The organism is Promicromonospora sp. NPDC019610 (genome assembly GCF_044389365.1).
In the GTDB taxonomy this organism is placed as follows: domain Bacteria; phylum Actinomycetota; class Actinomycetes; order Actinomycetales; family Cellulomonadaceae; genus Promicromonospora.
Genome location: NZ_JBIRXX010000002.1, coordinates 229,083 through 456,902, shown reverse-complemented (window position 1 = coordinate 456,902; position 227,820 = coordinate 229,083). Strand labels below are relative to the sequence as shown.

Here is a 227,820-nt window from a genome sequence, read left to right as displayed (position 1 = left end):
TGAGCCCGAGCGCCACGAGCTGAGCGACGGCGTCGGCGCTGGTCGGCTTGACCTGGTCGGCCACCACCAGGATGCCGCGGGCCTGCCCGTCCCAGCCGACGGCGACCACGGTCCGGCCCTCGCCCTCGGCGCGCGCCTTGGCCCGGGCCAGGTCGTCGGGCAGGTACTGCGACCAGTCGGCGAGCAGGCTCTCGCGCCCGACGACGACGGCGTGCCCGTCGACGACGCCCTGCACGCCCTGGCCCTGGACGCTCTCGAACGACTCCGGGACCGGCAGGTCGCCGACCTCCTGGGTGGCGCCCTTGGCGACGGCCTGCGCCACGGGGTGCTCGGAGGCGTCCTCCAGGGCGCCCGCGAGCCGCAGCAGCTCCGCGCGCGAGGTGCCGTCGGCCGGGACGGTCTCCTGGAGCGTCATCCGCCCGGTGGTGACGGTGCCGGTCTTGTCGAGCACCACGGTGTCGACCTTGCGGGTGGACTCGAGCACCTCCGGCCCCTTGATGAGGATGCCGAGCTGCGCCCCGCGACCGGTGCCCACGAGCAGCGCGGTGGGCGTGGCCAGCCCGAGGGCGCAGGGGCAGGCGATGATCAGCACCGCGACGGCGGCGGTCAGCCCGGCCGCCGCGGGGTACCCGGCGCCGAGCCAGAAGCCCAGGGTCGCCACCGCGATCGCGATGACCACCGGCACGAAGATCCCGGAGACCCGGTCGGCCAGGCGCTGGATCTCCGCCTTGCCGGACTGGGCGTCCTCGACCAGGCGCGCGATCCGCGCGAGCTGGGTGCCCGACCCGACCTCCGTGGCCCGCACGACCAGGCGGCCGCCCGAGTTCACCGTCGCCCCGGCCACGGTGTCGCCGACACCCACCTCGACCGGGACGGACTCCCCCGTGAGCAGCGACGCGTCGATCGCGGACGAGCCGGCGACGACCACGCCGTCGGTCGCGACCTTCTCCCCCGGCCGCACCACGAACTCGTCGCCCACGGCCAGGCTCTCGACCGGCACGCGGGTCTCGGCCCCGCCGCGCAGCACCGCGACGTCCTTGGCGCCCAGCTCCAGCAGCGCGCGCAGCGCGGCGCCCGCCCGGCGCTTGGACCGCTTCTCGAAGTAGCGCCCGGCCAGCACGAACATCGTGACGCCGGTAGCCACCTCCAGGTAGATGTTGGCGGCCCCGTCGGACGGCGCGACCGTCAGCTCGAACCCGTGCGTCATCCCGGGCTCCCCCGCCGTGCCGAGGAACAGCGCGTACAGGGACCAGCCGAAGCCGGCCAGCACCCCCACCGAGACGAGCGTGTCCATGGTGGCCGCGCCGTGCCGCAGGTTGGTCCACGCCGCCCGGTGGAACGGCCAGGCCCCCCAGAGCGCGACGGGGGCCGCCAGGACGAGCGACGCCCACTGCCAGTACGTGAACTGCCAGGCCGGGACCATCGCGAGCGCGATCACCGGCACGGTCAGCACGACCGTCGTGATCAGCCGGTCCCGCAGCGCGGACAGCTCCCGGTCCTGCGCGCCGTTCGCGCCGTCGTCGTCCGCGGGCGCCTCGGGGGGCGCGGGCAGGACGGCGGTGTAGCCGGTCTTCTCGACCTCCGCGACGAGCGCGGCGAGGTCGTACCCGGCGGGCGCGGTGACCTTCGCCTTCTCGGTGGCGTAGTTGACGCTCGCCGTGACGCCGTCGAGACGGTTGAGCTTCTTCTCGATCCGCATGGCGCACGACGCGCAGGTCATGCCGCCGATCTCCAGGTCGACCGTGGTCGTCGGCTCGTCCGTGCGGGACGTGGTGCCGGACATCAGCGCCTCCCCTCCGTGTCCAGGACGAAGCGCGCGGTGTGCACGTCCCCGTCCACCTTGAAGTCCAGGTACAGCAGGTAGCGGCCCGCGGTGGGCGCCTCGGTCAGGAACGTGACGTCCGGCCCGGACACCGCACCCGGCGCGGGCTCGTCGCCCTCGGGGTGCACGTGCAGGTAGGCCAGGTCACCGTCGCGCAGCGCGACGAGGTGCCCGAAGGCGCCGAGGTACGGCTCCAGGTCCGTGACCGGCTCGCCGTCGTGCGTGACGGTCGCCGTCAGCGTCGACTCCCCGCTCGCGCTCAGGTCGCCCGTGAGGGTCGCGGTGTAGCCGGCGGTCGTGTCGGACGCCGACACCGCCGTCGCCGGCCGGGAGTCGAGGTCGCCCGCGACGTCGACCGTCCGGCCGAGGGTCACGTTCTCACCGGTCGCCTCGGGGACGAAGTCCGCGAGCACGCGGTAGGCGCCCGCCTCGTCCCAGGTCCACGGCAGCGACCAGACGCCGTCGGCCGACATCGTGGGGTGCACGTGCCGGAACAGCTCGCCGTCCGAGCGGACGACGACCAGGTGCAGCTCCTTGTCGTGCTCCGTGGCGAACTCGGTCACCGCCGCGCCGTCGGCCGACGTGATCGAGAACGAGAGCGTGCCCCGCTCGCCCACCTCGTCCGGGACCGACACCGGGCTCAGGAGCAGGCCGTCCTGCTCCAGCGAGAGCCCGCGCACCGGCGCCGGGGCGGCGCCGGCCTGGCCGTGGGATCCGGCCGGCTCCTCGCCGGACCCCCCGCCCGCGTCGCCGTGGCCCGCGCCGGTGCCGGCCATCTCCATGTCGTCGGCCCCGTCGGCCCCGGCCGCCGCCGACCAGGCGACGACCGAGGCCTCCGGGACGACCGCGCCCGCCACGGCGAAGGACGCGACGAACAGCGCCGCGAGCCCTCCGCCGTACAGGCCCAGCCGCTGGGGCGCGTTCATGAGAGACGCGCCGCCTCGTATCCCGCCTCGTCCACGGCGGCCAGGACCGCGGCCTCGTCCAGCGCCGCGGCGCTGCGGACCACGAGCCGGCCGGTCGCCGCGCTCACGTCGACCTGCTCCACCCCCGGGAGACGGCTCACCTCGCCGCGCACCGACATCTCGCAGTGCCCGCAGGTCATCCCCGTCACCTGGTACTCGCTCGTCGTCATCGTCTCGCCTCTCGGTGTTGATACCTTGCTACCCCTAGGGGGTAACCGTATGTCGCTCACCATATACCCCTGAGGGGTATCCCGCGCAACATCGCACGCACCCTCGCCCGACGGAAAAGTCGTGCGTCGCACCCTCCGCCCCTGGGAGGGTGGCGCGATGGACGCCACCGGGAACGAGACGCGGGCCGCCTGGGCCGTCGCGGCGCGCAAGTACGAGGACGAGTACGCCGAGCACCTCGAGCTGGCCCGCACCGCGGAGCTCCTGCCCGTCGAGGTCGTCGCCCTCGGCGACCTCGTGACCGGCGCCGACGTGGTGCACCCGATGAGCGGCCACGGGCTCGACGACCTCGCGCTCGCGCGCCTCGGGGCGCGCTCCGTGCACGGGCTCGACTACAGCGAGGCCGCCGTCTCCAGCGCCCAGCGACGGGCGGACGAGCTCGGCCTGCCGTGCCGGTACACCCGGGCGACCCTGCCCGCGAGCGGCCTGGAGACAGGCTGCGCCGACCTGGTCTACACCGGCAAGGGCGCCCTGATCTGGCTCGCCGACCTGGACGCGTTCTTCACGGAGGCGCACCGCCTGCTCCGGCCGGGCGGCCGGATCTACGTCTACGAGGCGCACCCGCTGGTGCCCCTGTGGGACTGGGACGCCGACGAGATCCAGGTGCGCCCCGACCGCGGCTACTTCGCCCCAGCGCACGTCAACGACACCTTTCCCGGCAACGGCGCCGTGGAGCGGCAGCACACGCTCGCGGGCATCGTCACGACGTGCCTGCGCGCGGGCTTCGAGATCGAGGAGCTGGACGAGCACCCCGAGCCCTTCTGGCGCCCCGAGGGCTTCACCGCCGCCGCCTGGGACGGGCGGGTGCCCAACACGTTCAGCCTGCTCGCGCGGCGGGCCTGAACCGCTACGGTCGGGACATGTTTCCCCTGGAGATCGTTCCCGTCGCCATATTCGTCGTCCTGCTGTTCCTGTACCTGACCGTCAGCGGGCACCTGCGCGAGAGCGGAAAGGCAATCGAGCGGGTCGAGCGAAAGGTCGACCTGATCCTCGATCATCTCGATATCGAATGGCCGACCGCCGACGGGATCTCGCCGGAAACCCTGGCCGAGATCGACCGGCACATCTGGTCCGACCGCCGGATCCAGGCGATCAAGCAGTACCGGGAAGCCACCGGCCTCGGGCTCGTCGAGGCGAAGGTGTGGGTTGACCGCCGGGCGGAGCAGGGTCCCGCCGACGACCGCAGCTCCTGACCGCCACCCCTCTCCCGGCCCGTGCGGACGCTCCCCGCAAAACCTCATTTCGGCGACAATTCACCTCCCCGATCGGTAGGGTTACCGACGTCGCGCCTGTGTAGTGGCCGGGCGGGCTTTCTTTTTGTGGAGTGATGATCAGGAGGACGCATGAGCTTTGCCTCACGCGTATTTGAGAACCGTCGGTCGGTCGTGTCGGTGGGGGTGGTGGCACTCTTCGGCGCGGGGCTGGTCGGCTTTGCGCTCCTGTACGACGGCGAGGCCACCGCTGACGTCGACCTGAACGACTCGGGCGTCTGGGTGACCCAGACGTCGAAGGGCAACCTCGGCCGGTTCAACTACGAGGCCAAGACCATCGACGGTGTGCTCGTGGCCGGCGGGGGGAGCTTCGACGTGGAGCAGAACGCCCAGCGCGTGCTCCTCGACAGCTCGGGCAGCTCGTCCGCGAGCCCGGTGAACCCGGCGCAGCTCGCGTTCGACACCACCATGAACTACCCGGCGGGCGCGCAGGTCGCCGCGGGCGGCGCCACCACGGCGGTGTACGACGGCGAGACCGGCAAGGCGTGGGTGATCCCGTTCGACTCCGCGGCGTTCGACGAGAAGGAGCTCAAGCCCACGGTCGAGGCGGGCAAGGGCGGAAGGCTCGCGGTGGGCAAGGACGGCACCGTGTTCCTGGCCGTGCCGGCCGACGGCAAGCTCTACACGATCCCCACCAGCTCGCAGGGCGTCGCCGAGGACGCCGACGAGACGTCGCTCCCCGTGAGCGCCGACGCCACGGTGCTGGTCTCCGCGGTGGGCGACAAGCCCGTGGTGCTGGACCAGTCCACCGGCAACCTCGTGCTGCCGGGCGGCGACACCGTGACGATCGAGGAGGGCGCGCAGAGCATGCTGCAGCAGCCCTCCGACGAGGCGAAGAACGTGGTGCTGGCCAGCCCGAAGGCGCTGGTGACGGTCCCGGTCGGCGGCGGGAAGCCGACCACTCTGGGCTTCCAGGGCCCCGGCGGCACGCCGTCCGCACCCGTGCAGCTCGGCGGCTGCCTCTACGGGGCGTGGGCCGGCGGCCAGGTGATCCGGGACTGCGAGGGTTCGCACAACGACGTCAACCAGGTGCTCGAGGGCGTGAGCGCCGGGATGAACCTGGTCTACCGGGTCAACCGGAACGTGATCGTGCTCAACGACATGACGGGCGGCCTGCTGTGGATGGCCGCCGAGAAGTTCGAGATGGTCGACGAGTGGGACTTCACGGTCCGCAAGGACGGCAAGGGCGACAAGACCGAGACCGAACAGGCCACGCCGGAGCAGGTCGACAAGGCCGTGACCGACCGGAGCAAGCCCAACCGTCCGCCCCAGGCGACGGACGACACGTTCGGCGTGCGGCCCGGCCGCACCACGGTGCTCAACGTGCTGGGCAACGACTCGGACCAGGACGGCGACGTGATGGTGGCCGCGGTCAAGGGTGAGGTCGAGGGCGACATCGCGGTGGACCGCGTGCTCGACGGCGCGGCGCTGCAGGCGAACGTGCCGGCGGACGCGACCGGGACCACCAGCTTCACGTACGAGGTGAGCGACGGCCGGCGCGGCACCGACGAGGGCTCCGTGGACGTCAAGGTGGTGCCGCTGGAGGAGAACAACGCCCCCGAGCAGCCGGGCAAGCCGGTGCTCGCGGTGGGCCAGGGCGGCCTCGGCACCATCAAGGTGCTGCCGTACTTCAAGGACCCGGACGGCGACGACCTGTTCCTGTCCAGCGCCACCACGGCCGACCCCCTGGACGAGGTGCGGTTCCGGCCGGACGGCACCGTCGAGTTCCGGGACGGCGGCACCGTGACGGGCAACAAGATCGTCGACGTCCTGGTGTCGGACGCCATGGGCCAGTCCTTCCCGGGCACGCTGATCGTCAACGTGGTCGCCACCAACGTGCCGCCGGTCGCGGTGCAGGACCACGTGGCCGTGCTGGCCGGCGAGCCCGTGACGGTGGATCCGGTGGCCAACGACTTCGACCCCAACGGCGACGACTTCCGGCTGATCCGGGTCGACGACAAGCAGGGCGCGACGATCACGACCAACGCCACGGCCGAGACCTTCAAGTTCCAGTCGGACACCCCCGGCGCGTACGACGTGATCTATCACGTGAGCGACGGCCTCGCGCCGACGATGGGCCTGGTGCGCGTGGACGTCGTGGAGCCGCCGGAGGAGTCCGGGGCCCCGGTCGCGGTCTCCGACCAGGTGCTGCTGCCGGCCGGCGGCACCGCCCTGGTGGACGTGCTCGCCAACGACACCGACCCCGCGGGCGGTGTGCTCGTGGTGCAGGGCGTCACCGTGCCCGGCGACGCGCCGGTGACCGTGTCGGTGCTCAACCACCAGATCCTCAAGGTCTCGGAGCTCAAGCGCCTGGAGGGTCCCGTGACCCTGAGCTACAAGGTGGCGAACGGCACGAGCACGTCCACCGGCCAGGTGCGCGTGGTGCCGATCCCGGCGCCGGCGCAGCTGCGTCCGCCGGAAGCGGGTCCCGACGAGGCGACGGTGCACGTCGGTGACGTGGTGACGATCCCGGTGCTGAAGAACGACACCCACCCGGACGGCCTGGAGCTGACGCTGACCGACGAGCTGCAGGAGTCGCCGCCGGCCGCGGTGGGAGAGGCGTTCGTCTCGGAGGACACGGTGCGGTTCCGGGCCGGTCAGGAGGCCGGGACGTACCACGCCGTCTACGAGGTGCGGGACGCCAACGGCCAGAAGGACTCGGCCCAGGTCACGATCAACGTGCTCGACGCACCGGAGAACTCCGCCCCGCAGCTGCCCGACATCGAGGCGCGGGTGCTGAGCGAGGGCGTCGTCCGCATCCCGCTGCCGCTGGACGGCACGGACCCCGACGGCGACCACGTCTCCCTGAGCTCGATCTCCGCGGCGCCCTCGCAGGGCACCGCCACCATCGTGGACGGGTTCATCGACTACGCGGCCTCCGCGGGCTCGGCGGGCCTGGACACCTTCACCTACCAGGTCACCGACACCCGCGGCGCCCCCGCCGAGGGCGTCGTCCGGGTCGGCATCGCAGTGCCCCCGGCGTCCAACCAGGACCCGCAGGCGGTCGACGACGAGACGACGGTGCGGCCCGGCCGGACGGTCGCGGTCGCGGCCCTGGAGAACGACTCGGACCCCGACGGCAACCAGATCGGACTCGTGGCGAAGGGGTTCGAGGGCACGGGCGACCTCGAACCCCAGGCGGTGGACGACGACGTCGTGGTCACCGCACCCGACACCGAGGGCCCCTACTCCTTCTACTACGGCATCCAGGACACCTACAAGGCGCGTGCCAGCGGCGCCATCACCGTGAACGTGGACAAGAACGCGCCGCTGCTGCGGCCGATCGCCCACGACGACGTGGTGACGGCGGACGACGTCGAGGGCTCCTCGACGGTGACCGTGGACGTCAAGGCGAACGACGTGGACCCGGACGGCGTGGCCGCCGACCTCAAGGTCTCCGTGGACACCGACCAGGAGGGCGTGACCGTCACCGAGTCCGGCGCCGTGAAGGTGAAGCTGGCGCAGGACGCCCAGGTCATCACCTACACCGTGACCGACATGGACGACCAGGAGGCCAAGGCGTTCGTCCGCGTGCCGGGCGACCAGGCACGGCCGCACGTCAAGCCGGGCCTGGAGCCGCTCAAGGCGACCAGCGGCGAGCCGCTGACGATCGACATCGCGGAGTACGTGGTGGTGCGCGACGGCAAGAAGCCGCGGATCACCGAGGACCGGACGGTCAAGGCGCTGGAGGGCACGGTCGCGGTCGAGGACCACGACACGATCGTCTACACCTCCACCGCGGACTACGCCGGCGCCGCGTCGGTCAGCTTCGAGGTGACCGACGGCAAGGGGCCGGACGACACCGAGGGCCTGACGGCGGTGCTGACGCTGCCGATCGACGTGACCCCGTCCAAGAACATGCCGCCCAAGATCACCGGTACGCCGGTGCTCAAGGTCGCCCCCGCCGAGATGGCCGAGGTGGACCTGTCGCGGTACGCCAGGGACCCGGACAAGGACCCGCTGACCTTCGAGGTCACGGGCACCGAGAAGTTCAAGACGTCCGTGACGGGCACGACGGTGCGTGGCGAGGTCGACGCGTCGGTTCCGAAGGGCACGTTCCAGGAGCTCCCCATGACGGTCTCCGACGGCAAGAACCCGCCCGTGGAGGCGGAGCTGACCGTCCAGGTGGTGCCGTCGACCCGGGAGCGGGCCAAGACGACGCCGGACGTGGTGCTGAACGCCCACCAGGGCGAGGCCACCACGGTCCCGGTGCTCGCCAACGACACCAACCCGTTCCCGGAGACCCCGCTCAAGGTCGTCGACGCGACGCGGGAGACGGGCCAGGGCGAGGTCACGCACAACGGCTCCGAGGTCATCGTCACCCCGGGTACCGACTTCACCGGCGTCATGACCGTGCGCTACCGCGTGCAGGACGCGACCGGTGATCCCGACCGCGAGGTCGACGGCATCGCGAAGCTGACGGTGCTCGGCCGCCCCGAGGCACCCCGCGCACCGCGGGTCGAGGAGGTCCGTTCGGAGACGGTCGTGCTGAGCTGGGACCAGCCCAACAACAACGGGTCGGAGATCACGGGGTACACGCTGCGGACGCAGAACGGTCAGGAGCACGCCTGCACGACGACCACCTGCACGTTCGACGGGCTCAAGAACAACGTGAAGTACCGGTTCACGGTCACCGCGACCAACGAGGTGGACGAGTCCGACCCGTCGCCGGCGTCCCGCGAGGTGCGTCCCGACGAGAAGCCGGACAAGCCCGAGCCCCCGACGCTCGACTTCGACAACCAGAGCCTGATGGTCAGCTGGAAGAACCGGGCCTACACGGACCGTTCGCCGATCGAGTGCGTCAACCTGGAGATCAGCCCCGCGCCGGCGAACAACGTGACCCAGAAGGCGTGCGTCGAGAACACCTCGGTCAGGTGGACAGGGCTGGACAACGGCACGGCGTACACGGTGCGGGTGCAGGCCAAGAACGAGGCGGACAGCCCGTCGGACTGGAGCGACCCCTCCGCGCCGGAGACCCCGGCGGCGCCCCCGGCGCAGCCGGCCGCGCCGACCGCGCAGCGCGTCGACACGGGCGTGGGCGGCCAGATCACCGTGTCATGGACGGCCCCGGCCAACAACGGCGACGCCGTGAAGAAGTACTACCTCGACGTGTACAAGGACGGCTCGAAGGTCAAGACCATCCCCGTCACGGGTACGTCGAAGGCGGTCCAGGACCTGAACCCCAGCTCGACCTACACGTTCACGGTCCAGGCCGAGAACAAGGCCGGCACGTCCAAGGCCAGTCCGCAGTCGAACGCGGTGGTGCCGTTCGGCGTGCCGGACGACCCGAGCACGCCCTCGGCGAGACTCGGGTCGAACACGAGCAACCAGGCGGACGTGAGCTGGACCGCGATCCCGGCCGACAAGTTCCGCGGCAGGAGCCCTCGGTACGAGGTCACGTACAACAACGGCGCCGATCACCCCAGCGCGGGCAACACCACCACGTACACGTACAAGGGCCTGACCAACGGGACGTCGTACACGTTCCGGGTGCGGGCGTGCAACGCCGACGCCTGCTCGGACTGGTCCGCCGCCTCGAACGGGGTGAAGCCGTACGGCCCGCCGAAGACGCCGACGATCACGGCGACCGCCGGGATCGGCAAGGTCACGTTCACGTGGGACGCACGGGCGGAGAACGGCCTGCCCACCACCGCGCGGGTGACCGGCGCGATCACCAGCACGGCCAAGAACGGCACCGCGTCGGCCACGGCCGGCGAGGGGCAGAACAAGAAGGCGTGCGTCACGGTCACCGACTCCCAGAACCGCACCGCGCAGGCCTGCGACTCGGCGAACGCCCTGACGCCGCGGGCCTGGGTGACCGTGGGCGGTGATGCCGGTTGCGACAGGTGCCGCCACTGGGTGCTGAACTGGTCGGGCTTCGACACGGGCAACCACCAGGCGGCCTGCTGGGCGGGCAACACCCAGCGGTACGACCAGGACAGCCCGACCTACTGGCACGACATCCACGACGGGCACCCCCGGACCTGGGAGGGCAGCACCAAGTACCCGATGAACGGGGCAAGCGGCAACAGAACGCTCTCGTGCTTCATGAGTTCGAAGTACAACGGCGCCGAGGTCGCCTTCATGGTCGACGGAAAGCTGTACCAGGTCTCGAACTGGAACAGCTGACGCCGGCCGGCACACCCCGACTCGTCTAACCCCCGGGGAGTGCTCCCGAGAGTGCGCTTCTACCCCGCCATCGGGCCCGAAACCGAGCTGGTTTCGGGCCAGATGGCGGGGTAGAAGCGCACTTTCCTCGTTCCGCACCCGGACTCGCGCCTGCCCAGGCGAAATGTGCTACTTGTCGGTACGCTGCCGCCGACGCCGGGTTCGACCAACTGGTCCGCTCTGCACCGATTCGTGCCCACGACCTGGATCTCGAACGCGAGGACCGCGATGCTCACGCACGCCTTGACCGCCGGCCTGACGGACGGCAGGCTCACCGCCGGCAACGACATGGAGACAGCACTCTGCCGGAGCTACGGCAATCATCCCGGCGCTCGGGGACCCGTCGGGCACGGCGGCTACTGCGCCGTCGTCGACCATGCCTCGCTCCCGCCGGCGAGCGAGGCGGCCGGGCTGAGCGTGCACCGCGGCGCGGCCGTCGACGTCGGCGACGGCTGGGCCTTCTTCGACGACCTCGCTCCCGCGGCCTGCTTCGTCCGTGCGGGGCTGCGGTCCAACCTGAGCCCGTCGTGGGACCTCTTCGAGGCCGCCGAGGTCCGGTCCTGGTGTGCCGAGCACTGCTGCGACGAGCTGGCGCTCGTGCTCGGCCGCCAGGTCTACGAGGCGGCCGAGATCGACGGGTTCTTCGCGCAGTTCGCGGCCTCCCTCGCCGCGTAGCACGCACGGAGCCGGCCCGGTGCGACGTGCGTCGCACCGGGCCGGCTCGTTGCCGGCCGAGTCCCCGGCAGGCGGGGAACCCGGTCAGCGGATGGTCGGGTCCTCCTCCTCCGGCATCCGGCCCAGGGCCGTCGCCAGCGCCTGGCCGAGCTCGCGCCGGCGTCGGACCAGGAGCGCGCCTGCCGCGAGCAGCAGGAGCGTGGTCGTCACGAGGGTCGCGACGTCCGCGCCGGTGGCCGCGAGGCCGCCGCCGGCCCCGGAACCGCCGCCGTTCCCACCGCCCGAACCGTCGCCCGAGCCGTCACCGGCGTCACCGGCGCCACTGGCGCCACCGCCCGAACCGTCCAGGGAGGTCGGCTGGACCTGGAACCGCGCCAGGGCGGAGTCCCCCGCGGCGGCGCTCGTCGCGATGCCGACGTGGGTCCCGGTCGACAGGCCCGCCGGGACCGTGAAGGTCCACCGCACCGTGCCGTTCTCGTCGGCCGCCCTGGTGGTCAGCACGACCTCCGAGGACCGGACCGCGCCGCTGACGAGCTCGCCCGGCTCGAAGCCGGAGGCCGAGAACGTCTGGCTGTCCCCCGCGACCACCGAGTCCTTCGCGAACCACGCCCGCAGCGCGCGGGCGCCGTCGGCGGAGACCTCGATCGGCACCTCGGCGCCCTCGCTGCCGTCCTCCGGCTCGGCGACGATCACGTGGAGGCCCGGCTCGGCGTCCTCCGGGACCGTGATGGTGACGGTGAACCCGCACGTGTCGTCCGGGACCACCACGACGGGCTCGCCGACCGGCTCCCCGGCGGCGTCGGTCAGCGTGATGCTGACGTCCACCCCCGTGGGGAAGCCCGTGCCGGTGACCGTGACGTCACCACCGGCCTCGACGGTGCTCGGGTCCGCCACCAGGGTCGGATCCGTGCACTCCTCCGCGCCGGGTGCCGCCGCGACGGTCAGCACCACCTCGGCCGTCGCACCGGTGGTGTCGTCGGTACCGACCACCGGGTAGTCGGCCGGGGTGGCGTCCTCGGGCACGCTCAGGTCGGTGACGAAGGCACCGTTCTCGTCGGTGTCGACGGCGACCGGGTCGCCGACGGGGTCGTCGTCCGGCTCCGTCAGCTGCACCGTGGCCGTCGAGTCCGGCGTGAACCCCTCGCCCGTCACCTCCGTGGTGCCGCCCGGGGCGACCTCGGACGGGCTGAGCACCAGAATCGGCGTGATCGCGGACGGGTCCGCCACGATCCGCAGGCTCGCGGTCGCCGGGATCCCGGTCGGGACGTCGGTGCCGGTCACCTCGTACTCGGCCAGGGCCGCGTCCTCGGGCAGCGGCACCTCGTGCTCGAACGCGCCGTCGGCGTCGGTCGGGACGAGGGCCGTGTAGAGCACGCCCTGGGCGCCGGCGATCTCCAGGTCCACCGTCGCGTCCGGCGTGTAGCCGGTGCCGGTGACGACCACGTCGTCCCCCGGGGCCGCCTCGGACGGGTCGACCACGATCGCCGGCGTGATGTCGGCGAGGCCCTCGACGGTGAGCGGCGCGGTGGCGCCCTCGCTGCCGTCCTCGGGCTCGGCACCGACCTCGTAGTCACCGGGCTCGGTGTCCTCGGGGACCACGTAGTCCGTCGTGAACCCGCAGGCGTCGTCGGCGGTCACCGTGACCGGGTCACCGACGGGTGCGCCGTCGGCGTCGACGAGCTGGACCGTGACGTCGCCGCCGGCCGGGAAGCCCGTGCCGACCACCGTCACCGTCCCGCCCGCGGGCACGGAGGCGGGCGTCACCGTGATCGCGGGCGCCGTCTCGCACTGCTCGGCGGCCGTGATCACGGTCAACGGCGCCTCCGCGGGGGTGCCCGTCGTGTCGTCCGTGCCGACGACGGTGAAGTCGCCCGGCTCGGCGTCCTCCGGCACCACCAGCGGCGTCGTGAAGCCACCCTCGGCGTCGGTGTCCACGGTGACCGGGTCACCGACCGGGTTGCCGTCCGCGTCGGTGAGCTGCACCGTCACGGTGGCGGCCGGCGTGTATCCCGTACCGGTCACCGTCGTCGTGCCGCCCGGGGCGACCTCCTCGGGGGTGACCGTGATCGCCGGGGTGACCGCCGCGGCGGGAGTGACCGTCAGCGGCGCCTCGGCAGGCGTGCCCGTGGTGTCGTCGGTACCGACCACCGCGTAGTCACCCGGCTCGGCGTCGTCCGGGACGCACAGGTCGGCCGTGAACGCGCCGGTGCCGTCGGTGTCGGCGGTGACCGCCTCGCCCAGCGGGTTGCCGTCGGTGTCCGTGAGCTGGACCGTCACCGTGGCGTCCGGCGTATAGCCGGTCCCCGAGACCACCGTGCACTCACCCGGGGTCACCTCGGTCGGGTCGACCGTCAGCTCCGGGGTGATCGCCGGCGCCTCGGTCACCGCGAGCGGCGCCTCGGCCGGTGTGCCCGTCGTGTCGTCCGTGCCGACGACGGTGTAGTCGCCCGGCTCGGCGTCCTCCGGCACCACCAGCGGCGTCGTGAAGCCGCCGTCCGCGTCGGTGTCGACCGTGACCGGGTCACCGACCGGGTTGCCGTCCGCGTCGGTGAGCTGCACCGTGACGGTGGCGTCCGGCGTGTAGCCCGCGCCCGTCACCGTGGTGGTGGCGCCCGGCGCGACCTCCGCCGGGTCCACCGTCAGGGTCGGGGCGAGGGCCGCGAGGTCGCAGGCGTCGACGCGGACGCCGGCGTTGCCGAGCCCGATGCGGCCGGCGTCGGCCGACTGGACCAGGCCCAGGCTGAGCGCGGACACCTCGACCTGGCCGAGCAGCTCGTCGCCGCCCGCCGTGGTGCAGGTCGCGGTCTCCTGGTGGTTGATCTGCAGGGAGACGAACTGGACGAGCACGTCGAACACGGGCGACAGGGCCGCCCCGATGGTCGAGGTGATGCCCGACTTCAGGTCGTTGATCAGCAGGTCGAAGATCTGGTCGCCCTCGTCGCTGATCACGAGGTCGTAGACCGTGCCGAAGATCGGCGCCGCAGCGTTGCCGAGGCCGTTGATCGCCGTGGCCAGCAGCGTGCCGGTGATCGCCTGCGTGCCCGTGCTGTTGTTCACGACCTGCGGGAAGTCGCCGTTCACGGCGTCCGCCAGGGGCACGGACCACGACACGTCGAGCGTGCCGAGCGGGGACTCGTCGAAGAACGCGATGTTGATCGTCACCGCGTTCAGGGAGTCCTCGATCGCGCCGATCATGATGCGCGTGGCCTCCTGCATGATCTCGTGCACGCCCTCGGCGATCTGCGGGTACGTCTGGTCGTCCAGCACCTCGTAGTTGGGCGCCAGGCCGTTCATGCCGACGTCGTCGCCGCCGCCCCAGGGGTCGTTGCCCTCGACCAGGTGCTCCAGGTGAAGCTGCAGCTCACCGGTGGAGAAGTCGATGCTCACGAGCTGGTTCGCCGAGGTGATGGGCTCGCCCACCACGGACTGGAACAGCGTCTCCTGCATGTTCGAGTCCACCGTGACCGTCGGCTCCGGGATCCCGGGCACCGCGGAGAGCAGCGCGGTCAGCTCTGACACGTCGAACGTGTCGTTGACCAGCGTCTCTATCTGCGAGTCGACGGCGCCGCCGATGTCGAAGATCGTGGCCGCGGCGTCCTCGATGACCGGGGAGTGGAGCAGGAGGGTGCCGTCGCCGAGCCGGTACTGGCCCGGGCCGGTCACCCCGCCGTCGGGGTCGAGGATCACGCCGTCCTCGGCGGTGACCTCTGCAGCCAGGGCGCCGAGCTCGATCGTGAGCTGGTCGACCACCGCGTCCGAGATGCCGTCGACGCCGGCGAGCCGGGCCAGCGACAGGACGTCGATGCTGGCCGTGCCGAACGCGTCCTCCGCTCCGTCGAGCGTGACGCCGCCGTCGGCCCCGAGCAGGCCGGACACGGCGTGCGCGTCGGCCGGGCCGGACGCCTCGCTCGTGCTGGCAAGGGCGCCGATCTGGCCGAAGTCGAGGAACTGGTCCACGGGGAGCTGGAGGTCACCGAGCTGGAGCACCTGCGAGCCCAGGACATCAACGTCCAGGTTCTCGGTGTTGGGCCCCGGGTTGCTCACCGACCCCGCGTCGGAGGTCGCCGCGCCCAGCAGCGCCTGCTGCATCAGCTCGGCCGCCAGCACGGAGGCCGCGGCCTCCGCGGGCTCGTCGGGGTAGTTGTCCACGGCCGCGGCGGGGAGGCCCGCCGTCGTGGCGATGAGGGCTGAGGCGGCGACCACGGCGAGGCCACGGCGCCACCTCGCGCCGGCTCGTCTCCTGGTACGACCTGTCGGCACATGCGTCGGAATCACGAAGATCACTCCTCACGTTCGCGCGTCTCGTGACGGCGTCTGGGGACTGCAGGCCGCGACGAGGATGCTGCGGACCCGGTCTCAGAAGACACACGTTCCCGGGTACCTGCCACGCGCAAAGGACAATCGTGCACGGGTGCACGGTGATGCACCGGAGGTTGCGTTGATGCAACCAAGGACATTCCGGAACGCCATTGACCCGGCAATTCGGTAGGCAGCACACAATGCCCGGGAAACCAAGAAAGGGAGCGGGTGAAAAGTACCTCAGGCGCGTTCTGCCAGCCAGCGGGCGGATACGCGCCGCCACGCCGGTGCCGGGATCCGCAGATCGTGTCGATATCTCGCACAATTCACCCGATGTCATATGCTCCCCACAGGAAGCTCCGGCGGTATTCATGGAGCCTTCTGGAAAGGAACGAAACGTGGGTCCAGAAAGCGGACCGGCGGTTTCGGCGCTCTCGGACTCCTCCGGGTGGGCGGCGGCCGCGGGCAGCAGGGGGCTGGACCGTGTGGTTCACGGGCGGGATCGAGAGCTGCGAGTCATCGGAGCGTTCGCGACCGGCCTGGACCCGGCGACCCTGGTCGTGAGCGGTCTCAGCGGTATCGGCAAGAGTGTGACGGTCCTGGCCGCGCTGCACCGGATCGGTGCGCAGGCGTCGGCCGTGCGTGTCGTGCGGTCGTGCTCGTCGCGGCCGTACGCGCACGGCCTGGTGGGCCGGGACCGCCTGGACCTGGCGAAGCAGGCCGGGCCCGCGGACCCGGGACCCGGCTACGAGGTCGAGCCCGTCGGCCTCCTGGAGGCCGTGGGCGCCGGCATCGGGCTCGCGGCCACCGGCCCCCGCGTGCTCTTCGTCGACGACGTCGAGGTGCTCTCGCCCAGCCGCGCAGCGTGGCTGCAGCAGCTCGGCGACGCCGCGTACGAGCGGGACTGGCGGATCGTGGTCGCTGCGCGGCGTGTCGCCCCGGGCCGGCTGCCGGACGACGTCGAGGTGCTCGACGTGGAGCCGCTGGACGAACGGTCGCTGCGCCTCCTGCTGGACACCGAGCTCGGCCTGCCGGTCGCCTCCGACGTGGCGGGCCGGCTGCTGCGGTGGAGCGCAGGCAACCCGCGGATCGCGCTCGAGCTGGCCGACGGGCTCAGCCCCGCCCAGCAGCGCGGCGACACCGAGTGGGCCGGCCCGCGCACCGTGGGCCCGGCGGCCCGGCGCGCGTACCGCGACCTCGTGGACGGGCCGGAGGCGGACGAGGCGGGCGCGGACCGCTACCCGCTGCTGGCCCTGCTGCGCGAGGAGCTCCGGACCACGCCCGCCGACGACGCGGGGCGGCCCGCCTTCGCCGGGTCCGCGACCGTCGCCGAGGCGATCCTGGACGGCCTGCACCTGGACGACGTCGCCGGGATGGCCGAGGTGGGCGCCGAGCCGCGCGCTGCCGCGCGGGCGGCCGGAGTGACGCTCCTGACGGGGACCACCTGGGCCGAGGACGGCGCCGGCCGGTGGGCGCCGCTCGTGGCCGGCGCCGAGTGGACCGACCACCTGTGGTGGCGGGACCCGACCGGCGTCGATCCCACGACCCGCACCGCCGGGCAGCGGGCCGCCGCCGCACTGGTCGAGCTGGAGCACACGGGCCGGCTCGCCGACCCCGCGACGCTGCGCGCCGACCTGGGCCTGATCGGGTCGCGGCCCGACCCGCACTGGGTGGGCCTGTGCGTCCAGGTGCGCGGCCGGCTGCTGCTGGGCGACGGGCCGGGTGCCCGCCGGCTCCTGGAGGAGCAGTCGGGCCCGGCCGAGGGGCGGTCGGTCGCGGAGATCGTCGCCCGGGACCTCGCGGGGGCGCGGGTCGCGATGTTCGACGGCCGGGCCGCGGACGCCCGCGCGCACCTCGACCGCGCGACCGACCTACGACCCAGCATCCAGGACTGGCTCCCGGTCCGGGGCCTTCAGGCGGCGACGACGGCCATGCTCGACGGCCGGGGGCCCGCGATCGACCTGCCGACGCGGTCCGGGGCGTGGTCGACCCGGTCGCTGGGCGAGTTCGCCGTGGACCTCGGCACGGCACACCTCGCCGTCGGGCACGTGGAGCACGCCGCCGAGCTCCTCACGATCGGGCTCGAACGCTGCCCCTGGCCGTACCGGGGCCGCGTCCAGGCCCGGGCCGACCTCGTCGAGGCCGCGCTGGTCCACGACCGGACCGGCGACACGCTCCCGCGGCCGGTCTGGGGGCTGATCGACCCGCCCGTGCACCCGGACGAGCGGGCCGACGCCGACACGGGCGCGGCCCACGCGCGGATGCGGGCCGTCCTGGCCGGCCGCGGGGCCGGCCCCGCCGGCGTCGACGAGTGGCTGCCTGGCGCACTGTCGCCGGCCTCGCCGTGGCAGCGCCTGCGGACACTGATCGCCTACGGCCGGTACAGCCTGATGCGCGGCGATCGCACCAACGCCGAACCGGCGCTCCGCGAGGCGCGGACGCTGGCGCGCCTCGCCGGGGTGCCCGGCTGGGGCCAGGCGATCGACGCCTGCCTCGCCGGGCACGACACCCCGGACGAGCGCAGCTGGGACGGGCTGAACGAGGACGAGCGTGAGATCGTCCGCCTGGCGCTGCGCGGCACGACCAACGCGCAGATCGCCGAGATCGCCTACATCTCACTGCGGACGGTCGCCAACCGCTTCCGCCAGATCTACGCGGTGCTGCACGTGCGCGACCGGCGGGACCTGACCGAGCTGGCCAGGACCCACCCGCCGGTGTGGCTCACCGAGGACGCCTGACCGCCCACCGGGGCGGTCAGGCGTCGTCGGCTACCCCGCGTCCGCCGCCAGCCGCTGCGCGACCGCCGCGGCCTCGGCCGCCTTGACCTGGGCCTTCTCCGCCCGCCGCGCGGCCCTGGCGGCGCGCTTGGGCGTGCTGCCCTCCGAGCGCCGCTCGAAGAGCGTGTAGATCACCGGCACCACGTACAGCGTCAGCAGCGTGGAGGACACGAGCCCGCCGATCACGACGAGCGCCAGCGGCTGCGAGATGAACGCACCGCCGCCCGTCAGGCCGAACGCCATCGGGGTCAGCGCCAGGATGGTCGCGGCCGCCGTCATCACGATGGGCCGCAGGCGCTGGCGCGCACCCTCCCGGACCGCCTCGTCGAGCGGCCGCCCGTCGGCCCGGTACTGGTTGATGAGGTCGATCAGCACGATCGCGTTGGAGACGACGATGCCCACCAGCATCAGCACGCCGATCAGCGCCGCGACGTCCAGCGGCGTGCCCGTCAGCAGCAGCGCCAGCAGGGCGCCCGTCGCCGCGAACGGCACCGAGACCAGCAGGATCAGGGGCTGCCCGATGCTGCGGAACGTCGCCACCATCACCAGGTACACGATGAGAATCGCCGCCAGCAGCGCGAGGCCCAGGTCCGCGAACGCGTCGGCCTGGTCGGCGGCCACGCCGCCCACGCCGACCTCGGCGCCGTTCGGCAGGTCCAGCCCGTCGATCTCCTCGGTCAGGGCCGTGGTCAGCGTGCCCAGGTCCTGACCTGCCGGCGTCACCGCGACGGTCGCGCTGCGCTCGCCGTCCACCCGCGTGACCGACGCCGGGGCCGACACCTCCTCGACCGTCACCAGGTCGCTCAGCGGCACCACGCCCGCCGCCGTCGGCACGTCGATCTTCTCGATCTCGGCCGTCGTGGCCGGCACGTCGCCCGCGACGACGACGTCGAGCGACGCGCCGTCCAGGTCCACGGTGCCGATGCTCATCTCGTTCATCGCGCCCGCCACCAGGCCGGAGACCGTCGCCTCCGTCAGCCCGGCCTCGGCCGCCGCGTCGCGGTCCACCGTCACCTGCACCGTCGACTGCTCGGCGGCCAGGTTGTTGGTCACGCTCTCGACGCCGTCGAGGTCCGTGACCGCGTCCTCGACGTCGCTCGCGGCGGCGGCCAGGTCGTCGGCGTCCGGCGCGGTGACCACCAGGTCCACGGTGGTGCTGGAGAAGCCGGAGTCGCCGGCCGCGACGGTGACCTCGCCGTCCAGGGTGGCGTCGTCGAGCGCCTCGCGGACGTCGTCCTGCACCACCTCGCCGTCGGCGTCCTCGTCCAGCGTCATCGCGAACGACGCGCTGCTCCCGCCGCCACCCATGCCGAAGGCGGCGGCCATGCCGTCGGCCGACCCGACCGTGGTCTGCACGGTCGCGATGCCGTCGACGCCGGCGAGGACGTCCTCGACCTCCTTGGCCGCCGCGTCCTGGTTCTCCAGCGATGTGCCCGGCTCGAACTCCTGGGTCACCGACAGCGTGTCCTGGCCGGCGGCCCCGATGAAGTTGGTCTCCATGCGCGGCACCAGCGCGAGCGTCCCGCCCAGCAGCGCGACCGCGACCGTCAGCGTGACCGCCGGGTGGCGCAGCGCGGCCGCGAGCGACGGCACGTAGGCGCGCTGCCAGATGCCGCGGCGCTCCTTGAGCTCGGCGGCCTCGCGCATCGCGACGCCGCCGTCGGCCGAGACCGGCACCTTGATGAACCAGTACGCGAGCACCGGCACGACGACCAGCGCCACGACGAGCGAGGCGCCCATGGCGATCGCGACGGTGACGGCGAACGGCTGGAACAGCTCCCCCGCCATGCCGCCCACGAGCGCGATCGGCGCGAACACGGCGATGGTGCAGACCGTGGAGGCGGTGATGGCCGCACCCACCTCGCGGACGGCGGTCACGATCGCGTCGACGCGGTCCTCGCCGTAGGACAGGTGCCGCTTGATGTTCTCGATCACCACGATCGAGTCGTCCACGATGCGCCCGATCGAGATGGTCATGGCCGCGAGCGTGAGGATGTTCAGCGTGTAGCCGGTCAGGTTCATCGCCGCGAACGTCACCGCCAGCGACAGCGGGATCGAGATCGCGGAGACCAGCGTGGCCCGCAGGGAGGCCAGGAACACCAGGATCACGAGCACCGCGAACAGCAGGCCGAGGCCGCCCTCCGTGGTCAGGCCCTCGATCGACTCCTCGATGAAGGGCGCCTGGTCGAACGTGACGGCGGTGCTCACGCCCGCGTCGTCGAGCTCGTCCTGCACGTCGGCCAGCACGTCCTGCACGGCGTGCGACACGTCGACCGTGTTGCCGTCGGGCGTCTTGGTCAGCGCGATCGCGAGGGACGGCTCGCCGTCCAGCCGCGAGAAGGAGGTGGGCTCGACGTCCTTGACGCTCACCTCGGCGACGTCGCCCAGGTGCACGACGGCGGCGGGGCCGGCCTCGGTGGTCGGCTGCTCGGTGTTCGGCGCCTCGCCGGTGGTGCCCGGGGCGCCCCCGGCCGCACCGGCGCCGGCTGCTCCCGCACCTGCCCCGCCGGCTCCCGCGGAGCCCGCGGCCGGGACGATCGGCAGGCTCTCGAGCTCCTTGACGGTGCTGACGGTGGTGCCCACCTGGACACTGCTCGTGCGGCCGTCCTCGGTGACCGAGCCGACGGGCGTGACCGTACCGTTGTCCTGCAGCAGGGACGAGAGCTGGGCGGCGGTGAGGCCCGCGGCGGCAAGCTTCTCGTCGTCGGGCTCGATCACGACCTGGCGCTCGGTGGTGCCGGTCACCGTGACGTCGCGGACCTCCGCGATGCCCGAGAGCTCGGGCACCAGCACGGAGTCGATCGTGTCGGTCAGCTCCCGCTCGCTGCCGTCGCCGGACACCGCGAGCTGCACCACGGGCAGGTCGTCGAACGAGCCGGCCATGACGTCGGGCTCGACGTCGTCCGGCAGGTCCGACAGGCCCCCGACGGCGGAGGTCATCTCCTGGCTGGCCGCGTCGATGTCGGTGCCGTACTCGAGCTCGACGGTGGTCATCGAGACCCCCGTGGAGACCGTCGAGGTCACGCCCGTGACGCCGTCGATCGCCTCGACGGCGGTCTCGATCGGGCCGGTGACGCGCTCCGCGACGATCTCGGGCGCCGTGCCCGGGTAGACCGCGGTGACTGCCACGACGGGCACGTTCAGGGACGGTATGAGTTCCTGACGGAGCTGCCCCATGCTGAAGATGCCGACGACGAAGACGGCGACCGTCGCGAGTGCCACGAGGGCACGGTTCGCGAGCGACATTCGGGCAAGACGAAACACACTGCCTCCAGATCTGGGGTTCACGCCGGGGTCCCACGACTCCGTCGGCGCAGTATTTTGCCTAACGCAAAGGATCATGCCCGGGTTCCCGCGACGCAACTCCGGTTCTCGCACCACCCGCGGACCACTAAAGTCACCCCGTGACCGACCAGACCCGCGCGCAGCTCGCCGCCGAGCTCGCCGACCTGCACCACCGGCTGGGCGAGGCGTTCTTCGCCTCCCGGCTCCGGCCGCTGCTGGAGACGGACCTCACGGTGCAGCAGCTCAGAGCGCTGGCCCTGGTGCAGGTGGACCGCGACTCGACGCCGCAGCGGCTCGCCGAGGCGCTCGGCGTGTCCGCCGCGACGGTGTCCGGGATCCTCGACCGGCTCACGGCCGCCGGGATGGTCGTGCGCACACCGGACCCCGACGACGGGCGGGTGCGCCGCGTGACCAGCACGGAGAAGGGCAGCGAGGCGATCCGCCGCATCGTCGCGCTCGAGGACGACCTGCCGCCCGACCTGATCGACCTGCTCGACGTCGACGACCTCCGGGCGCTCACCCAGGGCACCCGCGCCCTGCTGGAGGCGACCCGCCGGCTCGCACCCTGAACCTCCCTCGTTGAGTGCTGGACATCTGCGCTTCCGCGGCCCGTGCAAGCGCAAATACCCAGCACTCAACGACGCGGTGGCGGTCAGGTGTGGCGGCGGGCGGTCTCCTCCGCCAGACGCCGGACGAGCGCGCGGGCCTCCGGCGGGCCCGTGACCTCGAGGTGGTCGGCGAACTGGAGGAGCTGCCGGGCAGCCTGGACCTGGGCGTAGGCGACGGTGATCGGCACCCGGCCCGACGCGTCCGGCGGCCCGACCGTGCGCAGCCGTGAGCCCAGGATGCGGCGGGCCAGGTCCACGCCGTCGGCGTCCAGCAGGGCGGTGACCGTGATCTCGTGCCGCGTCTCCAGCGCCTGCCCGAGCCCGCGCGCGACGTCCTCCAGGGCGACGTCGCGGATCCGGCGCGGCTCGTCGAGCAGCGCCCAGCCGTCCAGCCGGGTCAGCGCGAACAGCCGGGGCGCCGCGTCGACGTCCGCGACGAGGTACCAGCGGTCGACCCGCAGCAGCAGCCCGTACGGGTCGACCACCAGGTCGGCGGCCGCGCGCTCCCCGCTCCGGCGGTAGGTGACGCGGAGCCGCCGGGCCTGGCGCAGGTCGCGCGCGAGCGCGGCGACGTCGGGCGCCCCGCGCGGCTCCCGCGGCGCGAACCAGGCGCGGTTCTCGACCGTCACGACGTCCGCCAGGGAGAGCGGCGTCGCCCCGGACCGCGCCGGGGGCGCGCCGGGCCGGGTCGCGAACTTGCCGACCGCGGCGCGCGCCGCCGTCTCCGCGCCGAGCGCCTTGGCACGGTCGAGGTCGACGCCGACGGCGCGGAGCACGTCGGCCTCCGACGTCGTGAGCCGCGTGAGGTCCACCTGCTGCCCCGGGAGCAGGCTGATGCCGCCGTACCGCCCGCGCTCGGTGAGCACGGGGATGTCGGCGTCGACGAGCTTCTGGATGTCGCGCAGCACCGTGCGGGTGGACACGCCGAACTCCTCCGCGAGTGCCTCCGCCGTGGTGTGCCGCCGCGCCTGGAGGGCGCCGAGCAGGCCGATGAGGCGCTGTGCCGAGGTCATTCCTTCGCTCCGGTCGGTCGTGGCGAGCTGAACCTGACAGGTTCTGTCGCATTATCCCGCGAGCGTAGGTCCGTCGCCGAACGTCGGCGGCATCCCGGAAGGAGCAACCCATGCCCGCACCCAACCTCTTCCTCGTCTACGTGACCGACGTCGAGCGCGCCACGGCGTTCTACGCCGACCTGTTCGAGATCGAGCCGGTCATGCGCGCGCCGCGCTACGTGCCCTTCGAGGTCGCGCCCGGCGTGCTGTTCGCACTGTGGAGCGGTAAGGCCGACGGGCTCTCCGCGCAGACCCCGCGGTCGTTCGAGGTGGGCCTGATGGTGTCCCGGTCCGCCGCCGCGGTCGACGACGTCTACGCGGCGTGGGTCGCGAAGGGCGTCACCGTGGTCGAGGAGCCGCACGACGAGGTCTTCGGGCGCACGTTCGTGGTCGCCGACCCGGACGGCAACCTGATCCGCGTCTCGCCCACCGACTGACCGGTCGGCGGTCCCGTGCCGCCGCCGCCGTCGTGCCGGTTGCACGACGGCGGCGCGCCGCGCGCGCGGGCCGCACGTAGGGTGTGTGCCGTGCCGGACACCACCGCCCCTGAGCCGTTCGCCCCGCAGGCCACGCCGGAGGCGATCGAGGACCTGCGCGCGCGGCTGCTGGCGACGCGCTGGCCCGACGCCCCCGAGGACGTCGGGTGGTCGCTGGGCACCGATCTCGACTACCTCCGCGAGCTCGTCGCGTACTGGGCGGACGGGTTCGACTGGCGCGCCCAGGAGGCGGCGCTGGCCCGGCTCCCCCGGTTCCGGACGGCGGTCGGCGGGCTGGGGATCCACTTCGTGCACGCCCGCGCGGTCGCGCCGTCCGGCCCCGTGCTGCCGCTGGTGCTCAGCCACGGCTGGCCGGACTCGTTCTGGCGGTACTCGAAGGTGGTGCTGCTCCTGACGGACCCGGGCGCGCACGGCGGCGATCCGGCCGACGCGTTCGACGTCGTCGTCCCGGACATGCCGGGCTTCGGGTACTCGGACCGGCCGCGGGGTGCACCGCTGAGCTCGGTCGCCGTCGCGGGGCTGTGGGCCTCGCTCATGACGGTGCTCGGGTACGAGCGGTTCGGCGCGGCGGGCGGCGACATCGGCAGTCACGTGAGCCGGTACCTGGCGCTGGACCACCCGGAGCGCCTGGTCGCCGTGCACCGCACGGACGGCGGGCTCCCGGTCTTCGCCGGAGACCCGGCGACGCTCCAGGCCGAGGAGCGCGCCTGGTTCGCCGAGACCGCCACGTGGAGCGCGACCGAGGGCGCGTACGGCGCCCTGCACCGCACCAAGCCGCAGACCGTGGCCGCCGCGCTCAACGACTCGCCCGCCGGGCTCGCGGCGTGGATCGTGGAGAAGCTGAAGGCCTGGAGCTTCGGCGACCTGGAGGACGCCTACACCCGCGACGAGATCCTGACGAACATCACGATCTACTGGCTCACGGGCACCATCGGCTCGTCGATGCGGATGTACCACGCCAACGGCGCGATCCCGGCCCGGCAGCTCACGCGCCGCGTCGAGGTGCCGTCCGGGTTCTCCCTGTTCCCGGGCGACATCGTGCGCCCGCCGAGGGCCTGGCTGGAGCGCACCGCACACACCGTGTACGTGGGTGAGCCGGCGCGCGGCGGGCACTTCGCGGCGTTCGAGGAGCCGGAGCTGTACGCCCAGGAGCTCCGCGACTTCTTCCGCCCGTACCGCACCGCCTGACCCGGTCGACCCCCGCCTCCCAGGTCGGCAGTTTGCGCCACAAAGTCGGCAGTTTGCTTCGAGGTCGGCACAGGCCTGTGCCGACCTCGAAGCAAACTGCCGACCGGGCGGGACGCGCGCCCCCGCCGGGCCCCCACGGAACCACACCCCCCCCCGCCGGCCCGCTCTGCCGACCTCACCACTCCGCCGACGCACCCCGCGGCGACACCGTCCGGGGCACGCCCCAGGGGTTGTCGTCGCGCAGCGGCGCGGGTAGCAGCTCCTGCGGCGCGTCCTGGTACGTGATGCCGCGCAGGAACCGGCCGATCGCGGCGGTGCCCACCGACGTGCCGTCCGTCGTCGTCGCGGGCGAAGGACCACCGTGCTGCATCGCGGGCGTCACCGCCACGCCCGTGGGCCAGCCGCCGAGCAGCACCCGCCCGGCGTGGCGTCCCAGCGCCGTCACGAGCGTGCCCTGCTCCGCGCCGGTCTCCCCCGCGCCGAGGTGCAGGGTGAGCGTGAGGTTGCCGGGGAACAGCTCGCCGACGACGGCGGCCAGGTCGGTCCCGGCCGGGTACTCCACGATCACGGAGAACGGCCCGAACACCTCGTCGAGCAGCGCCTCCCCGGCAGAACGGAGCACGTCCAGCGACACCGAGACGAACGTCGGCGTCACCCAGGCCTGCCCGTCGGCGTCCCGCCGGAAGCCGCCGGCACGCACCACGCGCACCCCGTCCACGGCCAGCGCCTGGCCGACGCGGCGCTCGTAGCCGTCGGCGATCGACGGGTTGAGCAGCCGGTGCTCGGGCACGTCGGCCGCGGCGGCGACCACGGCGGCGTCGTACGCCGTGCCTGCTGGGACCAGCAGGAAGCCCGGCTTGGTGCAGAGCTGGCCCGCCGAGCCGGAGACGCTCGCCACGAACCCGGCGAGCAGCGTGTCCGCGCGCTCCGCCAGGGCCGCCGCCGAGACCAGCACGGGGTTGACGCTGCCGAGCTCGCCGAAGAACGGGATCGGGTCGGGCCGCGCGGCGGCCCGGGCGGCCAGGAGCTGGCCCACGTGCTGCGACCCGGTGAACGCCGCGGCCCGCACCGCCGGGTGCTCCAGCAGAGCCACCCCGGCGTCCTGATCGGTGAGGAGCTGGAGCGTGTCCTCCGGCAGGCCCGCCTCGACCAGCGCTCCGGCCACGATGCGGGCCGTGCGCTCCGACAGCCGGGGGTGGCCCGGGTGCGCCTTGACGATCACCGGGCAGCCCGCCGCGAGCGCCGCCGCGGTGTCGCCGCCCGCCACGGAGAACGCGAAGGGGAAGTTGCTGGCCGCGAAGTTGACCACGGGCCCCACGGGCCACAGCGCGCGGCGCAGGTCGGGGCGGGGACCGAGCACGAAGTCGGGGTCGGCCTCGTCGATGCGGACGTCGAGGTAGCCGCCGTCCTCCACGACGCGGGCGAACAGGCGCAGCTGGACCTGCGTCCGCTTGAGCTCGCCACGCAGCCTGGCCTCGGCGAGGCCGGTCTCCACCTGGGCTGTGGCGACGAGCTCGTCGGCGTGGTCGCCGAGGGCCGCAGCGGCGCGGCGCAGACCCTCGGCGCGGGTCGCGGGCGTGGCCCGGGACAGCCCGGCGAACGCCTCGGCGGCGCGGCGGGCCACGTCGTCGACGGTGCGGTCAAGGTCGGACGCCGCGGTGGCGGTCATGGGGCTCCTCATCGAAGGCAAAAAGGCAGGTCAGAAGACGAAACCCGTGGGGAACGGGTCGCTCGGGTCGAGCAGGTAGTTGGCGGTGCCCGTGACCCAGGCCCGCCCGGTGATCGTGGGCAGGACGGCGGGCACACCCGCGACCGTCGTCTCCCCCACGAGGCGGCCGACGAACCGGCTGCCGATGAACGACTCGTTGACGAAGTCGGTGTCCAGGGCCAGCTCGCCGCGCGCCCACAGCTCCGCCATACGGGCCGACGTCCCCGTGCCGCACGGCGACCGGTCGAACCAGCCCGGGTAGATGGCCATGGCGTGGCGCGAGTGCCGGGCGTCCGAGCCGGGGGCGATCAGCTCGACGTGGTGACAGCCCTCGACGCCGTCGAGCTCGGGATGCTTGGGCTTCGCCGTCTCGTTGATCGCGTCCATGATGGCGAGCCCGGCGGACAGCAGGTCCTGCTGACGCTCCCGGTCGAACGGCAGCCCCAGGTCGTCGAGGTCGACCAGGGCGTAGAAGTTGCCGCCGAACGCCATGGAGTAGGGCACGGCGCCGTAGCCCGGCACCTCGACCTCCTGGTCGAGGGCGGTGACGAAGCTCGGCACGTTCTCGATGGTCACGGCGTCGGCGTGGCCGTCGCTGACGGCGACCCTCGCGACGACGAGCCCGGCGGGCGTGTCGAGCCGGATCTCGGTGACCGGCTCGACGACGTCCACCATGCCCGTCTCGACCAGCACCGTGGCCACGCCGATGGTGCCGTGGCCGCACATGGGCAGGCAGCCGGACACCTCGATGTAGACGACGCCCCAGTCGCAGTCGGAGAGGGTGGGCGGCTGCAGGATGGCGCCGCTCATCGCGCCGTGCCCCCGCGGCTCGTCCATCAGGAAGTGCCGCAGCTCGTCCATGTGCTCCATGAAGTACAGCCGCTTGTCGTTCATCGTGGCGCCGGGGATGGGCCCCACGCCCCCGGTGACGACGCGCGTGGGCATGCCCTCCGTGTGCGAGTCGACGGCGGTGATGGTCCTGCTGGAACGCATGCTTCCTCCTTCTCGTTGAGTGCTGGACATTTGCGCTGTCGAATCCTTTCGATCGCGCAGATAGCCAGCACTCAGCGGGGGGTGCGGGAGGCGATGTGGGTGAGCGCCGCCTCCGTCGCCTTGCGCACCTGCGCCTCGTGCTCCGCGGACAGCGGGCCGCGCGGCGGACGGGTGGGCCCACCGTAGCTCTGTCCGGCCATGTCGATCGAGAGCTTGATGGCCTGCACGAACTCGGTGCGTGAGTCCCAGCGGAACACCGGCACGAGGTGGCGGTACAGCTCGCGCGCCTCGTCGATCCTGCCCTCGGTGACCAGGGTGTAGATCTCGACGGCCTCGCGCGGGAACGCGTTGGGGTACCCGGCGAACCAACCGACCGCGCCGGCCACGAGCGACTCGAAGAGCAGGTCGTCGGCGCCCGCGATGACGTCGAGGTCCGGCGCCAGCTCCTTGATCTCCAGCACGCGGCGCACGTCGCCCGAGAACTCCTTGACGGCCACGACGTTCTCGAGCTGGGCCAGCTCGGCCAGGATGCTCGGCGTGAGGTCGACCTTGGTGTCGATCGGGTTGTTGTAGATCATGATCGGCAGACCCACCTCGTTCACGGCGGCGTAGTGCGCGATCACCTCGGAGCGGTTGGCCCGGTAGATCGTGGGCGGCAGCAGCAGGACGCCGTCGGCCCCGTCCTCGGCGGCGAGCTCGGCCCAGTGCCTGGCCTGGTGCGAGCCCACGCCGTGCACGCCGGCCACGACGAGGCCGCGGCCGTCCACCGCCTGGACGGCGGTCTGGATCACCTTGCGGCGCTCGTCGTCGGTGAGCGAGGAGTACTCGCCGAGCGAACCGTTCGGACCGACGCCGCGGCAGCCGTTCTCGATGAGGAAGTCGCAGTGCGCGGCGAACTTCTCGTAGTCGACGGCCAGCCCGGCCGGCGCGGACTCGTCCGGCGTGAAGGCGAGGGTGGTGGCGACGATGACGCCGCCGAGGTCGAATCGCTGGTTCATGTCAGGTCTCCTGTGGTTGCGATGCTGTGGGACGTAGCGGTGGGACGTGAGGTGGAGGGAGAGGGCAGCGCGGCCAGGTCGCCGAGCCGCACGGGCACCACGACCGGACGGCGGTCGACGCCGGGCGCGCCGTCCGACCCGCCGTCGTCCAGCAGCTCCTGGAGCGTCCGGCCGCACATGCGCGCCTGGCACGGGCCGAGCCCGGCACGGCTGGTGAGCTTCACGGAGCGGGTCTCGCGCGAGGCGGTCAGCTCGACGACCTCGCGCACGCGGCCGTAGGTGGTCTCCTCGCAGCGGCAGACGACGGTGTCGTCGCGCAGCCAGCGCACCCAGCCGCCACGGATGCCGTGGGCGGCCTCGATCCGGGCGGCGAAGGCCCGGGCACGGTCGCGGGCCCGGACCGCGTGGGCGGCAGCCCCGGAGCCGAGGTCGCCCCCGGCCGCGGCCGTGCCCGCGACGGCGCCCTCGGCCAGGGCCGCGTCGGCCCCGCCGATCCCGGTGATCTCGCCGGCGGCCCACACGCCCGGCACGGACGTGGCCTGGGCGTCGTCCACGACCACGAACCGGTTCGGCGTGAGGGCGCACCCGGCCGCGACCGCCAGCTCCAGGCGCGGCGTGAACCCGTGGCTCACCGCGACGGCGTCGGCCTCGACCTGGCGTTCCGTCCCCGGCACCGGCGCCCAGCGTGCGTCGAGCCGGGCGATGGTGACGGCCTCGACCTGGCCGTCGCCGTGCGCGGCGACCACGGCCTCGCCGGGGCGCCACGGGACGCGGTGGCGCACCAGCTCGCCCACGTACCCCGCGAGCTCGCCGGCCTTGCCGACGGCGCCGGCCAGCTCCCAGGGCCGGTCCAGCCAGCCGCGCGCCAGCGAGCCGGTCCGGCTCGCCTCGTGCACGCCGAGCACGGTGGCGCCGGTGCGCAGCAGTGAGGAGGCCACGGGCAGCAGGAAGGGTCCGGCCCCGGCGACGACGACGCGGCGCCCGACGGCGACCCGCTCCCCCTTCGCCAGCGCCTGCGCCGCACCCGCGGAGTAGACCCCGGGGAGCTGCCAGCCGGGGAACGGGAGGGTCTGGTCGTGGGCACCGGTCGCGAGCACGAGGGCGTCGGGCTCGAACGTGCGGGCCGCGCGTCCGGCGCCGTCGGGCTCCCCGACCAGCACGTTCAGGCGGACGCCGCCGTCCGGCCGCCCCGGCGAGGACACCTCCTCCGGGGAGGAGACCTGCTCCAGCGACCACACCTGCGCCGTCGGGACCACCGTGACCGCGGGGTGCGCCCGGAGGGCGTCGACCAGCGCGCGGTACGTGTCCCAGTTGTGGTGCAGCAGGTGCTCGCGCCCGGCCGGGCGCTCGGCGGGCAGGTGCCGCCAGTACTGGCCGCCGAGCACGTCGGCGGCGTCGAGCACCGTGACCCGCGCCCCGGCGTCGGCGGCGGCGCGCGCGGCCGCGAGACCCGCCGGGCCCGCGCCCACGACGACGACGTGCTTCGCACTCACCCCGCTCATCGGGCCCCCTCCGGTCCGTCGTGCGCGTCCGCAGGCCCGCCCGGCCCGCCGGGCTCGCCGAGGCGCTCGCCCTGCCGCGCCACGACGTCGCCGTCCTGCGCGCGGCGCAGGCAGGCCCGCACGTCGCGCAGGCCGTTCAGCTCCACGACGCAGTCGAAGCACACGCCGATGCCGCAGAACACGCCGCGCGGCGCGCCGCTCTGGCCGGTCGAGCGCCACTGGCGCCGTCCGGCGCCCAGCAGGACGCCCGCGATGGTCTGCCCGGCCGTACCGGTGACGGGCTCGCCGTCGACCCAGATCGTCAGGGGCCGGTCGGGACCCGGCCGCACCGGGTCGGCGGCGGCCGGGACACGGCGCGACGTCATGGTCGTGCTCCCTCGTGAACGTGCTCGGGCAGCGGGCGCAGGGTCAGGAGCGTGGGCCGGTCCGGCGCGTACGGGCGCGGGTCCACGGCGGGCGCCGTGCCCAGCAGACCTGCCGCGACCAGGTCGCCGGTCGCGGGCGCGAGGCCCACGCCCGCGCCCTCGTGGCCGGTCGCGAACCACAGCCCGGGCAGCGCCGGGTCGGCGCCGATCACGGGCAGGTGGTCCGGCATGTACGGGCGGAAGCCCAGGTAGGAGCGCATCACGTTGGTCTCGGCGAGGAACGGGAAGACCACCACGGCCCGGCGCGCCATCTGCGCCAGCACCTCCGCGCTGAACCGCTCGTCGAAGCCGACCTGCTCCCGGCTCGACCCGATCAGCACGGTGCCGCCGCGCGTCGACTCGATGACGGCGGACGTCTGCAGCTCCGCGCCCGCGGACTGCGTGGCGGCGAAGTAGTCGCCGTCGTACACCTTGTGGTGGATGCGCTGCGGCATCGGCGTGGTCACGAGCACCGTCCCGCGGCGCGGCCGCACGGGCACCCAGCCGCCGAGGCGCTCCGCGACGTCCGCCGACCACGGGCCGGCCGCCACGACCACGGCTCCCGCGGCGACGTCGCCCCGCGTGGTGGTGACGCCGGTCAGGCGTCCGTCGGCCCCCAGCAGCGGCCCGGTCACCTCGACCCCCGTGCGGACGACGGCGCCGGCCCGGCGCGCGGACGCCAGCAGCGCCTCGGCGGCGGCGACCGGCTGCACCTGGGCGTCCTGCGGGTAGTGGATCGCGCCCAGGACGCCGGGCGCGAGGTCGGGCTCGAGGTCCCGGGCCTGGTCCCCGGTCACCTCGACGGCCTCGACACCGGACCCGCGCTGGCCCGCGGCGAACTCGCGCAGCCCCGCCAGGGCGGCGTCGGAGGCCACTACGACCACGCCGCCCTTGGCGTCGTGCTCGACCGACGGGAACCGCGGGCCGAGCTCGTCGGCCAGCTCCGCGGCGAGCGCCGTCCACCGGCACAGCGACTCCTGGGCGAGCACCAGCTCCGGCCCCGGGCCCTTGTCCGAGACCAGCAGGTTGCCCTCGCCGTGCGCGCTGGTACCGGCGGCCGCGGCCCCGCGGTCGAGCACCACGACGCTCGCTCCGGCCAGCGCCAGGGAGCGCGCGCACGCGGCGCCCACGATCCCGGCGCCGACGATCACCACGTCCGCTGCCACGTCCACCCCCTTCGTCGCTCCGTCGTCCTGTGCTGTCACTGTCCCGCTGCTCTGCCGGCCCGACGCCGGGCCGCCCTGCTCAGTCCTCCGGCTTGCCCGCCCAGGTGCCCAGCGAGTGCCCGATGTGCCGCTCCATCAGCGCCTTCGCGCCGGGGCCGTCGCCGGCCGCGAGCAGGTCGAGCAGCTCGTGGTGCTCCTGGGCGGAGGCGGCCAGCGTGCCGCCCGCGACCATCGTGGAGAGCCCGAGCAGCCGCGCGCGGTCGCGCAGGTCGGCCACGATCTCGCCGGCCACGGGGTTGCCCAGCAGCCCCATGAGCCGCAGGTGGAACGCCTGGTCCGCCTGCAGGTAGGCAATGAGGTCGCCCGTGCGCGCGCCCTCGACGATCTCGTCGGCGAGCGCCCGGAACTCCCCCAGCTGCCCCACGGGGAACGACTTGGCGAGCCGCTCCATCCAGACGGGCTCGATCACGAGCCGGACGGCGGCGACGTGCCGCAGCGTCTGGTCGCTCACGCGCGTGACCCGGAAGCCCTTGTTGCGCACGGCCTCCAGGAAGCCGCGGCGCTCCAGGTCCAGCACGGCCTCGCGCACGGGGGTCGCGGACACGTCGAAGCGTGCGGCGAGCGTGGGCACGGAGACCAGCTCGCCGGGCTCCAGCTCGCCCGCGACGATCGCGGCCACCAGCGCGCGGTGCACCTGCTCGCGCAGGCTCGCGACCGGTGCCAGACGGCGGACCGACGGGGTCGGTGAAACTGAGCTCATGATGCTCTCCAGGGGTGTCAGGCTTCGACAGTAGAATATTACACACGACAGGAAACCCGTCGTCAATGCCGCCAGAGGGTACCTGAGCACGGGCGGGTTCGCCGGTCTTTCGCCCGCCAAAACTGGCGTCATCCCGCCGAAACGCGACGTTTACAATCACCCCATCGACATCCCTGTACCGTCTCAGTAACATATCACGCATCACATATCGAAGGCTGGCCGCGTCGACGACGACCGCGGCCGCGCCGGGGCCGTACCGCAGACCACCCGACGCACCCGCGTCACTGATCGAAGGGCCACATCGTGAAGTTCCATCGGATGACGACAGCAGCCGTCGCGGTCGCCGCGACGCTCGCGCTCGCCGCGTGCGGCGGCGGCAGCCAGGACGCCTCCTCCTCGGGCGGCGGCTTCGGGGCCGAGCCCGCCGAGGGCGGCACCGTGCAGGTGCTGCAGAACGCCGACTTCTCCTACCTCGACCCGGCCCGAGGCTGGGACGGCGGCGTGAACAACTTCTACCGGCTGGTCTACCGCCAGCTCACGACGTCCGCGCCGGGCTCGGCGGACGACCCGACCGCGATCGTCCCGGACCTGGCCGAGTCCCTCGGTGAGGTGTCCGACGACGGCCTCACCTGGACGTACACGCTCCAGGACGGACTGAGGTTCGACAACGGCGACCCGATCACCTCCGCCGAGGTCAAGTTCGGCATCTCCCGCGCCTGGGACCCGGCGATCGGCATCGGCTCGCCGTACCTCAAGCAGGTCATCGACGCCCCCGAGGACTACGAGGGCCCGTACAGGACGGGTGACCTGCCGACGATCGAGACGCCGGACGAGAAGACGATCGTCTTCCACCTGAAGAAGCCGTTCCCCGAGTTCGACGCCGTGGTCTCCCAGGTCAACGCGACCCCGTTCCCCGAGGGCAGCGGCGCCGGCGACGAGTTCATCCACGAGATCGTCGCCTCCGGGCCGTACAAGCTGGCCGAGTACGTGCCGGGCAGCACCATCAAGCTGACGCGCAACGAGAACTGGGACGCCGCGACCGACGAGGTGCGCGCCGCGAAGCCGGACGGCTGGGAGTTCACCATCGGCCTGGACCCGGCCACCATCGACGAGCGCCTGATCGCCGGGCAGGGCGCGGACGTCAACGCGATCGCCGGCAACATCCAGCCGGCCACGCTCCCCCGCCTGCAGACGCCGCAGCTGCAGGAGCGCGTGCTGCAGTTCGACGGCATCTGCACCACCTACATGGGCCTGAACACCACCAAGAAGCCGCTCGACGACGTCCGGGTGCGCCAGGCGATCAGCTACGCCGTCGACCGCAGCTCCATCGTGAACGCGAGCGGGGGCACGCAGCTCGGTGCCCCGTCCACGACGATCATCCCGCCGGCGGTCGCCGGTCACAAGGACTTCGACCTGTACCCGTCGGCGGACGGCACCGGCGACGTCGAGGCCGCCAAGAAGCTGCTCGACGAGGCCGGCCTGTCCGACGGGTTCACCCTGACCCTCGACATCCGCTCGCAGGAGTCGATGCAGGCCCAGGCCGAGTCGATCCAGCAGTCGCTCGAGCGCATCGGCATCACCGTCGAGCTCAACCTGATCGACACGTCCACCTACTACGAGACCATCGGCACCCCGTCGCAGCAGCACGACGCCGCCATCACCGGCTGGTGCCCGGACTGGGCGTCGTCGGCGGCGACCTTCATCCCGCCGCTGTTCGACGGCCGCAACATCTACGAGAAGGGCAACTCCAACCTCGCCCAGCTCGACGACGAGGACGTCAACGCCCGGATCGACGAGATCGGGGCCATGACCGACATCGCCGCCGCGAACGAGCAGTGGGGCGACCTCGACGAGCAGATCCTCGAGCTGGCGCCGATCGTCCCGCTCATGGTCGCCAAGACGGTGCTGCTCCCGGGTGAGAACGTCACCGGGCTGTACTCCTCGGCGAACGCCGCGAGCGGCGGCATCGACTACGTCGGTGTCGGCCTCAAGGACCCCGAGAAGGGCTGATCCATGACGTCCTTCCCGACCGATCTGACGACGGCCCAGCCCGTCGAGGCCGGGACCGACGACACCTCCGAGGCGCCGGCGGCACCAGCCGCCGGCGCCCTCCGGGCGGGTGCCGGCGGTACCTGGCAGGCCCTGCGCCGTGACGTCGGCGCGATGCTCGGCCTCGGCTACATCGTGCTCGTCACGCTCGTCGCGATCTTCGCGCCCGTCCTGACCGCGGTCAGCGGCTGGACCCCGTACGAGTTCGACCAGACTGCGATCGACCCCAACCTCGGCGGTATGCCGATCGGCCCGTGGGGCGGCGTCAGCGCCGAGCACTGGTTCGGCGTCGAACCCGGCAGCGGGCGCGACATCTTCGCCCGCATCGTTTACGGCGCGCGGGTGTCCATGAGCATCGCGCTGTCCGCCACCGCCCTGACCACCGTGCTGGGCGTCTCCCTCGGGCTCGTGGCCGGCTACTTCGGCGGCCGCGTCGACCTGGTGATCTCGCGCGTCATGGACTTCCTCATGGCGTTCCCGGCGCTGATCTTCATGATCGCCGTGCTCTCCGCCCTGCCGGCGGGCAACCGGTCCGCACTGCTCGTGGTGGTCATCTCCGTGTTCGGCTGGCCCTACCTGGCGCGCATCGTGCGCGGGCAGACCATGTCGCTCGCGCAGCGGGAGTTCGTCGAGGCGGCGCGCGCCGCCGGGGCGAGCGGGACCCGCATCGTGTTCCGCGAGATCCTGCCCAACCTGCGCTCGACCATCATCGTGATGGCGACCCTCGCGGTGCCCGGCTACGTCGGCACCGAGGCCGGCCTGTCCTTCCTCGGCGTCGGCGTGGTACCCCCGGCGCCGAGCTGGGGCCAGATGATCGCCGCGTCCGTGAAGTGGTACGCCGTCGACCCCGCGTACTTCGTCTTCCCCGGCGCGTGCCTGTTCCTGCTCGTGCTCTCGTTCACCGTGCTCGGCGACCGCCTGCGCGCCGTCGTCGACGCCCAGGAGGGCCGCTGATGCCCCGGTTCCTGATCACCCGAGTCGCCTCCGGCCTCGGCGTGCTGCTGCTGGTGTGCCTGTTCACGTACCTTGTCTTCTTCGCCCTGTCGCCGGACCCGGCGGTGCAGATCTGCGGCAAGAACTGCACGCCGGAGGTCATCGACCAGATCCGCGCCAACCTCGGGCTGGACCAGCCGTTCTGGACGCAGTTCTTCCACTTCGTCGTCGGCATCTTCGCGGGCCGCACGTACGGCGAGGGCGTCGGCGCCGTCGACTGCGCCGCGCCGTGCCTGGGCTACTCGTTCCAGTCGAGCCAGGCCGTGTGGGACATGATCATCCAGCGCCTCCCGGTCTCCGCGACGATCGCCGTGGGCGCCGCCGTGCTGTGGCTGCTCGCCGGGCTGGCCGGCGGCCTGCTCAGCGCCGTCAAGGAGGGCACGTTCCTCGACCGGTTCACCACCGGCCTGACGCTGACCAGCATGTCGATCCCCAACTACGTGCTCGCGCTCGTGCTGCAGTACGTGCTGGTGGTCAAGCTGCAGTGGCTGCCGTTCCCGCAGGCCGTCGCCTTCGCCGACGATCCGGGGCAGTGGTTCGCCAACTTCGTCATGCCGTGGATCGTGCTCGCCGTCGGCTACGCGGCCGTCTACACCCGGCTGACCCGGGCCAACGTGCTGGACGTGCTGCGCGAGAACTACGTGCGCACCGCCTACGCCAAGGGCCTGGCCCAGCCGCTGGTCTGGCGCCGGCACGCGCTGCGGCCCGCCCTGACACCGATCGTGACCATCTTCGGCATGGACTTCGCAGGCCTGCTCGGCGGGGCCCTGATCACCGAGACGGTCTTCGGCATCAACGGCGTCGGCAAGATGGCCGCCGACTCCATCGCCCGCAACGACCAGCCGGTGATCATGGGCGTCACGCTGCTCGCCGGGTTCCTCGTCGTCGTCGGCAACATCGTGGTCGACGTCGTCTACACCGCCATCGACCCGAGAGTGCGGGTGAACGCATGAGCCTGCTGCAGGTGCGCGACCTCACGGTCACCTTTCCCACCCCGCGCGGGCCGCTGGACGCCGTCCGCTCGCTCGACCTCGACCTGGAGTCCGGCGGCGCGCTGGGCATCGTCGGCGAGTCCGGCTCCGGCAAGTCCATGACCAGCCTGGCGATCATGGGGCTGCAGCCCCGGGCCGCGCGGAGGACCGGCAGCGTGCGGCTGGGCGGCCAGGAGCTCGTCGGGATGTCCGAGGCCGAGCTGCGCCGCGTGCGCGGCGACCGCGTCGCCATGGTCTTCCAGGACCCGCTCTCCTCCCTGAACCCGTACTACACGGTCGGGCTGCAGATCGAGGAGGCCTACCGCGCCCACCGGCCCGGCACCACGCGGCGCGTGGCCCGGCGGGTCGCGATCGAGGCGCTGGAACGGGTGCACATCCGCGACGCCGCCCGGCGCGTGGACCACTACCCGCACCAGTTCTCCGGCGGCATGCGCCAGCGCGTCATGATCGCCATGGCGCTGAGCACCGAGCCCGAGCTGCTGATCGCCGACGAGCCCACCACGGCGCTCGACGTCACCGTCCAGGCGCAGATCCTCGACCTGCTGCAGGAGATCCGGCGCGAGACCGGCACGGGCCTCGTGCTGATCACGCACGACCTCGCCGTGGTCAGCGAGGTCACCGACCACATCGTCGTCATGAAGGACGGCGTGTGCGTCGAGCGGGGCGCCGTGGAGCAGATCTTCACGGACCCGCGGCACGCCTACACCCGGGCGCTGCTCGACGCCGTCCCGCGCATCGACGACGAGATCGGCGAGCTGCGCGCGGTCACGGCCGCGCCCGCCGGCGGCGCCGGCGACGACCCGCCGCAGCACACCACGAACGGAGGCCCCGCATGAGCACGCCCCTGCTGCGCGCCACGCACCTGGTCAAGGAGTTCCCGGTACTGGGCACGGGCGGCATCCTGCGCCGTCCGGACACGTTCCGGGCCGTGGACGACGTGAGCTTCGAGATCACCGCGGGCGACACGCTCGCCCTGGTCGGCGAGTCCGGCTCGGGCAAGTCGACGACGGCGCGGCTGGCCGCCCGGCTGCTGGACGCCACCTCCGGCACCGTCGAGCTCGACGGCGAGGACGTGACCCGGCTGGGCCGCGCCGACCTGCGCCGGTTCCGCAGCGACGTGCAGGTCGTCTTCCAGGACCCGTACTCCTCGCTCAACCCGCGGCACACCGTGGAGCGCATCATCACCGCTCCCCTGCTCTACCAGCAGCGGAGCATCCCGGGCGGGGCACGCGCGTTCACGCGGGCGCTCATGGAACGCGTCGGGCTCGACCCGGACCACTCGCAGAAGTACCCGGCGCAGTTCTCCGGCGGCCAGGCGCAGCGCATCGGCATCGCCCGCGCGCTGGCGGTCGGGCCGCGCGTCGTGGTGTGCGACGAGGCCGTCTCCGCCCTGGACGTCTCCGTGCAGGCGCAGGTGATCAACCTGCTGCGCGACCTGCAGCGCGAGGAGGGCCTGACCTACCTGTTCATCGCGCACGACCTCGCCGTGGTGCGGCAGATCGCCACGCGGGTCGCGGTGATGACGCAGGGCCGGATCGTCGAGGAGGGCGACCGCGACGCCGTCTTCGACGCGCCGCGGCACGAGTACACGCGCAAGCTGCTCGACGCCGTGCCCCGCATCCGCCCCGAGTGGGAGGCGGCCCGACGCCGCAACGCGGCGCTCGCCGCGGAGGGGGCACGATGAGCGCGGGGACGGACCCGGCCGGGCAGCCCTGGACCACGTACCTGCTGCCGGGCATCGGCGTCCGCGAGCGCCGTCTCGCGGTGCCGCTGGACCGGTCGGGCCGGCTGGCGGGCGAGGTGTCGCTGCTGGTCCGCGAGCTGGTGGACCCGACGCGGGGCGAGGAGGACCTGCCGCTGCTCGTGTACCTGCAGGGCGGGCCGGGCGGCGCGAACCCGCGGCCGCTGCGCCGGGACGGCTGGCTGGACGTGGCGCTGCGCGACCACCGTGTGGTGCTCGTGGACCAGCGCGGCACGGGCGGCAGCTCGCCGTTGGACGGCGAGGCGCTGGCCGGGCTGAGCGCGCGCGAGGGTGCCGACCTGCTGGCGTGCTACCGGGCCGACTCGATCGTCGCGGACCTGGAGGACGTGCGGCGTCAGGTGTACGGCGGGCGGCCGTGGTCCACGCTGGCGCAGAGCTTCGGCGGCTGGATCACGCTGACGTACCTGTCGGTGGCGCCCGAGGCGCTGCGCGCCTGCTACGTCGCGGGCGGCATCCCGGGCACGCCGCCGGACGCCGCGGAGGTCTACCGCCGCACGTTCGGCCGGGTGGCCGGCAGGACGGCGGAGTTCTACCGGCGCTACCCGGCCGACGTCGAGGCGGTGGCGGCGATCGCGGACCGGCTCGCGCAGGGCGACGTCCTGCTGCCGGACGGCGACGTGCTGACGGTGCACCGGTTCCAGTCCATGGGCATCGACCTGGGCATGAAGCCGGGGCCGGAGCGGCTGCACTGGTTCGTGGAGAAGGCGTTCGCGGCGCCGGGCCGGCTCTCGGCCGGGTTCCTCCAGGAGGCGATGGTCCGCACCGCGCAGGCGGACGGCCCGCTGTTCTGGACGCTGCAGGAGTCGATCTACGGGCACGGCGGCAACGGCCCCACGGGCTGGGCGGCACAGGCGGAGCGCGACCGGCACCCGGAGTTCGACCCGGACCGCCGTCCGCTGCTGTTCACGGGCGAGATGGCGTTCCCGTGGATGTTCGAGGAGATCCGGCTGCTGCGCCCGTTCGCGGGCGCGGTGCACGAGCTGGCGGCGCGCCAGGAGTGGTCACCGCTGTACGACCTGGGCCGCCTGGCCGCGAACGAGGTGCCCCTGGCGGCGATCGTCTACCACGACGACATGTTCGTGGACTCCGGCCTGCAGCTCGACACGCTCTCGCGGGTCGGGTCGGCGCAGGCCTGGGTCACCAACGAGTACGAGCACGACGGGATCGGTGACGCACGCGTGCTGGAGCGCCTGCGTGAGCTGGTCCGCGACCGAGGAGGAGAGATCCGATGAGCACGCACGACACCACCGGCCGGCCGCCGTACGCGGGGACCCGCGCACCCCGGTTGGCCGACAGCCCGGCGTTCAACGCCCACATGGCCCGCGGCTGGGGCGCGCCCGACGTCGTCGTCCCCGTGATCCCCGGGGCGCCGGAGGCGGCCGCCGACCACCGCCGCCGGCTGTCGGAGCGCATCGGCGCGCGCGACGCCGTCGTCAGCGCCGGGCGCGCGCCGCTGCGCAACGGCGACGCGATGTACGGGTTCCGCGCGGACAGCGACTTCGTGTGGCTCACGGGCACGCAGGCCGAGGACGGCGTCCTGGTGCTGCGGGCGAGCGACGGCGGGCACGACGCGACGCTGTACCTGCCCCCGCCGGCCCGGCCGGGCGAGAGCGACTTCTTCGCGAACGCGGCGTACGGCGAGCTGTGGGTAGGGCCCTCCCCGGACCTGGCAGCCTGGGCGGAGGCGTGCGGCATCGCGGTGAAGCCGCGGTCCGCGCTCGACGGCGTCCTGGACACGCTCGACGGCGCGCTCGCCTCGCCGTCGGTGGACGACGACCTGGTGCGCCGGTTCGGCCTCAAGCCGTCCGAGGACCTCGCGCGGGCACTGTCCGACCTGCGGATGATCAAGGACGACTGGGAGATCGCGCAGCTGCGCGAGGCCATCGACCACACCGTGACGGGGTTCGACGCCGTGGCCCGCGAGGTGCCGCGCGCGGTTGACGGGCTGGGCGAGCGGTGGCTCCAGGGCACGTTCGACCGGCACGCCCGCACGTTCGGCAACGGGCCGGGCTACTCCACGATCGTCGGCTCCGGACCGCACGCCCCCACCCTGCACTGGGTGCGGTGCGACGGCCCGATCCTGCCCGACATGCCGCTGCTGCTCGACATGGGCGTCGAGGCCAACTCGTTGTACACGGCCGACGTGACGCGCACCATCCCGCCGTCCGGCACCTTCAGCGCGGTGCAGCGCCAGGTGCACGACCTGGTGGAGAAGGCGCACCGCGCCGGCATGGCGCAGATCCGGCCCGGCGTCGAGTACCTCGACTTCCACTACGCCTCCATGGAGGTCATCGCGCAGGGGCTGCACGACTGGGGGCTGCTGGACGTCTCCGTCGACGAGGCGCTCTCCCCGGGCGGGCAGCAGCACCGGCGCTGGCTGGTCTGCGGCATCGGCCACCACCTCGGCCTGGACGTGCACGACTGCGCCCACTCCGACTACCCCGCCTACCAGGCCGCTCCCCTGGCCCCCGGCGTGGTCATGACCGTCGAGCCCGGGCTGTACTTCCACGCCCACGACGAGACCGTGCCGCCCGAGCTGCGCGGCATCGGCGTGCGGCTGGAGGACGACCTGCTGGTCACGGCCGACGGCGCCGAGGTGCTCTCCGGCGCCCTGCCGATCGACGCCGCAGGCATCGAGCGCTGGACCAGCGAGCGGCTCGGCGATGCCTGAGGCCGTGCTGTCCGTGCCGCGCCGCGTCGCCCCCGGGGCGCGCGTCGCCGAGCCGTTCCCGCTCGCCGACGTCGCGCTGACGGGCGGCATCTTCACGCGGGCGCGGGACCAGATGCTGCACCTGGCCCGCGTCTACCCGGTGGACCGGCTGCTCGCCGTGTTCCGCGCGAACGCCGGGCTGGACACGCGCGGCGCGCGACCGCCGGGCGGCTGGGAGGACTTCGGCCACCCCGACGAGGACGCCTGGGGCCCCGACGACTACCCCGGCCGCGAGGCCGCACCCACCGCGAACCTGCTGCGCGGCCACTACGCGGGGCACTTCCTGTCCATGCTGGCGCTCGCGGCAGGCGGCGCGGATGACGCCGCGGTGCGGGCCGAGCTGCGGGCCAAGGTCGACGCGCTGGTCGAGGGGCTGCGGGAGGTCCAGGAGACGTTGGCCGCGACCGGGCGCTACAGCCACCCGGGGTTCCTGGCCGCGTACGGCGAGTGGCAGTTCTCGCGGCTGGAGGGCCTGGCGCCCTACGGCGAGATCTGGGCGCCGTACTACACGTGCCACAAGATCATGGCGGGGCTGCTCGACGCGCACCGGCACACGGGCTCTGTTGTGGCGTTGGACGTGGCGGCTGCGATGGGGCGCTGGGTGCACGGGCGGCTGTCCGTGCTGCCGGCCGAGCAGCGGGCGGCCATGTGGGCCCTGTACATCGCGGGCGAGGCCGGGGGCATGAACGAGGTGCTGTGCGACCTCGCGATGCTGACCGGTGACCCGGTCTTCGTGGAGACCGCCCGGCTGTTCGACCTCGACACGCTGCTGGACTTCGCCGCGGCGGGCCGGGACGAGCTGGACGGCATGCACGCCAACCAGCACGCCGCGACGCTGCTCGGCTACCTCGCGCTCGGCGACCTGACCGGGGAGACCCGCTACACGGACGCCGTCGTGCACCTCTGGGACATGCTCGTGCCCGGCCGCACCTACGCGCACGGGGGCTCCGGCGAGAACGAGCTGTGGGGGCCGGCGGGCGCCGTCGCGGGCGACATCGGCAACCGGAACGCCGAGACGTGCGTGACCTACAACATGCTCAAGATCGCCCGCGCCCTGTTTGAGCGCACCGGCGAGGCGCGGTTCGCCGACTACTACGAGCGGGCCGTGACCAACCAGGTCCTGGGCTCGCGGCGCGACGTCGACTCGGACGACTCGCCCGAGGTGACGTACATGTTCCCCGTGCACCCGGGGGCGCTGCGCGAGTGGGACAACGTGGGCACGTGCTGCGGCGGTACCGGGCTGGAGAACCACGTGAAGTACCAGGACTCGGTGTACTTCCGGTCAGCCGCGGGTGCGTCCGGCGACGCCGCCCGGACCGTGTGGGTCAACCTCTACGTGGCCTCGACGGCGAGCTGGCCGGAGGCCGGCGTCCGGCTGGTGCAGCGCACGGACTACCCGCTGGAGGGCGGCAGCCGGATCGAGGTCGACGCGACGGGCGACCTGGAGCTGCGCCTGCGGGTGCCGGCCTGGGTTGCGGACTCCCCCGTGTCAGACGTACAGGTCCCTGGAGGGACCTGTACGTCTGACACGTTCGGCGTACGGGTGGACGGCGAGCCGCAGTCCGTCCGGGCCGACGGCGGGTACGTCGTCCTGCGGCGGGACTGGCGGCCCGGCACCGTCGTCGAGATCGACATGCCGCTCACCCTGCGCGAGGTCCCGGCCCTCGACGACACGTCGGTGGTCACCCTGGAGCTCGGGCCGACGGTGCTGCTCGCCCGCAGCGCCGCCACGACCTGGCTGCCCGTCGAGGCCGCGACGTGGCGGCGGCTGGACGGCACCCTCGATGCCCCGCTCACCCGGGCCGACGACGGCACGTGGCACCTCGGCGACCTCGTCCTGGAGCCGACCTGGTCCGGTTCGGACGCCCGGTACCACATGTACCTGCGCCGGGCCGACGCGCGGATCGCGTTCGCGGGGGCGGACCCGGCGGCTGACTCGGGCGTGCCGAACGCGGCGCGTGCGGACGGACGGACCTTTCTGGACGTCCTGTGGGCGGACGGCGGGTTCGCCGACCGGGGCACGTTTCTCGAGGCGGTGCTGCGCACGGCGCACGAGTTCGTGGGGCTCGGGCTAATCAGCGCCGCGGAGGGGCGGCAGGTGCTGGTGGCGGCGGCGCGGTCCGCCGTCGGGCGGGAGGACGAGGACGCCGGGCGCGAGGAGGCGCGGGCCGAGGAGGCCGCCCTCCTGTCGCGTGCGCCGACCGCCGCGCACGACGGCTCCGCGCCCCGCGTCGAGATCGTCCCGGCCGCGGCGCCCGGCGTGACCGGCTGGTACCTCCGGCCGGCGGAGCTGACCGTCACCGCGCGGGCCGACGCCGGCGAACCCGACGTCGAGGTCCGCGTGGACGACGGGCCGTGGGCGCCCGCGGGGCGGACCCCGCTCGTGCTGGCCGACGGCGTGCACACCGTCACGGCGCGCGCCGTCGACGACGCGGGCCGGGAACGGCGCGTCGTCCGCGAGGTCAGCGTCGACACCACGCCGCCGCGAACCCAGGTGACGACCAAGCGCCTGGGCCCGCGGGGCGTCGAGATCAACCTGACCGCCGTCGACGACGTCTCCGGCGTGGACAGCATCCGGTGGAAGGGCCCGGACACGTTCTGGGCCACGTTCGCCGAGCCGTTCAGCCGGGCGCTGTTCGACGCGCCCCAGGTGATCGAGTTCGCCGCGACCGACCGCGCGGGCAACCAGGAGCCGGTCCGCACCCTGGTGCTCCCGCCCGCGAACGCCGAGTGACGTGTCAGACGTACAGGTCACCCGGGTGACCTGTACGTCTGACAGGTGTGGTCGGCGCGGCGATGTCAGTGGTGGCGTCTAACGTCGTGGCATGAGCGAGCCCCGGCCCTTCACCGTGCACGTCCCCGACCAGGTCCTCGGCGACCTGCGCGAGCGTCTGGCACGCAGCAGGATCCCCGAGGACTCGCCCCGGCGACCGCCGTCGGGCATGACGTCGAGCTACCTGCGCGAGCTCGTCGACCACTGGATCAGCTGGGACTGGCGGGCGCGCGAGGCCTGGCTCAACAGCCACCCGCAGTTCCTCGCCGAGGTCGGGGACGCGGACGTGCACTTCGTGCACCTCCGGTCGGAGCAGCCCGACGCGCCCGCGCTGCTCGTGCTGCACGGGTGGCCGCACACCTTCGCGCTGCAGCTCGACTTCGCCGACCTGCTGCCCGACATGGACGTGGTGGTCGCGAGCCTGCCCGGCTTCGCGTTCTCGACGCCGTACGCGGACGGCGAGATGTCGGAGAAGCGGCTGGCCACCACGATGCACGCGCTGATGACCGACGTGCTCGGTTACGAGCGGTACTTCACCTACGGCGAGGACGTCACGGCGAACGTCAGCGACCTCGTCGCCGCCCGGTACCCCGAGCACGTGGCGGGCATCGTCGCCACGCACGCGCACTTCCCGACCCTGTCGGAGCGGGCGGCGCTCGACGACCCCGAGGTCAGGGAGTTCTTCGACGGCATCGCCGCGCGGCACCAGACCGACGGCGCGTACGGGCACGTCCAGGCCACCCGGCCGGACACGCTCGCGACCGCCCTCAACGACTCCCCGGCCGGCCTGCTGGCGTGGCTGACCGAGAAGCTCGTCGAGTGGAGCGACACCCCGCCCGGCGACCCGCGGGCGGTGGAGCGGCGTATCTCGCGGGACCGCATCCTGACCGAGGCGACGATCTACTGGGCCACCCAGACCATCGCGTCGTCGTTCCGCCCCTACTACGAGGGCGCCGACCAGCCCGACCCGATCCCGCCGACGACGGTGCCGGCGGCCGTCCTCGTGCAGCGGCACGAGGCCACCTACCCCGAGTCGCTCGCGCGCCGCCACTACCTCGACCTGCGGGTGTTCGACCGCCTGCCGGAGGGCGGCCACTTCACGGCCGGTGAGGTGCCCGGCGAGATGGCGGCGCGCGTGCGGGAGTTCGTCCGCTCGGTCGACGGCGGCTGAGCCGGTCCCGCCGAACGGGTCGGGCTCAGGCGGTCGGCTCGAGCCGGATCACCGGGAACTTGCGGTCCGTGTGGGTCTCGTACACCTTGGCGTCCGGCCAGTACGCGGCCCAGATCCCATAGAGCCGCTCCCACTCGGGCGACGTCGGGCGCACCACGGTGACGGTGGCCCGCAGGATCTGGTCGCCCACCTCGATGGTCGTCTCCGCGGCACCGTCCTCCACGTTGGCCACCCACACCGGGTCCTTGGGCGCTCCGCCCTGCGAGCCCACGACGAGGTAGGCGTCGCCGTCGGTCGCGGCCACGAGCGGCGTCACGTACTGCTTGCCGCTGACCCGCCCGACGTGGTGCAGGAGCAGCAGCCGCTTGCCGTCGAAGTGCCCTCCGGCGACGTCCGCGCCCAGCACGCCCGCGTTCGCACGGAACGCCTCGATGATCCCGGTGTTCATGTCACTCATCTGGTCCTCCTCCGACCTTCGCCGACCCCCCGGCCGGCCTAACCGGACTTTACCCCGCTTATCCGGTTCCCGATAGCATCCGGACATGAGCACGCCGATGACGTGGGGCACACCGCAGCCCGAGCGGGCCGACGCCGCCCGCAACCGTCAGGTGCTGCTCGCCACCGCCCGCGACCTCCTGGCCGAGGTGGGGGCGGACTGCCTCACGATGGATCTCCTGGCCGAACGCTCCGGGCTCGGCAAGGGCACGGTGTTCCGCCGGTTCGGGTCCCGGGCCGGCATCTTCCAGGCCCTGCTCGACGACAGCGAGCGCGAGCTGCAGCAGCGGGTGCTCAGCGGCCCGCCACCGCTCGGCCCCGGGGCGCCGCCGGTCGACCGCATCATCGCCTACGGCACGGCACGCGTCCGCTTCCTCGCCGACCACCACGCCGTCGCGCGCGCCACGCTCGACGGGCGGGGCGCCGGTGGGGGGCGCGCCGGCGAGGGGCGCTCGGGTGAACGGCGGCGGCCTCCGCTGACCGAGATCCACCTGCGGGTGCTGCTGCGCGAGGTCGACCTGCCCGGCGCCGACGTCGAGGTGCTCGCGGGGCAGCTCGCGTACGCGCTGGACGGTCCGCTGCTGTTCCAGCTCTTCGCCGGTCCGGAGCTGGAGGGGCCGGAGCCGACGGCCCGCTTCGAGGCGGGCTGGCGCGACCTGGTCGAGCGGGTGTGCGGGGTGCCGGGGGCGTAGCCGGGCTGCCCCGCGGGTCGATCCTGCCGACACCCGGGTCTCGGCAGGATCGGCCGACGAGCCGTCAGGCGTGCGTCGGCGCCTCGTGCCGGGCGTGCTCGGCGGGTTCGAGCTGGAAGGTCGAGTGCTCCACCCGCACGTCGAACTGCGTGGCGACGCACCGCTGCAGGGCGTCGAGCACCGGCGGCGCCTGCCCGTCCCGGAAGCACACGTCGCGCACCACGACGTGGGCGCTGATGGTCGGCAGCCCCGTGGCGACGAGCGAGGCGTGCAGGTCGTGCACCTCCTCGACGTGCTCCACCTCCAGCAGCCGTGCCCGCACCTCGTCCAGGTCCATGCCGGGCGGGGTCGACTCCAGCAGCACGCTCGCCGAGTCGGCCAGCAGCCGGGCGGCCCGCGGCAGGATCAGCACGGCGATGACCAGGCCTGCGACGGCATCGGCCCGCTGCCAGCCCGTCGTCGCGATCACGACCGCGGCCACGATCACCGCGACCGAGCCGAGCGCGTCGTTGACCACCTCCAGGAACGCGGCACGCAGGTTGAACGATGCCGAGCGTCCGCCCGCGAGCACGAGCAGCGCCACGACGTTGCCCACCAGGCCGACGATGCCGAAGACGAGCAGGCCCGGCCCCGGCGCCTCCGCCGGTCCGACCAGGCGGCTCACGCCCTCGACCAGGGCGTACACGCCGACGGCGAGCAGCACGGCGGCCTGCGCGAGCGCGGCCAGGATCTCGGCCCGCCGGAACCCCCAGGTCCGGCGCGACGACGGCGGTCGCAGCGCGAGCGACGCCGCCCCGAGCGCGATGGCGAGGCCCGCCACGTCGGTGAGCATGTGCGCGGTGTCGACCAGGAGCGCGAGGCTGCCGGTGAGCAGCGCGCCGACCGCCTGGGCCACGAAGACGGACGCCGTGATGCCAAACGCGACGGCCAGGCGGCGCCGTCCGCCCGCGTCGCCGTGCGCGCCGCCGTCGTGCCCGTGGCTGTGGCCGTGGTTGTGGCCGTCGGGACCGTGACCGTGACTCACGAGGTCGCCTCCGCCCCGGGCGTCGCCCGCACCCCCGACGTCGTCGATGCCGCCGTCGCCGAGGCCCGCATCGCTGCCTCCGACGGGTGCACGGCCGATCCGTCCACGCCGTAGACCGGGCACAGCGCCACGGCGTCGCCGGTCAGCGCCAGCAGCTTCTCGGCCGACGCGAGCACCGCGAGCGTCGCCTCCGGGTGGGTCAGCGAGAACACCGACGCCCGCCCCTGCGGCCGGGACTCGACGAGCCCGCAGTCGCGCAGGCAGGCCAGGTGCTTGGACACCGTGGACTGGGCCAGGCCGAGGTGCTTCGTCAGGTCGACCACACGGTGCTCGCCGAGGGCCAGGTGCTGCAGGATCGCCAGCCGCGACGGGTCCGAGAACCCGTGGAACAGGCACGCCGCCACGACCATCGCCTCGGACTCGCGGGCCGCGACATCGCCCGCCACCTCTGTCATCGCCATACGACGATGCTACCAGCCGCCACCCCACTCCCCTTTGAGGCCCGGCTTTCTCCTCTTTGAGCCGCCCCCAAGCGAAGAAACCCGGGCCTCAAAGGGGAGGTCGGTCGACGGCGGCGGCCCGGCCAGGCGGCGGCCCGGCCAGGCGGCGGCCCGGCCAGGCGGCGGCCCGGCTCCGGCGGCGGCCCGGCCCGGCCCGGCCAGGCCAGGCCAGGCCAGGCCAGGCCAGGCCAGGCCAGGCCAGGGGCGACCCTGCGTCGTCAGATCGTCGCGCGGGCGTGCCAGGCCGTCGCCGTCGCGTCCAGGACGTCGTCCCACGGCGTCGGCCGGACGCCGAACACCCCGGTCGTCTCGGCCGCGTCCGCCACGAATGGCCGGTCGAACTGGTAGAGCACGCCCAGCGCCTCGCGCAGGAGCGGCACCACGAGACCCCCGGCCCGCAGCACCGCGCGCGGCACGCGGCGCAGCCGCGGCTCCCCCGTCCCGGCCCGCGCGCCCAGCTCGCGCAGCACCTCCCGGACGGTCGCGGGCGGGTTGGACGGCACCAGCCATGGCGAGCCCCAGGCACGGTCGTCGGCGCCGAGTGCGACGAGGGTCGCGGCGACGTCGTCGACCGCCGTCCAGGTGTGCGGCTGGTCCGGGTCGGCCAGGACGCTCGCGGGCCGGCCGGCGAGCGTCGCCGCGGCGTACATGGGCAGCAGGCCGTGCGAGGCGGGGACGGTCGGCCCGATGTAGTCGGAGGCGCGCGCCTCGGTGACGCGCACCCGTCCGTCGCGGTGCGCGGCGAGCGCCTCCCGCCACAGCCGCGCCCGCAGCTTGCCCTTGTGGTCCGACGCCCTGAGCGGCATGCCGCGGGTCATCGGACCGTTGACGGGGCCGTAGCCGTAAAGGTTGCTCAGCGTCACGAGCACCGCGCCGGAGGCCTCGGCGGCATGCAGCGCCGCGGCCGCCAGCGGGGGCCAGCCGCGCTCCCACGCCCGGTACGAGCCGGGGTTCGCGCAGTTGTACAGCACGTCCGCGCCCCGGGCCGACGCCGCGAGCGCAGCCGCGTCCGTGGCGTCCAGCGCGATCCGCTCCACGCGGGGGTGCGCCGGGCCGCCGCCGGAGCGGGTCACCACCGCGACGGAGCGGCCGGCGTGCGCCAGCCGGAGGGCGAGCGCGGTGCCGACAGGACCGGCGCCGAGGACGAGGTGGGAGGTCATGCCCCAGGGTCCCATCGATATTGGTCAGACAGGTTCACAACTTGTATGATCGCAAGCGAACATCCCGCCGCAAAGGAGCGCCATGACGTACCAGCCCGACGCCATCCGGACCGTGCAGCTCTCGACTGTCACGCTGCCGCTGGCCACCGCCATCTCCGACGCCAAGGTCTTCACCGGGCGCCAGAAGCCCATGACCGAGGTCGTGTTCCTGTTCGCGGAGATCACCACCGAGCAGGGGTTCGAGGGGCTCGGCTTCTCCTACTCCAAGCGCGCCGGCGGCCCCGCCCAGTACGCGCACGCCAAGGAGGTGGCGCAGTCCGCGATCGGCGAGGACCCCAACGACATCGCCAAGCTCTACACGAAGCTCCTGTGGGCGGGCGCGTCGGTCGGCCGCTCCGGCGTGGCCACCCAGGCGCTGGCCGCCGTCGACATCGCCCTGTACGACCTGAAGGCCAAGCGCGCCGGCCTGCCGCTGGCCAAGCTGCTGGGCGCGCACCGCGACTCCGTCCGCACCTACAACACCTCGGGCGGGTTCCTCAACGCGAGCATCGAGGAGGTCAAGGAGCGCGCGAGCCGGTCCATCGCCGAGGGCATCGGCGGCATCAAGATCAAGGTGGGCCTGCCCGACGGGCGCACGGACCTCGCCCGCGTCGCCGCCGTGCGCGAGCACATCGGCCCCGACGTACCGCTCATGGTCGACGCCAACCAGCAGTGGGACCGGGGCACCGCCCTGCGCATGGGACGGCGCCTGGAGGAGTTCGACCTCGTCTGGATCGAGGAACCCCTGGACGCCTACGACGCCGAGGGCCACGCGGCGCTGGCCGCCGCCCTGGACACCCCGATCGCCACGGGCGAGATGCTCGCCTCCGTGGCGGAGCACGAGCGGCTCATCGAGAAGCGCGCGTGCGACATCATCCAGCCCGACGCCCCGCGCGTCGGCGGCATCACGCAGTTCCTGCGGCTGCTCACGCTCGCCGACCAGGCCGGGCTCGACCTCGCGCCCCACTTCGCGATGGAGATCCACCTGCACCTGGCCGCCACCTACCCGCGCGAGCCATGGGTGGAGCACTTCGACTGGCTCGACCCACTGTTCAACGAGCGCCTCGAGACCAAGGACGGGCGCATGCTCGTGCCGGACCGCCCCGGCCTCGGCGTCACGTTCAGCGAGCAGGCGCGCGCCTGGACCACGGACACGGCGACCTTCGGCCCCGCCTGACCGGCCCCCGCCCCTCGGACGTGTCAGGCGTACGGGTCCCCGGAGGGACTTTGTACGCCTGACACGTCCGCCGGGAGATCCTCCGAGATGGAAGCATGAGCCCATGGCCCAGACCCTGAGCGGCACCCTGGTGGAGACGCTGCGCAGCCGCATCGTCAACGGCGACATCGCGCCGGGCGAGAAGCTGCCCAGCGAGCCCCGTCTCGCCGTCGAGCACCAGGTCAGCCGCACCGTCGTCCGCGAGGCCATCGCCCGCCTGAACCTGGAGGGCCTGGTGCACACCCGGCGCGGCAGCGGCAGCTACGCCCTGACCCCGCCCGCCGAGGCGGACGACGGCGGGGCGCCCGTCGCCCGGTCGCTGGCCGACCGCCTCGCGCTGGTCGAGTACCGCCTCGCCCTGGAGGCCGAGGCCGCCGCGCTCGCCGCCGGACGGCGCACGCCCGCGCAGCTCGCGGCGCTGGCCGACCGGCTCGACGCGCTCGCGACGTCCGACGGGCACCCCGCCACCGCGATGCAGCACGACTTCGCGTTCCATCGGCTCGTCGCGGAGGCCGCGGGCAACAGGTTCCTCCTGGAAGCCCTGGACCGGCTCGGCCCGCAGATGATCGCCATGCCCCGCGGCCGGCTGGACCGGGCCGACGGCGGGTCCGGGAACAGCCGGTCCGACATCGTCCCATCGGGCGCCGATTCACGGGGCGGCGGCCGCTTCGCCGCCGTCGTCCAGGAACACCGCGCCGTGCTCGAGGCCCTCGACGCGCAGGACCCGCTCGCCGCCGCGGCGGCGATGCGGGTGCACCTGACGTCGTCCCGCCGCCGCCTCCTGACCGAGTCGGGCGCCGACGCCGCCCACTGACCATGCCGCCCGCCGCCGTCGGGCAAAGCCGTTGACCACAGCAGTTCCTGCCAGGCGGGGCGACATCCTGGCAGCAACTGCTGTGGTCAGCACCCGCGCCTGCGCGGCAGGCCGGACGGCGGCCGGACGGCGGCCGGCCCGGCGGGTCAGCGCGGGGGCTTGACCGCCAGGACCGGGTGCTCGGCCTGGAGCAGGATGCGCTGCGCCACCGAGCCCATGATGAACTTGCCCACCGTGCTGCGGCGGCGCAGGCCGATCACGATCAGCGACGCCTCGTGCTGCTCGGCGAGGTCGAGGATCTCGTCGGTGAAGTCGTCACGGTGCGTGCCGCGCACGAGCTGCGCCCGCACCCCCGCCGCGGCGGCCTGCGCGAGCACCCGGTCGAGGTCCTCCTCGGCGGCGACCGTCGACTCGACCAGCGAGCCCTCCCGCGCCGAGTTCACGACGAGCAGGTCCTCGTCCCGCAGGCCGGCCTCGACGATCGCCGCCTGCACGGCGGCCTCCCCCGCGGGCGTGGGGACGTAGCCAACGACGATGCTCATACGGACTCTTCCTCTCGGTTCTTCGCCGACGCGCCGGCGTCCGACGTCCCAGCAACGGACCCGCCGGCGGCGGCACCGGCGACACCGGCGACAGCCCCACCAGCAGCAGCCCCACCGACAACAGCCCCGGCCGTCCGCCGGTCACGGACGGCGCGGACCAGGGGCAGCACGGCCACCACCACGAACACCACCAGCAGCGTCGCCGAGATGGGCCGCGTGAAGAAGCCCGCCGCGGACCCGTCGAACATCAGCAGCGAGCGCCGCAGGCTGGACTCCAGCAGCGAGCCCAGCACGAACGCCAGCACGAGCGGCCCCGGCTCGAACCCGAACTTCTTCATCAGGTATCCGACGGCGCCGAAGACGACCACGAGGAGCACGTCGAACACGGAGTTGTTGATGGTGTAGGCGCCGACCATCGTGATCAGGGCCGTGACGGGCGCCAGGATCGCGGCGCGCACCCGCAGGATGCGCACGAACACGCCGACCAGCGGGATCGACATGATCAGCAGCAGCACGTTGCCGATGTACATCGAGTTGACGACGCCCCAGAACAGCTCCGGGTGTTCGGTCACCAGCTGCGGCCCGGGCGTGATGCCCTGGATCAGCAGCGCGCCGAACATGAGCGCCATGGTCGCGTTGGCGGGGATGCCGAGCGTGAGCAGGGGGATGAACGAGCTGGTCGCGGCGGCGTTGTTCGCCGTCTCCGGGCCGGCCACGCCCTCGATGGCGCCCTTGCCGAACCGGCTCGGGTCCTTGGCGCGCTTCTTCTCCGCGGCGTAGGCGGCCATGGAGGCGATGGTCGCGCCGCCGCCGGGCAGGATGCCGAGGAAGAACCCGAGCACCGACCCGCGGGTCACGGCGCCCGACGACTCCTTGAGGTCCTTGCGTGACGGCCAGACGTTGGCTACCTTGCCCGGCGCGTGCACGGCACGGTGCCGCTCCTCCAGGTTGTAGAGGATCTCGCCGAGGCCGAACAGGCCCATGGCCACGGGCACGAAGTCGATGCCGTCGGCCAGGCTCAGGTTGTCGAAGGTGAAGCGTTCGGCGCCCGTGAAGGCGTCGCGGCCGACGGTGGCCAGCAGCAGCCCGATCGCCGCGGCGATCAGGGCCTTGAGCCGTGCGCCGGACGCGATGGTCGAGACCAGGAGGATGCCGAGCAGGGCCAGGGCCGCGTACTCGGGCGGCCCGAAGTCGAGGGCGAAGCCGGCCACGACCGGGGCCAGGAAGGTCAGCCCGACGATGGCGACGGTGCCACCGATGAACGACCCGACGGCCGCGACGCCGAGCGCCGTGCCCGCCCTGCCCTGTCTGGCCATCGCGTGCCCGTCGAGCACGGTGACCACCGAGCTGGCCTCGCCCGGCAGGCGGAGCAGCACGGACGTGATCGTGCCGCCGTACTGCGCGCCGTAGAAGATGCCGGCGAGCATGATGATCGCGGTGACCGGCTCCACGCCGTACGTCAGCGGGAGCAGGATGGCGATCGTGGCGGCCGGGCCGAGGCCCGGCAGCACCCCGATGAGCATGCCGATGACCACGCCGAGCAGGCAGTACAGGAGGTTGGTCGGTTCGAGCACGACGGCGAAGCCGGCGGCGACGTTCTGCAGTGATTCCACGTGCGTTTCCCTTGCGGATCAGACCTGCGGGTGCGGTCAGAAGAGGTGCGGGACGTTGGTGCCGAGCGCCCCGACGAAGACCCCGTACAGCACGCCGACCACGAGCACCGAGTACAGGACGGCGGAGCGCCAGGACTCGCCGCCCAGGAACTTCATCCAGATCAGGCTCAGCAGCAGCGCCGGGATCTCGAAGCCGATCACCGGCAGCAGCGCCACGAGCCCCAGGAGGGTCGCGAGGCCGACCAGCGAGAGCCACGAGTAGCGGGAGAACTTCTCCCCGTCGCCGCCCCGCCGCCCGACGACGACCTGGGCGAGCGACAGCACCACCACGGCGACGCTGATCGCGAGCGGCCACAGGCCGGCGCCCGGCTGGGTCGGCGTGCCGAGCCCGAGCCCGACCGCCGTCACGCCGCCCAGGACGCCGATCGCGGTCGTGACGAGGCTGGCCGCGAGGTTGGCGACCGGCCCGGCGGGCGGCGGCGCCTCCTCGGCCCACTCGTCGGCGAGGGCCTGCGCGGGGTCGGCGGGCGCGACGGCGGCTCCGCCGTCGGCACCACCGTCCGCGCCGCCGGTCGAGCTGCCGTCCGGCTTGCCGTCCACGCCTACCTCCTTGGTTGCCGTTGCCACGGGGATCAGCCCTCCGCGAGGCTGATGTCGTACTCCTCGGTGAGCGCCCGGTACTTGTCGGCGAGCTCGGTCCACTCCGTGGTGACCTCGTCGCCCGAGATCTCGTGCGGGGTCAGCAGGTTGTTCTCGTTGAACGACGTGTAGGTGTCCGAGGCGATGGCGGCGTCGACCGACTCGACGAGCCGGGCCTTGACGTCCTCCGGCAGGCCCTTCGGGGCGGCCAGGGCGCGGTACTGCGACACGGGCACGTCGTAGCCCTCCTCGACGGCGGTCGGCACGTCGGGCAGGAACTGGTTGCGCTCGGCCGAGAAGGCCAGCAGCGGCACCACCTTCCCGGCGTCGATCTGCGGCTTGGCCTCGCCGAGCTGCACCGTCGCCACCTGCACCTGGTCGCCGACGACGGCGGTCAGCGCGGGCGAGCCGGAGTCGAACGGGACGGCCGTGCCGTCGATCTCCGCCTGCGCGAACAGCGCCGCCTGGGCGAGCTGCGAACCGGTGCCCACGCCCGTGGTGCCGTACTTGATCTCGCCGGACGCCGCCTTGAGGTCCTCCAGGTTCTCGAACCCGGAGTCGACGCTGGCCAGCAGCACGTAGTCGTCCTGCGAGAGGCCCTTGACGACGTCGAGCTTGCTCAGGTCCACGGCCTCGTCCTCGGACACGGCCAGCGGCGTGATCGTGATGAGGGAGGCGTTCAGCAGCACCAGCTCGTAGCCGTCGGCGGGCTTGCCCGCGACCTCCTCGGTCGCCACCGCGCCGTTGGCGCCGGCGCGGTTGACGACGGGGACCGCCACGCCGAGGTCCTCGGCCATGCCCTCGGCCACGGCCCGGGCGATGAGGTCGGTCGACCCGCCGGCGTCCTGCCCCACGGTGATGGTCACCGGGCCGGACGGGAAGTCTTCACCCTCGCCACCGCCGGCGGCGCCCACGTTGCCGCCGCACGCGGCGAGCGTCAGGGCGGACAGCGCGGCGATGGCGCCGAGCGCGACCCTGCTGGTCAGCGGGCTGCGGCGTGCACCGGAAGGTGCACCGCGGCGCGGGGTTCGGGGGGTAGGAGTTGTCATCACAGCTCTCCTCGTTGAGATCTCCGACGGGCATCTGCCGGTCGGGCGTTGAGCATAGGAAGCCCATACGATGCCTGTCTAAGCCTCTTAGTGCATGGCTTGATTCTCGAAATGCATCGAATCGCGGAAAGGCCGTCGTGTACACCCTCGATCAGGTCCGCTGCTTCCTCGCCGTCGCGGAAGAGCTCCACTTCGGCCGCGCCGCGGAACGACTCAACATGACCCAGCCGCCGCTGAGCCGTCAGGTCCAGAAGCTGGAACGCGCCGTCGGCGTCCCCCTGCTGGAACGCGACAACCGCCACGTCGAGCTGACGACGGCGGGCGCGGTGTTCCTCGAGGAGGCCCGCCGCCTCCTGACCGCCGCCGACGCCGCCCCAGCGCTCGCCCGGAAGATCGCGGCGGGCCGCGCGGGTGTGCTGCGCCTCGGCTTCACGGCGGCCTCCGGGTTCAGCCTGCTGGGCACGCTGGTGCAGGAGATCGCCGAGTTCATGCCCGACGTCGACCTCGACCTCCAGGAGCTCGTCACGGTCGAGCAGATCGAGGCGATCCGGCGCGGCGAGCTCGACCTGGCGCTCGGCCGGCCGCCGTTCGACCAGGAGAGCTTCGACTCCCGGCTCCTGCTGTCGGAGGACCTGGTGCTGGCCGTGCCGCCGGGCCACCCGCTGACCCGGCTGGACCGGCCCGTGACGGCCGCCGACCTGCGCGACCAGCCCGTCGTCGGGCACCACCCCACCAAGGCCCGGTACTTCTACGACATGGTGGTGCGGTACATCGCCGTCGAGCACAACAACGTGGTGCACGTCGTCAGCCAGATCCTGACGATGTGCTCGCTCGTCGCCGCCGGGCGCGGCGTCGCGTTCGTCCCGGAGTCTGCCCGCCTGCTGGGCCTGCCGGGCGTCACGTTCGTCGAGCTCGACGTCCCGCACGGCGTGGTCGAGCTCCACGCCATCTGGAACCGGGACTCGAAGAACCCGGCCCTCCACGAGTTCCTCCGCTACCTGCACCCCTCGTCCTGAGACCAAGCGATGCAGTTGCGGCATGAGTCGATGCCGTTTTGGGCTTGGACAGGCATCGTGGCGGCTTCTTACCGTGGCGCCGAGAACCTAGCCCGACCAGTCGCCATCGTCGACGTCTGTCACAGGAGGGGGCCACCCTTGGCCACGTATGCACCGCAGGAGCTCGCCGTCGCCCTCAAGGACGGGCTGCTGTCGTTCCCCGTCACGCCGTTCACCGCGGACGGCGCGGTCGACGAGCAGCGGTACCGCGACCACATCGACTGGCAGTCGAGCTTCCGGATCGGCGGCCTGTTCGCCGCCGGCGGCACGGGCGAGGGCTTCAGCCTGACGCCGCAGGAGTCGGCCCGCGTGGTGCGCCTCGCCGTCGAGACCGCCGCGGGCCGCACCCCGGTGCTCGGCAGCGCGGGCGGCAACACCGCCCAGGCCATCGACAACGCGCGCGCCGCGCAGGACGCCGGCGCCGAGGGCCTCCTGCTCCTGCCCCCGTACCTCACCGAGGCCGACCAGGACGGGCTGCTGGAGCACGCCTCCGCCGTCTGCGCGGCGACCGACCTCGGCGTCATCGTCTACAACCGCGGCAACGCGATCTACTCCGCGACCACGGTCGCAAGGCTGGCCGAGCGGCACCCCAACTTCATCGGGTTCAAGGACGCGATCGGCGACATCGAGCACCTCACCCGCGTCTACGTCACGAACGGCGACCGGCTGTTCTACCTGGGCGGCCTGCCCACCGCCGAGACCTACGCCCTGCCGCTGCTGCAGCTCGGCATGAGCACGTACTCGTCGGCGATGTACAACTTCGTGCCCGAGTTCGCGCTGGAGTTCTACCGGGACGTGCGGGCGCAGAACCATGCCGCGGTCACCGAGAAGCTGCGCCGGTTCGTGCTGCCCTACCTCGACATCCGCGACCGCACCAAGGGGTACGGCGTCTCGATCGTCAAGGGCGGTCTGAAGGCGGTCGGCCGCGACATGGGCAGCGTCCGCGCGCCGCTGCAGGACCTCACCGCCCAGGACCTCGCCGACCTCACCGCCCTGATCGACGCCGCCGGGGTGCGCCCCGCCGCGGCCGCGCCGGCCGCCCCGGCCGACCCCGCCGTCGACACCCTGGCCGGCTGACCGAACGCCCTCAAGGAGACATGCGATGACCCACCTCACCGGCCACTCGATCGTCGCCGGCGCGCCCCTGCAGGGCACCGCCGGCACCTTCGCCGGGCAGGACCCGGCCACGGCCCAGGCGCTCGAACCCGCCTACTCGCTGCTCGACGAGGCGCAGGTCGCGCAGGCGACGGCGGCCGCGCAGGAGGCCTTCGCCTCCTTCTCCGCGCTCGCGCCCGAGCCGCACGCCCGCTTCCTGGAGCAGGTCGTGGCCAACATCGAGGCGATCGCACCCGACGTCGTCGCGCGGGCCATGCGTGAGACCGGCCTCCCCGCGGCCCGCCTCACGGGCGAGGTCGCCCGCACCACGGGGCAGCTCCGCCTGTTCGCGCAGGTCGTGCGCCAGGGCGACCACCGCGGCGTGCGGATCGACCCCGCCCTGCCCGACCGCACTCCCCTGCCGCGCGCCGACATCCGGCAGCGCAAGGTGCCCGTCGGCCCCGTGGCCGTGTTCGGCGCCAGCAACTTCCCGCTCGCCTTCTCCACCGCGGGCGGCGACACGGCCTCCGCGCTGGCCGCGGGCTGTCCCGTCGTGGTCAAGGCGCACAACGCGCACCCGGGCACGGCCGAGCTGGTGGGGCGTGCGGTGGCGGACGCCGTGGCCTCGTCCGGCCTGCACCCCGGCGTGTTCTCGCTGGTCTACGGGCCGGGCACGGTCGTGGGCCAGGCACTCGTGTCCGACCCGGTGATCCAGGCCGTCGGCTTCACCGGCTCCCGCGGCGGCGGCCTCGCGCTCGTCGCGGCCGCCGCGGCCCGCCCCGTGCCCATCCCGGTCTACGCCGAGATGAGCTCGATCAACCCCACGATCCTGCTCGACGGCGCCCTCGCGGGCGACGTCGACACGCTGGCCGCCGCGTACCTCACGTCGGTGACCGGCTCGTCGGGCCAGCTCTGCACCGCCCCGGGCCTCGTGTTCGTGCCGGACGGCGAGCGCGGCGACGCGTTCGTGGCCGCCGCCGGGCGGGCCGCCGCGGCCGCGGCCGGGCAGACCATGCTCACCGACGGCATCGCGCAGGCCTGGCAGGACGGCGTGGACACGCTGGCCGCTCAGGACGGCGTCTCGCTGGTGGGGGCCGGCACGCCGGGAGCGACGCAGAACGCCCCCGCGCCCGCGGTGTTCGCCAGCGCGGTGCCGACCCTGCTGAGCAACCCCGTGCTGCAGGCCGAGATCTTCGGGGCGGCCTCGCTCGTGGTCCGGTACGCGGACGCCGACGAGCTGCTGTCCGCCGTCGAGCGCCTGGAAGGCCAGCTCACCGTGACGCTGCACCTGACCGAGTCGGATCGCGAGACGGCGAGCCGCCTGCTGCCCGTGCTGGAGCGCACGGCCGGCCGCATCCTGGCCAACGGCTGGCCCACCGGCGTGGAGGTGGGCCACGCGATGGTGCACGGCGGCCCGTTCCCCGCGACGTCGGACGGGCGCACCACCTCGGTGGGCACGCTCGCGATCGAGCGCTTCCTGCGCCCCGTGGCCTACCAGAACCTGCCGGAGTACCTGCTGCCCGAACCGCTCCGGTCGGACAACCCGTGGCGCCTGACGCGGCGGGTCGACGGCGTACTCGACGTCGTCCTCGGCGCGACGGACGCCGACGTCGCAGGTGCGGACGCCGTCCCGGAGGCCGCGGGAGCCACCGAGACCGCGGAGGCCGCCCGGTGAGCGCGCACCCCACGATCGCCCGCGTCGAGGTGGTGCCCGTCGCGGGCCACGACTCGATGCTCCTGAACCTGTCCGGTGCGCACGCCCCGTTCTTCACGCGGAACGTCGCGATCGTCACCGACTCGGACGGCCGCAGGGGGCTGGGCGAGGTGCCCGGCGGCGAGAAGATCCGGACCACGATCGAGGAGGCCGGCGCGATCGTCGTCGGGCAGCCGGTGGCGCGGTACCGCTCCCTGCTGCGCGACGTCGCGCGGGCCTTCGCCGACCGCGACGCCGGCGGGCGCGGGCTGCAGACCTTCGACCTGCGCACCACGGTGCACGCGGTCACCGCCCTGGAGTCCGCGCTGCTCGACCTGCACGGCCAGGACCTGGGCGTTCCCGTGGCGGAGCTGCTCGGCGACGGCGTGCAACGCGAGTCGGTGCCGATGCTCGGCTACCTCTTCTACGTGGGCAACCCGGACGCGACCCGCCTGCCGTACCTGCGCGGCGACGACGAGTCCGATGCCTGGGGGCGGCTGCGCCGCGAGGAGGCGATGACGCCGGACGCCGTCGTGCGCCTGGCCGAGGCCGCCGCCGCGCGGTACGGGTTCACCGACTTCAAGCTCAAGGGCGGCGTGCAGGCCGGCGACCTGGAGGTGGACACCGTCGTCGCGCTCAAGGAGCGCTTCCCCGACGCGCGGATCACCCTCGACCCCAACGGCGGCTGGCTGCTGGCCGACGCGATCCGGCTGGGCCGGCGGATGCGCGGCGTCGTCGCCTACGCCGAGGACCCGTGCGGGGCCGAGGGCCGGTTCTCCGGCCGCGAGGTCATGGCGGAGTTCAGGCGCGCGACCGGCCTGCCCACGGCGACCAACATGATCGCGACCGACTGGCGCGAGATGGCGCACGCCGTGCGCGCGGGCGCCGTCGACATCCCGCTGGCCGACCCGCACTTCTGGACCATGGCGGGCTCCGTGCGCGTGGCCCAGCTCTGCCACGAGTTCGGGCTCACCTGGGGGTCGCACTCCAACAACCACTTCGACATCTCGCTGGCCATGTTCACGCACGTCGGGGCGGCGGCGCCCGGCGAGATCACGGCGCTGGACACGCACTGGATCTGGCAGGACGGGCAGGGCCTGACGACGGCGCCGCCGCAGATCGCCGGCGGCGCGATCCAGGTGCCGACGACGCCGGGGCTCGGCGTCGAGCTCGACCGCGAGCGCCTGGCCGCCGCGCACGAGCTGTACCTGGAGCACGGCCTGGGCGCCCGCGACGACGCGACAGCGATGCAGTACCTGGTCCCGGGGTGGGAGTTCGACCCGAAGCGCCCGTGCCTGGTCCGCTGACCCCGCGATGAGCGGGGTGCTGCTCGGGTTCGCGATCGTCCTCGTGCTCGTGGGCGTGGGGTTCGTGGCCGCGTGGGTGCTGCCGGGCGAGGCCCGCGCCATGCAGCGCGGCATCGCGCCGCTGGTGTACATGCCGGTGCTGGCCTGGGTGGTCGGCCGGTTCCTGTTCGGGCTGGACGGCCTGGACCTGCTCGGCGTCGTGCTCATGGCGGCGCTGCCCACGGCCCAGAACGTGTTCCTGTTCGCGGGGCACTTCCGCCTGGCGACGACGCCGGTCCGCGACGTCACCCTCCTCCTGGGCTGACGCCCACGCCGCCCACGGCGCCGCCGTCGAACGTAGGAGTAGTCGCACTCTGGGCGCTCAGAGAGCGACCAGACCTACGTTCACCTGGGGCCGGAAACTCAGCGGGGCGTGATGCCCGTCAGCACGTTGCGTACCAGGGCATCGGCGAACGCCTCCGTGACCGGCTCGTCCGGGACCAGCAGCCGGTGGTAGACGGCGCCCCAGAGCTGGTCGACCACCACCTGCACGTCGACGTCGTCGCGCACCTGACCCGCCTCCTGCGCCGCCCGCAGCCGCTCGGCCGCCAGCCGGCGCCGCTCGGAGGAGTACAGCGTGCGGTAGGCGACGGCGAGGTCCTGGTCGGTCTGCGCCTGGCCGATCAGCTCGGCGAGGATGCGCCCTGCGGGCGTCGTCGTCATGAGGTGCACGAACGCGCGGAGCTGGTCGCGCAGGTCCACACGGATGTCGCCGGTGTCGGGGAAGGCGAGCGTCTGCTGCACGGCGTGGAAGTAGCCGTCCAGGGCGAGCGCGCCCTTGGAGGGCCACCACTTGTAGAGCGTCGTCTTGCTGACGCCGGACAGGCGCGCGACGCGCTCGAACGTCAGGTCGGCGATGCCCTCGGCCAGCAGCAGCTCGCCGACGGTGCGCAGCACGTCGCCGCGCACCTCGTCGGCGGGCCGCCGCCCGCGCCCCCGGACCCGCGCTCCGGGCTCGCCCGCGGCGGACGCCGTCGCCTGGTTCGTCATGTCCCCTCCTCCTGGCCCCCGCAGTCTAGGAGGGCACCCGTCGCCGAACCGCGTGATCGGCAGGATGTCAGGTGATCGGTAGTCCGAGCTGCCGACCACCTGACATCCTGCCGACCACCCGGATCACCCGCACCGCCCGTCACGCGGTGCGCGCCGTGAGCAGGTCCGGCAGGCCCACGCGCTCCAGGAACTCGGCCCGGGTGCGGTCGGCGAGGTCCGAGACCGCCTCGGAGCCGTCGTCGGCCGGGTCGATGTGCACCCGGTACGGCCGCTGCCCGGCGGGCAGCGCGACGATGCGGGCGATCTCGTCGGAGACGAGCGACACGTCGGCGTCGGGCGCCAGGGCCGCGAGCTTCTCCGCGACCTGGCCCATCAGCCCGGCGTACCGGGTCTCGTAGTCGGCCTCGACCGCGGCGTCGGCGGGGTGGCCCGCGTGCGCGAAGTGGTTGGTGCCGCTCGTGAACGAGCCGGGCACCACGATCGACGTCTCGACGCCCCAACGGGCCAGCTCCGCGGCGTACGACACCGCGAGCGAGTCCATGCCCGCCTTCGCGGCGAAGTACGGCGCGAGGTACGGCGGGGTGCCGCCCTTGACGCTGGAGCTGGACACCCAGATCACGAGCCCCGCGCCGCGGCGCCGCATCCCGGGCAGGACCGCCCGGTTCACGCGCTGGGTGGACAGCACGTTGACGTCGTAGAGCTGCGCGAGCTGCTCCGGCGTGAAGGCCTCCGCCGGGCCGACGACCATGTGCCCCGCGTTGTGGATCAGCACGTCCACTTGCCCGTGGTCCGCCTCGATCTGCCCGACGGCGCGGTCCACGGACTCCTGCGAGCTCACGTCGAGCTCGACCGGCCGCAGGTCGGCCCCGTGCTCGGCGGCCCAGGCCCGCGCGGCGTCGACCTGGGGTGCGTTGCGCCCCTCGGTCTGCCGCATGCCCGCGTAGACGGTGTGGCCCGCGGCGGCCAGGGCGCGCGCCGTCAGCGCCCCGAACCCGCTCGACGCCCCGGTGATGACGACGACGGCGCTCATGCCAGGCCTCCGTTGGTGTAGATGACCTGACCGTTGACCCAGCGTGCGGGGCCGGCCAGGAAGGCGACCGTCTCGGCGATGTCCTCGGGCTGGCCGAGGCGTTCGAGCGGCACGGCGTTCGCCAGGTTCTGGATGGTCTGCTCGTCCTTGCCGTTGAGGAAGAGCGGGGTGGCCGTGGGGCCGGGCGCCACCACGTTGACCGTGATGTCCTTGCCCCGCAGCTCGCGGGCGAGAATGAGCGTCATCCCCTCGACGGCGGCCTTGCTGGCCACGTACGCCGCGTAGGCCGGGAACTGCGCCCGCACCACCGACGTCGAGAAGTTGATGAGGGCGCCGCCGGACCGCAGCCGGTTCGCGGCGAGCTGGGCCACGACGAACGTGCCGCGGATGTTGGTGCGGTGCATGCGGTCGAGGTCGGCCAGGTCGAAGGTCGCGACCGGGCCGAGCAGCATGATCCCGGCCGTGTTGACGACGACGTCGACGCCGCCGAACGCCGCCTCCGCCGCGTCGAAGGCTGCGGCCATCGCCGTCTCGTTGGCGACGTCCCCGCCGACGGCGATCGCCTGGCCGCCGGAGGCCCGGACCTCGGCGACGACCTCGTCGGCGCGGGCCTGGTTGCCGGCGTAGTGGACGGCGACGGCGTAGCCGTCGGCAGCGAGCCGCCCGACGACGGCGCGGCCGATGCCGCCCGACCCGCCGGTGACGAGCGCGACGCGCCGGGTGCCGCTGGATTCCGAGGTGGTGCTGGTGGTGCTGGTGGTGCTCATGGGGTGCTCCCTGGTCTCGCTGTCGATGTGGACCGTGCGTCCATATAAACACAGAAGTGCACGCGTCGTCCATATATTCCCGCACGCGCGCCCCGGGGACACGACAAAGGTCCGCCTCCAGCCGGCGATCCCGCATGCTCCGCGATGGAGAACATGCCTGATCACCTGCTGGAGGCGGACCTTCTTGTCAGACGGCGGCCGGGGTACCCCCAGAGTTCCCCGGCCGGCGTCGGTCCTTGGTGTCAGATGTCAGACGCCCGTCGGCTCCGGCACCCGCGGGTGCGAGCCGCCCGAGCGGTCGGCATCGTCGCCGGCCTCCCCGCCGGCACCTTCGTCCGACCCGGACGGAGCGCCGTCCGGCGCGTGCAGGTCGTCCGCCGCACTCTCGTCGAACGGGATCGTGCCGGCCAGCACCTGGTCCACGCGGTCGCGGTCGATCTCCTTGGTCCAGGTGCCGATGATGACCGTGGCCACGGCGTTGCCGGTGAAGTTGGTCAGGGCCCGCGCCTCGGACATGAAGCGGTCGATGCCCACCACGATGCCCACGCCGTCGACCAGGTCGGGGCGGTAGGTCTGCAGGCCGCCCGCGAGCGTCGCCAGGCCGGCGCCGGTGACCCCGGCGGCACCCTTGGAGGCGATGATCATGAAGGCGAGCATGCCGATCTGCTCGGGCACGGACAGCGGCGTCCCCATCGCGGAGGCGATGAACAGCGACGCCATGGTCAGGTAGATCGCCGTGCCGTCGAGGTTGAACGAGTAGCCGGTCGGCACCGTGATGCCGACGACCGGCTTGGACACGCCCAGGTGCTCCATCTTGGCGATGAGGCGCGGCAGGGCAGCCTCGGACGACGACGTGCTGACGATCAGCAGGTACTCGCGCGCCAGGTACTTCATGAGCGAGAAGATGTTCACGCGGGCCACGAACCAGAGCACGGCGCCCAGCACCACCACGATGAACAGGATGCAGGTCAGGTAGAAGCCGACCATCAGGGTGCCCAGGGCGACGACGGCGCCCCAGCCGGTCTCGCCGACGACGCCCGCGATGGCGCCGAACGCGCCCACGGGGGCGACCCACAGGATCATCGTCAGCACGCGGAAGACGATCGCCTGGATCAGTCGGACCGCGTCGAGCGCGGGCTTGCCGCGGGCGCCGAGCTGCTGGATGGCGAACCCGACGAGCAGCGCCACGAACAGCGTCTGCAGCACGGACTCACCGGTCAGCGGCGAGACGAGCGTGGTGGGGATGATGCCGAGCACGAAGTCGACCAGGCCGGCGGCCTCGCCCTCCGCCTCGTAGCTGGCGTCGGCGATGTTCAGGCCCTCGCCCGGGTGCAGCACGTTGCCGACGACCAGGCCGATGAACAGCGCGAACGTGGACATCACGATGAAGTAGAGCAGTGCCAGCCCGCCGACCCGGCCGACGGTGGCGGCCTTCGCGATCGAGCCGATGCCCAGCACGATGGTGCAGAAGATGACGGGCGAGATCATCATCTTGATCAGGGCGACGAACCCGGTGCCGAGCGGCTTCAGCGCCACTCCGGTCTCCGGGGAGGCCAGGCCCACGATGACGCCGGCGACGACGGCGACGATCACCGCGATGTACAGGTAGTGACTCTTGTCGAGCCGACGGCGTGGGGTGGTCCCGGCGCCGGCGGGCTGCGTTACCGCCATGGTGTGTTCCTCTCACAACGCTGTGTGGTCAGCGACAAGAGTGCTGGCCAGGGCGGCGAACCCCACCATTGCGTACATAGTGTTCTCGCGGCGGTCGGAGCAGCCGCGCGGGCGGTCCACAATGGACCCCGTGGCGCAGCGACGGGGTGCGAGTATCGCGAGGTGGTTCCTCGCCGTGCACACGGCGCTGCTGTTCGCCGGGGCCGTCATCGTGTTCGGACTCCTGGCGCTGGACGCCCGGTCCTCGGCCGAGACGCACGCGGCGAAGGAGAGCACCGACCTGGCGGCCACGGTCGCGGCGGAGGCCCTCGTGATCGACACCGTCGCCCGCGCGCACGACACGCTGGAGACGGACCGCCCGGGCGCCGTCGCCGAGGCCTCCGGGCTACTGCAGCCGTACGCCGAGCGCGTCATGGCGACCACCGAGATCGACTACCTGACCGTGATGGACACCGACCGCACCCGGTACACGCACCGCAACACGTGGCAGATCGGCCGCCAGTTCGTGGGCACCACGGCGCCGGCGCTGCGCGGCGAGACGTTCACCGAGGTCTACGACGGCACGCTCGGTCCGTCGGTGCGCGCCGTGGTCCCCGTCGTGACGGACGACGGCGAGGTCGTGGGCATGGTCTCCGCCGGCGTCACGCTCGACCGGCTGTGGGACAGCATCGTCCCCCGCCTGGTGATCGTCGGCGTCGGCACGCTCCTGGCGTTCGGCACGGGTGCCGTCGCCGCGACCATCCTGGCCCGAAGGCTGGACCGCATCACGGAAAGCAAGGGCCCGGACGAGCTGGCACACCTGTTCACCGCGCACGAGGCGGTGCTGCACTCCGTCGAGGAGGGCATGCTCCTGGTGGAGGACGGCACCGTGGTGCTGGCCAACGACGAGGCGCTGCGGCTGCTCGACGTCCCGGATCTGACAGCGCCGTTCGCCGTGGGCGACGAGCGCCTGTCCCCCGCCGTGCACGACGTGCTGGTCGGCGCCGCGCCCGAGGGTCCGGTGCGCGTGGGCGACCGCGTGCTGCTCGTGGGCCGCGACGCGGCCGCGGCGGCGGGCCGCACCGTCGGCGAGGTCGTGTCCCTGCGCGACCGCACCGAGCTGCAGCGGGTCACCGGCGAGCTGTCGTCGGTGCGCACCATCTCCGAGGCGCTGCGCGCCCAGACCCACGACTTCAGCAACCGCCTGCACACCATCGCGACCCTCATCGAGCTGGGCCGTAGCGACGAGGCGCTGCGCTTCGTCGCCGGCGAGAAGGACCTGGGTCAGCGGCTCACCGACCGCGTGGTCCAGGCGATCGAGGAGCCCGTCATCGCCGCGCTCGTGCTGGGCAAGGCCGCCCAGGCGCGCGAGCGCGCCGTCGAGATGCACTTCGAGACGCACCTGACGCCGGGCACACACTGGCTGGAGCCCGTGGACGTGGTGACGATCCTCGGCAACCTGGTCGACAACGCGATCGACGCCGCGGCGGCCCGCGCGCTGGCCGGGGCGACCGAGGCGTGGGTCGAGATCTACCTCGCCCACGGCGACGACGGGTCCCTGGTCTTCCAGGTCTCCGACAGCGGGGCCGGCATCGCCGACGGCGACCTCGACCGCATCTTCGAGCACGGCTGGAGCACCAAGGACGCCGCGGCAGGCGGTCGCGGCTACGGCCTGGCGTTGGTGCGCCAGGTGGTCGAGAGCCTCGGCGGCGACGTCGAGGTGACGCGCGGGGCGGGCACGGGCGCGGTCTTCACGGTCACGCTCCCCCGTCCCGATCAGGCGCCGGGCGGCGGCACGCCCGACGACGGCGCCGTCGTCGTACCGCCTGCCCTCGCCGGGCTGGCCGGGCAGGCCGGGCCCACCGGGCTGACCGGACCGGCCGGGCTGAGCGGACCGGCCGGGCCCGGCGGCCGCGGGTGATCCGGGTCCTGGTCGTGGAGGACGACCACCGCACCGCCGACGCGCACGGCGAGTACGTGCGCCGCGTGGACGGATTCGAGCTGGCCGGGGTGGTGCACACGGCGGGCGAGACCGTCCGCGCGCTGCGCGACGCGCAGGCCGCCGGGCAGGAGGTGCACCTGCTCCTGCTGGACATGAACCTGCCAGACCGGCACGGCCTGGTGCTGTGCCGCCAGCTCCGCGCGGCGGGCCTGGTGGTGGACGTGATCGCCGTGACGGCGGCGCGCGAGCTGGAGGTGGTGCGCGAGGCGGTCGCCGTCGGCGTGGTGCAGTACCTCATCAAGCCGTTCGCGTTCGGGCTGTTCGCCGAGAAGCTCGGGGCGTACCGCAAGTACTTCGAGCAGATGCGTTCGCCGATCTCGACGATGAGCCAGCGCGAGGTGGACACCGCGTTCGCCGCACTGCGCACCTCGAACGCGGCCGGGCTGCCGAAAGGGCTGTCCCAGGACACCCTGGACGCGGTGTCCGACCTGCTGGCCCGGGCCTCCGGCGCGCTGTCCGCGAGCGAGGTGGCCGACGAGCTGCACCTGGCGCGGATCACGGCCCGCCGGTACCTGGAGTTCCTCGCCGATCGCGGCGTAGCGACCCGCGCGCCCCGGTACGGCACGCGGGGCCGGCCGGAGCTGGAGTACGCCCGCCGCCGTCCGGCCTGACGCTTCCCGGGCGCCCCTCCCGGAACTCCCCTCCCGGAACTCCCTTCTCAGAAATCCCTTCTCAGAAATCCCTGATCGGGAATTCCCTTTGAGGCCCGGGTTTCTCCGCTTTGGACGGGCTCAAAGCGAAGAAACCCGGGCCTCAAAGGGGATGGACGACGGCGGCGGGCGGCGCGGACGTGGACGGCGGCGGGCGGCGCGGCGCGGCGGGCGGCGCGGACGTAGACGACGGCGCCGCCGCGGACGACGGCGTCAGCCCGAGACGGCGGCCGTGAGGCGGTCGATGAAGGCCTGCTCGCCCTCCGAGACCTTGACCCGCTTGCTGAAGAAGCCGCCCACCTTGGAGCTCGAGGCCTCCGCGACCTGCTCGGCGATCCGCAGGATCCACTCGCCGTAGGCGACGGCGTCCTTCTCGTCGCCCCGGGCGCGCAGCAGCGCGACGGCGACACCGGCGAGCTCGACCGCCCGGGCCGTCTCCCCCTCCGGGTCCGGGCGGGCGCCCTCCTGCGCCGCGCGCTCCGTGGCCGCGGCCGCGGCTGCCACCCCGACCTGCGAGGCGGGGTTGGCCGCCGCCTCGGCCTCGGCCGCGTCCTGCTCCCTGAGCCGGTCGCGCATGCCGATCGCCACCGACCGGACGAAGTCGTTCTCGTGCTCCTGGGCCTCGCGGAACACCTTGGCGCCCGAGGTCATCTCCTTGAGGAACTGGAAGGCTCCCGGACGGCCGTCGGCGAGGGTCGCGCCCTTCAGCACGGCACCCGGGGCGTCCAGGATCGGGGCGAGCTCGTCGGCGGTGAAGTCGGCCAGGTTCGTCATGCGCACGCTCTCTGTCGGGGTCGTGGATACGGGGAACGCCCCAACCTACTGCGCGGTTCCCGCGCGCCGCTCCCCCTTCTCGCAGGTCAGGCCCCCACCCCGCCCCCGTGCCGACAGGTCAGTCGCGCACCGCCGCCGCGTACCGGTCCGCCAGCTCGCGGGTCGCCGCCACGAGCTCGGGCGGGCCCACCACCTCGAACGGCACGTCGTAGACGCTGAGCCGCCCGGCCAGACCCGCCCAGGACCACGAGCCCAGCACCACGCGACACCGGGGCTCCCTGTCGACGTCGGGCAGCGGCTCGCACAGTCCGTGGCCGCCGACCCATGGCGCGATGTCGGCGGCCCGCGCGTGCAGCACCGCCTCGCCCCGTACCGGCGAGCGGGAGCCGTTGATCCGGGAGCCCACGAAGGCGGCGACGTCGCCGCCGGGCACCTCCCGCGCGACGAACCGCGGACCGGTGCCCGAGCGCAGCGTGACCCGGTCCACCCGGAACATCCGCCAGTCGTCCCGGTCCAGGTCGAACGCGACCAGGTACCAGCGCCCCTCCGACGTCACGAGGTGGTGCGGCTCGGCCCGGCGTGGCGGCCGGAACGCGGCGTCGCCCTCCCCGACGGGGGCCATGGTGCCGCCCGCGTAGTCGAACCGGACGACCTCGCGGGCCTGGCAGGCCGAGCCGAGCGCCAGCAGCAGGTCCGGGTCCACGGCCGGTTCCTCGGGCCCGAGCCGACGCCGCACGGTGGTCACCTCGAGCGCGTCGAGCCGCGCCCGGAGGCGGGCCGGCATGACCTGGCGGATGGTCGCGAGCGCGCGCAGGGCGCCCTCCTCGGCCCCGGGGATCGCGCCGGTGCGCAGCGCGACGGCGACGGCGACTGCCTGCTCGTCGTCGAACAGCAGCGGGGGCAGCTCGGCCCCGGCGTCGAGGCGGTAGCCGCCGTCGGGCCCCTTGGTGGCGGTGACGGGATAGCCGAGCTCGCGCAGCCGGTCGACGTCGCGCCGCACCGTGCGGGGGCTGACGTCCAGGCGCTCGGCGAGGAGCGCGCCGGGCCAGTCGCGGCGGGCCTGGAGCAGCGACAGGAGGGCGAGGAGGCGTCCGGAGGTCTCGAGCACGGATCCAGGATCGCACGGGGTAGAGGCCAGGACCTGACCGCTACCTCAGGAAGGCTGAGGGGGTACCGCAGAGCAGGAACCGACCGAACGCACGGACCGCAAGAAGGAGACATCGTGATCCGCACCCGAGCACTCACCAAGGACTTCGTGGTGAGCCGCACCCGCACCGTCCACGCCGTGCGTGGCATCTCGCTCGACGTCGAACCGGGCGAGCTGGTGGCCGTGCTCGGCCCCAACGGCGCCGGCAAGACCACGACGCTGCGCATGCTGACCACCCTCATCCAGCCGACCTCCGGGACCGCCGAGGTGGCCGGGTACGACGTCGCCGACCGCCCCGACCGGGTCCGCGCGGCCATCGGCTACGTGGGCCAGGGCGGTGCGGGCGGCGCCGCCCAGCACGTCCGCGACGAGCTCGTCACCCAGGGCGAGATCTACGGCCTGGACCGCCGCACGGCCCGGACCCGCGCCGCCGAACTGCTGGAGGCCCTGGACCTGACCGAGCAGGCCGACCGCAAGGTCGAGAGCCTCTCGGGCGGCCAGAAGCGCCGCCTGGACGTCGCCGTGGGCCTGGTCCACCGGCCGCCGCTGCTGTTCCTCGACGAGCCGTCGACCGGGCTGGACCCGCACAACCGCGCCAACCTCTGGGAGCACATCCTGCGGATGCGCACCGCGTCCGCCGAGCCGATGACCATCGTGCTGACCACCCACTACCTCGACGAGGCGGACACGTTCGCCGAGCGCGTCATCGTCGTGGACCACGGAAAGGTGATCGCCGACGACACCGCCGACGCCCTCAAGGCCGACCTCGCGGGCGACCTGGTGACCCTGCGGGTCCCGGCCGGGCAGGCGGCGACCCTCGCGGCGATCGCCGAGCGCGCGCCCGGCACCCGGTCGGTCCGCGTGGCCGACGGCGCGGTCCGCGCAACCGGACAGGACGACGTCGACCGGACCGTCGAGATCCGCACCGCGGACGGGCCCGGCGCCACGCCGGGGCTGCTGCGTGCCGCCGACGCGGCCGGCGTCGAGGTGCGCCGCATCGACGTCGCCCGGCCCACGCTCGACGACGTCTTCCTCGGCCTCACCGGCCGCAGCCTGCGGGAGACCGGCGTCGACGGCGCCGGACCCGGGCCGGACGAGCCCGCGAACTCCTCCACCACGAACACCTCCGCCACGACCACCTCCACGACGATCAAGAAGGAGGTCCCGGCATGAGCGCCGCGACCCTGATCCCCGCCCCGCAGGCCTCCGCCGAGCGCCCGCTCGCGCGCCGCAGCTTCGTGCGCGACACCCGGATCGTGCTCCTGCGGGAGCTGCGCCCGGTGGCGCGCGACCCGTTCTCGATCCTGTTCGGCCTCATCCAGCCGCTCGTGTTCCTCGGGCTGTTCGGCCCGCTGCTGGTCGGCTCGGCGGGCGCGACCCTCGGCACCGACGTCTGGCTGTGGTTCGTGCCCGCCGTGCTGGCGATGACCACGCTGTTCGGCAGCTCCGTGACCGGCTCCAACCTGCAGCTCGACATCTCCTCCGGGGTGCACGAGCGGATGCTCGTGACGCCGCTGTCCCGGCCGGCGCAGCTCGTGGGCCGCGCCCTGAAGGAGATGGTGCCGGTCCTGGCCCAGTCCGCGGTGGTGCTGCTCGTCATGCTGCCGTTCGGCCTGCGCCCGGACCCGCTCGGCGCGGTGCTCACCCTCCTGCAGCTCGCCGTGCTCGGCATCGGCGTCGGCGCCCTGTCGTACTCGCTGGCGCTCGCGGTGCGCAAGCAGGAGTGGATGTTCTGGGTGGTGCAGCAGACCGTGCTGTTCCCGGTCATGCTGCTCTCGGGCATGCTGCTGCCGCTGGAGACCGGGCCGGCGTGGATGCGCGCCCTCTCCACGGTCAACCCGCTGCGGTACGTCGTCGACTCGGGCCGCGCCGCGTTCGCGGGTGACCTGGCGTCCTCCGCCGTCGCGTGGGGCTGGGTGGCGGCGGTGGCCACGGCCGCCGTCGGCCTGACGGTCGGGGTGCGGGCCATGGTGCGCTCAGCGGACTGACCGCCGTCGCGCCGTACCGCGCAATCCCCTTCGAGGCCCGGGTTTCTTCGCTCTGGCGCCTGCCAGAGCGAAGAAACCCGGGCCTCGAAGGGGATCCGACGGGTGCGCCCGAGCGGCACAATGTCATCGTGCCCACCACACCTGACGACCGCACGGCCGGCCTGCGCCGGACCGTGCTGATCGTCGCGGCCCTCAACTTCGCCTACTTCTTCGTCGAGCTCTCCGTGGCGCTGGCCGTCGGGTCGATCTCCCTACTCGCGGACAGCGTGGACTTCCTCGAGGACACGGCGATCAACCTGCTGATATTCGTCGCGCTGAGCTGGCCGCTCGCCCGGCGGGCCGTGATGGGCAAAGTCATGGCCCTGATCATCCTGGGGCCCGCCGCGGTGGCGGCCTGGCAGGCCGTGGGCCGGTTCGCGGAGCCGGTGGCGCCCGACGTCGTCCCGCTGGTCGTCGCCTCGCTCGGGGCGGTCGTCGTCAACGGGACCAGCGCCTGGCTGCTGGCCCGGGCCCACCACCACGGCGGCGCGCTGGGCAGGGCGGCGTTCCTCTCGGCCCGCAACGACGTGCTCGTGAACGTCGCGATCATCGCGATGGGCCTGGTCACCGCGTGGACCGGCTCCGGCTGGCCCGACCTGGTCCTGGGCTGCGTCATCATCCTCCTGGCCGCCCACGCCGCCCACGAGGTCTGGGAGGCGAGCGAGGACGACCGCCTGGCCGCCACCCTCCCCCGTTGAGTGCTGGCTATTTGTTGTCCGCAACCGGTTGCAGGCAACAAATAGCCAGCACTCAACAAAGGACGGTGGCGGAGGACGTCACCCTGGGATCACCCCGGGGTGGGCGAGCCTCCGGCTCGGGCCGGTCGTAATGTGCGAGGCATGACAGACGCACTCGTACTCGGAGGTGGCGGCGTCGCCGGCGTCGCCTGGGAGCTGGGCGTGCTGCAGGGCATCGCCGACAAGGACCGGGAGCTCGCGGCCCGTCTCGTCGACGCCGACCGGGTGGTCGGCACGTCCGCCGGGTCCGCCGTGGCCGCACAGGTCACGAGCGGCACGCCGCTCCAGGAGCTCTACGAGGCGCAGCTCGTCGACGACGGCCTCGACTTCGAGGTCGAGTTCGACGGGCCGGCCATGATCGCGGGCTGGGCCGCCGCACTGGAGCCCGCGGCCGACGGCACCCCGCCCGACCCGCTCGTGATCCGACGACGGATCGGCGCCATGGCGCTCGCCGCCCCCACGACCGACGAGGCGACCCGGCTCAAGGAGCACGAGGCGCACCTGCCGAGCACGCGGTGGCCGGACACCGACCTCGCCATCCCGGCCGTCGACGCCGAGTCGGGCGAGCTGCGGGTGTTCCGCCGCGACTCGGGCGTGCGGCTCCTGGACGCCATCGCCGCGAGCTGCGCGGTACCGGGCGTGTGGCCGCCGGTGACCATCGGCCTCCGGCGCTACGTGGACGGCGGCATCCGGTCGGTGGCGAACGTCGACCTGGCGGCCGGCGCCGACCACGTGCTGGTCATCACGCCGCAGCGACCGGGGTCGCCGTCGCCGTTCGGCCCGTCGGTCGCCGAGCAGGTCGAGGCCCTGGCACCCGCGAAGGTGCTCGTGATCGGCGCGGACGACGCGTCGCTCGAGGCGTTCGGCATCAACCCGCTGTCCCCCGCCACGCGGGCGCCGTCGGCGATCGCGGGCCGCGCGGTGGGGCGGGCGCAGGCCGCAGAGCTCGCCGCCCTGTTCGCCTGACCCGACGGACGGCGGACGCCGGAGGGTGGACGGCGGACGCCGGACGCCGGACGCCGGACGGTGGACGGCGGACGCCGGACGGTGGACGGCGGACGCCGGAGGGCGGACGCCGGGCCCGCACTGACCGCCGGCCCTCCGCCGGACCTCCGCCGGCCCTCCTGCACCCAGGTCAGGCGCCCTCGGCCGACCGCGCCCCGGCCGGCGTCGGCCCGTCCAGGTGCTCGGCGAAGAACGCGAGCGTCCGCGCCCAGGCGTCCGCCGACGCCTCCGGGTCGTGCGACATGCCCTGGACCCGCATGAGCATGCCGAGCGCCCCGGTGTACTGCGCGAGGAACGAGTGGGTCGCACCGGGATACACCTTGAGGTCCACCGGCACGCCGCTGCGCTCCAGGCCGGTGCGCAGCTTGTCCACCTCGGCGATGTCGACCACCCTGTCCCGGTCGCCGTAGCTGGCCACGACCGGGCACGGGTCCGACAGCATCCGGTCCAGCTCCGCCGGCTCCTGCTTGCCGGCCGGGAGCAGGCCGTAGTTCACCGCGGCGGCGTCGAACCCGCCCCGCCCCGCGGCGACCAGCGCGAACCGGCCGCCCAGGCAGAACCCCAGGACGCCCACCCGGCCGGTGCAGTCGGGGCGGGCCGCGAGCGCCGCCCGCGCCTCCTCCAGCCGGTCGTAGGCGGGCCCCTGGTCGGCGACGAAGCTCGCGAACGTCTGCCGCAGGCAGCGTCCGCGCTGGTACATCGACGGCGCGTGCACGAGGTAGCCCTGCGCGGCGAGGTGGTCGCAGACGCGGCGCAGCTCGGCGCTCATGCCGTACGCGTCGTGCACCACGACGACGCCGGGAAAGGGGCCGTCGCCGGCGGGGACCGAGGTGTGTCCGGGGTGCACGCGGAGCCTCCTGTGCGCTGGGGCGTCCGGACGCCGGGCCCGGACCTCGCCGCCGACCGTACCAGGCGTTGTGCATCGTGCATATGTTTGGGGCACGTCATGATGGGCACCATGTTCACCAGCATCGACGGGACCATGGACCTGCGGGTCTCCGCGTACGCGGTCATCACCGACGAGGCGGGCCGGATGCTCCTGCCGCACTGGTCCGAGGGCAGTCACCACGGCTGGACGATGCCCGGCGGCGGCATCGACCCGGGCGAGCACCCGGCCGACGCCGCCGTCCGGGAGGTCTACGAGGAGACCGGCTACCACGTGGAGCTGGCCGGGCTGCTCGGCGTCGACAGCATCGTGTTCCCCGCCGCCGAGCGCGTGCACCCGGCGGACCGTCCCGGACAGGCCCTGCGCATCGTCTACCGGGCGCGCATCACGGGCGGCGAGCTGCGCGTCGAGGAGGACGGCTCCACCGACGGCGTCGCCTGGCACACCCAGCAGGAGATCGACGTCCTGAACCGGGTCGCGCTGGTGGACCTGTCGCGCCGCTGGGCGGGTCTGATCCCGTAGACGGCGCCGGGCCCGGACCACGGCACGTCACGGCCGCGCCGACGGCGGGAAGCCCCGTGCCGGACCAGGTACGACGCGCCAGTCGGGCCGCCGCGCCCGTCACGCGCCGCGCGGGATCCCCAGGGTCGAGAGCAGGTCCTCGTGCAGCTCCGTCCAGACGGCGTGGCACGAGCCGATGCCGGTCCCGGCCACCCACTCGCCCTCTCCGGCGCGCGCCCGGTCGAGGGCCCGGACGAACCGCGTGTCGTACCCGTCGAACCGGGCCAGCACGGCGGCGAGCGAGGCGACCAGCGGCGTCAGCTCGCCGCCCAGGGCCGCGAGCTCGTCCAGCACGCGCGCGTCCCAGTCGGGGTCGGCGTGCGTGTTGGGCGCGAGCCGGTCGTCCTCCGCGGGGAGCAGCTGCCAGTCGGTGCACGCCTGCAGCAGGCGGGCGTTCAGGGGCCCGAAGGCCTCGTGCGCCTCCTCGACGACGGCCCGCGCCCCCGTCTCGGCCAGCTCCAGGGCGAGGAGCCGGTCGTCCTCGGCGCGACCGCGCTCCGTGAGCGACCAGCCCGCCGTGCTGCCGGACGCCGCCTGGCGGACCCAGCCGTACGCCTCGTCGTCGAGCAGGAGCTCGTGCGCGTCCGCCTGGTCGAGGCCGAACCGCGCGGCCACGGCGTCGTCGTCCGCCATGTCCTGGATCCGGACGGAGTGGAGCACGAGCAGCTCGGGCTGAGAGGGTCGGCCGGGCACCGGGATACGGGTCACACGGTGCACCGTGCATCGTCCGGTGGAGAGTGTCAACGCGAAACGGTCGGCGAAGGAGGAAGTCATGTCGGACGGCTCCGTCGTCGAACCGGCCGGGCCCCCCGGCAGCCCGGGCCGGGCCTCCGGCCCCCACGCGTGTGCACGGACCGGACGACTTCCCCCGCGTGCGCCCCGGTGACGTGCTCGTGTGCCGCTTCACCGAACCGTCGTGGACCGCCCTGTTCGGCCTGGTCTCGGCCGTGGTGACCGAGACCGGCGGCGTCCTGTCGCACGCCGCGATCGTGACCCGCGAGCACGGCCAGCCCGTCACCGTCGACGGCGGGGCCGGGCGGGTCACCGGCTGACCGGCGCACGGGCAGTACTCCCCATGGGCACCGGCCCGGGTGCCGTGCCAGCCTTCCTACGTCAGACCAAGAGTCAGACCTCAGGATGGAGAGCACCAATGACAGGCAACTCCCCGTTCCGCAGAAGATCCGCCAGGCAGTGGGCGTTCGCGGCCCTGGCCGCGCTCGCCCTGGTCGCCTCGCCGACGGCGTCGGCCACGGCCTCCCCGACGACGCCGGGCGGCGGCGCCGGTGTGCTGGCGATCTCCCACAAGTCCCCCTTCAACTGCAGCAAGACGTTCTACGCGAACAACTGGAGCGGGGGCCACAGCCCCAACGGCTCCATCGACTGGCAGACCTACGGCAGCGACGCCATCAACGGCGAGACGGTCCGGGCCACGGCCGGCGGCACCGCCACCTTCGACGACGAGGGCGGCACCAGCTACGGCAAGTGGGTGCAGATCGTGCACAGCGACGGCACCCGCACGCGCTACGCCCACCTGGCCACGATGGTGCGGGCCCCGGGCCAGACCATGTCGGTCAGCCAGGGCACCGTCATCGGGACCGTCGGCTCCACGGGCGGCTCCGAGGCGCCGCACCTGCACTACGAGCAGCGCAGCTCGTCCGGCGTCGTGGACACCTCGCCCACCGTCGACGGCGTGACCGTCTCCGTGGGCCAGAAGAAGGCCGTGACCAGCACCAACGCCTGCGGGTCGAGCAACCCGTACACGCCGGCGGAGGTCTGCGGCAGCGGCTTCACGGTGGTCGACCAGGCGGCGCTCGGCACGGTGGGCCGGACCTACCTGCTGTACAACTCCGGCACCGGCAACAACTGCGTGGTCACGCTGAAGTCGACCAACCTCGGCACCCCGACCGCGGTCTCGGCCTTCCTGGAGCCGCAGGGCGCGTCGCGCACCACCGACTCCGGCAGCTACGAGTACTACGCGGGCCCGGTCAAGCGGTCCGCGCCGGGCACCTGCGTCAAGTGGGGCGGCTCGGTGGGCTCCACCAGCTACACGAGCCCGTTCGAGCACTGCGGCTGACACCCGCTCCGCCGCGCCGCAGGCCCCCGGGGGTACACCCCGGGGGCCTGCGGCCTTGACCGCGCGAGCAGGTGGAGCATCTACTACACGCGCGAGATGGGGGAATGGGAGATCCGAGGACGCACGCGGCCTGAGGGCTCACGCGGCCGACGGCGGCTCGATCAGGTCCCACGGCATGCCGTACAGGTCCTCGAAGACGGCGACCGTCCCGTACACCTCGTACCGCGGCTCCTCCCGGAACCGCACGCCCGCCGCGACCATCCGCGCGTGCTGCGCGGCGAAGTCGTCGGTCTCCAGGAAGAAGGCGACCTTCCCGCCCGCCTGCCGCCCGACGACGTCGTCGGCGCCCGGCAGCGCGAGCACCAGGCCGGTCCCGCCCTCCGCGGGGCCGACGACGACGCGGCGGCGGCCGCCGTCGTTCGTCTCGTCCTCCCGCAGGGCGAAGCCCAGGGCGTCGACGAAGAAGGTGATCGCCTCGTCGTGGTCGCGGACGAGGTAGGTGACGTCGGAGAGTCGCAGCACCCCGTGATCCTAGGCCGCTCGCACCAGATCACGGTGATCCACGTGACGCCGAAGGCCCTGACCTCTGGCATGATTCCCGGCGGCCGCACCCGACCATCGACGAGGATCGCTCCATGAGCTTCTCCCACCCGACCGGCACCCGCGGCGCGAGCGTGCCCGGGCCCGTGTTCCGCTGGCTGAACCGCCTGATGGCCGGGCACGCCCGGCGCACCACGGCCACGACCATGGGCAAGAACCTCCTGGTCCTGACCACCGTCGGGCGCAGGAGCGGACAGGCCCGGCCGACCCCGCTCGCATGGTTCCCCGGCCCGGACGGCTCCTGGCTCGTCGTCGCCTCCGCCTGGGGCGCGGCGACCAACCCGGCCTGGTACCTCAACGTGGCCGCCCACCCCGACCGGCTGACCGTCGAGCTGGGCGGCCGCAAGGTCGCCGTGACCGCCCGTGAGCTGCACGGCGCCGAACGGGCCGAGGCGTGGCAGCAGATCACCGCCGAGGCGGCGAACTTCCGCCGCTACGAGCAGACGACGGACCGGGAGATGCCGGTCATCCAGCTGACGCCGAAGGCCTGATCCCGGGTGTCGGTGGGTCGTGGTTGACTCGCGCCCGTGACATCACAGGATGCAGGTCTGCCGTCCGAGCTCTTCCGTTTCGAGGGTGACAGGAACGTCGTGGCACTCCGCATCGAATCGCTGGATCGCCGGCCCGACGGGACCGCCATTCAGGCGCGCGGCACGATCGAGATCGACTGCGGGGACGTTGCGGCCGGGCGCGGGGTCAGGGGCGTACAGCCGACGTTCGTCGGTGATGTGGACCTGGACGCCTGGCGGGCGGCCCTCGACGCGCTGGACCTGGGACAGGACGTCGCCTGGCGCGAGGACCAACGAGCGACCGAGGTGCACGTCCGCTGGGAGCACGACGACATGCTCGTCGTCACCGTCCGCGACCGGATGGGCCTGCTGACGGACGTGACGGCCGCCGTGCCCGTGTCCGACGAGTGGTTCGACGACGCCTACGACCGCCTGGACCGGGTCTACGGGCTGTTCGAGGGTCGCTGAACCGCAGCCGCCCGGCAGGGTGTCAGAGGCTGTGGGTAGTGTCGGACGCATGACGCACGCCGCCACCACCTCGCCGGCCATCACAGCACTCCAGACCGCGGACTGGCGGCGGCGCGTCTTCGCGCTGTACGCCGAGGCCCGCACCCGCGCCGTCGTGAACCCGGCCGCCGCGCACGCAGGCTGGATCGCCGCCCGGGACGAGCTCTTCGCGACCCACCCCGTCTCGCCGATCCTGCCGGAGGAGCGGCCCGGCTTCACCGGGCTGACCGTCACCCCGTACGACCCGGCCTGGCGCCTGAGCGCCCCGATCGTCCCGGCCGAGCCCGGGCCCGACGGGACGCCCCGCCGCCTCGACGTCCCCACGGGGACCGACGGCGTGGTGCCGTTCGAGCTGCTCGGCACGGTCGCCCTGGGGTCCGACGCCCTGGGCGACCTCGGCACCCTCGACGTCTGGCGCCTCGCGTCCTACGGCGGCGGCCTCTTCGTGCCGATCAAGGACGCGCTCGCCGGCCCGCCCGGAGGCACCTACGGCGGCGGCCGGTACCTCATCGACACGATCAAGGGCTCCTGGCTCGGGCACACCGGCGGGTCCGACGGCGGCGAGGGCGGCGGCCCCGACGACTTCGGCGTCGGCGACCTGGTGCTCGACCTCAACTTCGCCTACAACCCGTCCTGCGCCTACGACCCGGCGTGGACGTGCCCGCTCGCCCAGGACGGCAACACCCTGGCGGTCGAGGTCCCGGTCGGCGAGCGCACCCCGGACAAGCCGTCGTACTGAGGCGTCACCTCGCCCGACCCAGCGGCAGCCCGGCCTCCTTCTCCCCTTTGAGGCCCGGGTTTCTTCGCTTTGAGGCGGCTCAAAGCGAAGAAACCCGGGCCTCAAAGGGGAGGGACGGCGAAGCGGAGGGACAGCCAGCCGCAAGGGCGCCGCGGCCAAGGTGAGGCTGCCCAACCTCGGGCCTGATGTTGGCCCGAAACCCGGAGACCTGGTTGCCTGAGGCCATGACGACAGAACCGTCCGGCGCGGAACGCCCGGACACCGGCGGCCCGACCGCCGTCGGGCACCCCGACGAACCCCACACCAACGGGCTCGCCGAGCGCTTGAACTGGCTGCGCGCCGGCGTGCTCGGCGCGAACGACGGCATCGTCTCGGTCGCCGCGGTCGCCGTCGGCGTCGCGGCGGCGACGTCGCAGACCGGGCCGATCCTCACCGCCGGCCTCGCCGCCCTCGTCGGCGGCGCCATCTCGATGGCGCTGGGCGAGTACGTGTCGGTCTCCAGCCAGTCCGACACCCAGCGGGCGCTCATCGCCAAGGAGAAGGCCGAGCTCGCCGCCATGCCGGAGGAGGAGCTCGCGGAGCTCACCGAGCTCTACGAGGCCAAGGGCCTGTCCCCCGCCACCGCCCGCCAGGTCGCGATCGAGCTCACCGAGCACGACGCGCTCGCCGCCCACCTGGACGCCGAGCTCAACATCGACGAGGACGGCGTGGTCAGCCCCTGGCACGCCGCGCTCGCGTCCGCCGTCGCCTTCACGATCGGCGCGATCCTGCCGCTCGCCGCCGTGCTCCTGATCCCGGAGCCCTGGCGGGTGGGCGTCACGTTCGTCGTCGTGCTGGCCGCGCTCGCCGGCACGGGCTGGATCGCGGCCTGGATCGGCGACGCGCCGCGGGTGCGTGCCACGGCGCGCGTCGTCGTCGGCGGGGCGCTGGCGCTCGGCGCGACCTTCGCGATCGGCTCCCTGCTCGGCACGACGGCGGTCGGGTGAGTACCGTTGTCGCCCGATGAACACCATCGACAGCACACCGCCCCCGGCCGGCACACCCTCGTCGGCGTACGGTGTCCACTCCGAGGTGGGCCGCCTGCGCAAGGTCCTGGTCTGCGCCCCCGGTCTGGCCCACCAGCGCCTCACCCCGTCCAACTCCGCCGGCCTCCTGTTCGACGACGTCCTGTGGGTCGAGCGCGCCCAGCAGGACCACGCCGACTTCGTGGCCGAGCTGCGCGAGCGTGACGTCGACGTCGTCGAGCTGCACGCCCTGCTCGCCGAGACGCTGCGCGTGCCCGGGGCGCGCGACTGGCTGCTCGACCGCAAGATCGTGCCCGAGATCGTGGGCAACGGCCTGGTCGAGGCGACGCGCGAGTACCTGGAGTCCCTGCCGGAGCACGAGCTGGCCCGGTACCTGATCGGCGGCCTCGCCGTGGCCGACGTGCCCGAGCTCCCGCCGGGCTTCCGCGCGCTGGCCGACCTCAGCCCGGACGCGCGCGAGTACCTCATGCCCCCGCTGCCGAACACGCTGTTCACGCGCGACACGACCTGCTGGATCTACGGCGGCCTCACGCTGAACCCGCTGTACTGGCAGGCGCGCCGCGACGAGACGCTGCTCATGAAGGCGATCTACTCGTTCCACCCCGACTTCGTGGGCAGCCGCGTGTGGTGGGGCGACCCGGAGACCAGCCACGGCGAGGCCACCTTCGAGGGCGGCGACATCATGCCGATCGGCAACGGGACCGTGCTGATGGGCATGAGCGAGCGCACGTCGCGCCAGGCGATCACGCAGGTCGCGGCCTCGCTGTTCCAGGCGGGCGCGGCCGAGCAGATCGTGGTGGCGGGCATGCCGCGGCTGCGCGCCGCCATGCACCTGGACACGATCATGACGTTCGTCGACGTCGACACCGTCACCGTCTACCCGCGGATCGTGGACCGCGTGCACCCGTTCGTGCTGCGCCCCGACTCGGGGCCGCTCGGCGTCTCGGTGACCGACGCCGGCCGGTCGTCCTTCCTCGACGTGGTGGGGCAGGTCTCCGGGCTGGGCCAGCTGCGGGTCATCGAGACCGGCGGCGACGTCTACGAGTCCGAGCGCCAGCAGTGGGACAGCGGCAACAACTCCGTGGCCGTCGAGCCGGGCGTCGTCTTCACCTACGACCGGAACACCACCACCAACGACCTGCTGCGCAAGGCCGGCATCGACGTGATCGAGATCGCGGGCGGCGAGCTGGGCCGCGGCCGCGGCGGCGGGCACTGCATGACCTGCCCGATCATCCGCGAGCCCGTGAGCTGGTAGAGGCTGGACCGGCCCGCCCGGGGCCGGACCACCCCGCGCCACCGACCGCGCGGCAGTTACCCTGCATTCCGGACAAACCCCATGAAAGGAGTCCGGATGTCGGTCGGTGGCGTGCCCGTACGCGAGCGCCTGCGCAGGCTGGTCGAGCACCGGTCGTTCCAGCGCGTGGTGCTCGGTGTGATCATCGCCAACGCGGTGGTCCTCGGGCTGGAGACCTCGATCGTCGACGGACCCGTCGACCAGGTGCTGCAGGTCGTCGACGACGCGATGCTGTGGTTCTTCGTCGCCGAGATCTCCCTGCGCCTGGTGGCGCACGGCCCGCGCTTCTTCCGCGACCCGTGGAGCGTGTTCGACCTGCTCGTGGTGGGGATCGCCCTGATCCCGGCGACCGGCCCGCTGTCGCTGCTGCGCGCCCTCCGGATCCTGCGCGTGCTGCGCCTGGCCGACTCCGTGCCCTCGATGAAGCGTGTGGTGAACGGCCTGGTCGCGGCGGTGCCCGGTATGGGCTCGGTGGGCGCGCTCCTGGTGCTGGTCATGTACGTGTCGGTGGTGATCGCAACCAATCTGTACAGCGCGATCGCACCAGAGCACTTCGGCGACCTGGGGACCACGGCGTTCACCCTGTTCCAGGTCATGACGGGCGAGGCCTGGCCGGACATCGCGGAGGACGTGATGGAGGACGAGCCGACGGCGTGGATCTTCTTCGTCGTCTTCATCCTCGTGGTGTCGTTCGCGGTGCTGAACCTGTTCATCGCGGTGGTCGTGAGCGGCATGGAGAGCATCGACGAGCTCGCCGAGCACGAGGAGCGGTCGGACGCGGAGGTGATGGACGAGCTGCGCGCCATCCGCGCGCAGCTCAGTGTGCTGCAGGCCGAGCTCGCGGCGGCCCGGCGCGACACGCCGCTGGACCCCGCCACGCCGCGCACTTGATGCATCCTTGGGTTGCAGTTCCGGAAAAGCCATAGACGCTACCAAGTCCTCGTTGTACCTTTCTTCACACACGGACTGGTGCCGTGGCGGCAGGTTGTGTGTCTGTGACTCCCCGCCCCGCGACTCCGCCACCCGTCGTCAGACCCGAACGCAGCACCACCGACAGCCACCTCCGAGACCACCGGAAAGGACGAGACACACGATGGTTCGCACCCGCATCGCGCACCAGGCCGCAGGCCTGGGCAAGGCCAGTGCCGCCACCGAGTCGTCCTACCCGACCACCGCGCAGCACCTCTGGGACGGCCGCGAGGCCATCCGGGGCGCCATACGCTCCTGATCCGGTCATGGCCGGACCAGTGAACGTGAGCCGCCTCGGGACATCTTGTTCCCGGGCGGCTCTTGTCGTCCCGGGGCTGAACGACAGCACAACCAGTACCACTCGAAAGTCAAGAACCGAGACGACAAGCTCACCGGAAGGAGCAGGCCCGTGGCCGACGTCCTAGTCCTCAATGCCGGCTACGAGCCGCTGCACCGGGTATCGGTCCGGCACGCCATCCACATGCTCGTGCGCGAGGTCGCGGTCGTGGAGGAGGCGGTCGACGGCCGCTCCTTCGGGCCGTTCCCCTTACCGCGCGTGCTGCGGCTGGTCCGGTACGTGACGATGCGGTGGCTCTACAAGTCGGGCGGGGCGCCCGCGTGCACCAAGCTCGGCGTCAAGCGGCGCGACGGCCTGTGCGCCTACTGCGGCGGCCCCGCCGAGACCGTGGACCACATCCTGCCGCGGTCCCGCGGCGGGCCCTCGACGTGGATGAACCTCGTGGCCGCCTGCTACGAGTGCAACTCGCGCAAGGCGGACCGCACCCCGGCCGAGGCCGGCATGGTGCTCCACGTGACGCCGCACGTCCCCCGCGCGGACTACGCCCGCGCCATCCGGCACAGAGCGGCCCGCGCGGCATAGGCCGGGCCGGACCATCGAGTCCTCGGTAAAGGGTCAGGTGATCGGCAACTCCTGTTGCCGATCACCTGACTTTTTGCCGTTCACTTGCCGGCGGCCGCCCGCGGCCAGAGCCTGGGGTCCGCGGTGAGGGTGGCTCCGGAGGCCGCTTCTCCTGCCACTTTCAAGATATAGCGCGGTAGGGGGCTTGCGGCAAGGGGCCCGTGGGGGCGCAGAATCGTCGGCCGTCGCCGGTTCTTGGCGCCTGACGAAACGAGGTTCTGGTGACCGACGTGAACATCACCGACTCCGACACGGCCGACACGAGCATGGCCCGCACGAACACGACCGACGTGCTCGTGGCCGGCGGCGGCCCCACCGGCGTGATGCTGGCCGGCGAGCTGCGGCTGCGCGGCGTGCGGGTGCTCGTCCTGGAGAAGGACACCGAGCCGACCAAGGTGGTCCGCGGGCTCGGCCTGCACGCGCGCACCCTGGAGATCCTGGACCAGCGCGGCCTGCTGGACCGGTTCCTGCCGCTGGGCCAGCAGTACCCCGTCGGCGGCTTCGCGGGCATCGCCGGGCCCACGCCCGCCGGGCTGGACACCCCGTACCCGTTCGTCCTCGCCATCCCGCAGCCCGTCACCGAGGCTCTGCTGCGCGAGCGCGCCGCCGAGCTCGGCGTCGAGATCCGGTACGGCCACGAGGTCACCGGGCTGAGCCAGGACGACGACGGGGTGACCGCCGAGCTGGCCGACGGCACACGCCTGCGCTCGCGGTACCTCGTGGGCTGCGACGGCGGCCGCAGCACCGTGCGCAAGCTCCTCGGCATCGGCTTCCCCGGCGAGCCCAGCACCCACGAGACCCTGCTGGGCGAGGTGGAGCTGACCGCACCCGCCCAGACGATCGCCGCGGCCGTCGCGGAGGTGCGCAAGACCTACAACGACTTCGGTGCCATGCCGCTCGGCGACGGCCTCTACCGGCTCGGCGCGCCCGCCGACGGTGTGGCCGAGGACCGCGCCGTCCCGCCCACCCTGGACGAGCTGCGGCAGCAGGTGCGCACGCTCGCCGGCACCGACTTCGGCGCGCACTCGCCGCGCTGGTTGTCCCGCTTCGGCGACGCCACCCGACTCGCCGACCGCTACCGCGCCGGCCGCGTGCTGCTCGCCGGGGACGCCGCGCACGTCCACCCGCCCTACGGCGGGCAGGGGCTCAACCTCGGGGTCCAGGACGCGTTCAACCTGGGCTGGAAGCTGGCCGCCGAGGTCACGGGCCAGGCCCCGGACGGGCTGCTGGACACCTACGCCGCCGAGCGCCGGCCGGTGGCCGCCGACGTGCTGGACAACACCCGCGCCCAGCACGTGCTGCTCTCCCCCGAGCCGGGCCCGCGGGCCGTACGGAGCCTGCTGACCGAGCTGATGGGGCTCGAGGACGTGCGCCGGCTCCTGGTGGAGAAGGTCACCGCGACCGGCGTCCGCTACGACCTCGGCGCCGGGCACCCGCTGCTCGGGCGGCGCCTGCCCGACGTGGGCCTGCGGCAGGGCCGGCTCTACGAGCTCCTGCGTACCGGCCGCGGCCTGCTGCTGGACCGCACCGGCCGGCTCACGGTCGACGGGTGGACCGACCGGGTCGACCACGTGGCCGACCCCGACGCGGCGCTGGACGTGCCCGCCGTCCTGCTCCGGCCCGACGGCCACGTGGCCTGGGTGGGCGCGGACCAACAGGACCTGCTGGACCACGTGCGCCGGTGGTTCGGCGCCGAAACATGACGGGTGAAAGCGGCCGGTACCCTGTGCGCGTTCATGAACTCGCCACGACGATGTCCGGCGACCGGAGAAGGGGAGCACGCGAGTGAGCGTCCAAACCGCGGGGTGGCCGCGCGCCGATGTGGTCGTGCGTGACGACGGATCGGGCCAGGTGACGATCAACGGCCAGACGGTGCCCGTCTACCGGAACAGCCTGGGCGAGGCCCGCAGCGAGGTCATGCGCCTCGTCATGGAGTACTCGGCGAGCATCGGGGTCGCGGTCGAGGTCCAGGCGCTCGGCCCCGAGGGACCCACCGGCCTGACCGTCCACCCTGACGGCAGGGTGGTGCAGGACGGCGGCGCGGGGGCCGCGCAGGCGGTCCAGGCCGCGGTGCCGCAGCGGACGAGTGTCATGGGCCATGCCGACCAGCAGGACGTCGGGCAGCACGGGGCGGGCCAGCACGCCGCCCCTCCGAGCGGCGTCGGCCAGCAGGGCTTCCCGCCGGAGACTCCCCCGCAGGACCCGCGCGGCTCGCAGGGCTCCGCACCGCAGAACCAGGCGCCGCAGGGCGGGCCGCAGCACGGCCCGCCGCAGCAGGAGCCGGCACCTCGGGCCCCGGGCCCGCAGGGCACGGCCGGATTCGGCCCCTCGGCCCCGGACCCGGACCAGTTCTTCGTGCCGGGCGGCCCCGGGCACGACGGCGGACGCCGCGACAGCCGCCGGTCGTCCTTCCTCGTGCAGGACCGCCTCGACGAGCCCGCCACCCAGGGGGTGCGCGGCGTGCTGGCGCGGGTCGGGCTGCGGGTGCGCCCCGGCGAGACCGAGCGGGCCGAGCGCGCCGACGAGCAGGTGGTGAGCCAGCACTGGCCCGGTCCGCGCACGATCTCGATCGTGAACGGCAAGGGCGGTGCCGGCAAGACGCCGGCCACGGTGCTCCTCTCCGCGGTCTTCTCCTCGCACGGCGGCTCCGGCGTCGTCGCGTGGGACAACAACCAGACGCGCGGCACGCTGGGCTGGCGCACCGAGCAGGGCCCGCACGAGGCGACCCTGCTCGACCTGATCCCGCAGACCGAGCACTTCCTGGGCCCGACGGCGCAGCTCGCCGACCTCGCCTGGTTCGTGCACCACCAGTCGCGCGACCGGTTCGACGTGCTGCGGTCCAAGCCGATGGCGCTCGCGCACGAGCAGCGCATCTCGTCCGAGGACGTCGACGCGATCCACGCGGTGCTCTCCAAGTACTACCGGATGATCTTCATCGACTCCGGCAACGACGAGTCCGACCCGATGTGGCTGCGCATGATCGACCACACCGACCAGCTCGTGGTCGCCACCAGCACCCGCGACGACCACGCCGAGGCGGGCGCGCTGCTGCTGGAGGCGCTGGCGAACCGCGGGGAGCACATGGCGGACCTGGCCCGCAAGGCTGTGGTCGTGGTGAGCCAGTCGGACCCCAAGGCGACGCCCGCCGACCTGCGCCGCGTCGCCCAGGGGTACCGCTCGCTGGCGCGGGAGGTGGTCACCGTCCCGTTCGACCCCGCCATGGTCGACGGCCAGCTCGTCTACCGCGCCCTGCGCCCGCAGACACGCCGGGCGTGGCTCGCCGCGGGCGCGGCGCTCGCCCGGGGCTTCTGACCCTGCCGCGAGCCACGCCGCGTGAGCCACGCCGCGTGAGCTACGCCGACGGCGCCGGGGCGGCGATCCGGGTGACGGCGCGGCGGACGTCGGCGCGCACGTCGTCCGCCGCCTCCGTGCCCTCCGGGACGGCGAGGATCCCGCCCACGGTGAGCACCGAGCCGTGCACCACGGCGAGCACCTGGCCGAGCAGCCGGTCGGCCGGCACGGTGGCGTCGATCCGGCCGGGGTGCCGCGCCTGGACGTCGCGCAGCGCCTCGACCTTGGCCGCGCTCGACGTCGCCGACCGCTCCAGGGCGCCGAGCAGGCCCGGCCGCTCCAGCGTGTGCCAGAGCAGCAGCCGGACCAGCTCGGGGTGGCCCACCGTGAAGTCGAACAGGCGCACGGCGTAGCCGGGCAGGTCGTCGGCGGTGAAGGGCACGGCGTCCAGCAGGTCGAGGATCCGCGCGCTCACGACCTGGTCGAACAGCGCCTCCTTGCCGCCGAAGTACGCGTAGATGCGCTGCTTGTTGGCCGACGCCCCCTCCGCGATCCGGTCCACGCGCGCACCGGCGAGCCCGTACCGTGCGAACTCCTCGGCGGCGGCCTCCAGGATGCGCGTCGGTGTCGCGGCGCGTCCGACGTCGGCACGGGGGGTGGGCATGTCGCCCAGCCTAGCTCCGGGCCGCCGGCAGGGCCGTGGACGTGACCTCCTGCGCGACGGCCCACAGCCGGGCCCCCGTCGCGTCGTCCCGCATGCGCCGGTTGAGCAGTGCCCGCCGCGGCGGCCCGGCCAGCCCGTACCGGGGCCCGTAGTACGCCCCCTGGACGACGTCGTGCCCGGTGGCGGCCACCAGCAGCGCGCCGACGCCGTCCTCCGGGTCTGCCATCGGCAGCAGCCCGCTCCCCCAGCGCACCGGCTCGTCCTTGCCCATGCTCGGGCCGGTGACCTGGAGGTTCGTGCGCGTCAGGCCGGGGTGGGCGGCTGTGCTGACCAGCGGCCAGCCGCGGCGTCCGGCCACCTCGGCGAGGTGCCGCGCGAGGTGCAGGTCGGCCAGCTTGGACTGGGCGTAGGCGGGCAGCGGCCGGTACTCCCGACGCTCCCAGTCGAGGTCGTCGAAGTCGATCCGGCCCTGGTTCGCGGCGTACGAGCACATCGTGGCGACGCGCGGCGCGGGTGCGGCCAGGAGCAGCGGCAGCAGCAGGTTGGTCAGCGCGAACGGGCCCAGGAAGTTGGTGCCCCACTGCAGCTCATGGCCGTCGGCCGTCGCGTACCGCTCCGGCGGGATCGAGATGCCCGCGTTGTTGACCAGCGTGTCGAGGTGGCCGGCGTCGCGCCCGAGCCCGTCGGCGAAGGCCCGGACCGACGCGAGGTCGGCGAGGTCGAGCACCCGCACCTCGGCCCGGGCCTCCGGCCACGCCGCCCGGATCTCCGCCAGCGCGTCGGCCCCCTTCGCCGGGTTGCGCACCGCCAGGACCACCCGGGCGCCGGCGGCCGCGAACCGCCGCGCGGCCGCACGACCCGTACCGCTGTTGGCCCCCGTGACGACCACGGTGCGCCCGGTCTGGTCCGGGACGGGCACCCGCCTGCCCCCGAGCACGGCGCCGGTCACCGGGCCGGGACCGTGGTCGACGTGATCTCCTCGGCGACGGACCAGAGGCGTGCCGCCGTCGCGTCGTCCCGCATGCGCCGGTTGAGCCGCGCCGGGCGGGGTTCGCCGACGAGGCCGAACCGCGGCCCGTAGTAGGCGCCGGACGGGGCGCCCGGGTCGGCGGCGGCCAGCAGGATCGAGCCGGCCCCCTCCGGGGCGTCCATCGACGGCAGGAGCGAGCCCGGGGACCAGCGCACCTGCCGTTCCTTGCCCATGCTCGGTCCCGTGACCTGGAGGTTGGTCCGGGTGAAGCCGGGGTGCGCCGCGGTGCTCACCAGCGCCCAGCCCCGGCCCGCGGCCAGGTGCGCGAGGTGTCGGGCCAGGTGCAGGTCGGCGAGCTTGGACTGCCCGTAGGCGGCCCAGGCCCGGTAGGGGCGGCGCTCCCAGTCGAGGTCGCCGAAGTCGATGGTCCCCCGGTTGGCCACGCCCGAGGTCATGGTGGCGACACGCGGCGCGGGCGCCGCCAGGAGCAGCGGGAGGAGCAGGTTGGTCAGTGCGAACGGGCCGAGGTAGTTGGTGCCCCACTGCAGCTCGTGGCCGTCGGCCGTCTCGTACCGCTGGGGCGGGACCATCACGCCCGCGTTGTTCACCAGGGTGTCGAGGCGGTCGAGGTCACGCCCGAGCCCGTCGGCGAAGGCCCGGACCGACGCGAGGTCGGCGAGGTCCAGCAGCCGCACCTCCGCCCGTGCGTCGGGCCGGGTCGCGAGGACCTCGGCGAGGGCGTCGGCGCCCTTGTCCGGGTTGCGGACGGCGAGGATCACGTGGGCGCCGGCGGCCGCCAGGCGCTGGGCGGCCTCGCGGCCGGTGCCGCTGTTGGCGCCGGTGACGACGACGGTGCGGCCGGTCTGGTCGGGCACGGTGTACATGGGGCTCCTCGGGTCTCGGTGCCGGTGTCGGCTCCGGTGTGGGGACGGGGCAACCAACCAGTTGGTTGACCACTTCCACTATGCACCCGCTCCCCCGCCGGGACAAGCCCGGGCAACAAGAAGGGGTGCCGGATCCTCGGATCCGGCACCCCGTGCCCTGCTCGGTCGTGCCGTCCGGCACACGGCGACGTCAGGCGCCGAGCGCGCCCGCCACCAGCTCCAGCGTCTGCGAGCGCCCGAACGTCGCGTCCAGCGGCTCGTCGTCGCGCGATCCGGCCACCGGCACGAGCATGACTTCCTCGACGCCGTGCCGCTCGGCCAGTCCCCGCACCTCGGCCGCCACGTGCTCGGCGTCGCCGATCAGCCAGCGGGTCCGCATCGCCTCGATCGACTGGGCGATCATGCCGTCGGCGGGCTCGTCGGCCGAGGCGCGCAGCGCCTCCTCGACGGTCTCCAGCGGCCCGAGCTTCTGGCCGGAGCGCAGCCGGGCCATCTGCCGCAGCTGCGGCAGGGCGCGGTCGTGGGCCTCGTCCGCCGTCGGCGCGGCCACCGCGTTGACCGTGACGAACGTGCGCGGCTCCGGGTGCTCCGGCGAGGGCCGGTAACCGTCCCGGTAGAGAGCCAGGATCTGGTCCATGCCCTGTCCGGAGAAGTGGTTCGCGAACACGTACGGCAGCCCGAGCTCGGCGGCCAGGCGCGCCGAGTAGTCGCTGGAGCCCAGCAGCCACACGGTCGGCACGCTGCCGGCGGCCGGCGTCGCGCGCACGTCGTAGATGTCACCCGAGACCAGCCGCAGGCGGGCGCCGTCGGGCCCCATCAGGCTCAGGATGTCGGTGACGTGCTGCGGAAAGCGGTCCACGTCCGCCGTCGGACCCGTGGCGCGCAGCAGGGAGGTGACCACGGGGTCGCTGCCCGGGGCGCGGCCGATGCCGAGGTCGATGCGGCCGGGGGCCACGGCCTCCAGCGCCGCGAACTGCTCCGCGACCACGAGCGGGGCGTGGTTCGGCAGCATCACGCCGCCCGAGCCCACCCGGATGCGGGAGGTCCGCGCGGCCGCCGCGGCGATCATGACCGGCGGCGACGAGGCGGCGACCGCCGCCATGTTGTGGTGCTCCGCGAACCAGTAGCGCTCGTAGCCGAGCCGGTCGGCGAGCGCCGCCAGGTCGAGCGAGGCCGACAGGGCCTGGGCGCTGGTCTGGCCCGAGCGGACGGGCACGAGGTCAAGGACGGACAAGCGTGGCTGGGTGTTCATCGCCTTGGTCAACCGTCGCGGGGTCCGGCGTGTTCCTCGGCCGCCACCCTTTACCAGTTCTGTACCGGTTTCGGTATCGCGGGAGGTCATGGCGCCCACCCCGGTCTGCCTGACATGATCACGTGCGTGTCTGTTGATGTGCGTCCTGCGACCGACGAAGACGTCGACTTCGTGGTCGACCTGTTCCGCCAGTACCTGCGGTTCTACGAGCAGGAGGTACCCGACGCCGAGGCGCGGGCCTACCTGACCGCCCGCCGCGACGCGGGCGACAGCGTGCTGCTCGTCGCGGAGGTGGCCGCGGAGGGCGGCGACCCGGCGGAGCCCGCCCAGGTGGTCGGGTTCGCCCAGAGCTACCCCACGTGGTCGTCGGTGAGCCTGAGCCGGTCGTGGGTGTTGAACGACCTCTTCGTCGCCCCCGGGGCCCGCGGGACGGGCGCGGCGCGCGCCCTGGTGCAGGAGACCTGCCGCCGCGCGAAGGACGCCGGCGCCATCCGCGTCTCGCTGGCCACCGCGTGGGACAACGTCGCCGCACAGGGCCTGTACGAGTCGGAGGGCTTCGTGCGCGACCAGCACTTCCACCACTACGCGTACGTGACGGGCGCCTGACCGTACCGAGGCACGGCACGCGCGGCGTGCTCCTCCAGCTCTGTGTCGGTAGCCCGCGCTAGGGTGTGCCCCGGCCAGGAACGACCTGGTCAGAAGGCCAAACTGCCGATTCGGGGTGACCCCCGGGAACTGGAGCGCACACCACCATGATGGGAGGCAACCACGCCGCGACGGGAGCCGCGGCCTGGGTAGCGGTCACGGCGTCGACGCCGATCGCGTTCGGCTGGTACCCCGTGACGGACGCCGGCGTCGTCGCCGGCGCCCTCGTCTGTGCGGGAGCCGCGCTCCTGCCGGATGCCGACCATCACTCCGGCACGATCGCGAACTCGCTCAAGCCCGTCTCGAACGCCGTGGTCAAGGTCATCGAGACGGTCTCGGGCGGGCACCGCAAGGGCACGCACTCGATCCTCGGCATCGCCGTGTTCACGGCCATCGCCTGGGGGCTCAGCTTCCTGAGCATCGACACGGGCAACGAACAGGTCGGCGCCATCCTGATCGGGCCGGGCATCATGTGCGTGCTGCTGGTCGCGTTCGCGCTCAAGGCGCTGAAGATCACGCGCGACACGAAGATCCTGCCGTGGACGACGTCGATCACGCTGGCGGTGCTCATCGCGATCTTCGCGCCCGAGGAATGGTTCTGGATGCCGTTCAGCGTGGCGCTCGGCTGCACCGTGCACATCCTGGGCGACATGATCACGACCAACGGCGTGCCGCTGCTGTGGCCGCTGAAGTTCCGCAGCCCCCGCTGGATGCGCGACGGGCGCGGCCTGGAGCTCGACATGATCTGGCGCTCCGGCGGCAACCTGTCGCTGCCGATCCTGGGCGACGCCGGCTCGGTCCGGGAGTGGATCTTCCTCATCCCCGTCTCGCTGTACGCCGTCGTCGGCATCGTGTGGGCGCTGCTGAACGAGATGGGCTACGACACGATGGCGGTCTGGTACCAGTTCCTCGGGCTCTTCCCGGCCTGAGCCGCCCGGAACGACGACGACGTCCGGCCCCCCGCCCGCTGACGGGCGGGGGGCCGGACGTCGTTCGAGGCTCGCTTACAGCCCGCCGGCCACGGCGGCGCCCGCGGCCAGCCAGGCGCGCCGCGTCTCCGGTCGCAGGGCGCCGTACCGCAGGTGCCCGTCGACCATGGCCGGGTCGAACGGGATGGTGACGACCTCGCGGGCCAGCGCCCGGTACCCGTCGGCGACCTTCTCCAGCTCACCCGACGACTCCTTGGGGTCGGCCTGGCTCACCACGACCACCGACTGCTGCGCCAGGTACGCCGACCGGCCGTCGCGGGTGCCGAGCGCCTCCAGCAGCAGGGCCCCGGCCTCGGCGTGGTCGTCGCGTGTCGTGGTGGCGACCACGAGCTGGTCGGTCAGGTCGATCATCCGCTGCCACATCGGGTCGGACTCGTCGTTGCCGGAGTCGATGAGGATCATCCGGTAGTACTTCGAGAGCACCGAGTGGATCGCGTCCACGTCCTGCGGCTCGATGCGCTGCTCGTTGGCCATCGCTATCGGCTTGGACCGCAGCACGTCGAACCGGTCGCGCGTCTGGTGGTGCACGTAGCGCGCGAGGTCGGCCGCCTGCGCCGACGGGCCCAGGAGGCGGTCGGTCTGCGGCAGCAGGTCCAGCAGGGTGGACTCGTGCGGGCCCTGCTCGGTGCGCCAGCCCAGGGTGCCGCGGGTCTGGTTGTTGTCCCACGTGACCACGCCCGCGCCGCCGAACTGCGCGAAGACCGCCGCGAGCAGCACCGTGGACGGCGTCTTGCCTGCGCCGCCCTTGCCGTTGACCATCGAGATGGTGCGGGGGCCGGGCCAGTGCTGGCTCACCGCCCGCTCGTCGGCCCGCTCGGCCCGCTCCGACTCGCTCGGGCCCACGCGGATGCCCATGCGGGTCAGCATCCCGCGGAAACCCTGCGTGGCCGGGTCCTCGTCCTGCTGGTGCGTGAGGAACGACTGCCGCGCCTCGCGGCGCGAGCGTGGTGCGTCGCCCTCGACCACGCGCGTGGGGCCGGACGGCGGCGTGGAGAGCCCGTCGTCCGGACGCGTGTGGTCGGCCGCGGGCGTCCCGGTCACGGGTGCCCCGGTCGCGGGCGCCGGGCGCGGGCTCGCGAGGTCGCCGGGCATGCCGCCCGGGACGCCGTCGGGGCTACCGCCCGGGAGGTCCTGCGCCGCGTTCTCGCGGACCCACTCGGCGACGTCCTGGTCGCCGGCCGCGTGCGCGCCCTCGGACGGAAGAGGGATGGTGGGCGCGACGCCCGGGGCCGGCAGGTGCTCCGCGGGATCCGGCGCGAACGCCGAGGCCTCCGGCGAGAACGCCGGGGGTTCCTGGACGGACGGCGCGCCGACGCCGTTCGACCCCTCGGGCGCCCGCGGGGCGCGGCGCACCGTGTCCGTGTCGATCGGGTCGGCCGGCTCGGCCGGGGTGTCGCCGTTCGGGGGCAGGTCCGCGACCGGCACGCCCTCGAACGCGGAAGCCGGGATCGTTCCCGGCCCGGCCGCCGACTCGGACAGAGGCTCCGGCTCGGACCGAGGCTCCGGGAGCGGCTCGGGCAGCGGGGAGGCGGACGGCGCCTGCGTCGGCGACGTCGCCGACGCGAGCTCGTCCTCCTCCGGCACCACGGTCCCGTCCGGGTGCACGATCAGGTTCCAGAGCCCCTCCGGGCCGGTCGCGGAAGCCCGCACGGGCCGGCCGATCTGTACGGCGTTCTCCGTCACCCGGCGCAGGACCTCCACCCGTGCCTCCTCCAGGCTGCCGGTGGCGATCGGATGGAACGTCCCGTCGATCGTCACCTCCCCGGAGCCGTCCTCACGGACGATCGCGTCGATCCGAGGCCAGCGTGGCACGGTGTCAGAGCTCATGCGTTTCCTCCGAAGTTCCTGGGCAGGCGGCATAGCGTGGGTTCGCCCCCGAGAGCAAGCGTCGGCCATGATCGGCCCGCTGGCCACCCCAACGGGGCATTCACCCCACCTGGTAGGTTCTCGCGCAAACAGGTGTCGAAACCGGGACCACAACCGAGGAGCCCTTGCGTGTCCGACGAGCCCACCCGCCGAATTCCTCCGGCGGCCGACCCGACGCAGATCCAGCGACCACCGGCTCGTCCGGGACAGCCAGGCGCTCCGTCATCGTATGACGCGACCCAGCGGATCAGCGCATTCGCACCGGGTGACGGCGCCGGACAGCGGGTCCCGGGCAACCGGGGTGGCTCCCCCGTCGACGAGTCGACGCAGCTCATGCCGCCGCCGCGCGGTGCCTCTCCGATCGACGAGTCGACGCAGGTGATGCCGCCCCCGCGCGGCGCCTCCGCCGTCGACGAGTCCACGCAGCTCCTGCCCCCGGCGGGCGCGCAGCGTGACTACCGGTCGGCGACGCCGCCGCCCGCACGGCCGTACCGGCCCTACGAGACCGAGCAGCCCACGCAGGTCCAGGCCCCCGGCGCCTTTCCGGGCGAGCCCGGCTACGGGCAGGGCCAGCAGGGGTACGGGCAGCAGCCCGGCTACGGACAGGGTCAGCAGGGATACGGGCAGACCGCGGCATACGGCCAGCCGGGCCAGGCCGGGCAGCAGGGGTACGGGCAGCCGGGCCAGCAGGGCTACGGCCAGCCGGGCCAGCAGGGTTACGGGCAGCAGGGCGGCTACCCGGGCCAGCAGCAGGGGCAGGCCGGCCCGCCCAACCCGTTCGAGCAGGGTTTCGGCCCGCAGTCCGGCCAACCGACGCCGCAGCGCCGCAGCCGCGACGACGACTCCGGCGGGGGCGGCGCGACGGCGGGCGCCGTCCTGGCGTGGATCCCGCGGATCCTGCTCGCGCTGAGCGTGTACCAGCTGATCCGGCTGATCCCCGGGTTCGACGTCATGCCCGACGTCTCGCAGTTCCCGTTGTTCCGCGGGATCGGCGACGGTGTGCTCGGCATGCTCAACCTCGACCCCGAGTGGTCGGACCAGGCCGCGAACATGACCATCCCGGTGCTCGGGATCGCGCTCGCAGGCCTGTTCAACACGATCCGGTCGCTGAACACGTCGCTGGCGATCTGGCCGTACGGCCTGGCGATCGTCGCCTGGATCGTCGTGTTCGCCGTCGGGGGCATCGTCGGCTACGCCCAGGACGCCACCGAGAACGTGAAGCAGGACGTCCAGGACACGGTGGACCAGGAGATCGAGGACGCCAAGCAGGACGCGAAGGACTCGGTGCAGGAGGAGATCGACAAGAGCGTCGAGGACGCCCAGCAGAACGCGACGGACAGCGTCGAGGAGAGCATCGGCGACCAGCTCGAGAACGCCCTGCCCGGCGGGAACGGCTGACCGGGTCAGGTCACGGGTCGGGCACGCCGACCCCGGTGGGCGGCGGGACGCTGATAGCGTTTCTCACGTCCAACCGGTCGTTCCGGTGCGCTGCTGAGGAGTCCTTGCTTGTCCGACGAGACCACCCGCATGACGGCCGCACGCCCTGCCGGACCGCCGGTCGGGGGTGGCGACCAGACCGCCGTCGTGCCGACGCCGTCCACGCGGGCGGCGCCGCCGCTGCCCGCGCCCACGCGGACGGTCCCACCACCCACCGCGCCCACGCGGGTGGTGCTGCCCACCGGGCCGTCCGGGGGCGGCGTCGGTGGCGGTTACACCGGTGGCGGGTACACCGGCTCCGGGATGCCCGGCGGCGTGCCGCGGATCCCCGCGACGGGCGAGGTGCTCGGGCCGTTCCAGCTCGGTGACTCCCTCGGCCACGGCGGGTTCGCGCACGTGTACCGCGCCACGGGCCCGGGCGGCGAGGTGGCGCTCAAGGTGCTGACCAACACCGAGTCGGGCTCGCTGGACCGGTTCGTCGGCGAGGCGGCCCTGCTGGAGCGGCTCGCCGGACGCGGTTTTCCGCAGCTCGTCGCCGCCGGGCTCGACGCGCCCACGCCGTGGTTCGCGATGGAGCTCGTGCCGGGGCCCACGCTGTCCCAGCGCCTGGCGGCCGAGGGCCCCCTGCCGGCGCACGAGGTGCTGCGCGTGGCCGACGACGTGCTCGACGCCCTCGCCGTGCTCCAGGAGGAGCACTTCCTGCACCGGGACGTGAAGCCGGCCAACATCATCGCCGCGCCCGACCGGTACGTGCTCATCGACCTCGGCATCGCCAAGGGCCACGGCACCACGACGTCGACGCACGCGGCGGGCACCATCTCGTACATGGCGCCCGAGCTGTTCGTGCGCAAGCCGCACGCCCGCTCCGACGTCTACAGCCTGGGCCTCCTGCTCATCTTCCTGGCCACGGGCGAGCTCCCCAACGACCTCAACTTCGCGGGGCGGGACCTGACGGCGGCCGACGTCGGGCCCGTGGACCAGCGGCTGCTGCCCCTGATCCTGGCCATGACGCGGCACCGGCCCGAGGACCGCCCGCCGCTGCACAACCTGTCGCGCACCGTGGCCCAGCTCGCCACGGACAGCGCCCGGCTCGACCCGGCGCTGCTCGCCGCGGCGGGGGCCACCACGGTCGAGCGCGGCCTGGTGACCGAGGTGCTCACGGGCAGCACGGCGGCGGCCACCGTGGCGCCCACCAGCGTGCTCGCGAGCAACCCCGTGCAGCCGGGCGAGCCCATGACCAACCTGGTCTACGACCAGCAGCTCATGGGCCGCCTGCACCAGGTGCACGGCGACGGGTTCGACGGCGCGGCCGAGGAGGTCATCTCGACCTACCTGGCCGCCGTCGGGCCACAGCGGGCCGGCGGGCGCGCGCCCGCCGAGATCAAGGACTACCTGTGGGCGGCGATGCGGTGGGCCCCGGCGTTCACGCCCGAGGGCTACTCCGACACGTTCGACGGCTGGGCCGCCTACCGGCAGCGTCACGGCCTGCCCTTGCCCGGCACCCCCGGGGCGACCACGCCTCGCCGGCACACCAGCAGCGCGCCGCGGGTGGCACAGGCCCCGCAGCAGGCGACGCAGGTCGCGCCGTCGTTCCGCCCGGGGTCGGCAGCGACGGCCGCCCGGACGGCGCCGGCGCCGGTGCAGCAGCCCGTGCAGACCGGCACGCAGCCCGTGCAGCGGCCGACGGGGCCCGTACAGCCGCCCGTGGTGTCCGAGCCGCCTGTGCAGCACCGGCCCTCCGCGCCGCAGCAGCCGCCCGCACCGCAGCGGCCGACAGGGCCGGTGCAGCCGGCCGCGGGGCTGTCGCGGCGGGACGCCCAGGACTCCCGCGACGAACGGAGTGCGCGCGCCGACCGGAGCTCCGGCGGCGGCATGGGCGCCGTGGCGACGATCCTCGGCTGGATCCCGCGGATCCTGCTCGCGATCGCGCTCTACCAGCTCGTGCGCCTGATCCCGGGCTTCGACGCGATGCCCAGCGCCGCCGAGCTGCCGCTGTTCGCCGCGCTCGGCGACATCACGGTGGCGACGCTGAGCCTCGACCCGGAGTGGGCGCCGCGCATGGCGGAGCTCTCCATCCCGCTGCTCGGCATCATCGCCGCGGCCCTCGTCAACCTCGTGCGCGCGGTGCGCTCGCGCCGCGGCGGCCGCACCTGGCCGTTCTGGCTGGTCGTCGTGGTGTGGGTCATCGTGATCGCGGTGCAGGGCGTTGTCGGCTACGCGCAGCAGGTCACGCAGGACGCGCGCGACTCGTTCCAGGAGCAGCGCGAGCAGATCCAGGACGACCTCGAACAGGGTGTCCAGGACACGACCGAGGACGTCCGCGACTCGATCTGGCAGTCCTTCGAGGACGCCCTCCCCTGGAACTCGAACGAGGGCTGACAGTCCCAGCGTCGGCGCAGCAGTGCCGGGGGCTGCGGCGTCAGGGCCGGCGGCGGCGGGCGTAGCGGTGTCAGGCGTAGCGGCGGCGTCGCCGTCGGGGCCGGCGGCGACGGGGCCGGCGGCGTCGGGGCTGGCGTCGTCGAGGCTGGCGGCGTCGAGGCCGGCGGCGGCAGGCGTAGCGGTGTCGGGCGTAGCGGCGTCGGGCGTAGCTGCGTCGAGGCCGGCGGCGTAAGGCGTAGCGGCGTCAGGGCAGTGACACAGAGGGCCGCGAGGTCGGCAGTCCCCCTGACATTGGGCTCGGCGGTCGGCAGTTTGCCGCGCAGAGTCGGCAGTCTGCGTCGAGGTCGGCACAGGTCTGTGCCGACCTCGACGCAGACTGCCGACATCGCAGGAGTGTGCCGACCTCACAGGATCGTGCCGACGTCGCGAGAGAGTGCCGACGCCACAGGGTCGTGCCGACGTCGCAAGAGAGCGCCGACGCCACAGGAACGTGCCGACGTCGCAAGAGAGCGCCGACGCCACAGGAACGTGCCGACATCGCAAGAGAGCGCCGACGCCACAGGAACGTGCCGACATCGCGAGAGAGTGCCGACCTCACAGGATCGTGCTGACGCCGCGGGGACGTCCCCGCATCAAAGTTGTCCCAGCCGGCGACAGACCCTCCCGACGAGGTCGCAGGCGTTCGAGCGCGACCACATGCGCTGCGACGTCGTACCTGTGCACAGCTGCTGTCACCGGAGGGGACGCGCCCCGCGCGCCCGGCGCACGCTCGTCCCATGACCACCACCTCACCCGCCCCCGTCGTCGACATCCCCTCCGTCCTGCTCGCGAGCGAGCGCGACCGGAACAAGCTGGCCGAGGCCCATCGCCGGGGCACGCTCGTCAGGGTGCGACGCGGCGCCTACTGCGAGGCGGGGGCCGTCCAGGTCGGCGGCCCCTCGTCGGCGCCTCGCGAGAAGCGGATCAAGGAGCTGGCCCGGGCTCGCGCGCTGCACTCCCAGCTGCGCTCCGACCATGTCTTCAGCCACACGACCGCGGCCCTGCTGCTGGGCTGCCGGGTCTGGACGGTGCCCGACACGACGCACGTCTACCAGCGCTCCCGGGCCTCGGGCCGGTCCGCGAAGGACGTCGTCCGGCACCGGGGAAAGGTCCCGCCCGCGGACGTCGCAGCGGTCGACGGCCTTCCGGTCACCTCGGTCGAGCGCACCGTGATCGACTGCGCCCTCGCACTGCACCCGCTGGAGGCGCTCGTCATCGCCGACTCCGCCCTGGCGCTCGGCGCCGACCGTCAGCTTCTCCTCAAGATGATCGACGCCCGGGCCGGCCGCCGCGGGGTCCAGCAGGCCCGGCTGGTCGTCGAGCTCGCGGACGGCGGCTCGGGATCCGCCTGGGAGACCTGGGTGCGCTACGAGATCCTCCGTGCGGGCCTACCCAGACCCACGACACAGATGCCGGTGCAGACCGAACGCGGTCTGTTCCACACCGACCTCGGGTACGAGCAGTGGGGGCTGGGCATCGAGTTCGACGGCCTGGTCAAGTACCGGCCCGACGGCGTCCGCCCTGGTCACGACCCGGCCGCCGAGTACATGCGCGAGAAGAACCGGGCCGAGGCCATCCGCCGCGCCGGCATCACCCTGGAACGCACGAGCGCCGCCGACCGCGCCGACACCCGGACGATGCTCGCCAGGATCACGGCCCACCTGCCGCCCGACCTGGTCAGACGGGCTCAGGCCAACCCGCACCTCCCACCTGCCTGAGGCCTGCCGGCCAGCCGGCCACCCGGCCACCCGGAGGTCGGCAGTTTGCCGCGCAGAGTCGGCAGTCTGCCGCGCAGAGTCGGCAGTCTGCCTCGAGGTCGGCACAGGCCTGTGCCGACCTCGACACAAGCTGCCGACGTCGCAGGAAGATGCCGACCTCGCGGGAAGGCGCCGACGTCGCGGGAAGGCGCCGACCCCGAACACGCCGACCCCGAACACGCCGGCCTCGAATAATCAGGTGCGCCCCGTCCGGCGGGCGTGACATGCTCCTCGCACGGTCATCGGGTCTACCCCTGAGGCGCTCGCTGACCGGCCAGCTCATCAGGTAGGAACGGCTCCGGCACGTGCGTTCGAGCACGGTGCGGACAGGAAGGAGGCAGTGATGGACGACGTCGTTCGCGCGGCTGCCTTCGCGGCAGCAGACGCCACTGTCACCAGGAGCTCCCGGGACTGAACCGGCGATGCTCCAGCATCAAGGAGCACCGACTTGCCCCGTTTTCCCGAAGCACCGAAGTCCGTCCTCATCCAGGCAGCAGCCGGGAGAGGCGGCACGAAGTACAACAACCGGTCGGCCGACGACGAGCGCCGGCCCGCCCGCGGCGTGCGGGTCGGCCGCGAGGACCTGGAAGGCCCCTACCCGGGCACGTTCGACACCGGCGATCTCGAGTCCGACCAGCTCGGTTCCGAGGCGTTCGAGCAGGACGGCATGGTCCAGGACGGCGCCGGCCGGCACGCGTCCGGCGTCGTCCCGCACGCCCCTGACGACAACCACGACCACGATGACAACCACGAGACCGATCCCACCCAGCCCGGTCCCGGGCAGCGCTGGTCCACCTGGCGCTCGGTCGCCAAGGGGGCGCGCGGTCCCGAACCGCTGCCGGAGTGGGTGGTCACCCGGGACGCCGCGATCGACACCGAGCTCGGCATCCTCAAGACCGGCAAGGAGGCCGACGCGTTCCTCGTGGAGCGCGCGGTCCCGGCGGGTGCGGACGCGTCGTCGGACGGCGGACCGGACCTGACGCTCGACCAGCCGGCCACCCGCTGCCTGCTGGTCGCCAAGCGGTACCGCAGCCTGGAGCACGGGCAGTTCCACCGCGGGTCCGAGTACACCGAGGGCCGCACCGTCCGGCGCACGCGCGACCAGCGCGCCATGGAGGACCGCAAGTCCGCCTGGGGCCGCGCGGTGTCGGCCACCCAGTGGGCCGACGCCGAGTTCATCGCCCTGCGCGAGGCCTGGTCGGCGGGTGCGCCCGTGCCCTACCCCGTGCAGATCGACGGGACCGAGGTGCTGATGGAGTTCATCGGCACCGAGGAGACGGACGACCTGGGCCGCACCCAGGCGGTCGCCGCGCCGCGCCTGACCCGGGTGCGCCCGTCGGACGACCTGCTGGAGTCGTACTGGGAGCAGCTCACGCACGGCATGTCCGTGCTGGCCCGGCTCGGGTTCGCGCACGGCGACCTGTCCCCGTACAACATCCTGGCCCACGGCGAGCGGCTGGTCATCATCGACCTGCCGCAGGTCGTGGACCTGGCGGCCAACCCGTTCTCGAGCGACGTGCTGCTGCGCGACTGCCGCACCGTGTCCGACTGGTTCGTCGCGCGCGGGCTGGACGTCGACCCGGACGCCCTGTTCGCCGACCTGCTGGCGCAGGCGTTCTGACCGAGCCGGTCCGGTCACTCCGCCGACGGTCCGGTCACTCCGCCGGGGTGACCGGGCCGCAGGTCCAGGACGAGAACACCAGGTCGGTCTGCACCCGGCCCACCTCGCCGCGCGCGGTCAGGTCGAGCACGAGGCGCTGCAGCTCGTCGGTGTCGGCGCAGGCCACGTTGATCAGGAAGTCGTCGGGCCCCGACACGTGGTGCACGGCCCGGGTCTGCGGCAACCGCCGCACCCACTCGACGAACGGCCCCAGCAGCGGTCGTGAGTGCGTGGTGAGCCGCACCATGAGCATGGCCTGCAGCCCGCGCCCGACGGCGGCGGGGTCGATCGCGGCGTGGTATCCGCGGATGACCCCCGCGTTCTGCAGCCGCTGGACGCGCGCCAGGCAGGTCGACGGCGCGACGCCGACCCGCTGCGCGAGCGTCTTGTTGGAGAGACGCCCGTCGTTCTGCAGCTCGATCAGGAGCGCCCGGTCCACTGAATCCAGGAGCACGTTCTGGGTCATGGGCCGAATATCTAGCACGCCGCGGCGCCGTCGGACAGCGCGAATGCCGATAGTCACCCATGAGCATGCATTCCTGGACCACGCGCGCCGTCCACGCCGGCAAGGACGACCTCGCCGCGCTCGGGCTCCATGCCCCGCCGATCGACCTGTCCACCACCTATCCGTCGCACGACGTCGTCGCGGAGGCCGCGCGCCTGGACGAGTTCGCCGAGGGGCACGACGACGGCGGTCCGCCCGTCTACGGCCGCGTCGCCAACCCGACGGTGCGTCGCTTCGAGAACGCCCTGGCCGAGCTCGAGGGGGCGGAGGCCGCGGTCGCGTTCGCGAGCGGCATGGCCGCACTGTCGGCGTGCCTGCTGACGCAGGTCGCTGCGGGCCGCCCGCATGTCGTCGGTGTACGGCCGCTGTACGGCACCACCGACCACCTGCTCGACTCCGGGCTGCTCGGCACCTCGGTGACGTGGGCGTCGCCGCAGGACGCGGCATCGGCCATCACGGGCCGGACCGGGCTCGTGGTCGTGGAGAGCCCGGCCAACCCCACGCTGGACGAGGTGGACCTGCGCGCCCTGACCGACGCCTGCGCGCCGGTGCCCGTGCTGGTGGACAGCACGTTCGCCACGCCCGTGCTGCAGCGTCCGCTGGAGCAGGGGGCGGCGATGGTGCTGCACAGCGCGACGAAGTACCTGGGCGGGCACGGCGACGTCATGGGCGGCATCGTCGCCTGCGGCGAGGAGCTGGCCCGGTCGCTGCGCCAGGTCCGGTTCGTCACGGGCGCCATGCTGCACCCGATGGCGGGGTACGAGCTGCTTCGCGGCCTGGCGACGCTGCCGGTGCGGGTGCGCGGGGCGGCGGCGACGGCAGCGGAGCTGGCCCGCCGGCTCGGGGAGCACCCGCGGGTGACCCGAGTGCACTACCCGAGCATCGGCGGGGCGATGGTCTCGTTCGAGACCTCCGCCGACCCGGTGGCGCTGGTCTCGGCCGTGCGGCTGATCACCCCGGCCGTGAGCCTGGGCAGCGTGGACAGCCTGATCCAGCACCCGGCGTCGCTGACCCACCGGATCATGGACGAGGTGTCCCGCAAGGAGGCGGGCATCTCGCCGGACCTGGTGCGCTTGTCGGTCGGCCTGGAGGACGTCGACGACCTCTGGACGGACCTGTCCCAGGCCCTGGCCCACGCCACCCGCTGACCCCTCGTTGAGTGCGGGCTATTTGTTGCTCCCACACGTTCGGAGCAACAAATAGCCCGCACTCAACGAGGTGGTGGGGCGGGCGGCGGGCACTTAGCGTGTGGGCATGACCAGCACCCCGTACGACCGCGACGACCTGCTCGCGTTCCTCGTCGGCTATGGCGTCGCGCTCGGAGCGGGCGACCTGGACGCCCTGACCGACGGCCTCGCCTACCCGTCCGTGATCATCGAGGCCGACCGGTCCGTCGTGGTGCCCGACGCCGAGGCCGCGCGCAGCAGCCTCGGCGGCATGCTCGCCTCCCGCCGGGAGGAGGGACTGGTCGCCGCCGTGCCGGAGATCAAGGCGGTCGAGCAGGTGGGCGACGCGCTCCTGTGGGTCGACGTGCGCTGGAGCTTCAAGGACGAGAACGCCTCGGAGGCCGCGGCGGACCGGGCGCGCTACCTCGTGCGCCGGGGCCGGGACACGTTCGAGCTGTGCGTGGTCGTGCCGGTCGAGGAGTAGGTCCCCGGGCGGCGGGGTGCCGGACGGCGGAGCGCTGACGCCGCGCCCTCAAGCTGCGGCGATCTCCCGCCGCATGTGCCAGCGGGTCAGCCTGCCGCTCGTTGCGTCCGTCGGTCCGAGCCGGTCGAAGCCCGCACGCTCGAACATCCCGACCGTGCCGACGAACGCCGCGCTCACCGGGACCCGGCGCCCGGCCTCGGGCTCGACGGGGAAGGCGTCCAGCGCCGTCGCGCCGTGGGCCGCGGCGTAGTCGACCCCGGCGTCGAGCAGCGCCCGCGCGACCCCCTGGCGGCGGAAGCCCGTGCGCACCGTCACGCACATGAACACCCAGGTGGTGGGCCAGGACTCCGGCTCCCCCACCGGCAGCACGCGGGACCGCTGCAGCGACCGGGCCGCCGACCGCACCGAGAAGCCGAGCCAGCCGGCGACCTCGTCGTCGCCTGCACCGCCGCTGCCGGCGCCCTCCCCCACACCCGCGCCCGCCCCCGCGCGGCCGAGGTAGGCGAGCATGCCCGGCGCGGGCTCCTCCGCCGTGAGCGCGCGCAGCCGGGCGCCGCGCGTCGTGACGTCCTCCTTGGCCGGCGCCCGCCAGTGCATGCACCAGCACGCCTGCTCGCGTCCGCTCGGGTTGAGGACGCGCGCGACGTCGTCGAACCGGTCGGCCGTGGCGGGCACCACCACGATGCGGGCCTCCGGGATCTGGGCCATGTTCGGAACCTACTCCGCCTCACCGACACCCGCGGCGCGATGCGCTTGGCACACTTTTTCGCGCGGGTTCCCACTGGCACGCGGACCAGCACTGTTGCGCGCCCGGCCCGCGTGTGGCATAACATAAGTACCCGCTTATACAAGGAGAGATCATGACCAGCACCAGCACCATCGACCCGGTCGCCACCGCCGGGCTCACGACCCGCGAGGTCCGCGACGGCAGCCGGGACGGCACCCCGACCAAGATCGCGGTCGCCCGCCGCACCTACGACGCCGACCGGGACGACCTCTGGAACGCGCTGACCTCCGCCGAACGCCTCCCCCGCTGGTTCCTGCCGGTCAGCGGCGAGCTCTCCGTGGGCGGCCGCTACCAGTTCGAGGGCCAGGCGGGCGGCCTGGTCGAGCGCTGCGACGCCCCCGAGAGCTTCGACATCACCTGGGAGTTCGGCGGCCAGGTCTCCTGGGTCACCGTCTCGCTGCGCCCCGCCGACGGCGGCACCACGCTCGAGCTGGTGCACGAGGCTGTGGTCGACCCCGACTTCTGGACCCAGTACGGCCCCGGCGCCGTCGGCGTCGGCTGGGACCTCGCCCTCCTGGGGCTCGGCCTGCACCTGGCCACGGGCTCCACCAACGACGCCACCGAGTTCGAGGCGTGGACCGTCTCCCCCGTGGGCGTCGAGTTCGTGCGGCTGGCGAGCACCGGCTGGGCCGACGCCGCGATCGCGGGCGGGGACGACGCCGACGCCGCGCGGGCCGCCGGCGCGCGCACCATCGCCTTCTACACCACGCAGCCGGAGGCCTGAGTGCCCGCCGCCGCCCGGTTCCCCGGCGGCGAGGCGGAGGACGGCGCCGGCCGCGGGCAGGACGGCGCGCTCGACGCGGCCCGGGCCGGGGTGTTCGAGGCGCTCGGCGACCCGGTCCGACGTCGGCTGCTGGAGCTGCTCGTCCCGGGCGAGCAGCCCGCGGGCGCTCTGGTCGGCGCGCTCCAGGCGCGGGTCAGCATCACGCAGCCGGCGGTCTCCCAGCACCTGAGGGTGCTCCGCGAGGCCGGGCTCGTGCGGGTGCGCGCCGAGGGCACGCGCCGGCTCTACTCCGTGGACGATGCCGGGACCGCCGCCGCCCAGGCCTGGCTCGCCCGCTTCGAGGACACCTTCGCCCAGCCGCTCGACGCCCTGGCGACGGAGCTGGCCCGCGGACGCCGCGAACGCCGTCGGGCAGCCCCTGGCACCGGAGCCGGCGAGCACGACACGGCCGCGGGCTGACCCGCGGCCGCGCCCGTCAGTACCGCTTCGGGAGCTTGAGGTGGCGCTCCGCCATGATCGTGCGCAGCAGGTCCGGCCGGTCGGTGATGAGGCCGTCGACGCCGATGTCCATGAGGGACTCGATCGTGGCGCGGTCGTCGACGGTCCACGGGATCACGTCCAGGCCGGCGCGGTGCGCGGCGCGGACGAGCTCGGGCGTGGTGAAGGGGACGTAGCCGGGGTCGGACACGCTGCCGCCCTGCGGGTCGCCGTGCACGGGCGAGACGGCGTCGGCGCCGAACGAGTCGGCCGCGGCGACGAACTTCTGCTGGACCGAGCCCGGGAAGTCGTCGATGTCCAGGCCGCCGAGCCATGGCGACGCGCCCTCGACGCCGACCTGGAGGAACTGCTGGCCGTTGGTCAGGGCCACCAGGCCGAAGCGCGGCTCGACCTCGCTCATCCGCATGAGCGAGCCCCAGTCGAAGCTCTGGATCGTCACCTGGTCGACCAGGCGGGCCTTGCGCACCTCGCGGGCGACGACCTGCACGAACTGCTCGCGCGGCGCCGTCTGCTCGGGCGCGCCGGCCTCGACCTTGGTCTCGATGTTGAGCATGACCTGGTGCGCCCGGTGCCGGTTGACCAGCGCCAGGACCTCCGACAGCAGCGGCATCCGCTCGCCCGGGTGCAGCTCCTGCCCGGGGAACTGCGGCTGGCGCAGCGAACCGCAGTCCAGGGTGCGGACCTGCGCGAGCGTGAGGTCCTTGATGTACGTCCTGGTGGGCACGTAGGGGAACTCGGGGTCGCCCGGGAACGCCGGCTCCGTGTCGACGCACTTGGCCGCGCTCGGGTCGCGGTCGTGGGTCACGACGGCGTACCCGTCCTGCGTGATCTGCACGTCCAGCTCGAGCGTGCTGACGCCGAGCGCGAGGGCGTTGTCGAACGCCGGGAGCGTGTTCTCGACGGTCAGGGCGATGCCGCCGCGGTGGGCCTGCAGGTCGAAGGTGCGGTCGTGGTGCGCGGCCGCGCGTGCGGTGTCGGCGGTGTCGGCGGCGTCGGCGGACAGGGCTGACGCCGGTGCGGCGACACCCAGGGCCAGTGCGCCCGCGAGAGTCACGGCGAGAGCCGCGGTGCTGCGGGGTGAGAGGGTCTTCATGGGCCCGAGCCTGGACGGGTCCGGTGGCCGGAGCAAGGCCCGCCGCCGTCGGCCCGGCGACGCCCCCGTGAACGCACGGCGACCCGCACACCGGACCGCTCCGCAGGCGTGACCCGCTCCGCAGGCGGGGGCACGCGGACACACGGGTCGCACCGGGCAACGCCTGCTCCGCCGAGCAGGTAACGCCGAGCGAGCATCGCTAGCAGAGCGTTACCTCCCCGGACGGCACACGTCTTCCGGACGCGCGCTCCCGGCGGGCGCGTCGGCCGACCTGCCGCGCGACGTGCCGAGCAAGGCACGACGAATCCCCAGGTGGGAGTACCGTTCTCGGGTGGCTCATCTGGACTGGGAGATCAAGGCAAGCCTGCTGATGTACGTGATGGGGGCGCCTGGCGGCCGCATCGTGCAGGACGACGCCGTGGGCGGCAGCGGCGCCTCGTTCCACTTCCCGCTCGACCCGGCACGCACCCCCGACCCGTCCCCCGAGGGCACGTCGTTCGGGTTCACGGGTTCTGTGGTGTTCATCGGGCACTTCGGCTCGTTCGTCGGCGAGGTCGCGGACATCGAGGTCGTCGCCCCGGCCGACGGCGACCCCGACTGGACCATGTCCATCCGGGACCGCGACGCGGACGTGCGCACGGTCGCGTTCCGCCTGGCGGGCGCCCCCGAGCGGTCGGACGACGGCGCGCGCCTGACCTGGCGGCAGGTCGAGCTCACGGAGGACGGCGCGAAGCTCTGGGGCGGCAGCTACCCGGTGGCGACGCCCTTCGAGCCGCTGACGATCGACCTCACCTGACCCCTTCGCCGAGTGGTCAGGAGGCGGGCGGGGTGACGTCTACCTCGCTCAGGCGGGTTGCCTGGTCGGCCGTCAGGGGGAGGGTCATGGCCGTGACCGCCGTGGTCAGCTGGGTCGGCTTGCTGCCGCCCAGCATCGGGTGGATGCCGCGGGCCGCCAGCCAGGCGAGCACCACCTGGCCGCGGGAGGCGTCGAGCTCGGCCGCGACGTCGTCGAGCACGGCGAGCCGCCGCGTGGTGCCCGGGTGGTCGAAGACCTCGGGGATCGGCTTGGCCGGGTTGTCGTACGCGCCGGACAGCAGCGGCGTGTAGGCCCAGACGTCCAGGTGCTCGACGGCGGCGAGGTCGACCAGCTCGTCGTCGAGCCAGCCGCACCGGTGGTTCCCCGTCAGCGTGCCCGGCCGCGGCTGGAGGTAGCTGTAGGCGTGCTGCACCGCGCTGAACGGTTCCTCGCCCTGCCCGACGGCGTGCCGCCGGGCCCGCTCGACCCGCCACGCGGGGTGGTTCGAGGTGCCGATCCGGCCCACGAGACCGTCCGACACGAGGGCGGCGCAGGCCTCCGCCGTCTCCTCGACCGGGACCGAGCGGTCCTCCATGTGGGCCCAGGCCAGGTCGACGCGGTCGGTGCCGAGCCGGCGCAGGCTGCGGGTGAGCTGCTCCCGGACCGCGGCGGCCGAGAGGCCGGTGCGGGAGGCGGGCCAGTCGGCGGCGTCCCGCGGCTCGGCCCCGAACTTGGTGGAGAGCAGCACGCGGTCGCGGACGCCGGGGCGCGCGGCGAGCCAGCGGCCGAGCACCTCCTCGCTCTGCCCGCCGTAGCCGGACTCGCTCGCCCAGAAGGAGTAGCAGTCGGCGGTGTCGATCCAGCGGCCGCCGGCGGCGACGAACTGGTCGAGCAGCGCGAACGACGTGGCCTCGTCGACGGCGGTGCCGAACATCATGGCGCCGAGCACCAGGCGGGCGGCGGGCGGGGTCTCGTGGAGGGTGGTGGTCATGAGAGCAGCGAAAACCCTGGAGCGCGCTCCAGGTCAAGGGCAGGATCGGAACATGGTCACGTACTCGCCCGCGCAGGCCGCCGAGGTCTCCGGTTTCAGCATCGACACGCTGCGGTACTACGAGCGCGAGGGCATCCTGCGGCCCATCGCGCGGACGTCGGGCGGGCACCGCACCTACACGCAGGACGACCTGGGCTGGCTCGACCTGGTGCACTGCCTCCGGGACACCGGCATGCCGATCGCCGACCTGAAGCGGTATGCCGAGCTGTCGCTCGACGAGGCGACGCTGGCCGCGCGGGTCGCGCTGCTGGAGGAGCACGACCGGCGGGTGCAGGAGTCGATCGACGCCCTGCGCGCCCAGCAGGACCGACTCCGGGAGAAGATCGCCTGGTACCGCACCCAGGGTGTGTGAGCCGGGGTGCGGCGCGGCGGTGGACTTTAGTCCGCTCGGCGAAGGTCCGCTGGTAGGTTTTCCGGCATGACGTCACCAGCACCCGGCGTCGGCGAGGTCGCGCCAGCGGCCGTCGGCCCCGGTCCGGTCCCGTCAACGGATGCCGAGCCCGCAGCAGGCCCCCCGCCGACCCCGGAGCTCGCGCCGGTCCCCGCCCCGCCGGACGAGGATCCGACCAGGGAGCTCGCGCCCGTACCCGCGCCGCCGAGCGTGGAGGACGTCGCCGAGCCCGCGGATCCCGGCCCGGTCCCTGAGCCGCCGGCGGACATCGACGCAGGCACGGACACGGACACGGACGACGCTCCTGTGGCCACCGTGGTCGCCCCCACCGCCGCCGAGCCGGTCGACGCCCCGGATCCGGCCGCGGCCGCCGCGGCGCCCGTCCCCGGCCCGGCAACCACAGCCGACGCCGAGCCGGCCCCGGCGTCCGCCCCGGACCCGGAGCCCACCCCGGAGCTCCCGCCCGCCCCGCCTGCTGACCTCGCCGCGCCCGCCCCGCGCGCCGCCGCCCTGCCGATGCGGCCGGTGCGGCGCATCCCCGCCAGCGGGGAGCGCCTGGGCCGGTTCACGCTCGCCGAGGCGCTGGGCCACGGTGGTTTCGCGCACGTGTACCGGGCACAGGCCGACGACGACACGGAGGTCGCCCTGAAGGTCCTGACCGGCCTGCACGACGACGCCCGGGAGCGCTTCGCCCAGGAGGCGCACCTGCTGGAACGGCTGGACGGCCGCGGCTTCCCGCGGTTCGTCGAGGCCGGCCTGGACGCGACGCAGCCCTGGTTCGCGATGGAGCTCGTGCCCGGCACCACGCTGCGCGACCGGGTGCGCGAGGAGGGGCCGCTGTCCGGCCCCGAGGCGCTGCACCTGGCCCGGCAGATCGTCGACGCGCTGCTCGTGCTGCAGGAGGAGCGCTGCCTGCACCGCGACCTCAAGCCGGCGAACATCATGGTCGACGGCGACCGCGCGGTCCTCATCGACCTGGGCATCGCCAAGGTGTTCGACGCCGCGACCTCCACGCAGCCCGCCGGGACCATGGCCTACATGGCGCCCGAGCTGTTCGGGCGCCGGGTCCACCCGCGGTCCGACGTGTACAGCCTGGGCCTGCTCCTCGTGTACGCGAGCACGGGTGCGCTGCCGCTGGACCTGAACTTCCTGGGCCGGGACCTGACGCCGTCCGACCTCGTGGAGGAGGAGCCTGCCGGCGTCGTCCCGGACGACGATCCCCTGCCCGAGCGCCCGGCCATCGACCGGCACCTGCAGTCCCTGGTCCTGGCCATGACGCGGTACCAGCCGAACCACCGGCCGCCGCTGGAGAACATCGCGAGCGTCGTGCGCGCGCGGATCGCGAGCGCGACGCCCGACCCGACGCTCCTGCTCACCTCGCAGCTCGTCAGCGACGGCGTGACGGCCGCCGAGGTCGCGACGCTGCCCTCGACGGACATCCTGCCGGGCCAGGGCCACACCAAGATGTTCCAGCGTGACCTCGACCGGTCGGACGAGGTCACGCCCACCCGCGTCCCGGAGCCCTGGCACGCCCTGGTCTACGACCGGGCGCTGATGAGCGTGCTGACCGAGGTGCACGCAGACGGGTTCGACGGCGCCGCGGAGCAGGTCGTGGCCGACCACGTCGCGGAGATCGGCGCGGAGGTCGCCGGCGGCCGCACCCCGGCCGAGATCAAGGACTGGATCTGGCAGGCCATGCGCTGGCGGGTCGCCACTCCCCCGGAGGGGCACGCGGACACGCTGCGCGGCTGGCGCGCGTTCCGCAGCCCCGAGCCCGCGCCGGCGAGCAAGCGGGCGCCGGTCACGAGCCGGCCCAGGTCGGTGACCCCGGTCGGGTCGACGGCGGCGGGGTCCAGCACCGCGGCACCGCCGTCGGCCACGGCGACCCAGGTGGTCCGCAGCCAGGTTCCACCGCCGCAGTCGTATCAGCCGCGCAAGAGCCCGGTGAAGCACCTCGGCCCCGCCCCGCGGCAGGCCGCGCCCGGCCCGTCCCTGCGCGCCACCCGGCCGATGCCGGCCGTGCCGCCGGGCCGGCCGCCCGTCGCGCAGCCGACGAGGCAGCAGGGCGCGCAGCGGGGCGGACAGCCGGCCGCGCAGCCGGCCAGGCAGCCCGGCGGACCGCAGGCCGTGCAGCCCGCCAAGCAGCAGGGCGCGCGGCCGGGCAAGCAGCCGCGCACGCCGGCGCCCGCCCCCATCGCACCGCGTCGCAGGCCGTGGCCGGTCCGGCTGCTCGGCGCCCTGCTGCGCTGGGTCCCCCGGCTGCTGCTGGTGAGCGCCGTGTACGTGCTGGTCACCCAGGACGCGCAGGGGGGCGACCCGTTCCTCGCCGCCCCCGCCCTCGCGGTCGCCGCGTTCGGCCTGGCCGTGCTGCTGCGCATCGCCGGGCACCGCATGAAGATCTGGTTCTACGCGATCGCCGCGGTGCTGGTCGGGGCGGGTTCGGCGGCACTCTGGGCGACCAGCACGGGCCAGCTCTACCTGGGCTGACGCGGCGCCGGCCGGTTCGGGCCGCACGGCGCCGCGTCGGACGGCACACGCGCCGAACTCCTACCGGAAGTCCCGCGACCGCCCCGGGACCGCCAGCGACAGCGGGGCGAGGTGCTCCGCCAGGAGGTTGACGGCGCCGTCGGCGGCCTCGATCCGCCCGCGGATCACCATGGCCTGCGCCGACCGCGCGACCCGGCGGAACCGCTGCCACAGCCCGACCGTGCAGATCACGTTCAGCAGCCCCGTCTCGTCCTCCAGGGACAGGAACGTCACACCCCCGGCGGTGCCCGGCCGCTGGCGGTGCGTCACCACCCCGCCGACGGCGACCCGGCGTCCCGGCTCGGTCACCATCGCCTGGGCGACGGTGAGCACGCCCGCCGCCTCCAGACCCGGCCGGACGTGCTGCGTCGGGTACGAGTCGGGCGTGACGCCGGTCGTCCACGCGTCGGCCTGCGCCAGCTCGACCTCGCTCATCCCCGGCAGCACCGGGGCGTCGACGCCGACGCTGACGCCGGGCAGCGTCGTCGGCCCCTCCTGGCCCAGGGCGCCCGCGGCCCACAGGCCTTCCCGCCGGTCGACGCCGAGCGGCTCCAGCGCGCCGCCGGTCGCGAGCGACTCGAGCTGCGCCGTCGACAGCTCGACCCGCCGCACGAGGTCCCGCAGGGACACGAACCCCGCCGGGCCCGCGGCGTCGCGGGCCGCCACGATCTCCTCCGCCTTCTCCTTCCCGATGCCCCGCACGGACTCCAGCCCCATGCGGACCGCGAGCGCCGGGTCGGCCCGGACGAGGCCGGCGACGGACGCGGTCGGGGTCTCGGCGGGCTCGACCAGCGCAGGGGCAGGCCCGTCCGGCGTCGGCGCCCCCTCGGCCGGCGAGGCCGCAGGCACCCGCTCGACCGAGGAGAGCACCCGGGACGCCGCGACCGAGGGCCGCAGCACGCGCACCCCGTGCCGGCGCGCGTCGGCGACCAGGGACTGCGGGGAGTAGAACCCCATGGGCTGGGCCGCGAGCAGCCCCGCGTAGAACGCGGCCGGGTGGTGCACCTTGAGCCACGAGCTCACGTACACGAGGTGCGCGAAGGAGTAGGCGTGCGACTCGGGGAAGCCGAAGTCGGCGAAGGCCCTGAGCTTCTCGAAGATCTGCTCCTGCACCCCGGGCGGGATCTTGTTCGCGGTCATCCCGGCGTAGAGCCGTTCGCGCAGTGCCTCCATGCGTTCCTGGGACCGCTTGGACCCCATGGCGCGCCGCAGCTCGTCGGACTCCTTGGGCGTGAACCCGGCGACGTCGATCGCCATCTGCATGAGCTGCTCCTGGAACAGCGGCACGCCCATGGTGCGGCTCAGGGAGTTCTTGAGCAGCGGGTGCAGGTACTCGACCTTCTCGCGCCCGCGGGCCCGCTCGATGTAGGGGTGCACGGACCCGCCCTGGATGGGGCCGGGCCGGATGAGCGCGACCTCCACGACGATGCTGTAGAAGTCGCGCGGCCGCAGCCGCGGGAGGGTCGCCATCTGGGCGCGCGACTCCACCTGGAACACGCCCACGGTGTCGGCGGCGCACAGCAGGTCGTACACGAGCGGGTCGTCCTGCGGCGGGTCGTGCAGCTCGAGGCGCTCCCCGGTGTGCTCCTCGACGGACTCGAACGCGTACCGGATGGCGGTCAGCATTCCGAGGCCCAGCAGGTCGAACTTGACCAGCTCGGCGTCGGCGCAGTCCTCCTTGTCCCACTGGAGCACGGTGCGCCCCTCCATGCGGGCCCACTCGACGGGGACCACCTCGATCACCGGGCGGTCGCACATCACCATGCCGCCGGAGTGGATGCCCAGGTGGCGGGGCAGGCGGAGCATGCGGTCGGCGAGGTCGAGCACGTCGTCGGGGATCTCCCCCTCCTGCGCGGCCGACGGCGGCGTGCGGAACGGCACGACGTCGTGGGTGTCGTCGGCGCGCTCCCGGGGCTCGCCCGCGGCGCGCGCCTCCTGCGCGAGCACGTCGACGAAGGCCCCGTTCTCCCCCGGGCCCCAGAGCGCCGTCATGCGGGCGTCCTTGGCGGCGGTCCGGTTCTGCGGGGCGGGTCCGGCGCCAGGGGCGCCGTCCGGCACGCCGTCCGACGGCGGAGCGGGCACCCGCGGTTTGAGCGTGCCCCAGCGCTCGATGCTCTTGGACCAGGCGTCCTGCTGCCCGATGTCGTAGCCGAGCGCGCGGGCGGCGTCGCGCACCGCGGAGCGTGGCCGGTAGGAGATGACGTTGGCGACCTGGGCCGCGTGCGTGCGCCCGAACTTCTCGTAGACGTACTGGATCACCTCCTCGCGGCGTACCGACTCGATGTCGACGTCGATGTCCGGCGGGCCGTCCCGCTCCGGCGCGAGGAACCGCTCGAACAGCAGGCCGTGCCGCACCGCGTCCACGGCGGTGATCCCCAGGGCGAAGCAGACCGCCGAGTTCGCGGCGCTGCCCCGCCCCTGCGCGAGGATGCCGTTGCGCCGGCAGAACTCCACCAGGTCGTAGACCACGAGGAAGTACCCCGGGAACTCCAGGTCGGTGATGACCTTCAGCTCGTGGTCGATCTGCTGCCAGGCCTTCCGGTTGCCCTCCCGGGGGCCGTAGCGGCGGGTCGCGCCCTGGTAGGCGAGCTCGCGCAGCCAGGACTTCTCGTCGTGCCCCTCCGGGACGGGGTAGGGCGGCAGCCTCGGCGCGATGAGCTTCAGGTCGAACGCGCACTCGGCGCCCAGCGCGGCGGCCGTCGGCACGGCCTGGGGATGCCTGCGGTGCAGGCGTGCCATCTCCGCGCCGCTGCGCAGGTGGGCGGTGGGCGCGCCGGGCAGCCAGCCGTCGAGGTCGTCGAGGCTGGACCGGGCGCGGACGGCGGCGAGCGCCCCGGCGAGGTCGGCGTCCCGGGGGCGGGCGTAGTGCGCGGCGGTGGTGGCGACCAGCGGCAGGCGCGCCTCCTGCGCGAGGAGGGCGAGCGCGTCGTGCAGGTCGGCGTCGCGCGGGTCGCCGGTCGCGGTGATCTCGACGGCCACGTTGTCCCGCCCGAACGCATCGACCAGCCGCGCCAGCTCCCGCCGCCCCGCATCCAACCGATCAACCCGATTCCCAGCCCGTTGAGTGCTGGCTATTTGCGCTGTCGAATCGTTTTGAGAGCGCAAATAGCCAGCACTCAACGAGGGGGCGAGGGCCTGGCGGAGCGGGCCCTTGCGGCAGCCCGTCAGGACCAGCCACTCGCCTCGCGACGCCGCGCCCAGGCCTTCCAGCGTGTAGTTCGCGGCGCCCTTGACGCCCGCGTCGAGGTGCGCGGTGCCGATCGCGCTCGACAGGTTGCGGTACCCCTGCGGCCCGCGCGCGAGCACGAGCAGGTGCGTCGCGCGTGGGTCGGGGACGCCGGTCGGCGGGTCGAGCACGGGCATGCCGGCGGAGCCGCGCGGGCCGGTCGAGACCGTCGGCAGGTGCAGCTCCGCCCCGAACGCCGTCTTGAGCCCGACCTTCTTCGCCGCCTGCGAGAACCGCACCACGCCGTACAGCCCGTCGTGGTCGGTGATCGCGAGCGTCCTCAGCCCGAGGCGCGCACCCTCGGCGGCGAGCTCCTCGGGGTGCGAGGCGCCGTCGAGAAAGCTGAACGCGGAGTGGGCGTGCAGCTCGGCGTACGGCACCTCCTGGTCGCGCCGGTCACGGGGCGCGGGCCTAGTCATGGGCTGCCCCTGGTGGTGTCGACGCCGAGGTCGGCACTCTCCTTCGAGGTCGGCAGTCCGCATCGAGATCGGTCCGGTGATGGACGGATCTCGGTGCAAGGTGCCGACTCTGTGCCACAAACTGCCGACCCCGAGCTGCCGGTTCAGGAGACTGCCGACCCCGAGACACGAACCGCCTAGTCATAGAGCGCCTCCAGGGACCACGTCCCCGCCGCCGACGAGAGCAGCAGGCCGAGCGTGAGCTCGTCCTGTCCGGCGGGGCCGTCGACCACCACCTGGAGGAACACACGGCGCTTGCCCCGGGACGTCCACCACCGTTCGGCGACCGGCCAGGGCCCGGCCCAGTCGACGACGGCGGCGTCGAGACCGGCCCACGCCGCGCCATCCTCGTCCGAACCGCCGACCGGACCGCCGCCGGCACGACCGCCGACCGGACCGCCGCCGGCACGGCCGCCGCCGACCATACCGCTCGCACCGCCGCCGGCCGTCTCCTCCGGCACCAGCACGCGAGCCGGCTCGCCGCTGACCGCCAGGCGCACGTCGACGACGACGGGCCGCCCGGCGGCGTCGAGCACGCGTGCGGGGACGGGCTCGGGGAGCACGACCGACGGCGCCGGGGGCGGCAGCGCGCCAGGCCAGGGCCGGTCGGGGTCGCGCTCGGGCGGGACCTGCTCGCCGTAGGGCACGAGCTGCACGCGGTCGCGGGGGTCGCGCCCGCCCTGGAGCCGCACGGTGAGCACGGCGTCGCCGCCGAGCAGGGCCTGCACGCGCTCGACGGCACGGCGGGCGCGCAGGTCCTCGCCCGCGCCGGGTCCCCACAGGCGCGGCTGCAGCGCCCCGGCGGGGGTGACCTCCTCGGCGGCCAGGCTCAGGCCCGCGATCGGGGCGGGCTGCTCGCCCTGCCCGAGGGACGACGCCGTGAGCCAGCCCTCGAGCTGCCAGCGCACGCGGTCGGTGATGCGGGCGGCCGAGAGCCCGCCGAGCGTGTCGTCGGTGCGCCACAGCCGTTCCAGGGTGCGGGCCTCGCCCGTGACGGGGTCGACGGCGCGCGCCGTGATCCGCAGCCGGCCGCACGCCAGGCCGCGCCGGTGCAGGTCGTCGTGCAGGCGCTCGGCGAGGCGGCGGGCGGCGAAGGTCGCGACGTCGACCCGGTGCGCCGGCGGGTCCAGCTCCTCGATGACGGTCAGGTCCTCCACCAGCCGGCGCCGGGCGGGCGGGCGCACGTCCTGCCCGCGGGCGAGGCGCTGCGCCCAGACGCCGAGGTCGCCGAACCGGGCGGCGACGGCGGCGTCGGGCAGGGCGGCCAGGTCGGCCAGCGTGCGCACGCCGAGGCGGCGCCACAGGTCGACCAGCTCGGTCAGCGCCCGGTCGGCGGGCCGGGCGTGCACCAGCACGGCGGCGGGGCGGGGCGCGAGGTAGTCGCGGGAGTCCCCCGGCGGCACGACGGCGTCGTCGCGGGCGGCCAGGACGGCGGCCAGGTAGCCGTCCGCGACCCCGACCTGGCACTCGTGCCCGGTGCGGACGGCGACCTGCTCGGTCAGCTCGCGCGCCAGGTCGTGCTCCGAGCCGTGGTAGCGGGCCGCACCTCCGGACGGCAGCAGGAGCAGTCCCGGGCGGGCGATCTCCAGCCCCGGGACAACGGTCTCGGCGGCCACGGCGACGGGCTCGAACTCGCGGGCGTCGCGGGCGTCGTCGGCGGCCCAGAGCTGCAGGTCGGGGCAGCGCCCCTGGGCCTCGCGACGGCGCATGCCGCGGCGCACCCCGGCGCTGCGCGCGGGGGCGGACACCGCGACGATCCGCCCGCCGGGGCCGCCCGTGACGGCGGCGGGCACCTCGGGGCCCAGGCCGGCGACGACGAGGGCGGCGACGACCGGCCAGTCGGGCACCCAGAGGCACGCGGTGCGGGTCACGGCCGTCGCGGTGCCGGTGCGCCCGCTCATCCCACCAGCTCCAGTGACGGGCGGCCCTCGACGGTCTCGGCCTGCACGGCCGCGTCCCGCACGCTCCCCGAGACCCCGGCGCCGAGGGGCTCCGCCACGGCCGCCCGGCACACCGGCACCTCCACGTCCAGGTGCACCGGACGTGCCGCGCTCCCCCGCCCGGTGCGCCGCACCCGCAGGGTCCGGCGCCGCAGCCAGCCCACCCCGCCGTCGACCCCCGCCCAGCCGCCCGCGGTGGCCTCGAGCACGACGTGCGCCCCGGCCCAGCCGCCCGTGCCCGGGAGGAGGACGGTGCCGCGGTCGCGGGCACGGGCCGTGAGGCGGCGGCGGTCCTGGTCCAGGAGGGCCACCTCCGGCCCGACCACGACGACGTCCATGCCGTCGATCAGCGCGGCGAGCACGGCGGGCGCGTCCACCCCCGACCCGGCCGGCAGCGGCACCACCAGGGTGCGCGCCAGGTCGCACCCGGCGTCGGCCGCGGCGGCCATCCCGGCGGCCGGGTACCCGACCAGCACCGTCCAGGCCCCGTCTCGGGACGCCTCGGCGAGCAGCGTGAGCAGCAGCGACGTCGAGCCCCGGACCACCACGGTGGTCCCAGCCCGCAGGCCGCCGTCCGGCAGCAGGGCCGCCAGGTGCGGGTGCACGGGCAGCACCCGCGTGTCCTCGCCCGGGTGCCCCACCCGGCCGGCTGACGACGGCGCGGGTTCCGTGGGGTGGGCCTCGACAGGCGCGGACGCCGGCAACGGGTCGGTCAGGAGCCCGCCCCGCAGCGCCCGGACCTGCACCCGGTGCGCCGCGACGGGCTGCTCGCCGCGGACGGCCTGCACCGGCCGCGCGGCCGTGGCCTGTCGGCGGACGCCGGTGCGCGCCTCGGCCGACCGCAGCGCCGCGAGCGCCTGCGCGTGCTTGCTGCCGCCGCCGGCGGGGACGGCGTCGGCGGCGGTGTCGGCCTTCGAGGAGATGGTTACGACGGTCATGTCCCTCCAGCGATGGTGCCTGCCGGCGGAGACCGGTGGTGGAGCACTTACGAACACCTGTTCGATAGAACACCAGTACATCGCTCCGGGGCGGACCTGTCAAACCATCTGTTCCGCAACACTGCGGCGCCCGCGACGGCCGTCGCGGGCGCTCCCGGGGTCGGACACCACTGATGCGGCGGGTGCCGGGAGGGCTGAACTTCGTTCGGCTGTGCCCCGGGGATGCCTGCTGTGCCGGACAGTCCGGCGGGGGCGGACTGTGCGGGGCCAGGGTGAACGGAATGCGGCCCACCCGGCCACCTCTCCCCCAGCACACCTTCCCCCGGCAGCCTCGCCGCACAGCCCGCCGCACGACCCGCTGCACGACCCACTGCACAGCCCCGGCGCAGAACGACGTGAGGTACCGACCCCGGTCAGGATCGGTACCTCACGTCGTTCTCGGGGCGCGCGGCGCGCCCTCAGGTCCGCAGAGCCCTCAGGTCCGCAGAGCCCTCAGGCCTCCAGCACGTACAGCGACAGAGTGTGCGCCACGAGGGCCGGCTTCTCGGCCCCCTCGATCTCGACGGTGACCTTCGAGGCGAGCCGCACACCGGCCGGCGTCGGCTCGGCCGAGAGGATCTCGGTGACGGCCCGCACGCGCGCGCCCGACGGCACCGGGCTGAGGAACCGCAGCCGGTCCATGCCGTAGTTCATCACCATGGCGACGCCGCCCACCTCGACGAGCGACGACGCCAGGTGCGGCAGCAGCGACAGGGTGAGGTAGCCGTGCGCGATCGTGGTGCCGAACGGCCCGGCGGCGGCCCGCTCGGCGTCGAGGTGGATCCACTGGTGGTCCTCGGTCGCGTCGGCGAACGCGGCGATGCGCTCCTGCGTGACCTCGAACCACTCGCCCGTCGCGGTGCGGCCCACGGCGTCGGCGAGGGCCGCCGGCGAGTCGACGGCGATGACGCCGTCCACGCCGGCGCTCATGCCTTGGGGCCGCCCGCCACGTACAGCACCTGCCCGGAGACGAACCCGGACTGCTCGGCGCAGAAGAACGACACGGCGTTCGCGATGTCCTCGGGCTGGCCCACACGGCCCACGGGCACGTCCTTGGCGGCCACGCTGAGGTAGTCGGCCAGCGACACCCCGATGCGCTCGGCGGTCTCGCGGATCATGTCGGTCTCGATCACGCCGGGCGCCACGGCGTTCGCGGTCACGCCGAACTTGCCGAGCTCGATCGCCAGGGTCTTGGTGAAGCCCTGCATGCCCGCCTTGGCGGCCGAGTAGTTGGCCTGGCCACGGTTGCCGAGGGCGGACGTCGAGGACAGGTTCACGATGCGGCCGTACCCGGCCTCCACCATGTGCGCCTGCACGGCCCGCGTCATGAGGAACGCGCCGCGCAGGTGCACGCCCAGCACGGCGTCCCAGTCGCCCACCGACATCTTGAACAGCAGGTTGTCGCGCAGGATCCCGGCGTTGTTCACCAGCACGGTGGGCGCGCCCAGCTCGGCGGTGACGCGGGCGACGGCGACGGCGACCGAGTCCTCGTCGGCGACGTCGACGCCCACGGCGAGCGCGCGCCCGCCGTCGGCCACGATGGCCTCCGCGGTGGTCTTCGCCTGGTCCTCCAGGAGGTCCAGGACGGCGACGGCGAAGCCGTCCTGGGCGAGCCGGCGGGCTGTGGCGGCGCCGATGCCGCGGGCCGCTCCGGTGACAATGGCTGTACGAGTCATCAGGGGTTTCCTCTCGTTGCGTGAACTTCAGAACATCACGAGCTGCCGCAGCGCCGCGCCGGAGGCGAGCCGGTCGAGCGCGGCGGGCAGGTCGTCCAGGGTGATGCGGTCGGACACCAGGCGCTCCAGGGGCAGGCGCCCGGCCCGCCACAGCTCCACGTAGCGCGGGACGTCGCGGCCCGGCACGGCGGAGCCGAGGTAGGAGCCGACGACGGTGCGCGCCTCGGCGGTCAGGCTGAGCGGTGAGATGCTCGCCCGCGCGTCGGGGTGCGGCAGCCCCACCGTGACGGTGGTGCCGCCCGGGGCCGTCAGCGCGTAGGCGGTCTCGAAGGCGCGGGCCGAGCCCGCCGCCTCGATCACGACGGGCGCGCGCAGCCCCTGGTCGGCGGCCTCCTGCGGCCCGACGGCCAGGGCGGCGCCGAGCTCGCGGGCCAGGTCGAGCTTGGCGGGCACGGCGTCGACGCCCACCACCTCGTGCCCCAGCGCGACCGCCACCAGGAGCGCCGCCATGCCCACGCCGCCCAGTCCCACGACGGCCACCCGGTCGCCCGGGGCGGGCCGGCCCGCGTTGACGACGGCGCCGCCGCCGGTCAGCACCGCGCAGCCGAGCAGCGCGGCGACGTCGGGCGGGACGTCGTCGTCGACGGGCACCACGGAGGTCTCGGAGACCACGGCGTGGGTCGCGAACGCGCTCACCCCGAGGTGGTGGTGCACCTGCTGAGCGCGGCCGGCCCCGCCGTCCGCCCCGCCACCGGCCCGCGACAGCCGCCGTCCGCCACCCACGAGCGTCCCGGCCGCGTTGGCCGCCGACCCCACCGCGCACGGCAGCCGCCCGTCGGTGGCGCACTGCGCGCACTCCCCGCAGCGCGGCAGGAACGTCATCACGACCCGCTGCCCGACGGCGAGGCGCGCGCCCGGGCCGGTCGCCTCCACGACACCGGCGGCCTCGTGCCCGAGCAGCATCGGCACGGGCCGGGCGCGGTTGCCGTCCACGACCGACAGGTCGGAGTGGCACAGCCCCGCGGCCTCGATCCGTACCAGCACCTCGCGCTCGCCGGGCGGGTCCAGCTCCAGCGGCCCGACCGTGACCGGCCGGGACTCCGTGTAGGGCGCCGGCGCGCCGCAGCGCTCCAGCACCGCACCCGTGATCAGCACGTCCGCTCCCTTCAGAGCTTCTCCAGCACCATCGCCATGCCCTGGCCGCCGCCCACGCACATCGTCTCCAGACCGTACTGGCCCCCGGTGTCGGCGAGCGCGTTGATCAGGGTGGAGGTGATGCGCGCCCCGGTCATCCCGAACGGGTGCCCGACGGCGATGGCGCCGCCGTTGACGTTCAGCCGCTCCGGCTCGACGCCGAGCTCGCGCGCCGACGGGATCACCTGCGCCGCGAACGCCTCGTTGATCTCCACGAGGTCCATGTCGTCGACCGTGAGCCCGGCGCGGCGCAGCGCCTGCCGGCTGGCCTCGACGGGGCCGAGCCCCATGATCTCCGGGGACAGCCCGCTCACGCCGGTGGACACGATGCGGGCCAGCGGTGTCAGGCCGAGCTCGTCGACCACGCGGCCGGAGACGATGACGACGGCGGCGGCGCCGTCGTTCAGGGGGCAGGCGTTGCCCGCGGTGACGCTGCCGTCGGGGCGGAACACGGGCTCCAGCGTCGCGAGCTTCTCCACGGTGGTACCCGGCCGCGGGCCGTCGTCGGCGGAGACGACCGTGCCGTCGGGCAGGGTGACGGGCGTGATGTCCCGGGCCCAGAAGCCGGCCGCGACGGCGGCCTCGGCCCGCTGCTGGCTGCGGGCCGCGAACTCGTCCTGCTCGGCGCGCGTGACGCCGCGCAGCGCGGCGACGTTCTCCGCCGTCTGGCCCATGGAGATGTACGCGTCGGGCAGCACGCCCTCCAGCCGCGGGTCGGTCCACAGCCCCGTGCCGGACCCGGCGCGCTTCTCGGTGCGGGCCAGGGCGTCGGCGAAGACGGGGTTGTGCAGGTCCACGCCCGGGATGTCGTCGCTGGACCCGGTGGCGAACGAGCTGACGGACTCCACGCCCGCGGAGACGAAGACGTCGCCCTCGCCCGCCTTGATCGCGTGGAACGCCATGCGCGTGGTCTGCAGGCTGGAGCTGCAGTACCGCGTCACGGTCGCGCCGGGCACCGTGTCCCAGCCGCACAGCACGGCGACGATCCGCGCCAGGTTCATGCCCTGCTTGCCCCCCGGCAGGCCGCAGCCCAGCAGCAGGTCGTCGATGCGTGCCGGGTCCAGGCCCGGCACCTGCCCGACGGCGGCGCGCACCATCTCGGCGGCGAGGTCGTCGGGGCGCACGTCCTTCAGCGACCCCTTGTGCGCGCGCCCGATGGGCGACCGCGCGGTGGCGACGATGTAGGCCTCGGTCATAACTCCTCCTTGAGCCGGTGAGCCAGGTCGGTGCGGCGTCGCGTCGTCAGACGAACGCCGCGTGGCCGGTGATGGCGCGGCCCACGATGAGCTGGTTCATGTCCTTGGTCCCCTCGAACGTGTAGACCGCCTCGGCGTCGGCGAAGAACCGGGCGACGCCGTGATCCAGTGTGATCCCGTTGCCGCCGCACGCCTCGCGACACAGCGCGACGGTCTCGCGCATGCGGGTGGTGACGAACGCCTTGGCCATCGCGGCGTGGGCGTCCTGCTGCGTGCCGAGGTCCTGGAGCTGGGCCACGCGCACGCACATGGCGAAGCTCGCCGTGACGTTCGCGTACGCCGTGGCGAGCTTGTCCTGGACGAGCTGGTAGCTGGCGATGGGGTTGCCGAACTGCTCGCGCTGCCTGGTGTAGGCGACGGCGGCCTCGTAGGCACCGATCATCGTGCCCAGCGCCTGCCAGGACACGCCGTCGCGCGTGATGCGCAGCACCTTGGCGACGTCGCGGAAGCTGTTGATGCCCTGCAACCGGTCGGCCTCGTCCACGCGGACGTCGTCGAGGACGATGTCGGCGTTCTGCACGATGCGCAGGGACTGCTTGCGCTCGATCTTGGTGGCGGTGAAGCCGGGCGTGCCCTGGCGCACCAGGAAGCCCTTGACCTGGTCGTCGGCGGTGTCCTTGGCCCAGATGACGACGACGTCGGCGAACGTGGCGTTGCCGATCCAGCGCTTGGCGCCGTTGAGCACCCAGGTGTCGCCCGTGCGGGTGGCGGTGGTGCGCAGGCCCTTCGCGGTGTCGGAGCCGGCCAGTGGCTCGGTGAGCCCGAACGCGCCGATCAGGTCGCCGGCCGCCATGGGCGGCAGCCACGTCGCGCGCTGCTCGGCGCTGCCCCCGATGCCGATCGAGGTCATCGCCAGGCCGCCGGAGACCCCGATGAAGGTGCAGAACGAGGAGTCGACGCGCGCCGTCTCCATGCCGACCCAGCCGCGGAACACGGCGGAGGTCTCCTCGCCCTGCGTCTCGGCCCAGCCCGACCCGATGGTGCCGAGCTGCGCGAAGGGCTTGAACAGGTGCACGGGGCACTCGGCGCGCTCCCAGTAGTCGTCCGCGATGGGACGCACCTCGCGCTCCATGAACTCCCGGACGGCGAGGGCCTTCTTCTGCTCGGCCGGGGTGAGCAGGTCCTGGAACGCGTAGAAGTCCGCCTCCAGCAGGTCGGTGCCCGGTTCAGTGGCGGGTGGCTCGGGTGCGAGCGTCATCGGTCCTCCGATCGTCGTCGATCTGATGCATGTCCAGTATGCATCATTCGTGGATATGTTGCATCGACCCCTTGGGGTCGGTCTACGCTGGCTCGATGGGCTATCGGCACCCCTTCCCGCTGCGCTGGAACGACAACGACCAGTACGGGCACATGAACAACACCGTGTACTACGAGGCCATGGACACGGCGGTGAACACCTGGCTCATCAGGCACACCGACCTGGACCCCACGGGCGCCGTGATCGGGCTCGCCCGCGCGTCCTCGTGCGAGTTCCTCGCCCCGGCGTCGTTCCCGGAGGAGCTGGAGGTCGACGTCGCCGTCGGGCGCCTCGGGCGCACCTCGCTCACCTGGGACCTGGCGATCCTGCGCGCGGGCGCGCCCGACCGCAGCGAGGCGTACGCGACGGGTGCCTTCACGCACGTGTTCGTGGACCAGGTCGAGCGGCGCCCGGTCCCGGTCCCGGACGTGATCCGCGCGGCGGTCGAGCGGCACCTGGGCGTGCCGCCCACGCCACCAGCGTAGCGCCGCCGCCGCGCCGCCCGCGGCCAATGGTGCGCTTCTACCCCGCCATTGGGCCCGAAAACGTGCTGATTCCGGGCCCAATGACGGGGTAGAAGCGCACTTTCGACGCATCGCGTCACGGCTCCCGCGTCGCCGTCGGCTCCCGCATCGGGAGCGGGGCCGACGCCGGGGCCGAGTGCCGGGCCGTGAGCTCGCGCTTGAGCACCTTGCCGCTCGGGCCCAGCGGCAGGTCGGCGGACACGTGCACCACCCGCGGGTACTTGTACGCCGCCACGTGCTCGCGCATGTAGGCGACCACGGCGTCCGGGTCCACGACGGCCCCGTCGGAGGGCACCACGGCGGCGTGCACCTCCTGCCCGCGCGCGGCGTCGGGCACCCCGAACACCGCGGCCAGCGCGACGCCCGGGTAGCGGGCCAGCACCGCCTCGACCTCGGTGGGATACACGTTGTAGCCGTTGCGGAGGATCATGTCCTTCTTGCGGTCCACGATCGTCACGATGCCGTCGGCGTCCACGGTGCCGAGGTCGCCGGTACGGAACCACCCGTCGACGACGGCGGCGGCCGAGGCGTCGGGCCGCCCCAGGTACCCCTTCATCAGGTTGTGCCCGCGCACCACGATCTCGCCCAGGTCACTCTGCTCGCCGGCCGTCGAGCCCGGCACCCCGCCCGGCGCCGGCACGGGCAGCAGCTCCACCCGGTCCTCCACCTCAGCCACGGCCACCGCCACGTCGACACCCCACATGGGCCGTCCCACGGTGCCGGGCCGGATGGGCTCGGAGGTCACGTTGAAGGTGCACGACGGCGACGTCTCGGTCAGCCCGTACCCCTCGTGCACCTGCGCGCCGAACGCCTCCTCGAACGCCTCCAGCAGCGCCACCGGCAGGGCCGCGCCGCCCGAGACGGCGAACCGCAGCGGGGGCCGCGCCGTCGTCCGGCGGGCTGCCTCGACGATGCCCGCGAAGTTGGTCGGCACGGCCGTGAACACGGTCGCGCCGTGCGCCACCAGCAGCTCCAGGGCCTCGTCCGGGTCGAACCTCGGCAGCAGCACGATGGACGCGCCGCGCCGGAACGCCATGTTCAGCACCGCCATCTGCCCGAACGAGTGGAAGAACGGCAGGCCGCCGTAGACGACGTCGTCGGGCCGCAGGTCGAACGAGTCGATCAGGGAGCAGTGCACCTGCTCGACCATCGCCAGGTGCGAGCCCACCGCCCCCTTGGGCGTGCCGGTGGTGCCGCTCGTGTACAGGATCGTGGCCGCCGCCAGCGGGTTCACGCCCGCGTGCCGCTCGATCGGGGTGGCCGCGGCCGCCTCCTCCTCCAGCCGCGCCACCGGGGTGCCCCGCTCGGCGAGGCCGCGGGCGGCGTCCTGCGGCAGCAGCACGGTCAGCAGCGGCACCCCGGCGCGGGCCGCCGCGGGCGCGGCCTCGGCCAGCATGGGGGCGGCGACCACCACGACGTCGGCCCCGGCGTCGCGCAGCACGAACTCGATCTCGTCGGTGCGGAACAGCAGGTGTACCGGCACCACCACGGCGCCGAGCGCGAGGGTGGCGTAGTAGACGCGGGCGAAGTCGGGCACGTTCGGCACGATCATCGCCACGCGCGAGCCCGGCCCGATCCCCCGGGCCGCGAGCGCCCCCGCGTACGCGCGGGTCTGGTCCCAGAGGTCGCCGTAGGTGGCGGCCTGCCCCAGGAAGTAGAGCGCGGTGCGGTCGGGGAACCGACGGGCGGTCTCGGCCAGCATGCTCGCGATCGAGAGGGTGCCGTAGCCGGGCCCGTCGATTGCGGGGTCGGGCGCGGCCGGGGTGGGCGAGGGCGCGTGGGTCATGTCGGGTCTCCTTCGACGGTCGACGTGGTGGGCGGGACGGGGGCGACGCGCGCCAGGTAGGGCGCGCGACGGCGGAGCTCGGCCCGGCCGAGCCCGGCGAGCTGCACCTCGTCGGGCCCGTCGGCCAGGCGCAGGGTGCGCACGCCGACCAGCAGCTCGGCCAGCGGGTGGTCGCCGGAGACCCCGGCGGCGCCGAACACCTGGACGGCGCGGTCCAGGATCTGCCCGACGGCGCGAGGTACCGCGATCTTGATGGCCTGGATCTCGGTCATGGCGGCCTTGTTGCCGACGGTGTCCATGAGCCAGGCGGTCTTGAGCACGAGCAGGCGCAGCGACTCGAGCTCGATGCGGGAGGTGGCGGCCCACTCGCGCACCACGCCCTGGTCGGCCAGCGGCCCGCCGAACGCGACCCGCTCGGCGGCGCGCTCGCGCACCAGGTCCAGGGCGCGCTCGGCCATGCCGAGGGCGCGCATGCAGTGGTGGATGCGGCCAGGGCCGAGGCGGGCCTGGGCCATGGCGAACCCGTCGCCCTCGCCGCCCAGCAGGGCGTCGGCGGGCACGCGGACGTCGTCGAACACGATCTCGGCGTGGCCGCCGTGGTCCCGGTCGTCGTAGCCCAGCACGGTCAGGCCGCGCAGCACGGTGACGCCGGGGGTGTCGCGGGGAACGAGCACCATGGACTGCTGCCGGTGCCGGGCCACCTCGGGATCTGTGCCCGGGTCGGTCCTGCCCATCACGACCAGCAGCCCGCAGTCCGGGTTCATCGCGCCGGTGGCGAACCACTTGCGGCCCGTGAGCACGTACTCGTCGCCGTCGCGCACGATCCGGGTGGCGATGTTCGTGGCGTCCGACGACGCGACGGCGGGCTCGGTCATGCAGAACGCCGACCGCAGCGTCCCGTCCAGCAGCGGGTCGAGCCAGCGCTCGCGCTGCGCGGGCGTGGCGAAGTGCGCGAGCAGCTCCATGTTGCCGGTGTCGGGCGCGGCGCAGTTCATGGCGACGGGCGCGAGCTTCGGGCTGTACCCGGTCAGCTCCGCCACGGGGGCGTACTGCAGGTTGGTCAGGCCGCCGCCGCGTTCCGCGGCAGGGCCGCCCGGCGGCAGGAACAGGTTCCACAGCCCGCGCTCCCTCGCGGCGGCCTGCAGGTCGCGCACGACGGGCCGGAACGACCAGTCGTCGGGGGTGGCCGCGAGCTGCGCGGCGAGCACGGGCTCGGCGGGCAGCACGTCGTCCACCAGGAAGTCCCGGACCCGGGCGGTGATCTCCCGCGTGGTCGCGTCGGGTGCGAAGTCCATCAGGCTCCTCCTGCCGTGGTGCCGTGCTCGGGTGCGGTGGCACCGAGCCGGGCCAGCCCCTCGCGGGCCAGCGGCTCGACGAGCGCGCCGATCGTGTCGAACCCGGCGCCGACGGTCTGGCCGCCGGTGTACCGGTAGTGGATGCCCTCGAGGATGACCGCGAGCTTGTAGCAGGCGAACGCCCGGTACCAGGCGAGGTCCGGGACGGCGGTGCCGGCGCGGGCCGCGTAGGCGTCGATGACCTCGGCGAAGTCCGGGTAGCCCGCACCGGGCGCGATCGCCCCGGCGACGCCGACGACGCCCGCCGCCCGCGTCAGGTCGTGGATGTCCCAGTACATGCCGAGCATGCCGAGGTCGACGAGCGGGTCGCCGAGCGTGGCCATCTCCCAGTCCAGCACCGCCGCGACGTGCGGGGCCTCCGGCGGCCCGGCGACCAGCACGTTGTCGAGCCGGTAGTCGCCGTGCACGATGCCGGAGCGCGCCCCGTCGTCGGGCACCGCGTCCGCCAGCCGCTCCTGGAGGGTGTCCAGGAGCGGCTGGGGCCGCGACCGGGAGGCGTCGTACTGCCGCCGCCAGGTCTTCAGCTGCCGGCCGAGGTACCCGGCGGGCCGGCCGAAGTCGGCCAGCCCGACGGCCGCGGGGTCGGTGGCGTGCAGGTCGGCCAGCACCTCGGCCAGCTCGACCGACAGCGCGCCCAGACCCGCGCGGGTCCAGGCCGCGTTGTCCTCGGGCCGGGCCAGGACGGCGCCGTCGACGTGCTCCATGACGAAGAACACGGTGCCCGTGACCTCCCCGGCCTCGGTGTCGTCGACGACCGCCACCGTGCCCGGCACCGGGACGGTGCCCGCGAGCGCCGTGATGACACGGTGCTCGCGGCGCATGTCGTGCGCGCTGGACAGCACGTGCCCCAGCGGCGGGCGCCGCACCACCAGCGGACGGGCGGCGCCGTCCACCCGGTAGGTGAGGTTGCTGCGCCCGCCGGTGACGAGGGTCGCGGTCAGGCCGGGCGCCCCGTCCGACCCGGCGAGCTCCGGGTGCTCCCGGGCCAGCCAGGCGGCCAGGCCGGCGACGTCCAGGCCGGGAAGTTCGTGCGTCATGGTTCCCCTTCGGGTGGTGATCGAGGATTCCCGTCCCGGTGCGCCCGGCGGGCCGTCTACCGGTGCGGGATCCCGCTGGTCATGCCGCCGTCGACCACGATCTCCTGGCCGGAGATCCACGCCGACGCCTCGCTCGCGAGGAACAGGATGGTTCCCGCCAGGTCGGCGGGAACGCCGGGCCGGCCGAGCGGGATCACCAGGGCGTCGGGGTCGATCCGCGTGCTCATCTCGGTCAGGACCAGGCCGGGGTGCACCGAGTTGACCCGGATCCCGTCCTTGCCCAGCTCCACGGCGAGCGACTTGGTCAGGCCCCGCACGGCGAACTTCGAGGCGGTGTACCCGTGCAGGCTCCAGCTCCCCCGCAGCCCCTCCACCGAGGAGATGTTGATGATCGAGCCGCGCCCCGCCGCCTTCATCGTGGGGACCACCGCCCGGCAGCCCAGGAACACGCCCGTGGCGTTGACCGCCATCACGGCGTTCCACTTGGCGAGCGTGAAGTGTTCGATCGGGGCCGCATTGGCGATGCCCGCGTTGTTGACCAGCACGTCCACGCCGCCGAGCGTGTCGACCACCTCGCCCACGACCTGCTCCCAGGCGTCCTCGTCGGTCACGTCCAGGTGCGCGAACCGGGCCCGCTCCCCCAGCTCCTCGGTCAGCGCCCGGCCCTCGGCGTCCAGCACGTCGGTGATCACCACGTGGGCGCCGGCGTCGTGCAGGATCCGCACGTACGCCTCGCCGATGCCGCGGGCCGCGCCCGTCACCAGGGCGACCCGGCCGGTCAGGTCGTGCAGCCCGGCGGCCGTGGGGCCCGTCATGCCGCCACCTCGTCGCCGACCACGGCGTCGTCGGCCACCCGGACCACCAGCCGCCCCGTCGTCGCGCCGCCCGCCAGCCGCGCCACCGCGGCGGGCGCGTCGCCGAACCCGACCACGTCGCCCAGCGCGGGGCGCAGCACGCCGGTCGCGGCGAGCCGCTCCAGCTCGGCGTGCGCGGCGTCCACGAGGTCGGGCCGCCGCTGCTGGTAGAGCGCCCAGTGCAGGCCGAGCACCCCGTAGTTCTTCACCAGGGCGAGGTCGGCCCGGACCACCGGCTGCTGCCCGCTCGCGAACCCGACCACCACGGTCCGGCCCTCGAACGCCAGGCAGCGCGTCGAGCGCTCGAACGAGTCGCCGCCCACCGGGTCGAACACCACGTCCACGGCGCCGCGCAGGGCGCCGACCCAGTCGTCGTCGCGCAGGAACACCTCGCCCGCGCCCGCGGCGCGGGCCGCCGCCACCTTCGCAGCGCTGCCCACCACCCCGACCACGCGCGCGCCCGTCGCCCGGCCGAGCTGGCACGCGGCCGTGCCCACGCCGCCCGCGGCGGCGTGCACCAGGAGGGTCTCCCCGGCCCGCAGCCCGGCCCGCCGGTGCAGCCCGAACCACGCCGTCTGGTACGCGATCGTCAGCGCCGCGGCCTGGGCGTCGTCCAGGGCCGACGGCGCCGCGTGCACGGCCTGGGCCGGGACCGTCGCGTACTGCGCGAGCACCCCGATCTTCGAGCCGACCACACGGTCGCCCACCCGCACCCGCTCCCCCTCGGTCACGCCGGGCCCGAGCGCCACGACGTCACCGCACAGCTCGATCCCGGGCACGAACGGCAGCTCGGGCCGCTCCTGGTACTCGCCGCGGGCCAGCAGCACGTCGGGGAAGTTCACCGCCACGGCCCGCACCCGGACCAGCACCTCGCCCGGGCCGGGCTCGGGCACCGGCACGTCGTGCAGCTCCATCACCTGCTCGGGCTCCCCGTGGGAGACCACGCGCCACGCCTTCATCGCCGTGGGTCGGTTCACGTCTCAGTCCTTCCTGCTGCTGTGTCTGCTGTGTACGGTGCTCTTCCTGAGACCGCGCAGGAACAGCTCGGTGAGCTGCTCCGCCACCTCGGCGGTGGTCTCGGGCCCCGCGGGCGAGTACCACTGGGGCAGGTAGTGCACGTCGGAGAAGAAGTTCGCGATGAGCACCGCCGTGGGCACGTCGTCGCGGAACACGCCCTCCTTGATCCCGCGCTCCAGCAGCGCCTGGAAGTCGTCGTGGTACGCCCGACGGCGGCGCTTGACCTCCGCCCGCCGCTCCGGCGCGAGCATGTGCTGGCTCCGCGTGAACACGGTGCCCTCGGCCAGCAGCTCGATCGACGTGGTCACCACGTCCTCGCACACGGTGCGCAGCACCTGCTCCACGTCGTCGCCCCGCGCGTCGCCCGCCGCGACGAGCTGGTCGAGCCGCGCCTTCTGCAGCGACAGCATCCGCTCGTAGATCGCGAACAGCAGGTCGTCCTTGGAGGCGAAGTAGTGGTACATCGCCCCCTTGGTGACACCCGCGGCGGCGACGATCTGCTGGACGCTCGTGGTCGCGTAACCCTGCGAGGCGAACAGGTCGAGGGCGGCCCGCAGGACCTGGTCGTGGACGTTCGTGGTGCGCATGCCCACATCCTTCACCGTCGCGGGCGCGCCCGGGCCACGGCTCACCAGGCGGCCCGCACGCTCGCCCCGCCGTCGACCAGGATCGTCTGGCCGGTCACCCAGGCGGCGTCGTCCGACAGGAGGAAGGCGGCCGGCCCGGCGACGTCGTCCGGCACGCCGAGGCGGCGCAGCGGGTAGGCGCGCGCCGCCTCCTCCTCGCGGCCCTCGTACAGGGCGCGCGCCAGCCTCGTCCTGACGACGGCGGGCGCGAGCGCGTTCACGCGCGTGGCCGGGGCGAGCTCGTCGGCGAGCTGCACCGTCAGGTTGATCAGGGCCGCCTTCGAGACGCCGTAGAAGCCGATGTTCGCGGCCGACGTCGTGCCCGCGAGGGAGGCCATGTTGACGACGGAGCGGAGGCCGGCCGCCGTCCCCGCGGTGCCTTCCGCGGCCGCGGCGACCGCGTCGCGCGTCCACTCCAGCGCCGCGATCACGTTCACCTCCAGGATCTTGCGGGCCGCGCCGACGTCCAGCCCCGAGAGCGGCCCGTAGGCCGGGTTGATCCCGGCGTTGTTGACCAGGTGGTCCAGCCGCCCGAAGTGCTCGACCGTCCGCGCGACGGCCTCGGCGCGGTGCCCGGCGTCGTCCGCCTTGCCGGCCACGCCCAGGGCGCGGTCCGCGCCGAGCCCGGCCACCGCCTCGGCCAGCGTGTCGGGGTCGCGGCCCGTGACGGCCACGCTGCCGCCCTCGGCCACGATGCGGCGGGCGATCGCGAGCCCGATCCCCCGGCTGGCTCCGGTCACGAGCGCGACGCGGCCCTCGAACCTGCGCCCGGGCCCGCCCTCCGGCCCGCTCCCGAGCCCCTCGGCGACGTCGTCGTCAGCCACGCGTACCTCCGTACCGTCTGGTCGGTTTGCACGAGGACCGTAGCACGCCCCCACGCCCGGGGATAGGGTTGGTGTTCAGAGAGGGATGTCCCGTATGCATCATTCTTCATGGTGTTGCACGGGACGCCGGTCCAGCGGTTGGATGACCTGATGACGACCACGACGTCGAGCATCGCGACGGTCGGGCTGGAGGCGGCGCCGAGCCGGCTCTCCGCCCGGCTGGCCACGCACCCCGAGGCGCAGCGCGTGCTCGACCTGGCGCGGGACACCTTCATCGAGGGCTACCGCATCGACATGGGCCCGCTGGCCACGCAGCTCGGCGTGGACCGCACGTCGGTGTTCCGCTGGGTCGGTAACCGGGACGCCCTGCTGTCCGAGGTGCTGTGGTCGCTCGCCGTGCCCACGCTGGTGCAGGCGGAGCACGCGACCGAGCACCTGACCGGCGCCGAGCGGCTCGCGGACCTGCTGACCACGTTCGCGCACGACCTGATCGTGGCCGACTACTTCCGCGCGTTCCTGCGCCGGGAGCCCGCCCGCTCCCTGCGCCTGCTCACCACCGCGGACAGCCCGATCCAGCGCCGCTTCGTCGCGACCGTCGAGTGGCTCGTGGTCCGCGACCTGGGCGAGGAGCCCTTCGGCGGCACCATCACGCCCGAGGAGCTGGCCTACCTGCTGGTGCGGGTCTCGGAGTCGCTCACCTACGCGGACCTCATCACCGGCGACGAGCCCAGCCCGGCACGCGCCCGAACGGCGTTCCGCCACCTGCTGCGGGTGACCTGACAGAGTGATCCCCATGGATTTCACTCGCCCCTACCCGCCGGACCCGTACACGCTGCTGCCCGCGCCCGCCGTCTTCGAGCTGAAGAGCGCCGACCTGGTCGACGGTGAGCGCATGCCGGACGCGCACGCCGCGCACGCCGGCAACCTCTCGCCCGCGCTCGAGTGGAGCGGCTTCCCCGAGGGCACCCGGTCGTTCGTCGTGACCTGCTTCGACCCGGACGCGCCGACGCCGATGGGCTACCACCACTGGACCGTGGCTGACCTGCCCGCCGACGTGACGTCGCTGGAGACCGGCGCGGGCGCACCCGACGGCGCGGGGCTGCCCGCCGGCGCGTTCCAGACCAGCAGCGACGGCCACACCCCGGGCTTCGAGGGCGCCGGCCCGCCGCCCGGCGACCACCCGCACCGGTACATCTTCGCGGTGCACGCGCTGGACACCGCGCCCGGCGAGCTCGGCCTGGGGCCGGACAGCACCAACGCGCAGGTGGCGTTCAACGTGTACTTCCACCTGCTGGGGCGCGCCACGCTGACGGCGACGTACAGCCGATGAGCGACCACGCCACCCTGCCGACGCTGGGCGACCTCGCCTGGGCGCCCGCGCTCGACCACCCGGAGCTCCTCGCCGAGCCCGTCCGCGCGGCGCTGGCCACCTGGGCCGCCGCCGACGAGCGGGTCGCCGGCCAGGTCGCGGTCACCGAGATCGACCCGGACCACGCCGACACCGCCACGCTCAACGAGCTGCACGACCTGCCGCCGGAGGCCTCGGCCAACTGCGTGCTGGTGGCCGGCAAGCGGGCCGAGGAGGAGCGCGTCGCGGCCTGCGTGGTGCCCGCCAGCACGTTCGCCGACGTCAACAAGCGCGTGCGCAAGCTGCTCGACGTGCGCAAGGCCTCGTTCCTGCCGACCGACCGCGCCGTGGCCGACTCCGGCATGGAGTACGGCGGCATCACGCCCGTGGGCCTGCCCGCGCACTACCGCGTGCTCGTCGACTCCCGGTTCACGCAGGACGGCACCATGGCGCTGATGGGGTCCGGCGTCCGGCGCTCCAAGCTGCTCATGCCGGGGCCGCTGCTCTGCGCCATGCCGGGCGTCGAGGTGGTGGAGGACCTGGGCGTCAGCCGCGCGTGACCCGGCCGTCCATCGCCGCGTCCATCCGCGCGGCGAGCTCGGCGGCGTCGAACCGTATGGGGTCGTCCGGCGAGAGGGCGGCCCGCACGTAGCGGCGCAGCTCCTCGCTGAGCTCCACATAGTGCTGCAGGCGAGGACGTGGTGACGCGCCGTCGAGCGCCTGGCGCAGGGCGCTGTTGGCCTTGCGCCCCGGGTCGTCGGTGCCCTCCACGCCCTTGCCGGTCGCGTAGTCGACCAGGGAGGCCGCCAGCCCGTCGGTCTCGGCCTCCCTGGCCCACGGCGCCGCCGGGTCGCGGTAGGGCGCCTCCCGGCTCGCGGCGAACCCGCCGCGCTCGAAGATCACCTGGTGGCTGCGCTCGTCGGTCAGGAACTCCACGAGCCGGCGCGCGGCCACCGGGTGGCGCGACGCCGCCGCCACGGCGAGGCTCTGCCCGCCGAGCACGCCACCGCCGGGCACCGGCATGAACCCGACCCGGAACGGCGCGGCGTCCTCGCCCCGCAGCAGCCGCAGCGCCCGCGGCCAGTGCCGCAGGAAGACGGCATGGCCCGCCGCGAACGCGGCGAGCGAGCCCTGCTCGTCGAACGCGAGCGACGCCCCACCGCCCCCGCCGTCCGACGCCGGGCGCAGCCGCGCGGCCAGGCCCTCGACCGTGGCGGCGACCCGGCCGAGGTCCCCGAACACGGGGCGCCCGGCGTCGTCGACCGACACGGCGCCGGCGCCGAGCAGCACCTCCCAGAGGTTGACGGTGAACCCCTCGTAGTCGGCGAGCTGCTGCGCGATCGCCGTGTCGACCGGCGGCCGGGCCAGCCCGGGGCGGTCCCCGCCCACGACCGCCAGGACCTCGTGCGCGAACCGGTCCAGCCCGGCCCAGTCGTCGTGCACGGGGATCGGGTCGGTGGCCGGGACGGACCCCTCGTAGAACTCGGTGATCAGGTCCAGGTTGCAGTACAGCAGCCCGACGTCGGAGTTGAACGGCAGGGCGTACGTCGCGCCGTCCCACGTGCCGGCCGCCCACGGTCGGCGCAAGAAGCCGTCGTCCGACGCGTCGTCGAGCGCCCGCAGGTAGCCGCTCTGCGCGAACTGCGGCACCCACGGGATGTCCAGGTTGTAGACGTCGTAGGCGGCGTCCTTCGCCTGGGCCGCGGACAGCATGGTGCTGTAGGCGCGGTCGGCGTTGCTGGAGACCTCGACGACGCGCGCGGGGTGCTCCTGGTGCACCTGGTTCCAGAGGTCCACCAGCGCGCGGCGCTGCCCGCCGTCGGTCTCGTCGCGGCCGCTGAGCACGGTGAGCTGGTCGCCCGCGCCGAACGTCTCCAGGTCGGCGGGCCCGCCGAACAGCCTCTCCAGGCCGAGCGGCAGCCCTGCCCCTGCGACGAGCCCCGCCGCGCCGCCCACGAAGAAGCCCCGCCGCGTGATCCCGTGCGAGCCGTTGCCCGCCGTGCCACCGGTCATCTCACCGACCTCCCAGCTGACCGAACAGGGTGCCCAGCGTGCCGTCCAGCTCGCCGAACGAACTGTCCCAGCACTCGCCGTGCCACTCGGCCGCGATGCGCTGCAGGTCGCTCACCTGGCACGACGCCTCCCCGACCGCGACCACGTAGACCCGGACGCCCGCCGCGTCCGCCGCGCGCGCGGCCCGGACCAGGTCGTCGGCCGTGAGCTCCGCCCCCGGCCCGGCCCCGGGGTGGTTCTCGCCGTCGGTCAGGACGACGAGCGCGGTCAGGTGGCGCCGGGCGGCGCCGTCGGGGTCGAGCCCGGCCAGGTACGACGTCCCGGCGTCGATCGCGTCGTACAGCGGGGTGGCACCCTCCGGCCGTACGGTGGCCAGGCCGTCCGGCGCCGCGCCCCGGGCAGCCTCGCTCGCCGTCAGCTCCAGGACCTCGCGCGGGCTCGAGCCGGCCGCCCCGGAGAACGACCAGATGCCCACCTCGTCGGACCCGCTGAGGTGCCCGAGCGCGCCGAGGACCCCGCGCTCGGCGACGTCGATCCGCGACCGGTCACCGTCCGCGGGCCGGGCCATCGACGCGGACGCGTCGACCAGCGCCAGGACGCGCGCCGGACGCCGGGCCGTGCGGTACTGCTTCTCCGCCGACAGCACGCGGGTGTACGCCACGAGGTTCTCGCGCGGCCGGGCGGCGGGTGCGTCCTGCAGGCCGGGCAACGGCCCGTCCGGACCCGACGGCGGCCGCCCCGCCAGGCCGCGCACGCGCGCCGCACGGTCCAGGACGCCCTGTCCCGCGGACGACCCGAGCCACTCGACGAAAGCCTCGGCCCCCCGCGACCGGCGCTCGGCCGGCGCCCCGGCCCAGTCCAGCCGCACCGCGGTGTAGTCCAGGCCGGAGGTCGACCCCGGGTAGAACGGGACGAGCGCCGCGTGACCCCCGTCGGCACCCGAGGCGGGGCACGCCGCACCGGCGTCCACCATCGCCCGCTCGGTGGTCAGCACGGCGACGCGCGGCGGCTCGGACCCGGACAGCTCGGCGAGCCGGCACAGCAGCGCCCCGTCCGTGCCGAGCGGCAGGCCGACCTGCTCCAGGGCGCGGCCCAGGTCCAGCTCGAGGGTCTCGGCGTCGGCGTCGGCCTCGGCGTAGAGGGAGACGGTGTGCAGCGCGGCGGCGAACGACGTGTCCGGGTTGGCCCGGACCACGTCGAGGTCCGCCGCCCCTGCGGCGTCGACCAGCTCGCGGACCGTGTCGCCCTGCTCGGTCGTCGCGCGCAGCGCGTCGGCGTGCCGCTCGGGGACGGCCAGGACCAGCGGCGTCCCGGCCACGACCGGCCGGGCGGCATAGGCGAAGCCCTGGCCGAGCCCCTCGGCGGCCACGATGTCGGCCTGGGCCTCGGACTCCGCGATCCACACGTCCGGCCGCGGGCCCAGGTCCAGCGAGGCCTCGGTCCGCCCGTCCGGCGCCTCGGCCCAGCCGGAGGCGAAGGCCGCGCGCAGCGCGGGCCAGCCCACGGCGTACGTCGTGACGTGGTACCGCGGGCAGGAGAAGGCCGTGACCGAGTCCCGCTCGAAGGCGTCGGCCACGTCCGCGAAGCCGGTGGCGCCGTCCTCGGGCACCATGACCGCCACCTCGGTCGGGTCCTCGCAGGACCGCGCGCGCTGCAGGCCCACCACGCCCGCCGTCGTCGCGGTGAGCGCCACGACCGTCACCGCGGCGACCAGGACCGGGTGGCGGCGCGACCACCGCCAGCCCCCGGCGAGCCAGCGCGCGTACGTCCGCACGCGCACGAGCGCGGCCAGGCCCAGCAGGAACAGGACCACCGAGACCGCCAGCAGGACGATCTGCGTCCCGCGGTCCACGACGCCCATCGCGGCGGTGCAGATGCCGGCCACGGTGCCGAACACCGTGAAGAGCGTGGTGCGATGATCCCCCCACCACGGGCGCGGGCCCCCGTCGCCCCGCCGCCCGGTACCACCTGGCTGCCCCGTCGCACCCATCCGTCCTCCCCGACGTCAGGGTCCTATTTACCACACTGACCAGGTGATCTTCCCGGATCCGAGCGATAAGTCAGGAGCCCCGGACGCGGGGCCGGGCGAGCGGGCGCGGCGGGTGCGGTCAGTTCTCCGCGCGGCCCTTGCGCCAGTAGCCCATGAACGCCACGGACTTGCGGTCCACCTGGCACTCGTTGACGAGGTAGCGGCGCAGCGTCTTGATGACGCCCGCCTCGCCGGCGAGCCACGCGTACAGCACGGTGTCCTGCGCCAGGGGGCGGCCCGCCTCGTCGACCGGCACCTCCCAGAGGATGCCCGTGTCGATGTCGACGTCGTCCGCCTCGCCGGAGAGGTCCACGCCCGCGGCGGTCAGCGCCGGCGAGGTGTCCGACGACGGCCGCACACCCATCGCGAGCAGCCGGTCGGCGGCGGCCTGCACGGCCGGGACCAGCGCGTCGCCGTGCTCGCGCCCGTCGCGGGCCAGCCAGTGCACGCGCACGCCCTCCGGCGCGCCGAGCTGCCAGCCGTCCTCGGGGTGGGGCACCTCGAGGAAGACCTCGCCCACGGCGTCCTCGGGCAGGGACTCGCAGATGGCCGCGATGGCGGGCACCGCGGTCTCGTCACCGGCGAGGAGCAGCGCGTGGCCGCACGCCGGCGGGGCGAACTCGACGCCGCCGTGCACGCCGTCGTACTCCGCGTTGGGGCCCATGATGACCAGGGGGTCGCCGGCGGCCGCGTTCAGGGCCCAGCGGGACGCGGGGCCGGTGTCGCCGTGCATCACGACGTCGACGTCGACCTCGCGCATGTTCTGCCGCACGGTGCGGACCGTGTAGGTGCGCATCGGGTTGCGGTGCTCGTCGGGGAGCATCCGCCAGGCGGCGTACCAGTCGGGGTCGTCACGGCGCAGGGCGTCCCAGCCGCCCTGGGGCGACGGGAGCAGCAGCTTGATGCGCTGGTCACGGCCGTTGTCCGCGAACTTGTCCAGGTCCGGACCCGTGAAGGTGAACCGGACGAAGGACGGGCACAGGCGCGTCACGCGCGCGACCCGGACATCGAACATTCGCGAGGGCTTGACGTCGAGCCCCTCGGTCTGGATGGTCACGACGGTGAGCCTAACCTAACTTTGCCGCGCCTGTTCCCCTCCCTCCGGACCGTGGGACGGGACCTGCGTCACAGCCGGGGCGCGCCCGGCGCGGGGAACGGAAACCCGGGGAAAAGCCGCATCCCACGGAACGAAAAGATCACCCCTTGGTCCGTGAAATTAACCCTGTACAAACGGTGCATGTCGTCACATAGACCCGCTAACTTGGCGACGATCCGAACCGCTTCGACCGCCGCGACGCCCTCGCGACGCCCTTTCCCGAGCGGCGGCGGGTCGCACCCCCCTTGCACACTCTGCACCCGCTGGAGAACGACATCATGATCGACCACTTCGCGCTGGGCTGGGTCACCCCCGTCCTCTCGTTCCTGCTCTCGTGCGCCGGCTGCGCGGTCGGCCTGACCTGCACGGCCCGGGCCCGCGTGGCCCACGGATTCGCAAGCATCGCCTGGCTCGCCCTCGGCGCGATCTCGATCGGCGGCACGGGCATCTGGGTGATGCACTTCGTCGCCATGCTCGGGTTCTACGTGCGCGGCACCGAGACCCGGTTCGACGTCCCGCTGACACTGGCGAGCGGCCTGCTCGCCATCGTCGTCGTGGGCCTCGGCCTGTTCATCGTCCGCACCGCCGGCGTCGGCCCGGTCGCCCTGGTCGCGGGCGGCCTCATCACCGGCCTGGGCATCGCCGCCATGCACTATCTCGGCATGCGCGCCCTGCACGTGGGCGTGGAGATCACCTACGACATCCCGACCGTCGTCGCGTCGGTGCTCATCGGGGTCGTCGCCGCGACCGCGGGCCTCTGGCTCTCCGCGAAGGTGCGCAACTTCGCCGCGGGCGCGGGCGCGACGGTCATCATGGGCCTCGCCGTCTCCGGCATGCACTACACGGGCATGGCGGCGATGCGCGCGGAGGAGACCGACGCGATCATGCCGATCGACTCCGGCATCGGTGTGGGAGCGCTCCTAGGGCCGCTCATCATCGGCGTCACGATCAGCACGATCATGATGCTCCTGGTGGTCGGGCTCGCGCCCAGCCCCCAGGAGATGGAGGCGCAGGAGAAGTTCAAGGGCTGGCAGGGTCGCCAGGACGAGCTCCAGCGCGAGACCTCCGCGCCCCGCCGGTCCCAGCTGCTCTGAGCCGGCGCGCGCGGCGCCGGGGCGCGGGCGCCGTCAGACGCGTGTGGCCCAGAAGGCCACCGCCGACGCCGCGGCGACGTTCAGGGAGTCCACGTCGCCCGCCATCGGGATGCGCACCACCAGGTCGGCGGCCTCGACCGCGCCCTGGGTCAGGCCGTCGCCCTCGGTGCCGAGCACGAGCGCGAGCTTGTCCGGCGGGTTCGCGACCAGCTCGTCGAGCGTGATCGAGTCGTCGGTCAGGGCGAGCGCGGCGACCGTGAAACCGTCCGCGCGCAGGTCGTGCAGGCCCGCCGGCCACTCCTCGACCCGGGTCCACGGCACCTGGAACACCGTGCCCATCGACACCCGCACCGAACGCCGGTAGAGCGGGTCCGAGCAGCGCGGCGAGACGAGCACCGCGTCCACGCCGAGCGCGGCGGCGCTGCGGAAGGCGGCACCGACGTTCGTGTGGTCCACGACGTCCTCCAGCACCGCCACCCGCCGCGCCCCCGCCCCGCCGCGCGCCCCCGCGAGCAGCTCGTGCACGCCGGGCAGCGGCGGCCGGTGCATCGCGGCCAGGGCGCCGCGGTGCAGGTGGAAGCCCGTGATCTCCCGGAGCAGCGGCTCCTCGGCGACGTAGACCGGGGCGCCGGACTGCGCGATCACCTCGCTCATCGAGTCGAGCCACTTGGGCGCCATGAGGAACGAGCGCGGCCGGTGCCCCGCCGCGAGCGCCCGCCGGATCACCGTGGAGCTCTCGGCGATGTACAGGCCCTTGGCCGGCTCGTGCTTGGAGCGCAGGACCACGTCCGTGAGGCTGTTGTAGTCGGCCAGGCGCTCGTCGGCGGGGTCGTCGATGCGGACGACGTCGAGGGTGGTCACCGATCCATTCTCGCTGATGCCCCGGTCAGATCCGCCCACGGACGGGGGTGCGCTCCGTCGCGTCGCCGTCGTCGGGCATCACCATCTCGGCGCGGACGCCGAGCAGGCGCACCTCGCGGTCCGGTTCCATGCCCTCCGCGAGAGCGAGGACGGCGTCGGTCAGCTCCGCGAGCGACCGCGTCGGCACCGCGAGCTTCTTCGAGCGGTCCCGCGTGAAGAAGGGCGCGTAGCGCACCTTGAGGCCCACCCGGAAGACCGGCCGGCCCTCCGCCTCGGTGTCGGCGTGCACCTGCGCAACCAGGTCCCGCAGCGCCGCCTGAACCTGCTCGGGCGTGGTGAGGTTGCGCTGGTAGGTGGTCTCGCGGCTGTGCCCGCGCGCCACCCAGGGCGTGTCGTCGACCACGGCGGAGCCGTGCCCCCGGCCCAGGTCGCCGTACCAGGAGCCCATGCGCGGGCCGAACTCGGCGACCAGCACGTCGCCGTCGGTCGCGGCGAGGTCCGCGACGGTCCGGATGCCGTGGGCCGCGAGGCGCTTGGACACCTTGGGCCCGACGCCCCACAGGTCGATGGTGGGCCGGTCCCCCATCACGTCGAACCAGTTCCGCGCGGTGAGGCGGAAGATGCCCGCGGGTTTGCCGAACCCGGTGGCGATCTTCGCGCGGATCTTGTTGTCGCCGATGCCGACCGAGCAGTGCAGGCGGGTGGCGTCGAGGACGGCCGCCTGGGCCCGGCGGGCGACGGCCTCCGGGTCGCCGGCGTCGCAGCCGAGGAAGGCCTCGTCCCAGCCGAGCACCTCGACGACCGTCCCGAGCCCGCGCAGGGTGTCCATCACGTGCCCGGAGGCTTCGAGGTAGGCCTCGTGGTCGACGGGCAGGATGATCGCGTCCGGCGCCTTGCGGGCAGCGACCCGCAGCGGCATGCCCGACCCGACGCCGAGCGCCCGCGCCTCGTACGACGCGGTCGAGACCACCGTCCGTTCCGCCGGGTCGCCGCGCCCGCCCACGATGACCTGTCGCCCGGCGAGCTCGGGGCGCCGCAGGACCTCGACCGCGACCAGGAACTGGTCGAGGTCGACGTGCAGCACCCAGGGGAAGGCACGCGGACCCATGGCACGAGTCTCCCGGAGCCGGCCCGGGCTGTCCTGCCTGGAACGCGCGTTGCCGCGGGGCGGCCGGCTGGCACACCGTTATCGTCCCGTTATCTCTGAGAGCGAAACCCTCCCCTCTTCCCCCGGAGCCCCAAGACTCCATATTCTCCGGGGCAAGGAAAGTTCGTCTCACTCAACAGGAGAGCTGCGATGAGAACTGCCAGGAACTCCCGGTCGCCCCGCTCGCGCCGCGGCAAGGAACCGGCCCCGCACCCGGCCTTGCCGCAGTCCTACGCGGCAATGATCGAGCGCACGCCGTCGCTGGACGATGCGCAGCTGGAGTCCCTCCTCGAGCGCGCAGTCGCCGGAGCGGACGCCGCACGCACCCTCCAGGCCACCGCGGTCTCCCCCAGCCTCCGCGCACAGCTGGAGGCCAGGGTCAAGGACGGGCAATACGCAAAGGAGCGTCTTGTCCTCGCGCACCTCCGCCTCGTCCCGGCCGTCGCCGGCTCCTACGCGGGCCGCCTGCCGTTCATGGACCTCGTGCAGGAGGGCAACGTCGGGCTCGTCCGCGCCGCCGACTCGTACGACCCCGCGCACGGCACCTTCGCCGCGTACGCCCACCGCTGGGTACGCCGCTCGATCGTCCGCGCCGTCGCCGCCGCCGAGCAGGCCGAGCGCGCGAGCGGACCCACCCCCGAGCAGAACCTGCTGCGCCGCCGCGTCCGGCAGGCCCTGGCGCACCTCGACGCCGTCGAGGCCCGGGTCCTGGAGATGCGCTTCGGCCTCCTGGACGGCACCACGCGCACCCTCGACGAGATCAGCCGCCGCCTGGGCGTGACCAAGGAGCGCGTGGCGCAGATCCTCGAGTCCGCGCTCGCCCGGCTCCGCGACGTCGTCAGCCCGGCTCCCCTCGCTGCGTGACCGCCGGCTGGGCACCCGACTGCCCGGCCGGCGTCAGCCGACCGATCACCTCGTCCAGCGCCTCGTGGTACGCCCACGACGCCGGATACCCCGAGTGCGTCGCCACCGCGAAGAGATAGGCCGAGCGGTCCATCTCCTCCGCCCCGCGGTCGACGTCGTTCTCCCCGTAGCCCATCACCGGGAAGCCCAGGAAGTCGGTGCGCCGCCACAGGTTCACCCACGCGGGCTTCGCACCGCAGGTCAGCAGCGACAGCAGCGTGGCCTGTTCCCCCGAACCGGGCTCGGGGCCCTCCGGCGTCAACGGCGCCGCCGGAACGGTCCCGGGTCCGGAACCTGCCGCGCGCTCGTCGCGAGCGGCGGCCTCGACCTGCCCGCCCCACGGGTCCGCCGACCAGGCGGGTCCGGTGCTCGGCGGCAGGCCCGTCGTCGCCGGCCCCAGGAGGTCGGGGAAGAACCGGCCGAAGAACGGCCGCAGCTGCACGCCGTAGGTCAGCAGCCCGAGGCGCCCGTCCGCGCCGTCGGGCGCGGTGCGCGGCACCGGGTTGCCCGCCCGGATCAGGATGACGGCGGCCGCCAGCACGCCGCCCATCGAGTGCCCGGACAGCACCACGCGTCGCTGCGGCGCCACCCGCGCGCGCTCGGCGTCGTCGGCGATGTCGGCGCCGGTGAGCCAGGCGTCCACGCGGGAACGCACCTCGGGCACCACGCGCTCGGCGTAGCTCGGCGGGCCGAACGGGTGGGCGCTGCGCGGCAGGAAGCACAGGAGGTCCCACAGCAACCCCCACGGGCGGCCCGGGACACCGCCCGAGGCCCCGGCCAGCGCGCTGGCCACCAGCGTCGCCGCGAGCACCCCGAGCGCCGGCACCGCCAGCGACGACAACCACTGCGGCACCTGCACGACGTCGGTGCCGTCGTGCCGGGCGACCAGCGGGATGTGGGCCACCAGGGCCGCGACGTAGCACGCGGCCGCCAGCGCGCCGACGGCGAGCTCCACCCGGTGCGACATGGCCGCGACCTGTCGGCCGCGCAGCACACGCTCCAGCACGGGGTTGGCACCGCCGTCGGGGTCCGGGGCGTCCGCGACCGCGCGCCAGGCGGGCGCAGCGGGGCCGTACGGCGGCCCCGGCGTGCGCGGCGCGCGCGGGATCCAGAGCTCCCGCGAGCGCAGGGTGTCGATGACGTACGGCCCGGCCGCCGCCACGACCAGCAGCACCAGGAACACCAGCGCGATCACCACGGACGCCGTGCCGAACTCGGTGTAGACCGGCGGGACCCGCACGAGCTCGGGGTCGGGCACGGTGCGCGCGACGCCGACGAGGCCGCCCCCGAGAGGCTCCGGCGCGGGGTGCTCGCCGGTGCGCAGGGCCCACTGCACGCCGAGCACCAGCAGGCTGGAGTAGACGGCCGCCGCCGCGAGCGAGACCAGCAGGAACACGCCCGGCCCGGCGCCGTTCCAGCCCTCGGTGGCCCGGCGCCGCAGCAGCATCGCGGCCAGCACGACCACCACGGGGCTCAGCACGGCGAGCAGCGCGACGGCGACGAGCAGGTGGCGCAGCCCCGGGCCCGGCTGGGTGACCAGCACGACGCCGACGCACGCGGTGGCGACCACCGGCACCGCCGTCCACGCCGCGACGGCCCGGGTGCTGCGCGCGGTGCGCCAGGCGAGGCCGGTCGCGGCGATGCCGCCCAGGCCGACGCCGAGCAGCGCGGGCACCAGGTCGAGGCCGATCAGCGCGGGCATCCGCTCCGGCTGCGGCCCGGCGAGGCAGGCGGCGCACGCCAGCAGCCAGACCAGCAGCCCGGCGGCGAACACGGCGAGACCGGCCCGGGCCTTCCAGCGCGGGGTGACCGCCTGGACGCCGTCGTCGTCGGTACGCAGGGCGACGAACACGCACGCCCCCAGGATCACGACCAGGGCCACCAGCGGGAGACCCGGGGCCGGCAGGCCGGCGTCGGCGTAGCGCGTCCAGGTGAGGTACTGCCCCGTCAGGGCGAGCGCCGCGCCCAGGTGCGCCCACAGCAGGCCCGAGCCCGAGCGCCGCGACCAGAAGCCCGCGCGGTGCAGCGGCGGGCCCGACGGCGGCACGGTGCGCCCGGCGCGCATCACCGAGAACTTCGACTCGAACCGCACCTGGCCGCTGTGCGCCACGGCGACCAGGATCGCGACCAGCAGCACCGGGGCCAGGGAGAGGAGCGCCAGACGGTCGCCGACGTCGAGCCGGGCCAGGCCGTCGAGCGCCTCGGGGATGCGGGCGCAGACGGGGACCAGCGCGTCGGGCCCCGGGGCGGCCAGCCCGATGCAGCGGGTGCCGACCACCGACAGCGCGACCGTCGCGACGGCCGAGACGAACAGCAGCGTCAGCCCGAGCGAGAACACGCGCGTCAGCGCGGCCGTCGGGTCCGGGCGCAGGCTGCCCGTGGGCGTGTCACGCACCGTGGGCCGGTGCGCCGCCGGGACCGGGGCGGGGATGCGGCGGGCCCAGTACGCGGCGTTGACCAGGCCGAACGGGACCATCGCCGCCCACAGCAGCCGCACCGCGACCGCCCCCACGACGCCCAGCACGCCGCCGAACGGCACGCCGCCCAGTCGCGCCATCGCGCCCCACGAGTAGGCCTCGCGGCGCACGTCCGGCCGGATGGCGTGCACGTCGCCCGGCGGGAGCGCCCGGTCCCGGGCCTCGGCCGCCGGTGTGGGGACCCAGAAGCTGCCCAGGCCGTCACCGTCGGACTGGGTCACCTCGCCCCGGGGCAGGCCGAGCGCGCCGTACGGCAGCGCGTTCGCGACGCCGTGGATCCGCAGCTCGAGGATGCTGGGCGAGGTTCCGGGCGGGGTCTCGGGCCGGGCTCCGGGCGCGCTGTCCATAGCGCCCCAACGTAGGGGTGCCCGACGCCGCCGGGCACGCCGCCACGCGCGGCCCGGCCGGATCCTGCGGGAATCACGCAGGATCCGGCCGGGGTCCCTGACCTGGGGCGGCGGCTCGGTGCGCGGCCGCCTCAGGAGGCGAACGTCACCGCGACCACCGCCGCGGCCAGCAGCAGGTCGTAGACCACGCACGTCTCGGCGTACCAGCGCCACACCACCGCGCCGGCCCGGTGGTGGAACGCGTCCCAGACCGCGTGGCCCACCAGGCCCGCCGCGACCACGTACGCCCCGGTGTCCTGCCCCGCGAAGGCCGTGGCCAGCAGCGCGACCACCGCGAACACCGCGAGACCGGCCGCCTGCAGCAGCACCATCGACCGGCCCCGGATGCTGCGCCGGACCAGGCCCACCACGGGGTACACGAGGGCGACCCCCAGGATCAGCCACGGCGGGAGCCCGCCCACGCCGCCCGCGATCGTGCACGCGAGCAGCGCCAGCCCGAGCAGCACGGGCCACCGGCGCCCCAGCCACGCCAGGTCGAACCCGTGGACGTGCTGCGTGTACTCGGCGGGGCGCAGCAGCATCGCGCCGGCCATGGCCGGCACCATCAGCACGTGGCCCCAGAGCATGAGGTCGCCCGCCGTCGCGGCCCCGGCCCAGAACAGCGCCAGCAGCACCGCGAACGGCGCCGCCATCGCCGCGTTCATCTCCCAGATCGCGGGCCAGCCGTGCCGCCGCACCCGCATCCACACCGTCATGGCCGCGACCATGTCCAGCACCATCACGACCGCCCCGACGTCCGGCCGGGCCAGCGCCGCCTCGACGCCGAGGGCGGCGCCCGCCAGGTCCCACGCCGGAGCCAGCGCCAGCATGCCGAGCACCATCACCACGACCATCTCGGCCAGGTGCGCCAGGAACCTGCCGACCACCCGCGCCCGGGACACCGGTGCGGTGTCGTGGGCCAGGTGCGTCGCCGCGTGGGCGTGGCCCGCCGGACGACCCACCGCCGGCGACGCGGTGTCGCCCGTGCCGTCCCCCTGGACCGGCACCGTCATCGAAACTGCCGCCGTGACCCGGCCTGTCGTCTCCGTCATCTCGCCGTCTCCTCGCTCCGGGCGGCGTCCCTCGCCGCGCTGTTCCCCACGCTGTCGCGCGGCAGGAGACGCCAGTAGTGCCGGACCGCACCCGGGCGCGGGCACATGTCACGAGCCCGTATGACAGATGTCATCCAGGCGCCGCGGCACGCCCCGGACCGGCGTCGGCGCTGGCAGGATGGCGTCATGAGCACCGGCCCGGCCGTCGCGGACGACGGCGGCAACGGACTCGCGAGCTTCCGCCGCAACGTCTGGTGGGGGCTGGCGGGCACCGTGGCGTGCGTGCTGGGCTTCGCCGTCGGCGACTGGGTGCTCGACCCCGACGTCCCCGCAGGGCTGCGCGCCCTGACCGGACTGTCCACGGCGACCACGATCGTCGCCTGCGGCGTGCTGCTGGGGCGGCGGATGCGGGACCGGGCGCCGTCGGCCGGCTGGTTGGTCACCGCCATCGCCGCCGCGGTGGTCGCCGCGGCGGTGCCGCTCGCCGTCGGCAACTTCGGGATCTGGTCCATCGCGCCCGCCGCCACGATCGCGGTGCTCGTCATGTTCCTGCCGTCCCGCCGGGCGTGGCAGGCGCTGGGCCTCGCGCTGCTCGTGCTGCCCGCGATCGGCCTGGTCACGGCGCTGGCCACGGGCGAGCCCAACGTGGCGCACGCGGTGTGGATGCCCGCCCTCATGGTCGTGGCGTTCGGCCCGGCCATGCTCGGCATGCTCCGCGGCTGGCAGGTGGCCGCCCGGCTCGACGACGCCCGGCGGCTGGCCGGACAGCTCGCCGTGGCGGACGAGCGGCTGCGGTTCGCCGCCGACCTGCACGACATCCAGGGGCACCACCTCCAGGTGATCGCCCTGAAGAGCGAGCTCGCCGCCCGCCTGGCGGAGGCCGACCCGGCGCGTGCCGCGGAGCAGATGCGCGAGGTGCAGCAGCTCGCCGGCGATGCCCTGCGCGAGACCCGCGCCCTGGTGCAGGGCTACCGCCGCACCACCCTCGACGCGGAGATCGCCAACGCGTCCAGGGTGCTGGCCGCGGCGGGCGTCCAGGTGCACGCCGACGTCGACGCCGGCCTGGCCGCCGGCCTCCCCCAGGCACCGCGCAGCCTGCTCGGCCTCGTGGTGCGCGAGGCCACCACCAACGTGCTGCGGCACAGCAGCGCCACGCGCGCGGCGATCGTCCTCGTCCCCGACGACGCCGGCGCGCGCCTGGTGATCGACAACGACGGCGCGCGCCCGGCGGCGTCGGGCGACGGGACAGCGGGGGCCGGTGCGGTGGGCACGACCGGCGACGGCACCGGGCTGGCCTCGCTCGCGGAGCGGCTCGACGCCGTCGGCGGGCGCCTGTCCTGGGTCAGCGACGACGACCGGTTCGTGGTGACCGCGACGGTGACCGGATGATCCGCCTGCTGCTGGCCGACGACGAGGAGCTGCTGCGCGGGGCGCTCTGCGCCCTGCTCGACCTCGAGGAGGACCTGCACGTCGTGGCCGAGGCGGCCACCACCACCCAGGCCGTCCGGCTCGCGGCGCAGCACCGGCCCGACGTCGCGGTGCTCGACCTGGAGATGCCGCCCACCGACGGGCTGCACGCCGCCGGGCAGATCCTGGCCGACGCCGACGGCGCGCCGCCCCGCATCATCATCGTCACGCGGCACGCCCGCCCCGCCGTCCTGCGCCGGGCGCTGGCCGCCGGGGTGAGCGGTTTCGTGCCCAAGTCGACGCCCGCGGCGCGGCTCGCGCAGATCGTGCGCGACGTCGCCGTCGGGCACCGGTACGTGGACCCCGAGATCGCGGCGTCCGCGCTCACGGAGAACGAGTGCCCGCTGACGGACCGGGAGCTGGAGGTGCTGCGGGCGGCGCGGGCGGGCGCGCAGGTGTCCGAGATCGCGTCCGCCGTGCACCTCGCGCCCGGCACGGTGCGCAACTACCTGTCCTCGGCGATGGCCAAGCTCGGCGTCGCGACCCGCCACGCGGCGGCGCACCGCGCCTGGGAGGAGGGCTGGATCTGACCGGCTCTAGCGGTCGACCGCTTCCCGGGCGCCGTCGACGTAGAACCAGCGGCTGCCCTCCCGGACGAACCGGCTGGTCTCGTGCAGGCTGCCGCGCACGCCCGTGACCGGGTTGCGGTAGAAGGCGGTGAACTCGACGACGCCGCTCGTGTCGAACGGGCCGCCGCGCTCGGTGCGGTGGATGTCGAGGCGGCGCCACTCCTCGTCGCCGACCCCGGCGTCGGCGGGCCGGGTGTCCGGCGCCCACGTGGCCAGCAGGTAGGCGCCGTCGCCCACCGCGAACGCCGAGTACCGCGAGCGCATCAGGGCCTCGGCCGTCGGGGCGGTCGCGGCGCCGGAGTGGTAGCGCCCGCAGCAGTCGCCGTAGGTGTCGCCGGAGAGGCAGGGGCAGCGTTCGTCGTCGTGCACGGGGACGATCCTCGCACCTACGCGAACGTCTCGTGCCCCAGCACCGCGAGCAGGCGGATCTTCTCCTCGGCCGCGCTGCCCGGCGCGGGGGTCAGCACCAGGAGGGCCTGGGACTGGTCCTCGGTGAACAGCGCCTGGCAGTCCACGTCGATGCGGCCCAGCTCGGGGTGCACCAGCGTCTTGTGGTCCTCGAACCGGCGGGAGACCTCGTGCAGCTCCCAGAGCCGCACGAACTCGGAGCTCTCCCGCAGCAGAGCCCGCAGCACCTCGTCGGCGGGCGAGCCGGGCCCGGCCGCCGCGTGGGCCGCCCGCAGGGAGGCGACCTGGCTCCGGGCCTGTCGGTCGTGGTCCTCGGGCGGGTACACGTCCCGGGACGCGGGGTCGGTGAACCACCGGTAGACGGAGCTCCGGGCCAGGCCGCCGGCGGGCGCCGGGCCGAAGACGGCCTCGGCGAGGCGGTTCTGCACGAGCGTCTCGCCCAGACCCGAGATGATCAGCGCCGGGGCGTCCTCCAGGCGGTCGAGGACCCGGAGCAGGGCGGGTGCCACGTGCGAGTCGGCCGGCGTGCGCCGCGGCACGCCGTGCCCGGCCAGGCGGAACAGGTAGTCGCGCTCGTCGGCGGTCAGGCGCAGGGACCGGGCGAGCGCGGCGAGCATCTGCTCGGACGGCTGCGGCCCGCGCTGCTGCTCCAGCCGCGCGTAGTAGTCCACCGACATCCCGGTCAGGGCGGCGACCTCCTCCCGGCGCAGCCCGGGGGCGCGACGGCGGGGCCCGGGCACCAGCCCGACGTCGGACGGGCGCAGGGCCTCCCGGCGGCGGCGGAGGAAGTCGGCGAGGGCTGCGCGGTTCATGCCCCCATCGTGCGCCCCGCCCGGGGCACGAACCAGGGAGCGCCGGTCCCTGGTTCGCCGGGTCTCTCCCGCCGCCGGCGCCGGGGCCGCACGGTGGAGCCATGAACACCTACGGAAACACCGTCTTCATCCCCGGCGGCACGCGCGGCATCGGCCTCGCCCTCGCCACCCGCCTCCAGGCCCGGGGCAACACCGTGGTCGTCGGCGGCCGCGACACGACGGCGCTGGACGCCCTCGCCGCGCGGCACGGGTTCGGCACCGTGCGCATCGACACCACCGACCCCGCCTCGATCGCGTCCGCGTCGGCCGAGGTGATCGAGCGGTTCCCCGACGTGAACGTGCTGGTCCCCATGGCCGGGATCATGCGCGCCGAGGACTGGCGCACCCCGGGCTTCCTCGCGGACGCCGAGGCCGTCGTCACCACCAACGTGCTCGGCCCGGTCCGGCTGATCGCGGCGTTCACCGAGCATCTGCAGGGCCGGCCCGACGCGACGATCCTCACCGTGTCGTCCGGCCTGGCCTTCACACCGCTCGGTGTCACGCCGTCGTACAACGCGTCCAAGGCGGCGGTCCACATGCTCTCGGAGAGCATCCGCCTGCAGTTCGACGGCACGAGCGTGTCCGTCGTGGAGCTGGTGCCGCCGTCGGTGCAGACCGAGCTGATGCCCGGGCAGGACACCAACCCGCTCGCCATGCCGCTGGACGAGTTCGCCGACGAGGCGCTCGCGCTGCTGGAGAGCCGGCCCGACGCGCACGAGATCCAGGTGGAGCGGGTCAAGTTCCTCCGCTACGGCGAGGTCCGCGGTGACTACGACCAGGTGGTCGCCACGCTCAACGGGACCGACCCCCACGCGGTGGCCGCTTCCTGACCCGCCCGCCCCGACAAAACGGACCATGCAGCTGCTGCCAGGATCCAGCACGTCCTGGCAGCAGCTGCATGGTCCTTGGTGACGGCCGGGGCCGCCCCGTGCGGGCTACGTCGCGGCCGTCTCCTCCACCGCCGGGGCCGCGAACTGGCTCGCGTACAGGCGCGCGTAGGCGCCGTTCGCGGCGAGCAGGTCGTCGTGCGAGCCTTGCTCCACGATGTCGCCGTGCTCCATCACGAGGATCACGTCGGCGTCGCGGATCGTGGACAGCCGGTGCGCGATGACGAACGACGTCCGGTCCTTGCGCAGCCGGTTCATGGCCTCCTGCACCAGCACCTCGGTGCGGGTGTCCACGGACGACGTCGCCTCGTCGAGCACGAGGATCGCCGGGTCCGCCAGGAACGCCCGCGCCAGCGTGAGGAGCTGCTTCTCGCCGGCCGAGACCGACGAGCCCTCCTCGTCCACGACGGTGTCGTAGCCGTCGGGCAGCGTCCGCACGAACGGGTCCACGTGGGTGGCCCGGGCTGCGGCGAGGAACTCGTCCTCGTCCACCGTCACGCCGTCCGGCACGCCGTACCGGAGGTTCTCCTCGATGGTGCCCTTGAACAGCCAGGTGTCCTGGAGCACCATCCCGACCGACGAGCGCAGGTCGTCGCGCGACATGTCGCGCGTGTCCACGCCGTCCAGGGTGATGCGCCCGCCGTCCACCTCGTAGAACCGCATGAGGAGGTTGACCAGCGTCGTCTTGCCGGCGCCCGTGGGTCCGACGATGGCAATGGTCTGCCCCGGCTCCGCAACCAGGTTCAGCCCGGTGATCAGGGGCTGGTCGGGCGTGTACGAGAACGTGACGTCCTCGAACGCGACCCGGCCGCGCACCGGCTCCACCTTCTGCGACCGCTCCGGGTCCGGGGACTGCTCCGGGGCGTCCAGCAGGTCGAACACCCGCTCGGCGGAGGCCACGCCGGACTGCAGCAGGTTCATCATGGAGGCCACCTGCGTGAGCGGCTGCGTGAACTGGCGCGAGTACTGGATGAACGCCTGGACGTCACCCAGCGACAGCGTGCCCGAGGCGACACGCAGGCCGCCGATCACCGCGACGATCACGTAGTTCAGGTTCGCGAGGAAGCCCATCGCCGGCTGGATCGTGCCCGAGATGAACTGCGCCTTGAAGCTGGACGCGTACAGCGCACGGTTCTCCTCGGCGAACGCCTCCGCCGTGGACTCCTGGTGCCCGTAGACCTTCACCAGCGCGTGCCCGGTGAACGACTCCTCGATGTGCGCGTTCAGGCGCCCCGTGGCCGCCCACTGCTCCACGAACTGCGGCTGGCTGCGCTTGGCGATCTGCGCCGTGAGGATCACGGACAGCGGCACCGTCACGAGCGCCACGAGCGCGAGGACCGGCGAGATCCAGAACATCATGCCGAGCACACCGATCACCGTCAGGACGGCGGTGACGAGCTGCGCGAGGGTCTGCGTGGTGGTCTGCGCCACGTTGTCGATGTCGTTGGTGACGCGCGAGAGGATCTCGCCGCGCTGCTTGGCGTCCACGTAGGACAGCGGGATGCGGTGCAGCTTCGCCTCCACCTGGTCGCGCAGGTCCCGCATGGTCCGCTGCACGACGCCGGCGGTGATCCGGGCCTGCAGCCACCCGAACAGGAACGCCCCGACGTACGCCGCGACCACCCAGCCCAGGGTCTGCATGAGCATCGTGAAGTCGATGCCCTGGCCGGGCACCACGCCCACGACGCCGGACAACAGGTCGGCCATCTGGTCCTGGCCCTCCGCGCGCAGGCCGGCCTCGGCCTGCTCCGTGGTCACCCCGGCGGGGAGCTGCGAGCCCACGACGCCCGCGAAGATCACGTTGGTCGCGTTGCCGAGCAGCTTGGGCCCGAGCACGGTCAGGGCCACCGAGCCGATGCCCAGCACCATGAGCACCACGACGTTCAGGCGCTCGGGACGCAGCATGCCGGCGAACCGGCGCAGCGACCCCTTGAAGTCCATCGGCTTCTGCACGGGCATCCCCATGCCCATGCCCATCGGCCCGGGTCCCCGTCCAGGACCGCCGGGGCCGCGTGGCGGTGCCGTCGTCGTGCCCTGGCTCTCGCCCTGAGGCTTCTCTTCGTTGCTCACGCCGCTCACGCCGCCTCCTCCAGGCTCATCTGGGACGTCACGATCTCCTGGTACGTCGGGTTGTCCGCCAGCAGCTGCGCGTGCGTGCCGCGGCCGACGATGCGGCCGTGGTCGAGCACCAGGATCTGCTCGGCGTCGCGGATGGTCGCCACGCGCTGCGCGACGACGATCACCGTCGCGTCGGCGGTCTGCGGCCGCAGGGCGGCCCGCAGCCGGGCGTCGGTCGCGTAGTCGAGGGCGGAGAAGCTGTCGTCGAACAGGTAGATGCGGGGCTTGCGGATCACCGCCCGCGCGATGGCGAGCCGCTGGCGCTGCCCGCCGGAGAACGTCGAGCCGCCCTGCGCCACGACGGACTCCAGGCCGTCCGGCAGCGCCTCGACGAAGTCGCGCGCCTGGGCCACCTCGAGCGCCGCCCACATCTCGTCCTCGGTGGCGTCGGGCTTGCCGTACCGGAGGTTGTCGGCGACGGTCCCGGTGAACAGGAACGCCTTCTGCGGCACCAGGCCCATGAGCGAGCCGAGGTCGCGCTGCAGGAGGTCCCGCACGTCGACGTCGTCCACCCGGACCGTGCCACCGGTGGCGTCGAAGAGGCGCGGCACCAGGTTGAGCAGCGTCGACTTGCCGGAGCCGGTCGAGCCGATGATCGCGGTGATCTGGCCCGGCTCGGCCGTGAACGTCAGGTCGTGCAGCACGGGCTCCTCGGCGCCCGGGTACCGGAACTCGACGCCCTCGAAGGTGACGCGGCCGCGTGGACCCGCGCCGACGCCGTCGGGCGAGCCGTTGCTCTCCGGCGAACCGTTGCTCTCCGGCGAACCGTCCTCCACGACCCGCAGGCCGGGCAGGGCGACCGGGTGCTCCGGGTCGACGACGGACGGCTCGGTGTCCAGGACCTCCCCGATGCGCTCCGCCGCGACCGCGGCGCGCGGGATCATCATGAAGATCATCGTGGACATCATCACGGCCATGAGGATGTACATGAGGTAGCTCAGGAACGCCGTCAGCGAGCCGATCTGCATGCTCCCGTCCTCGATGAGGTGCGCGCCGAACCACAGCACGGCCACGGACGACAGGTTCATGATGAGCATGACCACCGGGAACGTCAGCGCCATCAGGCGGCCGGCGCGCAGCGAGGTGTCGAACAGCTCCTCGTTGACCACGCCGAAGCGCTGGGTCTCGCGCCGTTCGCGCACGAAGGCGCGCACCACGCGCAGGCCCGTGATCTGCTCGCGCAGCACGGAGTTGATGGCGTCGATCCGCTTCTGCATGCGCCGGAAGTGCGGCACCATGCGCCAGACGATGACGCCGGCCGTGGCGGCCAGCACCGGCACGATGACGACGAGCAGCGCGGACAGCGTGACGTTCTCGGACAGCGCCAGGATGACGCCACCGACCAGCATGATCGGCGCCATCACCATGATGGTGAACGTCATCAGCACGGTCATCTGGACCTGCTGCACGTCGTTGGTGCTGCGCGTGATCAGGGTCGGCGCCCCGAACTGCGCCATCTCGCGCGCCGAGTAGGTCTGCACGGAGTGGAACACGTCGCGCCGCAGGTCACGGCCGAACGCCGTGGCGACCTGCGCGCCGAAGTAGACGGCGATCACCGACGCGACGACCTGGCCCAGCGACACGACCAGCATCCAGCCGCCCGTGCTCCAGATGTAGCCGATGTCGCCGCGCACCACACCGCGGTCGATGATGTCGGCGTTGAGGCTGGGCAGGTACAGGGCCGCGAGCGTCTGCACCAGCTGCAGGACGAGCACCGCGACCACCGCCCAGCGGTACGGGCCCAGATATCTCCGGGCGAGCGTGACGAGCATCAAGAGTTCCCTTCAGGGCTGGGGGTTGAAGAACCTGGTGCACCGGCTCCCGCAGTGGAGGCTGCACCCTCCACGGTGTCGGGGCCAGGCAATTTCGGGGGGCCGGCGAGGCCGTTCACGAGGGCGTCGGCCAGCACGTCGGCCGGCACCGCGGGCTGCAGGTGGTCGATCCGCAGGTGCGCGCCCGCGATGGCGGACTCAACCAGCGAGATCGCCACCTCGACGGGGACCCGCAGACGGTGTGCGTCCGGCGCCAGGACGGCGGTGATCCCCTCGACCGTAGCCGCGCGCTGACGAGCCCGCTGCTCCAGCAGCGTCTTGCGGTAGGTGAGCATGCGCTCGTGCTGGTCGGCCACGGACCCTGCGCCGGGTGGCGGCCCCGGCGTCACGACCCGCGGGCCGGGCGGGCCCGGTGGGCCCGGCGGCGCCACCGGCGGGGACCCGCCCGCGGCGCCGGAGGCGGCCGGCGGCGCGCCGAACGGCATGCCCGGACCACCGGGCGACGGCGCCATGCTGCGCAGCACGGACATCCACCGCATCACCTCGGCCACGCGGTGCCGCCCCAGCTCGATCACGAGCTCCAGGCGCCGTTCGAGCGGCAGCCCCGGGTCGATGCCGGTGAGCTCGGCGAGGGTCTGCTCGGGCTGGCCCGCCCGCGCCAGGCCCTCGACGGCGACGGCGCCGACCAGCGCCGTCTTGTCGCCGAACGCCCGGAACAGGGTGCCCTCCGCGACCCCGGCGGCCTGGGCCAGCTCGCGCGAGGTCACGTCGTGCCCCCGCTCGGCGACCAGCGGCAGCACCGCGTCGACGATGGCCGCCTGGCGGTCCTCGGGAGACATGCGGGGTGCCCGCGTCCGTGCGTTGTCCATGGCGCCGACAGTAATTGAGTGAGCGCTCACTCCGCAACTGGATTACGCCCACGGCAGACCCGGGGGGACATGCGGAAGCCCTCCGGTGCGAGCACCGGAGGGCTTCCGTGAACTGCCGGCGACGGTTCGGCTCAGCCGAGCCGTCAGCCGAGTGTCGCCGTCAGCCGGCCGGCGGTGCCGGGGGCACCGGCGGGGGCGGCGTGGACCCGCCCGGGCGCTGGCCGCGCTCGGACTCGGTGTCGAACGGCTCGCCCGACCGCGTGCCGGCGCTCGTCGCGTCGGCCGTGGCGGCCTCGGCCTGCCGCTGCGCCTCGGCGAGGGCCTCGGCGGGGTCCGGCAGCAGGGGCTCGTCCAGCACCGAGTCGATGGGCAGGCGCGGACCCGAGGGGCCCTCGCCCGGCGGGGGCGGCGGGACCGCGGGGCCGGCGCCGCCACCGAAGCCCGAGGCGATGTTGCCCAGCGCGGCGGTGAACTCCGTGGGGATGACCCAGGTCGTGTTGGACGTGCCGTTCGCGATCTGCGGCAGCGTCTGCAGGTACTGGTACGCCAGCAGCTTCGGGTCCGCGTCGCCGCGGTGGATGGCCTCGAAGACCTGGAGGATCGCTCGCGACTCACCCTCGGCCCGCAGGATCTGCGCCTGGGCGTCACCCTCGGCCTTCAGGATCTCGGACTGCTTCTGACCCTCGGCCGTGAGGATGGCCGACTGCTTGACACCCTCCGCGGTGAGGATCGCGGCGCGGCGGTCACGCTCGGCGCGCATCTGCTGCTCCATGGAGCCCTGCACCGAGGGCGGCGGGTCGATCGACTTGAGCTCGACGCGGTTGACGCGGATGCCCCATCGGCCGGTCGCCTCGTCGAGCACACCGCGCAGCTGGCCGTTGATCTGGTCACGGCTGGTCAGCGTCTGCTCGAGGTCCATCGAGCCGATCACGTTACGCAGCGTGGTCACGGTGAGCTGCTCGATGGCGGTGATGTAGTTCGCGATCTCGTAGACCGCGGACTTGGCGTCCGTCACCTGGAAGTAGATGACGGTGTCGATCTCGACGACCAGGTTGTCGCTGGTGATCACGGGCTGGGGCGGGAACGAGACGACCTGCTCGCGCAGGTCCACGCCGGCGCGGACCCGGTCCACGAACGGCACCAGCACGTGCAGGCCCGGGTCGAGCGTCTTCGAGTAGCGACCCAGGCGCTCGACCACGAGCGCCACCGACTGAGGAACGATCCGCACGGCGCGAATGACCGCGACGATACCGACGATCACCACCAGGGCGATGATCAGATAGAGCAGGACTTGCCCGAATGACTCCACGACGTCTCCTTACGCGGGCACCTTGGCCCGCGGGCGGCTTTCAAGCTCCTGATGAGCACAGGTAGCTTCTGACTTGGACTGTCTGGGGGGACAACACACAGGGGCGCCCAGGCGCCAGGCGGTCTTACGCCGGCTCGACGACGGCGGTGGCGCCGTCGATCTGGACCACACGAACGCTAGTGCCGGCGGGCAGCAGCGGCGACCCGGGCACGGACCGTGCGCTCCACACCTCTCCGCTCAGCTTGATCAGCCCCGACGCGGTGCTGACCTCCTGGACCACCGACGCCGTACGGCCGACGTTCGCCTCGGCGTTGGTGGGCGACTTGGGCGTGTTGTTGCGCAGGTGCCGGATCAGCGTGGGGCGCAGGGTCACGAGCAGCACCACCGACGCCACCACGAACACGATGGCCTGGACCCACAGCGGCGCACCCACGCCGTTCGCGACGGCGGCGGCCAGCGCCCCGCCGGCGAACATGATGAAGACGAAGTCCAACGACAAGAGCTCGATCAGCGCGAAGATCAGCGCCGCTCCTACCCACCACAACCATGCCATGGGTTGCTCCCTCCGAGCGTCCACTCCGGCTGGCGACCGGGCGCCGCCGGAACCTCTCCGACGGCGGGCCCTCGCGGTGAAATTACCGCTACCTCGGACCTTTGCCCGGACTTTACCAAGGACCACTGACACAGCGATAGTGAAATCGCCGTTTCAAACACTTTTCCTGAGGGCCCTGAACATTCCAGGTCGGGGCCGGGCGGAAAGGCGGTCAGCGTGCGGCGCGCGCCAGCCAGCGACCGCCGCCGTGGGCCACGACGAGCGGCAGCCCGAAGGCCGCCGAGAGGTTGTCCGCGGTGAGGACCTCCTCGATCGGTCCGGCCGCCTGGATCCCGGCCTTCTTCATGAGCAGCAGGTGCGTGAAGCCCGGCGCGATCTCCTCGACGTGGTGCGTCACGTGCACCAGCACCGGCGAGGCGGGGTCGCTCGCCAGGCCGGCCAGCGTGGCCACCAGCTCCTCGCGGCCGCCCAGGTCGAGGCCCGCGCCGGGCTCGTCGAGCAGCAGCAGCTCGGGGTCGGTCATCAGGGCCCGCGCGATCTGCACGCGCTTGCGCTCGCCCTCCGAGAGGGTGCCGTAGGTGCGCTCGGCGAGGTGGTCGACGTCGAACGCCGAGAGCAGGTCCTTGGCCCGCTGCTCGTCGAGCTCGTCGTAGCTCTCGCGCCAGCGCCCCGTCACGCCGTAGGCGGCGGTCAGCACCACGTCGCGCACCGTCTCCGCCGTCGGCAGGCGCTCGGCGAGCGCCGCGCTGGAGATGCCGATGCGCGGGCGCAGCTCGAACACGTCGACCCGCCCGAGGGTCGCGTCCAGGATCTTCGCGGTGCCCGACGTCGGGTGCAGGCGCGCGGCGACGATCTGGAGCAGGGTTGTCTTGCCGGCGCCGTTGGGCCCGAGAACGATCCACCGCTCTCCCTCGTTCACCTGCCAGTCCACGGAATCGAGGATGGTCGAGGTGCCGCGACGGACGGTGACGCCCGCAAGATGGAGAACCGAGCTCATGGGCACCGACCCTACCTGGTCGACCGTCATTTACAGTGCTGCGGTGGACACCGAACAGGACCTCCCCCGGAGCGTGCTGCTCGCCCTGTGGCTGCAGGGCATAGGCGACACCTCGGACGCCGTGAAGTCCGTGGTGGGCGACGACGAGCCGCACACCGTGGAGGGGCTAGCCGGCTTTGCCGACGGAACAGACCTCGACACCCTCTTCACCGCGTGGACGGAGGGGCCGCGCGAGGTCTGCGCGCTGCTGCCCGCGCCGGGCGACGCCGCGGGCGTCCCGGCGGCCGCCAACCACGAGGCCACGGAGGCCGGCGAGTGCGTGGTGGTCACGACACCGGCCGGGAGCTGGGCCGCCGTGCCGCGGGTGCAGGCGTTCGGCAGCCACATCGAGCCGGGGCACCTGGTGACGTGGCGCGTGCTGCCGGTCCCCGCGTGGACCACCCTGGTGCACGGCACGATCGGCTCGGTGGCCGACGCCGAGCGGGAGCTGCGCACGAGCCTGATGACGGCCACGGACGCCCTGGACCAGCTCGACGTCGCCCGGTGGCGCGACGACGCGGCCGACGCCATCGAGCGGATCCGCTCGGCCAGCACGTCGTCGTGGCCGGTGCCGCACCTGGACGGCCGGCGCGCCCGCGTGCTGGACCTCGCCAGCCGGCTGCGCGCGATCGTCGCGCTGGGCACGGTGGACGACGGCGGGGCGGTGAACGTCTTCCAGGTCGACCAGCGGTCCACGGCGCTGCGCGAGGTCGACCGCACGGCGCGCCACGCGATGAGCGCGGCGACGTACGGTCAGATCGCCTGACGCACTGCGCCTGATGCTGAGGCGCCCGACGCGCTACGCGCCCGCCAGCACGCGCTCGTAGACGTCCATGGTGCGGTCGGCGATCGCGGCCCAGGTGAAGTGCTCCTCCGCCCGGCGCCGGCCGGCGGCCCCCATCACCGCCGCGCCCTCGGCGTCGGTCGCCACGCGGGTCAGCGCCGCCGCGAGGTCGGCCACGAACCGGTCGGGGTCGAGCGGCGTGCCGGTGCCGTCGTCGGACTGCTCGATGGGCACCAGCAGGCCGGTGACGCCGTCGTCGACCACCTCGGGGATGCCGCCCGTGGCCGTGCCCACCACGGGCAGGCCCACGGCCATGGCCTCCAGGTTCACGATGCCGAGCGGCTCGTAGACGCTGGGGCAGACGAAGACGGTGCACGCACCCAGGACCGCGATCAGGTCGGGCCGCGGGAGCATCTCCTCGATCCAGACGACGCCGGTTCGGGTCTCGCGCAGGCGCTCGACCAGGCCAAGGACCTCGGCCATGATCTCCGGCGTGTCCGGTGCCCCGGCGCACAGCACGAGCTGCACCTCCGGCGGCAGCGCGGCGGCCGCGCGCAGCAGGTACGGCAGGCCCTTCTGCCGCGTGATCCGGCCGACGAACACGACGGCGGGCCGGTCGGGGTCGATGCCGTGCCGGCGCACGGTCGCGGCGGCGTCGGCCCGGGCGACGTCGTCGTCGGCGTCGGGCCGCCGCCAGCCCGAGAGGTCGATGCCGTTGTGCACCACGTGCACGCGGTCGGGGTCGAGCTCCGGGTAGACGCGCAGGATGTCGGCCCGCATGCCCGCCGAGACCGCGATGACGCCCGCGGCGCCCAGGTAGGCGGTGCGCTCGGCCCACGAGGAGAGCGCGTAGCCCCCGCCGAGCTGCTCGGCCTTCCAGGGCCGCAGGGGCTCCAAGGAGTGCGCCGTGACGATGTGCGGCACGTCGTGCAGGAGGCCACCGAGGTGCCCCGCCATGTTGGCGTACCAGGTGTGGGAGTGCAGCAGGTCGGCGCCCGCGACGTCGTCGGCCATCACGAGGTCGGTACCCAGCGTGGCGAGGGCCGCGTTGGCGTCCGCGAGCGCCGTCGGCGTGGTGTAGCCGGTGACGCCGGACGCCTCGGTCGCGGCGTCGCGCGGGCCGTCGAAGCAGCGCACGCGCACGTCCGCGTGCTGGGCCAGGACGGCGGCCAGCTCCGCGACGTGCACGCCCGCGCCGCCGTAGACGTGGGGCGGGAACTCGCGGGTGAGCAGGTCCACGCGGAGCGCGCCGCCGGGCCGGGCGGCGACGTCCGGCGCGGCGACGTCGGGACGGGGGGCGAAGCCGGGGGCGGCGGGAACGTCGGGCACAGTGCCAACCTAGCGTGCGCGACGTCTCAGCGTGCCACCTGACGGAACCGGCGGAAAGGCCTTAATGTCACCGTATGGCCTCCGCTCCCCGCGTCCTTGCGATCGTCCTCGCCGGCGGTGAGGGAAAGCGGCTGATGCCGCTCACCGCCGCCCGCGCCAAACCCGCAGTGCCCTTCGGCGGTATCTACCGCCTGGTCGACTTCGCCCTGTCCAACATCGTGAACTCGCGGTACCTGCACGTCGTGGTGCTGACGCAGTACAAGTCGCACTCGCTGGACCGCCACATCTCCAAGACGTGGCGCATGTCGCCGCTGCTGGGCAACTTCGTGGCCCCCGTCCCCGCGCAGCAGCGCGTGGGCAAGCACTGGTACCTCGGCAGCGCCGACGCGATCTACCAGTGCCTCAACATCATCGACGACGAGCGTCCGGACATCGTGGTCGTGGTGGGCGCCGACCACGTCTACCGCATGGACTTCTCGCAGATGGTGGACGCGCACATCGAGTCGGGGGCGCGGGCGACGGTCGCCGCGATCCGGCAGCCGATCGACATGGCCGACCAGTTCGGCGTGATCGACGTGGACCCGGGCGACCCCACGAAGATCCGCGAGTTCCTGGAGAAGCCGACCGACCCCACGGGCCTGCCGGACTCCCCCACCGAGGTGCTGGCCTCGATGGGCAACTACGTGTTCGACGCCGACGCGCTGGTCGAGGCCGTCACGCGCGACGCCGCCGACCCGGACTCGCGGCACGACATGGGCGGCGACATCATCCCGGCGTTCGTGGCCCAGGGTGAGGCGGGCGTCTACGACTTCATCCGCAACGACGTGCCCGGCTCCACCGACCGGGACCGCGACTACTGGCGCGACGTCGGCACCATCGACTCGTTCTACGACGCGCACACGGACCTGATCGCCGTGCACCCGGTCTTCAACCTCTACAACATGGAGTGGCCGCTGTACACGGGTTACACGGGGCTGCCGCCCGCCAAGTTCGTGCACGCGGGCCCGGGGCGGATGGGGCACGCCGCGGAGTCGATCGTGTCGCCGGGCGTGCTCATCTCGGGCGCGCAGGCGGCCGGGTCGGTCCTGTCCCCCGGCGTGCACCTGCACTCGTGGTCGAACGTGTCCAACTCCGTGCTGATGGACGACGTCCAGGTGCACCGCTACGCGCACGTGCACCGGGCGATCGTCGACAAGAACGTGATCATCAACGAGCGGGCCCGCGTGGGCGTCGACCACGACGAGGACCGGGCGCGCGGCTTCACGGTGACGGAGTCGGGCCTGGTGGTGGTCCCGAAGGGCACGATCGTCGACTGACGCCGGCCCGGGCCCGCGGCCGGCGGGGTCTGTGGCGTCGAACGCGCTCTCGCATCGCAAGGGGTGGACGGCCGGGCGCCCCGGCACGCCGCTCCGGCACACTGGGGAGCGTGAAGCGACTCATCGTGTCCGACGCCGACTCCACGTTCTTCCGCCAGGAGGTCATCGAGCTCATCGCCGAGCACGCGGGCACCCGCGACGAGGTGACCGCCGTGACCGAGCGTGCGATGCGCGGCGAGCTCGACTTCGCCGGGTCGCTCCGGGAGCGGGTGGCGACGCTGGCCGGCGTGCCCGTCGAGGCGCTGGAGAAGGTGCGCGCGGCGGTCGAGCTGATGCCGGGCGCCCGGGAGCTCGTGGCCGCGTGCCAGGCGCGCGGCTGGGCGTTCGGGCTGGTCTCGGGCGGGTTCGAGGAGGTCGCCGGGCCGATCGCGCGGGAGCTCGGGATCGAGCTGGTGCGGGCCAACCGGCTCGAGGTCGCCGACGGCGTGCTGACCGGCCGCACGGTCGGCCCCGTCGTCGACCGGGCCGCCAAGGCGGCGACACTGCGGGAGTGGGCCGCGCAGGTGGGTGTGCCGATGGAGCAGACGGTCGCCGTGGGCGACGGCGCGAACGACCTCGACATGATCGCCGCCGCCGGGGTGGGCGTGGCGTTCAACGCCAAGCAGATCGTCCGCGACCAGGCCCCGCACGTGATCGAGGGCCGCCTGGACAACCTCCTGACCCTCCTCTGACGGCGGTCAGGCCGGGCGCGTGACCTCCGTCAGGCGGGCCGTCCTGCGGTCCCAGTCCGCCCAGTCCAGCTCGGCCTCCAGCACGGAGTAGGTCGCCGTCGGGACGCCGACGCGCACCTGCGCGAGGGCGCCGTCCTCGGAACCGGGACCCGCCAGGAGCTCGGCCGTGCCCGCCATGGCGGGCTCGTGTCCGATCACCAGGACGGTCCGCGCCGCGGGGTCCAGCTCGCGCACCAGCGCGAGGACGCCGCGCGGCATGGCACCGAGCAGGTCGTCGGTGAAGGCCACCGCCGGCTCGCCCAGGTGCTTGCGCACGAGGTCCCAGGTCTGCCGCGTGCGCAGCGCCCCGGAGACGAGGACGGCGTCGGGCACGAGGCCGGACGCGACCAGCGCCGCGCCGACCTTTCCTGCCTGGTCCCGGCCACGCAGGGCGAGTGGCCGGGACTCGTCGGGAAGTTCCGACGCCGGCTCCGCCTTCGCGTGCCGGAGCAACACCAGACGCCGTGACGGCGTCGTGGTGGGCTCCGTGCCCGACGCTCTGCCCATCAAGTGCCTCCTGACCGTCTACTGGCCCATGGCGTGCACGCCGCCGTCGACGTGCACGATCTCGCCTGTCGTTGCCGGGAACCAGTCGGACAGCAGGGCGGCCACGGCGCGCGCGGCCGGCTCTGCGGTGGTCTGGTCCCAGCCGAGCGGGGCTCGCGTCGGCCAGGCGTCCTCCATCGTCGCGAAGCCCGGGATGGACTTGGCGGCGGTGGTGCGGATGGGCCCGGCCGAGACGAGGTTGCAGCGGATTCCTTCAGGGCCGAGGTCGCGCGCCAGGTAGCGGTTCGCGGACTCCAGGCCGGCCTTGGCCACACCCATCCAGTCGTAGACGGGCCAGGCGAACTGCGCGTCGAACGTCAGGCCGACGACGGCGCCGCCGTCGGTCATCAGCGGCTTGGCGGCCACCGCGATCGACTTGTACGAGAACGTGGAGACGTGCAGCGCGGTGGCGACGTCCTCCCAGGTGCCCGAGAGGAAGTTGCCGCCCATGACGGACTGCGGCGCGAACCCGATCGAGTGCACCACGCCGTCGAGCCGCTCGAAGCCCTCCGCGCGCACGGCGTCGGCGAGCGCGTCGAGGTTCTCCTGGCTGGTGGCGTCCAGCTCCACGACCGGCGCCTCGACGGGGAGACGCTTGGAGAAGGCCTGGGTCAGCTTCATCTGCCGGCCGAAGGACGAGAGCACGACCTCCGCGCCCTCCTCCTGGGCGAGCCGGGCGGCGTGGAATGCGATCGACGAGTCCGTCAGCACGCCCGTGACGAGCAGCTTCTTACCTTCGAGGAGACCCATGTTGTCCTTCCGATCAGGCGCAGGCGTGCCGGAGCAACCCCTGTGCTGGGTGCGAGCGTAATGCGGATTGCCGCGCGGAACGAAACTCCGCGCCGTTCTCGATGCCGAGAATGTTGGATATGTACGGCCAAAGCCGCAGGTGGCGGCGTCAGACTACGGGTCAGTGCCCCATGCCGAGGCCACCGTCGACGGGGATGACGGCGCCCGTGACGTAACCGGCGGCGTCGGACGCGACGAAGGAGACCACGGAGGCCACCTCGTCCGGCGTGGCGAACCGGCCGGCCGGGATCGACTTCAGGTAGCCGTTGCGCACGTCCTCGGGCAGCGCGGCCGTCATGTCGGTCTCGACGTACCCGGGGGCGACGACGTTCGCCGTGATGCCACGGGTGCCGAGCTCGCGGGTGATCGACCGGGCCATGCCCACCAGGGCCGCCTTCGACGACGAGTAGTTGACCTGGCCGGGGCCGCCGGACAGGCCCACGATCGAGCCGAGCAGCACGATGCGGCCCTTGCGGGCGCGGATCATGCCCTTCGACACGCGGCGCACGCAGCGGAAGGTGCCCTTGAGGTTCACGTCGATGACGCTCTCGAACTCCTCGTCGCTCATGCGCATGAGGAGCTGGTCCTTGGTCACGCCGGCGTTGGCCACGAGCACCTCGACGGGACCCAGGTCGGCCTCGATGGCCGTGAACGCCGCGTCGACGGCCGCGGTGTCGGTGACATCGGCCACGTAGGGCTCCACGCCCTTGGGCAGATCGCCGCCGCGGTAGATCGTGGCGACGCGGTCGCCGTCGGCGACGAACCGCTCCGCGATGGCGCGACCGATGCCGCGTGCGGCACCCGTCACGACGACCACACGGCCGGTCGGACCTGCGGCAATGCTCTGAGTGGCGGGCATGGTGGTCACCTGAAGCTCCTCGATGCTGGGCTTTTCGCAAAGGGCCGCGCGAGGCTGGGGGCCGCGGCCGGTACCTGGGTCGATCCGGGTCCGCTGCGACGCTACCCCGCGCGTCGTACGCCCGCCGCGCGCGCCGGGCCACAGGGATGGACCGGACCTTGTCGGTTTTCTACAACAACCCCGAGCGTATCCGGCGCGCACCGGGTCGTGTGAGGTACGTCGGCGTCGTGTCCGACGTCGTCGGACGCACGTAGACTGACGGGATGAGCGAGCCGGTTCCCTCCATCACCTCGGCCCCCGAGCCGCTGGCGGTGGACCAGGCGCGCCGCACGCGCAGCTACCTCATCCAGATGTCCATCCGCGTGGTCTGCATCATCGGCGCCGTGGTGGTCGACGGCTGGATCCGCTGGGCGCTGGTGGCCGCCGCGGTGGTGCTGCCGTACTCCGCGGTGCTGATCGCCAACGCCGGGCGCGACCACACGACGCACGACACCTCCCCCGTCACGCCGCAGGCAGCCCCGATGCTCGAGGAGCTGCCCGAGGACGCACCCCCGGCCCCCCACCAGGGCCGCGTGATCAACCACGTGGACGACTGATGGACGTGCTGGGACTGGCGGGCGCGACGCCCGACGCCGTTCCCGACGGCGAGCTGATCTGCAGCGCCAAGGGCTGCGGCAACCAGGCCGTGTGGGGCCTGCTCTGGAACAACCCGAAGCTGCACACGCCGCAGCGGCGCAAGGTGTGGCTCGCGTGCGACGAGCACCGCGAGCACCTCGAGCAGTTCCTGGGGGCGCGGTCCTTCTGGAAGCAGACCGTCCCGGTCGCGGAGCTGGACCGGGCCTCGTGAGCCGGACGCCCGTGGCCGAGCGACCCCCGGCGCCCGACGACGCGCGCGGTCCCCGAACGACCCGCCAGTGGGTGATCCTGGCGGTGGCCGCCGTGGTGCTGGCGGCGCTGTGCCTGGTCGCCGGGCGCTGGCAGTGGAACCGGTACGAGTCCCGCGAGGCCGAGATCGACCTCATCGAGAACAACTGGTCCGCGCCCGCGGTACCCGTGGACGAGATCCTGCCCGGACCGGGTGCGGTCGTGCCGGACTCCGACGTCTGGCGCCCGGTCGAGCTGGAGGGCCACTACGTCACGGAGGCGACCGTGCTGCTGCGCAACCGGCCGGTCGCGGGCCGCAACGGGTACCACGTGCTCGTGCCGTTCGAGACGCGCCTGCCGGACGGCCAGGAGATCGTGCTGGTCGTCAACCGCGGCACGGTGCCGCTCGGCCGCGACGCGCACGGCCCGGACGCCGTCCCCGACGCACCCTCGGGCGACGTGACGGTCGTGGTGTCGCTGCGCGCCGACGAGCCGCCGTCGGACCGTGGCGCGCAGCCCGGCCAGGTCCAGGCGATCTCGACGGCCCAGGTGCTCGCGGCCGGGCCCGACGGAGCCGGGTGGGCCGAGGGGCGCACCGTCGGGGCGTACGGCGCGCTACGGTCGGAGCAGCCCGCTCCCGACGTCGCGCTGGCGACCCTGCCCAAGCCCGACACCGACCCGGGCTCGCACCTCTCCTACGCGTTCCAGTGGGCCATCTTCGCGCTCGGCGCCCTGGGCGGGTACATCGTGCTGTGGCGCCGCGAGCGCGGCGCGCTGCGCGGGGAGAACGTGTCGGCGGGCGACCTGCTGCTGGCCTCCGGCGAGGCCGCCGACGGCGAAGGGGTCCGGGCGCGCAGGGCGCCCAAGGAGCGCCGGCGCAGCGCCGAGGACGAGGAAGACGCGCTGATCGAGTCCCAGCTGCGCTGAGGGCGGTCACGACGCGCGCGGGCGGACGCCGTCCGGCCCGCCGGGGAAAGACGTACTCAGCCGAAGGGGTAACGCTGAGCGAGCAGTGCTCGCTCAGCGTTACCCCCTCGGCTGCGTCATCAGTTTCCCGGAGACCCGTTCAGCCGGCTCAGGCTCTGGCTGCGTCGCCTGAGCCGGCGGCTCCGCTCCGGGCGTGTGCCTCGTTCCTCGGCCCGCACCCTGCGCTACGCCTCTGGCTCAGGCGAGGGAGACGAGCTCCTGGTAGCTGTCGTTCCAGAGGTCCTCGTCGCCGTCGGGCAGCAGCAGGACGCGCTCGGGCTCCAGGGCCTCGACGGCGCCGTCGTCGTGGGTCACCATCACGACCGCACCCTCGTACGTCTTGAGCGCCCCGAGGATCTCGGCCCGGGACGCGGGGTCGAGGTTGTTCGTGGGCTCGTCCAGCAGCAGCACGTTCGCGCCGGAGACGACGATGGTCGCGAGCGCGAGCCGCGTCTTCTCGCCGCCCGACAGCACGTGGGCGGGCTTCTCGGCGTCGTCCCCGCTGAACAGGAACGAGCCGAGCACGGAGCGGACCTGCGTGTCCGTCAGGTCGGGCGCGGCGTGCCGCAGGTTCTCCACGACGGTCGCGTGCATGTCGAGCGTGTCGTGCTCCTGGGCGTAGTAGCCGAGCTTGAGGCCGTGCCCCGGCTCGACCTCGCCGGTGTCCGGGGCCTCGACGCCCGCGAGGATGCGCAGCAGCGTCGTCTTGCCCGCGCCGTTGAAGCCGAGGATCACGACGCGCGACCCGCGGTCGATCGCCAGGTCGACCCCGGCGAACACCTCCTGCGACCCGTACGCCTTGGACAGGCCGGTCGCGGTGAGCGGCGTGCGCCCGCAGGGCGCCGGCGTCGGGAAGCGGAGCTTGGCCACGCGGTCGGCGGCGCGCTCGTTCTCCAGGCCGCCGAGCATCTTCTCGGCGCGCTTGATCATGTTCTGCGCGGCGGTCGCCTTGGTCGCCTTGGCGCGCATCTTCTCGGCCTGGGCGAGCAGCGTGCCCGCCTTCTTCTCGGCGTTGGCCCGCTCGCGCCGACGCCGCCGCTCGTCCGTCTCGCGCTGCTCCAGGTACGTGTCCCAGCCCATGTTGTACTGGTCGAGCTCGCCCCGGTTCGCGTCCAGGTGGAACACCTTGTTCACGGTGGCGCGCAGCAGGTCGACGTCGTGGCTGATCACGATGAACCCGCCGTTGTAGGCCTTGAGGTAGTCGCGCAGCCAGATGATCGAGTCGGCGTCGAGGTGGTTGGTGGGCTCGTCCAGCAGCAGCGTCTCGACGCCGCTGAACAGGATGCGCGCGAGCTCGATCCGGCGGCGCTGACCACCGGAGAGCGTGCTCAGCGGCTGGCCCAGGACGCGCTCGTCGAGGCCGAGGTTCGCCGTGATGATCTGCGCCTCGGACTCCGCGGCGTACCCGCCGGCGGCGAGGAACCGCGCCTCCAGCTTGGGGTACCGCTCCAGCGCGGCGGCCTGGGTCTCCGGGTCGGCCGAGGCCATCTCGCCCTCGGTCTCCCGCATCTGCGTGATGACCCGGTCGAGGTTGCGCGCCGAGAGCACGCGGTTCATCGCGAGAACCTCGAGGTCGCCCGTGCGCGGGTCCTGCGGCAGGTAGCCGATGTCGGTGCCGCGCACGATCTGCCCGCCCGTGGGCTGGGTCTCGCCCGCGAGGGTCTTGGTCAGCGTGGTCTTGCCGGCACCGTTGCGACCGACCAGGCCGATCCGGTCGCCCGAGGCGACCCGGAAGGTGGCCTCGCTCAGCAGCACGCGCGCGCCGACGCGCAGCTCGACGCCATGGGCAGTGATCACGCAGATGGTCCTCACGGTCAGGGGGATGGTGGCAGGGTGGATCGGCCCACGGCGGCGGGGGCCGGTCCAGTCTAGGGGGTGCGGGTGCGGCAACGGGCAGGTCGCGACGAATGTCACCATGGAGCCCATGCCCAGCTCCCGTGGTGAGGTCACCGCCTGGCAGCCCGGCGACGTGCGCGACGCGGCCGGCGGCCTGTTCGCCCTCGCCCTCGCCACGTTCGTCGCCGTCACCACCGAGCTGGTCCCGGTGGGTCTGCTCCCCCTGATCAGCGACGACCTCGCCGTCTCCGAGCCGGTCGCGGGCCTCCTGGTCACCGCGTACGCGTTCATGGTCGCGGCGCTCGCCCTGCCGCTGACGTCGGCGACCCGCCGGCTGCCGCGCAAGACCGTGCTGCTCGGCACGCTCGCCGTCTACACGCTGAGCAACGTGATCGTCGCGCTCGCCCCGACCTTCGCCGTCGTCGCCGCGGCCCGGGCGCTCGGCGGGGCGGCGCACGCCGTCTTCTTCTCGGTGAGCATCGGGTACGCCTCGCGGCTGGTGCGGCCGCACCTCGCGGGACGGGCCCTGGCGCTCGTCACGCTGGGTGCGTCGGCCGGGTTCATCCTCGGCGTCCCGCTGTCGACGTCGCTGGGCACCGCCGTCGGCTGGCGCAACGCGTTCCTCGTCCTGACCGGCGTGTGCGTCGTCGCGGGCGTGCTCACGGCCCTTCTGCTGCCGTCCGTCCCGGGCGGCGGCGCTCCCCCGGACGACGCCGCCCGCGGCGCCCGGCGCACCGCCCTCGCCCAGGTCACCACGGCCAACGCGCTGGCCTACCTCGGCCACTTCACCGTCTACACCTACATCTCCGTGCTGCTCCTGGCCGCCGGGCTCGCCACCGCGGCGCTCGGCCCCGCTCTGCTGCTGATCGGGGCGCTGGGGCTGATCGGTGCCGCGTTCGCCGCCGCGCGGCTCGACGTCCGCCCCCGGCAGACCACCGTTGTCACCCTGTCCGTGGTCGCGGGCGGCGTGCTCGCCCTCGGGATCGTGTTCCCGGCGACGGTCGGCACGCTCGCCGCCGCGGCCGTGTGGAGCATTGGCTTCGGCGCCGTCGCCGCCGTGTTCCAGACCGCGGCGATCCGGACGCACGGCGCCTCGCCCGACGTCGTCGGTGCGCTGGTGAACGCGACGGCGAACATCGGCATCGGCGGCGGTGCGGCGCTCGGCGCCCTCGTGCTCGACGGCGCGGGCGTCGCCGCCGTCCCGTACACCGGCGCGGCGCTCGTGGTGGCCGCGCTGGTCATGGTGCTGGTGGCACGTAAGGCGTTCCCGGGCAGGTGACCCCTTCACCGCCAGGACGCGCGCACCCGGCGACGCGGACGTAACGTCCGCCCCATGGGCCCTGAGACCTCCAGCGTTCCGGTCACCGTCGCCGACGCCCTGCCGCACCTGCGCGCGGGCCGCCTCACGGGCGGTGACGACCTCACGGCCAACCGGCCGGCGAAGCACCTGATCGCCCGCCGCCGCACCTACTTCCGGCAGCACGCGGTCGCTGTGCTGCGCGGCCGGCTGACCGGCCGGCCCGACGCGTACCACCGGGAGCTGCGGCACCGGATCACCGGGGCCCGCGGCGCCGCGCACGAGCTCTGGACGCTCGTGGCCCGGCGCCCGGTCTGGCGGGTGCTGCAGTCCGTCCAGTCCGACGGCGGCGCCCTGGAGCTCGACCAGCTCGTCATCGGGCCCGGCGGCGTCTTCACCATCCACACGATCCACCGGCCCGCGCACGAGGTCACCGCCGAGGCCGCCCGGAACGAGGCGCGCCGCACCCAGGAGATCCTGGGCCGGGCCACCCGCGTGCCGATCACCGTGCGGCCGGTCATCGTCTTCGTCCGCACCAAGGAGCCTCGCGTCGAGGGCTCGGGCGAGGGCGTCGAGGTACTGACGGCCCGCGAGCTCGTGCCCTGGCTCGAGAAGCACCGGCCCGTGCTCACCGACCGCGAGCTGGAGGTCGTCCACCTGGCGGCACGCGACCGGCGGACCTGGGTGCGCTGACCGCTCGACGACGGACCGCCCCGCCGGCCCGGCGGCACTCACCGGCGCGGCGGCATTCACAGGCCGACGCGCGGCACCCGCCGACGCGCCGCCTCGGCGAGCCGGTCCCCCAGCTCCGCGAGCGGCACCGAGGCCTTCGCGCCCGACGCCGGGTCGGTCACCGCCAGCGCACCCGCCGCCACCTCGCGGGCGCCCAGCACGCCCAGGAGCGCGTCCCGGCGCTGCCGGGCCCGCCGGATCCGGCTGCCCAGCGACCCCTCACGCTCCACCCGGACCCGCAGGCCGCGGGCCCGCAGGTCGGCGGCGAGCCCGTCGACGAGCTGGTCGACACCCGAGGCGCCGTCCGGGGCGCCGTCGGAGGCGTCGTGCTGGGCGCCGTCGGAGGCGCCGTCCGGCAGCGGGAGCAGGCAGACCTGCACCGGCGCGAGCCAGAACGGGAGCCGTCCGCCGTGGCGCTCCAGGAGGAACGCGACCATCCGCTCCATGGCGCCGACGGTGCCGCGGTGGATCATCACGACCCGCTCGCGCTCGCCGGACGCCGCGACGTAGGTCAGGTCGAACCGTTCGGGCTGGTTGAAGTCGAGCTGCACGGTCGCGAGGGTCTCCTCGTGGCCGCGCGCATCGAGCACCTGGACGTCGATCTTGGGGCCGTAGAACGCGGCCTCGCCGGCCTGTGCGTGCCACGGCACGCCGGCAGGCGACGCGACGTCGTCGAGCACCGCGCGCAGCGCCTCCTCGGCCGCGGCCCACTGCTCGGGCGCGCCGAGCCACCGGTCCGAGGCGTCCCGGCCGGACAGGCGCAGGTACGCCACCTCGATGCCCAGGGTGTCGAGCACCTCCAGGACGGCGGCCAGCGCGGTGCGCACCTCGGCCCCGACCTGGTCGGGACGGCAGAAGACGTGCGCGTCGTCCAGGTTGATCTGCCGCACCCGGCTCAGCCCTGACAGCACCCCGGAGCGCTCGGCCCGGAACATCGGCGCGAGCTCCGCGTACCGCACCGGCAGGTCACGGTACGAGCGGGGTTCGGACGCGTAGATCTGCGCATGGTGCGGGCAGTTGGCGGGGCGCAGGACGAGGGGGTCGGCGTCGGCCGCAACGCTCGGCGGGCCGGGAACGACGTCCGGGCTGCCGTCGGCCTGCGGGGCCGGGCCGGAGCCGTCGGCGTTCCCGCCGAGGTACATCGGCGGGAACATGTCGTCCGCGAACTTGGCCCAGTGGCCGGAGCGCTCGTACAGCGACCGCTTGCCGAGCACGGGCGAGTACACGGGCTCGCAGCCGGTGCGCAGTGCGACCTCGCGCGCGTACTGCTCCAGCTCGTACCGCACCGCCGCGCCGGCGGGCAGCCACAGGGGCAGGCCGGAACCGACCAGCGGGCTGGTGTCGAAGATCCGCATATCGCGGCCGAGGGTGCGGTGGTCGAGGATCGCGGGCGCCTCCGTGGGCGCGGAACCGCGGGCCGAGTTCTGAGCCGCTGCCGGGGACGGGGACTGCTGCTGGTTCGATGCGGGGACGTTCATGACGGTGCTCCTTCGATGGAGGAGTCGCCCCGGTACCGGCGTCGTGCACGACAAAGGCCCCGGAGCGAGCTCCGGGGCCTGGGTGCTGAGTGCAGGTCAGCGCGCGCCGGAGTGGTCCGGCGTCGTCGTGCGTGCGCTGAGGTGCATGCCGCCCACCGTAACGTCAGAGGGTGCGGGCGTCCAGGGCGTTGCAGTCCTGGATGGTGCCGCCGTCGTAGCCGATCGAGAACCACCGCACGCGCTGCTCGCTGGAGCCGTGCGAGAACGCCTCGGGGTGCACGTCGCCGCCGGAGCGACGCTGGATGTTGTCGTCGCCCACGGCCGCGGCGGCGGACAGCGCCTGCTCCAGCTGTGCCTGCGAGATGGGCTGGAGGAACGGCACGCCCGTGTCCGGGTCCTTCGTGGTCGCGGCGTTCCCGGCCCACATGCCGGCGAGGCAGTCCGCCATGAGCTCGATGCGCACCGAGTCCGACTCGGGGCCGGTGCCCGACCGGTCGGCCCGCGCGAACAGCCCGAGCTGGTTCTCGATGTGGTGCCCGAACTCGTGCGCCGTCACGTACATCTCCGCCAGCGGCCCGCCCTCGGCGCCGAACTGGCTGGAGAGCTGGTCGTAGAACGAGAGATCCTCGTACACGGTCGTGTCGGCCGGGCAGTAGAACGGCCCGGTGGCCGACGTCGCGGAACCGCAGCCGGTGTCGACCGCACCGTTGAAGCTGACGACCTCGGGCAGCTCGTACTCGACGCCGCCCTGCTCCGGGAGCGTCTCGGCCCAGTAGACGTCCAGCGAGTCGACGGCGGCGCTGAGCCGGCACTCCTGGTCGACGTTCGCCTGCTCGGCGGTGCACGTGCCGATGTACTGCTGCTCGCCGCCACCACCGCTGTCGGTGGTGGCCCCGAGGATGTCGGCCGGGCTGTTGCCGGTCAGCACCATGTACAGGAGTGCGATGACGAGTGCCGCACCGCCGCCGACTCCCGCGCCCACGGCGCCCCGACGTCCTCCGCCCTTGCGGACCCGGCCACCCTCGAACTGCCCGCCCTCGCTGAAAGTCACCTGACAACGCTACCGCGACGCGGGGGCCGGCACCCGGAGGCGCGGGTCGCCGAGCCCTGTGGCCGGCGGGACCTGCGACCGGCGAGGCGACGGGTCCGTTCGTACGATCGGCCCATGGACCTGCTGCGACATGCCGAGCTGTCCCGTCGTGCCGTGCTCGCCGCGGCGTTCGTCCCACTCGTGGGATGCGCGCGGGGGGCGGCGGTGTCAGGAGGGAGTGGGGTGTCGGCAGGGAGTGGGGCCTCCGAGGGCACTCGGGCGTCGGCGGCCGCACCGGCCGCACCGGCCGAGAGCGCGGGGGGCGACGAGGCGTCGCCGTCCGCCACGACGGAGCCTCGGGGGCCGGCGGACTACCGAGAGCGGGCCGAGCGGATCGCAGGCGACGACCCCGTGCTGCTCGCCCTGATCGCCGCGTTCACGCCGGGCTGGCTGCCGCCGCCAGCCCCCGACCCGGAGCCCACGCGGATCTTCGACAACGTCACGGTGGTCGGTACGGACTTCGTGTCGGCGACGGCCGTAGAGACCTCCGACGGCGTGATCCTGATCGACGCGCTGGAGTCCCGGGACCAGGCCGCCGAGATCCTGGTCCCCGAGCTGCGCGCGCTGGGCGTGGACCCGGCGCGCATCCGGTACGTCGTGGTGGCCCACGGACACGCCGACCACTTCGGCGGGGCCCAGTACCTCGCGGACCGGTACGGCGCCCGCGTGCTGATGAGCCCCGCCGACTGGGATCTCGCGGCCGCGGACGACTCACCCGACGTGCCCGAACGTGACCTGGAGATCTCCGACGGGCAACGGCTCGCGCTGGGCGGCACGACCATGCGCCTCCCGTACACGCCCGGCCACACCCCCGGCACCGTCTCGCCGGTGTTCCCCGTGTGGTGGCACGGGCGACGGCACACAGCGATGCTCTGGGGCGGCACCGGGCTGCCAGAACCGACGTCGGGCAAGCGCGACTACCTGCGGTCCGTGATCGACTACGCCGCCCTGACGCGCCGCTCCGGCGTGGACGTCGAGCTGAACAACCACGCCCAGACCGATCACGGCCTGGCCCGCCTGCGGGCGCTGCGCGACGGGACGGCCGGGACGAAGAATCCGTTCGTCCTGGGCCGTGCCCGCGCGCAGCGCTTCATGCGGGTGCTGGAGCTCCTGGTGCGCGACCACCTCGACGCGTAGGCCGCCGTGGCCGCCGCGACCGTGACTACCCGGCCGTGCGGCTCCGGTAGTGCTCGATCGGCCAGGACGTCATCGCGCCGATGCGCACCGAGACGATCTCGCCGGCGGCGTCGCGCTCGGTCTGGACCGGCTCGCCCACCGTGCCGAACCCGGCCACGGGCTCCTGCACCAGCCGGCCGTCGGACACGACGAGCCGCTGCGCGACCTCGGCGGGCTCGGCGGCGCGCACGTTGATCGCGTGCAGGATCCCGCCGAGGTCCACGATGTCGGCCACGCCCCACAGGTTGGCGAACCGGCCGACGGGCGCGTCGGCCGGCACGCCCGGCGCCGGGTCGCCACCCTTGCCGGAGGCACCCGCGAGGACTCTGGCGGCCGCCACCTCGTCCGCCGCCGCGAGCGCCAGGTTGATCAGCTGGATGACGCCGTTGGCGATCTGCCCGGCGGCGCCGTCGACGGCGTTGGTCAGGGCGGAGACCACGATCCCGTCCACGGGGTCGATCCAGGTGCGGGTGATGTGGCCGGGGTAGCCGCCGGAGTGCCCGACGACCTCGCGGTCCCCGACCTTGCCGACCTCGATGCCGACGCCGTAGCGCCCGAGCTCCTTGCCGCGCACCGCGACCCGGGACTCGTCGCGCTGCATGATGCGCTTGCTGGCGTCGCTGATGAGGGTGGTGTCGCCGTACACGTGCGCGGCGCCGTAACGGACCATCTCCCGCGCCGTGGAGTACCAGCCGGTCGCCGCGGCCATCGCCCGGGTGTCGACGTGCGGGATGACTCGGCGCTCGTCGCCGTGGGCGATCCGCCCGGTGTGGCCGGCGGCGTACTCGGTGGCGCGGGCGGGGTCCAGCTCGGTCCCGGTGTGCGTCAGGCCCAGCGGTTCGATGACGGCGACCCGGGCCACCTCGTCGTACGTCTTGCCGGTGACCTGCTCGATGATGATGCCGAGCAGGCTGTACCCGATGTTCGTGTACTTGAAGTGCTCGTTGGGCTCGAACACGACACCCTCGGCGCGGACGCACTCCAGCACCTCGGCGCGGTCGAGGAAGGGCCGGTGGTGCTGCCAGAAGTCGCCGTCGGAGGAGTCTCGGATGATCCCGGCCTGGTGACCGAGCAGCTCCCGGACGGTGACGCCGGCGGCGCGCGAGCCGTCCAGCTCCGGCACGAGGTCGCCCACCCGGTCGTCGAGCCGCAGCTCGCCGCCCTCCACGAGCTGCATCACCATGACGCCGGTGAACGTCTTGGAGTGGGACGCGACACGGAACAGGTGGTCGCTGGTCAGGTCCTCTCCCGTCTCGACGTCGGCCTTGCCCCAGGCGAGGTCGACGAACGTCTCGCCGCGGCGTCCGACGGCGAGCTGCAGGCCGGGGATGCCGTGGTACGCCGCCTGGAACGGGGCCCAGTCGGCGAGGTAGGGGGCGATGGAGCGGAGGGTCTGGGCGGTGCGGTCGTCAGTCACGGTTGCATCATGCCCGATCAGCGCTGGCGGGCATGGCGCGGCCGGTCGGGGTTGCGCAGTGTCTTGACCAGCCACCACACGATCAGCAGGACGGCCACGACGATGACGACCTTCTGGAACACGCCGACGCTCTCCTCGACGATGTGCCACTGGTCCCCCAGGAGGTAGCCGGCGCCGACCAGCAAGGTGTTCCAGACGCCCGAGCCGAGGGTGGTGAAGAGCAGGAAGCGCGTCAGCGGCATGCGCTCCACACCGGCAGGGATGGAGATGAGGCTGCGCACGATCGGGATCACCCGCCCGATGAGCACCGCCCAGTCGCCGTGCCGGTTGAACCAGGCCTCCGCCTTGTCGACGTCCTCCAGCTTCACCAGCGGCATCCGGTCCACGATGTTGCGCAGGCGGTCCCGCCCGAGCCACGCGCCGAGCCCGTACAGGAGGACCGCGCCGACCACGGAGCCCGCCGTCGTCCAGACGAGCACCTGCCACAGCACGAGGGTGCCCTGCGCTGCTGTAAAGCCTGCCAGCGGCAGGATCACCTCGCTCGGAAGGGGCGGGAACAGGTTCTCGAGGGCGATCGCTACGCCTGCGCCCGGTGCGCCGAGGGTCTCCATGAGCCCGACGGCCCAGTCGGCGACGGTCGTGGCGAAGCTTTGTGTCGTCATGCCCCTACGCTATTCGGCCCGGGAGGGTCGGCGGACTGCGGTAGTCCGTCACGGCGTGCGGGTATGCCGCAGGTGACGTGTGGTTTTCCGCAGTCCGCCCGGCCGCCGTCGTCCCTATCCTGACGAGGTGAACCCAGCCCCCGCCGCTCCGCGCAGCTCCCCCGTACGGGTGGTGTGGGGTGCTGCTCTCGGCGCCGTCACCTGGCCGGTCGACCTGTTCTGCGGCGTGCTGGCGGTCCTGACGGCAGGCGGTCCGGAGCCGCTCGGGCCGGTTCGTGCCGTGGTCACGTGGCACCGCCGGCGGGCGGTCCGGTTCCTCGACTGGTCCGACGCCGGTGTCCCGCTCACCTCCCCGCGCGCCGCCGCGTATCTCGCGCTGCGCGTCGGCATGGGCTCGCTGAGCCTCCTGGTGCTGGGGCTGCTGGTGTACGGCGTGTTCGGGGTGGTCGTGAGCCTGGCGTCCTGGCTGTTCGACGTGCGCCTCACCGTGGACGCCGCCGTCCAGGGCGACGGCCTGTCGACGTGGGACGTGGTCGTGCTGGTGCCGATCGGCGCGATCCTGCTGTACCTGGACCTCATGGGGCTGTTCGGGGTGGGTCTGCTGGACCGGTGGACCGCTGCCCGGTGGTTGTCGCCGAGCCGCAGCGAACGCCTGGAGGCGCAGGTCGAGGAGCTGACGGTCAGTCGCACGGAGCTGCTGTCGGCGCTCGACGCGGAACGCGGCCGCATCGAGCGGGACCTGCACGACGGCGTGCAGCAGCGGGCCGTCGCCCTCGGTCTGCTGGTCAACCGGGTACGGCGGCTGGCCGACCCCGGCTCGGCGGGCTCCCTGCTGCTGGAGCAGGCGGCGCGCGAGGCGGAACAGCTCGTGACGGACCTCCGCGACGTCGCCTGGCGGGTGCGGCCCAGCACGCTGGACACACACGGGCTGGAGCCGGTGCTGCGACAGCTCGTGTCGCACGCCGCGGTGCCGACCGTGCTGGACTGGGCGGTCCCGGGGCGGCTGCCGCCCGCGGTCGAGACGACCGTGTACTACGTGGTGGCGGAGGCGCTTACGAACGTGGCGAAGCACTCGGGCGCCCAGGGGACCCGGGTGGCGGTGCGGCTCGCCGACGACAAGAACCCGGACAGCGGCGACGTGTGTGTGGTGATCAGCGACGACGGCGCGGGCGGCGCCGTACTTCGGCCCGGTCACGGGCTCGCGGGCCTGGCCGGCCGCACGGCCGCCGCGGGTGGCGCGCTGACCATCGAGAGCCCGACCGGCGGCCCCACGCGGATCGAGGTGACGCTGCCGTGCGCGTGATGCTGGCCGAGGACTCCGCCCTGCTGCGCGAAGGTATCCGCAGCCTGTTGACGGACGAGGGGCACGACGTCGTCGCGGCGTACGGCTCCGCCGAGGGGCTGCTGAACCGGCTCGAAGCCGAGCGGCCGGACGTCGTCGTGCTGGACGTCCGCATGCCGCCGACCCACACCGACGAGGGCGTGCGGGCAGCGGTGCGGATCCGGGAACGCTGGCCGGAGGTCGGCATCCTCGTGCTGTCGCAGTACGTCGAGCGGCAGTTCACGCAGGTGCTGCTGGGCGACGAGGCGCGCGCCGTCGGCTACCTGCTCAAGGACCGGGTGATGGGCGTGGACGACTTCCTGGAGGCCCTCGACCGGGTGCGGGCCGGGGGCCTGGTGCTGGACCCCGAGGTGGTGGGACAGCTGTTCCGGGACACGTCGCACCCGCTCGGGTTCCTGAGCGAGCGGGAGCGGGAGGTGCTGGCGCTGATGGCCGAGGGGCGCACCAACGCGGGCATCGCCCGGGCGCTGTTCATCTCGACGTCGGCGGTGGAGAAGCACTCGAACGCGATCTTCGACAAGCTCGAGCTGGTGGCGGCAGACGGGTACAACCGGCGGGTGCTGGCGATCCTGCGGTGGTTGGAGCCATAGAGACAGATGGCGGTTCCTGCAAAGCCATCGGTTCAAACATGGCAGCGATCACCGTCGAGAAGCCTTGCCCTCGACGAGGACAATAATCTCTTCGGCCAGTTTACCCACGTTCCGAAAACCTAGATCCATACCGGCCGGAGTCAAGTCCGGCTTCTCTTCCTCTGACGCCCAGTCCGAGCCGTCAAGACTATGCGCCAGCGCGTTTCTTAGATCCAAGATAGGCACCATCATCTGACGCACTGCAGCCAATTCAAGATCACTGCAACCCAGCGAGATCAGCAGTCGCTTCAGTTTGCCAGAGAATCCACCCACTGGTCGCCGTGAAGCCTCCGCACCCGATTGATTCGGACCGAGTTCCACGAGCAGCAGCTCCAACGCCGCCGTCACTGATACAAGAGCCGCCGCACCGGTAATCCGAGCAGAATCCTCGTAGAACCCCTTGCTCTCGTACAAAACATCCTCGATCTCGCAGCCCCACTCTTGATGCAAATCGTGGTTGCTAGTCTCCTCCTGCAGCATGTTTACCCGTTCGATCGCAATTTCAGATATCGCGCGATAGGCAAATACGGCAGCCGAGAACCTCGCGCGGAACCGGATCCATTCGACGCGGTCACTCCCACCCCAGCCAACATAATCATCAGCGAAATCTTCGGGATCATTATCGAGTTCATGCGTATCCGACCCGACGACACCCTCTGTGATTGGCAACAAACCATTTTCAGCGCCAGACTCGAAGATCATGGGGTGAGGATATCCGATGAGCGGCAACATCCGCATCGAATTACGTTGACGCGTGCTGGACACGAGCTCCAACTGTTTCCCTTTCGCAGGCCTTATCCGACCTGGCAGACCTGTCATAGCACAGTCGCACGAAACCAAACACGTGGTCCGGTCCACCCCGGCAGGGTCATCGGGTGCGCGACTTCCTTTCCGGGGCGACCGGCGTGATCTGGTCCTCACTGCTGCCGCTGCTCGTCGCTGCCGACCATGACGCTACGGGGACCGCACGCTCCCCCGAGCACACAGGCATGATCGAGATGGCCGGCGGCACTCCGATCGTCGTGGACGTGTACGACGTCGATGCGCCCACTGCCGCCGTCGTCGAATCCCGGCCTAACTTGGTGATGCACTAACTCACGGATCTGCCTAACGACGCCGGAGACATCCCGGCGCGCGCTGACGCGAACTCGCGGATGCGGACCGAGGGGACGGCCAATCTGCTCACGGCACCGTTGGAGGCGGATGAAGCGCAGGTGCTGGCGCAATCGACCGCCTGGACGGGGCGACGCTGTGAAGTGGCACGAGGCCGTTGGGCTGGATGCGGGCGGGATCGTGGTTCGTTGCGGACGGCGCTACGGCCGGGGACGTACTACGAGTCGGAGCTGCCCGCGCACCCGCGGATCCACATGAGCGGTGCTGCTCAGCGGACGGTTCCGTTGGTGGAGGCGGTTCCTGGCGTTGTGGTACTGGCCGATCCGGAGGGCTGACCTAGCTGCTCGTCAGGTCAGGCAGCACGCCGCGCCGGTGGCGGCTGCGAACGAGATGTAGCCGTCACCCTTGCCGGAGGCGAGCAACATAGTGAGGCTCCGGCCATCGTCCCGACGATAGGCGTGGGTAGCGTAGTCGAGGAGCTGGCCGCCGTGGCCGCAGATCTGGCCACCGCAGGGCAGGTCGAAGGCTCGAGACATGAGCCGTTGCCGAAGTTTCAGCGCGTACATCTCGACTCGCTCATCTGGCCCCTATAACCTGCCCGTGGATCCGGCGGAGCAGAGGTGGGACGTGGCAAAGGAGCGGGACAACGCGTTCGTTGTCGTAATCGTCAAGGAACAGGACTGGCGTCTACTTGAGTATCGCCTAAGCACGAACTCTGACCAGACCACGAGGATCAACATCGACCGGGACCGCTTCCCTAACAAGCGACGGCGACGCATCTGCATCCTTATCCACGACGGTCGCCTCATCGGCCTGTGCCTCGCGGGGTATCAGAGCGCATCCGGCGACGCTGACCACATGGCGGGTCTCGCTCATTTACGGCGCTTAGACCCTCCGATTCCAGCCAACCGATTTCTGTCGCGCCTACGGGAGCCGTTCCGGGCCGACATCGCCGAGGCACTGCAGCGTGGACGCCTCTTGGACCGCCGAGAGACACATGAGGTTAAAGAGGAGCTCAGCCGTGATGCGCTCCATCTGGTCCTCCTCGAGGAGCTACACGGTCTCATCGAGGAGATCCCGCGGGTCGAGTCGGACGCTACTCGTAGCCGCGCCGAGCAGCGTGACGCGATCGCTCTCGCACTGGAGTCGGTCACGCTAAACAGTGCAAAGGCGCTGCCGAGGACAGAGCATGACGACGGCCCTAACCTACTGCCCTTTATAAATGACATGCGCACGCACCCACCCGACGAAGCGGCCATCATCCGGCATGATTGGTCGCGGATGCCCGACTGGGTCTTGCGCAATCATCCCAAAGATCACATGGCCTGGATGACCTTTGCCGACCCCGAGTCCGGCAAGGAACGGGTCTCAATCGCCTACGCCGACAAGACAAAGCTGGAGAATGTAACAGGCACCGACCTCATCTACTTCAGGCAGCACCAGCCTGGTTTCGTGCTCATCCAATACAAGCGGATGAAGAGCGAACCCCGAGGCGACGTCTATCGGCCAGACGCGCAACTGCGAAAGCAGATCATGCGAATGCGCAACATCGTGCCAACGGATCCCGAGTGGCTCCATACGGTCGACGACTACCGGATCACACCTGAGCCGTTCTTCATCAAAGTGGTTGACCCGCAGGTCACACGGCACGAGAACTACCGACTCGCCGATGGCATGTATTTCCCGCTCCGTCTCTTCGAGTCCATGCTGAGTTCCGACGAGCACCTCGGCCCTCAGGATGGAACCGCAATCGGCCGACGCAACGCGCCAAAGCATCTGAGCAACGACTTGTTCATCCAACTCCTGAAGAACGGATGGATCGGCACCGCAGGCAACGACACAGACGCGATGACGAAACTGATCGGGACCCTGCTCGGCGAGCAGCACGGGCTGGTAATTGCCTACGATTTGCGCGACCCGAAAGACCGACGCGGCGGAGCGATGTGAGGCCGGCGCGCTGGCTGATCAGAGGCTTTCGGTTTACTCGCAAACCGACATCCACAGACGTTGATTTCGATGAGCTGTTGATGTGTCCAAGTGATTCAACCCACCGAAGGTACCCGTCGCGCGGCCCCACTCACAGGTACGTCGGGAAGACCTCAGCGAACTTGTCGGCGGTGCTAACCAGCCACTGCGCGAGCGGGCGTGCCTGCGCGTCGTCGCGCCAGTCGCCGTCCTTACGGAGGATGACCTGGCTCGACTTGTTCTCGGGGACGTCGCGCCAATCGAGCCTGGCGCCGACGGCGGTCTCTATCTCCTCACGGTGGGCGAGGAGGTGAGCGAAGAGGGCCTTGTCGTTGCGGATGTAGAAAGCGCAAAAGACCGCGGCGGGCTCGCGGGACGCGAGTGACAGGACGATCAAGACGCCTGGGAGTCCCAGACTGACGTCGAGTGCGTATTGCGTCGAGGCGTTCGGCCAGGAGGCGATCGTCGTCGAGGTAGCCTCGCCCAGGTCCCGGACGGTCTGGAAGAACTCCTTCCGCTGCGCAAGGAGAGGTCTCGATCCACCTGTCCGCCAGGCAGGACCGTCGTCGTTGACGTCCAGACCGACGAGCGTTGCGAGCTCCTGGGCATCGATGAACTGGTCGGGCTGAGCGTGGTCGTCATCATCGAACTTCATACCCTCGGACTCCAGGTATGCACGAGGGTCTTCGGTCCTGGCAGGGTCAGTCCAGCGGAACCCGGGTGAGATCTTCCCGCCCGTCTGCAGCACGCGCCACGCACCCTGCATCTGGTTGCTGGTGATGACTGCCGCGACCGGTTGAGGGTACGAGCCGGCGACCAACGCAACTTCGCCGTAGGACGTCCACCGCCCGGCGGGGATCTCGGCGACGATGGATGCGACCAGGCTCCGCATCGCCGATGGTTCTTCGGTGGCCGTACCGACGACGCTCTCGTCCGGTCCCGGCCACAGGGCGATGATCTTGTCGGCGAGGCCAGCACCACGGGCTGCGATCTGCTCGGGGCCCCACGATTCGTGCTCGGCGATCTCCTGGTTCATCCGCAGGCCGCTGGACGCGAGCATCGGCCGCTTCTCGTCGAAGCCCTTGTTGCTCAGCTCGGAGTTGTACCCGCTGAGGGTCAGGTTGCCGAGCGTGTGCACGATCCGCTCGTGCTCGTAGGTGACGTTCGCGCCTTCAGGCAGGTCCGCTGCGAATTTCTCGCGCACAGCCTCGGTCAGAGTTTGGGGCAGGACGTGCTCGATCGTCAGGTTCTTGGGGTCGATTGCTTCCTTCGAGCCGTACGACTCCTCCAGCCACTGCAGGATGAGCTTCTTCTGCGCTGCGCGGCCCTGCCAGTAGAACGGGACTGTCCCGACGGCGTCCTGAACCTGCTTGTCGGTGGCGAAGTACTTGCGTCCGCGCGACAGGAAGTCGCACAAGGCGACGTCGACCTGCTCGGCGTCCGTGATCGCGCCGACCGCCTGCAGCAGCGTCCTGTTGAGGCCGGCTGTCGCGCGTCCGATCACGATGCGACGTACGAAGTAGGACTCCAGGTACGTGAACGCGTTGGCGGTCTGCTCTGCGGTGGCGGTTCCCGCGGCTCGCCGGTCGAGGATGCGCATCACCAGCGGGTATGCCGTCGTCGAACCCCATGCCTTGATCCGCGTGAGCCGCTGTCGGATCTCGCCATCCGGTTCGCGCTGCGGATCCAGGATCGTCGCCAGCACATCGCCCAACTTGGAGATGCGCACCACCTCGACCTCGATCTCGGCGGGCGACGCGAGCTTCTCCAGGCGCTTCTGCTGGCCGACGTAGGTGTCGGACTGCTTGACGCGCTCATCGGTCTGGACCAGGTCCAGCCAGAACAGCAGTTCGAGGTTGTCCGCGCTGAGCTTCTTCTCCAACGGCAGCCACATGCTGTCGTAGACGACGTCCGCGCGCTCGCCGAGGCGCATGAACAGGTAGTTCTTGAGCAGATCAGACTGGTTGAGCTGCAATCCGGTGTTGTTGAGCGACTCGAAGATGCGATGCGCGTTGTCGCCAGGCTCGGCGGTCACGACGACGATCGCGAGGCCGCGGACAACTGCGTTCTCGATCTCTTCAAGGTCGTGTGGGTCGTCAGGATCGTCGGCAGCGGCGATCTTCGAGCGGAAGTGGTTGTACGCCTCACCGACCGTGTCACTACCGCCAGCATCTGGGGCAGAGCGCACCACGGCCAAGTACGCCGACCGGTCAGCCTGCGTCGGGAGCACCTTGGTGGGCTTGCCCTTGTCATACACGTTCACGAGGTACTGGGCATGGATGCCCTCGGCGCGCTCCGGGTCCCCGGTCTCGAAGAGATGGTCCCGCAGCGCCGCGAGGAGGAGGGTCAACGTCGTCAACCGCTGCTGACCGTCGACGACCAGCAGCTTGGACACGCCGACGACGGAGAAGTCCGGGCTCGTGGCCAGGACGAGCGAGCCGATGAAATGCGTCGCACTGGGCTCCTCGCGACGCGTCTGGGCCAGCTCGACGACGTCGTCCCACATCTGGTCGAGCTGCTTCTTCCCCCACGAGTAGGAGCGCTGGTACAGCGGCACCTGGTACTGCTTCTTGCCCTCCAGGACTCCAGCGAGGTTCGTCTCCGCCGCCTTGACCACGTATGCCTCCGGCTCTCACCTGTACAAATACCGAATCTCACGCTACAGCGCAGCCACTGGAGCCGAGGACCAGCGCCTTGCACGGGTCCACCGGCTTGACTGCCGTCACCCTCCGTTGAGTTGGATCTGGTGGTCACGCGCCGACTCCATGATCTCGGCTTCAGTCACGAAGTCGTCCCATCCGCGAAGGTAGGGGCGTTCAGACTCGGTTCCGTTGCTGCAGACCACGTCGTCGTGCCAGTCATAGTTGTCAGTAGCCGAGTACCAGCACGACCACGTCGACACCACCGCTTCCCCGATCCCCTCGCTCGATGGAGTGTCCGCAGCTGACCCGAGCGGCGTTGAGCCGTCGTCCAACTCGGTTCGCGTCGCGTCTCTGCTGATCTTGTCGGCGAGCCAACTGTCAGTCGATTCGTCTTCATTGGCCTTGGGGTTGCCGTTCTCGTCGTTCAGCTCCCAGAAGTCGTGGAAACCCAGTTCCCTGCAGGTCGCGTAGTCCTGGTCACCGCAGCCCGATGTCTTCCAGCCCTCGACTTCCCGAGGATCCAGGCAGCCGCTTTCGCTTCCGGTCCATACCGCCCCGGTGCCCTCGCATGAAGCTTGGCCGAGGTCGTGAACAAGCACTTCAGCGCTGCTTGAAACAGACGGAGAAGTGTTCCCGGCGGTGCAGCCGGCAACTGACGCTGCCAGAGCAACAGCAAGTGCAATCGTCCTCATGGTTACCTCGTCACTCATTCGAAGTTCCCAACGGGGCATGCTCTGCACAATCATCCGACCGCTCGCCAAATGTGGAATGCGGCATGGCTTACGCTCTCGCGTCATCGTCAGCCGCTTCGCTCTTGTCCTCGTCCACGATCTCGTCGATGATCTCGATCAGGCTGATGTCGTCATCGAGCCCGTTATCGTCGCTCGCGGCCCGCGACGACGGATCTTCGTACCGGACGACGGTGGTACCGACCTCGAGATGAGGGTACTTCTCCAGCAATAGACGACGGCGGTAGGCGACGATCGCCTCGTCCACCAGCCCCTCGACGAGCGCCCAGTTCATTCCCGCGCTCAGTACGATTCCCAGACCTGGAACGACCTTCGCCAGCGTCTTTTTGGTGAACCTACCGCCGAATTCCTCGGCGAACTTGGCGAGCGCGCGGGATATCACTGATTCGTTGAGCTTGGCCCATGAGGCACCGCGATAGAGGCCCTGGGTCAACCGGGAGAGGTCCCGCAGTGCGAATCCCCGAGCCGACGCGGTCGTAGCTGAGCCCAAGTTGATCACAGCGGCGACGACGAGCTTCTCGACCGGATCTTCCGGGTCGTACCCGTGCAGGAGTGAGACGTGTCCGACCGCTCGTGAGGTGATCCCTAGAACAGCCGCGACATCGACGATCATCGCCCCCGCGATCGTCGTCATTGCAGGTGCGGCGGTCACGCCGCCGCCGGTAGCGATCACTCCGCCGGTCAGGAGAGTGGCAGTGCCAACACCCGACGTCGCCGCCACCGCTGCGTATGCGAGGTCCAGGTTACGACCGCGCACTCTGTCGATGACTTGAAGGTCGAGCTTCCGGACATCGCTGAGCGTCGTGACGTCGCATCCAGCCTTGACGTACTTCTTGACAGCGCCATCCGGTGTCAGTCCGACGCGTGCCACTCGGTTGGCCATGGTGGAGGTACGTTCAGCAGCCCGCCCAGACCAGTCCTTGACTCCCTCGGGGACTTTGCCAACGAGCCGGGAAGCGCCCGTAGCCGCCTTTCGTCCGCCCTCCGCGATCTTGCCGCGGACAGAGCTCAGTCGTGTTCGCGCATCCACCGCATCATTCGCCCTGGCCCAGGCAGAGGCGACACCTTCGGCCGTTTTCTCACCGGCTATCCGGAACGCGCCAGACAAAGGGCGAGAGCGGCGCTCGTCGAGGTTCTCCCAGGCGTGCCGCTCGTAGTCAGACGGTTCAGACATTTCCGAAGCGTAGAGCCGCAGTGCGCGCCAAGGCACAGGACGGACCGAAGATCACCCGGAATGAACCGAGCCGAGATCGGCCAGCGCTCCTTCCGCAGAAAGGCCACGCGACCACGCGGCCTGATATCCCGGGTTCTCAGTGACCACCGTGACCGCACAGCTTGATCAGGCCGATGCTCCGTGCATGAGCCTGCTACCGCCTTCCCCGCCCGAGGTCCCGCCTCTCTCCGCCGCAAACCGGCTTGGATCCGGCGGTGGGTCGGACAACCCCACTGGGCCAGACGTCGATCCAGAAGCCGTCTACGACCGCCTCGGCATCCTGCTCACCCTGGCCGACGCCGACGGCGAGTCCCGCTACAACGCCGACCTGCCGGGCGTCGTCGACGAGCTCGTGGCCCAGGGCATCGCCGTCGACTCCGACGGTGCCCTGTGCGCGTTCACGGACGGTGTCGTCGGACCGGACGGCGATCCCGTCCCGCTCATCGTGCGCAAGAAGGACGGCGGCTTCGGTTATGCCGCGACCGACCTCGCCACGCTGCGCCTGCGCGTGGACGAGTACCGGGCCACCCGCATCCTCTACGTCGTCGACGCGCGGCAGGCCCTGCACTTCCGGATGGTCTTCGACGTCGCCCGCCGCGCCGGCTGGCTGCCCGACGACGTCGCCGCGACCCACGTCCCGTTCGGCACCGTCCTCGGCGCCGACGGCAAGCCGTTCAAGACCCGCGACGGCGGCACGGTGCGCCTCGACGACCTGCTGGACCAGGCCGTCGAGCGGGCCCGTGCGGAGCTGGCCGAGAAGGACCACGGGCTCATGCCGGAGGAGTTCGAGCACGTGGCGCAGGCGGCGGGCATCGGCGCGGTGAAGTACGCCGACCTGTCGAACACGCGCACCAAGGACTACGTCTTCGACGTCGACCGCATGGTGGCGTTGAACGGCAACACCGGCGTCTACCTGCAGTACGCGCACGCGCGCGTCCGATCGATCCTGCGCAAGGCGGCCGACGCCGGGATCCCGCTCGGCCGGCCGGTCGACCCGACCCTTCCCCTGCACCCGGCGGAACGGGCGCTGGCCCTCACGCTGGACGAGCTGGCGGCGACGCTCGACGACGTCGCCGGCACGCTCGAACCGCACCGGCTGGCCGGCTACCTGTTCGGCCTGGCCCGCGCCTACACCGAGTTCTACGACCAGTGCCCGGTCCTGCGGGCGGACGACGACGGCGTCCGGGCGAACCGCCTGGCGCTGTGCGAGCTGACGGGCCGCACCCTGGCGACCGGGCTCGACCTGCTGGGACTGGCGGCACCCGACCGGATGTGACGCCGATGAGTCCCGGGGCACGGACCGGTCTGCCCCCTCGTACCGCATCCGCGACACGAGGAGAACACCATGCCCGTCACCTACACGTTCGACGTCTTCTCCAGCCTCGACGGCTTCGGCGCCGCGGGCGGTGACTGGCGGGGCTACTGGGGCAAGCAGGGTCCTGAGCTGCTCGACCGCCGTCTGACCGAGTACGGCGCCGACCAGCGCCTGGTGCTCGGGGCCACCACCTACCGCGCGTTCGCGCAGATGCTGGCCTCGAGCACCGAGAACCCCGAGGTGCTCGACCCCTGGGTGACGCGGATGCGGAACCTGCCGACGACGGTGGTGTCCTCGACGCTGGAGAACCCGCTGGACTGGCCGGACGCCACGGTCGAGCACGGCGACGCCGTCGACGTCGTCGCCCGGCTCAAGCAGGAGTCCGCGGTGCCGCTCCGGTCCCACGGGAGCCTGTCGATGAACCGGGCGCTGCTCGCCGCGGGCCTGGTCGACCGCGTCCAGGTGACACTTTTCCCGGTCGTCACCGGGCAGACCGGGCTGGACCCGGTCTTCCAGGACGCGGCCGACCTCGACCTGGAGCTGATCGAGCACCACACCCTCGACGGCAGCATCCAGGAGCTCGTCTACGTGCCGACCCTGCACTGACCAGGCACCCGCCGTGTCGCCGTACGCCGCTGCTGTCAGAGCCTGACACATGTGACATCAACGCTACCCTGGGGGCATGTCGAGCACGACGAGCAGCGGACCGAGCAGCGGTCAGACCCTGCGCGAGATCAGCCGCGACGCCGTGCGCGCGCGCATCACCGAGATCGCGCTGGACCTCTTCGCCGAGCGCGGCTTCGAGCAGGTGACGGTCGAGCAGATCGCCGCCGAGGCGGGCATGTCCGCCCGCACCTTCCACCGCTACTTCCCCGCCAAGGAGGACGTCGTCATCGGCGACCCGGCGCGCGGCGGCGAGTTCGTGCGCGACGTCCTGGCCGGCCGCCCCCAGGACGAGCCCGTCTGGGACTCGCTCCGCATCGCCTTCGACGCGCTGGTCACCCAGGCGCCGCACCGGGGCGGGGACGACGAGCGCGGCAAGCGCGCCATGCGCGTGATGGTCGGCGCCGCCTCGCTCCGGGCCCGCGGCCTGGAGAAGCACCTCCTGTGGGCGCGCATGCTCACGCCGCTCGTCGCCACCCGCCTGCCCGACGACGACGCCGTGTTCCGCGCCGAGATCATCGTCCAGGCGGCCCTCGCCTGCCTCGACGTCGCCCTCACCACCTGGGCGAACGCAGACGACGGCACCACCGCGAGCGAGCTGCTGGGACGCAGCTTCGCCACGGTCCGGCCGCAGGCCTGACCGCGCCGCGGGCGGGGCCGTCAGCGGAACTCCGCGACGACCTCGATCCGCCCCACGATGTTCGCGTTGAGCTCGTCCAGGTCCTCCGCGGGGATCCAGTACTCCAGGATCGTCTGCCCGCCGACCTGCTGGACCTCGTACCGGTCGAGGAACTCCCGGGCGACGTCGAACCGCGTCACGTAGCCCACGCCGCTGGCCTTGACGTTCCAGTCTCGCGCGATCCGCGTGGCGTAGTCCTCGTTCAGCACCGGGTAGAAGATCGGCTGGTCAGCAAGCCGCGGTGGCCAGGCACGCCAGCCCGACTCCTCGACCAGGGCCAGCTCCTGCGGCCCGGTCGGCCGCCACAGGGTCACCGTCTTCATGGGCGAGATCCTGGCACGACTGGCACCACCGGATCGAGGTCGTATCGGCCGGGTCGCCCCGGGTCGACCGTCCGGAAGCGCACGAAGTCGACCACGTCGCCGTCCCTGACGTCGGGGTAGTAGTGCGTCCGCAGTGCCGTACGCAGCTCGTCGGCCGTGCAACCCTCCAGGGCCGCCTGGGCATCGGTGATGTCGGCGAACCGGACATGCTCCACGGAGTCCACCACCCCGGGCAGCGCCCGGTACCGGTCCTCGAACTCGAACATCAGCGTGACCGGCCCCGGCACCGCCGGGTCGTCGAACCGTGTGGTGGCGGTCTTGCCGCCGTCGACGACACTCTCCCAGTGCCGCGGGCTGAACCGCAGCACGCGCGGCGGGTCCGCGTCCGGGTGCTGGGACGGGTGCGGCAGCAGGTCGCGGGCGGGAACCGAGAACGGCTGACCGGCGCCGGGCACGATCACGCGACAGTCGGGCTGTTGGTCGAGCAGCACCTGACGGCACCGCCCGCACGGGGGCATGACGCCGCGACCCTTGTCGCCGACCGCGACGATCAGCGCGATCGGGCCGGAGCCCGCAGCGGCAGCCGTGCCCAGCGCCACGAGCTCGGCGCACGGCCCGCCCGTGAAGTGGCCGACGTTGGCGCCGGTGTGGACGTCACCGTGGACGTCCATCACCGCCGACGCCACGGTGTGCAGATAGGCCCCGTCCTCGGGGAGCCGGGCGACGACCTCGAGGGCCGCGTCGATCAGCCGCTGCTCGGCCGCGGTCAGCAGGGGGTCGGTCGCCGTGGTCATGAACGGGATCCTGGCATGGCCGGCGCCCTGGCACCGAGTGCTTTATCCGTCCGCCCCGATCCGGGCCGCCACGTCCGCCGGCAGTGCGTACGGCGCTTCCTGCGGCAGCGCGGGCGAACCGCCCGCGGTCAGCTCGGCGCGCCAGGCCCGGACCTGATCGGTGACGTCGTCCAACCCGACCACCCACTCGTCCACGTAGGCATCCACCGCCGGGCCGCCGATCCCGACCTGCAGGGACCGGTGCTCGAGCGCGCGGCCCGACGGCGTCCGCTCCGGGTCCCACTGCACCCGCACCGGGCTGGACCTCTTCTGCGCGGCCCACGCCGCGACGTCGTCGTGCAGCGACCGGTCGAAGTGGCTCAGGGCGGCGAGGCCGAGTGCCTGCTCGAAGCCGCTGCGCGACATGCGCACCGCGAGGACCCGCTCCTGGCCGGGCCTGGTCGCCCAGCCGCAGCGGTACATCATCCAGCAGAACGACGGCTTGACCCACGTCATCCGCTCGCGCTTGAACGGCGGCACGAACCGGCCGGCTCGCAGGGCGGCGTCGGCGATGGCGGGCGGGTACGCCTGCTAGACGGTGAGGGTGTCGGCGTCGTGGACGGCGCGCACCTGTCGCTTCGGAGTGCTCATCGGCGGCGACGGTACGCACCCGGCGCCGTCCGGCCAAGGTGATTGTCCCGTGTCGCAATCACTCAGTCGGCGTCCAGGCAACCACCGGATATCACCGTTGTGATGTCGGGGTTACGGCTATTAATGGCGACCTGTCGCAGAGTTCGGTCCTGGAATGTCTTGATTCATTCCACGTGTTCCAGGTCACGTTCCGATTGACAGGATGAAAACCCCGTCTGACGCTATTTCGCGGTGAACCCACGCTTACGTGCAACACCATTTTTCCGGCGGAGAGATTCGAGGGGAAACACAATGATCCGAGGATTCCGTGTCATGAGTCGTGCGGGAACGGTGCTGGCCATCTCGGCCGGCCTGGTCTGCACGGCAGCAACAGGTGCGAGCGCGATGGTGCAGCCAGGGGCCTACCTGCCCGCGGCCCACCTCATCGGCGCGACCGACCCGGTCGACGCCCCGGCAGCCGACGCCCCCGTCGACGCCCCAGCAGCCGACACTCCCGTCGACGCCCCGGCAGCCGACACCCCGGTGGACGCGCCGGCAGCCGACACCCCGGTGGACGCGCCCGTGCCCGACGTTCCCGTCGACGCACCCGTACCGGACGTCCCCGTGGACGCACCCGTGCCGGACGTACCGGTCGACGCGCCGGTCCCCGACGTTCCCGTGGACACGCCCGTCCCGGACCTTCCCGTCGACGCCCCGGTGCCTGACCTCCCGGTCGACGCACCCGTGCCCGACCTTCCGATCGACACACCGGTCCCGGACCTTCCGGTCGACGACCTCCCCGTGCCGGCCCTTCCGGTCGACGATCTGCCGATTCCGGAGCTCCCGGTCCCGCTGCCGCCGACCGGCGGCCTCCTGAGCTCCCTGCTCGACGCGGTCGGCGGCCTGCTCAGCACCCTGCTGGGCGCCCTCGGCGGCGGGCTTCCCGTCCCGCTGCCCGTCCCGCTCCCGGTCGGATGAACATGATGCCGACGTCGGCGTCATGAAAAACACCTGAGATACAGGGTGAGGCCCTTTTCCGGAGCTCCGGAAAAGGGCCTCACCGCTGTTTGAACAATCGTCCAGAACTACCCCGACTCTCCCCACGCACCAGGGCCCAGGGTCAGTCGAAGACCAGGGCTCGGAAGGCGTCACGCACCGCCGTGAGCGGACTGCGGTCGCGGTTGTAGTACAGCTTGTTGGTCAACAGCAGCGCCCAACGCTCTTGGCGGAGCGAGACCCACATGCCACAGCCGGTGAAGCCGTAGTGCACCCAGACATCAGCCGCGAGATCGGTGTCAGGTGCTGGATGCCAGAACAGGCCCCTCATGGGTTCGAGCGCGCCCGTACGCACCCTCAGGGACTCCTGTGTCCACGACGCGCCAAATCCGACGGGTCGCGCCGCAGTGGTTGCGTCCAGGAGGTAGCAGAGGAAGGCCGAGAGGTCGTCCAACGTTGTGAACGCACCCGCGCTACCGCAGACACCACCCAGGAGTCGCGCGGAGAAGTCGTGGGCGACGCCCTTGAGGTGCGCACCGAGGTCCTCATCCAGTTCCGTCGGCGCACTCCGCCTGGCGACGTCCGCGGACAGCGGCCCGAAACGGGTGGCGTCCATGCCCAGCGGCTCCCACACCCGGTCCCCAGCGAACTGGTCGAGCGACTGCCCGGAAAGATGCTCGACCAGGTATCCGAGGATGATGGCTGCCCGATCGGTGTAGTCGACAGCCTGTCCTGGCGGACGATTCAAGGCTTCACGCAGTACCCCTGCGCGAATCTCAGCCCGGTCGGTGCCATACAGATTCTTGAGCTGAGCTCTCAACGGGAGACCCGCCGTATGGGTCAAGATCTGGTGCGCGGTCACGGATCCGAGAGGACGGCCGCGGACCTCCGGCCAGAAGGCACCGAGCGGGCTGCCAAGATCGAGCTTCCCCTCTTCCCACAGAGTGCCGACGGACGACCACACCGCGATGAGCTTGGTCAGGCTGGCGACGTCGAAGATCGTGTCCGACGCCATCGGCACCTGCGGGTAGTCAGGATCCAGGACTCCGACGACACCGTGCGAGTCGTAGCCGGCAGCGCCGCCGACCGCCCACACGGCACCAGGGAAGACCCTGTTGCGCACGCCCTCGTCCAGAAGTTCTTCGATCCGATCCGTCATCGTCCCCCGTTCTACCCCACACCTGGATCCGACAGCTGTCGTAGGTACTGGAGCCTGGCACGAATTGCTACGCTCTGCGCACCGTCCACGCAGGTCAGTGGGCCAAAGGACCGATCGGTTGGAGTGTCCAGCGATGTCTGACGTCGGGCGGCTGGTCAGGGAACGCGGGCTGGTCGTGCTCTCACAGGTGACCGCCACGGAGTTCCTGGACACGATGTCCCAGCTCGGCCCGACGTATACCCACCCTGACGGGGAAGCGGACGGAACAACCCTGATCACGCCGTCCGAGCGTCCCGGTGAGCTAGGCCGTGGCTTCACGATGGAAGCGCTCCCCGTGCACACCGACAGGTCGTCACTCGCCGATCCGCCTCGATTCCTGGGTATGCGCCTTGTCCGTCACGGTGCGCACATGGGCGGAACACCCATGTTCGCCGATCTCGACCTAGCAAGCGTCGGACTGCCCAAGGACGCGATAGCAAGCCTTTCGATCGAAAGCATCTCGAGCGGTCACCGTCTACCGTTCCAGGTCGGGCCCCACGGTCTCCGCTACCGTGACGACACCCATGGCCGGCTGGTGGGCCCGCACGACCTCGTAGCCGAGATCCGACGGCGCACCGCTCGGGTCACGCTGCCCGTCGACTGGTTGAGCAGCGGCGACGCCTACATCATTGACAACCACCGGATCGCACACGGTCGCACTGCGATCACCCACCCGGCCAGGACCAGCGTCCGGGTCCTGGCCTATTCGCCCGAGCAGAAAAGGAAGACGTGACAACGACTCTGCCGCCCTGGACCTCGCCGACATTCGCCGAGGAGGTGCGGGACGTCGTGGCCGTCGAGTTCTCCGAGGCCGAGCTGGTGGAGATGTTGGACGACGCGGACCTGACACCCGACGAGCGTTTCACCGTTCTCTACACGCTCCTGCAGGACCTTCATCGAGAGGAACGTGAGGACGAGTATCGCGCGCTCGTCGTCCACCACGAGGAAGAGTTCGGCAGCAATCCCTACTTCGCGACGTTCCGTGCGATCGCGACCGTCCGCGACGGAACGTCGCCGACCCAGATGCGCCATGCGCTGCGCCACTCACGCCAGGCGATCAGCGCACTCGAGGACCGCCCTGGAGTATGGCACCAGTACGCTGCCATCTTCGCCGATCTCTGCGACCTCGCTCCGGAGCTCGTGTCGGAGGTCGACCTCGACTTCGCGCTGAAAGCCGTCGACACGGCGATCCGCACGACGACCCGGGACAATCCGAACTTTCACTTCACGCGGGCGCGTCTGCTGCACGTGGCCGGCCGCACGCCCGAGGCGCTCACAGAGGTACAGGTCGCGATCCACTGGCAGGAAGCACGGACAACCGGCGGCGTCCGACGGCTTGCGCGATACGAAGCGCTGCGGTCGCGACTCCTCATCGAGCGGCAGGGAGGCGACCTGCTCGCCCAGATGACAGAGACAAAGGCAGCGCTCGACGCGTCGCGAGGTGACCAGGTGCAGCTGCTCGGCGTCCTCGCCGCCGTCATCGCGCTCATCACCACTGGGGTGACGGTAGCCACCCGGATCGACGTCGCCGACGGGATTCCGCTGGTACTCGCATCGGCCGGGTCGATCACCGTCGCGTTCTCTTGTCTGATGTGGGCCGGCGGCGGCCGGTCGGTCGTGCGACTCGTCCCAGCGGTCGTGGTGGGCGTTCTCATGTGCCTCCTCGCCGCTCAGTTCGTCGGCCTGGTGGACGTGGTCCCGTGAGCGGTCCACAAGTAGCGCCCGGGACGTCGTCGGATACCTTGAGCCCGTGCCCGACCTCCTGATCGCCCAGCGCCACGCGGCCCATCTCGACCGGGTCGTCGAGGCGCTGCGCCAGGTGCACGAGAGCGACGGCTACCCGATGGTCTGGCCCGACGACCCGGTCGCCTGGCTCGTCCCGGCGGGGACGATCGGGGCGTGGATCGCGCTGTCCGACGGCGCCGTCGTCGGACACGTCATGCTTGTCGCCGCGGACGGCGTCGAGCACGTCGAGGACCTCGCGGCCGCCGCGCGGACGAGCGTGACCGGGCTCGCGGGCGTGAGCCGCCTGTTCGTGACGCCGAAGGCGCGCGGCTCCCGCATCGCCACCGCGCTGCTGGAGCGCGTCGAAGACGCGCCCACCCGGCGCGGACGGCGGCTCGTGCTCGACGTGGTGGACGACGGCGGCCCGGCCGTCCGCCTGTACGAACGGCTCGGCTGGGTGCGGGTGGCCGCGGGGCCGGCCGGCTGGACCGGCCCCGACGGCGTCCGCCCGCGGACGGCCGCCTACCTCTGCCCGCGCTGAGCCAGCCCGGCCCCGGCCTCGCCGGTCAGGCGGAGCGGGCGCCCAGCCACGGGGCCAGGTGGTCCTCGCGCCACAGCCACTCGACGCCGGCAGCAGCCTCCTCGGGCGTGCACAGCGCCGCCTGGAACACCTCCCGCAGGCGGTCCCGCTCGTCGTCCGGCCCGGCGACGGCGCCCCCGCCCGTCCCGACGTCCGGCCCGGCGACGCCGACCACCACGATCCGGGTGTGCGGCGGCGTGCCCGCGCAGACCTCCGACCACGGGCCCAGGTCGCCCACGGCCAGCTGACCGCCCGCGCCGTCCCACAGGCAGGCGAGGCCGGGCCGGTCGGCCACGTGGAAGACGCCGCGGGCCCGCAGGCCGCCGACGCCGAGCGACTCGATGTGCTCCAGCAGCCGTTCCGGGTGGAACGGCAGGGGTGAGCGCAGCTCCAGGGTCCAGCTCCGGTCGCCGGGCACGCCGCCCGGACCGGTGACGACGACGGCGCCGAGCGGGTGCGCCCGGTGCTCGGCGCGGGCGGGCGAGTGCGTGGCGGCGGCGAGCCCGGCGGCCGAGAGCGCGTGCAGCCCGTTCACGCGCCGCGTCCCGGCGCCGCGCAGCCGGTCCAGCAGGCCGGACGCCGTCGGCGGCAGCGCGACATCGGCAGGTCCGGCCGGCGAACCGTGGGCCACCACCAGGTCCGCCTGCTCGATCTGGGCCGCGAGCGCCTCCCCCACCGACCGCTCGTCGGCGCTGGTGAGGCCGAGGCCGCGTTCGAGCAGGGTGTCGTCGCCGAGCAGGTCGTGCTGGAGGGTGTCGACGTCGACCACGGTGAAGGACGTGGCGATGCGGGTGTGGGCGAGCGCGCCGCCGGGCGCGGTCTCGGCGGCCAGCGAGCGGGCCGCGGGCAGGGGCTCGGCGCTGATGGGGAGTGCGAGCAGCACGTGGGACCAGCGGCCGTCGCGGGCGAGGCGCGCGATGGTGGGGACGGCGTCCTCGCGGACGGCGCAGGACAGGCAGGCGTGCTCGAGCGGCACCAGCACGTCCTCGAGGACGCCGGTGGCGTCGAGGACGACGCGCCGCAGGTGGTCCTCGTAGATGTCGTGGCGGGCGGCGACGACGCCGGGTGTGTCGGTGAGCAGTCCGAACAGCGCGGAGTCGCGCAGCACGGGGTCGGTGGTGGCCAGGACGCTCACCGGGATGATTCCGCGGCGGTCTGCGGTTCGGTACATGCTGCCTCCTCGCCCGGGGGCGGGCCCCGGAATAATTGATAACCGTTCTCAGTTCTGGTTCACTGTAGCGCGATATGAGAACGGTTCTCACCAGCGGCGGCCAGTCCGTCGCCACAGGAGGTCATGTGTCAGCCAGATGCCAGGTGCTGGGCACCGTCCCGGGGTTCGGCCACTCGGTCTCGCACTCCCACGTGCGGACGAAGCGGCGGTTCGACCCCAACATCCAGAAGAAGCGCTACTGGGTCCCGTCGCTCGGCCGCAACGTCACGTTGCGGGTGAGTGCCAAGGGCATCAAGACCATCGATCGCAAGGGCATCGACGTCGTCGTCGCCCAGATCCTGGCCAGAGGGGAGAAGGTCTGATGGCCAAGAAGTCGAAGATCGCCGCCGACGCACGACGGCGCGAGCTCGTCGCCCGGCACGCCGAGCGCCGCGCGGAGCTGCGCCGCACCCTCCGCAGGCTCGACCTGCCGCCCGAGGAGCGCCAGGCCGCGGCCACGGAGCTCTCCGGACAGCCGCGCGACGCCAGCCCGACCCGGCTGCGCAACCGCGACGCCGTCGACGGACGACCCCGCGCGTACTCGCGGAAGTTCGGGCTCTCCCGGATCCGGCTGCGCGAGATGGCCCACCGCGGCGAGCTGCCCGGGGTGACCAAGTCCAGCTGGTGAGGCCGGCCACCGCGACGGCCCCGCCGTCCGCCCCCGCACGTAAGGAGTGACACATGAAGGTTCGCGCATCACTGCGGTCCCTGAAGGACAAGCCCGGCGCCAAGGTCGTGCGCCGGCACGGCAAGACGTTCGTGATCAACAAGCTCAACCCGCGCTGGAAGGCGCGCCAGGGCTGAGGACAGGAGACAAAACCATGAAGCAGAACCTTCACCCCACGTACGGCCCCGTGGTCTTCCGGGACGCGAGCGCAGGCTTCACGTTCCTGACCCGCTCGACGCTCGCCGGCACCACGGACTCCGGTCCCGGCCGCCCCACGGCGACCATCGAGTGGTCCGACGGTCAGACCTATCCCGTGGTCGACGTCGAGATCAGCAGCGCCAGCCACCCGTTCTGGACCGGTTCGGCCCGCGTGGTCGACACCGCCGGACGCGTCGAGAAGTTCCGGCAGCGCTACGCCAAGCACAACACGAGCAACAACAGCAAGGGTGGTAACTGATGGCCTCGCGTACCGACCTTCGTCCCGTGATCAAGCTCCGCTCGACGGCGGGCACCGGATTCACCTACGTGACCCGCAAGAACCGGCGCAACGATCCTGACCGGCTCGTGCTGCGCAAGTTCGACCCCGTCGCGCGGCAGCACGTCGACTTCCGCGAGGAGCGCTGATCGATGGCGGTCCCCAAGCGGAAGATGTCCCGGTCGCGGACCCGGTCCCGCCGCTCGCAGTGGACGGCCCTCGTGCCCGACCTGGTCGCGGTGACCGTGGACGGGCGCCAGGTGCGCATCCCCGCGCGCCTCGTGCCCGCGGGTCCGGCGCGGCCTGGTCGTCCCCGACTGAGACCCGAAGCCCGCTGAGCTCCTGGAGCGCAGCAGCACGAACGCCCCGGCGCGACAGCGCCGGGGCGTTCGTCGTTCGTACCCGAACCCGTCGGACGCCGCCGCCAGGTCAGCGAGCCGGCGCGCCCGCCTCGACCCGGACCTCGACGCCGGCCGCGAGCTCGTCGGCCCAGTCCTGCGCCGCGTGACCGGTCCGGTCCGCCACCAGCACGTGCCCGATCCGCTCGTTGTTGTCGCCCGGCCGCACCGCGCGGCCGGGCGACGGCGTCTCGTGGCCGAGCACGCGGTCGTCGTCCGCCAGGTGCTCCGCGCCCCGGACCTCGCGCACGACGCCGTCCGCCGGGGCGAGCAGGAACGTGACCGCGGCGCTGGTCGCGACCGACGGGCCGGGCACCGGCTCGCGCCCGAGCGCCAGGTCCACCAGCACCCGCAGCGGGTTGAACCCCGTCACGAGGCGGACCAGCTCGAAGATGTACCCGCCGCCCTGGCGCGGGTTCAGCTCGATCAGCCGCGGGCCGGCCGCGGTGAGCCGCACCTCGGTGTGGCTGATGCCGTGCGTCAGTCCGACGGCGGCCAGCACCCCGACGACGTGCGCCTCGATCGCCTCCCGCTCCCCCGGCGTCAGCGGGGCGGGGAACAGGTGCCCCGATTCGACGAAGCCCGACCCCGCCTCGACGCCGGGTTCGGCGACCGACTTGGCGGTGATGCCGAGCACCCGCGTCACGCCGTCGCGGGTCACGGACTCGACGCTGTACTCCGGGCCCTCGACGACCCGTTCGAGCAGCGCGAGCCGCTCCAGCGCCTGGTCCCGGGTGTTGCGCTCCGGCCCGGTCGCCTCGGCGAAGGCCACCGCGAGACCGGCCTCGTCGACCACCTTGCGCACGGCCGTGCCGGAGTTCATGTCGACCGGCTTGACCACGAGCGGGTAGCCGAGGCTCGCGGCCGTCTTGCGCGCCTGGTCCCAGGTGGCCGCGACCGCGAACGGCACGTCGGGCACTCCCCCGGCCGCGAGCGCGTGCCGCACCAGGTGCTTGCGCGTCGCGGTGCGCAGCACCTCCGCGGGCGCCCCCGGCAGGCCCAGGCCCTCCGCGACGTGGGCGACGGCGGGCAGGTAGTAGTCGCAGGTCGTCAGCACGCCGTCGACGGGCCGCCGCGCCGCGACGTCCCGGGCCGCCGCGAGCAGGGCGGCGTCGTCGTTGGTCTCGGCGACGACCACCTCGGCGGCGAGCGCCAGGACGGGGTGGGGTGCGCCGTCGGGCAGCCGGTAGAGGTCGGGGTCGCGGGTGACCAGCACGTACTCGTGGCCGGCGTCGCGCAACAGGGGCGGGAGCATCAGGCCGGTCGACTGGAGCCAGCTCTCGATCATCAACAGGTTCGCCACGTCAGCACGCTCCGCACATGCGAACGCGAACGAGAGTCGTTCTCAACATGGCGCACAGCCTGCCACGGATCCCGGGACCGTTCTCGTCGGCCGCGCAACCTGTGGAAGAGCGGCGCCCCGCGTACCCGCCAGGGGCGATCGCGGGGTCGGGGCACCGGGGAGGGTCCGCCGCCTTCCGCAGCGCAGGCGATGGCCTACAGCACCCCGTCCGGCAGCGCCGGGTGCTCGTCGACCGGCGGCTTCGGGCGTGGGATGAGCAGCGCCAGGACGGTGCAGACGAGCGACGCGAGCAGGCCGAGCAGCAGGGCGGTGCGGAACGCGTCGTCGGACGGTACCGGGACCCCCTGGTACTGGGCGCCGCCCGCGGCGAGCACCCCGCCCACGACGGCGGCGGCCGACGTCGTGCCCAGGGACCGCATCAGCGTGTTCAGCCCGTTCGCGGCGCCCGTCTCGTGCGAGGGCACGACCTGCATGATGAGGGCGGGCATGGCCGCGAACCCCAGGCCGATGCCGACGCCGACCACGATGTTGACCACCAGCACGTGCCACACGTCGAGGTCGACCACGACGGCGATCACGTAGGACACCGCGATGACGGCGGCCCCGGACGCCAGCAGCGGCTTGGCCCCGAAGCGGTGCGCGAGCCGCCCCGAGATCGGCGACATCGCGAGCATGACGAGGCCGGACGGCATGAGGATCAGGCTGGCCTGCATCAGGGTCAGTCCCAGGCCGCCCGCCGCCGTCGGCAGCTCCAGGAGCTGCGGGAACACCACGTTCGAGGCGAACAGCGCGAAGCCCATCGCGATCGAGGCCAGGTTGGTGAACAGCACCGTGCCGCGCGCCGTCACCCGCAGGTCCACGAGCGGCTCCTCGATCCGCAGCTCGTACCAGCCCCACACCAGCAGCACGACGAGGCCGCCGAGCAGCAGCCCGAGCGTGCGCGGCGATCCCCAGCCCCAGTCGTTGCCGCGCGAGACCGCCAGCAGCACCCCGGTCAGGCCGATCGCGAGGCCGACCACGCCGACGACGTCGAGCCGGCCGCCCGTGCGCAGCGTGCTGACGGGCACGACCCAGGCGACCAGCGCCAGCGCGAGCAGGCCGATGCCGGCCGCCACCCAGAACACCACGTGCCAGTCGTAACGCTCGGTCACGAACGCGCTGATGGGCAGGCCGAGCGCGCCGCCGACGCCGAGCGTCGCGCTGACCAGCGCGATCCCCGACCCGAGCCGGTCCCGGTGCAGCACGTCGCGCAGGATCGAGATGCCGAGCGGCACCACGCCCATGCCCATGCCCTGCAGCGCCCGCCCGACGATCAGGAGCACCACGGACGGCGACAGCGCCGCGACCACCGAGCCCAGCGCCAGCAGGCCGAGCAGCGCGAGCGCGACCGTCTTCTTGCCGTACATGTCGCCGAGCCGCCCCGAGATGGGCGTACAGATCGCCGCCACCAGCAGCGTCACGGTGATCACCCAGGCCGTGACGTCCCGCGAGACGCCCAGCAGGACCGGCAGCTCCGCCTGGATCGGCAGCAGGATCGTCTGCATGAACGACGCCCCCATCCCCGCGAACGCGAGCACCGCGATGACCACCCCCGGCCGGGGCATGCGGGTGAGGCGGGAACGGTCGCCGGGTGGAAAGCGGAATCTCATGTGGGGCAGACGATCCTTCGACGAGGAGACGGGTCCCGCGCGCGCGAGCGGCCGCAGCACGTGGTCCGCGCGGCGCGAGGGGATGCCTGCACCTTACATAGTTGCCCGCACGAACTACGCGGTGCGCCGGCCCCGCAGTACAGGACCGAAGCTGACCTCTTCTCGTCCTACGGTCGCCGTATCAAGCACACCGCTCCGAGAGGACCAGCCATGCCCGAGCAGACCAGCAGCACCCCCACCGGCGCCCCCACCGGCTACACGTCCGTCGCCCCGTGGGTCGTCACCGACGACACCGGCGCGTTCCTCGACTTCGTCGCCCAGGCGTTCGAGGGCGAGGAACTGGCGCGTGTCGCGACCGAGGACGGCTCGATCGGGCACGGCGAGATCAGGGTCGGCGACACCGTGGTGCTGGCGTTCGACCGCCGGCCGGAGTGGCCGGCCATGCCCAGCCTGCTGCGCGTCTTCGTGCCGGACGCCGACGCGGCGTTCGGCCGCGCGGTGACGGCGGGCGCCGCCGTGGTCACCGCGCTGGACGACAACGCCTTCGGGCAGCGCGGCGGACGGGTCCGCGACCCCTTCGGCAACATCTGGTGGGTGGTCAGCCACGTCGAGGACGTCCCGGAGGACGTGATGTGGCAGCGCCTGCAGGACCCGGTCTACGCCGAGGGCATGCGCGTGGCCCAGGCGACGCTCGACGCCGAGCTGAGCGGGCGCGAGCAGGGCCGCAGCAGCGCCCCCGTGCGCTAGCCGGCGGCCGGCGTCCCGCGCCCGCCGCGCTCCAGCTCGGCGGCCAGCGCCGCCGCGGCCGCCGACAGCGGGCGGCTCGCCGAGTGGGCCAGGCGCACCGTCCACGTCAGCGCCGGCTCGACGTCGAGCGCGGCGAGCTGCGGGTCCGGCGCGACGGCCGACGCCGGGACGAACATGACACCGAGCCGTTCGCGGACCAGCGCCTGGCCCAGCTCGAAGTCGGTCGCCTCGGTCTGGATGCTGCGGCGCAGGCCGGCGGCCGCGAAGGCGCCGTCGACCACCGCGCGGTTGCCCCAGCCCACCGGCGAGTCGATGAAGGCCTCGTCCGCGATCTGCGCGAGCCGCACGACGCCCTCTCCGGCCAGCGGATGGGTGCGGTGGCAGACGAACCGGATCGGCTCGCTGTCCAGGAACCGCAGGCGCAGCCCCGGGACGGTGTCGCCGGGCGTGGAGACGAGGGCAAGGTCGAGGTCGCCGCTGCGCACGGCGTCGAGGCTGCCCCGCGAGCCGGTCGCCGTCTGCCGGGCGTGCACCACGACGGCGGGGTGCGCGCGCCCGAACGCGGCGAGCAGGCTCGCCAGCTCGAAGCCGGCGAGGTGGTTCATCATGCCGAGGCTCACCGTCCCGGCGACCTGCCCGCGCGTGGCGGCGACGGCGGCCCGGGCGGCGTCCAGCGCCGCGAGCACGTCCCGCGCCCGGGGCAGCAGCGCCTCGCCCTCGGGCGTGAGGGAGATGCGGCGGCCCCGGGTGAACAGGGCGCAGCCCAGCTCGCGCTCGAGCTGCTTGACGGCGGTCGACGCCGCGGACTGCACCACCCGGGCGCGCTGCGCGCCGGCGGTGAAGCTCCCGGTCTCGGCGATCGCCACGAAGTACTGGAGCTGATGGGGCTGCATGAGCCAACTATCGCAGATCGCGATATCTGACTTCGCAAGGATTCGTTGGACACGATGCCTCGGGCTCGGCACGATCGAGTCGTGACACTCTCGACCAGCACCATACCGCCGTCCGGCACCCAGGCCCGGCCCGAGCCGGCGCGGCCGGCGCCCACCCGCACCCCGCTCCCTGCGGGCGACGTCCGCCCGCGCCGGCACCACGCCCGCGGGTTCTGGATCATCGCCTACGTCTTCGCCGCGACGATGGCCTTCGCCGGTGCCCCGGCGCCGCTGTACGTGATCTACCAGGAGCGGGAGGGCTTCGGCTCGCTGGCGGTCACGTTCGTCTTCGCCGCGTACGCGGTCGGTGTCACCGCCGCGCTGTTCCTCGCCGGGCACCTGTCCGACCGGTTCGGACGCCTGCGCCTGATCGCCCCCGCCGTGCTGCTGAACGTGCTCGCGGGACTCGTCTTCCTGACGTCGACGGACCTCGGGCTCCTCCTGCTCGCCCGCCTCGTCTCCGGCCTCGGCATCGGGCTGCTGACCGCGACCGCGACGGCGCACATGACCGAGCTGCACGCCGCCTCGCGCGCCGCGGCGGGCAGGCCCGCCGGGCGGCACGCCGAGATGATCTCGACGGCGGCGAACCTGGGCGGCATCGGCCTCGGCCCGCTCGTCGCCGGCCTCCTGGCCGACGTCGCGCCCGCTCCCCTGCACACCCCGTACCTCGTCCTGCTGTTCGCACTGGTCGTGGGGCTGCTGCTGATGACGCTCGTCCCCGAGACGGTCGACGCCGTGGGCGAGCCCTGGCGCTACCGGCCGCAGCGCGTGACGGTGCCCGCCGCGTCGCGCGGCCCGTACGCGGGCGCCCTCATGGCGGGCTTCGTCAGCTTCGCGATGTTCGGGCTGTTCACCTCGCTGGCGCCGTCGTTCCTGGCCCACGACCTGCACGTCACGTCGCACGCCGTCGCGGGACTCGTCTCCTTCGCCGTGTTCGGCTCCGCCGCCCTCGCCCAGATCGCCACGGGCCGGCAAAGCACCCGGGCGCAGCACACGCTCGGGGTGACGCTGCTGGCCGCGGGCCTGGTGCTGATCGTCGGGGCGATGCTCACGGCGACCTTCCCGGTGCTGGTGGCCGGCGGGATCGTCACCGGCGCCGGCGCGGGCACGCTGTTCAAGGCGGGCGTCGGCACGGTGGTCTCCGTCGCGGCCGGCGGTTCGCGCGCGGAGGCCCTCGCCGGGCTGTTCCTCGCGGCCTACGCCGGCATGTCGCTGCCGGTCGTGCTGCTCGCCGTCCTCCTGCGCCTGGTCCCGACGCCGGCCGCGGTGCTCGCCTTCGGCGTGCTGATGCTCGTGCTGCTCGCGGCGGCGTCGGCCCTGCTGCGCTCGGGCCGCGGTCAGGCGGCCGCCAGCTCGACGGCCAGCTCCTCGACCAGGTCGTAGCCCTCCTGCATGCCGCCCTCCATGCCGGAGCCGACGATCATGTCGCGGATCTCCTGGCTGGAGACGATCGTGCGGACGGTCAGGGTGGTGCGGCCGTCGTGCTCGGTGAGCGTGTAGTGGTTCAGGCTGGGCTCGGAGTCGCCGTCGGGCATCCCCTCGAACACCTCCGTGTGCGTCATCCGCTCCGGGGCCTCGATCTCGCGGTACTCGCCGTGGAACGCGACCTCGGAGCCGTCGTTCGCGGTCATCACGTACCGCCACGCCCCGCCGACGCGCAGGTCGACGGTCGCCTCGGTCACCGTGCCGCGCCGCCCGGCCCACCAGCGCCTGATCAGCTCGGGCTCGGTGAGCACCCGCCACACCTGGTGGCGCGGCGCGTTGAACTCCCGGGTGACCAGGATCTCGGTGTCGGTCGGGAGCGTCAGGACGGCGCTGCCATTGGTCGTGGTGGTCATGTCAGTCTCCTTGTCCCGTTCCTGCATCGGTCGGTCGTTGCGTCTCGAGCTCGTCGAGCACGTCGTCCATGAGGTCGAACCGCTCGTTCCAGAGCCGCTCGTAGCGGGAGACCCAGTCGTGGACGGCGCGCAACGGCGCGCCGTTGACCCGGTACAGACGGCGGCGCCCGTCGTCGCGCACGTCCACCAGCCCCACCTCCCGCAGCACCCGCAGGTGCTTGGACACCTGCGGCTGGGCGAGCCCGAGCTGCGCGACGAGGTCGCCCACCGCGAGCTCGCCGCCGGCCAGGGCGTCGAGGATCTCGCGACGGCGCGGCTCGGCCACCGCGTTGAACGTGTCGGTCGTGGTCGCTGCTCGTGCCATGGCTCAAACATATACCCATATCGGCATGCGTCAAGAGGCGCGCCCTGATCCGGCGGCGGGGGCAGAACACAGACGGCCGGAGGGGTAACGCAGAGGCAGCACTGCTACCTCTCCGTTACCCCTCCGGCTGCGTCATGCTTTCCCCGGAGAGCGGCCTCCGCGCGCCGTCGCCTCAGCCCCGCACCGGCGCCGTCGACGTCCGGACCATCAAGCGCTGCTCCGCGGTCCGACGGCGGGCCCGGGCCGCCCGCGGCAGAAGGGCGAGCTCCAGCGCCTGTCGCCCCATCTCCTTCATCGGCAGGTGCACCGTCGTCAGCGCGGGCGAGAGGTGGCCGGCCACGGTCACGTCGTCGAAGCCGGTGACCGAGACGTCGCCCGGCACCGAGACGCCCCGCTCCCCCAGCACCGACAGCACGCCGACCGCCATGTCGTCGTTGAGCGCGAGGATCGCCGTGACGTCCGGGTGGGCGTCGAGGATCTGCCGGGCGGCGTCCTTGCCGCCGTCGAGCGTGAACGCCGCCTCGACCACGGGCAGGTCCGCGAGCCGCAGGCCGTGCGCGCCGAGCGCCTGCTCGACGCCGGTGAGCCGGTCGGCCATGGTGGCCAGCCGCCGCGACCCGGACGCGACGGCGATGCGCCGGTGACCCAGGCCGAGCAGATGGTCGGCGATGGCCCGGCCGCCCGCGACGTTGGCCGGCACCACGGCGTCGACGCCGAGCAGGGGGTGCCGGCCGATGACGGCGACCCGCCCGCCGGCCGCCTCGAAGGCCTGCACCTGCGCCTTCATCTGCGCCTGGACCTCCCGGTCGAGGTGCCCGGACCCGGCCACGACGATGATCCCCACGCCCGCGCCCGCGAGCGCCCGCAGCTGGGCCACCTCGGCGTGCGGGTCGCGTCCGGTGTGGCAGATCTGCACCATGCGGCCGTGGGCGCCGGCCACTTCCAGCACCCCGCTGGCGATCTCGGCGAAGTACGGGTCGCCGATCTCGTGCACCACGAGCCCGACGGACGGGCTGGCGCCGCTCGCCAGGGAGCGGGCGTGCACGTTCGCGACGTAGCCGAGCTCGGCCGCGACGGCGCGCACCCGCTCGGCGAGGGCCTCGGACACCCCGGCGGCCCCGGACAGCGCCCGGGAGGCGGTCGCGATGGACACGCCGGCGTGCTCTGCGACGTCGACCAGGCGGAGCCCGGCGGTGTGCTTGCGCATCGAATCTCCTCGCCACAGGTCAAGCGACAGGTCATGGATGGTGCCAACACCCTTGTCACACAGCGTCCCAGTTCCTAGAGTGCCGTAAGCGGTTACGGAAGCGCTTGCCCACAATGATGTGGACCCACAAGGGAGTGGACCATGAGAGCAACCCGACGCCTGACGGTAGCGGCAGTCGCCGCGGCCTCGGCACTGTCCCTGTCCGCCTGTCTGGCGAGCCCGGAGCAGGGCGGTGAGGCCGCCGGCCCCGACGACCCGATCGTCGTCGGCGTCTCGCTCCCGCTGACGGGTGACTTCGCCGAGCCGGGCAAGGGGGTGCAGCGCGGCTACGAGGCCTGGGCCAAGCACGTCAACGAGAACGGCGGGCTGCTGGGCCGCCAGGTCGAGCTGGTCATCGTCGACGACCAGTCGAACGCGGACCGCGTCGCCTCGGACTACGAGCGGCTGATCAACCAGGACGGCGTGGACCTGGTCTTCGGGCCGTTCTCGACCCGGCTGGTGGTGCCGGCGGCGCAGGTCGCGAAGGACTACGGCTTCCTGTTCGTGGAGCCCGCCGGCGCCGCGGCGGAGGTCTTCGAGCAGGGCTTCGACAACCTGTTCTACGCGGCGCCGGCCATCGCCGACGATCACTACGACCACCTGGCGGAGTACCTCCTGGCCCTGCCGGAGGACGAGCGGCCGAAGAGCATCGCCGTGGCCTCGATGGACGACCCGTTCGCCCAGGGCACCGCCTACGGCCTGCGCGACCAGCTCGCCGACGCCGGCATCGAGGTGGTGGTCGACGAGGTGTACCCGCCGAACACCACCGACTTCAGCGGCATCGCGGCGAAGATCGCGGACTCGAAGGCGGACCTGCTGATCGTGGGGTCGCAGTACCAGGACGGCGTGAACCTCGTGGTCGCGCTCCAGCAGCAGGACTACCAGCCGCAGATGGCAGCGATCTCGGGCGCGCCGACGAACGCGGAGTTCCCGGACGCGATCGGCGACAAGACCGAGGGCATCCTCGCCCCGACCGGGTACACGCCGACGGCGCCGTACCCGTCCAACGAGGAGTTCGTGGAGTTCTACACGGCGGAGCACGACGCCCCGCCCGCCGAGGACGAGGCGAACGCCTGGACCACGGGCCAGGTCGTCGCGGCGGCCGTGGAGGCCGTGGGCTGCGCCGACCCGAGCCCGGAGTGCCAGGAGCAGCTCGTCGGGTGGCTCCACGAGAACGAGGTCGAGACCGTCGTCGGCACGCTGAGCTGGGACGCCCAGGGCCGGCCGCAGAGCGCGCACCTCATCCAGCAGTACGTGGACGGCGAGATCAAGATCGTGCTGCCCGACGACGTCAAGGAAGCCGACCTCGTCCACCCGAAGCCCGCGTGGTGAACCGATGACCGGTGCCCTGTTCGCGCAGAGCCTGGTGCTCGGCGTCCTCCTGGGCGGGCTCTACGCCCTCCTGGCCGCCGGCCTGACCCTGTACTTCGGCGTGATGCGGGTGGTCATGATCGCCCACTCGGCGTTCCTGATCCTGGCCGCCTACCTCGCCTGGTACTTCCACGAGCGCACGGGAGTCGACCCGCTCCTGTCGCTGGTCGTCACGGTGCCGCTGTTCTTCGTCGTCGGGTACGGGATGCAGCGGTTCCTGGTGTCGCGGCTGCGGCCCATCACGCTGACCACCATGTCGGTGCTGCTCACGTTCGCCGTCGCGCTGACGATCGAGGGGCTGCTCGGGTTCGTCTGGACCGGCACGCAGCGCCGCATCCAGCTCGGCTACTCGGGCACGAGCATCGAGGTGGCGGGCGTGAGCATCGCCGTCGTGAAGCTCATCGCGTTCGGCCTGGCCGCACTGTCGCTGGGTGCGCTGTACCTGATCCTGCGCCGGACGTCGTTCGGCCGGGCGCTGCGGGCCACCACCCAGCACCCGGAGGCCGCGCGGCTGATCGGCATCGACACCGACCGCGTGGCCGGGCTCGGCTTCGGGCTGGGCCTGGCCACAGCCGCGATCGGCGGGACGGCGCTGGCCCTGGACTACACGATCTACCCGTCGCTGCACTGGCACTGGATCGGGCCGCTCATGGCGATCATCGTCGTGGGCGGGCTGGGCAGCATCCCCGGGGCCGCCATCGCGGCGCTGCTGCTCGGCGTGGCCGCGAGCCTGCTGCAGGTGCCGCTCGGCACCACCTGGGCGCAGACCGTGTTCTACCTGGCCCTGTTCGTGACCCTCATGATCCGCCCGCAGGGATTCTTCGGAGGTCGCCTTGCCCAACGCTTCTAGCCCCGCCAGAGCCTCCGGCCCGACGACGTCCGGCCCGACGACGGCGCGCGTGGCCCGGATCGGCGCCCTGCTCGCCCTCGTGGTGGTCGTGCTCCTGTTCCCGTCGCTGGCCCCCGACCCGTTCATCCTGTCCGTCGGCGTGGTGATCCTCAGCTACGCGGTGCTGGCCACGTCGTGGAACCTGGTGGGCGGGTTCACCGGCTACATCTCGCTCGGGCACGCCGCGTACTCGGGCCTGGGCGGGTACGCCACCGCGCTGCTGATCCTGCGGTCCGGGCTGAACCCGTGGCTCGCGCTCCTGGTCGGGGCCCTGATCGTGGCACTGATCGCCATCCCGGTCGGCATCGCGTCGCTGCGGGTGCGCGGCGCCTCGTTCGTGATCGTCTCGATCGCGCTGGTGCTCATCCTGCAGCTCACGTTCCAGAGCTGGCACACCTTCACCGGCGGCTCGGGCGGCCTGCGCGTGCCCCGACCGTTCGGCCCGGACGTGCTGCGGCCCGAGCAGCACGAACGGTTCTTCTACCTGCACGCCGCGCTCCTGGCGCTGGCCCTGCTGACCTGGTGGGCCATCGAGCGATCCCGGCTCGGCGCCGGGCTCAAGGCCATCCGCGAGGACGAGGACAAGGCGCAGGCGCTCGGCGTGCCGACGTTTGCCTACAAGCTCACCGCCCTGGTGACCAGCGCGTTCTTCACCGCGCTGGGCGGCGGCCTGTACGCGCTGTGGTTCGGCTACCTCGACCCGATCTTCCAGTTCTCGATCCTGGTCGGCACCTACATGGTGCTCATGTCGCTGCTCGGCGGGGTGCGCAGCCTCTTCGGGCCGCTGCTCGGCGCCGTCGTCGTGGGGTACGCGGTCGAGGTGTTCAAGTCGCAGTACGGCGACACGCAGTTCCACCTGGTCGCCACGGGCATCCTGCTCGGCCTGGTCGTCCTGTTCATGCCCGACGGCGTCATCCCCGCCATCACCTCGTTCCTGAACCGCCGGCGCCGCGCGGCGTCGATCCGCGAGGTGAGCGCCGAGGAGCTCGCCCGGCAGCGCGCGGACGAGCGGCGCGACGGCAAGCAGCGCGAGGAGGCAACCCGATGAGCACCGGTTCCGTGAGCACCGGCTCCGTCACCACCGAGGGCCTCACCAGGTCGTTCGGCGGCGTCCGCGCCGTCGACGGCGCCTCCGTGGCGTTCCACGACGGCGAGATCAACGCCCTGATCGGGCCCAACGGCTCCGGCAAGACCACGTTCTTCAACTGCGTCACCGGCATGATCAGGCCGGACGCCGGGACCGTCACCTACCGTGACCGGGACATCACGGGGCTCGCGCCGCACCGGATCGCTCGGTCCGGGATCGGCCGCAGCTTCCAGCTCTGCCGCGTCTTCCCGCGGCTCACCGTGCTGGAGAACGTGCTGGTCGCGGTGCAGCCGCACGGCCTGCTGGAACGGCTGCGCGGCATGCGCAACCCGGACGACGTCGCCCGGGCCCGCGAGCTGCTGGCCCGCGTCGGCATCGACCACCTGGAGCACGCCGAGGCGCGCGACATCTCCTACGGCCAGCAGAAGCTGCTGGAGCTCGCCGGGGTGCTCATGGGTGACCCGCACACGATCATGCTCGACGAGCCGGCCGGCGGCGTGAACCCCGCGCTCGTGGACCGCATCGCCGACCTGGTGCGCGAGCTCAACGCCGAGGGCCGCACCTTCATCATCGTGGAGCACAACATGGAGCTGGTCATGGGCCTGAGCGACCACGTGGTGGTGTTCGACCGGGGCCGCCCGATCGCCCAGGGCACCCCCGCCGTCGTGCAGGACGACCCGCAGGTGCTGGAGGCCTACCTTGGCGTCTGAACTCGCCCCCGAGATCGCCGCCGGACCGGGCGCCCAGCCCGGCCCCGCGGCCGAACCCCTGCTGCGTCTGACCGACGTGCGGGCCGGCTACGGCCGCGCCGCCCTCGTGCTGCGCGGGCTGTCGGTGACGGTGGCGCCCGGCAGCGTGGTCTGCCTCGTGGGCCCCAACGGCGCCGGCAAGTCGACGGTGCTCAAGGTCGCGAGCGGCCTGCTCAGGCCGCGCGCCGGGCAGGTCGTGGTCGACGGCGTGGACGTCACGGGACGCTCGCCGCAGCAGCTCCTGGCCGCCGGGCTGTCGCACGTGCCGCAGGGGCACAGCGTGTTCCCCGAGATGACCGTGGCCGAGAACGTGCTGCTCGGCGCCTACACCGTGCGCGACCGCACGGAGATCGCGGCGCGCACGGATGCCGTCACCGAGCTGTTCCCGCTGGTCGGCGAGCGGTGGTCCGCCCTGGCGGGCGCGCTGTCGGGCGGACAGCAGAAGCAGGTCGAGTTCGCCCGCTCGCTCATGGTGCGGCCCAAGGTGGTGCTGCTGGACGAGCCGTCGATGGGGCTGGACCCCAGGGCGACGGCGGTCGTGTTCGAGCAGGTGCAGCGCATGCGCGACGCCGGCACGGCCGTGCTGCTCGTGGAGCAGAACGCGCGGCGGGCGCTGGAGTCGGCCGACGTCGGCTGCGTGCTCGACCTGGGCCGCGTGCACATCACCGGCCCCGCCCCGGACCTCCTCGCGGACCCCCGCCTGGCCCAGCTCTACCTGGGCGGCCGCCCAAGGGAGGTCAAGTAACCCCACCCCCTCCCGTTGAGTGCTGGGTATTTGTTGCTTCGCGCCCCGTTCGGCCGCAGATACCCAGCACTCAACGGAGTGGGCTGACTGTTGGCTGTTCAAAGGAGAACTGTCATGTCACTCAGAACCACGCTTGGGAACTCGCTCGGCGGTGCCGGGCAGGTGGTGCTCGGCCTCGCGATCCTGGCCGCGCTGCTCGCCGGCCTGCACCTCGCGCCCGCCACGTCGGGGGCGTCCGCGTCGCCCGGGCCGGCGGCGCAGGGCGGGCCGCCGTCGTCCGCGGGCCGCCAGGACCCCTACCAGGACAAGGTGGCCGACTACGGCGTCTGCCGGGGCACCGACCCGGCCTGCTACCACGACTGGGACCTGCCGCGCACCACCGACGGGCGGGTGCGGGTGCTGGTGTTCACCGCGACCGGCGTCTCGCGGCACGCCCACCTCGGACCCCTGCTGCCCGCCGGGATGAACCCGCCGCTCACCTCGGCGCACGTGGCGCAGAACGCCGTGATCCGGTGGGGGCAGGAGTACGGGTTCGAGGTGGACTGGACCGAGGACGTGCGCCAGCTCGACGCCCCGGCCAAGCTCGCGCCGTACGACGCCGTGGTGTTCCTCAGCAACTCCCGCACCATGCTCGACGACGCGTCCCAGACCGCCCTGCTCCAGTACGTCCGCTCGGGCGGCGGCTTCGTCGCCGTACACAACACGCTGGGCGCGATGTACCACTGGCCGTGGTTCCAGGGGCTGCTCGGCGGCGCCAACTTCTACGACCACGGTCCGCACCGCGACGGGCAGGTGCTCACCGTCGACCGCCGCGACACCTCCACGACGGACCTGCCGCGCCGGTGGGACTTCCGCGACGAGTGGTACAACCTCGAGCCGTTCCCCACGGGCGTGCGGTTCCTCGCCGAGGTGGACACCGACACCATCGGCTCCGGCACCGGCTTCAACGGGAACCCCGGGCACGCCGGCGAGCACCCCGTCTCCTGGTGCCAGTACTACGACGGCGGTCGCGCCTGGGTCACCTCGCTCGGCCACGACCCGGCCGCGTGGACCGCGGACTCGACACTGCCGGGCGCCGACTCGTTCAAGACCCACGTGGTGGGCGGCATCCTCAGCGCGGCCGGCGAGCGGCCGTTCTGCCGGTAGGTCCAACTGCACTCCGTAATGACGACGACGACATTCAGGAGGCACCATGCGCACAAGACAGAGATGGCGGTCGGCGGTAGCGGCGGTGGCGATCGCCGCCACCGCGCTGACCGGGCTGACGACGGCGGCCCTGACCACGGCGGCGGCATCGACCACGCCCGGGGCCGCGCCGCAGGCCGCGGCCGTCCCGGTGGGCGACCCGATCGAGGACCCGGCCCCGGAGGAGATCCAGTCCACGATCGGCCTGGTCCTGGAGGAGTACGCGCAGTTCCCGAAGACGGAGCCCATCCCGGCGCCCGTCGACCGGCGGCTGATGCGGCACGCGCGCATCAACGGCATCGGCGAGCTGCCGGACGGTTCGGGCCGCACGTACGTCCCGGACCTGAACGGCCCGCTGTACCTCGTGGAGGACGGCGAGCCGCGGGTGTACCTGGACGTGGCCGCGCGGTTCGCGCCGGAGTTCTTCTCCGGACGAGGCATGGGCAGCGGGTTCGGGTTCGCGGCGTTCCATCCGGACTTCGAGCACAACGGCACGTTCTACACGGTGCACAGCGAGCGCCCCGGCAACGCCGGGCCGCCGTCCGACCCCACGACGTACCCGGCGCAGACGCCGACGTTCCTGCACGCGGTGGTCACGGAGTGGGTGGCGGACGACCCGGACGCCGACGTGTTCTCCGGGACGAGCCGCGAGGTGATGCGCCTGGGCTTCGCGGGCCAGGTGCACGCCATCCAGCAGATCGACTTCAACCCGACGGCGCAGCCGGGCGACGAGGACTACGGCCTGCTGTACCTCGCGGTGGGCGACGGCGGCATCGGCGTCGGCACGGGCGTGCCGCAGGACCGGGGCACGCCGGCGGGCAAGATCCTGCGCATCGACCCGGCGGGGACGAACGGGCCGGGTGGCACGTACGGCATCCCGGCGTCGAACCCGTTCGTGGACACCCCGGGCACGCTCGGCGAGATCTACGCGATCGGCATGCGCGACCCGCACCGGTTCAGCTGGGACACGAAGACGGGCCGCATGTTCCTGGGGCACATCGGCGAGCACGCGATCGAGGCCGTGTACGACGTGCGCGCCGGGGACAACTTCGGCTGGGGGGACCGGGAGGGGAAGTACGTCTTCGACGCCGCCGACCGCTGCAACCTGTACCCGCTGCCGGAGGACGACGACGAGCTCGGCTTCACGTATCCCGTGGTGGCGTACGACCACGACCCGCCGCCCGGCTGGTCGTGCACGGCGGACAGCGGGTACGCGATCAGCGGCGGCTTCGTCTATCGCGGGCGTGACCTGCCGGCACTGAACGGCACGTACCTGTTCACCGACCTGGTCGAGGGGCGCGTGTTCTTCGCCAAGGAGTCGCAGATGCGGCGCGGGCGTCCCGAGGCGCAGATGTACGAGCTGGCGCTCTACGACACCGACGGAACCCGCAAGCGGATGCCCGACTTCACGGGCGACGAGCGGGCCGACCTGCGCATGGGCCGGGACGCGTCGGGCGACCTGTACCTGGTGGCCAAGGCGAACGGCAAGATCTGGAAGATCGTGGACACCGTGCACGCGCCGGTGCCCCAGGACGTGCCGCGCTCGCTGGAGCAGAACTCCGTGAGCTTCTACGACTTCGAGCACCCGTTCCAGCAGGACGGCGCCGTGGAGGTCGACCGCGGCCTGTCACGCACCTATCTCAACCTGATCAACGGCGGGGAGGACATGCGCGTGGCCGACGGCGCCTACCCGGGCAGCAACAACTCGATCCAGCTCGGCCAGGTCGACCCGCTGACGGCGGGCAACGACGACTGGAAGGCGGGCGTCTACAACGCGAACGGGGTGGGCACCCTGTCGGCGTTCAACGGGGTGGACGGCGTGACGGTCATGGGCTGGGTCAAGATGACCGGCCAGAACCCGAGCCCGAACACCACCACCGCCGACCCGGACGACCACTACAACGCCGTGGGCCTGGCGGGCCTGCTCAGCGGCGACTCCGACGGGCACGGCGTGCGCGCCCTGCTGGAGATCATCGAGGTGGACGGCGAGCTGCGGCTGGTCGCGCTGGGCCGGCGGATCGACGGCGGGGCGTCGCAGACCTTCGCCGCGAGCGAGGACTGGCGAACCCTGCTGCCGCAGGACGAGTGGGTGCACCTGGCCGCCACGTTCGACTACACCACGGGGAAGATGGCCCTGTTCCGCAACGGCGAGCGGGTGCCGGGCTTCTACGTGGTGGACGGCGACCCGTGGCAGGTGGACGGTTCGGGGACGTCGGCCACGACGCCGCGGGGCATCAAGATCGGTGGCAGCTTCCCGCAGGACACCCAGGAGCGGAACCCCTGCAACTGCCGCATGGACACGATCCAGCTCCTGGACCGTGCGATCGCACCGAGGGAGGTCGCGGCCCAGTACCGCCTGATGACCCGCTGACCACCCACCCGGCTCACCCCTCTCTCGTCGAGTCAGGGGCATGGTCGGACCCACCTCCTGACTCGGCCCATGCATTACGCCCAGTCAGGAGGTGGGTCCGACCGGGCTACTGACTCGGCGCCTGGGCCAGGGTCAGGCCGCCGTCGTCAGCGAGCCCGGGCCTGGCACCACCGAGACGTCCTCGGGCGGGAGCTCCCGGCCGTCGTCGGTCAGGAAGGCGACCCGGACGGGCTGCTCCGTGGCCTCCTCGACGTACACGACCGACGGCCCGAAACCTGAGGGCCGGTGCACGTCGCCCCACGCCGCGAACGCCGCCAGGACGGTCTTGAGCTCCGCCCCCGCCTCGGTGAGCACGTACTCGTCGCGCTGGCGCTGACCCGCGTCGCGGTACGGCCGGCGCTCCAGCACGCCGCCCTCGACCAGGGTCTCCAGCCGGGCGGTGAGGACGTCGGGGGCGATGCCGAGCCGCGCGCGGAAGTCGGCGAACCGCGTGTAGCCGAAGAAGGCCTCGCGGACCACCAGGAGGGTCCACTTCTCCCCCAGGACCTCCAGGCTCCGGGCCACGGAGCAGCGGGCGTTGCGTTCGCGGGGCGTTGTGCTCATGCCCACATCCTATCTGAGTTGTCTTTTCCAATCCAGATGCTAAGTTGTGAATCCCAACTCAGATAGGAACCTCGATGACTTTCACCTGGGCGGCGCGTGGCAGCCGCTGGGCGGCGGCGGCCGCGGTGGCCCTCGCGCTCTGGGCATCGGCGGCGCCGACGCTCGTCTACCCCGTCTACGCGGCGCAGTGGCACCTCACCACCGCGGTCACCACCACGGTCTTCGCGGCCTACCCCGTCGCCCTGATCGCCACGCTCCTGCTGCTCGGCGGCCTCGCGGAGACCGTGGGCAACCGGGGCGCGATCCTCGCGGGCCTCGGCTTCCTCGGTCTCGGCGCGCTCACCTTCCTGCTCGCGCCGAACCTGGCGCTGCTGCTCGTGGGCCGCGCGCTCATGGGCGTCGGGGTGGGGCTCAGCCTCGGTCCGGCCACGAGCGTCATCGCGGCCTCCGGGTCGGACGACGCCCGCGACCGCACCGGCGCGACCACCGCCGCAGCGTCCGCCGTGGGGCTCATCACCGCTCTGCTCGTGGGCGGCGCGACCGTGCAGTTCAGCCCGAGCCCCCTGCACGCGGGCTACGGGGTGCTGCTCGCCGGCGTCGTCGTCGCCGTGCTCGCCGCCTGGTTCCTGCCGCGCCGGCCGAGCGCCGCCGCGCGCCGCTGGCGCCCCCGGCCGCTGGCCGTGCCGCGGCACCGGCTGCCGTTCGTGGCGGGCGCGCTCGGGGTCTCGGCAGCCTATGCGCTCGGCGCGATCTTCCTCGGCATCGGGGCCCAGTTCGCGCGGGACACCGTCCACTCCGACGACGCCTTCGTCAACGGCGTGGTCCTCGCGATCTCCGCGGCCGCCATCGGCGTGGTCGCCCTGCTCGCCGGGCGGCTGCGGGCCGCGACGGCATTGCGCCTCGGCGCCGTCGCCGCCCTGGCCGGGCAGAGCCTGATGCTCGTCGCGGGTGCCACCCACTCGATGACCGCGCTGGTCCTGTACTCCCTGATCGGCGGCGCCGGCTACAGCCTCCTGTTCTCCGGCGGCGTCACCCTCATCACCCGCAGCGCGCCCGCCGAGCACCGCGCCGCGACGACGTCGTCGGCCTACCTGGTCGCCTACCTCGTGCAGGCGGGCGTCGCCCTCGCCGTCGGCCGGCTGGCCACCGCGCACGGGCTGCAGACGGCGCTCGTCGTGGGCAGCGCGACCGTGATCGCGTTCACGCTGGCCGCCGTGCTCACCGCCCGCACCCGGGGCGCGGAGCCCGCCACGCCCGCCGCACCTCTCGACGCCGTTCCTGTCGACGCCGTTCCTGTCGACGCCGTTCCTGTCGACGCCGTTCCTGTCGACGCCGTTCCTGTCGACGCAGTTCCCTCTGACACCGCTGACCTCGACACCACCCCGCACCACCTCATGAAAGCGAGCTCGTGATGACTGATCTGAAGAACGCCGTGGTCCTGATCACCGGTGCGAACGGCGGCCTCGGCCGCGCGTTCGTCGCCGAGGCCCTCCTGCGGGGCGCCGCCAAGGTCTACGCCAGCGCCCGCACGCCGCGGGAGTGGACCGACCCCCGCGTGGTGCCGCTGCCCCTGGACATCAACGACCCCGGGTCGGTCACGGCCGCGGCCGAGCTGGCCGGGGACACCACGGTCCTGGTCAACAACGCCGGGATCTCCGACCGCGGGCAGCCGGTGCTGACCGCGTCGCTCGACGACGTCCGCGCGGTGTTCGAGACCAACGTGTTCGCCCAGCTCGGCGTCACGCAGGCGTTCGCCCCGGTGCTGGCGCGCAACGGCGGCGGCGCCATCATCAACATGCACTCGGCGCTGAGCTGGTTCGCCATGGGCACGTACTCGGCGACCAAGGCGGCGTTCTGGTCGTACAGCAACGCGCTCCGCGTGGAGCTCCTGGACCAGGGCACGCAGGTGCTCGGCGCGCACCTCGGTTACACGGACACCCCGATGACCGAGCGGCTCGACGTGCCGAAGGAGGACCCGCGCGACATCGTGGCGGCGATCCTCGACGGGCTGGAGGCCGGTGAGCCCGAGGTGCTGGCCGACGACACCAGCCGCCGCGTCAAGGCGGCCCTCTCCGGCCCGCTGAGCGACCTCTACCCGCAGCTCCAGACGGCCTGAGTACCACGTGTCAGACGTACAGGTCCCTCCGGTGACCTGTACGTCTGACACGACCTCACCCCGGCAGGAAGGTGACCGTCGCGGTCAGGCCGCCGCCCGGGCGGGGGGCGAGCGCCAGCTCGGCGCCGTGCGCCCGGGCGATCGACGCGACGATCGACAGGCCGAGCCCGCTGCCGGCGAGGCGGTCCGGGCGGCGCGTCCGGGCGTCGGCGCGCACGAAGGGTTCGGCCAGGGTCGCGACCACCGCCGGGTCGAGCGGCGCCCCGGTGTTCTCCACCACCAGCGTCGGACGACGGCGGCCGTCGAGCCGCGTGCCGACCCGGACCTGTCCGCCGGCGGGGAGGTTGTGCCGCACGGCGTTGCCGAGCAGGTTCGCGGCGAGCTGGCCCAGCAGCACCCGGTTGCCGTGGACCGGTGCCGCGTCGAGCGTCAGGATCAGCTCCGGCGGGGCGGGCAGGTCCAGGTCCGGCGACTCCCGGACGGCCTCGCGGACGACGTCGGCCAGGTCGACGGGCTCGGCCCGGAGGCTGTCGTGGTCGAGCCGGGCGAGCTGCAGCAGGGACTCGACCATCACGATCGAGCGCTCGTTGGTCTCGTGCAGCCGGCTCAGCAGGCGGTCCACGTCCCGGCCCGCCGGGTCCGCCTGCGCCACCTCCAGCAGCGCCTTGACCACGGTGTTCGGCGTGCGCAGCTCGTGCGACGCGTTGGCGGTGAACCGGCGCTGCTCCTCGAAGGAGCGCTCCAGCCGGGCGAGCATCATGTCGAAGGTGTCGGCGAGCCGGCGCAGCTCGTCGTCGGGCCCCTCCAGGGCGATCCGGTGGTCAAGGGCGCCGTCCGCGGCGAGCGCCGCTGCCTCGCTGATCCGGTCGAGGGGCCGGAGCATCCGGCCCGCCAGGATCCAGCCGCCCACCAGGCCGACGAGCGCGAGAAAGCCGACCGCCGCGGCCGACAGGGGCACGGCGACGTCGAGGAGGTCCGAGCGGCTGGGCGCGAAGCCCCCGCCGTCCTGGACCGTGAGGTTCTCGTCGGGGACGTACCGCAGCACCAGCAGGAGCGCGGCGAACAGGGCCGTGCCCGCCAGGACGAGGAACCCCGCGTAGCTCAGCGTGAGCCGCAGGCGCACCGACAGCCCGGCGCGGCGCTGCCCGACGGCGGGGGTCGTCACCGTTCCCCGAACCGGTACCCGACGCCGGGCACCGTGTGGATCAGCCAGGGGTCGCCCAGGCGTTTGCGCAGCGTCGAGATCGTGATGCGGACGGCGTTGGTGAACGGGTCGGCGTTCTCGTCCCAGGCGCGTTCGAGCAGCTCCTCGGCGCTGACGACGCCGCCGCCGGCGTCCATCAGCACCTGCACGACGGCGAACTGCTTGCGGGTCAGCGCGATGTACCGGCCGTCGCGGTAGACCTCGCGGCGATAGGGGTCGAGCCGTACCGGCCCGAGCTCGACCACGGGCGGGGTCGTCGCCTCGGGCCGCCGGGCCAGGGCGCGCAGCCGCAGCACCAGCTCGCGCATCGCGAAGGGCTTGGTCAGGTAGTCGTCGGCGCCGAGCTCGAAGCCGCTCACCTTGTCGGTCAGCTCGCCGGCCGCGGTCAGCATGATGATCCGGACCGCGGGGTGGTCCGCGACGACCCGGCGGGCCACCTCGTCCCCGTGCACCACGGGGACGTCCCGGTCGAGCACCACGACGTCGTAGGGGTTGGCGGCCACCAGGTCGAGCGCGGCCGCGCCGTCGTTCGCGACGTCGGCGGCGATCGCCTCCAGCCGGAGCCCGTCCCGGATCGCCTCGGCGAGGTAGGGCTCGTCCTCCACCACCAAGACGCGCATGTCAGCACACGCTACCGGCGGGCACATATCCGGGGCGTATCCAAAAGCGAAGACGCCCCGGCAACGTCGCCCCCGGTGGGCTGGGCACATGACTCGATACGAACTGGCCCACCCGCCGGCACGCGTCGGCGGCCCGCCCCGGCACGTCCCCCGACCGCGGCGCACCCGCCGCCCGATGGCGTTCACCCTCGTGGTGGCCGCCGTGGTGCTCACCGCCGTGTTCGGCGTCTATCCCCTGCTCGACCGCGGCGACGCGCCGGTCGTGCAGGCCGTCGACCAGGTGCTCGACCAGGGCCGGCCCAGTTCGGCGGGCGACGCCGGGTCGACCGGCGTGGCCGGCGGCGACATCCCCGACGGCGCGGCGACGCTCGACGACGACCTCCCGGCCATCACCAACCTCGACGCCGACCTTGCCGCCGCCGTCCGCGAGGCCGCCGAGGACGCCGCGGACGACGGCATCGACTTCTGGGTCACGAGCGGCTGGCGCAGCCCCGCCTACCAGCAGCGGCTGCTCGACGACGCGATCGCGGAGTACGGCAGCCTGGAGGCCGCGCGCGAGCGGGTCAGCACGCCCGAGCTGTCCGAGCACGTGAGCGGCAAGGCCATCGACATCGGCCCGACCGAGGGCGCCTACTGGCTCATCCAGCACGGCACCGAGTACGGGCTGTGCCAGGTGTACTCCAACGAGATCTGGCACTTCGAGCTGCTGACCGGGCCCGGCGGCACGTGCCCCGTGCTGCTGGAGAACGCCGGCGGCTGAGTCCGTCTGCGCGCGAGACCGGGCGTGCTCCGGCCCGCTCAGGCCCGCGAGGCCCGGGCCAGCCGCCCGCGCGCACCCGCGTCGGTGAGCGTCCCGACGTCGTCCACCCACTGCTCGACGCCGCCCCGGTGCGACAGGGCCCGCACCTCCGGGTCCGTGACGGCGGCGCGGAGCACGCCCGCCACGTCGCGCAGGCCCGTGAACGGCCGGTCGTAGAAGTCCTGGCACACCGGACCGTCCAGTGCGGGCAGACCGACGGCACGCTGCCGCGCGTGCAGCACCTCGCACGCCGCACGCAGGGCGGCGTCGCGCTCCTGCCAGGTACCGGCCGCGAGCGCCCGGGCCACCTCGCCGCCGGCCGACGCCGCCACGGGCAGCCGCCCGAACAGCGTGCCCGCCCACTTGGGGTACGGCGGCCAGTGCCGCTCCAGGAGGAAGCCGAGCCGGACCAGCGCGGTGACCAGGCGTGCGGCGAGGAGCCGGGAGCCGAGGTCGTCGCCGCGCTGCCCGGTGCGGCCCACGAACGGCAGCTCCTGCTCGACGCGGGTCCACTCGGCGGCCAGCACGTGCAGCCAGACGTCGTGCGGGTACCACGCGAGCCGTTCGCGCAGCGCGGTGAGCTCCCCCGGCGCGTCCTCGAACACCGGTCCCGCCGTCACCTCCAGCACGGCCTGCCCGGTCAGCGACAGCCAGTCGGTGACGCCGAGGTCGCGGCCGAGGTCGAGCCCCGTGCGCGACCGGACGAGCTCGACGGGCGCGGCCACCTCGACCCGGTGCCGGACGGCCGGGTCCCAGGTGACGGGGAACGCCGTCGGCAGGCCCCGGTAGGACGCCGGGAGGGCAGCGGCGAGGAGCTCGTCGACCTCACGGACCCGCCCGGCGGGGACCAGGAGGGTCAGTCGCAGCCCCCAGTCGTGGTCGCGCGAGGTGTCGTCGTCCAGCCCCAGGACGTCCGAGCCGGAGCCGAGCCGGGCGGCCGCCCGCGGCACGTCCGGCAACTTCCGGTCCAGGATCGGGCGGACGACGTCGGCCCAGTACGCGCGGGCGAGCTCGGTTCCGGACATGCGGTCAACCTAGGAGCCGGGACGCGGCGGGTCCAGGTGAATCCCGCCCGTCGCCTGTTCCCGCCCGTTGCGCCCGGGCCGGACCCGGCACCGGCCGCGGTGGACAGCGTGGTCCGGGCTCCGGGGCACACACCACTGGTACGAGGGGTGTCGGCAGGGATGAACCGCGTTCATCTCTGCCTCGCACGATCTGGCTCGCCCGAACAGTCCACCCACGGCGAACTGCGCTTTCGGAATTCCGGATCAGGTGAACTGTTCGGCTGACGTAGACCCGGCCAGTCTGCCTCCCGGAAAATCCATCGCAGCCGAATAATCACGCCAGCAAATACCAGGTACTGCTATATATCCGGAAATACGGCACAACCGATTAATTCAGCAGCGCTGAACCTGTCCGGATGTGCCACTGATCATTCGGCTGGACGGGATTGTTCGGCAAGGGTTGATTGAGGCAGCGTCGGACGCACGGAATTCAGCACCGCCGACACCTACCGTCCGGGTTCGCATCACCACCCGACCGCCGCACGATCACCTGCCACCTCCGGGCTCAGTGCACGCTGGCGGTCACGGCCCGCGCCGTGAGGCAGGTCCAGCCGCCCACGTAGATGCGGTCACCGTCGGCCAGCCAGCGGCGTTCCCCCGGGCGCAGGGGCTCGGTGGGCAGCGCGTCGCCCCGCGCGGCGACGTAGGTCCCGTTGGCCGACCCCAGGTCGACGACGCTCCACCCGCCCTCCGACCAGGCGATCTCGCAGTGCCGGCGCGAGACGCCGGTGTCCTCGCACACGATGTCCGGCACCACGCCGCGGCTGCGCGAGGCACGGCCGACCACGAGCCGCTCCCCCGTCAGCGGCACCACGGCGTCGGTCACGGAGGCCGCGGAGGCCGCCGCGGCCGGGGACGTCCGCGACGACAGGGGCGACAGGGCGGCGGGAGACGACGGGGCCAGGCCGTCCCCCGGCGCCTGCTCGGCCGACCACTCGTAGTCCGACCGGACCTCCACCGCCCAGGCGGTGGGCGCGGCGGCCTCCCGCAGCGGCCGGACGGCGGGGAGGACCACCCGGGGCAGCGTGACGGAGTCGTCGGGCCGGGGCGCCGCGCCGATCCGGACCGCCAGCAGCGGCACGTGCTCCTGGACGACGTTCGGGTGCGCGGCCAGCATGCGCGCCAGGGCCAGCGCGCCGTCGAGCGGCAGGCCGGCGCTGGGCTGCACGCGTACGTCGTCCCGCTTCTCCAGGAGGTGCTGGACCACCATCGCCCGCAGCGTCGGCGCGTGCATCAGCAGCTTTCCCGTGGTGACCGCCACGGGCACGACGCCGGGGTGGCTCAGCACCGCGCACAGCCCGTCCGCCAGGGAGCGGGCGGCCTCGTCGAGGATCTCGCGGCACGCCAGGTCGCCGTAGTCCGCCGCCGTGATGACCTGGGGCGCGAACCCGGCGAACAGCGACACGTCGTTGACGGCCGCCCACCGCTCCCGCCGTCCGAAGTGCTCCTCGGCGGCCCGGACCAGGCCCGGCGACGCCCCCATGCGGCGGCCGTCCATCGACCGCGCCGCGGCGTCGAGGCCGCGGCGTCCGATCCAGGCGCCGCCGCCGTTGTCACCCACGTGCGGGCCCATCCCGTCGGCGAGGTGCCAGCGGCCGACGTCGTCGCACGCCACGGCCACCGCGCCGGTACCCACGGCCAGCGTGGCGCCCGACCCGGTGCCGATGGCTCCCAGGTGCGCCGTGACCGCGTCGCTCGAGACGGCCGTCGAGGTGGTCCGCAGCTCCTCGGACAGGATGTCGTGCACCCGGTTGGGGTCCAGCGCCCCGGACTGGGTCATGGACCGGAACCCGCGCATCCCGACGGCGGCGGCCGACACCCGCGGCCGCCCCCCGAACCGGGCGGCGAAGCCGCGGCACAGCTCGCGCACCACCTCGGGCACGGTCGACCGTCCGCCGACCAGCGTCGCGGGCGGTCCCGTGACCTCGTAGGACACGCCGCCCCGCCCGGAGCTGAACCGGAGGCGGGAACCCGTGCCGCCGATGTCCACGCCTACCACCCGAGCGTCCACTTCGGGGCCCTTTGCCCCGCCCTGCTCCACAGTCAGTATCGGCACCGGCACATATTCACCCGGGATGCCGCATTCCGCATGTGTCGGCTGTCATACGGCGCGGTACCGTCTGCGGTCAGCGTGCGCGGCGGACGCGCACCCCGACCAGGAGCGCGGATCCCAGCACCAGGAACACGATCGCGGCCGCCAGCAGCCCACCGACGTCGGCGCCGGTCGTCGCGAGGTCGCCGCCGTCGGGTGCGGGCGCGGCGCCCGGTCCGGGCGGTACGTCCGGCCCTGGCCCCGGCGGGGCCGGGGAGGGCGTCGGGGTCGGGGTCGGCGTGGGTGTCGGCGTCGGGGTCGGCGTCGGACCCGCGTCCGCGGTGTTGGTCACGGCGCACTCCACCGACGCACCGGGCTCGGCGACGAGCTGGAAGCCCGGTGCGTCCGGGTCGCCGTCGTCCACCCCGGCGCAGGTCACCGGGCTCGCCGTCCACCCGGCGCCGGGCTCCGGCTCGGCGACCGTGTACCCGGCGCCCGGCACCAGCCCCGTCCAGGACACCGTCGCGGACCCCGGGCCCGTGCCGGAGACGGTCTGCGTCCCGGGCTCGGCCGCGTCGTCCGGTGTGAGCACCAGGTCGAACGACCACTCCAGCCCCGGGTCCGCGCCCTCGACGGTCTTGGTGACGGACAGGTCGGCGGGTGCCGCCGTGTTGACCGCCTCGCAGGAGAGCACGAGCCCGGCCGTCGCGGTGAACTGGAACCCGGCGGCGCCGGGATCCTCGTCGTCGGCCCCGGTGCAGGTCAGGTCCGCCGACCAGCCGGCGCCGGGATCCGGTTCCGTGAGGCTGTAGGACGCGCCGAGCACCAGGTCGGGCCAGCTCGCCTCCGGTTCCTGGCCGGTCACCGTGACCGGCACGGGACCGTCCGGGCCGGTCAGCACCAGGTCGAACGACCAGGGCGCGTCCTCGGCCCAGCCTGCGACCGTCTTGAGCGCGGTCACGCTGCCGGCATCGGCGGTGTTGGCGAACGTGCACAGCACGGTCTCGCCGAGCCCGACGTCGACCGTGACGGCCGGGATCGCCACCGTGACCTCCCCGGCCGCGCCCGTGCAGGTGATCTCCGCGAGCGTCCATCCCGGCGGCAGGTCCTCGCCGACGCGGTACGCACCGGGCGTCACCGGCCCGGCGACGAACGGCTCGTCCGCGTCGGTCAGGACGAACGGCTCCTGGGGCCCGCCGTCCGGCCCCCAGGTGAAGTCGAACTCCTGCGGCGCGCCCGGCGGGGTCGTCTCCTTGTCCACCAGGAGCATGCCCCAGGGCGCGTTGGTGTAGGTGCAGGTCACCGTCTCGCCGGGGTCCAGCCGGACCGAGCCGACCAGCCCGTCCGCGCTCGACGGCTCCCCGGCGGGATCCCCGTCCACGCAGGTCAGGTCGGTCGCCTCGAACCCGTCCTGCGCCAGCTCCGTCACGGTGTAGGCGCCGGGGTCCACGTCCGGGAACGTCTGCGCGCCCGCGCCGTCCTGGGTGGCGATCGAGAACTGCGGCGGGTCCAGCCAGTCACCCGTGAACTCGAACTCGCCGTCCCCCTGCGTGACGACCTTCGCCACCACGATCGTGCCCGTCCGGATGTTCTCGACCGTGCAGTCACCCACGTCCCCCGGGTTCACCGAGAAGTCGCTCAGGTCCTCGATCACGAACGGCTCGCCGCCGTCCGCCGGGGTGATCGTGCACGTCAGCTCTCCCTCGATCCAGCCGTCGGCCCCCGACTCGACCAGCGAGTACCGCACGCCGGGCACGACCTGCGGGAGGTCGACGGTCGTGGTGCCGTCCACCGTGGTGACCGGTACCACGATGGGATCGACCGCCTCGTCCAGGTCGGTCAGGACGAGCTCGAACTGCCCGTCGCCGCCGACCGAGGTCTTGGTCAGGGTGCCGCTCCCCTGCACCGCGGTGTTGACGAGGGTGCAGGAGACCTCCTCGCCGACGGGCGCGACGAACTGCAGGCCCGGGCTGTCCGGATCGACGTCCTCGATGCCGGTGCACGTGGTCTCGGCGGTCCATCCCGGTGCGTCGCCCTCGGCGATCGAGTACGTCTGCCCCGGCAGCAGCCCCGACCACGTCACCGTCTCGCCGGCCTGCCCGGTGCCCGCGACGGTCTGGGGCGAGGTCTCGCCCACCGGGAGCGGGTCGATGGTCAGGTCGAACTCCCACGGCTGGGCCGCGCCGATGCCCGCGGCCACCTTGGACACGCTGATCGACGACGTCTCCACCGTGTTCTCCGCCCCGCAGTCCAGCACCTGGCCGGGCGTCAGCACCACCTGGAACCCCGGCGCCGGGCCCAGGTCGGTCAACCCGGTGCAGGTGATGTCGCCCCGGGTCCAGCCGGCCGGTGTCGTCCCGCCCTCCCGCAGCGTGTACTCCACGCCGGGGACGAGACCGTCCCACTCGACGGTCGGTGCACCGGAGGTCGCCGACCGGCTCACGACGCCGCCGTCGGGGTCCACCAGCTCGAAGTCGAACGTCCATGAGAGGTCCGGTCCGGAGCCCTCGACGGTCTTGGTGAGCGACGCCGTGGCGGGCTCGGCCGTGTTGGTGAAGAAGCAGACGATGACGCCGCCCGCGGGCAGGTCCACCTCGACGCCGCGCCCGTCCGTCGTCGGCGTCCAGAAGTCGTCGTTGCAGGTCAGGTCACTCAGCGCCCAGCCCGGTTCGTCGGCGGGCTCGGTGATCGTGTGGACGCCGGTCTCCAGGTCCAGGAACGTGCGCAGGGCCACGTTCGGCGGCTCGGAGTTGCCGTTCAGGGTGAACGGCGTCGCCTCGCCCTCCGGCGGCGTGTGGACGAAGCCGAACTCCTGGTCGAACTCGACCGGCTCGGTGCGCTTGATCACGGTGATCGACCCGGGCGTCGTGTTCGTGAAGAAGCACCGCACGGTCTCCCCCGGCAGCACCGTGAGATCGATGGCCCGCGTGGCGGGGTCCCCCGAGTGGTCGGCGCCGCCGTAGGTGCAGGCGAGGTCGGCGAGCACGGTCGCCGGGTCGCCGTCGTCGGTCAGCTCCTCGATCGTGTAGGTGCCGGCCGGGACGTCGGAGATCACCTCCTCGTACAGGGTGCCGTCGCCCTGCTCGACGTCGATCGAGAAGGACTCGGCCCCGGGGAGATCGCTCGTGAAGTCGAACGTGCGCCCGTCCACGCCGTGCGCCTCCTTCGAGACGATCACCGTGCCGAGCTGGGTGTTGGTGAACGTGCACTCGATCTCCTCGCCCGCCACGGACACGACGGTGGCGCTGCGCTCGTCGACGGTCGCCGCGGCCGTGCAGTCGATCTCCGGGGGCAGCCAGCCGTCGGCCTCCGCCTCCGCCATCGTCACGGGGGCACCCGCCGGGACCGGGAAGGACACGCTCTCGCCGTCGCCCAGCGTCACCGGGTCCTGGCCGGTGACGTCGAACCCAAAGGTGTCCGGCGCGCCGTCCGGCTCGGTCTGCTTGGTGACGGTCACGACGGCGGACGCGTTGGTGATCACGCAGTCCGTCGTGTTCCCGGGCGTCACGGGGAACCGGTCCGACGGGTCGTCGAGCACGAACTGCTCCGGCGGGCCGCCGTCCACCGGGACCGCGGTGCAGGCGAGCGACTGGAGCGCCCAGGGCGGGGGGATGTCGGGCTCGGTCAGCGAGAAGGAGGAGCCGGCGAGCACGTCCGGGTACGTCTTGGTCTCGCCGCTCGCCACGGTGTCGACCAGGGTCTCCACCGGGGGCGGCCCGGGTTGGACCGGCCCGGTGTCGCTGGCCACGGTGAACCCGAACCGGTCGCCGTCGGCCGCGATGTCGGGCACGGTCTCCTTGGTCACCGTCAGGGCGCCGCAGTTGGAGATGCTCGTCCGGTCCGGCGCGTGGTCGGCGAAGTCCTGGATGTTCGCGTTCGGGGAGTTGCCCGTGCGGGTGAACATCGCGGAGACCTGGAAGGTCGAGCAGTCCGCGGGCGAGAACAGGCCGGCGGAGCTGAGGTCGATCGCGAACTCACCGAACGTCTCCTGCGGCTGGTTCGTCAGGGGCGGCCCCTCGCTCCGCACGCCGACCGACCAGTCGAAGTCGGCGGTACCCGGCTGCGGGGTCCAGGTCCCGGCCCCGAGCGGGTCCGCGCAGCCGTCGCCCGCCGCGGGTGTCCAGCGCTCGACGACGGCGGTCGTGCCCGACGAGGCGTAGTCGAACTCCAGCAGCACGTCGTCGCACCGGCCGGGCTCGGGCCCCTCCAGGTTCTGGAAGATGCTGACCTCGCCGGCGCCCACGTACCGCGTCCAGTAGCCGTAGAGGATCACGTGGCGGCCGCCCGCCGCGTCGGTGACGATCTCGACCCCGTACCCGGTGGAGCAGAGGTCACCCTTGGCGTTGGGGTTCGACGGCCCGGGGACCCACGGGTTGGTGCCCGGGTTCTGGCTCGGCGGGGCGCCGGTCGCGTCCGGGTTGGCGTTGCAGGAGGCGCCCAGCGTCCCGTTGTCCCAGGCGAAGCTGCCCTGCACGACGCCGGTGGAGCTGTTGCCCTGCTCCGTGACGTAGGGCCCCGTGGGCGTGAACGTGAAGCTGCCGTCCGGCCCGACGTCCGTGAGGAAGTCGCCCCAGTTGAAGGTCTCGGGCGGCGCGGCGGGATCCGTGGTCCCGTCGACCGCCATCCCGGTCTGCAGGCCCGACGGCTCCAGGGTGGCGGCCGCCGCGGCGGGCGCGAGCACCACGGGGACGACGACGGCCCCACCCGCGAGCACCACCGTGGCCAGCGCTGCCACCCAGCGGCGCGCCCCGCTCACCCGACGACCGTCTCGACGCTCGATCCCGGCACCGGTGCCTCCTTCTCACCCGCGCCCGATCGGTGCGCGGCACCTTGACGCTACGAAGCCGGTCCGAGGACCGCCACCGGGGACCGACGGATTTCGCGAGCAGGAATCCCGTCACCGGCCGTCCGGGCCGCCCGGCACCGCCCCACCGGAAGGCCGCCGTCACCCGCCGGGCCGGCCGCGTCACCCGAACAGGGTGACCCGGCACGCGCCCGGCCGCCCGAGGCTGGGACCGTGCGCACCCACCGCCGTCGGCCGACCCGTCCCGGGGGCCCGTGATGTCCGCCCTCGTCGTCACCCTGGTCGGACTGGTCCTGCTGCTCGCCGGGTCGATCTCGGTGCGCCTCGCCGTCCTCGCCGCCGGGTTCGGCGTGTCGTGGATGCTCGCCGAGGCGATGGGCGCCGACACGGCCACGGCCCTGCTCGTGAGCGTCGCCGGCGCGGTGCTGGCGTTCCTGCTCACGCTCGTGGCGGCCCGGCTGTTGTTCTTCGTCTGCGGTCTGTGCGTCGGGGCGCTGGTCGGGGCCAGGCTCTTCGTGCTGGTGCAGGGCGGTACCGCCGACGTGCTGCTGGCCCTCATCGTGGTCCCGGCCGTGGCCCTGCTGTGCGCGTTCCTGGCCCGCCGGCTGGAGCGCCGGTTCCTGGTGTGGGGTACGGCGGTGGCCGGCGCGGCGCTGGTGCTGTCCGGCGTGGGCCGGCTCTGGACCGACGCGGGCGAGCTGTGGAAGCCGGAGAGCGGCGGCGCCGTCGTCCTCATGCTGGTGCTCTGGGTCGTGCTCGCCGTGATCGGCAGCCAGGTGCAGAAGCGCACCACGGCGCGCCCCGCCGACCGGTAGGAGGTTCACCGGGAACGGGTGATGCCCGGCCCCGGCGCGAGCGGTGGAGTGGCAGTGTCAGGCCACCCGCGCGAGCCCAAGGAGCCCTCGATGTCCCAGTCCACGCTCACCGCCTGGAAGTTCAAGACCGCCGACGGCGCGGACGAGGCGGCGAAGTCGATCCAGCGGCTCGCCAAGGAGCGGCTCGTCACGATCCACGACGCCGCGACCGTGCGGTGGGACACGGGGGCCAAGAAGCCCAGGACCCATCAGCTCTCGTCGCTGGCCGGGGCGGGGGCCCTCGGCGGCGCCTTCTGGGGGATGCTCTTCGGCCTCCTCTTCTTCGTCCCCCTGCTCGGCGCCGCCATCGGCGCCGCCACGGGCGCCCTGAGCGGCGCCCTCACGGACGTCGGGATCGACGACGGCTTCATCAACCGGGTCCGGGACAAGATCACGCCGGGGACGTCGGCGCTGTTCGTCCTGTCCTCGGACGCCGTCGTCGAGAAGATCCAGGACGCGTTCGCCGGGCAGGAGGCGCCCGAGCTCATCTTCACCAACCTCGACGCCGAGCAGGAGGCCGCGCTCCGCGAGGTCTTCGGCGACGAACGATCTACCGACGAGGAGAAATCATGACCAGCGCAGCATCCGGCTCCGAGCCGATCCCGGGGACCTACCCGAGCGGCCGTGTGAGCTCCACCGACTACGGGCAGACGAGCACCGTCGCCCTGACCACCTCCGCGTTCGCCGGGGTCATGCTCATCATGGTCTCCGTGTTCCAGATCCTGCAGGGGATCGCCGCGACCGCCGCGGGCACGGTGTACGTCACGGGCGCCGAGTACGTGTTCCAGCTCGACGTCTCGACCTGGGGCTGGATCCATATCGTCGTGGGGGCCATCGCGCTCGCCACCGGTATCGGCGTGCTCGCCGGGCAGACCTGGGCGTACGTGGCCGGTATCGTCCTGGCCGCCCTGTCGGCCCTGGCGAACTTTGCCTTCATCCCCTATTACCCCGTCTGGAGCCTGGTGATCATCGCCTTCGACGTGTTCGTGATCTGGGCATTGTCGACCCTTGTCGCACGGGGCGACTGAGCGCCTGCGCACGGGGTGAAACCACCCCGTGCGCAGGCATCGCCGAAGAAGGGCGCGCATGATTGCAGGTAAGCGTGTGACCGATTTCTGACCGGGCATACCGGAGGTGCGGGAAGGCGTGAATTCCTGGCCGGTGGGGTTCCCCCGTCACCGGCCGGCGGCCAGGGGGCGGCCGCCACTTCACCGTCGAGTGAGGAATCTGCGGAATGCGCGCCAACCCCAGCCCCGTCGTCCGCCACGGCGGAACCCGCGCACCCCGTGCGCCCCGCACGTCACGAGCCGGGTACC

At 73.1% G+C, this 227,820-nt stretch carries 206 protein-coding genes and 2 pseudogenes (2 of these 208 running past the window's edge); 108 read left to right on the top strand and 100 right to left on the bottom strand.

Annotated features, from left to right (window positions below; genetic code table 11):
• The 3 genes in view from ACH45N_RS13615 to ACH45N_RS13605 are tightly spaced (each overlapping or abutting the next) and all read right to left on the bottom strand, a layout consistent with a single transcriptional unit that may run on beyond the window.
• Positions 1–1,783, bottom strand: the 5' portion of a protein-coding gene (locus tag ACH45N_RS13615) for a heavy metal translocating P-type ATPase (protein ID WP_397394634.1). It extends 476 nt beyond the left edge of the window; only the first 1,783 of its 2,259 coding nucleotides appear in the window; it begins with the start codon at positions 1,781–1,783; the stop codon falls past the left edge of the window.
• The gene (locus ACH45N_RS13610) at positions 1,783–2,748 is read right to left on the bottom strand and encodes a heavy-metal-associated domain-containing protein (protein WP_397394632.1); all 966 of its coding nucleotides are present in this window, start codon (positions 2,746–2,748) and stop codon (positions 1,783–1,785) included. Before ACH45N_RS13610 ends, ACH45N_RS13615 begins: the two co-directional genes overlap by 1 nt.
• On the bottom strand, positions 2,745–2,957 hold the full coding sequence (locus ACH45N_RS13605) for a heavy-metal-associated domain-containing protein (RefSeq protein WP_285107046.1): 213 nt from the start codon (positions 2,955–2,957) through the stop codon (positions 2,745–2,747). Before ACH45N_RS13605 ends, ACH45N_RS13610 begins: the two co-directional genes overlap by 4 nt.
• A gap of 121 nt (positions 2,958–3,078) precedes the next feature.
• Here ACH45N_RS13605 and ACH45N_RS13600 point away from each other — a divergent pair, with 121 nt between their 5' ends.
• The 4 genes from ACH45N_RS13600 (at position 3,079) to ACH45N_RS13585 (ending at position 11,129) form a co-directional block, all read left to right on the top strand.
• Positions 3,079–3,858 carry a class I SAM-dependent methyltransferase gene (locus ACH45N_RS13600; protein ID WP_397394629.1) on the top strand — a complete coding sequence of 260 codons (780 nt, stop codon included), beginning with the start codon at positions 3,079–3,081 and terminating at the stop codon, positions 3,856–3,858.
• 17 nt (positions 3,859–3,875) lie between these two features.
• Positions 3,876–4,208: a ribosomal protein L7/L12 gene (locus tag ACH45N_RS13595; protein ID WP_397394627.1), complete on the top strand. Its 333-nt coding sequence runs from the start codon at positions 3,876–3,878 to the stop codon at positions 4,206–4,208.
• Positions 4,209–4,358: 150 nt separating this feature from the next.
• The gene (locus ACH45N_RS13590) at positions 4,359–10,415 is read left to right on the top strand and encodes an Ig-like domain-containing protein (protein WP_397394625.1); all 6,057 of its coding nucleotides are present in this window, start codon (positions 4,359–4,361) and stop codon (positions 10,413–10,415) included.
• Between the two features lie 231 nt (positions 10,416–10,646).
• Entirely contained in the window at positions 10,647–11,129 is a 483-nt protein-coding gene (locus ACH45N_RS13585) for a hypothetical protein (protein WP_397394623.1), read from the top strand.
• A gap of 84 nt (positions 11,130–11,213) precedes the next feature.
• Here ACH45N_RS13585 and ACH45N_RS13580 read toward each other — a convergent pair whose 3' ends face one another.
• The gene (locus ACH45N_RS13580) at positions 11,214–15,404 is read right to left on the bottom strand and encodes a choice-of-anchor G family protein (protein WP_397394621.1); all 4,191 of its coding nucleotides are present in this window, start codon (positions 15,402–15,404) and stop codon (positions 11,214–11,216) included.
• Between the two features lie 584 nt (positions 15,405–15,988).
• Between ACH45N_RS13580 and ACH45N_RS13575 the strand changes: the two genes are divergently transcribed.
• Positions 15,989–18,166, top strand: a complete 2,178-nt coding sequence (locus ACH45N_RS13575; protein ID WP_397394620.1) for a LuxR C-terminal-related transcriptional regulator — start codon at positions 15,989–15,991, stop codon at positions 18,164–18,166.
• 30 nt (positions 18,167–18,196) lie between these two features.
• Here ACH45N_RS13575 and ACH45N_RS13570 read toward each other — a convergent pair whose 3' ends face one another.
• Positions 18,197–21,427 (bottom strand): efflux RND transporter permease subunit, encoded by a 3,231-nt coding sequence (locus ACH45N_RS13570; RefSeq protein ID WP_397394618.1) that lies wholly within the window; start codon positions 21,425–21,427, stop codon positions 18,197–18,199.
• Between the two features lie 182 nt (positions 21,428–21,609).
• On the opposite strand from ACH45N_RS13570, the gene ACH45N_RS13565 reads away from it, so the two are divergent.
• A complete protein-coding gene (locus tag ACH45N_RS13565; protein ID WP_397394616.1) occupies positions 21,610–22,059 on the top strand; it encodes a MarR family winged helix-turn-helix transcriptional regulator in 450 nt (149 codons plus the stop codon).
• 83 nt (positions 22,060–22,142) lie between these two features.
• Here the strand turns inward: ACH45N_RS13565 and ACH45N_RS13560 are convergent, their stop codons facing one another.
• Positions 22,143–23,111: a helix-turn-helix transcriptional regulator gene (locus ACH45N_RS13560; protein ID WP_397394614.1), complete on the bottom strand. Its 969-nt coding sequence runs from the start codon at positions 23,109–23,111 to the stop codon at positions 22,143–22,145.
• 110 nt (positions 23,112–23,221) lie between these two features.
• Here ACH45N_RS13560 and ACH45N_RS13555 point away from each other — a divergent pair, with 110 nt between their 5' ends.
• Positions 23,222–23,587, top strand: a complete 366-nt coding sequence (locus tag ACH45N_RS13555; protein ID WP_397394612.1) for a VOC family protein — start codon at positions 23,222–23,224, stop codon at positions 23,585–23,587.
• 90 nt (positions 23,588–23,677) lie between these two features.
• Positions 23,678–24,835, top strand: a complete 1,158-nt coding sequence (locus ACH45N_RS13550) for an epoxide hydrolase family protein (protein WP_397394610.1) — start codon at positions 23,678–23,680, stop codon at positions 24,833–24,835.
• Between the two features lie 175 nt (positions 24,836–25,010).
• On the opposite strand, the gene ACH45N_RS13545 is transcribed toward ACH45N_RS13550, so the two are convergent.
• From ACH45N_RS13545 to ACH45N_RS13515, 7 genes are all read right to left on the bottom strand, one after another.
• A complete protein-coding gene (locus ACH45N_RS13545) occupies positions 25,011–26,504 on the bottom strand; it encodes an aldehyde dehydrogenase family protein (RefSeq protein ID WP_397394608.1) in 1,494 nt (497 codons plus the stop codon).
• 30 nt (positions 26,505–26,534) lie between these two features.
• Positions 26,535–27,536 carry a proline racemase family protein gene (locus tag ACH45N_RS13540; protein WP_397394606.1) on the bottom strand — a complete coding sequence of 334 codons (1,002 nt, stop codon included), beginning with the start codon at positions 27,534–27,536 and terminating at the stop codon, positions 26,535–26,537.
• Positions 27,537–27,607: 71 nt separating this feature from the next.
• Positions 27,608–28,534: a dihydrodipicolinate synthase family protein gene (locus ACH45N_RS13535; RefSeq protein ID WP_397394604.1), complete on the bottom strand. Its 927-nt coding sequence runs from the start codon at positions 28,532–28,534 to the stop codon at positions 27,608–27,610.
• Entirely contained in the window at positions 28,531–30,036 is a 1,506-nt protein-coding gene (locus tag ACH45N_RS13530) for an FAD-dependent oxidoreductase (RefSeq protein WP_397394602.1), read from the bottom strand. Before ACH45N_RS13530 ends, ACH45N_RS13535 begins: the two co-directional genes overlap by 4 nt.
• Positions 30,033–30,401: a (2Fe-2S)-binding protein gene (locus tag ACH45N_RS13525; protein ID WP_397394600.1), complete on the bottom strand. Its 369-nt coding sequence runs from the start codon at positions 30,399–30,401 to the stop codon at positions 30,033–30,035. Before ACH45N_RS13525 ends, ACH45N_RS13530 begins: the two co-directional genes overlap by 4 nt.
• Entirely contained in the window at positions 30,398–31,606 is a 1,209-nt protein-coding gene (locus ACH45N_RS13520) for an NAD(P)/FAD-dependent oxidoreductase (protein ID WP_397394598.1), read from the bottom strand. The genes ACH45N_RS13525 and ACH45N_RS13520 overlap by 4 nt, the downstream gene beginning before the upstream one ends.
• A gap of 79 nt (positions 31,607–31,685) precedes the next feature.
• Positions 31,686–32,366, bottom strand: coding sequence for a GntR family transcriptional regulator (locus ACH45N_RS13515; protein WP_397394596.1), 681 nt, complete (start codon positions 32,364–32,366; stop codon positions 31,686–31,688).
• 318 nt (positions 32,367–32,684) lie between these two features.
• Here ACH45N_RS13515 and ACH45N_RS13510 point away from each other — a divergent pair, with 318 nt between their 5' ends.
• The 9 genes from ACH45N_RS13510 to ACH45N_RS13470 all read left to right on the top strand — a co-directional run bounded on the left by ACH45N_RS13510 (position 32,685) and on the right by ACH45N_RS13470 (position 44,816).
• On the top strand, positions 32,685–34,376 hold the full coding sequence (locus ACH45N_RS13510; RefSeq protein ID WP_397394594.1) for an ABC transporter substrate-binding protein: 1,692 nt from the start codon (positions 32,685–32,687) through the stop codon (positions 34,374–34,376).
• Between the two features lie 3 nt (positions 34,377–34,379).
• Positions 34,380–35,369, top strand: a complete 990-nt coding sequence (locus ACH45N_RS13505) for an ABC transporter permease (RefSeq protein ID WP_397394592.1) — start codon at positions 34,380–34,382, stop codon at positions 35,367–35,369.
• Complete coding sequence (locus tag ACH45N_RS13500) at positions 35,369–36,361, top strand: ABC transporter permease (protein WP_397394590.1); 993 nt, start codon at positions 35,369–35,371, stop codon at positions 36,359–36,361. Before ACH45N_RS13505 ends, ACH45N_RS13500 begins: the two co-directional genes overlap by 1 nt.
• The gene (locus ACH45N_RS13495) at positions 36,358–37,236 is read left to right on the top strand and encodes an ABC transporter ATP-binding protein (protein WP_397394588.1); all 879 of its coding nucleotides are present in this window, start codon (positions 36,358–36,360) and stop codon (positions 37,234–37,236) included. Before ACH45N_RS13500 ends, ACH45N_RS13495 begins: the two co-directional genes overlap by 4 nt.
• Positions 37,233–38,084: an ATP-binding cassette domain-containing protein gene (locus ACH45N_RS13490; RefSeq protein ID WP_397394586.1), complete on the top strand. Its 852-nt coding sequence runs from the start codon at positions 37,233–37,235 to the stop codon at positions 38,082–38,084. The genes ACH45N_RS13495 and ACH45N_RS13490 overlap by 4 nt, the downstream gene beginning before the upstream one ends.
• A complete protein-coding gene (locus ACH45N_RS13485) occupies positions 38,081–39,394 on the top strand; it encodes an alpha/beta fold hydrolase (protein WP_397394584.1) in 1,314 nt (437 codons plus the stop codon). The genes ACH45N_RS13490 and ACH45N_RS13485 overlap by 4 nt, the downstream gene beginning before the upstream one ends.
• Positions 39,391–40,833 (top strand): aminopeptidase P family protein, encoded by a 1,443-nt coding sequence (locus ACH45N_RS13480; RefSeq protein ID WP_397394582.1) that lies wholly within the window; start codon positions 39,391–39,393, stop codon positions 40,831–40,833. The genes ACH45N_RS13485 and ACH45N_RS13480 overlap by 4 nt, the downstream gene beginning before the upstream one ends.
• Complete coding sequence (locus ACH45N_RS13475; protein WP_397394580.1) at positions 40,826–43,606, top strand: beta-L-arabinofuranosidase domain-containing protein; 2,781 nt, start codon at positions 40,826–40,828, stop codon at positions 43,604–43,606. The genes ACH45N_RS13480 and ACH45N_RS13475 overlap by 8 nt, the downstream gene beginning before the upstream one ends.
• 91 nt (positions 43,607–43,697) lie before the next feature.
• Positions 43,698–44,816, top strand: a complete 1,119-nt coding sequence (locus ACH45N_RS13470) for an epoxide hydrolase family protein (RefSeq protein ID WP_397394578.1) — start codon at positions 43,698–43,700, stop codon at positions 44,814–44,816.
• A 25-nt stretch (positions 44,817–44,841) separates the two neighbouring features.
• Here ACH45N_RS13470 and ACH45N_RS13465 read toward each other — a convergent pair whose 3' ends face one another.
• Complete coding sequence (locus tag ACH45N_RS13465; RefSeq protein WP_397394576.1) at positions 44,842–45,273, bottom strand: nitroreductase/quinone reductase family protein; 432 nt, start codon at positions 45,271–45,273, stop codon at positions 44,842–44,844.
• Positions 45,274–45,358: 85 nt separating this feature from the next.
• Between ACH45N_RS13465 and ACH45N_RS13460 the strand changes: the two genes are divergently transcribed.
• Entirely contained in the window at positions 45,359–46,003 is a 645-nt protein-coding gene (locus tag ACH45N_RS13460) for a TetR/AcrR family transcriptional regulator (protein ID WP_397394574.1), read from the top strand.
• Positions 46,004–46,067: 64 nt separating this feature from the next.
• Here ACH45N_RS13460 and ACH45N_RS13455 read toward each other — a convergent pair whose 3' ends face one another.
• The 3 genes from ACH45N_RS13455 to ACH45N_RS13445 form a co-directional block, all read right to left on the bottom strand.
• The gene (locus ACH45N_RS13455) at positions 46,068–47,027 is read right to left on the bottom strand and encodes a cation diffusion facilitator family transporter (RefSeq protein ID WP_397394573.1); all 960 of its coding nucleotides are present in this window, start codon (positions 47,025–47,027) and stop codon (positions 46,068–46,070) included.
• A complete protein-coding gene (locus tag ACH45N_RS13450; RefSeq protein WP_397394571.1) occupies positions 47,024–47,488 on the bottom strand; it encodes an ArsR/SmtB family transcription factor in 465 nt (154 codons plus the stop codon). The genes ACH45N_RS13455 and ACH45N_RS13450 overlap by 4 nt, the downstream gene beginning before the upstream one ends.
• Before the next feature lie 257 nt (positions 47,489–47,745).
• Positions 47,746–48,687 carry an NAD-dependent epimerase/dehydratase family protein gene (locus ACH45N_RS13445; RefSeq protein ID WP_397394569.1) on the bottom strand — a complete coding sequence of 314 codons (942 nt, stop codon included), beginning with the start codon at positions 48,685–48,687 and terminating at the stop codon, positions 47,746–47,748.
• A gap of 82 nt (positions 48,688–48,769) precedes the next feature.
• Between ACH45N_RS13445 and ACH45N_RS13440 the strand changes: the two genes are divergently transcribed.
• Entirely contained in the window at positions 48,770–49,903 is a 1,134-nt protein-coding gene (locus tag ACH45N_RS13440; RefSeq protein WP_397394567.1) for a mandelate racemase/muconate lactonizing enzyme family protein, read from the top strand.
• Between the two features lie 103 nt (positions 49,904–50,006).
• Entirely contained in the window at positions 50,007–50,756 is a 750-nt protein-coding gene (locus tag ACH45N_RS13435) for a FadR/GntR family transcriptional regulator (RefSeq protein ID WP_397394565.1), read from the top strand.
• 146 nt (positions 50,757–50,902) lie between these two features.
• Here ACH45N_RS13435 and ACH45N_RS13430 read toward each other — a convergent pair whose 3' ends face one another.
• From ACH45N_RS13430 to ACH45N_RS13415, 4 genes are read right to left on the bottom strand one after another with little or no spacing between them, the layout of a single operon-like run.
• The gene (locus ACH45N_RS13430; protein WP_397394563.1) at positions 50,903–51,298 is read right to left on the bottom strand and encodes a universal stress protein; all 396 of its coding nucleotides are present in this window, start codon (positions 51,296–51,298) and stop codon (positions 50,903–50,905) included.
• Positions 51,295–52,911 carry a tripartite tricarboxylate transporter permease gene (locus ACH45N_RS13425; RefSeq protein WP_397394561.1) on the bottom strand — a complete coding sequence of 539 codons (1,617 nt, stop codon included), beginning with the start codon at positions 52,909–52,911 and terminating at the stop codon, positions 51,295–51,297. The genes ACH45N_RS13430 and ACH45N_RS13425 overlap by 4 nt, the downstream gene beginning before the upstream one ends.
• 36 nt (positions 52,912–52,947) lie before the next feature.
• Complete coding sequence (locus ACH45N_RS13420) at positions 52,948–53,511, bottom strand: tripartite tricarboxylate transporter TctB family protein (RefSeq protein WP_397394559.1); 564 nt, start codon at positions 53,509–53,511, stop codon at positions 52,948–52,950.
• Between the two features lie 32 nt (positions 53,512–53,543).
• Entirely contained in the window at positions 53,544–54,599 is a 1,056-nt protein-coding gene (locus ACH45N_RS13415) for a tripartite tricarboxylate transporter substrate binding protein (protein WP_397394557.1), read from the bottom strand.
• Positions 54,600–54,736: 137 nt separating this feature from the next.
• Between ACH45N_RS13415 and ACH45N_RS13410 the strand changes: the two genes are divergently transcribed.
• The 5 genes from ACH45N_RS13410 (at position 54,737) to ACH45N_RS13390 (ending at position 60,053) form a co-directional block, all read left to right on the top strand.
• The gene (locus tag ACH45N_RS13410) at positions 54,737–55,615 is read left to right on the top strand and encodes a LysR family transcriptional regulator (protein WP_397394555.1); all 879 of its coding nucleotides are present in this window, start codon (positions 54,737–54,739) and stop codon (positions 55,613–55,615) included.
• Between the two features lie 138 nt (positions 55,616–55,753).
• Positions 55,754–56,731, top strand: coding sequence for a 5-dehydro-4-deoxyglucarate dehydratase (gene kdgD / locus ACH45N_RS13405; protein WP_397394553.1), 978 nt, complete (start codon positions 55,754–55,756; stop codon positions 56,729–56,731).
• 25 nt (positions 56,732–56,756) lie between these two features.
• Positions 56,757–58,424, top strand: coding sequence for an aldehyde dehydrogenase (NADP(+)) (locus tag ACH45N_RS13400; RefSeq protein WP_397394551.1), 1,668 nt, complete (start codon positions 56,757–56,759; stop codon positions 58,422–58,424).
• The gene (locus tag ACH45N_RS13395) at positions 58,421–59,749 is read left to right on the top strand and encodes an enolase C-terminal domain-like protein (protein ID WP_397394549.1); all 1,329 of its coding nucleotides are present in this window, start codon (positions 58,421–58,423) and stop codon (positions 59,747–59,749) included. The genes ACH45N_RS13400 and ACH45N_RS13395 overlap by 4 nt, the downstream gene beginning before the upstream one ends.
• A gap of 7 nt (positions 59,750–59,756) precedes the next feature.
• Positions 59,757–60,053, top strand: a complete 297-nt coding sequence (locus ACH45N_RS13390; protein ID WP_397394547.1) for a hypothetical protein — start codon at positions 59,757–59,759, stop codon at positions 60,051–60,053.
• A gap of 98 nt (positions 60,054–60,151) precedes the next feature.
• Here ACH45N_RS13390 and ACH45N_RS13385 read toward each other — a convergent pair whose 3' ends face one another.
• The 4 genes from ACH45N_RS13385 to ACH45N_RS13370 all read right to left on the bottom strand — a co-directional run bounded on the left by ACH45N_RS13385 (position 60,152) and on the right by ACH45N_RS13370 (position 64,246).
• A complete protein-coding gene (locus ACH45N_RS13385) occupies positions 60,152–60,778 on the bottom strand; it encodes a TetR/AcrR family transcriptional regulator (RefSeq protein WP_397394545.1) in 627 nt (208 codons plus the stop codon).
• A gap of 139 nt (positions 60,779–60,917) precedes the next feature.
• Positions 60,918–61,808: an SDR family oxidoreductase gene (locus ACH45N_RS13380; RefSeq protein ID WP_397394543.1), complete on the bottom strand. Its 891-nt coding sequence runs from the start codon at positions 61,806–61,808 to the stop codon at positions 60,918–60,920.
• The gene (locus ACH45N_RS13375; RefSeq protein ID WP_397394541.1) at positions 61,805–62,575 is read right to left on the bottom strand and encodes an SDR family oxidoreductase; all 771 of its coding nucleotides are present in this window, start codon (positions 62,573–62,575) and stop codon (positions 61,805–61,807) included. Before ACH45N_RS13375 ends, ACH45N_RS13380 begins: the two co-directional genes overlap by 4 nt.
• A gap of 249 nt (positions 62,576–62,824) precedes the next feature.
• The gene (locus tag ACH45N_RS13370) at positions 62,825–64,246 is read right to left on the bottom strand and encodes a cation:dicarboxylate symporter family transporter (protein ID WP_397394539.1); all 1,422 of its coding nucleotides are present in this window, start codon (positions 64,244–64,246) and stop codon (positions 62,825–62,827) included.
• 130 nt (positions 64,247–64,376) lie between these two features.
• On the opposite strand from ACH45N_RS13370, the gene ACH45N_RS13365 reads away from it, so the two are divergent.
• Together ACH45N_RS13365 and ACH45N_RS13360 are read left to right on the top strand one after the other, a co-directional pair.
• Entirely contained in the window at positions 64,377–66,146 is a 1,770-nt protein-coding gene (locus ACH45N_RS13365) for an ATP-binding protein (RefSeq protein WP_397394537.1), read from the top strand.
• Positions 66,143–66,838 carry a response regulator gene (locus ACH45N_RS13360; protein ID WP_397394535.1) on the top strand — a complete coding sequence of 232 codons (696 nt, stop codon included), beginning with the start codon at positions 66,143–66,145 and terminating at the stop codon, positions 66,836–66,838. The genes ACH45N_RS13365 and ACH45N_RS13360 overlap by 4 nt, the downstream gene beginning before the upstream one ends.
• Before the next feature lie 252 nt (positions 66,839–67,090).
• Here the strand turns inward: ACH45N_RS13360 and ACH45N_RS13355 are convergent, their stop codons facing one another.
• Both ACH45N_RS13355 and ACH45N_RS13350 read right to left on the bottom strand, forming a co-directional pair.
• The gene (locus ACH45N_RS13355) at positions 67,091–67,651 is read right to left on the bottom strand and encodes a hypothetical protein (protein ID WP_397394533.1); all 561 of its coding nucleotides are present in this window, start codon (positions 67,649–67,651) and stop codon (positions 67,091–67,093) included.
• Between the two features lie 118 nt (positions 67,652–67,769).
• Positions 67,770–68,759, bottom strand: coding sequence for a helix-turn-helix transcriptional regulator (locus ACH45N_RS13350; protein ID WP_397394531.1), 990 nt, complete (start codon positions 68,757–68,759; stop codon positions 67,770–67,772).
• A 114-nt stretch (positions 68,760–68,873) separates the two neighbouring features.
• Between ACH45N_RS13350 and ACH45N_RS13345 the strand changes: the two genes are divergently transcribed.
• From ACH45N_RS13345 to ACH45N_RS13330, 4 genes are all read left to right on the top strand, one after another.
• Positions 68,874–69,971 (top strand): ATP-binding cassette domain-containing protein, encoded by a 1,098-nt coding sequence (locus ACH45N_RS13345; RefSeq protein ID WP_397394529.1) that lies wholly within the window; start codon positions 68,874–68,876, stop codon positions 69,969–69,971.
• Positions 69,968–70,786 carry an ABC transporter permease gene (locus ACH45N_RS13340; RefSeq protein ID WP_397394527.1) on the top strand — a complete coding sequence of 273 codons (819 nt, stop codon included), beginning with the start codon at positions 69,968–69,970 and terminating at the stop codon, positions 70,784–70,786. Before ACH45N_RS13345 ends, ACH45N_RS13340 begins: the two co-directional genes overlap by 4 nt.
• Before the next feature lie 128 nt (positions 70,787–70,914).
• Entirely contained in the window at positions 70,915–71,523 is a 609-nt protein-coding gene (locus tag ACH45N_RS13335) for a cation transporter (RefSeq protein WP_397394525.1), read from the top strand.
• Positions 71,524–71,664: 141 nt separating this feature from the next.
• Positions 71,665–72,528, top strand: coding sequence for a patatin-like phospholipase family protein (locus ACH45N_RS13330; protein ID WP_397394523.1), 864 nt, complete (start codon positions 71,665–71,667; stop codon positions 72,526–72,528).
• 169 nt (positions 72,529–72,697) lie between these two features.
• Here ACH45N_RS13330 and ACH45N_RS13325 read toward each other — a convergent pair whose 3' ends face one another.
• The gene (locus ACH45N_RS13325) at positions 72,698–73,414 is read right to left on the bottom strand and encodes a dienelactone hydrolase family protein (protein WP_397394521.1); all 717 of its coding nucleotides are present in this window, start codon (positions 73,412–73,414) and stop codon (positions 72,698–72,700) included.
• Positions 73,415–73,549: 135 nt separating this feature from the next.
• On the opposite strand from ACH45N_RS13325, the gene ACH45N_RS13320 reads away from it, so the two are divergent.
• Positions 73,550–73,975, top strand: coding sequence for an NUDIX hydrolase (locus ACH45N_RS13320; RefSeq protein ID WP_397397449.1), 426 nt, complete (start codon positions 73,550–73,552; stop codon positions 73,973–73,975).
• Between the two features lie 99 nt (positions 73,976–74,074).
• Here the strand turns inward: ACH45N_RS13320 and ACH45N_RS13315 are convergent, their stop codons facing one another.
• Positions 74,075–74,722, bottom strand: coding sequence for a transcriptional regulator (locus ACH45N_RS13315; RefSeq protein WP_397394519.1), 648 nt, complete (start codon positions 74,720–74,722; stop codon positions 74,075–74,077).
• A gap of 164 nt (positions 74,723–74,886) precedes the next feature.
• Between ACH45N_RS13315 and ACH45N_RS13310 the strand changes: the two genes are divergently transcribed.
• Both ACH45N_RS13310 and ACH45N_RS13305 read left to right on the top strand, forming a co-directional pair.
• Positions 74,887–75,066, top strand: a complete 180-nt coding sequence (locus tag ACH45N_RS13310; protein ID WP_397394517.1) for a PEP-utilizing enzyme — start codon at positions 74,887–74,889, stop codon at positions 75,064–75,066.
• 98 nt (positions 75,067–75,164) lie between these two features.
• Entirely contained in the window at positions 75,165–76,088 is a 924-nt protein-coding gene (locus tag ACH45N_RS13305) for a M23 family metallopeptidase (protein ID WP_397394515.1), read from the top strand.
• 138 nt (positions 76,089–76,226) lie between these two features.
• On the opposite strand, the gene ACH45N_RS13300 is transcribed toward ACH45N_RS13305, so the two are convergent.
• Entirely contained in the window at positions 76,227–76,610 is a 384-nt protein-coding gene (locus ACH45N_RS13300; protein ID WP_397394513.1) for a VOC family protein, read from the bottom strand.
• A gap of 113 nt (positions 76,611–76,723) precedes the next feature.
• Between ACH45N_RS13300 and ACH45N_RS13295 the strand changes: the two genes are divergently transcribed.
• The 10 genes from ACH45N_RS13295 to ACH45N_RS13250 all read left to right on the top strand — a co-directional run bounded on the left by ACH45N_RS13295 (position 76,724) and on the right by ACH45N_RS13250 (position 85,962).
• The gene (locus tag ACH45N_RS13295; protein WP_397394511.1) at positions 76,724–77,179 is read left to right on the top strand and encodes a nitroreductase/quinone reductase family protein; all 456 of its coding nucleotides are present in this window, start codon (positions 76,724–76,726) and stop codon (positions 77,177–77,179) included.
• A gap of 36 nt (positions 77,180–77,215) precedes the next feature.
• On the top strand, positions 77,216–77,665 hold the full coding sequence (locus ACH45N_RS13290) for a DUF5959 family protein (protein ID WP_397394509.1): 450 nt from the start codon (positions 77,216–77,218) through the stop codon (positions 77,663–77,665).
• 49 nt (positions 77,666–77,714) lie between these two features.
• Entirely contained in the window at positions 77,715–78,443 is a 729-nt protein-coding gene (locus tag ACH45N_RS13285; protein WP_397394507.1) for a DUF1684 domain-containing protein, read from the top strand.
• 224 nt (positions 78,444–78,667) lie between these two features.
• Positions 78,668–79,429: a VIT family protein gene (locus ACH45N_RS13280; RefSeq protein WP_397394505.1), complete on the top strand. Its 762-nt coding sequence runs from the start codon at positions 78,668–78,670 to the stop codon at positions 79,427–79,429.
• 16 nt (positions 79,430–79,445) lie between these two features.
• The gene (locus tag ACH45N_RS13275) at positions 79,446–80,723 is read left to right on the top strand and encodes an arginine deiminase (RefSeq protein ID WP_397394503.1); all 1,278 of its coding nucleotides are present in this window, start codon (positions 79,446–79,448) and stop codon (positions 80,721–80,723) included.
• A gap of 96 nt (positions 80,724–80,819) precedes the next feature.
• The gene (locus ACH45N_RS13270; protein WP_397394501.1) at positions 80,820–81,653 is read left to right on the top strand and encodes an ion transporter; all 834 of its coding nucleotides are present in this window, start codon (positions 80,820–80,822) and stop codon (positions 81,651–81,653) included.
• A gap of 202 nt (positions 81,654–81,855) precedes the next feature.
• Complete coding sequence (locus ACH45N_RS13265) at positions 81,856–81,990, top strand: hypothetical protein (protein ID WP_285106910.1); 135 nt, start codon at positions 81,856–81,858, stop codon at positions 81,988–81,990.
• A gap of 150 nt (positions 81,991–82,140) precedes the next feature.
• On the top strand, positions 82,141–82,611 hold the full coding sequence (locus ACH45N_RS13260) for an HNH endonuclease (RefSeq protein ID WP_397394499.1): 471 nt from the start codon (positions 82,141–82,143) through the stop codon (positions 82,609–82,611).
• Positions 82,612–82,916: 305 nt separating this feature from the next.
• A complete protein-coding gene (gene rox / locus ACH45N_RS13255) occupies positions 82,917–84,353 on the top strand; it encodes a rifampin monooxygenase (RefSeq protein WP_397397447.1) in 1,437 nt (478 codons plus the stop codon).
• Positions 84,354–84,477: 124 nt separating this feature from the next.
• On the top strand, positions 84,478–85,962 hold the full coding sequence (locus ACH45N_RS13250; protein ID WP_397394497.1) for an ATPase: 1,485 nt from the start codon (positions 84,478–84,480) through the stop codon (positions 85,960–85,962).
• Between the two features lie 40 nt (positions 85,963–86,002).
• On the opposite strand, the gene ACH45N_RS13245 is transcribed toward ACH45N_RS13250, so the two are convergent.
• The 4 genes from ACH45N_RS13245 to ACH45N_RS13230 form a co-directional block, all read right to left on the bottom strand.
• Positions 86,003–86,605 (bottom strand): TetR family transcriptional regulator, encoded by a 603-nt coding sequence (locus tag ACH45N_RS13245; RefSeq protein ID WP_397394495.1) that lies wholly within the window; start codon positions 86,603–86,605, stop codon positions 86,003–86,005.
• 10 nt (positions 86,606–86,615) lie between these two features.
• On the bottom strand, positions 86,616–87,554 hold the full coding sequence (locus ACH45N_RS13240) for an SDR family oxidoreductase (RefSeq protein WP_397394493.1): 939 nt from the start codon (positions 87,552–87,554) through the stop codon (positions 86,616–86,618).
• Entirely contained in the window at positions 87,551–88,459 is a 909-nt protein-coding gene (locus ACH45N_RS13235; RefSeq protein WP_397394491.1) for an oxidoreductase, read from the bottom strand. The genes ACH45N_RS13240 and ACH45N_RS13235 overlap by 4 nt, the downstream gene beginning before the upstream one ends.
• 190 nt (positions 88,460–88,649) lie before the next feature.
• Positions 88,650–89,711 (bottom strand): LLM class flavin-dependent oxidoreductase, encoded by a 1,062-nt coding sequence (locus ACH45N_RS13230; RefSeq protein ID WP_397394489.1) that lies wholly within the window; start codon positions 89,709–89,711, stop codon positions 88,650–88,652.
• A gap of 126 nt (positions 89,712–89,837) precedes the next feature.
• Between ACH45N_RS13230 and ACH45N_RS13225 the strand changes: the two genes are divergently transcribed.
• A complete protein-coding gene (locus ACH45N_RS13225) occupies positions 89,838–90,317 on the top strand; it encodes a GNAT family N-acetyltransferase (protein WP_397394487.1) in 480 nt (159 codons plus the stop codon).
• A gap of 149 nt (positions 90,318–90,466) precedes the next feature.
• Complete coding sequence (locus tag ACH45N_RS13220; protein ID WP_397394485.1) at positions 90,467–91,285, top strand: metal-dependent hydrolase; 819 nt, start codon at positions 90,467–90,469, stop codon at positions 91,283–91,285.
• 75 nt (positions 91,286–91,360) lie between these two features.
• Here ACH45N_RS13220 and ACH45N_RS13215 read toward each other — a convergent pair whose 3' ends face one another.
• Positions 91,361–93,172, bottom strand: a complete 1,812-nt coding sequence (locus ACH45N_RS13215) for a hypothetical protein (protein WP_397394483.1) — start codon at positions 93,170–93,172, stop codon at positions 91,361–91,363.
• A gap of 417 nt (positions 93,173–93,589) precedes the next feature.
• Here ACH45N_RS13215 and ACH45N_RS13210 point away from each other — a divergent pair, with 417 nt between their 5' ends.
• From ACH45N_RS13210 to ACH45N_RS13195, 4 genes are all read left to right on the top strand, one after another.
• Positions 93,590–94,609 carry a hypothetical protein gene (locus ACH45N_RS13210; RefSeq protein WP_397394481.1) on the top strand — a complete coding sequence of 340 codons (1,020 nt, stop codon included), beginning with the start codon at positions 93,590–93,592 and terminating at the stop codon, positions 94,607–94,609.
• A gap of 108 nt (positions 94,610–94,717) precedes the next feature.
• A complete protein-coding gene (locus tag ACH45N_RS13205; RefSeq protein ID WP_397394479.1) occupies positions 94,718–97,027 on the top strand; it encodes a serine/threonine-protein kinase in 2,310 nt (769 codons plus the stop codon).
• 776 nt (positions 97,028–97,803) lie between these two features.
• Positions 97,804–98,784: a hypothetical protein gene (locus ACH45N_RS13200; protein WP_397394477.1), complete on the top strand. Its 981-nt coding sequence runs from the start codon at positions 97,804–97,806 to the stop codon at positions 98,782–98,784.
• A gap of 487 nt (positions 98,785–99,271) precedes the next feature.
• Entirely contained in the window at positions 99,272–100,444 is a 1,173-nt protein-coding gene (locus ACH45N_RS13195) for a serine protein kinase RIO (protein ID WP_397394475.1), read from the top strand.
• Positions 100,445–100,478: 34 nt separating this feature from the next.
• On the opposite strand, the gene ACH45N_RS13190 is transcribed toward ACH45N_RS13195, so the two are convergent.
• Complete coding sequence (locus ACH45N_RS13190; RefSeq protein WP_397394473.1) at positions 100,479–100,949, bottom strand: Lrp/AsnC family transcriptional regulator; 471 nt, start codon at positions 100,947–100,949, stop codon at positions 100,479–100,481.
• Positions 100,950–101,008: 59 nt separating this feature from the next.
• On the opposite strand from ACH45N_RS13190, the gene ACH45N_RS13185 reads away from it, so the two are divergent.
• Together ACH45N_RS13185 and ACH45N_RS13180 are read left to right on the top strand one after the other, a co-directional pair.
• Positions 101,009–102,136 carry a trans-sulfuration enzyme family protein gene (locus tag ACH45N_RS13185; protein ID WP_397394471.1) on the top strand — a complete coding sequence of 376 codons (1,128 nt, stop codon included), beginning with the start codon at positions 101,009–101,011 and terminating at the stop codon, positions 102,134–102,136.
• A 106-nt stretch (positions 102,137–102,242) separates the two neighbouring features.
• Entirely contained in the window at positions 102,243–102,638 is a 396-nt protein-coding gene (locus ACH45N_RS13180) for a hypothetical protein (protein WP_397394469.1), read from the top strand.
• Positions 102,639–102,686: 48 nt separating this feature from the next.
• Here the strand turns inward: ACH45N_RS13180 and ACH45N_RS13175 are convergent, their stop codons facing one another.
• Positions 102,687–103,346 (bottom strand): GNAT family N-acetyltransferase, encoded by a 660-nt coding sequence (locus tag ACH45N_RS13175; protein WP_397394467.1) that lies wholly within the window; start codon positions 103,344–103,346, stop codon positions 102,687–102,689.
• A 152-nt stretch (positions 103,347–103,498) separates the two neighbouring features.
• Between ACH45N_RS13175 and ACH45N_RS13170 the strand changes: the two genes are divergently transcribed.
• Both ACH45N_RS13170 and ACH45N_RS13165 read left to right on the top strand, forming a co-directional pair.
• Positions 103,499–104,149: an SRPBCC domain-containing protein gene (locus ACH45N_RS13170; RefSeq protein ID WP_397394465.1), complete on the top strand. Its 651-nt coding sequence runs from the start codon at positions 103,499–103,501 to the stop codon at positions 104,147–104,149.
• Entirely contained in the window at positions 104,150–104,608 is a 459-nt protein-coding gene (locus ACH45N_RS13165; protein ID WP_397394463.1) for an ArsR/SmtB family transcription factor, read from the top strand.
• 16 nt (positions 104,609–104,624) lie between these two features.
• Here the strand turns inward: ACH45N_RS13165 and ACH45N_RS13160 are convergent, their stop codons facing one another.
• Entirely contained in the window at positions 104,625–105,740 is a 1,116-nt protein-coding gene (locus ACH45N_RS13160; RefSeq protein WP_397394461.1) for a glycerophosphodiester phosphodiesterase family protein, read from the bottom strand.
• 331 nt (positions 105,741–106,071) lie between these two features.
• Here ACH45N_RS13160 and ACH45N_RS13155 point away from each other — a divergent pair, with 331 nt between their 5' ends.
• Positions 106,072–106,536, top strand: coding sequence for an HtaA domain-containing protein (locus ACH45N_RS13155; RefSeq protein ID WP_397394459.1), 465 nt, complete (start codon positions 106,072–106,074; stop codon positions 106,534–106,536).
• A 16-nt stretch (positions 106,537–106,552) separates the two neighbouring features.
• Here ACH45N_RS13155 and ACH45N_RS13150 read toward each other — a convergent pair whose 3' ends face one another.
• On the bottom strand, positions 106,553–107,527 hold the full coding sequence (locus ACH45N_RS13150; RefSeq protein ID WP_397394457.1) for an aldo/keto reductase: 975 nt from the start codon (positions 107,525–107,527) through the stop codon (positions 106,553–106,555).
• A 52-nt stretch (positions 107,528–107,579) separates the two neighbouring features.
• On the opposite strand from ACH45N_RS13150, the gene ACH45N_RS13145 reads away from it, so the two are divergent.
• The gene (locus ACH45N_RS13145; protein ID WP_397394455.1) at positions 107,580–107,939 is read left to right on the top strand and encodes a MerR family transcriptional regulator; all 360 of its coding nucleotides are present in this window, start codon (positions 107,580–107,582) and stop codon (positions 107,937–107,939) included.
• A 66-nt stretch (positions 107,940–108,005) separates the two neighbouring features.
• A complete protein-coding gene (locus ACH45N_RS13140) occupies positions 108,006–110,465 on the top strand; it encodes a protein kinase (protein WP_397394453.1) in 2,460 nt (819 codons plus the stop codon).
• Positions 110,466–110,525: 60 nt separating this feature from the next.
• Here the strand turns inward: ACH45N_RS13140 and ACH45N_RS13135 are convergent, their stop codons facing one another.
• The 8 genes from ACH45N_RS13135 to ACH45N_RS13100 form a co-directional block, all read right to left on the bottom strand.
• Positions 110,526–114,149: an error-prone DNA polymerase gene (locus ACH45N_RS13135; protein ID WP_397394451.1), complete on the bottom strand. Its 3,624-nt coding sequence runs from the start codon at positions 114,147–114,149 to the stop codon at positions 110,526–110,528.
• 176 nt (positions 114,150–114,325) lie between these two features.
• A complete protein-coding gene (locus tag ACH45N_RS13130) occupies positions 114,326–116,089 on the bottom strand; it encodes a DNA polymerase Y family protein (RefSeq protein ID WP_397394449.1) in 1,764 nt (587 codons plus the stop codon).
• The gene (locus tag ACH45N_RS13125) at positions 116,086–117,066 is read right to left on the bottom strand and encodes a hypothetical protein (RefSeq protein ID WP_397394447.1); all 981 of its coding nucleotides are present in this window, start codon (positions 117,064–117,066) and stop codon (positions 116,086–116,088) included. The genes ACH45N_RS13130 and ACH45N_RS13125 overlap by 4 nt, the downstream gene beginning before the upstream one ends.
• Positions 117,067–117,558: 492 nt before the next feature.
• Entirely contained in the window at positions 117,559–118,035 is a 477-nt protein-coding gene (locus ACH45N_RS13120) for a MaoC family dehydratase (RefSeq protein WP_397394445.1), read from the bottom strand.
• The gene (locus tag ACH45N_RS13115; protein ID WP_397394443.1) at positions 118,032–118,781 is read right to left on the bottom strand and encodes an SDR family oxidoreductase; all 750 of its coding nucleotides are present in this window, start codon (positions 118,779–118,781) and stop codon (positions 118,032–118,034) included. Before ACH45N_RS13115 ends, ACH45N_RS13120 begins: the two co-directional genes overlap by 4 nt.
• 27 nt (positions 118,782–118,808) lie before the next feature.
• Positions 118,809–119,936, bottom strand: coding sequence for a zinc-binding dehydrogenase (locus tag ACH45N_RS13110; RefSeq protein ID WP_397394441.1), 1,128 nt, complete (start codon positions 119,934–119,936; stop codon positions 118,809–118,811).
• 11 nt (positions 119,937–119,947) lie between these two features.
• The gene (locus ACH45N_RS13105) at positions 119,948–121,171 is read right to left on the bottom strand and encodes an acetyl-CoA C-acetyltransferase (RefSeq protein ID WP_397394439.1); all 1,224 of its coding nucleotides are present in this window, start codon (positions 121,169–121,171) and stop codon (positions 119,948–119,950) included.
• 46 nt (positions 121,172–121,217) lie between these two features.
• Positions 121,218–122,429, bottom strand: a complete 1,212-nt coding sequence (locus tag ACH45N_RS13100; protein ID WP_397394437.1) for an acyl-CoA dehydrogenase family protein — start codon at positions 122,427–122,429, stop codon at positions 121,218–121,220.
• 95 nt (positions 122,430–122,524) lie between these two features.
• Here ACH45N_RS13100 and ACH45N_RS13095 point away from each other — a divergent pair, with 95 nt between their 5' ends.
• Complete coding sequence (locus ACH45N_RS13095) at positions 122,525–122,953, top strand: acyl-CoA thioesterase (RefSeq protein ID WP_397394435.1); 429 nt, start codon at positions 122,525–122,527, stop codon at positions 122,951–122,953.
• 115 nt (positions 122,954–123,068) lie between these two features.
• Here the strand turns inward: ACH45N_RS13095 and ACH45N_RS13090 are convergent, their stop codons facing one another.
• From ACH45N_RS13090 to ACH45N_RS13060, 7 genes are read right to left on the bottom strand one after another with little or no spacing between them, the layout of a single operon-like run.
• The gene (locus ACH45N_RS13090) at positions 123,069–124,778 is read right to left on the bottom strand and encodes an AMP-binding protein (protein ID WP_397394433.1); all 1,710 of its coding nucleotides are present in this window, start codon (positions 124,776–124,778) and stop codon (positions 123,069–123,071) included.
• Positions 124,775–126,073 (bottom strand): acyl-CoA dehydrogenase family protein, encoded by a 1,299-nt coding sequence (locus ACH45N_RS13085; RefSeq protein ID WP_397394431.1) that lies wholly within the window; start codon positions 126,071–126,073, stop codon positions 124,775–124,777. Before ACH45N_RS13085 ends, ACH45N_RS13090 begins: the two co-directional genes overlap by 4 nt.
• A complete protein-coding gene (locus ACH45N_RS13080; RefSeq protein WP_397394429.1) occupies positions 126,073–127,170 on the bottom strand; it encodes a phosphotransferase family protein in 1,098 nt (365 codons plus the stop codon). The genes ACH45N_RS13085 and ACH45N_RS13080 overlap by 1 nt, the downstream gene beginning before the upstream one ends.
• Positions 127,171–127,226: 56 nt before the next feature.
• Positions 127,227–127,985 carry an SDR family NAD(P)-dependent oxidoreductase gene (locus ACH45N_RS13075; protein ID WP_397394427.1) on the bottom strand — a complete coding sequence of 253 codons (759 nt, stop codon included), beginning with the start codon at positions 127,983–127,985 and terminating at the stop codon, positions 127,227–127,229.
• Positions 127,982–129,001, bottom strand: a complete 1,020-nt coding sequence (locus ACH45N_RS13070; protein WP_397394425.1) for an NADPH:quinone oxidoreductase family protein — start codon at positions 128,999–129,001, stop codon at positions 127,982–127,984. Before ACH45N_RS13070 ends, ACH45N_RS13075 begins: the two co-directional genes overlap by 4 nt.
• Before the next feature lie 3 nt (positions 129,002–129,004).
• Entirely contained in the window at positions 129,005–129,628 is a 624-nt protein-coding gene (locus ACH45N_RS13065) for a TetR/AcrR family transcriptional regulator (protein WP_397394423.1), read from the bottom strand.
• A gap of 41 nt (positions 129,629–129,669) precedes the next feature.
• Positions 129,670–130,491 carry an SDR family oxidoreductase gene (locus tag ACH45N_RS13060; RefSeq protein WP_397394421.1) on the bottom strand — a complete coding sequence of 274 codons (822 nt, stop codon included), beginning with the start codon at positions 130,489–130,491 and terminating at the stop codon, positions 129,670–129,672.
• A 150-nt stretch (positions 130,492–130,641) separates the two neighbouring features.
• Between ACH45N_RS13060 and ACH45N_RS13055 the strand changes: the two genes are divergently transcribed.
• The 3 genes from ACH45N_RS13055 to ACH45N_RS13045 are packed head-to-tail and all read left to right on the top strand — an operon-like array spanning position 130,642 to position 132,399.
• On the top strand, positions 130,642–131,271 hold the full coding sequence (locus tag ACH45N_RS13055; protein ID WP_397394419.1) for a QsdR family transcriptional regulator: 630 nt from the start codon (positions 130,642–130,644) through the stop codon (positions 131,269–131,271).
• 13 nt (positions 131,272–131,284) lie between these two features.
• Positions 131,285–131,821: a YbhB/YbcL family Raf kinase inhibitor-like protein gene (locus tag ACH45N_RS13050; RefSeq protein WP_397394417.1), complete on the top strand. Its 537-nt coding sequence runs from the start codon at positions 131,285–131,287 to the stop codon at positions 131,819–131,821.
• Positions 131,818–132,399 carry a YbaK/EbsC family protein gene (locus tag ACH45N_RS13045; RefSeq protein WP_397394415.1) on the top strand — a complete coding sequence of 194 codons (582 nt, stop codon included), beginning with the start codon at positions 131,818–131,820 and terminating at the stop codon, positions 132,397–132,399. Before ACH45N_RS13050 ends, ACH45N_RS13045 begins: the two co-directional genes overlap by 4 nt.
• Here ACH45N_RS13045 and ACH45N_RS13040 read toward each other — a convergent pair.
• From ACH45N_RS13040 to ACH45N_RS13030, 3 genes are all read right to left on the bottom strand, one after another.
• Positions 132,386–133,852 (bottom strand): extracellular solute-binding protein, encoded by a 1,467-nt coding sequence (locus ACH45N_RS13040; protein ID WP_397394413.1) that lies wholly within the window; start codon positions 133,850–133,852, stop codon positions 132,386–132,388. The genes ACH45N_RS13045 and ACH45N_RS13040 overlap by 14 nt on opposite strands.
• A 1-nt stretch (position 133,853) precedes the next feature.
• Positions 133,854–135,749, bottom strand: a complete 1,896-nt coding sequence (locus ACH45N_RS13035; RefSeq protein ID WP_397394411.1) for a substrate-binding domain-containing protein — start codon at positions 135,747–135,749, stop codon at positions 133,854–133,856.
• 211 nt (positions 135,750–135,960) lie between these two features.
• Positions 135,961–136,938: a siderophore-interacting protein gene (locus ACH45N_RS13030; RefSeq protein ID WP_397394409.1), complete on the bottom strand. Its 978-nt coding sequence runs from the start codon at positions 136,936–136,938 to the stop codon at positions 135,961–135,963.
• A gap of 284 nt (positions 136,939–137,222) precedes the next feature.
• Here ACH45N_RS13030 and ACH45N_RS13025 point away from each other — a divergent pair, with 284 nt between their 5' ends.
• Positions 137,223–138,071: an MHYT domain-containing protein gene (locus ACH45N_RS13025; RefSeq protein ID WP_397394407.1), complete on the top strand. Its 849-nt coding sequence runs from the start codon at positions 137,223–137,225 to the stop codon at positions 138,069–138,071.
• 33 nt (positions 138,072–138,104) lie between these two features.
• On the opposite strand, the gene ACH45N_RS13020 is transcribed toward ACH45N_RS13025, so the two are convergent.
• Together ACH45N_RS13020 and ACH45N_RS13015 are read right to left on the bottom strand one after the other, a co-directional pair.
• Positions 138,105–138,932 (bottom strand): TrmH family RNA methyltransferase, encoded by an 828-nt coding sequence (locus ACH45N_RS13020; RefSeq protein ID WP_397394405.1) that lies wholly within the window; start codon positions 138,930–138,932, stop codon positions 138,105–138,107.
• 25 nt (positions 138,933–138,957) lie between these two features.
• Positions 138,958–140,040: a DNA polymerase IV gene (locus ACH45N_RS13015; protein WP_397394403.1), complete on the bottom strand. Its 1,083-nt coding sequence runs from the start codon at positions 140,038–140,040 to the stop codon at positions 138,958–138,960.
• A gap of 189 nt (positions 140,041–140,229) precedes the next feature.
• Here ACH45N_RS13015 and ACH45N_RS13010 point away from each other — a divergent pair, with 189 nt between their 5' ends.
• Positions 140,230–140,943, top strand: a complete 714-nt coding sequence (locus ACH45N_RS13010; protein ID WP_397394401.1) for a sigma-70 family RNA polymerase sigma factor — start codon at positions 140,230–140,232, stop codon at positions 140,941–140,943.
• On the opposite strand, the gene ACH45N_RS13005 is transcribed toward ACH45N_RS13010, so the two are convergent.
• Positions 140,918–143,806: a hypothetical protein gene (locus ACH45N_RS13005; RefSeq protein WP_397394399.1), complete on the bottom strand. Its 2,889-nt coding sequence runs from the start codon at positions 143,804–143,806 to the stop codon at positions 140,918–140,920. The two genes, ACH45N_RS13010 and ACH45N_RS13005, sit on opposite strands and share 26 nt — an antisense overlap.
• A gap of 131 nt (positions 143,807–143,937) precedes the next feature.
• A complete protein-coding gene (locus tag ACH45N_RS13000) occupies positions 143,938–144,897 on the bottom strand; it encodes a hypothetical protein (protein WP_397394397.1) in 960 nt (319 codons plus the stop codon).
• A gap of 186 nt (positions 144,898–145,083) precedes the next feature.
• Between ACH45N_RS13000 and ACH45N_RS12995 the strand changes: the two genes are divergently transcribed.
• The gene (locus tag ACH45N_RS12995) at positions 145,084–146,286 is read left to right on the top strand and encodes a sensor histidine kinase (RefSeq protein WP_397394395.1); all 1,203 of its coding nucleotides are present in this window, start codon (positions 145,084–145,086) and stop codon (positions 146,284–146,286) included.
• Positions 146,283–146,894, top strand: coding sequence for a DNA-binding response regulator (locus tag ACH45N_RS12990; protein ID WP_397394393.1), 612 nt, complete (start codon positions 146,283–146,285; stop codon positions 146,892–146,894). Before ACH45N_RS12995 ends, ACH45N_RS12990 begins: the two co-directional genes overlap by 4 nt.
• Before the next feature lie 6 nt (positions 146,895–146,900).
• Here ACH45N_RS12990 and ACH45N_RS12985 read toward each other — a convergent pair whose 3' ends face one another.
• Positions 146,901–147,302 (bottom strand): YchJ family protein, encoded by a 402-nt coding sequence (locus tag ACH45N_RS12985; protein ID WP_397394391.1) that lies wholly within the window; start codon positions 147,300–147,302, stop codon positions 146,901–146,903.
• Positions 147,303–147,319: 17 nt separating this feature from the next.
• Entirely contained in the window at positions 147,320–148,153 is an 834-nt protein-coding gene (locus ACH45N_RS12980; RefSeq protein ID WP_397394389.1) for a helix-turn-helix transcriptional regulator, read from the bottom strand.
• A 101-nt stretch (positions 148,154–148,254) separates the two neighbouring features.
• Between ACH45N_RS12980 and ACH45N_RS12975 the strand changes: the two genes are divergently transcribed.
• Positions 148,255–149,022, top strand: coding sequence for an SDR family oxidoreductase (locus ACH45N_RS12975; RefSeq protein WP_397394387.1), 768 nt, complete (start codon positions 148,255–148,257; stop codon positions 149,020–149,022).
• Between the two features lie 105 nt (positions 149,023–149,127).
• Here ACH45N_RS12975 and ACH45N_RS12970 read toward each other — a convergent pair whose 3' ends face one another.
• From ACH45N_RS12970 to ACH45N_RS12945, 6 genes are all read right to left on the bottom strand, one after another.
• Positions 149,128–151,038, bottom strand: coding sequence for an ABC transporter ATP-binding protein (locus tag ACH45N_RS12970; RefSeq protein WP_397397445.1), 1,911 nt, complete (start codon positions 151,036–151,038; stop codon positions 149,128–149,130).
• Between the two features lie 116 nt (positions 151,039–151,154).
• Positions 151,155–152,969: an ABC transporter ATP-binding protein gene (locus ACH45N_RS12965; RefSeq protein ID WP_397394385.1), complete on the bottom strand. Its 1,815-nt coding sequence runs from the start codon at positions 152,967–152,969 to the stop codon at positions 151,155–151,157.
• On the bottom strand, positions 152,969–153,838 hold the full coding sequence (locus ACH45N_RS12960) for a TetR/AcrR family transcriptional regulator (protein ID WP_397394383.1): 870 nt from the start codon (positions 153,836–153,838) through the stop codon (positions 152,969–152,971). Before ACH45N_RS12960 ends, ACH45N_RS12965 begins: the two co-directional genes overlap by 1 nt.
• A 160-nt stretch (positions 153,839–153,998) precedes the next feature.
• Positions 153,999–155,147 carry an SPFH domain-containing protein gene (locus ACH45N_RS12955; protein WP_397394381.1) on the bottom strand — a complete coding sequence of 383 codons (1,149 nt, stop codon included), beginning with the start codon at positions 155,145–155,147 and terminating at the stop codon, positions 153,999–154,001.
• A gap of 124 nt (positions 155,148–155,271) precedes the next feature.
• Positions 155,272–155,700, bottom strand: coding sequence for an NfeD family protein (locus ACH45N_RS12950; RefSeq protein ID WP_397394379.1), 429 nt, complete (start codon positions 155,698–155,700; stop codon positions 155,272–155,274).
• 211 nt (positions 155,701–155,911) lie between these two features.
• Positions 155,912–156,697, bottom strand: coding sequence for an ABC transporter ATP-binding protein (locus ACH45N_RS12945; RefSeq protein WP_397394377.1), 786 nt, complete (start codon positions 156,695–156,697; stop codon positions 155,912–155,914).
• Positions 156,698–156,740: 43 nt separating this feature from the next.
• Here ACH45N_RS12945 and ACH45N_RS12940 point away from each other — a divergent pair, with 43 nt between their 5' ends.
• Positions 156,741–157,502: a hypothetical protein gene (locus ACH45N_RS12940; protein ID WP_397394376.1), complete on the top strand. Its 762-nt coding sequence runs from the start codon at positions 156,741–156,743 to the stop codon at positions 157,500–157,502.
• A gap of 33 nt (positions 157,503–157,535) precedes the next feature.
• Here ACH45N_RS12940 and glgA read toward each other — a convergent pair whose 3' ends face one another.
• Positions 157,536–158,759 carry a glycogen synthase gene (gene glgA / locus ACH45N_RS12935; protein ID WP_397397443.1) on the bottom strand — a complete coding sequence of 408 codons (1,224 nt, stop codon included), beginning with the start codon at positions 158,757–158,759 and terminating at the stop codon, positions 157,536–157,538.
• 164 nt (positions 158,760–158,923) lie between these two features.
• Between glgA and glgC the strand changes: the two genes are divergently transcribed.
• Both glgC and serB read left to right on the top strand, forming a co-directional pair.
• A complete protein-coding gene (gene glgC / locus ACH45N_RS12930; RefSeq protein WP_397394374.1) occupies positions 158,924–160,165 on the top strand; it encodes a glucose-1-phosphate adenylyltransferase in 1,242 nt (413 codons plus the stop codon).
• 110 nt (positions 160,166–160,275) lie between these two features.
• On the top strand, positions 160,276–160,896 hold the full coding sequence (serB, locus tag ACH45N_RS12925) for a phosphoserine phosphatase SerB (protein ID WP_397394372.1): 621 nt from the start codon (positions 160,276–160,278) through the stop codon (positions 160,894–160,896).
• A gap of 6 nt (positions 160,897–160,902) precedes the next feature.
• Here the strand turns inward: serB and ACH45N_RS12920 are convergent, their stop codons facing one another.
• The 3 genes from ACH45N_RS12920 to ACH45N_RS12910 all read right to left on the bottom strand — a co-directional run bounded on the left by ACH45N_RS12920 (position 160,903) and on the right by ACH45N_RS12910 (position 163,129).
• Positions 160,903–161,442, bottom strand: coding sequence for a SixA phosphatase family protein (locus ACH45N_RS12920; protein ID WP_397394370.1), 540 nt, complete (start codon positions 161,440–161,442; stop codon positions 160,903–160,905).
• Positions 161,443–161,460: 18 nt separating this feature from the next.
• Positions 161,461–162,231 carry an enoyl-ACP reductase FabI gene (fabI, locus tag ACH45N_RS12915; RefSeq protein WP_020013108.1) on the bottom strand — a complete coding sequence of 257 codons (771 nt, stop codon included), beginning with the start codon at positions 162,229–162,231 and terminating at the stop codon, positions 161,461–161,463.
• Between the two features lie 160 nt (positions 162,232–162,391).
• A complete protein-coding gene (locus ACH45N_RS12910; RefSeq protein ID WP_397397441.1) occupies positions 162,392–163,129 on the bottom strand; it encodes a beta-ketoacyl-ACP reductase in 738 nt (245 codons plus the stop codon).
• Positions 163,130–163,392: 263 nt separating this feature from the next.
• On the opposite strand from ACH45N_RS12910, the gene ACH45N_RS12905 reads away from it, so the two are divergent.
• From ACH45N_RS12905 to ACH45N_RS12895, 3 genes are read left to right on the top strand one after another with little or no spacing between them, the layout of a single operon-like run.
• Positions 163,393–163,725 (top strand): DUF3099 domain-containing protein, encoded by a 333-nt coding sequence (locus tag ACH45N_RS12905; protein ID WP_397394368.1) that lies wholly within the window; start codon positions 163,393–163,395, stop codon positions 163,723–163,725.
• Positions 163,725–163,976, top strand: coding sequence for a hypothetical protein (locus tag ACH45N_RS12900; protein ID WP_397394366.1), 252 nt, complete (start codon positions 163,725–163,727; stop codon positions 163,974–163,976). Before ACH45N_RS12905 ends, ACH45N_RS12900 begins: the two co-directional genes overlap by 1 nt.
• Entirely contained in the window at positions 163,973–164,920 is a 948-nt protein-coding gene (locus tag ACH45N_RS12895) for an SURF1 family protein (protein WP_397394364.1), read from the top strand. Before ACH45N_RS12900 ends, ACH45N_RS12895 begins: the two co-directional genes overlap by 4 nt.
• A 237-nt stretch (positions 164,921–165,157) precedes the next feature.
• Here the strand turns inward: ACH45N_RS12895 and ACH45N_RS12890 are convergent, their stop codons facing one another.
• A complete protein-coding gene (locus ACH45N_RS12890) occupies positions 165,158–166,756 on the bottom strand; it encodes an ABC-F family ATP-binding cassette domain-containing protein (RefSeq protein ID WP_397394362.1) in 1,599 nt (532 codons plus the stop codon).
• A 127-nt stretch (positions 166,757–166,883) separates the two neighbouring features.
• Here ACH45N_RS12890 and ACH45N_RS12885 point away from each other — a divergent pair, with 127 nt between their 5' ends.
• Together ACH45N_RS12885 and ACH45N_RS12880 are read left to right on the top strand one after the other, a co-directional pair.
• Positions 166,884–168,074 (top strand): MFS transporter, encoded by a 1,191-nt coding sequence (locus tag ACH45N_RS12885; protein ID WP_397394361.1) that lies wholly within the window; start codon positions 166,884–166,886, stop codon positions 168,072–168,074.
• A gap of 54 nt (positions 168,075–168,128) precedes the next feature.
• The gene (locus ACH45N_RS12880) at positions 168,129–168,785 is read left to right on the top strand and encodes a hypothetical protein (RefSeq protein ID WP_397394359.1); all 657 of its coding nucleotides are present in this window, start codon (positions 168,129–168,131) and stop codon (positions 168,783–168,785) included.
• 56 nt (positions 168,786–168,841) lie between these two features.
• On the opposite strand, the gene ACH45N_RS12875 is transcribed toward ACH45N_RS12880, so the two are convergent.
• Together ACH45N_RS12875 and ACH45N_RS12870 are read right to left on the bottom strand one after the other, a co-directional pair.
• Positions 168,842–170,302 (bottom strand): aminoacyl--tRNA ligase-related protein, encoded by a 1,461-nt coding sequence (locus tag ACH45N_RS12875; protein ID WP_397394357.1) that lies wholly within the window; start codon positions 170,300–170,302, stop codon positions 168,842–168,844.
• A 163-nt stretch (positions 170,303–170,465) separates the two neighbouring features.
• A complete protein-coding gene (locus tag ACH45N_RS12870) occupies positions 170,466–171,353 on the bottom strand; it encodes a neutral zinc metallopeptidase (RefSeq protein ID WP_397394355.1) in 888 nt (295 codons plus the stop codon).
• Between the two features lie 114 nt (positions 171,354–171,467).
• Between ACH45N_RS12870 and ACH45N_RS12865 the strand changes: the two genes are divergently transcribed.
• Positions 171,468–172,529, top strand: a complete 1,062-nt coding sequence (locus ACH45N_RS12865; protein WP_397394353.1) for an MBL fold metallo-hydrolase — start codon at positions 171,468–171,470, stop codon at positions 172,527–172,529.
• Positions 172,530–172,554: 25 nt separating this feature from the next.
• Here ACH45N_RS12865 and ACH45N_RS12860 read toward each other — a convergent pair whose 3' ends face one another.
• Together ACH45N_RS12860 and ACH45N_RS12855 are read right to left on the bottom strand one after the other, a co-directional pair.
• A complete protein-coding gene (locus ACH45N_RS12860) occupies positions 172,555–173,985 on the bottom strand; it encodes a serine hydrolase domain-containing protein (RefSeq protein ID WP_397394351.1) in 1,431 nt (476 codons plus the stop codon).
• A gap of 17 nt (positions 173,986–174,002) precedes the next feature.
• A complete protein-coding gene (locus tag ACH45N_RS12855) occupies positions 174,003–174,647 on the bottom strand; it encodes a DedA family protein (protein WP_397394346.1) in 645 nt (214 codons plus the stop codon).
• Positions 174,648–174,774: 127 nt separating this feature from the next.
• On the opposite strand from ACH45N_RS12855, the gene ACH45N_RS12850 reads away from it, so the two are divergent.
• On the top strand, positions 174,775–175,950 hold the full coding sequence (locus ACH45N_RS12850) for a sensor histidine kinase (RefSeq protein ID WP_397394344.1): 1,176 nt from the start codon (positions 174,775–174,777) through the stop codon (positions 175,948–175,950).
• The gene (locus ACH45N_RS12845) at positions 175,941–176,579 is read left to right on the top strand and encodes a response regulator (RefSeq protein WP_397394342.1); all 639 of its coding nucleotides are present in this window, start codon (positions 175,941–175,943) and stop codon (positions 176,577–176,579) included. Before ACH45N_RS12850 ends, ACH45N_RS12845 begins: the two co-directional genes overlap by 10 nt.
• 48 nt (positions 176,580–176,627) lie before the next feature.
• Here ACH45N_RS12845 and ACH45N_RS12840 read toward each other — a convergent pair whose 3' ends face one another.
• Positions 176,628–177,320 (bottom strand): hypothetical protein, encoded by a 693-nt coding sequence (locus ACH45N_RS12840; RefSeq protein WP_397394340.1) that lies wholly within the window; start codon positions 177,318–177,320, stop codon positions 176,628–176,630.
• A 173-nt stretch (positions 177,321–177,493) separates the two neighbouring features.
• Here ACH45N_RS12840 and ACH45N_RS12835 point away from each other — a divergent pair, with 173 nt between their 5' ends.
• Positions 177,494–177,712 carry a hypothetical protein gene (locus ACH45N_RS12835; RefSeq protein WP_397394338.1) on the top strand — a complete coding sequence of 73 codons (219 nt, stop codon included), beginning with the start codon at positions 177,494–177,496 and terminating at the stop codon, positions 177,710–177,712.
• A gap of 366 nt (positions 177,713–178,078) precedes the next feature.
• Here ACH45N_RS12835 and ACH45N_RS12830 read toward each other — a convergent pair whose 3' ends face one another.
• Positions 178,079–178,297, bottom strand: a complete 219-nt coding sequence (locus ACH45N_RS12830) for a hypothetical protein (RefSeq protein ID WP_397394336.1) — start codon at positions 178,295–178,297, stop codon at positions 178,079–178,081.
• 34 nt (positions 178,298–178,331) lie between these two features.
• On the opposite strand from ACH45N_RS12830, the gene ACH45N_RS12825 reads away from it, so the two are divergent.
• A complete protein-coding gene (locus ACH45N_RS12825; RefSeq protein ID WP_397394334.1) occupies positions 178,332–179,678 on the top strand; it encodes a hypothetical protein in 1,347 nt (448 codons plus the stop codon).
• 130 nt (positions 179,679–179,808) lie between these two features.
• Here ACH45N_RS12825 and ACH45N_RS12820 read toward each other — a convergent pair whose 3' ends face one another.
• The 3 genes from ACH45N_RS12820 to ACH45N_RS12810 all read right to left on the bottom strand — a co-directional run bounded on the left by ACH45N_RS12820 (position 179,809) and on the right by ACH45N_RS12810 (position 184,261).
• Complete coding sequence (locus tag ACH45N_RS12820; protein WP_397394332.1) at positions 179,809–182,313, bottom strand: DUF4268 domain-containing protein; 2,505 nt, start codon at positions 182,311–182,313, stop codon at positions 179,809–179,811.
• A 105-nt stretch (positions 182,314–182,418) separates the two neighbouring features.
• Positions 182,419–183,030: a hypothetical protein gene (locus tag ACH45N_RS12815; RefSeq protein ID WP_397394330.1), complete on the bottom strand. Its 612-nt coding sequence runs from the start codon at positions 183,028–183,030 to the stop codon at positions 182,419–182,421.
• Positions 183,031–183,118: 88 nt separating this feature from the next.
• On the bottom strand, positions 183,119–184,261 hold the full coding sequence (locus ACH45N_RS12810) for an EcsC family protein (protein ID WP_397394328.1): 1,143 nt from the start codon (positions 184,259–184,261) through the stop codon (positions 183,119–183,121).
• 184 nt (positions 184,262–184,445) lie between these two features.
• Between ACH45N_RS12810 and argS the strand changes: the two genes are divergently transcribed.
• The 3 genes from argS (at position 184,446) to ACH45N_RS12795 (ending at position 186,918) form a co-directional block, all read left to right on the top strand.
• Positions 184,446–185,576, top strand: coding sequence for an arginine--tRNA ligase (argS, locus tag ACH45N_RS12805; protein WP_397394326.1), 1,131 nt, complete (start codon positions 184,446–184,448; stop codon positions 185,574–185,576).
• Between the two features lie 69 nt (positions 185,577–185,645).
• A complete protein-coding gene (locus ACH45N_RS12800) occupies positions 185,646–186,221 on the top strand; it encodes a dihydrofolate reductase family protein (protein ID WP_397394324.1) in 576 nt (191 codons plus the stop codon).
• 76 nt (positions 186,222–186,297) lie between these two features.
• Complete coding sequence (locus ACH45N_RS12795; protein WP_397394322.1) at positions 186,298–186,918, top strand: TetR family transcriptional regulator; 621 nt, start codon at positions 186,298–186,300, stop codon at positions 186,916–186,918.
• A 20-nt stretch (positions 186,919–186,938) separates the two neighbouring features.
• On the opposite strand, the gene ACH45N_RS12790 is transcribed toward ACH45N_RS12795, so the two are convergent.
• From ACH45N_RS12790 to ACH45N_RS12780, 3 genes and pseudogenes are all read right to left on the bottom strand, one after another.
• A complete protein-coding gene (locus ACH45N_RS12790; RefSeq protein WP_397394320.1) occupies positions 186,939–187,280 on the bottom strand; it encodes a hypothetical protein in 342 nt (113 codons plus the stop codon).
• The gene (locus ACH45N_RS12785; protein ID WP_397394318.1) at positions 187,277–188,074 is read right to left on the bottom strand and encodes an ASCH domain-containing protein; all 798 of its coding nucleotides are present in this window, start codon (positions 188,072–188,074) and stop codon (positions 187,277–187,279) included. The genes ACH45N_RS12790 and ACH45N_RS12785 overlap by 4 nt, the downstream gene beginning before the upstream one ends.
• 42 nt (positions 188,075–188,116) lie before the next feature.
• Positions 188,117–188,632 (bottom strand): annotated as a pseudogene (locus tag ACH45N_RS12780) (DUF4291 domain-containing protein); the annotation flags it as partial.
• 384 nt (positions 188,633–189,016) lie between these two features.
• Here ACH45N_RS12780 and ACH45N_RS12775 point away from each other — a divergent pair.
• Positions 189,017–189,661, top strand: coding sequence for a hypothetical protein (locus ACH45N_RS12775; RefSeq protein WP_397394316.1), 645 nt, complete (start codon positions 189,017–189,019; stop codon positions 189,659–189,661).
• 142 nt (positions 189,662–189,803) lie between these two features.
• Here ACH45N_RS12775 and ACH45N_RS12770 read toward each other — a convergent pair whose 3' ends face one another.
• Positions 189,804–190,838, bottom strand: a complete 1,035-nt coding sequence (locus ACH45N_RS12770; protein WP_397394314.1) for a serine hydrolase domain-containing protein — start codon at positions 190,836–190,838, stop codon at positions 189,804–189,806.
• Between the two features lie 133 nt (positions 190,839–190,971).
• Between ACH45N_RS12770 and ACH45N_RS12765 the strand changes: the two genes are divergently transcribed.
• Genes ACH45N_RS12765 through ACH45N_RS12755 form a run of 3 tightly spaced genes read left to right on the top strand, consistent with a single transcriptional unit; the run spans position 190,972 to position 193,143 of the window.
• Positions 190,972–191,610 carry a TauD/TfdA family dioxygenase gene (locus ACH45N_RS12765; RefSeq protein ID WP_397394312.1) on the top strand — a complete coding sequence of 213 codons (639 nt, stop codon included), beginning with the start codon at positions 190,972–190,974 and terminating at the stop codon, positions 191,608–191,610.
• Positions 191,607–192,581: a hypothetical protein gene (locus ACH45N_RS12760; RefSeq protein WP_397394310.1), complete on the top strand. Its 975-nt coding sequence runs from the start codon at positions 191,607–191,609 to the stop codon at positions 192,579–192,581. Before ACH45N_RS12765 ends, ACH45N_RS12760 begins: the two co-directional genes overlap by 4 nt.
• Before the next feature lie 46 nt (positions 192,582–192,627).
• Positions 192,628–193,143, top strand: a complete 516-nt coding sequence (locus ACH45N_RS12755) for a GNAT family N-acetyltransferase (protein WP_397394308.1) — start codon at positions 192,628–192,630, stop codon at positions 193,141–193,143.
• Between the two features lie 25 nt (positions 193,144–193,168).
• Here ACH45N_RS12755 and ACH45N_RS12750 read toward each other — a convergent pair whose 3' ends face one another.
• The gene (locus ACH45N_RS12750) at positions 193,169–194,353 is read right to left on the bottom strand and encodes a GTP-binding protein (protein ID WP_397394306.1); all 1,185 of its coding nucleotides are present in this window, start codon (positions 194,351–194,353) and stop codon (positions 193,169–193,171) included.
• A gap of 125 nt (positions 194,354–194,478) precedes the next feature.
• On the opposite strand from ACH45N_RS12750, the gene rpmB reads away from it, so the two are divergent.
• The 6 genes and pseudogenes from rpmB (at position 194,479) to rpmF (ending at position 195,855) form a co-directional block, all read left to right on the top strand.
• Positions 194,479–194,715 carry a 50S ribosomal protein L28 gene (gene rpmB, locus ACH45N_RS12745; protein WP_397394304.1) on the top strand — a complete coding sequence of 79 codons (237 nt, stop codon included), beginning with the start codon at positions 194,479–194,481 and terminating at the stop codon, positions 194,713–194,715.
• Positions 194,715–195,020, top strand: a complete 306-nt coding sequence (gene rpsN, locus ACH45N_RS12740; protein WP_397394302.1) for a 30S ribosomal protein S14 — start codon at positions 194,715–194,717, stop codon at positions 195,018–195,020. Before rpmB ends, rpsN begins: the two co-directional genes overlap by 1 nt.
• 53 nt (positions 195,021–195,073) lie before the next feature.
• Positions 195,074–195,196 carry a type B 50S ribosomal protein L36 gene (gene ykgO / locus ACH45N_RS12735; RefSeq protein WP_020013141.1) on the top strand — a complete coding sequence of 41 codons (123 nt, stop codon included), beginning with the start codon at positions 195,074–195,076 and terminating at the stop codon, positions 195,194–195,196.
• A 17-nt stretch (positions 195,197–195,213) separates the two neighbouring features.
• On the top strand, positions 195,214–195,516 hold the full coding sequence (locus tag ACH45N_RS12730) for a type B 50S ribosomal protein L31 (protein ID WP_397394300.1): 303 nt from the start codon (positions 195,214–195,216) through the stop codon (positions 195,514–195,516).
• A complete protein-coding gene (gene rpmG, locus ACH45N_RS12725; RefSeq protein ID WP_285106734.1) occupies positions 195,516–195,683 on the top strand; it encodes a 50S ribosomal protein L33 in 168 nt (55 codons plus the stop codon). Before ACH45N_RS12730 ends, rpmG begins: the two co-directional genes overlap by 1 nt.
• A 3-nt stretch (positions 195,684–195,686) precedes the next feature.
• A pseudogene (rpmF, locus tag ACH45N_RS12720) lies at positions 195,687–195,855 on the top strand (50S ribosomal protein L32).
• Positions 195,856–195,963: 108 nt separating this feature from the next.
• On the opposite strand, the gene ACH45N_RS12715 reads toward rpmF, so the two are convergent.
• Together ACH45N_RS12715 and ACH45N_RS12710 are read right to left on the bottom strand one after the other, a co-directional pair.
• Positions 195,964–197,235 carry an ATP-grasp domain-containing protein gene (locus tag ACH45N_RS12715; protein ID WP_397394298.1) on the bottom strand — a complete coding sequence of 424 codons (1,272 nt, stop codon included), beginning with the start codon at positions 197,233–197,235 and terminating at the stop codon, positions 195,964–195,966.
• A 194-nt stretch (positions 197,236–197,429) separates the two neighbouring features.
• The gene (locus tag ACH45N_RS12710) at positions 197,430–198,839 is read right to left on the bottom strand and encodes an MFS transporter (protein ID WP_397397439.1); all 1,410 of its coding nucleotides are present in this window, start codon (positions 198,837–198,839) and stop codon (positions 197,430–197,432) included.
• Between the two features lie 255 nt (positions 198,840–199,094).
• Here ACH45N_RS12710 and ACH45N_RS12705 point away from each other — a divergent pair, with 255 nt between their 5' ends.
• The gene (locus tag ACH45N_RS12705; RefSeq protein WP_397394296.1) at positions 199,095–199,631 is read left to right on the top strand and encodes a VOC family protein; all 537 of its coding nucleotides are present in this window, start codon (positions 199,095–199,097) and stop codon (positions 199,629–199,631) included.
• On the opposite strand, the gene ACH45N_RS12700 is transcribed toward ACH45N_RS12705, so the two are convergent.
• Positions 199,628–200,524, bottom strand: a complete 897-nt coding sequence (locus ACH45N_RS12700) for a LysR family transcriptional regulator (RefSeq protein ID WP_397394294.1) — start codon at positions 200,522–200,524, stop codon at positions 199,628–199,630. The genes ACH45N_RS12705 and ACH45N_RS12700 overlap by 4 nt on opposite strands.
• A gap of 81 nt (positions 200,525–200,605) precedes the next feature.
• On the opposite strand from ACH45N_RS12700, the gene ACH45N_RS12695 reads away from it, so the two are divergent.
• Positions 200,606–201,946 carry an MFS transporter gene (locus tag ACH45N_RS12695; protein WP_397394292.1) on the top strand — a complete coding sequence of 447 codons (1,341 nt, stop codon included), beginning with the start codon at positions 200,606–200,608 and terminating at the stop codon, positions 201,944–201,946.
• Here ACH45N_RS12695 and ACH45N_RS12690 read toward each other — a convergent pair.
• The 3 genes from ACH45N_RS12690 to ACH45N_RS12680 form a co-directional block, all read right to left on the bottom strand.
• Positions 201,901–202,401: an SRPBCC family protein gene (locus ACH45N_RS12690; protein WP_397394290.1), complete on the bottom strand. Its 501-nt coding sequence runs from the start codon at positions 202,399–202,401 to the stop codon at positions 201,901–201,903. The genes ACH45N_RS12695 and ACH45N_RS12690 overlap by 46 nt on opposite strands.
• A gap of 1 nt (position 202,402) precedes the next feature.
• Positions 202,403–202,765: an ArsR/SmtB family transcription factor gene (locus ACH45N_RS12685; protein WP_397394288.1), complete on the bottom strand. Its 363-nt coding sequence runs from the start codon at positions 202,763–202,765 to the stop codon at positions 202,403–202,405.
• Between the two features lie 172 nt (positions 202,766–202,937).
• Positions 202,938–203,972 (bottom strand): LacI family DNA-binding transcriptional regulator, encoded by a 1,035-nt coding sequence (locus ACH45N_RS12680; RefSeq protein WP_397394286.1) that lies wholly within the window; start codon positions 203,970–203,972, stop codon positions 202,938–202,940.
• Between the two features lie 141 nt (positions 203,973–204,113).
• Between ACH45N_RS12680 and ACH45N_RS12675 the strand changes: the two genes are divergently transcribed.
• From ACH45N_RS12675 to ACH45N_RS12645, 7 genes are all read left to right on the top strand, one after another.
• Entirely contained in the window at positions 204,114–205,343 is a 1,230-nt protein-coding gene (locus ACH45N_RS12675) for an amino acid ABC transporter substrate-binding protein (protein ID WP_397394284.1), read from the top strand.
• Between the two features lie 4 nt (positions 205,344–205,347).
• On the top strand, positions 205,348–206,232 hold the full coding sequence (locus ACH45N_RS12670) for a branched-chain amino acid ABC transporter permease (RefSeq protein ID WP_397394282.1): 885 nt from the start codon (positions 205,348–205,350) through the stop codon (positions 206,230–206,232).
• Positions 206,216–207,319 carry a branched-chain amino acid ABC transporter permease gene (locus tag ACH45N_RS12665; RefSeq protein WP_397394280.1) on the top strand — a complete coding sequence of 368 codons (1,104 nt, stop codon included), beginning with the start codon at positions 206,216–206,218 and terminating at the stop codon, positions 207,317–207,319. The genes ACH45N_RS12670 and ACH45N_RS12665 overlap by 17 nt, the downstream gene beginning before the upstream one ends.
• Positions 207,316–208,068 carry an ABC transporter ATP-binding protein gene (locus ACH45N_RS12660; protein ID WP_397394278.1) on the top strand — a complete coding sequence of 251 codons (753 nt, stop codon included), beginning with the start codon at positions 207,316–207,318 and terminating at the stop codon, positions 208,066–208,068. Before ACH45N_RS12665 ends, ACH45N_RS12660 begins: the two co-directional genes overlap by 4 nt.
• Complete coding sequence (locus tag ACH45N_RS12655) at positions 208,058–208,852, top strand: ABC transporter ATP-binding protein (protein ID WP_397394276.1); 795 nt, start codon at positions 208,058–208,060, stop codon at positions 208,850–208,852. The genes ACH45N_RS12660 and ACH45N_RS12655 overlap by 11 nt, the downstream gene beginning before the upstream one ends.
• A gap of 114 nt (positions 208,853–208,966) precedes the next feature.
• Positions 208,967–209,998, top strand: a complete 1,032-nt coding sequence (locus ACH45N_RS12650; RefSeq protein WP_397394274.1) for a ThuA domain-containing protein — start codon at positions 208,967–208,969, stop codon at positions 209,996–209,998.
• Positions 209,999–210,044: 46 nt separating this feature from the next.
• Positions 210,045–212,408, top strand: coding sequence for a PQQ-dependent sugar dehydrogenase (locus ACH45N_RS12645; RefSeq protein WP_397394272.1), 2,364 nt, complete (start codon positions 210,045–210,047; stop codon positions 212,406–212,408).
• A gap of 132 nt (positions 212,409–212,540) precedes the next feature.
• Here ACH45N_RS12645 and ACH45N_RS12640 read toward each other — a convergent pair whose 3' ends face one another.
• Positions 212,541–213,011: a winged helix-turn-helix transcriptional regulator gene (locus ACH45N_RS12640; protein ID WP_397394270.1), complete on the bottom strand. Its 471-nt coding sequence runs from the start codon at positions 213,009–213,011 to the stop codon at positions 212,541–212,543.
• Between the two features lie 74 nt (positions 213,012–213,085).
• On the opposite strand from ACH45N_RS12640, the gene ACH45N_RS12635 reads away from it, so the two are divergent.
• Together ACH45N_RS12635 and ACH45N_RS12630 are read left to right on the top strand one after the other, a co-directional pair.
• The gene (locus ACH45N_RS12635; RefSeq protein ID WP_397394268.1) at positions 213,086–214,423 is read left to right on the top strand and encodes an MFS transporter; all 1,338 of its coding nucleotides are present in this window, start codon (positions 213,086–213,088) and stop codon (positions 214,421–214,423) included.
• Positions 214,423–215,127, top strand: a complete 705-nt coding sequence (locus tag ACH45N_RS12630) for an SDR family oxidoreductase (RefSeq protein WP_397394266.1) — start codon at positions 214,423–214,425, stop codon at positions 215,125–215,127. Before ACH45N_RS12635 ends, ACH45N_RS12630 begins: the two co-directional genes overlap by 1 nt.
• Before the next feature lie 55 nt (positions 215,128–215,182).
• Here ACH45N_RS12630 and ACH45N_RS12625 read toward each other — a convergent pair whose 3' ends face one another.
• Both ACH45N_RS12625 and ACH45N_RS12620 read right to left on the bottom strand, forming a co-directional pair.
• Positions 215,183–216,292 carry a sensor histidine kinase gene (locus tag ACH45N_RS12625; protein WP_397394264.1) on the bottom strand — a complete coding sequence of 370 codons (1,110 nt, stop codon included), beginning with the start codon at positions 216,290–216,292 and terminating at the stop codon, positions 215,183–215,185.
• The gene (locus ACH45N_RS12620; RefSeq protein ID WP_397394262.1) at positions 216,289–216,951 is read right to left on the bottom strand and encodes a response regulator transcription factor; all 663 of its coding nucleotides are present in this window, start codon (positions 216,949–216,951) and stop codon (positions 216,289–216,291) included. Before ACH45N_RS12620 ends, ACH45N_RS12625 begins: the two co-directional genes overlap by 4 nt.
• Before the next feature lie 88 nt (positions 216,952–217,039).
• Here ACH45N_RS12620 and ACH45N_RS12615 point away from each other — a divergent pair, with 88 nt between their 5' ends.
• The gene (locus ACH45N_RS12615; RefSeq protein WP_397394260.1) at positions 217,040–217,711 is read left to right on the top strand and encodes a M15 family metallopeptidase; all 672 of its coding nucleotides are present in this window, start codon (positions 217,040–217,042) and stop codon (positions 217,709–217,711) included.
• A 38-nt stretch (positions 217,712–217,749) separates the two neighbouring features.
• Here the strand turns inward: ACH45N_RS12615 and ACH45N_RS12610 are convergent, their stop codons facing one another.
• From ACH45N_RS12610 to ACH45N_RS12600, 3 genes are all read right to left on the bottom strand, one after another.
• Positions 217,750–218,775 carry a DUF4037 domain-containing protein gene (locus ACH45N_RS12610; RefSeq protein ID WP_397394258.1) on the bottom strand — a complete coding sequence of 342 codons (1,026 nt, stop codon included), beginning with the start codon at positions 218,773–218,775 and terminating at the stop codon, positions 217,750–217,752.
• 544 nt (positions 218,776–219,319) lie between these two features.
• On the bottom strand, positions 219,320–220,825 hold the full coding sequence (locus ACH45N_RS12605; protein ID WP_397394256.1) for a BadF/BadG/BcrA/BcrD ATPase family protein: 1,506 nt from the start codon (positions 220,823–220,825) through the stop codon (positions 219,320–219,322).
• Positions 220,826–220,940: 115 nt separating this feature from the next.
• The gene (locus ACH45N_RS12600) at positions 220,941–225,602 is read right to left on the bottom strand and encodes a hypothetical protein (RefSeq protein WP_397394254.1); all 4,662 of its coding nucleotides are present in this window, start codon (positions 225,600–225,602) and stop codon (positions 220,941–220,943) included.
• A gap of 305 nt (positions 225,603–225,907) precedes the next feature.
• Here ACH45N_RS12600 and ACH45N_RS12595 point away from each other — a divergent pair, with 305 nt between their 5' ends.
• The 4 genes from ACH45N_RS12595 to ACH45N_RS12580 form a co-directional block, all read left to right on the top strand.
• Positions 225,908–226,465, top strand: a complete 558-nt coding sequence (locus ACH45N_RS12595; protein ID WP_397394252.1) for a DUF4203 domain-containing protein — start codon at positions 225,908–225,910, stop codon at positions 226,463–226,465.
• 90 nt (positions 226,466–226,555) lie between these two features.
• A complete protein-coding gene (locus ACH45N_RS12590) occupies positions 226,556–227,077 on the top strand; it encodes a DUF1269 domain-containing protein (protein WP_377228356.1) in 522 nt (173 codons plus the stop codon).
• Positions 227,074–227,532, top strand: a complete 459-nt coding sequence (locus ACH45N_RS12585) for a hypothetical protein (RefSeq protein ID WP_377233379.1) — start codon at positions 227,074–227,076, stop codon at positions 227,530–227,532. Before ACH45N_RS12590 ends, ACH45N_RS12585 begins: the two co-directional genes overlap by 4 nt.
• 206 nt (positions 227,533–227,738) lie before the next feature.
• A protein-coding gene (locus tag ACH45N_RS12580; RefSeq protein ID WP_397394249.1) for a LuxR C-terminal-related transcriptional regulator crosses the window boundary here: on the top strand, positions 227,739–227,820 show its 5' end (the start). 2,711 nt of this gene lie beyond the right edge of the window; only the first 82 of its 2,793 coding nucleotides appear in the window; the start codon lies at positions 227,739–227,741; its stop codon lies beyond the right edge, outside the window.

Coding starts and splice junctions, on each gene's coding strand:
- ACH45N_RS12590 (WP_377228356.1), top strand. CDS start 226,556: ATGTCCCAGTCCACGCTCACCGCCTGGAAGTTCAAGACCGCCGACGGC.
- ACH45N_RS13220 (WP_397394485.1), top strand. CDS start 90,467: ATGGGAGGCAACCACGCCGCGACGGGAGCCGCGGCCTGGGTAGCGGTC.
- ACH45N_RS13605 (WP_285107046.1), bottom strand. CDS start 2,957: ATGACGACGAGCGAGTACCAGGTGACGGGGATGACCTGCGGGCACTGC.
- ACH45N_RS12775 (WP_397394316.1), top strand. CDS start 189,017: ATGAGTCGTGCGGGAACGGTGCTGGCCATCTCGGCCGGCCTGGTCTGC.
- ACH45N_RS13135 (WP_397394451.1), bottom strand. CDS start 114,149: ATGACTAGGCCCGCGCCCCGTGACCGGCGCGACCAGGAGGTGCCGTAC.
- ACH45N_RS13295 (WP_397394511.1), top strand. CDS start 76,724: ATGAGCTTCTCCCACCCGACCGGCACCCGCGGCGCGAGCGTGCCCGGG.
- ACH45N_RS12945 (WP_397394377.1), bottom strand. CDS start 156,697: ATGAGCTCGGTTCTCCATCTTGCGGGCGTCACCGTCCGTCGCGGCACC.
- ACH45N_RS13525 (WP_397394600.1), bottom strand. CDS start 30,401: ATGACGTCGCGCCGTGTCCCGGCCGCCGCCGACCCGGTGCGGCCGGGT.
- ACH45N_RS13340 (WP_397394527.1), top strand. CDS start 69,968: ATGAGCGCCGCGACCCTGATCCCCGCCCCGCAGGCCTCCGCCGAGCGC.
- ACH45N_RS12770 (WP_397394314.1), bottom strand. CDS start 190,838: ATGACGGATCGGATCGAAGAACTTCTGGACGAGGGCGTGCGCAACAGG.
- ykgO (WP_020013141.1), top strand. CDS start 195,074: ATGAAGGTTCGCGCATCACTGCGGTCCCTGAAGGACAAGCCCGGCGCC.
- ACH45N_RS13100 (WP_397394437.1), bottom strand. CDS start 122,429: ATGACGCTCGCACCCGAGCCACCCGCCACTGAACCGGGCACCGACCTG.
- ACH45N_RS13560 (WP_397394614.1), bottom strand. CDS start 23,111: ATGACCTCGGCACAGCGCCTCATCGGCCTGCTCGGCGCCCTCCAGGCG.
- ACH45N_RS12630 (WP_397394266.1), top strand. CDS start 214,423: ATGACTGATCTGAAGAACGCCGTGGTCCTGATCACCGGTGCGAACGGC.
- ACH45N_RS12615 (WP_397394260.1), top strand. CDS start 217,040: ATGACTCGATACGAACTGGCCCACCCGCCGGCACGCGTCGGCGGCCCG.
- ACH45N_RS12960 (WP_397394383.1), bottom strand. CDS start 153,838: ATGGACAACGCACGGACGCGGGCACCCCGCATGTCTCCCGAGGACCGC.
- ACH45N_RS12995 (WP_397394395.1), top strand. CDS start 145,084: ATGAGCACCGGCCCGGCCGTCGCGGACGACGGCGGCAACGGACTCGCG.
- ACH45N_RS13200 (WP_397394477.1), top strand. CDS start 97,804: ATGACCACCACCTCACCCGCCCCCGTCGTCGACATCCCCTCCGTCCTG.
- ACH45N_RS13115 (WP_397394443.1), bottom strand. CDS start 118,781: ATGACTCGTACAGCCATTGTCACCGGAGCGGCCCGCGGCATCGGCGCC.
- ACH45N_RS13185 (WP_397394471.1), top strand. CDS start 101,009: ATGAGCATGCATTCCTGGACCACGCGCGCCGTCCACGCCGGCAAGGAC.
- ACH45N_RS12660 (WP_397394278.1), top strand. CDS start 207,316: ATGAGCACCGGTTCCGTGAGCACCGGCTCCGTCACCACCGAGGGCCTC.
- rpmG (WP_285106734.1), top strand. CDS start 195,516: ATGGCCTCGCGTACCGACCTTCGTCCCGTGATCAAGCTCCGCTCGACG.
- ACH45N_RS13390 (WP_397394547.1), top strand. CDS start 59,757: ATGAGCGGGGTGCTGCTCGGGTTCGCGATCGTCCTCGTGCTCGTGGGC.
- ACH45N_RS13510 (WP_397394594.1), top strand. CDS start 32,685: ATGACGACAGCAGCCGTCGCGGTCGCCGCGACGCTCGCGCTCGCCGCG.
- ACH45N_RS13470 (WP_397394578.1), top strand. CDS start 43,698: ATGAGCGAGCCCCGGCCCTTCACCGTGCACGTCCCCGACCAGGTCCTC.
- ACH45N_RS13065 (WP_397394423.1), bottom strand. CDS start 129,628: ATGCGCACCACGAACGTCCACGACCAGGTCCTGCGGGCCGCCCTCGAC.
- ACH45N_RS12680 (WP_397394286.1), bottom strand. CDS start 203,972: ATGCGCAAGCACACCGCCGGGCTCCGCCTGGTCGACGTCGCAGAGCAC.
- ACH45N_RS13380 (WP_397394543.1), bottom strand. CDS start 61,808: ATGAGCGCCGTCGTCGTCATCACCGGGGCGTCGAGCGGGTTCGGGGCG.
- ACH45N_RS12855 (WP_397394346.1), bottom strand. CDS start 174,647: ATGACGACACAAAGCTTCGCCACGACCGTCGCCGACTGGGCCGTCGGG.
- ACH45N_RS12810 (WP_397394328.1), bottom strand. CDS start 184,261: ATGTCTGAACCGTCTGACTACGAGCGGCACGCCTGGGAGAACCTCGAC.
- ACH45N_RS13430 (WP_397394563.1), bottom strand. CDS start 51,298: ATGAGCATCGTCGTTGGCTACGTCCCCACGCCCGCGGGGGAGGCCGCC.
- ACH45N_RS13150 (WP_397394457.1), bottom strand. CDS start 107,527: ATGACCACCACCCTCCACGAGACCCCGCCCGCCGCCCGCCTGGTGCTC.
- ACH45N_RS13235 (WP_397394491.1), bottom strand. CDS start 88,459: ATGTACACCGTGCCCGACCAGACCGGCCGCACCGTCGTCGTCACCGGC.
- ACH45N_RS12690 (WP_397394290.1), bottom strand. CDS start 202,401: ATGACCACCACGACCAATGGCAGCGCCGTCCTGACGCTCCCGACCGAC.
- ACH45N_RS13145 (WP_397394455.1), top strand. CDS start 107,580: ATGGTCACGTACTCGCCCGCGCAGGCCGCCGAGGTCTCCGGTTTCAGC.
- ACH45N_RS12620 (WP_397394262.1), bottom strand. CDS start 216,951: ATGCGCGTCTTGGTGGTGGAGGACGAGCCCTACCTCGCCGAGGCGATC.
- ACH45N_RS13385 (WP_397394545.1), bottom strand. CDS start 60,778: ATGACGAACCAGGCGACGGCGTCCGCCGCGGGCGAGCCCGGAGCGCGG.
- ACH45N_RS13595 (WP_397394627.1), top strand. CDS start 3,876: ATGTTTCCCCTGGAGATCGTTCCCGTCGCCATATTCGTCGTCCTGCTG.
- ACH45N_RS12710 (WP_397397439.1), bottom strand. CDS start 198,839: ATGCCCCGGCCGGGGGTGGTCATCGCGGTGCTCGCGTTCGCGGGGATG.
- ACH45N_RS13545 (WP_397394608.1), bottom strand. CDS start 26,504: ATGACCGCCACCGCGGCGTCCGACCTTGACCGCACCGTCGACGACGTG.
- ACH45N_RS13400 (WP_397394551.1), top strand. CDS start 56,757: ATGACCCACCTCACCGGCCACTCGATCGTCGCCGGCGCGCCCCTGCAG.
- glgC (WP_397394374.1), top strand. CDS start 158,924: ATGGCCTCCGCTCCCCGCGTCCTTGCGATCGTCCTCGCCGGCGGTGAG.
- ACH45N_RS13105 (WP_397394439.1), bottom strand. CDS start 121,171: ATGACCGAGGCCTACATCGTCGCCACCGCGCGGTCGCCCATCGGGCGC.
- ACH45N_RS13170 (WP_397394465.1), top strand. CDS start 103,499: ATGACCAGCACCAGCACCATCGACCCGGTCGCCACCGCCGGGCTCACG.
- ACH45N_RS12670 (WP_397394282.1), top strand. CDS start 205,348: ATGACCGGTGCCCTGTTCGCGCAGAGCCTGGTGCTCGGCGTCCTCCTG.
- ACH45N_RS12650 (WP_397394274.1), top strand. CDS start 208,967: ATGTCACTCAGAACCACGCTTGGGAACTCGCTCGGCGGTGCCGGGCAG.
- ACH45N_RS12585 (WP_377233379.1), top strand. CDS start 227,074: ATGACCAGCGCAGCATCCGGCTCCGAGCCGATCCCGGGGACCTACCCG.
- ACH45N_RS13040 (WP_397394413.1), bottom strand. CDS start 133,852: ATGACCGGTGGCACGGCGGGCAACGGCTCGCACGGGATCACGCGGCGG.
- ACH45N_RS12635 (WP_397394268.1), top strand. CDS start 213,086: ATGACTTTCACCTGGGCGGCGCGTGGCAGCCGCTGGGCGGCGGCGGCC.
- ACH45N_RS13440 (WP_397394567.1), top strand. CDS start 48,770: ATGACGTACCAGCCCGACGCCATCCGGACCGTGCAGCTCTCGACTGTC.
- ACH45N_RS12905 (WP_397394368.1), top strand. CDS start 163,393: ATGAGCGAGCCGGTTCCCTCCATCACCTCGGCCCCCGAGCCGCTGGCG.
- ACH45N_RS13190 (WP_397394473.1), bottom strand. CDS start 100,949: ATGACCCAGAACGTGCTCCTGGATTCAGTGGACCGGGCGCTCCTGATC.
- ACH45N_RS13445 (WP_397394569.1), bottom strand. CDS start 48,687: ATGACCTCCCACCTCGTCCTCGGCGCCGGTCCTGTCGGCACCGCGCTC.
- ACH45N_RS13375 (WP_397394541.1), bottom strand. CDS start 62,575: ATGAGCACCACCAGCACCACCAGCACCACCTCGGAATCCAGCGGCACC.
- ACH45N_RS12765 (WP_397394312.1), top strand. CDS start 190,972: ATGTCTGACGTCGGGCGGCTGGTCAGGGAACGCGGGCTGGTCGTGCTC.
- rpsN (WP_397394302.1), top strand. CDS start 194,715: ATGGCCAAGAAGTCGAAGATCGCCGCCGACGCACGACGGCGCGAGCTC.
- ACH45N_RS13355 (WP_397394533.1), bottom strand. CDS start 67,651: ATGACGAACCTGGCCGACTTCACCGCCGACGAGCTCGCCCCGATCCTG.
- ACH45N_RS13435 (WP_397394565.1), top strand. CDS start 50,007: ATGGCCCAGACCCTGAGCGGCACCCTGGTGGAGACGCTGCGCAGCCGC.
- ACH45N_RS12675 (WP_397394284.1), top strand. CDS start 204,114: ATGAGAGCAACCCGACGCCTGACGGTAGCGGCAGTCGCCGCGGCCTCG.
- ACH45N_RS13120 (WP_397394445.1), bottom strand. CDS start 118,035: ATGAGCGCCGGCGTGGACGGCGTCATCGCCGTCGACTCGCCGGCGGCC.
- ACH45N_RS12790 (WP_397394320.1), bottom strand. CDS start 187,280: ATGAAGACGGTGACCCTGTGGCGGCCGACCGGGCCGCAGGAGCTGGCC.
- ACH45N_RS12885 (WP_397394361.1), top strand. CDS start 166,884: ATGCCCAGCTCCCGTGGTGAGGTCACCGCCTGGCAGCCCGGCGACGTG.
- ACH45N_RS12950 (WP_397394379.1), bottom strand. CDS start 155,700: ATGGCATGGTTGTGGTGGGTAGGAGCGGCGCTGATCTTCGCGCTGATC.
- ACH45N_RS12910 (WP_397397441.1), bottom strand. CDS start 163,129: ATGCCCGCCACTCAGAGCATTGCCGCAGGTCCGACCGGCCGTGTGGTC.
- ACH45N_RS12830 (WP_397394336.1), bottom strand. CDS start 178,297: ATGTACGCGCTGAAACTTCGGCAACGGCTCATGTCTCGAGCCTTCGAC.
- ACH45N_RS12880 (WP_397394359.1), top strand. CDS start 168,129: ATGGGCCCTGAGACCTCCAGCGTTCCGGTCACCGTCGCCGACGCCCTG.
- ACH45N_RS12970 (WP_397397445.1), bottom strand. CDS start 151,038: ATGCCCGTGCAGAAGCCGATGGACTTCAAGGGGTCGCTGCGCCGGTTC.
- ACH45N_RS13330 (WP_397394523.1), top strand. CDS start 71,665: ATGACAGACGCACTCGTACTCGGAGGTGGCGGCGTCGCCGGCGTCGCC.
- ACH45N_RS13045 (WP_397394415.1), top strand. CDS start 131,818: ATGAGCGACCACGCCACCCTGCCGACGCTGGGCGACCTCGCCTGGGCG.
- ACH45N_RS13500 (WP_397394590.1), top strand. CDS start 35,369: ATGCCCCGGTTCCTGATCACCCGAGTCGCCTCCGGCCTCGGCGTGCTG.
- ACH45N_RS13160 (WP_397394461.1), bottom strand. CDS start 105,740: ATGAAGACCCTCTCACCCCGCAGCACCGCGGCTCTCGCCGTGACTCTC.
- ACH45N_RS12705 (WP_397394296.1), top strand. CDS start 199,095: ATGCCCGAGCAGACCAGCAGCACCCCCACCGGCGCCCCCACCGGCTAC.
- ACH45N_RS12975 (WP_397394387.1), top strand. CDS start 148,255: ATGAACACCTACGGAAACACCGTCTTCATCCCCGGCGGCACGCGCGGC.
- ACH45N_RS12980 (WP_397394389.1), bottom strand. CDS start 148,153: ATGAACCGCGCAGCCCTCGCCGACTTCCTCCGCCGCCGCCGGGAGGCC.
- ACH45N_RS13480 (WP_397394582.1), top strand. CDS start 39,391: ATGAGCACGCACGACACCACCGGCCGGCCGCCGTACGCGGGGACCCGC.
- ACH45N_RS13090 (WP_397394433.1), bottom strand. CDS start 124,778: ATGACCCACGCGCCCTCGCCCACCCCGGCCGCGCCCGACCCCGCAATC.
- ACH45N_RS13230 (WP_397394489.1), bottom strand. CDS start 89,711: ATGAACACCCAGCCACGCTTGTCCGTCCTTGACCTCGTGCCCGTCCGC.
- ACH45N_RS13080 (WP_397394429.1), bottom strand. CDS start 127,170: ATGACGCACGAACTTCCCGGCCTGGACGTCGCCGGCCTGGCCGCCTGG.
- ACH45N_RS13415 (WP_397394557.1), bottom strand. CDS start 54,599: ATGACAACTCCTACCCCCCGAACCCCGCGCCGCGGTGCACCTTCCGGT.
- ACH45N_RS13075 (WP_397394427.1), bottom strand. CDS start 127,985: ATGACGGGCCCCACGGCCGCCGGGCTGCACGACCTGACCGGCCGGGTC.
- rox (WP_397397447.1), top strand. CDS start 82,917: ATGGCCCGCACGAACACGACCGACGTGCTCGTGGCCGGCGGCGGCCCC.
- ACH45N_RS13320 (WP_397397449.1), top strand. CDS start 73,550: ATGGACCTGCGGGTCTCCGCGTACGCGGTCATCACCGACGAGGCGGGC.
- ACH45N_RS13215 (WP_397394483.1), bottom strand. CDS start 93,172: ATGAGCTCTGACACCGTGCCACGCTGGCCTCGGATCGACGCGATCGTC.
- ACH45N_RS12700 (WP_397394294.1), bottom strand. CDS start 200,524: ATGCAGCCCCATCAGCTCCAGTACTTCGTGGCGATCGCCGAGACCGGG.
- ACH45N_RS12645 (WP_397394272.1), top strand. CDS start 210,045: ATGCGCACAAGACAGAGATGGCGGTCGGCGGTAGCGGCGGTGGCGATC.
- ACH45N_RS13140 (WP_397394453.1), top strand. CDS start 108,006: ATGACGTCACCAGCACCCGGCGTCGGCGAGGTCGCGCCAGCGGCCGTC.
- ACH45N_RS13055 (WP_397394419.1), top strand. CDS start 130,642: ATGACGACCACGACGTCGAGCATCGCGACGGTCGGGCTGGAGGCGGCG.
- ACH45N_RS12800 (WP_397394324.1), top strand. CDS start 185,646: ATGCCCGTCACCTACACGTTCGACGTCTTCTCCAGCCTCGACGGCTTC.
- ACH45N_RS13590 (WP_397394625.1), top strand. CDS start 4,359: ATGAGCTTTGCCTCACGCGTATTTGAGAACCGTCGGTCGGTCGTGTCG.
- ACH45N_RS13270 (WP_397394501.1), top strand. CDS start 80,820: ATGTCGGTCGGTGGCGTGCCCGTACGCGAGCGCCTGCGCAGGCTGGTC.
- ACH45N_RS12840 (WP_397394340.1), bottom strand. CDS start 177,320: ATGATCTTCGAGTCTGGCGCTGAAAATGGTTTGTTGCCAATCACAGAG.
- ACH45N_RS12750 (WP_397394306.1), bottom strand. CDS start 194,353: ATGTACCGAACCGCAGACCGCCGCGGAATCATCCCGGTGAGCGTCCTG.
- ACH45N_RS13095 (WP_397394435.1), top strand. CDS start 122,525: ATGGGCTATCGGCACCCCTTCCCGCTGCGCTGGAACGACAACGACCAG.
- ACH45N_RS13280 (WP_397394505.1), top strand. CDS start 78,668: ATGACGACAGAACCGTCCGGCGCGGAACGCCCGGACACCGGCGGCCCG.
- ACH45N_RS13475 (WP_397394580.1), top strand. CDS start 40,826: ATGCCTGAGGCCGTGCTGTCCGTGCCGCGCCGCGTCGCCCCCGGGGCG.
- ACH45N_RS12685 (WP_397394288.1), bottom strand. CDS start 202,765: ATGGCACGAGCAGCGACCACGACCGACACGTTCAACGCGGTGGCCGAG.
- ACH45N_RS13555 (WP_397394612.1), top strand. CDS start 23,222: ATGCCCGCACCCAACCTCTTCCTCGTCTACGTGACCGACGTCGAGCGC.
- ACH45N_RS13465 (WP_397394576.1), bottom strand. CDS start 45,273: ATGAGTGACATGAACACCGGGATCATCGAGGCGTTCCGTGCGAACGCG.
- ACH45N_RS13610 (WP_397394632.1), bottom strand. CDS start 2,748: ATGAACGCGCCCCAGCGGCTGGGCCTGTACGGCGGAGGGCTCGCGGCG.
- ACH45N_RS13085 (WP_397394431.1), bottom strand. CDS start 126,073: ATGGACTTCGCACCCGACGCGACCACGCGGGAGATCACCGCCCGGGTC.
- ACH45N_RS12730 (WP_397394300.1), top strand. CDS start 195,214: ATGAAGCAGAACCTTCACCCCACGTACGGCCCCGTGGTCTTCCGGGAC.
- ACH45N_RS13495 (WP_397394588.1), top strand. CDS start 36,358: ATGAGCCTGCTGCAGGTGCGCGACCTCACGGTCACCTTTCCCACCCCG.
- ACH45N_RS13460 (WP_397394574.1), top strand. CDS start 45,359: ATGAGCACGCCGATGACGTGGGGCACACCGCAGCCCGAGCGGGCCGAC.
- ACH45N_RS12875 (WP_397394357.1), bottom strand. CDS start 170,302: ATGAACGTCCCCGCATCGAACCAGCAGCAGTCCCCGTCCCCGGCAGCG.
- ACH45N_RS12990 (WP_397394393.1), top strand. CDS start 146,283: ATGATCCGCCTGCTGCTGGCCGACGACGAGGAGCTGCTGCGCGGGGCG.
- ACH45N_RS12920 (WP_397394370.1), bottom strand. CDS start 161,442: ATGGGCAGAGCGTCGGGCACGGAGCCCACCACGACGCCGTCACGGCGT.
- ACH45N_RS12965 (WP_397394385.1), bottom strand. CDS start 152,969: ATGCTCGTCACGCTCGCCCGGAGATATCTGGGCCCGTACCGCTGGGCG.
- ACH45N_RS12595 (WP_397394252.1), top strand. CDS start 225,908: ATGTCCGCCCTCGTCGTCACCCTGGTCGGACTGGTCCTGCTGCTCGCC.
- ACH45N_RS12610 (WP_397394258.1), bottom strand. CDS start 218,775: ATGTCCGGAACCGAGCTCGCCCGCGCGTACTGGGCCGACGTCGTCCGC.
- ACH45N_RS13485 (WP_397394584.1), top strand. CDS start 38,081: ATGAGCGCGGGGACGGACCCGGCCGGGCAGCCCTGGACCACGTACCTG.
- ACH45N_RS12865 (WP_397394353.1), top strand. CDS start 171,468: ATGGACCTGCTGCGACATGCCGAGCTGTCCCGTCGTGCCGTGCTCGCC.
- ACH45N_RS13275 (WP_397394503.1), top strand. CDS start 79,446: ATGAACACCATCGACAGCACACCGCCCCCGGCCGGCACACCCTCGTCG.
- ACH45N_RS13305 (WP_397394515.1), top strand. CDS start 75,165: ATGACAGGCAACTCCCCGTTCCGCAGAAGATCCGCCAGGCAGTGGGCG.
- ACH45N_RS13130 (WP_397394449.1), bottom strand. CDS start 116,089: ATGAGCGGGCGCACCGGCACCGCGACGGCCGTGACCCGCACCGCGTGC.
- fabI (WP_020013108.1), bottom strand. CDS start 162,231: ATGGGTCTCCTCGAAGGTAAGAAGCTGCTCGTCACGGGCGTGCTGACG.
- ACH45N_RS13000 (WP_397394397.1), bottom strand. CDS start 144,897: ATGACGGAGACGACAGGCCGGGTCACGGCGGCAGTTTCGATGACGGTG.
- ACH45N_RS13005 (WP_397394399.1), bottom strand. CDS start 143,806: ATGGACAGCGCGCCCGGAGCCCGGCCCGAGACCCCGCCCGGAACCTCG.
- ACH45N_RS13370 (WP_397394539.1), bottom strand. CDS start 64,246: ATGGCGGTAACGCAGCCCGCCGGCGCCGGGACCACCCCACGCCGTCGG.
- ACH45N_RS13540 (WP_397394606.1), bottom strand. CDS start 27,536: ATGCGTTCCAGCAGGACCATCACCGCCGTCGACTCGCACACGGAGGGC.
- ACH45N_RS13050 (WP_397394417.1), top strand. CDS start 131,285: ATGGATTTCACTCGCCCCTACCCGCCGGACCCGTACACGCTGCTGCCC.
- ACH45N_RS12640 (WP_397394270.1), bottom strand. CDS start 213,011: ATGAGCACAACGCCCCGCGAACGCAACGCCCGCTGCTCCGTGGCCCGG.
- ACH45N_RS13010 (WP_397394401.1), top strand. CDS start 140,230: ATGAGAACTGCCAGGAACTCCCGGTCGCCCCGCTCGCGCCGCGGCAAG.
- ACH45N_RS13265 (WP_285106910.1), top strand. CDS start 81,856: ATGGTTCGCACCCGCATCGCGCACCAGGCCGCAGGCCTGGGCAAGGCC.
- ACH45N_RS13180 (WP_397394469.1), top strand. CDS start 102,243: ATGACCAGCACCCCGTACGACCGCGACGACCTGCTCGCGTTCCTCGTC.
- ACH45N_RS13450 (WP_397394571.1), bottom strand. CDS start 47,488: ATGGCGATGACAGAGGTGGCGGGCGATGTCGCGGCCCGCGAGTCCGAG.
- ACH45N_RS12900 (WP_397394366.1), top strand. CDS start 163,725: ATGGACGTGCTGGGACTGGCGGGCGCGACGCCCGACGCCGTTCCCGAC.
- ACH45N_RS13515 (WP_397394596.1), bottom strand. CDS start 32,366: ATGAGCTCAGTTTCACCGACCCCGTCGGTCCGCCGTCTGGCACCGGTC.
- ACH45N_RS13175 (WP_397394467.1), bottom strand. CDS start 103,346: ATGGCCCAGATCCCGGAGGCCCGCATCGTGGTGGTGCCCGCCACGGCC.
- ACH45N_RS13530 (WP_397394602.1), bottom strand. CDS start 30,036: ATGAGCGGGGTGAGTGCGAAGCACGTCGTCGTCGTGGGCGCGGGCCCG.
- ACH45N_RS12795 (WP_397394322.1), top strand. CDS start 186,298: ATGTCGAGCACGACGAGCAGCGGACCGAGCAGCGGTCAGACCCTGCGC.
- argS (WP_397394326.1), top strand. CDS start 184,446: ATGAGCCTGCTACCGCCTTCCCCGCCCGAGGTCCCGCCTCTCTCCGCC.
- ACH45N_RS13245 (WP_397394495.1), bottom strand. CDS start 86,605: ATGCCCACCCCCCGTGCCGACGTCGGACGCGCCGCGACACCGACGCGC.
- ACH45N_RS13015 (WP_397394403.1), bottom strand. CDS start 140,040: ATGGGTCCGCGTGCCTTCCCCTGGGTGCTGCACGTCGACCTCGACCAG.
- ACH45N_RS12815 (WP_397394330.1), bottom strand. CDS start 183,030: ATGAGGACGATTGCACTTGCTGTTGCTCTGGCAGCGTCAGTTGCCGGC.
- ACH45N_RS13285 (WP_397394507.1), top strand. CDS start 77,715: ATGACGCACGCCGCCACCACCTCGCCGGCCATCACAGCACTCCAGACC.
- ACH45N_RS12785 (WP_397394318.1), bottom strand. CDS start 188,074: ATGACCACGGCGACCGACCCCCTGCTGACCGCGGCCGAGCAGCGGCTG.
- ACH45N_RS13505 (WP_397394592.1), top strand. CDS start 34,380: ATGACGTCCTTCCCGACCGATCTGACGACGGCCCAGCCCGTCGAGGCC.
- ACH45N_RS13535 (WP_397394604.1), bottom strand. CDS start 28,534: ATGAACCAGCGATTCGACCTCGGCGGCGTCATCGTCGCCACCACCCTC.
- ACH45N_RS13490 (WP_397394586.1), top strand. CDS start 37,233: ATGAGCACGCCCCTGCTGCGCGCCACGCACCTGGTCAAGGAGTTCCCG.
- ACH45N_RS13125 (WP_397394447.1), bottom strand. CDS start 117,066: ATGACCGTCGTAACCATCTCCTCGAAGGCCGACACCGCCGCCGACGCC.